Here is a 230686-nt window from a genome sequence, read left to right on the forward strand (position 1 = left end):
CGGCCGGCCATGACGGCATCTCGCCGGGAGGGGACGCCTCGTTTGACGCGAAGAGGTGCTTCCCGCACACTGAAAAAGCCATACGGGACGGACCGTCCCGTTTTATGGCGCCGATGATCGGGCCGCGCGGGGACGCGGCGGAAATCTGCGAGGAGAGTGACCGGTGACGGACGCCGATGTGATCGTTGTGGGGGCCGGGCCGACCGGCCTCATGCTGGCGATCGAACTGCGCTTGGCCGGGGTGCGGCCGCTGGTGCTGGAGCGGCACCCGCACCGCCGCGACACCCCCAAGGCCGGTGGCCTCGGCGGGCAGATCCTGGAGCTGCTGCGCTACCGGGGCCTGCTGGAACGGTTCCAGGCGGCCTGCCCCGGCCCCGTCCCGGCGCCCCGGTTCCCGTTCGGCGGGGTGCACCTGGACTTCACCCATCTGGCGGATCCCCCGATGCACGCGCTACCGCTGCCGCAGCAGCTGCTGGAGCGGCTGCTCGACGAACGCGCCGCCGAGCTCGGCGTCGAAATCCGTCGCGGGCACGAGGCGACCGGGGTGAGCCAGGACGACGTCGCGGTGACCGTGGACGTGCGCGGCCCGGATGGTCCGTACCGGGTGAGCGCCCGCCACCTGGTGGGGTGCGACGGCGCGCGCAGCCGGGTTCGGGACCGGGCCGGCATTCCGTTCCCCGGCGTCACCTATCCGGAGGTCAACCGGCTGGCCCAGGTCACCCTGCCCGACACGGTGACCGTACTGGACAACGGCGACCTCGACGTCCCCGGCTTCGGCACCGTCCACGCGGGGTTCACCCGCACCGACCGGGGCCTCTTCGGGCTCGGCTCCTCGCCCGGCGCCCGGAGCGTCTCCCTCTACACCATCGAGGACGAGAGCGTCGAGTACGACGACGACGTCCCGATGACGCTGACCGAACTGCAGGACAGCGTCCACCGCGTGCTCGGCGCGCACCTGCCCCTGGCCGGATCGACACGGCTGTCGCGCTTCACCTTCAAGGCCCGCCAGGCCGAGCGCTACCGGGCCGGGCGCATCATGGTGGCCGGTGATGCGGCGCACCTGTTCCCCGCCACCGGGGTGGCGCTCAACGCCGGCCTGCTGGACGCGGTCAACCTGGCCTGGAAGCTGGCCGCCGACGTCCAGGGCTGGGCGCCGGCCGGCCTGCTGGACACCTACCACGACGAACGCCACCTCGCCGGTGCCCGCACCATGCTGCACACCCGGGCCCAGGTGGCGCTGCGGCGCGGGCACGACGCGGCCGCCGAGGCGCTGCGGGAGGTGTTCTCCGAACTGCTGCTCGACGAGCAGCCGCTGCGCCGCATGGGAGCGCTCGTCGCCGGAACCGACGTCCGCTACCCCATGCCCGGCTCGGGCCTCCATCCGCTGGCCGGAACCTTCGCCCCCGACCTCACCCTGCACACCGACCGGGGAATCACCGGCGTCGCCGAACTCCTGCATCCCGCCCGGCCCGTCCTCCTCGACCTCGCAGGCCGCCCGGACCTGCGCGAGACCGCCCGCGACTGGGAGCGGCGCGTCGATGTCCACACCGCCAAGACCGATGACCGCCCGGCCGACGTCCTGCTGATCCGCCCGGACGCCCACATCGCCTGGGCCGCGGCCGTCGACGAACCCGCCGAAACCGCCGCGCCCGCGCTGCGCGAAGCGCTCTCCGGCTGGTTCGGCATGCCCTGAAACGGTCGCCCGCGGCCGTCCGGCGGGTGGCGGCGACGCCATCCACCGCGGTGCGGGCGCGCGGACGTGACCGGCGCGCGTGGCCGGGTGTGCGATCAGGCGGCGGTGAGGCGGCGCCGGGTGACGCTCATGCACCGCACCGCGCCGTACAGCTGCACGAGCGCCAGCGCGTCGCTCACCAGCGTGGCGGCCGTCCCGTAGCCGGTGAGGCCGGCCGAGCTGTACGAGCCGTACGTCAGGGCCAGCGACAGCACGCCGATCGTCGGCAGCATGACCCAGACCAGTGTGGCGAGCGACCGGACGACGAGCCGCGGCCGGCGGATCCTGCGCAGTCCCCGGCCGAGCGCGAACAGCGCGAGCCCGCCGGCCACGCCGACGGCCACCTGGATGAGGTCCACGGCACGGGCGACCGGCCCGAACCACCCCGGCCTGGAGGCGTAGCCGGCCAGGTCACCGGGGAAGAACTTCCAGATCATGCTCCACATGAGGCAGGTGAGCGGCACGCTGACGAAGAGCAGGGCGGCCAGCCTGCGGCCCGCCGAGACCGCAAGCTGCTCCTGGTAGGCCGGGGCGATCTCGCCGATCTCGCCGAACTCCTCGACGGCGACCCGCTCGGCCTCGGCCCGGTCCAGACCGCCGTCCTCCAGCACCTCGGCGGTGTCGATCAGGCTGTCGCGCGCCTCGGTGACCATGTCCCGCTTGGGGCCGGACGGGCCCTTGAGGGCGCGGCCGAGCCGGGTCACGTAGTCGTCGATGACTCCGGCGTTCGCCATCCTTGCTCCATCGTGGTCTTCGGTGCGTTCCCGTCCGGGGAACGGCAGAGCTGTACATGGTCCATCCTGGCCCTAGATCCGGGGATGCGCATCAGGGGTGACCCTGGAATGTCCCGGAAGGTCCTTCTGAGGCGGCGCGGGGACGGGCCGGTGCGCGGCGTGCGACGCCGAGCCCGCCAGCAGGCTCGCGGCCGTGACGGCGGTGACCAGCGCGAGCCATCCCATGATCCGGTTCATCCGCGGGCCGTTCCCGCCCGGAGCCCAGCGCGGCCCGAGCAGCCAGCGGGCGGGTGCCGCGACGGTGACGCGGCGCATCCCCAGCGCCCCGAGGGCGAGGCCGGAGGTCAGGGCGCGGCGGCGTGGCCACCGGCGCGTCGCGAGGCGCACGCCGCGCGGGGCGGCGGCGGGGGCGCAGCCGGTCAGCCGGAGCCGTTCGGGGCGGTGGACCCCGGTGAGGCCACCGGCGCCGAGGTCCACCCGGACCAGCTCCAGCGCCTCGGCGTCCAGCCCGCGCAGTGAGGTCACCCGGCTGGTCAGGGGAGTACGCGGCGACCTCGTCCGGTCCGGCCCGCGCGGCGAGGCCAGCCGGGCCGCGCCGTACCCCGCGACCGTCCGCCGCGCGGTCGCGCCCCGCTCGCCGTTCCCGTCGCGTCCCGGGTTCCCGCCGGACCGGACGCGCCCCTCGATCCTGGCCGGGCCGAGCAGCGTCGCGCCGGTGAGGTCGGCCTCGGCGCCGTCGAGCCGTACGGCCAGCCGCCCGGCCGCCCGCAGGCGCCGCAGGTCCACCCGGCAGCCGGCGACCGCGACGTCCAGGCCGCCGCCCGCCCACGCCCCGGCGAGGGACAGGCCGCGGCCCGCCGAGGCGGGGGTCAGGGAGCCGCCCTCCCGGAACCGCGCCCCCTCGAACCCGGCCAGCCCGCCGAACTCCGCCCTGCGGAACGACACCGCCCGGCCGAACCGGCACCCGCGGAAGACGGCGTCCCCGGCGAACCGGGCGCCGTCGAAGCTGGTGAAGCCGTGCAGTTCGGCGCCTTCGAAGGAGACGGTGCGGCCGAACGCGGCGGCGCCGAACAGCGCGTCCCGGCCCGCCGAGACCCGGTCGAACGCCGCGTGCCCGGCGACGGAGACGCCGTGCAGGGACAGTTCCCTGGTGAACCCGGCCCCGCGGAAGGAGACGTTCCCGGTGAAGCGAGCGTCCACGAACGAGGCGAGGTGGTGGAAGCGCGCGTGGTCGAAGGTGGCGTCCCCGCCGAAGACGACGCCGCCGAACCTCGCGTCCCCGGTGAGGACCGCCCGGTCGAACCTGGTCCGGCCCGGACGCCCGCGCGTGGCGTCCAGGATCCGTTCCAGCAGGTGCGGCTCCACCCGGGTGCCCCGGAGGTCGACGGGGGAGCCGGGGGAGAGGCCGCCGAGGACCCCGGTCAGCTCGGCGTCGTCCAGGTGGGCCAGGCAGCGTCCGTAGGGCTGCCGCGCCGATCCGGTGCATCCGGGGAGGGCGGTGCAGGTGGTCCAGCCCAGGTCCAGGCTTCTCATGACCGACTCATACCCATGAAGGCGGTCAAAGCGAGATCTACGGCAAAGTGCGCCACGATCCCTGCCGGATAATCTCCGCAAAGTATCGAGATTATGTAATTTCACCCTCTATCTACTTATAAGTAAGTGTGGAGCGATACATAGGGCTTTACGCTCCCGGTCATGCGTCCTTCAACCAGAGTGGCCGCCGCCCTCGCGGCCGGCGGCCTCGCCGTGTCCGGCCTGGCGGTCCTGACCTCCGCCCCGGCCCTGGCCGCGCCGGGCACCGTCGTCATCAGCCAGGTCTACGGCGGTGGCGGCGGCAGCGGCGCGCCGTACGCCAACGACTTCGTCGAGCTGTTCAACCGCGGCTCCGCGGCCGTCTCGCTGGACGGCTGGTCCGTGCAGTACGGCAGCGCCACCGGAACCGGCACCTTCGGCGCCAACTCGCCCGTCCCGCTGGCCGGCACGCTGGCACCCGGTCAGTACCACCTCGTCCGGCTCGCCGGCGGCTCCACCGGCGCCGCGCTGCCCGACCCCGACGGCACCGGCACGATCAACCTGAGCGCCGGCTCCGGCAAGGTCGTCCTGGTCCGCTCGGCCGAGGGCCTGGCCTGCAACGGCGGCTCCGTCCCCTGCACCGCCGAGCAGACGGCGCTGATCGCCGACCTCGTCGGGTACGGCACCGCCAACTACTTCGAGGGCGCCGCCCCGGCCCCGGCCCTCTCCGCCACGCTCGCCGGGCTGCGCGGCGACCACGGCTGCGCCGACACCGACGCCAACGCCGCCGACGTGGCCACCGGCGCCCCCGCGCCGCGCAACCGGGCGACCACCCCGGCGCCCTGCGGCGACCCCGGCCCCACCCCGACGGCGACTCCCACGGCGACCCCGACCGTGACTCCGACGGCTACCCCGACGGCGGAGCCGTGTGACCTCCCGGCCACCCACCAGATCGCCGAGGTGCAGGGCAGCGGCGACGTCAGCCCGCTGGCCGGCAAGACCGTCCGCGTCGAGGGCGTCGTGACCGGCGACTTCCAGGGGGCCGACCAGCTCGGCGGGTTCTTCCTCCAGGACCCGACCCCCGACGACGACCCCGCCACCTCCGACGGCCTCTACGCCTACGCCCGCGCCTCCCTCAAGGACGTCAAGCCCGGTGACCGGGTGCTGGTCACCGGCAAGGTCGTGGAGTACAACGGCTGGACCGAACTGTCGCCGGTCACCGCCGTGGACGTCTGCGGCACCGGCAGTGTGCAGCCGGCCCCGCAGGACCTGCCGCTGCCCGAGGGGAAGACCTTCGAGCCGCTCGAGAGCATGCTCGTCACCTTCCCGGAGAAGCTGACCCTCACCGACCACTACAACCTGGGCCGCTACGGCGAGGTCACCGTCTCCGCCGAGGGCCGGGTGTTCCAGCCGACCGACCGGCCGGGCGCGGACCCCGCCCGCGACGCCCGCCGCAGCCTGCTCGTGGACGACGGCTCCACCAAGGAGAACCCGGCCGTCATCCCCTACACCGACCCGCAGGTCGTCCGCCTCGGTGACACCGCCACCGGCGTCACCGGCGTGCTGGGCTACGGCTTCGGCGTCTACCGCCTCCAGCCGACCGCGCCGATCGAGTTCGCCCGGACCGACCCGCGCCAGGCCGAGCCGTCCCCGGTGCGCGGGAACGTCAAGGTGGCCAGCTTCAACACCCTCAACTGGTTCACCACCCTGAAGTCGCGCGGCGCCACCACCGCCGTGGAGCAGCGGCGCCAGCTCGCCAAGCTGGTCGCCGCCCTCAAGGGGATGGACGCCGACGTGGTGGGCCTGATGGAGGTCCAGAACAACGGCCAGACCGCCGTCCAGGCACTGGTCGACGCGCTCAACGCCGAGGTCGGCGCGGGCACCTACGCGGCGCTCGCCCACCCCAACCCCGGCACCGACCTGATCCACGTGACGGCGATCTACAAGCCGGCCAGGCTCAAGCCCGTCGGCCCCGCCCTCTCCTCCACCGACCCGGTCTACCGGCGGCCCCCGCTGATCCAGACGTTCCGCCGGGTCCAGGGCGGCCAGCCGTTCACGCTCATCGTCAACCACTTCAAGTCCAAGGGCTGCGACGAGGACGCCACCGGGCCCGACGCCGACACCGGCGACGGCCAGGGCTGCTACAACGGCGAGCGGATCCGCCAGGCGAAGGCGACGCTGGCCCTGATCGACAGCCTCGACCTGCCCAACCCGCTGGTGCTCGGCGACCTCAACGCCTACGGCGAGGAGGACCCGATCCACACGCTGGAGGCCGGCAAGCTGGCCAGCGTGACCAAGAAGTTCATCCCCGAGACCGACCGCTACAGCTACCTCTACAACGGCATGCTCGGAGAGCTGGACCACGCTCTGGCCGGAAAGAGCCTGCTCAAGCGCGTCACCGGCGCGACGATCTGGCACATCAACTCCGACGAGAGCCGCATGCTCGACTACAACACGGAGTACAACCCGCCGAGCCTCTACCGGCCGGACGCGTTCCGCTCCTCCGACCACGACCCGGTGATCATCGGACTGGACCTGCCCGGCGGAAAGCCCTGACCGCGGACGCCCCCGGCCGGAGGCCCTGACCGCGGACCCGCCCGGTGGGCGGTCCCGGCCGCGGGCGTCGCCGGCGGTGTGTCCGGCCGGCGACCGGAAAAGACCGCGCCGCCTTCCTCCGGGGAGGCGGCGCGGTGCCGTGTCCGGCCGTCTCCGCCCGGATCAGACGGCCTCCGGCCGTTCCGATCGCGTCTGTTTTCAGCGTGTCCGCCGGAGGATGCCGGTCCTGCCGTCAGGCCCCCGCCGGGCGGGCCGGCGAGCGGGTCCGCCGCACCGCGGAGGGTGTGGTGACGCCGGATATCCGGGCCCGGTCTCAGCGGGCGGAGCCTGCCGTTCTGGATCTCGAATCGACGCTAAGGTTTGGACGATCTATAACTCTTGGTTCATATGGGGCGAATGTGACTACGGGGTCGGGCAACCAGCAGTATCCGCCACATCCGCAGTGGCAAGGGCCCGCGCAGTGGCAGCCGGGCGGGCCGCCTCCCGATTCCCCCGCGCCGCAGCAGTCCTCGCCCGCCGCGCCGCAGCCGCAGGTCACGGGCGGACCCGCACCGGTCCGGTGGGACGACCGGCCCCCGTACGGGCAGCCGTCCACGCCGTCCATGCCGTACGGGCAGCCGCCCACACCGTACGGACAACCGTCCATGCCGCCCGGGCAGCCGCCCACACCGTACGGACAACCGTCCATGCCGCCCGGGCAGCCGCCCACACCGTACGGACAACCGTCCATGCCGCCCGGGCAGCCCGCACAGCAGCCGTATCCGCAATGCCAGGGACCCCAGGATCGGCAGCCGGGCGGGCAGCAGCCGCCGGTACCCCCGGCGCCGCCGCGCCGCCGCAGAACGTGGCTGTGGATCACCCTCGCCGTGCTCGCCGTCCTGGTGACGGTCGGGGCCGGGGTCGTGGTGGGCACGGTGCTGAACGCCGGCGACGGCTACGTTCCGCTCGCCGAGGAGACGGCCCCCGCCGACCCGAACTCCGTGGCGGTGACCAAGAAGGACATCGAGGGGATGCTGAAAGCGCACACCGCGGCGCTGAACGACGGCGACCTCAAGGCGTACACCGGGATCTTCGACCAGCGGAACACGGCGCTGCTCCGGCAGCAGACCATGCTCTTCAACAACCTGCGCAAGCTGCCGCTCTCCCAGATGTCCTACCAGACCCTGACCCAGGAAGGGCGCGCCCAGGACAGCTTCGGCCGGGGGGTGAAGTTCAGCCTCGACGTCGCCTTCGTCCACCGGTTCGACGGGACCGACCTGCGCACGGTCACCGAGTGGTACCGCTGGACGGTCACCAGGCAGAAGGCCGGTGCCCCGCTGGTGGTCACCAAGGTGGGCGGCGCCCCGGCGCCGGTCGCCGTGGGTTCCAAGACCGTCTACTACCCCGGGCCGTGGGACGTCTGGCCCGAGGTCACCGTCGTCAAGACTCCCCGCGTGACCGTCCTGGCCCCGCCGCAGCTCGCCGCCGAAGCGAAGCGGGTGGCCCCGATCGCCGAGCAGTCCGCGCGGACCGCCCTCGGCTGGCTGGCGCAGAACGGCGTGCAGGGCGAGTCGGTGCCCAAGGGCTTCGTGACGGCGCTGGTCAAGGGCCATGACCAGCTCGGCAATCTGTTCCGCAAGGAGAAGGCCCCCGAGTCCGGGGTCTCCATCCCGATGCCCGCCTGGGGTATGTCCGGCGAGATGATCATCGGCGCCACCCGGGTCGTGATGGACACCGGCTCACCCTTCTTCGAGACCACCGGTGGCATCGGGGAGATCTTCCGCCACGAGTTCACGCACTCGGCGCTGGCCAGTCTGGACGGCGGCAAAGGCGGCTTCCTCCGGCTCGACAACTGGGTGGTCGAGGGGTTCGCCGAATACTCGGCCAACCGGGGCAGGCCCATCACCGCCAACCTCCGCTACGAGGAGGGCCGCGCCTATCTGGCCGGACGGCTCTCCCAGCAGTTCACCGGCCGCATCCCGGACAACATCCTCTGGGACGTCAAGGGCATGACCAGCGTGAACTACCTGATGGGCCACCTCGCCATGCAGCTGATCGCGGAGAGGTACGGCGAGCCCAAGCTCGTGGAGTTCGTGACCGCCTGCTACCACGACGGCAAGCCCGAGGACGCGCTGCAGAAGGTCCTGGGCATCGGAAAGGACCGGTTCCAGCAGCAATGGGCCGACTACGTCCGCAGCCGGCTCGGCTGACGGGGAGAGAGAACAGATGACCGACGACCGCAACGTCCCGCAGGGGTGGCCGCATCCGCCGCAGCAGGCCGGAGGGTACGGCGGGCAGCCCGGCGCCCCGGGGGCGCCGGCGCCCTGGCCGCAGGGGGCGTCGCCGTACCCGCCGCAGCAGACCGGAGGGCACGGCGGGCAGCCGTATCCGTTGAGCCAGGCGCACCCGCAGCCCGGCGCGCCGTACCAGCCGGGACCGCCGCAGGGCGGGCCGTACCCCCAGGACCCTGGCTCGTACCCGCAGGGCCCCGGGTCGTATCCGCAGGGCCCCGGGTCGTACCCGCAGGGTCCCGGCGGATCGCAGCCCGGCGGAGCGCAGCCGCAGGGAACGCCGTACCCGCCGGGCCGGCCGCAGGGCGGGCAGCCGTACCCGCAGCCCGGCCCGCAGCCCGGCGCGCCGTATCAACCGGGACCGCCGCAGGGCCCCGGGGCGTACCCGCAGCCGGACCCCGGACCGTACCAGGCTCCCCAGCCGCAGGGCGCGCACCCCGCCCCGCCGCTCGCCGGGCGGAGGACCGGCAGGACCGTGCTCTTCGTGGCACTCGGCCTCGTCGCGCTGCTCGGCATCGGCGCCGGCACCGCCTGGTTCGTCTCCGGCGGGTTCGGGGCCGGAGAGGAGTTGCGGGCGGGGGACTGGCAGGTCCCCTTCACCACGGCCGGCACCGAGGTCATCGGCACCGACGCCTCGATCGCCTTCGGCGCCTGGATGAGCGACACCGCCGTCGTCCGGGCGCAGAAGGACGGCGTGCTCGCCTACGACCTGAAGACCGGCAAGCGGGTCTGGGGCACGCCCGCCCCCGGCGCGCAGCTCTGCGGGGCCACCCCCGGCATCGTCGGCGGCCGGGGCGTCGTGGCCTACGGCACCACCCTGAAGGTCTGCAACCACCTGGCGGGTATCGACGCCAAGACCGGCAAGCTGCTGTGGAAGACCACGATCCCGGCGAAGGCGTCGGGGGCGAACATGAAGAGCATCGAGGCCCCCGGCCTCATGCTCGCCGGTGACCTGGCGATCGTGCGGACCGCCGGGCAGGTGTCGGCCTACAATCCCGCGGACGGGAAGAAGATGTGGACGTCCGCGTCCTCGCAGGCGTGCTCGACCGAGGACGCCGCCGCCTCGCCCAGGCAGGTGGTCGTCACCCTGCGCTGCATGCAGGGCGGTGCCCGCGTCGTCGTGCTCGACGCACGGACCGGCCAGTACCGGGGAGAGCACCGGATCGCCGACGACTACGGCGTTCCCGACGCCCTGATCTCGGCGGACCCGCCGTTGGCGGTGTGGAGCGGCGGGGATCGCGCCACGATCCTCGTGCTGGACGGCAAGGGGGGCAAACTCCGCCAGTTCGAGACCGACGAGAAGGTCGACCTGCTGAAGCTCAACGGCACCATCTACATCGAGGGCGGTCACCGGGAGCTCCGTACGGCGGTGCGCGGCGACACCCTCTACCTGGCCACCTTCCCGGTGAACACCGAGGGCGGCGGGATCAGCCGCGACGACGTCGTGGCCTTCGACCTGAAGACGGGCCGCAAACTGTGGAAGTCATCGGGGACCGGGGCGAACATGCTCACCTTCGTCGACACCGGGACCGCCGGGGACAAGGGCCTGCTGGTCATGGAGGAGGGCGGCCGGAACGAGCCGGCCCCCAGACTGACCAGGATCGACCCGGCCACCGGCAAGGCGACGCCGGCCGCCGAGCTGCCGCAGAAGGCAGGCGGGGAGTCGCGGGACGCCCACATCTACTACCGCGGCGATACGCTGGTGATCATGCCTTTCCAGTCGATCACCGCCCGCTCCGCGGTCACCGTGCTGCGCGTCGAGGCGGAGTAGGCCGTGCTCATGGCGACGCTGGCGCGTCGCGGCTCGGGGGCTGTGTTCATGGCGACGCTGGCGCGTCGCGGCTCGGGGGCTCTTGCCCGGTGTCTTCCCTCGTCACTTCGTCGCTTCGCTCCTGCGTTCCTCAGTCCAGACATCGGCGCCCCCTCGCTGTGTTCATGGCGACGCTGCGCGTCGCGGCTCGGGGGCTCTTGTCCGGTGTCTTCCCTCGTCACTTCGTCGCTTCGCTCCTGCGTTCCTCAGTCCAGACACCGGCGCCCCCTCGCGGCTCTCCTCGATTCAGACACCGGCGCCCCCTCGCGGTTCGCTCCTCGGGGCCGGGCGGCCTTCCTGGCCGGGTGCGGTGACGGAGCGCGACGGCGGCCGCCATGGAATGTCCGGCGGGGGGTAGGTGGTTATGGGAGCCGTACAGACGTGAACGACAAGAGGAGCCACCGGTGGCGACCATCGAGGTAACCGAGCAGAACTTCAACGAGATCGCCGACGACGGGATCGTCCTGCTGGACTTCTGGGCGGCCTGGTGCGGGCCGTGCCGCACGTTCGGCCCGATCTTCGAGAAGTCGTCGGAGAAGCACACCGACATCAAGTTCGGCAAGATCGACACCGAGGCGCAGCAGGGGCTGGCCCAGGGCTTCGAGATCACCTCGATCCCGACGATCATGGCCATCCGCGACGGCATCGTCGTCTTCGCCCAGCCCGGGGCGCTGCCGGAGCCGGCCCTCGAAGACCTGATCGGTCAGGTCCGCGCCCTCGACATGGACGCGATCCGGGCCGAGCTGGCCAAGGAGATGGGCGCCCAGGAAGGCTGAGGCCCCCGAACCACGAGAACCCCGCGCCGTGAACGGCCGCGGGGCTCTCATCATGTCCGCCTTCAGAGGCGGAGCTCAGGCCGAGCGGTACAGCTCCGCCACCCGGAAGGCCAGGTCCAGCGACTGGCTCCGGTTGAGGCGCGGGTCGCACGCCGTCTCGTAGCGCCGTGCCAGGTCGTCCTCGACGATCTCCAGCCCGCCGCCCACGCACTCGGTGACGTCGTCGCCGGTGAACTCGATGTGGATGCCGCCGGGGTGGGTGCCGAGCGCGCCGTGCACCTCGAAGAAGCCCGCCACCTCGTTCAGCACGTCGTCCAGACGGCGGGTCTTGTGGCCGCTGGGCGCCTCGAAGGTGTTGCCGTGCATCGGGTCGCAGACCCACGCCACCGTGGCGCCGCTCGCCGTCACCTTCTCCACCAGGTTCGGAAGGTGGTCGCGGATCTTCCCGGCGCCCATCCGGGTGATGAACGTCAGGCGGCCCGGCTCGTTGTCCGGGTTCAGCCGCTCGATGAGCGCGAGGGCGTCCTCGGGGGTGGTCGTCGGGCCGAGCTTCACGCCGATCGGGTTGCGGATCCGGGAGAAGAACTCCACGTGCGCGCCGTCGAGCTGGCGGGTGCGCTCGCCGATCCAGACCATGTGCGCCGACACGTCGTACGGCAGGCCGGTCCGGGAGTCGATCCGGGTGAGGGCGTGGTCGTAGTCGAGGATCAGCGCCTCGTGCGAGGAGTAGAACTCCACGGTGTGGAACTCGTTCGGGTCGGCCCCGCAGGCGCGCATGAACGCCAGGGCCTGGTCGATCCCCCGGGCGAGCTGCTCGTAGCGCTTCCCGGCGGGCGACTCGATCACGAAGTCCTGGTTCCAGGCGTGCACCTGCCGCAGGTCCGCGTAGCCGCCGCGGGTGAAGGCGCGGGCGAGGTTCAGCGTCACGGCCGAGGAGTGGTAGGCGCGCAGCAGTCGCCACGGGTCGGGGACGCGGGCCTCGGGGGTGAAGTCGAAGCCGTTCACCATGTCGCCCCGATAGGTGGGCAGCTCGATGCCGTCGCGGGCCTCGGTCGGCTTGGACCGCGGCTTGGCGAACTGGCCGGCCATCCGGCCGATCTTCACGACAGGCACCTTGGCCGCGTAGGTGAGCACGATCGCCATCTGCAGCAGCGTCTTGAGCTTGTTGCGCACGTCGTTCGCGGTCGCACCGGAGAAGGTCTCGGCGCAGTCGCCGCCCTGCAGCACGAACGCCTCGCCCCGCGCCACCGCCGCCAGCTCGGCCTTGAGCTTGTCGCACTCGCCGGCGAACACCAGGGGCGGCAGCCCCTTGAGCTCGGCGACGACCTTCTCCAGTTCGTCGCGGTCGGGCCACTCGGGCTGCTGCGCCGCAGGCAGCTGCCGCCAGGAATCGAAGTTGATGCTCACGACACACCAGGCTATTGCAACGGCGTCACCGGCCGGACCCCTTTGTTCAAGGAGTGAGACACCTTTCGCCATAAATGAGACGCCGGCGGGGGGATTCTTGTGCCGGCCCGCCGGTTCTCAGCTCACTTCCGCCGGGGAGGGGGCGCCTCCGGGCTCCTCACGTGCTCGGGGAGGACGCCGAAACCGATGAAGCGGCGGCCGAGGGCGCCGACCACCGGGAGCCGGGAGACGTCACGCGGCAGCCCCACCGGGCGGACCCGGCCGGAGAGGGTGGGACTGATCAGCGCGGCCTGCACCGCCCGCTGGGCGAGCTGGGTGACCGCCGTGGGCGGCATGCGACGCCGCTGGACGCGGGCGAGCAGTGACTCGGGGATGTCGGCCCCGGCGGCGAGGGGCCCGGCCAGCAGGTTGGCCGCCGCCACGGCGTCCTGCACGGCCAGGTTGATGCCGACCCCGAAGATCGGTGACATGGCGTGCGCGGCGTCGCCGATGGCCAGCAGGCCGGGACGGTGCCAGCGCGACAGCCGGTTCACCCGGACCGACAGCACACTCACGTCGTCGAAGCCGTCCAGCAGCCCGACGCGGTCGCCGAGGAACGGCAGCAGGCCGGCGACCTGCTCGCGCAGCGCCTTGATCCCCCCGGCACGCAGGGCGTCGAAGCCGCCCTTGCGGATCACGTAGGCGAGCTGCCAGTAGGAGCCGCGGTCGATCGCCACCATGATGCGGCCGCTGGACAGCCGCAGGAAGGTCTGGCCGAGGTCGGACGCCTCGCGCGGCAGCCGGAACCACACCACGTCCATCGGCGCGCCGAACTCCTTCGGCACGAGCCCGGCGGCCCGGCGCACGGCGGAGGTGCGGCCGTCGGCGGCGACGGTGAGCGTCGCGCGCAGCTCGTGCTCGCCTTCGGCGTCGCGGTAGCGGATCCCGCGCACCGCGCCGCCCTCGCGGATCACGCCGGTCACCTCGGCGTTCATCACCAGCCGGAAGGACGGATACCGCCCGGCGGCCTCGGTGACCAGGTTGAGGAAGTCCCACTGCGGGACGAAGGCGATGTAGCGGTATCTGCTCGGCAGCCGGGTCAGGTCGGCGACGGGTGCCAGACCGTCGTCGGTCATCATGACCAGCCGATGCTCCTTGCGGTGCGGCAGCCGGTGGAACTCCTCGGCGAGCCCCAGCTCGTCGAGGATCTGCAGGGTGGAGGGGTGGATGGTGTCACCCCGGAAGTCCCGCAGGAAGTCGCCGTGCTTCTCCAGCAGTGTGACCTTGACGCCCGCGCGGGCCAGCAGCAGCGCGAGCATCGCTCCCGCCGGGCCGGCCCCGGCGATCACGCACGTGTTCTCTGTCATAATTCATCACCCATTGAATTATTTCACGGGTGGGACCGAAGGTAAACCTCCTTCCGCCGATCCGCCGATCCGTCCGGTTCCCGCACGACCCGCCCGGTTCCTGTACGGTCCGCCCGGTTCCTGTACGGCCCGTTCGATTCCTGTGCGACCGTGCGATCACTCTTCCGGGGGACGTGCCCGGCGCCCAGGCTGCGATAGAAATCCGGCATGACTGTCTACGAGACCGAGCGGCTCATCGTCCGCGAATGGACCCACGACCCGGCCGACCTCGACCGGATGACCGACATCTACACCCGGCCGGAGGTCCTCCGCTGGCTGCCGCCCTTCGACTTCGAGGCGGCGCCCGCGGTGGACGGCTGGCACGCCTTCCACGAGCGCGACCGCAGGTTCGGCTCCTGGGCGGTCGAGGTCCGCGACACCGGGGTGCCCGCTGGGACCGTGCTGTTCCGGCCGATCCCCGGCGGCGACGGGGAGGTCGAGGTCGGCTGGCACTTCCACCCCGACTCCTGGGGCAACGGCTACGCCACCGAGGCGGCCCGGGGCGCGGTCGAACGCGGGTTCGCCTCCGGGCTGGAAGAGGTGTACGCCCTGGTCAAGCCGGGCAACGACGCCTCCATGGCCGTCTGCCGGCGGCTCGGGATGACCTCGCGCGGCCGTACCACGCGCTTCTTCGGCCTGGAGTCGGAGATGTTCCACCTCCCGCGCCCGAGCTGACGACCGCGCCGGGCGCCCCGGCCACCGGCGAGGGCGCTGCCCGAGCACGGGACCCACGACCGGCCCGGCCGACGCAGGTGCTCACCCGCCCGCGCCACCGGGTACCCGGTCCGCCGATCGGCCGGCCCGGTTGGCCCCGTCAGCCGATGAGGCCGCCCAGACGGCCCTCAAGCAGCAGCAACAGCTCGCCCAGCAGGTCGGCCAGCTCCCGCTCACGCTCGGCGGGCAGCCCGGCCAGCAGCGCGGTCTCGTACTCCAGCTGCTCCGGCAGCAGCCGCATGATGAGCTCCCGGCCGGCGTCGGTGAGCGACAGGTGCGCCACCCTGCGGTCGCGCTCGTCCACCCGCCGCGCCACCAGCCCGCCGTCCTCCAGTCGCTTGAGCCGTTTGGTGACGGCGGCGCCCGAGGCGAAGGTCTCGCGGGCCAGCCGGCCGGGGGTCAGCTCGCCGCCGACGCGCAGCAGCGCGCACAGGATGTCGAACTCCGGGCGGCTGACCCCGGCACGGCCCAGCGGCGCGTCCCCGGCGTGCTGCAGGAGCGCGACGCACCGGGTGAGCCGGCCGATGACCGCTATCGTGTCGAGGTCGGCATCGGGCAGGACCCGCCGCCACTGGCGCAGCGCGATCGCCACGGCGTCCTGTTCTTGCTCATTGCGACGCTGCGCGTCGCGGCTCGGGGGCTCAGACCCGATGTCTTCCCTCGTCACTCCGTCGCTCCGCTCTCTGCTCATTGCGACGCTGCGCGTCGCGGCTCGGGGCTCTTGATCCGGTGTCTTCCCTCGTCACTCCGTCGCTTCGCGACTGCGTTCCTCAGTCCAGACACCGGCGCCCCTCACTGTGCTCATTGCGACGCTGCGCGTCGCGGCTCGGGGCTCTTGATCCGGTGTCTTCCCTCGTCACTCCGTCGCTTCGCGACTGCGTTCCTCAGTCCAGACACCGGCGCCCCTCACTGTGCTCATGGCGACGCTGCGCGTCGCGGCTCGGGGGCTGGTGACCGCTGACTTCCCTCGTCGTTCGCTCGCTGCGCTCTCTGCTCATGGCGACGCTGGCGCGTCGCGGCTCGGGGGCTCTTGTCCGGTGTCTTCCCTCGTCACTCCGTCGCTTCGCGACTGCGTTCCTCAGTCCAGACACCGGCGCCCTCTCGCGGGTCCCGTCAGTTCGGTGAGTTTGCGGTGGCCGGCGCGTTCGGCGGTGGTGATCCGTTCCTGGGGCAGGGCCGTGCTCCACCATTCGCCCGCCGCGGTGTCGGCGGCCTCGCGCAGCTCGACCAGCGAGGCGTTGAGGCGGTCGCGGGCGGCCCTGGCCTGGCCGGGGTCGGCGGGCGACGGCTCGGCCACGACCCGCTCCAGGCGCTCCAGCCCCTCGTGGACCCGCCGGGCCGCCCGCCGGTCGGGCAGCAGCACGCACGCCGCCAGTCCGGCCACGGCGCCCACGCAGGTGTCGAGCCAGCGGTCGGCGACCAGCTCGCCCACCGGCTGGACCCCGGCGAACTGGGTCATCAGGATGGACATGGGGGCGACGAACACGCTGCCCAGCCAGTAGTTGCGGGTGATCGTCGCCTCGGTGAGGAACTGCATGACCAGCACGGTGGCCACGAGGGCGAGCGGCCCCAGCCGGGTCAGCGGCACCACCAGCGTGAACAGCGCGACCCCCAGCAGGTTGCCCACGACGCGCTGCAGCGCCCGGTTCCACGAGAGCGTGGTGTTGGCGGCGAACACCGCCGCCGCGGTCACCACCGCCCAGTACGGCCGGCCGACCCCCAGCGCCATCGACGCCCAGCCGGCCAGCGCGGAGCCCGCCGCCACCATCATGACCACGCGCCATCTCCCGGCGACCTCCGGCAGGAGACGGTGGCGCCGGGGCCGCTCGGCGGCCACCCCGGACAGCTCGGCCTCCTCGCCCGCGTCCTCCCCGGGCGTCCCGGACCGCCCGGGGATCGGCAGCGGGCGGCCCTTGCGCAGATCGCGCGCCCACGCGGTGAACGAGTCGGCCTCGGCCGCGTGCCGCGCCGGCAGCGCCGCCGCCGACTCGGCGCGCACCAGGAGCCGCCGCAGCTCCGCCCGGCTTCCGGCGGTCCCGGCGCGCAGCAGCGTCTGCCAGGCGGCGTTGACGGCGGCCGCGGCCGCGTGCCGGGCCTGCGGCGGCTCCTGGCCGCCGGACGAGGCCCGCAGCAGGCGGGCGGCGGCCTCCAGGGCCCGGGCGACCGCGATGCGTTCCGGCCCGTCCGGCCTGACCAGCGCCGGGGCCATCCCGACCAGCCATGCCACGACCCCGGCGGCCAGCGCCAGCGCCAGATGCGCGGGAACGTCGGCCAGGCGCTGCGGCAGGAAGGCGGCGCTCACCGCGACGAAGGTGAGCACGACGTGCCCGGGCGGGCCGATCCGGGCCGCGTCGCAGGTGGCCTTGTGCGCCCCGGCCAGGAGCGCGGCCACCGCGACCCGCAGGACGGTGGAATCGGTGAGCGAGGCGGTGACGAGCCCGACGGCGATGCTCGCCAGCATCCCCGCCACGACCCACGCCAGGGTCCTGGCCCGTGCGGCGTACGGCAGGCCGTGGCCGTACAGGGCGCACAGCGAGCCGCCGGCGGCGTAGGCGGCGAGGTCGGGCCGGCCGGCGAGCAGCAGCGCGAACTGGGGGACGGCGACCGAGGCCACGGCACTGAACGCCGGCTTGTGCCAGATGTCGCCGAGCGGTCCCAGGCGCAGCGACGCGCGGACGGGCATGCGGACGTGGAGGATCGGCTTCTCGACGGGGAACACGCTCACCCATGAAGCTTACCAGGTGTTTTATATGTAAAACATCTGCGAACCGTACGCTCTGGGGGCTGTGACCTGGGGAACGTCGCCGGAATGGCGCGGGGCGGCGCGGGCTCAGCAGGGCGAGATCGTCCAGGACGCCTCGGCCTTCTCACCGGGTCGCAGCACGATCAGGTCGGTGCCGGAGTTGAAGGCGTCGGGCGGGCAGGTCATCGGCTCCACCGCCAGCCCGCGGTGGCCGAGGCCGGTCCCGGTGCACACCTGCACCCAGGGCAGCACGGAGGCGTCCCAGCGCACCTCGACCCCGCCCTCGGGGCCGCGCAGCCGTACCGCGGCCTGCCCGGAGACGTCGGCGGCGAGGCCGGTGAAGGCGTGGTCCACGGCGGTGTCCCCCACCACGCGCGGGGCCGTGAAGTCGTACGGCGTGCCGGAGACGTCCTCCAGCGCGCGCGGCAGCAGCCGGTCGTCCACCAGCAGAACCCTGCCGGCCGGCACGTGCAGCTCATACCGCTCGACGTCGTCGCCCGCCAGCAGCCACGGGTGCGGGCCGCAGCCGTAGGGGGCGTCGGCGTCACCGGTGTTCTCGGCGGTCAGCGTGGTGGTCAGCCCGCCGGGGGTCAGGGAGTAACGCACCTCCAGGGCGACGGTGAACGGGTAGCCCGGGGTGGGGGTGATCGTGTGGGCGAGCCGGACGAAGCCGTGCTCGTCCTCCACCGACAGCCACTCCACCGCCGTCCAGTCGGTCTCGGCGACCAGCCCGTGCAGGGCGTTGCCGCGATCTTCCTCGTTCACGGGCAGCCGGTGCTCCCGCCCTTCGAAGGTGTAGCGGGCGCCTCCGACGCGGTTGGGCCAGGGGGCGAGGAGGGTGCCGCTGTAGTAGGGGATCGGCCCGTCCTCCGGCCAGGAGACCACGAGGTCGCGCTCGCCGTCGCGAAGGACGCGCAGGGCGGCGGACCGCTCGGTGATCTCGGCGTGCATGGTGCCGCTGCGGAGGGTGAACTGCCGGGCCAAGGGGAGATCCTTTCGATCGGGCGGGCGGTGCGGGCGCCCTACCCCATTTTCGCAGCCCGGTCACCGCCGGGACCGCCGGAACATATATGGGAGCGCTCCCATAATGGTCCAACGTTAGGGATCACCGCATCGGCGGTCAACGGCCGCCGATCCCCGAACCGATACACGCCCGTGTGTATCCGGTCCGTATCTGCCTTGACCGCGGGCCTCCGTAACGTGACGGGCACCCGCGGAACGGCCGCGAGGGGACACGCCGCCGGGAGCGCCGACATGCAGCACGCCGCCGTCCACGCCGTCCTCGCCTGCCGGGCGTTTCTGGCGGTGCTCTTCATCGCGTCCGTCCACGGCAAGGCGCGCCGTGGGACGGCCTACCGCCGTTTCGAGGAGGCGGTGGAGCGCCTGCTGCCGTCCTGGCCGCCGGCGCGGAGGCTGGGGAGCCGGCGGATCGCCGCCCTGGTCCTGGCCGCCGAGGCGGGCGTGCCGGTCCTCGTCGCGGCGCCCGCCACGGCTCCGGCGGGGCTGCTCCTGGGCGCCGCCCTGCTGCTGGTGTTCGCGGGGGTGCTGGCCCGTGCCGTGCGCGCCGGTCACGACGGCGCCTGCCACTGCTTCGGTGAACCGGCCCGGCCGGTCGGCCGGGGGCAGGTGATCAGGAACCTCGTGCCCGGGTCCGCGGCCCTCGCCGCCGCCGGCCTCGCGACGCGAGGCGGTACGGCCGGCCTCGAAGGAACCCTCGTCGCGGTGCTCGCCGGCGCCCTCCTCGCCGTGCTCGTCGTCCACGCCGAGGACGTCGGAGACCTGTTCCGGTCCCTGTGAAGCCTGGAGGATCCTCCCGATGCCCGAACCAGTCCCGTCCGGCCCGCCGCCCGCCCCGGCGGCCGGGCCGCCCGGCCTCCCACCCGGCCTTCCGCCGGGTCTCCCGCCGGGTTTTCCGCCGGGCTTTCCGCCCGGCCCCCCGTCCGTCGGGCCGTCCGCCGGGGCCGGTGACGCCGCTTCCCGGCCCCGGGCGCGGGCGAGCGTACGGGGCGCCGCGGCGGCGCTCGCCCTGGCGTGGCGGGCGGGCCCGTGGCTCGCCACCGCCTTCGCCCTGCTCACCCTGGCCGGGGCGGCGCTGCCGGTGGTGACGGCGTGGCTGACCAAGTCGGCGATCGACCTCATCGCCCGGGGCGCGGCCACCTCCCCGGCCCTCACCGGCCTGGGCGCGGCGCTGGCGGCCTGCGGCGTGCTGGCGGCCGTGGTCCCCCAGGCGGCGCGGTACGCCAGGGAGGAGACCGGCCGCCGGGTCGGGCTGGCCGCCCAGGACCGGCTCTTCCGGGCGGCCGAGCGCTTCGTGGGGCTGGCGAGGTTCGAGGACCCGGTCTTCCTCGACCGGCTCAGGATGGCCCAGCAGCACGGCGCCACCACGCCGGGCCAGGTCGTCTCCGCCGTCCTCGGCATCGCCAGGACCACGGTCACCGGGGCGGGGTTCCTCGGCTCCCTGCTGGTGGTCGGCCCCTGGATGGCGCCGGTGGTCGTCTGCGCGGCCGTCCCCTCGCTGGCCGCGGAGCTGTGGCTGGCCCGGCGCCGCGCGGCCATGCTCTGGCGGATCGGCCCGGCCGAGCGCAGGGAGTTCTTCTTCCGGGAGTTGCTGGTGAACGTGCAGGCCGCCAAGGAGATGCGCCTGTTCGGCACCGGGGCGCACCTGCGGGAGCTGATGAACGGCAGGCGGCGGGCCGCGAACGCCGAACGCGGCCGGACGGACCGGCGCGAGCTGCGCGTCCAGGGCGCGGCCGGCACGTTCGGCGCGCTCGCCGCCGGCGGCGGGCTGGTCTGGGCGCTGCACGCCGCGGCCGGAGGCGGTCTCACCGTCGGTGACGTGTCCCTCTTCGCGGCGGCCGTCGCCGGGGTGCAGGGCGCTCTCACCGGGCTGGCCGTGGAGGTGGCGGCGGCCCATCGGCAGCTGCTCCTGTTCGGCCACTACCTGGCCGTCCTCGGCGGCGAGCCGGACCTTCCCGTACCGCCCCTGCCCCGGCCGGCGCCGCCGCTGCGCCGCGGCGTGGAGCTGCGCGACGTGTGGTTCCGCTACTCGCCGGACCACCCGTGGACCCTGCGCGGCCTGAACCTCACGATCCCGTACGGCGAGGCGGTCGGCCTGGTCGGCAGGAACGGGGCGGGCAAGAGCACGCTGGTCAAGCTACTGTGCCGGATGTACGACCCGGAGCGCGGGGAGATCCTGTGGGACGGGACGGACATCCGCGAGCTGGACCCCGCCGGGCTGAGGGCGCGGATCGGCGCGGTGTTCCAGGACTACATGCAGTACGACATGACGGCGGCCGAGAACATCGGCCTGGGCGATGTCGGCCGGATCGGGGACCGGGCACGGATCGAGGCCGCGGCCCGCGGGGCGGGCGCGCACGGGTTCGTCGCCGCGCTGCCCCGCGGTTACGACACCCTCCTGTCCCGGCTCTTCTTCCAGGGTGACGACCTGGACGGCGATCTGGGCGGTGACCTGGACGGCGGTCCGGACGGCGGCGCCGGGAACGGGCCGGGCGGTGGCCAGGGGACCGGCGTCCTCCTGTCGGGCGGGCAGTGGCGGCGCCTCGCGCTGGCCCGCGCCTACCTCCGGGGGGACCGCGACCTGCTGATCCTGGACGAGCCCGGCTCCGGACTGGACGCCGAGGCCGAGCACGAGATCCACGTCGGGCTACGCGAGCACCGGCGGGGACGGACCAGCGTGCTCGTCTCCCACCGCCTGGGCACCCTCCGGGAGGCCGGCCTCCTCGTCGTCCTGGACGGGGGCCGGGTCGCCGAGCAGGGGACCCACGCCGAGCTGCTGGCCCGCGGCGGGCTCTACGCCCACCTGTTCGGGCTGCAGGCCCAGGGCTACCGGACCACGGAGCCGGACGACGGCGATCTGGCCCCGGCGTTTCCCCCGGGCGCGGGAAACGGTGCGCGAGCCGATCTCCCCGGGGCGTGACGCGGGATACACGGTGGCGAGTACCGGCGCTGTAGGGATCCCATCGACGGTCCTCTTACCTTTCGAGATGTCCACCGATCGATGGGAGAGAAGAATGTACTGCTTCTGTAATTCCGGCCGCTGGTGCTGCGCCACCACCACCTACTACGCCTGCTACGACCACGGCTGCTGAGCCGAGATGAGATCCGGGGGCGCGTCCGTTCCGGGCGCGCCCCCTTTCCCGTTCCGCCGGAAAGGAAAAGGGCCAGGAATGTATTTCGTCGCCGCGCTCGTGGTGCTGGTGGGCGTCGTGTGCACGCTCGATCTCCTCTTCACCGTCAGGCTCACCCGTCTCGTGAGGGCCCTGCCCGGGCCGGCCGGGCACTCCGGGCCTCCCGCCCTCCCCGGGAGGCTGCCGGACCTGATGCTGCCGGTCGGCGAGGTCGTCGGCCCCTTCGAGGCCGTGACGGCCGACGGCGAGGTGCGCCGGGGCCCGACCCTGACCCCCGGCCGCACCCTGGTCGGGGTCTTCACCAAGAACTGCCCGCCGTGCGCCGAGCGGGTCCCGCAGTTCCTGGAGGCGGCGAAGAACCATCCGCACGGGCGGGACGCCGTCCTGGCGGTGCTGGTCACCGACGGTGAGGACGTCTCGGACTACCGGGACACGCTCCAGCCGGTGGCGCACGTCATCGTCGAGAGGAAGGGCGAGGCCGCGACCAGGGCGCTGGGGGTGCGGGGCTACCCCGCCCTCGCCGTCCTCGACGAGCGGGGCGGGGTCCTCGCGGCGGGGACGATCATGGCCCACGTCGAACCGGCCCTCTGACGGGAGCGCCGGATCGGCCCCACCGGCCCCGCCGCCCGGTGTCCACCGGTCTTTTGAGCCGTTCCCGCCCTACCGCGGCGGCGATCCGGAACGGGGCCCGGACGCCGCGCCGGGCCGTTCGGGGTCCGGCCGTCCCGTGCGCCCCGGGGTGATGAGCCGCTCGCCGGGCCGTTCGAGGACGGCCCACTCCGGAAAGCCCGGCGCGAGGTGACGCGCGGCGGGTCGTCCGGGGACCCGCCCGTTCCGGGCGACCTCCGAGGCGAAGCACCGCACCAGGCCGCCCACCCGGTAACGGGCCTGCCCCACGGGCTCGATGAGGCGCAGGTCGGCGAGGCGGCCCAGGGCGGCGGACGCGGTCACCGTGTCGCACGCGAGGGACCGCGCCACGTCAGCGGGGGTCAGCTCGACGGCCTGCGCCGTACCGAGGTGGTGGAAGAGCTCGACGGCCGCGCTGTCCACCGGGCCCGTGCCGGACAGCAGCACCCGGTAGTCGGTGTCGATGCTCTCCCGGATGGGCAGGTCGCCGTTGCCGAGCAGGTCCATCCGGTGGCGCTCGTCCGCGAGCAGGCCGGCGAAGGCCGCCAGCGACCACTCGCGCCGGGCGGCGAGCCGGGTGCCGGCCGCCCGCAGCGGACGCGGCAGGCACTCGCAGAGTTCGGCGATCCGGTTCGCCGCGGCGGGGTCGGCGTCCGTGCGATCCGTGCCGCACAGCCCGGCCAGCAACTCGCGGGCGGCGTCACCCGGCAGGGGCAGGATCTCGACGTGCTCCGTACCCTCCAGCGTGGACAGCATGGCCCGGCTGGTGACGACGACCGGGCAGCCGTCGCAGGCCGTCAGCAGCGGCCGTACCTGGCCGTCGTCGAGGGCGTTGTCCAGCAGGACCAGCGGGGCGTCGTCGCCGATGCGCAACCGGAGCACCTCGGCCGCCTGGACCGGGTCCCACGGGATCCGCTCGGCCGGCACGCCGAGGGCGGTCAGGAAGCAGGTCATGACCCGCGAAGGGTCCGGGGGCGGCGCCCCGGGACGGACGTCCTGGAGGTCGGCGTAGAGGTGCCCGCCGGGACGTCCGGCGGAGAGCAGCCGGAGGACGTGCCTGGCGAGCGCCGACTTGCCGACGCCGCCCGGGCCGTGCAGGACGATCCTGGCCGGACGCCGCGTCTCTCCGGCCAGGCGCGTCAGTTCCTTCACCTCCCGGTCACGGCCCACGAGGTCGCCCGGGGACGGGATCATCCGCGGGACCACCCGGCGGGCGCCGGACGGGCCGGGCCGCCGGGCGGGCGCGGGGACGAGTCCGGGGTCGCGGTTGAGCATCCGGCGCTGGAGGGCGACGAGGTCCGGGCCCGGCTCCAGACCGAGGCCCTCGCGCAGGACGGTCCGCGCCCTCTCGTAGGCGGCCAGCGCCGCCGCGACGTCGCCCGTGCGGTACAGCGCGAGCATGAGGTGGCCCCACAGCCGTTCCCTGGTGGGGTGCTCCGCGACGGTCTCGCGGAGCTCGTGGAGCATCTCGGCGTGCTCACCCAGGGCCAGCCGGGCCTGCGCGAGGTCCTCCATGGCGAGGCAGCGCTGCTCGGCCAGGACCGCCAGCCGCGACGAGAGCTCGGGGGTGCGCGGCACGTCCTCGGCCTCCGCGCCGCGCCACAGCGCCAGGGCCGCCGACAGGTGGCGCAGGGCGGCCCGCGGGTCGCCCCCGGCCAGCACGGCGCGCCCCTGCCGGGCGTGCTCCGTGAAGTCCGCGATGTCCGACTCGCCGTCGCGGACCTCCAGCGTGTAGCCGGGAGCGTGGGCGACGAGACGGTCGTGGTGACCGCCCAGGACGTCGCGCAGGCGGTTGACGTACGTCCGCAGGTTGGCCACGGCCGAGCGGGGCGGCTCGCCCTCCCACACGGCCGCGGTCAGGCGGTCCAGGGAGACGACCCGCCCCGCCTCCAGCAGGAGTACGGCGAGCACGACGCGCTGCTTCGGCGCACCGAGCGGGACGAGGCGGCCGGAGTGGCGTATCTGGAGCGGGCCCAGCAGGTTGAACCGCAGAGTCATCAGACCTCCACGCGTTGACGCCGGGCCCGGGGCCCGGCGGACGTGCCCGGTGGAAAACCTTCTGCGCGTGGGACGCCGCCCACGATGACGTTCTGTCGGAAAGGGAGGACCCGCCGGGACGCTCAGGCCGAGTCGCGCTCGACCAGGTGGGTGTCCAGTATCACGACGGGCTGTTCCAGGCGCTCGCCGTTGATGCGGGCGACGAGGAGATGGGCCATCTGCCGGCCCATCGCCTCGGTCGGCTGGTGGACGCTGGTGAGCGTGGGGGAGGAGTGGGCGCCGGCGGGGGAGTCGTCGAACCCGATCACCGCCACGTCCGACGGGACCGCCCTGCCCTCCTCGCGCAGCACCCGCATCGCCCCGAGGGCCATCGGGTCGGAGGCGGTGAACACGGCGTCCAGGTCGGGGTGGTCGGCCAGCAGGCGGATCATCGCCTCCATGCCGCTCTCCTCGCTGAAGTCGCCGTAGTCCACGATCTCCGGTAGACCGGTGGCCAGCAGGGCGTCGCGGTAACCGGCGAGCCGGTCGACGCCCACGCCCATGTCCTGCGGACCGGCGATGGTGGCGATCCTGGTGCGGCCCTTGCCCAGCAGGTACTTGACCGCCTGCCGGGCTCCGGCCCGGTTGTCGACGTCGACGTAGCTGTAGGGGGTGAGGCCGACGGGACGGCCGCCGATGACGGTCGGCACGCCCATCGCCTCCAGGCGCTCGGGCAGCGGGTCGGCGCCGTGCAACGAGATCAGCAGCACCCCGTCGACGTGCTGGCCGGTGAGGTAGTGCTCCAGCCGCTCGTGCTCCTGCTTCGACTGCGCCATCGCGAGGATCAGTTGCAGACCGGTCTCGGATAACGCCGAGCCGATGCCGCGAATGGTCCCGGCGAAGTAGGGTTCGTCGAAGACGCGAAGCTCCGACTCCGAGACCACCAGCGCGACCGTGTCGGTGCGCCGGGTGACCAGTGCGCGGGCCGCCCGGTTCGGGACGTACCCCAGCTCCTCGATGGCCTGCTGCACCGCCTCACGGGCCTTCTCGCTCACCTTGGGTGATCCGTTGATGACCCGTGACACGGTGCCGCGGCCGACACCGGCCAGTGCCGCGACCGCCTCAAGTGTCGGACGACGGTCGCCGTTCATGTCGCCTGCCCCCATGAAGATTCGCCGGCCCCTTATTCTGCCGGACCGTTCAGGCCTCCGCGCCTGATGGTCCCGGCATACCAGAGAGCACTTTCCTTGGGAATACGCTCCTGGGTCGCATAGTCGACGCGGACCAGGCCGAAGCGCTTGTCGTATCCCCACGCCCACTCGAAGTTGTCCATCAGGGACCAGGCGAAGTAACCCCTCAGGGGCACCCCCGCCTCGATCGCCGCATGGCAGGTGCGCAGGTGGGTCTCGATGTAGTCCACTCTCTCACGGTCGTGGACCACGCCGTCGTCGCCCACGACGTCCTCGAAGGCGGCGCCGTTCTCGGAGATGACCAGCGGCACGCTCGGGTACTCCCGGGCCAGCCGCAGCAGGATCTCCCGCAGGCCGGTGTCGTCGATCTCCCAGCCCATGGCGGTGACCGGCCGGCCCGCCTGGACGAACGACACGGCCTCGCTGCCGACCCAGGGCGAGCCCGCGTCGGTCGGCGCCGCCGCCGCCGACGCTGCGCCGCCGGGGATGCCGGAGACGGTGAAGCGGCTGTAGTAGTTGATCAGCAGCATGTCGATCGGGGTGGAGATGATCTCCATGTCCCCGTCCTCGGTGAAGTCCGCCATCCCGTCGAGGTCGATCAGCACGTCCTCGGGGTAGGCGCCCTTGAGCAGCGCGTCCAGGAAGAAACGGTTCTGCAGGCCGTCGATGCGGCGGGCGGCGTCCCGGTCGGCCTCGGACTCGGTCTGCGGGGAGATCGCGTAGAGGTTGACGCAGCCGCCGATCATGCTGTCGGACCGCTGGGCCCGCATGGCCTGGGTGGCCAGGCCGTGCGCGAGCAGCAGGTGGTGGGCGGCCCGTACCGCCTGGGCCGGCTCGCGCCGTCCGGGGGCGTGCTCGCCGGAGGCGTAGCCCAGGAAGGCCGCGCACCACGGCTCGTTCACCGTGCTCCAGTTGCGCACCCGGTCGCCGAGGGCGTCGTGTACGGCCGCCGCGTAGTCGGCGAAGCGCTTCGACGTCTCCCGTGACGGCCAGCCGCCCGCGTCCTCCAGCGCCTGGGGGAGGTCCCAGTGGTAGAGCGTCACCCACGGGTCCACGCCCCGCTCCAGCAGCTCGTCGACCAGACGGCTGTAGAAGTCGAGGCCCCCGGGGTTGACCGGGCCGGAGCCGTCGGGCTGGATCCGCGGCCAGGAGACGGAGAACCGGTAGGCGCCCAGGCCCAGCTCGGCCATCAGCCGCACGTCGTCGCGGTAGCGGTGGTAGTGGTCGATCGCCACGTCGGCGTTCTCGCCGTTGACGATCCGGCCGGGCTGGCGGACGAAGGTGTCCCAGATGGACCGCCCGCGCCCGTCCTCCTCGACGGCGCCCTCGATCTGGTAGGCGGAGGTCGCCGCCCCCCAGACGAAGTCCGCCGGGAACAGCAGTTCCGCGGCCTGTAGCCGGGTTTCTTGCGTGGTCACGCCTTGACCGCACCTTCCATGAGGCCGCCGACGATCTGACGACCGAACGCGACGAAGACGATGAACAGGGGGAGGACCGAGGCCGCCGTGCCGGTGAAGAGCATGACGTAGTCGGTGCCGTGGGCCTGGTTGAGCGCGGCGATCGAGGTCTGCACCACCGGGTTGTCCGGAGTCAGCACGATCAGCGGCCACATGAACTCGTTCCAGGTCTGCATGAAGACCAGGAGGGCGAGCACCGCCATGCCGGGCCGCAGCGCGGGCAGGATGACGTTCGCGTAGATCCGCATGGTGGAGGCCCCGTCGACCCGGGCCGCCTCGACGAGCTCGTCCGGCACCGCCTGCTGGGCGTACTGGGTCATCATGAAGACCCCGAAGCCGTTGACCAGGAACGGCAGGATCACCGCCTTGATCTGGCCGGTCCAGCCGAGGTCGACCATGAGCTGGTACAGCGGCACCACGCCCATCTGCTGGAGCGGCACCATCATCGTCAGCAGGATCAGGCCGAGCAGGATCTTGCCGCCCTTGAAGCGGAGCTTGGCGAAGGCGAAACCGGCCAGGGTGGAGATGAGCACGACCGAGACGGTCACGGTGATCGAGATGATCGCCGAGTTGGTCAGGCCGAGGAGGAAGTGGGCGTCCTCGGTGTTCAGCAGCCGCTCGATGTTCTCTCCGAGGCGGCCGCCGGGCAGCAGCGGCGGGGGCACCTCGCTGGCGTCGTCGTTCGTCCGCGTCGCCATGATGAACATGTAGTAGATCGGGAACGCCGACACCACGAGCGCGAGGGCCAGGACGACCTTCGTCAGCGGGGTCGCGTCCCAGATGTGGCTCGGCGCGGATCCGGTTCTCGCCGGGCGGCTCCGGGCGTGGATCGCCGTCATTTGTTACCCCCGATGCGGCGGGTGAAGGAGTAGTTGATGAGGGTGCCGATGAGGATCAGCGCGAACAGCAGCCACGCCGCGGCGGCCGCGTAGCCGAAGTCGAAGTCGCGGAACGCCTCCTTGACGATGAACATCGCCACCGTCTGGTACTGGCCGGTGGCGCCGCCCGCCATGGTGGGGTTGCCGTCGAACAGGACGGGCTCGGTGAACAGCGTCAGTCCGCCGATGGTGGAGATGAAGACGATGAAGATGATCGTCGGGCGCAGCATCGGGATGGTGATCTGCCAGAACTGCCGGCGGGCCGACGCGCCGTCGAGGGCGGCGGCCTCGTAGAGGTCCTTGGGGATGGTCTGCATCGCGGCGAGCAGGATGATCGCGTTGTAGCCGGTCCAGCGCCAGTCGACCATCGTGGAGATCGCGATCCAGGCGGTCCAGCTCTCGTTCTGCCAGTTGATCGCATCGACCCCGAACAGGCCGAGGAACCAGTTGATCATTCCGTAGTCGCGCCCGTAGAGCTGGGTGAACACGACGGCGACGGCGACGACGGAGGTGATCATCGGCAGCAGCACGCCGAGGCGGAAGAAGAGCCGGCCCCGGATGCGCTTGTTGAGCGCGTTGGCGAGGATGAGCGCGAGGACGAGCTGCGGAACCGTCGAGATGACGAACATCGCGAGCGTGTTGACCACCGCGTTCCAGAAGGTCGCGTCGGTGATCAGGGAGATGTAGTTGTCGATTCCGATGAACGACTTGTCGCCGGCGAGCTCCCAGTCGTAGAGGGAGACCCAGAGGGTGTAGCCGAGCGGGAAGACGCCGAAGACGGCGAAGAGCAGGAAGTAGGGGGAGACGAGGAAGTAGGGGGTCGCCCGGAGGTCGAACCTGGCGAGTCCGCCGCCCCGTCCCGAGCCGCGGTGTCCGGGGGATCGGCGCGGAGCCCGTGACCGGGCCGGTGCCGGAGTGTCGACGTGCAGGGTCATCGATAGCCTTTCAGCGATGGGCAGGCGACCGGCCCGGCGGCGGGGTCACCGACGCCGGGCCGTGCCGATCGGGACGGGGGTCAGCCCGCGGCCTTGACGCCGGCTTCGACGAACTTCTGCCACGCCTGGTCGTAGGGGATCGAGCCCTGGTCCATGCCCTCCAGGACCTTCTCCACCGAGGTCTTCACCTGGGCGTGCTTCTCACCCAGGAAGACCGGCAGCAGGCCCTTGACCGACTCGCCGAAGATCTGGCCGGTCGGGGCGTTGTTGAAGTAGTCGCTCTTCAGGTCCTTGACCGCCGGGTCCTCCTGGGCGGGGATGGAGCTGGGGAAGGCGTTGGCCTCCTGGAAGGCCATGACGTGGCCCTCCTTGCCGGTGAGGTAGTTCAGGACCTCCGCGGCCTCCTTGGGGTGCTTGCTCTGCTTGGTGATCGCCAGGTAGGAGCCGCCCCAGTTGCCGGCGCCGCCGGGAACCCCGGCCACGTCCCACTTACCCGAGTTGCCGGGACCGGAGTTGTCCTTGATCACGCCGACCATCCAGGCCGGGCAGCCCATGACGGCGAAGCCGCCCTTCTTCAGCGCGGCGTTCCACGGCGGGGTGAAGGAGGCGAGCTTGGCGGTCATGCCCGCCTGGCTGAAGGTCTTCACCGTCTCGAACGAGGTCTTGACGGCCGGGTTGCTCTCAAGGATGAGCTGGTTGTTCTTGTCGAAGTAGTTGACGTTGCCGTTCTTCGGCGCCTCCTGCGACAGCAGCACGTTGTACAGGGTGTTGGGGCCGTCGAGGAACTTCGGGTCGCCCTTGCCGGGGTTGGCGGCCTGGAACTTCTTGCCGACCTCCATGAAGGCGGTCCAGTCCGGCCAGAGCTTGGTGACCTCTTCGCGCTCACCGGGAAGACCGGCCTTCTCGAACAGGTCCTTGCGGTAGCACATCGCCATGCCGCCGATGTCGGTGCCGAGGGCGAAGAGCTTGCCGTCCTTGTTGATGCCGTTCTCCCACTTGGCGGCGGGGAAGTCGCTCTTGCGCTTGTCCAGGCCGTACTCGGCGAGGTCGGCGAAGAACTGCGGGCGGGCCTTCATCAGGCCCATCGCGCCCTCGTCGATGCCGACGACGTCGGCCGCGCCGCTGCCGGCCTGCAGACGCTGCAGGAGCTGGGGCAGGAAGACGTCCTCGAAGCGGTCGGTCGGGTTCTCGTGCTTGATCTGGATGTTCGGGTGCGACGCGTTCCAGGTCTCGACGGCCTTCTTGTAGCCGAAGTTCGCGCCGCCGCCGAAGGTCTGCACGGTGATGGTCACCGGCTCGGAGGCCGAGCCGCCCGAGGCGGCCGTGTTCTTGGCGGGCTCACTCGAACTGCAGGACGTGACCGCCAGTGCTGCGGCGGTCATCACCACGACGGCGGCGAGCGTGCCGTGCCGCTTGGTGTTCAACATTCCGGACCCCTCTCAGGTGGTCGCCCGAATCGATTGGGAGGTGACATCGCGAACCGGCCCCCGACGAACGCGATCGGCGATGGGTGGCGCGCAGGCCACTTTTGGGAGCGCTCCCACGAAGACTGGACGATGGGCAACCGGCGCGTCAATATGCCGAAACGTAACCGTTACATCGCGGGGTTTCCAGGGCGGTGAATGGTCATTAAGGTGACAAAATACGTGATCAGGTGTTTGGGAGCGCTCCCACCCCAACTCGGCACGGCGCGGCGAACGCCCGCCGACCCGGGACCATCCGGCACGTCAGGGACCGTCCGGCCCGGTCCCGTGGCGCGGGCGACCTCGGCGGAAAGCGATTTACGGCGGCGCGTGGACGGGTGCTCGCGGCGGGCCCATGACCGGGCGCCCCGGAGGACGCGTGGACGGGTGTTCACGGCGGTGCGCCCCGGCCGGGTGAAGGGCCGGTAAAAGCGTCGGGAAAAGCCGAGACGGCGACCCGGTCGTACCGGGTCGCCGTCTGGTGGCCCCCGCCGCCCCTGGAGGAGTGGGGTGGCGGGGAGGGGGTGAGGGAAGGGGGAGGGGGCTGAGAAGCCGTGAGGCGCCCGTCAGTCGTTGTAGTCCGGGTAACCGTAACCGTCGACCTGGGAGACCGGCCGGACGCGCTCCTCGACCTTGCCGTTGCCGGTGTTGCCCTCGATCGTGGTGATCGTGCCGTCGCCGTTGTCCTTCTTGACGAGGCCGACGTGGTCGATGGCGTCGATGTCGTTGCTGCCGCCCCAGTCGAAGAAGACCACGGCGCCGGGCTTCGGGGTCTGGCCCCAGCGCCCGTTGTCGGCGAACCACTTGGCGTAGGAGACGGTGTAGGCGTCCCAGCCCACGGTGTGCCGGGCGCCGGCCTGCTCGCCGACCCAGGAGACGAACATCGCGCACCAGGGGGCGTTGGCGTAGTCCTGGGTCCTGCCGCCGTCACGGGCGACGGTCTCCTTGGCGCGCTCGCTGGAGACGTACCAGTCCTGGAACTTGGTGCCGCCACCGGCGGCGTTCTCCGAGATGCCGATCTGCTTGGCGGCGATGTCGAGAACCCGCTGGGCGCTGGCCTTGGGCAGGCTCTGGGCCTGGGCCTCGGCATTGGTGTTCTTGCTGACGGATTCGGCCTGCGGGCCGGAGACGTGGCTGTCGGCGAGGGCGGGAACGGTGGTGGCGGCTCCGCCGGCGAGGACGATGGACGCACCCACGAGGACGCGGGCCAGGTTGTGCTTCTTGGGGGTGAGGCGGTTCTTGGCCATGCGGGGGTTCGACTCCTTGCTTCGCTTCCATACCGCCTACCGGGTTAGCTGACGGGTTCGGGCTGGGAAGTGCCCTACGGCGCGCGAAGGCGCTGATTCACCCCAGAAATTGGTTCCCCGGTTCCGCGAGAGCCGCGGATTCGGCGGCCGCGCTCATCGACCAATGGATCGATTGCGATGATGCGCGGTCGGGCAATGTGCCGGTGAGATACGGGTCTGTGGACCTCGGTACTCACCGCGAACGAGTAGAACGTACGTGCTGCTCCACGCCGATTGCAAGCTCTTGCATTGCCCTGACTTGGGAAAACACCGGTTTTCGATGATCGTCGACTTCCCGGTACGAAGATCGGGGACTTCGGGGCCGAGACTTTCGCAAGAGCCGGAAACCCTTGCTGCGCAGGGGTTTCCGCATTGCGGAGCCGGTGGGACACGGGCGTGCCGGACGATTTCTCCCGGCTGTAACCTTCCTCAAGGTAGATCTTTTTAAAGAGGGTTTGTTTTACCTGTTCAGCGCCCTCCCCAGGCGTCATATGAGCGGTGCGCGGACCCCGCGCCGGGCCCTCCGAGACCCGTGCCGGTCCCCGCGCATCCCCGCGTGTTCCGATGTTCACCCGCGGTTCCCGGCCGCGTAAGGCGCCCCGGTTACGGTGAGGCGATCGTGAACGGGTCATCGCCCGGCGTGGAGGAGGGGCGGGACCACGCGCGGGAACAGCCTTCGGCCGTCGCCTGGGCGGAGTCCCCCCTGCAACTGCTCTGCGTGGTCGAGGCATGCCACGCCGGGCTGCTCGGCGCCCACGTCAGGGTGATGTCCCGCGCCGGGTCGCGCCCGCTGGCCGCCACCCGCCGGGAACTGGCCCGCCTCGCCCTCCCCGCGGGCATGGAGCAGGCCCGCCCGGCGCCCGGACCGCCCAAGCCCCGGCGGGGCGCGACCTGGGTGATCGGCGACGCCTTCTCCGGCCGGGTCCAGGCCCGCTGGCTCACCGCCCTCCCCGGCCGGATCGTGGTCGTCGACGACGGGCTGGCCACGATCAGGCTCCTGGAACTGCTCGCCGGGCCGCCCGGCAAACCACTGCTGCGGGCCCGGGCCGCCGCGGGCCCGCTGCGCTCCGCCCTCGGCGCGGCGGCCGGCCTGCGGCTGCGCGCGGCCGCCCGGTCGGGCCGGCTGACGGTCTTCACCGCACTGCCCGTCCCGGACGACCTGGGGCGCGCCGTACGCGGCAGGGGGACCGAACTGGTCGTCCACGACTTCGCCTGGCTGCGCGCCCAGCCCCCGCGCCGGCCCCGGCCGCAGGAGCCCACGGTCGTCCTCGGCACCTCGCTGGTGCGCAACGGCCTGATCCACCGCGACCGCTATCTCGCCTGGCTCGCCGCGGTGGGAGCGGCCGGCCCGGTGGCCTACTTCCCGCACCGCCGGGAGGACCCGGGCGACCTCGAACGGGTCGGCGCACAGCCCGGCGTCACCGTCTACGACGCCGGGATCCCCGCCGAGATGACCCTGCGGGGACTGGACCCGGGGCAGCGGGTGCTCAGCCTGCCGTCCACCGCCGTCACCTCGCTGCGGGTCCTGCTGGCGTCCCGGGGCGTCACCGTGGAGGCGGTGGACGTCCCCGACGAGTGGTGGACCGCTCAGGCCGCGCCCTCCCTCCGCTCACACCTGTCGATGTTCGCCCATCACGACACCGGAGTCACAAGGTGAAGGTCCTGGCCGTGGCCGACTCGGATTCCTACCTGAAGTGGGCCGCCCACCTGCTCGCGGACCTTCCCGGCGGCTGTACGGCGGAGCTGGCGGTGATCCGTACCCCCATCGCGCCCTCACCGGCGCAGATCCGCGCGGCCGTCACCGGCGTGGCCGCCGACCCGCCGGTGCTGTCGGCGCGGGCGCTGCGCCGGGCGGCCGAACGGCTGCGACCCGACGCGGTGCTGGCCGCCTGCACCGGCCCGGTGGTGGACGTGCTGGTCGCCGAGGTGCTCGCCGGCCTCTCGCCGAGACCGGTGTTCGTCTCCGGGCTGCCGGGCATCTCCGTCCCGGCCACCGAGAAGGCGTGGCTGTTCCGCAGCGGCTGCGACCTGTTCGTCCTGCACAGCGGGCGGGAGGTGGCGGAGTTCACCGAACTCGGCCGGAGGCTGGGCGGCGGCGGCGCGGTCGGACTGGCCCGGCTGCCGTTCCTGCCCGCGGGCCAGGCACCGCCCGCCTCCGGTCCGCGCGACCGCGTGGTGTTCGCCGCCCAGGCCAAGGTGCCCAGGCGCAGGGAGGACCGGGAGCGGATCCTGCTGTCCCTGGCCGAACTGGCCAGGCGGCGGCCGGACCTGGACGTCGTGGTCAAGCTCCGCGCCCTGGACGACGAGCGCCAGACCCACGCCGAGCGGCACCCCTACCGGCGGCTGTGGCGGGAGCTGGCCGAACGGGGCACGGTCCCCGCCGACGCCGTGCGGTTCGAGGCCGGCCCGATGCACGACCACCTCGCCCGCGCGGCGGGATTCGTCACGGTCAGCTCGACCGCCGCGCTGGAGGCGATCGCCTGCTCCGTGCCGCTGCTGGTGCTGTCGGACTTCGGGGTGGGCGCCGAGACGATCAACCTCGTCTTCGAGGGGAGCGGGCTGCTCGGCACCCTCGACGATCTGGCCGATGGGCGCTTCCTCACCCCGGACGAGGAGTGGTGCCGGGCCAACTACTTCCACCCCGGCGGCCTGGACGACTGGACCTCCCACCTGGTCACCCTGGTCGGCAGGGCCCGATCGGGACGCCTGGTGCCGGCCCGCTCCCTGCTCGACGGGCCGGCGTACGCCGCCGCCCGCCGCCGCGCCCGGCTGCGCGTGGAGGTCCCACCCAGGGTGCTGCGCGCCGGCCGCCGCGCCCGGCGCAGGATGAACCGCTACCTCAAGATCTCGTACTCATGGCGACGCTAGCGCGTCGCGGCTCGGGGTTGTGTTGATGGCGACGCTGCGCGTCGCGGCTCGGGGGCTCAAGCCCGGTGTCTTCCCTCGTCGTTCGCTCGCTGCGCTCGCTCTCTCCTCAGTCCAGACACCGGCGCCCCCTCGCTGTGTTGATGGCGACGCTGTGCGTCGCGGCTCGGGGGCTCAGACCCGGTGTCTTCCCTCGTCGTTCGCTCGCTGCGCTCGCTCTCTCCTCAGTCCAGACACCGGCGCCCCCTCGCTGTGTTGATGGCGACGCTGTGCGTCGCGGCTCGGGGGCTTGAGTCCGGTGTCTTCCCTCGTCGTTCGCTCGCTGCGCTCGCTCTCTCCTCGGTCCAGACACCGGCGCCCCCTCGCGGTCCAGACATCGGCGTTCCCTTGGGGCTCCTCAGTCCAGACACTGGCGTTCCCTCGTGGGCTCCTCTGTCGGACCGGTGTCTCCTGGCAGTAGGGGGATTCGTAGGACGAAACGGGCGCCGTGTTCGCAGTCGGCGATGTTCAGGCTGCCGCCGTGGCCCTCGGCGATCTCCCGGGCGATCGGCAGGCCCAGCCCGCTGCCGCTCGCGTCGCGCTCTCGGCCCTCCTTCAGCCGGACGAACCGCTGGAACACCCGCTCCCGGTCGGCCTCCGGGATGCCGCCGCCGTCGTCGACGACCTCCAGCACCGCGTGCCCCGAGTCGGCGTCGGGGCGGACCTTCACCTGCACCTCGTGCTCGGCGTGCCGCAGCGCGTTGTCCACCAGGTTGGTCAGCACCCGGGCCAGCTGAAGCCGGTCGCCCTCGACCAGCGCGCCCGCCGCCAGGTCGCGGGTGATCTCGTCGGGGCGGCGGTCCAGCTCGGCGCGGACCAGCTCGCCCAGGTCGATCCGCTCGTGGCCGGCCGGCGCGGTGGCGTCCAGCCGGATCACCGCCAGCAGGTCGTCCACCAGCAGTTGGAGCCGATCGATAGCGCGGTCCAGCCCCTCGAGCGTCGCGTCGGTGTCCGGTTCGGGATCGGACATCGCCAGGTCGAGCTGGGTCCGCAGGGCCGTGACCGGGCTGCGCAGTTCGTGGGAGGCGTCGGCGGCGAACCGCCGCTGCCGGCCGACGGCCTCCTCCAGCCGCCCCAGCGTGGCGTTGACGGTCTCCGCCAGCCTCCTGAACTCCTCCGGATGCTGTGGCTCCGGCACCCGCCGGCCCAGGTCGGTGGCGGTGATCTCATGCAGCTCCGCGCGGATGCCCTCGATCGAGGCGAGCGCCCTGGACATGGTCAGCCAGGTGGCCAGGGAGACCAGGCCCACGCAAACCAGCCCGGCCGCGCCGATCAGCGCCGCCCGCGGCGGGTCGAAGAACAGTCCGGGCTCCGGCTGCGCGGCGTAGACCATTCCACCGGGGACGGCGTAGCCCACGGTGATCATCCGCTTTCCGTTCCAGGTGACGGTCCCGTTCCAGTTCGGTTCTCCCATGGCCGGGCGGGCCGTCGTGAGAGGCCGCCGGTCGGCCGACTCGGGTGCGGTGCCGGCCACCCTCCCGCCGATCACCAGCTGGGCGACCCCGTTGTCCTCGGCGGCCACCAGGGTGGGTGTGCTGTCCTCCCGGACGATCGCCGCGTTCTGCCGCGCCAGTGACGTGACGTGATCGCGCACCTCGCCGTTCTCCAGCCGCTGGAGAACGGCGAGCAGCCCCAGCCAGCCCAGCACGACGACCACCGTGGTCAGTAGCGCGGCGATCACGGTGCTGCGCGTCCGCAGCGTCATCCCCCTGCCTCTCGATCGCCCTCTCAGCGCGGTTCCCGAACCGCATTCAAAACGACTGAAGGACGATATTCCCAGGTCAAGGGGCACATATGTCTGAATTTTGGGTTTTACAGGAGCGTCTGCGACAGACGCCGCCGGAGACGGCCGAGCGTCCCCGGCGCCGTACGGTCCCGGGCGGGAAGCAGCTCCAGGGCGGACAGCCTCTGACGCTTGAAGTAACGATCGGGGCCGTGCGCGTCCAGGTGGGCGGACGCGGCCTCGCGCAGGCCGGGATGGGCCCCGGCGCGCATGCAGTAGCCGACCGCACGGACCAGGGCGGGCAGGTCCACCGGCGGCGGCTCGCTCACCGACCCGTCGGCCGCCAGCCGGGGCAGCAGGGCGTCGGTGATCGTCACCGGGATCCGGTTGCCGTTCTCGTACGGCGAGAGCCGCTCCAGAACCAGCTCGCCCCCCACCGCCGCCACCGGCAGGCCGTAGTGGTTCCTCGCGGTGACCAGCGCGGTGGAGAAGCAGCCGACGACCAGTCCGGGCCGCAGGGCCGCGAAGTACGACTCGGCGGGGACGCTCTCCGTGGCGACCTCCAGTCTGACGCCCAGTTCCGCGGCCGTCTCCCGCAGCCGGAGGGCATGCCGGCGCCCGGCCGCCGGGTGGGGCTTGAACAGGACGGTGCCGAACCCCCGGGCGGCCACGCCGCGCAGCATGTCCGCGTGCAGCCCCGCCTCCTCGTCGGCGGTGACGATGCCGAGCGCCGACAGGTACTGGCCCAGGATCATCGCCCGGCTCTCCGGAGCCCCGGGCACGTCCAGAGCTCCCGCCGGGTCCACCGCCGAGGTCACCGACTCCACCACGTCCAGGAACGCCCGGTCCGGGAGGGCGTCGGCGGGCACGCCGTACTCCGACAGCAGCAGCGGGGCCAGGCCCGGCACCAGGTCGAGGTGGAGCAGCCGGGTGATCCGCCCGGAGATTTCCAGCGGCAGGGGGTCGCGGGTGGGGCCGTAGCTCATCAGGCCGTCGGAGTAGACGGTGATCGGGCAGTCCCTGACCAGCGTGGCGACGGTCCGGGCGGGCGGCACCGCGACGGACTCCAGGACCAGCTCGCACAGGTCGTCACCGAGGGAGAGCTGCGTGGCCAGCAGGCGGCTCAGCATCGGGACCTCGATGACGCGCGCCTTCCAGTCCGATGGGTGCATCGGGGCCACGATCTCGTTCCACGAGTGGACCTCGTCGAAGCGCGGGCGCAGCGGGGCGAACCCCGGAGCCTCCTCCAGCGACGGCGTGACCTCCGGGACGGCGGCGTTGTTGGAGACCAGCAGGATCCGCCGGTCATCGCGCGGCCCGAAACGGCCGTCGTTGATCGCGGCCGCCAGCGTCATCGCCCCGAACAGCGTCGAGGCGTAGAACAGCCGTGTCATCGCTCCTCCAGCAGCTTCCGCAGGACCGCGTCGCGCTCCGGCCCCAGGCTTCCGGCCTCGGCCAGCAGGCCGGCGGGCAGCCGCCGCAGGGCCTGGGCGCCGCGCGCCTCGAAGCGGGCGCGCAGCTCCGGGGAGAAGCGGTCGCCCAACTCCAGATGGTGGACCAGCAGCGCGCAGAAGGTACGGGCGGCCTTGGCGGCGAACTCCTCCTCCGCGTCCCTCTCCAGGTCGGCGAAGACCAGGTCGAACGCGTCGAAGAAGTGCAGCTGCCGGGCGTCCCCGACCTGGGTCAGCGAACCCGCCACCATCCGGCGGTAGAAGACCCCGGCCAGCGACACCACCGCGAAGGACGCGGCCCGCCGGTGCAGCCGCCAGATCCACGGCCGGTCCTCGGCGGTGTGCAGATGACCGGGGAAGGTCAGCAGCCCGCCCAGGTCACGGCGGTAGATCCCGGCCCAGGCGTAGGGGTAGTCCACCATGGTCCGCGACGACAGGGGCAGGATGTGCTCGCGCGGCTTCAGCACCACCCCGCGAACGGCCGGCGGAGCCCGGTGGATCACCCTCCGACGACCCTCGGCCTGAACGTGGTCCACCCGGACGAAGTCGCAGCCGAGCCGCTCGATCGCCGCCACCAGGTCGGCCAGATAGCCCGGGGCGAGCCAGTCGTCGCCGTCCATGAAGGTCAGGTAACGGCCGGAGGCCAGCGACACCCCCTGGTTGCGGGCGTCGGCCAGCCCCACGGGCGTCTCGTTGCGCAGCACGACCAGACCGGGCAGCTCGTCGCGGAAGTCCTCGATGATCTGCCCGGTCCGGTCCACCGAACCGTCGTCCACCACGATGAACTCGAAGTCCCGCCGCGCGTTCCGGGCGAGGGACGCCAGCGCGTCGGCCATGTACGTCTCAACGTCCCGCACCGGCACGACAACCGACAACCTGATCAAGATTCCCTTCCAAGGTCACACCCCCGCGAGGGGGCGCCGGTGTCTGGACTGAGGAGTGAGTGAGCGCAGCGAGTGAACGACGAGGGAAGACACCGGGCTCCAGCCCCCGAGCCGCGACACGAAGTGTCGCCATGAGCACAGCGAGGGGGCGCCGGTGTCTGGACTGAGGAGCGCCGCGAGGGGGCGCCGGTGTCTGGACTGAGGAACGCAGGAGCGAAGCGACGGAGTGACGAGGGAAGACACCGGGCTTGAGCCCCCGAGCCGCGACGCGCAGCGTCGCCATGAACACAGAAGACACCGGGCTTGAGCCCCCGAGCCGCGACGCGCAGCGTCGCCATGAACACAGAAGGCACCGGGCTTGAGCCCCCGAGCCGCGACGCGCAGCGTCGCCATGAACACAGCATCTACACGGTGACGCGCCGCAGGCGGGCCTTCGGACCCTCCTCGCCGGGGAAGATCCGCTTCACGCCGTCGCCCAGTGCGCTCTCGATGACGCGGATGTCGCGGACCAGGTGCTCCAGCCCGGCCGGCTCCAGCGAGGCGGCGTGGTCGGAGCCCCACATCGTGCGGTCGAGTGTGATGTGCCGTTCCACGGCCACCGCCCCCAGGGTCACCGCGGCGAGTGAGATCTGCAGGCCGCGCTCGTGGCCGGAGTAGCCGACCGGCACGCCGTACCGCTCCTGGAGGGTGTGGATCGTGCGGAGGTTGGCCTCCTCCGGGGGGAGGGGGTAGGTGGATGTGGCGTGCATCAGCACGAGCCTGGAGGTGCCGAGGATCTCCACCGCCCGGTCGATCTCCTCCAGCGTGGACATGCCGGTGGACAGGATGACCGGCTTGCCGGTGGCGGCGAGGGCGCGCAGCAGCTCCAGATCCGTCACGCTCGCCGAGGCGACCTTGTGCGTGACCACGTCCATGGACTCCAGGAACTCCACCGACGGCACGTCCCACGGTGAGGCGAACCAGTGGACGCCCCGCTCGCGGCAGTGCTCGGCGATCGCGGTGTACTCGTCCCGGCCGAACTCGGTCCTGAGCTTGTACTCCAGGTAGGTCATCTCGCCCCACGGCGTCTGCCGGATCTGGTCGCGCTGCTCCGGCGGCACGCAGATCTCCGGGGTGCGCTTCTGGAACTTGACGGCCTGGCAGCCCGCCTCGGCCGCCACGTCGATGAGCCTGCGCGCGATGTCGAGGTCGCCGTTGTGGTTGATCCCGATCTCGCCGATCACGTAGACCGGCAGGCCCGCGCCGACCGGCGTGTCGCCGATCCGTACCGGCCTGGTGGCCGGGGTCACCCTCGGTTCGGCGCGGGGGACGGGCACGGACGCGGGCGCGGGTGCCGCCCCGGGTTCGGGGCGCGCGGCGAGGATCCGGTCGCACAGTTCCCGTACGGCCCCCGCCCCGCCGGGCCTGGTGAGCACCACCCGGGCGGCGGCGCGGACCCGGGGGTGGGCGTCGGGCACGGTGACGGGCCAGCCGACCTCGCTCATCGGGCCGAGGTCGTTGACGTCGTTGCCGACGTAGGCGACGCGGGCCGGGTCCAGTCCCTCGATGGCCAGCCAGTCGCGCAGCACGGTCCGCTTGTCGGTCAGTCCCTGCAGGACCGGCACGTCGAGCTTGCGGGCGCGGGCGGCGACCACCGGGTTCCGCTCGGTGGACATGATCAGCAGCTTGACGCCGGACCCGCGCAGCAGCGCCACCCCCATGCCGTCGGAGCGGCTGACCGCGACCATCTCGCGGCCGTCCTGGTCGACGTAGGCGCGGTCGTCGGTGTGCACGCCGTCGAAGTCGGTGACCACGGCGTCCACGTCGAGGGGTTCGGGCCGGTCCACGAACGGCGCCAGCGCCCGGACGATCTCCAGGTCCTCGGGGGAGTCGACCTCGACGGCGTGCCGCGACGGCACGGGCTGCACGGCGACCCGGCCGAAGAAGCGGTGCCCGTGCTCGCGCAGGCCGTCGGCGCGCATCGCGTAGAACGCGCCGGTCTCGCGGAAGTGCGGCTCGCGGTCCTGCCGCCGCGGACGGAAGGACGGGTCGTGGTTGACGCCCGCACCGGCGGCGTCCCACAGGAACTCGTGCGTCTCCACGCCGGAGAACACCACGTCCGCGCTGCCGTCCAGGATCCTGGTGACGGCGGCGTCGAGGTCGGCCGGATCGATGAACGCGCTGGTGCACTGGACCAGCACGACCACCTCCGGGCTCTCGGGAAGCCGGTCGAGCACGTGCAGAACCGCCGACTCGCTGGAGGCGGTGGCCCCGCTCAGCTCCTCCGGCCGCTCGACCACCTCCGCCCCGGACTCGCGGGCCACCCGGGCGATCTCCGCGTGGTCGGTGCTGACCACGACCTCGTCGATCAGCTCGGCCCGCGCGCAGGCCCGCACCGCGCGGGCGACCAGCGGGGTGCCGCCCACCGCGGCCAGGTTCTTCAGCGGCACGCCCACGGAACCGCCACGGGCGGGCACAACGGCCAGGACTCGCAAGGTGACTCCTCGTGACACGGGACGAACGCCCTTGAATCGGGGTGCTCGCCGAACCTAGCCACGAGGGTGGCCGCTCAGGGGTGCCCGAGCTGAACGCCCAGGGTCACCCGCCTTAACTTTCCGGACGCCCGGCCCGCGGACGATCCCGGAGCCCCCGGAGCCGCGGAGGCGCCGGACGCCCGGCCCGCGGTCGCCGTGACGCGCGGGCGCCGCGGACGGCGTCCATCGCCGCCCGCGGCGCCGGTGACCGGAAACCTCGGTCGCAGGAAGACCCGGACTATTCGGCGAACCTGCCGCGCGCGTCGTCCGCGGCCTTCTTGGCCTTGTCCTTGGCCTTGCCGGCGGCCTCCTTGGCCTTGCCCTTGGCGTGCTCCGCGCGGCCCCGGTCGGCCATCTCGTCGTCGTTCACCGCCTCGCCGGCGTGCTCCTTGGCCTTGCCCTTGATCTGGTCGAAGTTCGTCATCGTGGGTCCCCCCGTAGTCAACGACCAATTCGTCACCACCTCTCATAGCCGCGCGAGGGCAGAACCAACCGCTATTTCGATCACTTTAAGTTACTAATCACTGACAGAGAGTGATGAATTACGGCGGACTGTCAGGTCTTGGCATCCACACGGGTTCCGGGTCCCTCGACCGCCGCTCCGGCACGAACGTGGGACGCGGTCCCTGTCCGGCTCGGTGCTCCCGGCACGGACCCCGGATCGCACGGTCACTCCGGCGAGGACCCCGGACTGCGCACGGTCACTCCGGCGCGGGCCCCGGACTGCGCACGGTCACTCCGGCGCGGGCCCCGGACTGCGCACGGTCACTCCGGCGCGGGCCCCGGACTGCGCGCGGTCACTCCGGCGCGTCGTCCTCCCGGTCCCGCCCCCGCGGCAGGTGGCCCATGAACCACCCCCGAGCCAGGGAGGCCACCTGCTCCAGCGCGCCGGGCTCCTCGAACAGGTGCGTGGCCCCCGGCACGATCTCCAGCCGCGTCTCACCCGGCAGCAGTTCCATCGCCTCCTGGTTGAGCCTGGCGACGATCGGGTCGCGTTCCCCGACGATGAGCAGGGTGGGCTGGTGGACCGACCGCAGCGAGTCGCCGGCCAGGTCCGGCCGCCCGCCGCGGGAGACGACCGCCTTCACCGAGGGCCGTGCGGCGGCGGCGACGAGCGCGGCGGCCGCGCCCGTGCTGGCGCCGAAGAGGCCGACGTCGAGGCCGGCGGTGGGCTTGTGCCGGGCCAGCCAGCCGGTCAGACCGGCCAGCCGTACGGCGAGCCGCCCGATGTCGAAACGGAACTCGCCGGTTCCCAGGTCGATCCGCTCCTCCTGCGGTGTGAGGAGGTCGGCGAGGACCGTCGCCAGACCGGCTCTTTGCAGCTCGCTCGCCACGTAGCGGTTGCGTGGGCTGTGACGGCTGCTGCCGCTGCCGTGCGCGAACAGCACCATGCCGTACGCCGGGTGCGGCACCGCGACGTCGGCCTCCAGCACGACATCGGCGGTCGGGATCTCCAGGCGTTCAAGGTTCATCCGGACGGCGTTCACGATGCACCTCCTCCACCCCGCGGGGCGCCGTGCCCGCGGACTTCCGCTCGGCGCGGACTAGCTGGCCGTCGCCGGCCGGGACCGGATCGCCGAGCGCAGGAGGCTCCGCACCTCCTCGTCCGTCGTCTGGGCGAAGTCCCGGTAGGACTGCCCGACGGCGGTGAAGTACGGGGGCGTGACGGCGCACACCAGCTCGTCGGTCAGGCGGGCGAAGTCGTGGTAGGCCGACTCGGGCGCGGTCGGGACGGCGACGACGGTCCGGGCCGGCCGGTGGCGGCGGAGCGCCTGGAGGGCGGCGCGCATGCTCGCCCCCGTGGCCAGGCCGTCGTCCACGACGATGACGGTCTTGCCGTCGAGGTCCAGCGCGGGCCGCCCCTGCCGGTACGTCTCCTCCCGCCGGATCAGCTCCTGGCCCTCCCGGTCGGTCGCCGCCCGGATGGTCCACTGCGAGATCCCCAGCCGCCCGATGATGTCCTCGTTGAGCACGATGGCGCCGCCGCTGGCGATGGCGCCCATGGCGAGCTCCTCGCGGCCCGGGACGCCCAGCTTGCGCACCAGGAAGACGTCCAGCGGGGCGCTGAGGGCCGTGGCGATCTCGTACGCCACCGGGACGCCGCCGCGCGGCAGCCCCAGCACGACGACGTCGGGTCTGCCGCGGTAGTGCTCCAGGAGGCGCGCGAGGACCCGGCCGGCCTCCCGCCGGTCCTGGAACATGTCGTCCGGTTCGGTGAACAGGTCATCTGACACGGCCGCCACCCCCTGATCGGCGTAGTCCGCCCTGCTCCGTAACGAATATGCCCAAACCATGACAAATGAGTTCGGAATGCGGCGGACGTGGCCCGGGTTTTACCCACCCCGATCCTCGCCTTTGCACCCCCGCCGACCCACCCCGATCCCCGCCTTTGCGCTCCCCGCCGACCCCGTCCGGCCGACGGCCCGGCCTTCCGTGTCCGGCGCCCGGCCTGACGGTGGCTCCCGGCCGGTGGGGCGTCGGGAGGCGGACGCCGGAGCCGGGAACGACCCGGGCCCGTACGGCGGTGCCGTACGGGCCCGGGTCATGTCGGTGGACCGGTCAGAGGGTCCGGCCGCGGCCGATGCCGCGGGCGTCGCCCTCGGCCTCGATGCGCTCCTTGCGGACGCCTTCGGAGACGGTCTCCTCGTCGGTGACGCGGTCCTTGGACATGCGGACCCGCTCGACCGGGACGGTCCGCTTCTCGACCGTTGGTCGCTCCTCGCGCAGGATGACCTCGTGCTCGGACTCGGTGATCTCCGGGCCGCCGAGGGCGTCGTCGATGTTGGAGTCGGTGATCGGCTCGCGCTCGACGCGGACCTCCTCGCGGGTGACCGGTACGGTGACCTGCTCCTGGTCGGTGACCACGTACTTGCGCAGCCGGGCCCGGCCCGCCTCGTGGCTCTCGGTGCCGACGTCCAGTCGCTCCTCCGAGCGGGTCATCGCGTCGTCGCCGGTGTGGCCGGTGCGACCGGTGTGGCCCACGCCGTACTGGTCCGTCCGCCCGTGCTCCCGCAGGCCGCCGGTGCGGCCGATGCCGTCGTGGTCCGTGCCGCCGGTGTGGATCCCGTGCCCGCCGTCCAGGTCGGCGGTGCGGCCCATGCGCTCGCGCTCCCGCAGGCCGCCGGTGTGCGCCCAGCCCGCCTCACCGGTCTCGCCGGTCCGGTTGGCCTCCTGCCAGGAGCCCTCCCAGTCGATGTCGTAGTAGCGGTAGAGCTCGCGCTCCTCCTCGGCGGACATGTGGCCGCCGGACTCGACGTCGATGTTGGGGGCGTCCTTGATGCGGTCCTTGTCAAGGGCCACCTCGATGTGGTCGCCCACCACGTTGGCCGTCTGAACCGGGACGAAGGTCTCGTTCATGCCGAACAGGCCGGTCCGCACGCAGAGCCAGGCGGGTCGGCCGGTGGCGTCGTCGACGTAGACGTGCTCCACCTTGCCGACCTTTTCGCCATTGTTGTCGTAAACAGGCTGGTTAAGGACGGTCTGAAGCTGGTCGTGGGTAATCATACTTTTTCCCCTCCTTTGTCCCTCTTTGGCGTGTTGCAGCATTGACGTACCACCTGATCCGTAAGAGAAACAGGATCGCCGGAATTGATCCGTTCGTACCGCGCCACGCGTCCCCGGTGAAGGTCGCTCAGGGGCAGGTCGAGGCGGACGGGAAACGGAACCGCCGGCCCGGAAAAATTTTCCGGACCGGCGGTCGCGTACGGGCGCATCGACCCCGCCACACGGCTGGCGCCGGGCCCGGCGGGGACGGCGCGACGGGGACGGCGGGCAAGTTGGGCATGCCCGCGGTGTGGCAGGCGTTCACCGAAAATCCGGAGGATGCCCCGGCCTTCAGGCCGGGGAGGAATCCGGCCTCCCGCGTAGCGAGGCAGAGAAGGACGATCCGCCGCCAGGCGGATCGTCCTTCTCTGCCCCGGGACCACCCGGGCGCGGTCTCAGCGTCGGTTGAGGGCCCCGCGCTCCGCCGCGGCCCGCGTGGCCATGCGTTCACCAAGGTGGGCGGGTGGCCGGAAACAGGTCCGCCTGCCAGGCGTCCCTGCTAGAAATGGGCCATGACGACGCTCGGTGCTGCGGGGGCCGGGTACGCCCGGTACACCTACCGGCCGCGTCTGTCGTCTGCGGCGCCGGCCGCGTTGACGGCCGAGTGGGATCGATGCCGGTGGGTGTGGAACGCGTGCGTGGCCGCCTCCCGCGCCGCGCACACGGCCAAGGAGCCCTGCGGTCCGGCCATGCTGGACAAGATGCTCACCGGCTGGCGTGCTGAGCACGCGTGGCTGTCGGCGGGGGCGTCGGTGCCGCAGCAGCAGATCATCCGCGACTACGGCAAGGCACGCGCCAAGGCGCTCAAGGACATCGCAGACCGGCTGCCGATGCGGCGGCGGGCGGGCATGCCGCGGTTCAAGAAGAAAGACCGGGCCGCCCCGACGCTGAACTACACCCGGCGGGGCTTTCGCCTGAAGGAGGGCCGCCTGCACCTGGCGGGCGGCATCGCGGTGACGGTGGTGTGGTCGCGAAACCTGCCCGCCGAGCCGTCCAGCGTGCGCGTCCACCGTGATCCCCTCGGCCACTGGTACGCCTCCTTCGTCGTGCCCGCACGGGTCGAGGAGCTGCCCGCCACCGGGCGGGCGATCGGCGTCGACTGGGGCGTCAGGGAGATCGCCACCACCACCAGCGACGCCCATGACCTGCCGCATCCCCAGTACGGGCGGACGGCGGCGGCGAAGCTGGCGCGCTATCAGAAGATGATGGCCCGCCGCAGGCCGCCGAAGGGCGGGCCCGCCTCCACCGGCTATCGCCAGGCCGCCCGGCAGGCCGCCAAGGCCCACAGGAAGGTCGCCCGGCAGCGCGCCGACACCGCCCGCAAATGGGCCAAGAAGGTCGTGCGCGACCACGACGTGCTGGCGGTGGAGGACTTCACACCGAAGTTCCTGGCCAAATCCACCATGGCCCGCAAGGCCGCCGACGGTGCGATCGGCGCCACCAAGAACGCCCTGATCGAGATGGCCCGCAAACACGGCCGCATCGTTCATCTGATCAACCCCGCCCACACCACCATGGACTGCGCAGGCTGCGGAGCGAGAACCAAGCACGCCCTGCCGCTGTCGGAACGCACCTACACCTGCACCGCGTGCGGAGCCGTCTTTCCGAGGGACAAGAACTCCGCCCGCGTGATGCTCCTCCGGGCAGGTCTGGACCCGGCCGGCGTCGAGGGCGTAAGACCTGACGGGCCGCCGGCCCGTCAGGCGGCCTGAGCCAGGAATCCCCTCCCTTCAGGGAGAGGAGCAGCCAACATGTTCCTGAACGCGTTCTCGTCACCGAACTTGCTGTTGAGCGTGTAGCGGGCGGGCTGGTAGACGTCCCACCAGACGGAGCCGCCCTTGCTCATCGAGTCACCGGGCGGGGAGACCTGGACGGCGGCGTACCCGGCGGGGCCGAGCACGTCGGCGCACTCCCGGGCGACCGAGTTCCAGTTCCAGTTCCACAGGTTGACGATCGGGCCGGGGGTGGGCGGCGACGCCTGGGCGGGCGCGGCGGTCGTGACGGGGAGCGCGACGGCGGCGCTCGCCAGGACGGTCGCCGCCACGGTCAGGACGGCTTTGTAGGATCTCACAGGGGCCTCCAGGTGGATGGACGGATTCCCTTGGCCGGGCCGGGTGTTGCAGCACCCGGCCCGGGTCTTTCCCTCCGGGGCCGCGGGGCCCCGGGAGGCTCTCAGCCGCGCGGCCGGACGAAGACGGCGACCGTGCGGGCCGGTACCGTCAGCGTGCCGGTGGCGGAGTCGAAGGCCGACGTCTTCACGACGGCGTCGGTCCCGTCCGCCTGGACGGGGTGGAGGGTCACCGCGGCGCCCTTGAGCGCGGCCACGGTCTGCGACCGCTTCTCGGGCGTGGCGTTGAACACGACGGTGAGCGAGTCCCACCTCGGGTCGATCCCCGAGGCGTCCAGGTGCATGGTCACCACACCCGGCGTCTCGGCGGCGCCGCTCAGCGGGAAGGTCAGCCGCTTCTGCACCTCGGCGGCCGAGCCGAGGGCGAAGGCGGGGGAGGAGGAGCGGATCCTCAGCAGCTCGCCGTACAGGTTCCGCGCCGAGGTGATCGCCGCGCAGTCCGGCTTCAACGCCGGGTCGGCCAGCAGCGGCCGGGCGTAGGGCCACTTGTCCTCGTTGTCCGCCCTGGGCGGCAGGCCCGCGCCGAAGCCGTTGCCCGCCGAGCAGTCCCACAGCAGCCGGTTGAACCAGTCGCCCGAGTCGAAGGAGTTGCGGTCCAGCGACTTCGAGCGCAGCCGCTCGGTTCCGGCGTGGACGAACGAGGCGCCCTGCCCGAGGACGGCGGTGGCCAGCGACAGCGACTGCATGCGCACCCGGTCGGCCATCGGGGTGGCCTGCGGCAGCTTGTAGGCCAGCGCGTCGAACAGCGTCTCGTTGTCGTGGGCGTCGACGTAGGTGACGGCCTCGCCCGGCGCGGCGGTGTAGCCGGCCGCCGATCCGTTGTAGTCCACCTCCGATCCCTTGACCCGCCTGCCGTGCGAGTCGGTGAAGGCGTAGTCGCGCAGGTTGCCGGTCAGGCCCACCTTGATCAGGTCCTGGTAGCCCAGCAGGCGGGCCCGCTGCTGCTCGGCGGTGCCGTTGGCGGGCGAGCCGTTGGGCGCGCCGGCCAGGCCGGAGCCGAAGCCCTGGATCCGGGGGTCGGCGTCGAACGGCGTGCCGCCGCGCACCGCGTCGCGCAGCCGGTCGTTGAAGGTGCCGATCCCGGTGCCGGCCATGTTGGCCTGGGTGGCCTGCTCGAAGCGGGCGTCGTCGGCGACCTCGCCGAAGTTCCAGCCCTCGCCGTACAGGATGATCGACTTTCCGTCCACCCCGTCCTTCTCCGGGGTGAGCGCGTCGAGGGCCTTGCGGACCGCGACGATGCTCGCCTTCGGGTGGTGGCCCATCAGGTCGAAGCGGAAGCCGTCCACCTTGTACTGCTTCGCCCAGGTGACGATGGAATCGACGACGAGCCTGCCCATCATCGCGTGCTCGGGGGCGGTGTTGGCGCAGCAGGTGGAGGTGGCCACCGCGCCGTCGTCGAGCAGCCGGTGGTAGTAGCCGGGCACGACGCGGTCGAGCACCGAGGTCGGGTCCTGGCCGGCGGCGTGGGTGTGGTTGTAGACGACGTCCATGACCACCCGCAGGCCGGCCCTGTTGAGGCCCTGCACCATGCCGCGGAACTCCTTGATCCGGGCGGTGCCGTCCGGGTCGGAGGCGTAGGAGCCCTCGGGCACGGTGTAGTGCCGCGGGTCGTAGCCCCAGTTGAAGGCGTCCTTGGCGGCGGTCTTTCCGACGCACTCCTGCTGCCGGTCGGAGTCGGCGGGCAGCGCGGCCAGGTCGCAGTCCGGCTCGGCGCGGTCGGCCTTCCTCTCCGGGATGGTCGCGATGTCGAAGACCGGCAGCAGGTGGACGTGGGTCAGGCCGTCCCCGGCCAGCTTGCGCAGCTCCCGCATCCCGGCGTAGTCGCCGGTGAACGCCGCGTAGGTGCCGCGCCGGTCGGCGGGGACGGTGGTGTCGGAGGCGGAGAAGTCGCGCACGTGCAGTTCGTAGATCGACGCCCTGGCCTGCGGGACGGCCTCCGGCTTGACCAGGGAGGACCAGCCGTCGGGCCGCAGCGACCGGTCGCCGAGGTCGACGAGCTGGCTGCGGACGGAGTCGGCGGCCAGCGACAGGCTGTAGGGGTCGGTCACCTCGTTGGTGACGACCTTCCCCGCGGCGGGGGAGTAGACCGTGACCAGGAAGGTGTAGTAGCGGCCCTTCCAGGCGGCCGCGCCCCGCACCGACCAGACGCCGGTGGCGTCGTCGCGGCGCATCGGGTGTACGGCGCGCTCACCGCCGGACGGGTCGCGGTAGAGCGCGAGCTCGACCTTGCGCGCGGTCGGCGCCCAGACCGACAGCCGGGGCGCGCCGTCCCAGACCGGGCCCAGCTCGGCGCCGGCCGCCTTGGCGTAGACGTCGTCGAGCACGCCGGGCAGCTGCACGCCGGTGGCGGCCAGCAGCGCGCCGGAGGCGTCCCGCTCGACGGCCACGACCTGCCCGCGCAGCGCCTCGCCGACCAGACCGGCGTCGCGCGGGTCCACGGTGAGGGCGGCGTACTCGGAAAGGTGCGGCCACCTGGCCTTCTGCGCGTCGGTGAGGGCGCCGGGGACCAGCCGGATGATCCGGAGGTCGCCGGTGAGGTCGCCGTCGGCGTAGGCGATGTCGCCCTTGGCGGAGAAGGCCAGCGAGTGGTGCGAGGCGTCGGACGGCCGCACCTTCCAGGCGACGGTGCCGCGGTCGATCCACTGGGCGGCGGCCTTGGTCAGGTCGGCGTCGGCGCCGTGGGCGGCTGGTTGCGGCAGCAGGTTCCCCTCGACGCCGGCGACCCGCCAGACCTCGCCCCCGGTGGCGGTCAGGTCGAGCGACTGGTCGGCGGGCAGGTCCTTGTCGTCGCCGTTGTGGATGATGTAGCTCACGTTCTTCGCCCCCTCTTTCAGGGGGATCCGGAAACGGAGCCCGAACGCGTCCCGGCCCTCGGGCTGGAGCGGGGCGGCCCACTCGGTGGGTGTCGCCACGTCACCCCACAGGTGCAGTCCCCAGCCGTCGTATTTCCCGTCCGGCCGGTGGTAATGCACGATCGCGACGTTCTCGGCCGCGGCCCGGGTCGGGTGGACCTCCGTCCTCCCCGAGACGACGTACGCCTCCGGCTGCGCGGCCGGGGTGAACGTCTGGTCGGGCCCGGGGTCCTTGACGTCGCCCTTGTGAACGATGTGGTTCAGCGGGGCGGCGGCGTCCTTCAGCGGGACCTTCCAGAACGCGCCGTAGGAGTCGACGCCGTCCGGCGGGCGCGGGGAGGCCCAGTCGGTGCCGGCGCCGTCGGCCAGGCCGTCGCCCCACAGGTGTAGTCCCCAGCCGTCGTAGTCCTTGTCGGGCCGCGCGTAGTGGACGGTGGCGTAGCCCTGGGCCTGCGCGCGGGAGGTGTAGGTCTCGGCCCTGCCGGACGCCACCCAGACCTCGCCGGTCCTGGCGGGGTCGACGGCGCGGTCGCCGCCGTCCTTCTCGTCGCCCTTGTGGACGATGATCCCGACGTCGGTCGCGCCGGGTTTGAGTTTGACCCAGGCGAACCTGCCGTAGGAGTCCTCACCGGTCAGCGGGAGCGGGGAGCCCCACTCGGTGGGCCGCTCCACGTCGCCCCAGACGTGCAGGCCCCAGCCGTCGTAGTCCCCGGCGTCTTTCGCGTCCGGGCGCTGGTAGTGCACGACCAGCCAGTCGCGGGTGACCGCGCCCGGGTCCTGCGGGGTGGGCTCGGCGCCGACCGCGGCGGACGCGGTGGCCGAGGCGAGGCGGCCCGCGGAGTCCTTCACGATCGCCCGGTAGGTGATCCTCGTGCCGGCCGGGATCCCGCGCAGGTCGTGGAAGACCCGGAAGGTACGGCCGGCGGCCGTGGCGTTGGGCGCGTCGTCGGTGCCGAGCACCCTCCAGCCGCCGTCGCCGACCCTGGCGGCGAACGTCACCTGGTCGAAGCCGTTTCCGGGCACGGTGGCGGTGACCGGGATCCGGTCGTCCTCGGCGGTGCCCCTGATCTCGGCGCCGGGCAGGGTGATCGAGACGGCCGGGGCGGCGGCGGGAGCGGCGAGCGCCCCGCGCGCCCTGTACACGACGGCCGACAGCGCCGGCACGGTCAGCGGCAGCTTCGCATCGGTGCCCGAGGTCAGGTCCGCGGGGCCCTCGCCGTACACCTTGGTGAAGGCCATGCCGGGGGAGAACGTCGGCACGGCGGCGGCGCCGGCCCGCTCGGCGTTGTTGACCGCCACGACGTACTCGACCCGGTCGCGGGCGCCGATCCGGGAGAAGGCGTAGACGCCGCCCGCGGCCAGGCGCTCGATCTGGGCGCCGTCGGCCAGGGCCGGGTTGTCCTGGCGCAGCTTCGCCAGGGCGGAGATGCCCCGGTACAGCGGGTGGCCGGGAACGAAGTTGTCCTGGGCGTGGGTGGCCGCGGTGCCGATCAGGTCGTCGTCGAGGTAGTCGCCGACCTTGGAGGCGAACATCGTCTGGCGGGCGTCCTTGTCGCCGCCGCTCCCGCCGAAACCCTGTTCGTCGCCGTAATAAACGACCGGCTGGCCGCGGGTGAGGTACATCAGCTCGTGGGCCAGCAGGTCGCGGCGGAGCAGCTCGGCGTCGTCCGCGCCGGGGTTGTCCTGGGCGAGGAAACGGCCGATGCGGCCCATGTCGTGGTTGCCGAGGAAGGTCGGCAGCGAGGAGGCGTCGCCGTCGGCGTCGGTGTGGTGGTCGTCGTCGGCGTACAGCCTCGCCAGCCGGGCGGCGTCCGCGGTGCCGCCGCTGAAGGACCGGGCGGCCTCCTGGAACGGGAAGTCCAGGGTGGCGTCCAGCCCGCCGCGGGTGGAGTAGCGGCTGGTGAAGGCGGGGTCGCCGGAGTAGACCTCGCCGAACATGAAGAACCGTTTGTCGCCCCGCTTCGCCGCGTAGTCGTGCAGGGCGGGGGAGAAGCGCTCCCAGAACTCCATATTGACGTGCTTGGCGGTGTCGATGCGGAATCCGTCGATGCCGGTCTCGCGGACCCACGTCTTGTAGATGTCGGCCATGCCCTTGACGACCTCGGGCCGTTCGGTCCACAGGTCGTCGAGGCCGGAGAAGTCGCCGTACTCGGAGCTCTCGCCGCTGAAGGTGGAGTCGCCCCGGTTGTGGTACATCGTCGGGTCGTTCAGCCAGGCGGGGGTCTTGGCGTTCTTCGGCGCGACCGGCGTGTAGGGGAAGGAGTCGGAGGTCACCTCGGGGAAGGTGTCCTTGCCGGCGTAGGCGCGGTCGTCGAACGGCACGCCGCGGGCGTCGACGTAGGGGTAGGCGCCCTTGGAGCGGTAGGAGTAGGTCTTCTCCCTGTAGTCGATCACGTCGGCGGTGTGGTTGGTGATGATGTCGAAGAAGACCTTCATCCCCCGCCGGTGCGCCTCGCGCACGAGCTGCTTCATCTCGGCGTTCGTCCCCAGGTGGGGGTCGATCCGGGTGAAGTCGGTGATCCAGTAGCCGTGGTAGCCGGCCGAGGCGTTCGCGCCGGCGCCCTGGACGGGCCGGTTGCGGAACGCCGGGGTGATCCAGATCGCGGTGCTGCCGAGGTTCTTGACGTAGTCGAGCCGGCCGATCAGGCCCTTGAGGTCCCCGCCCTGGTAGAACCCCTTGTCGGTGGGGTCGAAGCCGGTGGTGAGCCGGTCGCCGGACAGGCCGCCGCGGTTGTTGCCGGGGTCGCCGTCGGCGAACCGGTCGGTCATCGCGAAGTAGAACCGCTCGCGGGTGAGCTTGGTGCGCGCGGCGTCCCGGGCGAGGTCCCTGTCGGCGGGCTCGGCCGTACGGCTCAGCGCGGAGACCACGGGCGACGCGGAGGCGGCGGGCGCGGCACCGGACGCGGCGGAGGCGGTGGAGGCTGCGGGAGCGGGTGATGCGGCGGTGGCGGGCGGTGCGGGGACGGGGCTCGCCGCCGGGGGAGAGGCGGGGGAAGAAGCGTGGGCGGGGGCGGCGAGGGGCGGCACGAGCAGCGCCGCCGCGATGACGGCCGCGGTGAGCGGCCCCGTCCTCGCGCGCCGTGGGGGGAGCGGCCGGACCACCGGTGGCCTCCACGGTTGTTTTGGGGGTGTTGCCCGGAAGTTACTCATTGGACATGACCTATGCAATCCCTTGCGGAAACTTTCTGCACGGTTCCGCCCGGCAACCCGTCCCGGACGCGGAACGCCCGTCCCCACCGGGTCTCCCGGGCTCCCGGGGACGGGCCGGCGGCCCGCCTCCGGCCCACTCCCGGCCAGGTCAGAGGCGGGAGGAGGTAACGAAATGGTTGCCTCCGTCGGGTTTGTAACAAGTTTGCAGACTCTTGCAGCAAGTTCTTCCAAAGGAGTTCACGTCGGCGTAACGTCCGGCGTACTCCAAACCCGGCCCGGAGTCTCCCCATCCCGGTCCGGTCCCCTGAACGATGAGGAGAAATGATGCGGCGAGCCTTCTCGGCCGCGACGATCGTCGCGGCTCTCGCCCTTGCGGTCTCGGCCTGTGGCGGCGGCGACGGCGGCTCGGCGGCGGCGCCGGCCGGCTCGGCCCCGTCGGACCCCACGAAGATCAAGGGTGAGATCACCTGGTGGGACACGGTCCGGCCGGACAGCGAGGGCCCGACGTTCCAGGCGCTCATCAAGGAGTTCCAGGCGAAGTACCCGAACATCAAGGTCAACTACGTCAACGTCCCCTCGGACCAGGCGCAGAACAAGTTCCAGACCGCCGCGCAGGCCGGTTCCGGCGCGCCGGACGTGATCCGTTCCGAGGTGGCCTGGACCTCCCAGTTCGCCTCGCTCGGCTACCTGCAGCCGCTGGACGGCACCCGCGCCCTGGAGAACGAGTCCGACTTCCTGCCCAGCCCGCTGAGCAGCGCCAAGTACAACGGCAAGGCCTACGCCGTGCCGCAGGTCACCGACACCCTGGCCCTGCTGTACAACAAGAGGCTGCTGAAGGAGGCCGGGCACGAGGAGGCCCCGAAGACGGTCGAGGAGCTCAAGCAGACCGCCCTCGACGTCAAGAAGAAGACCGGCGCCGACGGCCTCGCGCTCAACGTCGACGCCTACTTCCTGCTGCCGTTCATGTACGGCGAGGGCGGTGACATGCTCGACGCCCCGAACAAGAAGATCACCGTCAACTCCCCGGCCAACACCAAGGCGATGGCCACGGTCGACGACCTGATCAAGTCGGGCGCCGCGCCCAAGCCGGCCATCCAGGACAGCTACGCCAACGCGATGACCGCCCTCAAGGAGGGCAAGACCGCGATGATCTACAACGGCCCGTGGTCGCTGGCCGAGGTCTACCAGGGCAAGGAGTTCAAGGACAAGGAGAACCTGGGCATCGCCCCGGTCCCCGCGGGCTCGGTCAAGGCCGGCGCCCCCACCGGCGGCTGGAACTACGCCATCTACGCCGGCTCCAAGAACCTGGACGCCTCCTACGAGTTCGTCCGCTTCATGAGCACCCCCGAGGCCCAGGCGAAGATCGCCAAGGAGATCAGCCTCCTGCCGACCCGCGCCTCCGCCTATGACAACCCCGACGTCACGGGCAACAAGGACGTCGCCACCTTCAAGCCGATCCTCGACACCGCGGTCCCGCGGCCGTGGATCCCCGAGGGCGGCCAGCTCTTCCAGCCGCTGCTGGAGGGCTACCAGGCCCTGGTCGGCGGCAAGACCACGCCCGAGGAGATGCTCAAGACGGTCGACCAGAAGTACCGCGGCATCTTCAAGGACTGGAGCTGACACCGTGGCGACCTCCACTGGACGTGTGACCGGCACGGCCAGGGACCGGGCCGCGGGCGCCGACGACGGCGCCCGCGGCCGGGGCGGGCCCCGGAAGGCCGGCCCGTTCCGGCGCGCCACGTCGCAGTACTGGTACGCCTGGGCCATGGTGGCCCCGGTCATCGTGGTCACCGCCGTGCTGATCGGCTGGCCGCTGGTCCGGGGGGTCTACCTGTCCCTGACCGACGCCACCGAGGCCACGATGGGCCGGACCATCGGCGTCAACGTGATCCCCTCGACCTACGAGTTCGTCGGGTTCGGCAACTACGTCGACATCCTCACCAGCGGGGTCTTCTGGGAGAAGCTGGCCTGGACGGTCATCTGGACCGTCGCCTGCGTCGCCCTGCACTACGGCATCGGCCTCGGCCTGGCCATGATGCTCAACCGCAGGCTGCGGTTCCGCTCGTTCTACCGGCTGCTGCTGATCCTGCCGTGGGCGATCCCCGGATTCGTCGCCGCCTTCATCTGGCGCTACCTCTACAACAGCGACTTCGGCGTCATCAACGCGATGCTGCGTGCGGCCGGGCTGGGCGGCGTCGGCTGGCTCGACGACCCGACCACCGCGAAGATCGCGGTCATCGCGGTCAACGTCTGGGTGGGCGTGCCGTTCATGATGGTGGCCCTGCTCGGCGGGCTCCAGTCGATCCCCGCGGAGCTCTACGAGGCGGCCGAGGTGGACGGCGCCACGCCGATGCAGCGCTTCCGGCACATCACGATCCCCGGGCTCCGCACGGTCTCCAGCACCGTCGTGCTGCTCGGCACGATCTGGACGTTCAACATGTTCCCGCTGATCTTCCTGATCACCGGGGGAGGACCCGGCAGCGCCACGGAGATCCTGGTGACCTACGCCTACCGTGAGGCGTTCACCGGCATCCGCAACTACTCGGGCTCGGCGGCCTGGGGCATGATCATCCTGCTGCTCCTCGTCGTGATGGCCCTGGTCTACCGCCGCGCGCTGCGCCGGCAGGGGGAGGTCTGGTGAGCACCGCCACCGCAGAGCCCGCGCGGCCCCGCCGCGCCCGCGGCCGTGACGACCGGAGCGTCGGCGGCTCGATCCTGCTGCACGCGACGCTCATCGTCGCCTCGGTCATCTCGATCTTCCCCATCGTCTGGCTCGTGCTGACCTCGCTCAAGCCGCGCGACGGCTGGCTGTCCACCGAGCTGAAGATCTTCGACCAGCCGTCGCTGGACAACTACGTCCGCGTCCTGACCGAGACGGGCTTCCCGAGCTGGCTGCTCAACTCGGTGATCGTCGCGGGCCTGACCACGGTCATCGGCGTCTTCCTGGCCTCGACGACCGGCTACGCGATCAGCCGCTTCCGCTTCCCCGGATACCGCGGCGTCATGTGGATGCTGCTGGTCACCCAGATGTTCCCGGTGGCCATCCTGATCGTGCCGCTGTACAACCTCATGGCCGGCCTCGGGCTGCTCAACCAGATCCCGGGCCTGGTGATCGCGTACATGACGGTCGCGGTGCCGTTCTGCGCCTGGATGATGAAGGGCTACTTCGACTCCATCCCGCGCGAGATCGACCAGGCCGGAATGATCGACGGGCTGACGCCGTTCGGCACCTTCTGGCGGGTCATCCTGCCGCTGGCCCGGCCCAGCATCGCGGTCACCGCCTTCTACTCCTTCATGACGGCCTGGGGCGAGGTCGCCTACGCCTCGGTCTTCATGACGGGGGAGGACACCCGCACCCTCGCCGTCGGCCTGCAGCAGTTCGTCGGCCAGCACTGGTCGGACTGGGGCCTGCTGACGGCCTCGGCGGTGCTGATCGCGCTGCCCGCGGCGGTCGTCTTCCTGCTCGTCCAGCGCCACCTGGTCGCCGGGCTCACCGCGGGGGCGACCAAGTCGTGAGCCGGCGCCGCCCGTGAGGGCGGCGCCGCGGCGCCACCGCGCACCGGGCGGCAGCCGGCACCACCGCGCACCAAGCACTACACGTCCTGATATGTCATTTGATCGGGGGACTTATATGACCGAGCTCATCCAGGTCGGCCACACCGGCGAGACCACCGCCACCCGCTGGTGGCGCGATGCCGTGATCTACCAGGTCTACGTGCGGAGCTTCGCCGACGGCAACGGCGACGGCGTCGGCGACCTGCTGGGCGTGCGGAGCCGGCTGCGGTATCTCGCCGACCTCGGCGTGGACGCCCTCTGGCTGACCCCGTTCTACACCTCCCCGATGGCCGACTTCGGCTACGACGTGGCCGACTACCGGGACGTGGACCCCATCTTCGGGTCGCTGGCCGACGCCCGCGCCCTGATCGAGGACGCCCACCGGCACGGCCTGCGGGTGATCGTCGACGTGGTGCCCAACCACACCTCCGACCAGCACGTCTGGTTCCAGCAGGCCCTGGCCGCCGGGCCCGGCAGCCCCGAGCGGGAGCGCTACGTCTTCCGCCGGGGCCGGGGCGAGAACGGGGAGCTGCCCCCCAACGACTGGGAGTCGGTCTTCGGCGGCCCCGCCTGGACCAGGGTCCCCGACGGGGAGTGGTACCTGCGGCTGTTCGCCCCCGAGCAGCCCGACCTCAACTGGGAGCACCCCGAGGTCCACACCGAGTTCGAGTCGATCCTGCGGTTCTGGCTCGACATGGGGGTGGACGGCTTCCGCATCGACGTCGCCCACGGCATGGTCAAGGCCGAGGGGCTGCCCGACGTCGGCCACTCCGACCAGGTGCGGATGATCGGCGCCGACGTCGTGCCGTTCTTCGACCAGGACGGCGTCCACGAGATCCACCGCGCCTGGCGCCGCCTCCTCGACTCCTACCCCGGCGAGCGGATCGGCGTCGCCGAGGCGTGGGCGCCGAACCCCGAGCGGCTGGCCAACTACGTCCGCCCGGACGAGCTGCACCAGGCGTTCAACTTCCACTTCCTCAACGCGCCGTGGGACGCCTCGGTCTTCCGTAAGGTGATCACCGAGTCGCTGGCCACGGCCGGCATGGTCGGCGCGCCCACGACCTGGGTGCTGTCCAACCACGACGTCAAGCGCCACCTCACCCGCTACGGCGACGGCGAGACCGGCCTGCGCAGGTCCCGCGCCGCGGCCCTGCTGACGCTCTCCCTGCCCGGCTCGACCTACCTCTACCAGGGCGAGGAACTGGGCCTGCCGGAGGTCCTCGACCTGCCCGAGGAGTTCCTGCGCGACCCGCAGCGGCTGCGCAACCCCGACGACGGCCGCGACGGCTGCCGGGTGCCGATCCCGTGGGCCGACGTCGAGCCGCACTTCGGCTTCAGCCTGCCGGGCATCGAGGAGTCCTGGCTGCCGATGCCCGCCTCCTGGGGTCCGCTCAGCGTCCAGTCCCAGCTGCGCGACCCCGGCTCCATCCTCCGGCTGTACCGGGAGGCGCTGCGCGTCCGCCGGGAACGGCGGGCCTTCGGTGACGCCCCGCTGACCTGGCTCGACTCCCCGGAGGGCACGATCGCCTACTCCCGGGGCGACGGGTTCGCCTGCACGGTCAACCTGACCGGCGAGCCGGTGGAGATCCCCGTCCCCGGACGGGTCCTGCTGGCCAGCGCCGAGCCCGCCGTCGCGGACGGCGTGGCCCGCCTGGCGCCCGACTCCGCCGTCTGGTGGGAACGCGATGCCGCCTAACGGCGCCACCCCCCTGACGAGCGGCACGGCGAGGCTGACCGACATCGCCGCGCAGGCGGGGGTCAGCGAGGCGACGGTCAGCAGGGTGCTGAACGGCAAGCCGGGTGTCTCCGCCGCCACCCGGCAGGCCGTGCTCGTCGCCCTGGACCTGATGGGCTACGAGCGGCCGCAGCGGCTGCGCCAGCGCAGCAACGGCCTGGTCGGCCTGGTGATCCCGGAGCTGGACAACCCGATCTTCCCGACGTTCGCCCAGGCCTTCGAGAAGGCGCTGTCCCAGCACGGCTACACCCCGGTGCTGTGCACGCAGGTGCCGGGCGGGGTGGTGGAGGACGACTTCACCGAGCTGCTCGTCGAGCGCGGTGTCAGCGGCATCATCTTCGTCTCCGGCCTGCACGCCGACACCACGGCCCGCTCCGACCGCTACACCCAGCTCATCGGGCAGGGCGTGCCGATCGTCCTGCTCAACGGCCACGCCGACGACGTGCCGGCGCCGTTCATCTCGCCGGATGATCGTGCGGCGGCGCGGTTGGCGGTGCAGCATCTGGTGGATCTGGGGCATGAGCGGATCGGGTTGGCGGTGGGGCCGGGTCGGTTCGTGCCGGTGATCCGGAAGATCGAGGGGTTCCGGCAGGCGATGGCGCAGTTGCTGGGGGTGTCGGATGCCGATGAGTTGATCTCGCATTCGTTGTTCTCGGTGGAGGGGGGTCAGGCGGCGGCGGCGCAGTTGCTGGAGCGGGGGTGTACGGGGATCGTGTGCGCGTCGGATCTGATGGCGTTGGGGGCGATCCGGGCGTGCCGGGATCGGGGGTTGTCGGTGCCGGGGGAGGTGTCGGTGGTGGGGTACGACGACTCGCCGTTGATCGCGTTCACCGACCCGCCGCTGACCACCGTGCGCCAGCCCGTCCACTCGATGGTCACCGCCGCCGTGCACACCCTGCTGGAGGCGGTCGCGGGCGCTCCCATGCACAACTCCGAACTCGTCTTCCAGCCGGAGTTCATCGTCCGCGGCTCGACCGGCTCCGGGCCGAAGATCATCCGTTAGGGGCCGCGGCTCTCCGCCGGTACGGCCGGCGGCGCCGCGCCGGAGATCGTCGATAGCCGCTCTACCCCGATATGAGGCAAAAAGCCGACCGGGTCGAATATTTCCGTATCTAGGGTTTTATGCTGGACATCTCCCCGGAACATTCGCGAAACCTGTCTAGGACACCCTGATGCCCAGAGAGAGGTGATCGGAAATGATGTTCCGGCTACGGGTGTCCCTTCCCGACCGGCCCGGAGCCCTGGGCCAGGTCGCCCGGGTGCTCGGCACGTTGGGGGCGGACATCCTGCAGGTGACGGTCCTGGAGCGTGAGGGCGGCCGGGCGGTGGACGACTTCACCGTCTCCTGGCCCGGCGTCACCGACACCGGGAGCATCGGGGACCGCCTCTCCGCCGTCCCCGGCCTGAACGTGGAGGCCGCCTGGCCCACCCGCGAGATCCCCGGCTGCACACCCGACTACGACCTGCTGCGGCACGTGGCCGCGGATCCGGGGCGCGCCTTCGTCACGCTGGTGGACGCCGCCCCCGGCCTGGTCGGCGCGGGGTGGGCCGTCACCGTGCGCTCCGGCACCGGGGAGGTCGTGCACCGCAGCTGGCAGGCCCCGGAGACGCTGGAGGGTCCGGTGGACGCCGCGACATGGGGAGGGGCCGAGGGGACGGCCTGGACCGCCCCGCCGCGCCCCGCCGTCCTCTGCTCCGGCGGCCACCACCTGATGAGCCTGCCGATCCCCGGCGCCGACCTGCACCTGGTCCTCGCCCGCGACGCCGCCTTCCACCGGGCCGAACTGGACCGCGTCGTCCGCGTCGTCGAGATCGTCGCCATCGTCGGCCGCTGACGGGAGGCCGCCGGGCCGGGCGGACGCGACGCCCGGTGGGCGCGACGCCCGGTGGCCACGGCGCCCGGTGGCCGCGCGGACGGCCGCCCGCGTACGGTCCCCGCCGCCGATCAGCGCTGCGGCGGGTCGATGCGGGAACCGTCCGTCGCGAAGAGCATCAGCCGCGTGGTGTCCACGCCCACCCGGGCGGGGTCACCGGCGCGCCAGACGGGACGCGCGCCCAGCCGGACGATCAGGTCGGCCCGGCGGTGGCTGCCGCCGCCGGCCTCCTGCTCCACCTCGTCGGGCTCCGGCTCGCCGGCCAGGCCGGGCAGCAGCCGCCGGATGACCGCGCGGGCCCGGTCGCCCGGCGTGGCCGCCGCGAGGTCGCGGGCCTTGTGCCGGGGGTCCGGCGGCTCGGGGACCGCCACGGAGGGGATGCCGCTCTCGACGTAGGCCAGCCACTCGTGACCGTGGTACTCCAGGGCCCGGACCCGGCCGAGGAACGTGGGGCCCTCGAAGCTCTCGGAGACCGGCGCCAGACAGTCGGGGCGCAGCCCGACGATGATCTGGTGACCGACATGCTGCGAGATGGCGTAGGAACGGGGATCGTTCCACGGGATCATGATCTGGTGCACCCCGAAGTCCAGCAGGACGTACTGGTTCTGCGGGGCGCGCACGGTCGCCGAGAGGAGGTTGAGCTGCTGGGAGCTGAGGAAGGCCGCGGTGAAGGCGGTCGCCGGGTCGTTGTAGACCTGGGCCGGGGTGCCGACGTCCTGCAGCACGCCGCGGTTCATGATGGCGATCCGGTCGGCGAGGGTCAGCGCCTCCACCTGGTCGTGCGTCACGTAGATCGTGGTCACGCCCAGCGAGCGGACCAGCGAGGAGATCTCCATCCGCAGCTCGGTCCGCATGCCCGCGTCGAGGTTGGACAGGGGCTCGTCCATGAGGAACAGCGACGGCTGGCGCACGATCGCGCGGCCCATGGCGACGCGCTGGCGCTGGCCGCCGGAGAGCGTCCCGGGGCGGCGTTCGAGCGTCTCGGAGATGTGCAGCGCCTTGGACAGCTCGGTCACCCGATCCCTGACCATCCCGGGATCGGCCTTGGCGATCTCCAGGGGGAAGGCCATGTTGCCGCGCACCGTGCGGTGCGGGTAGAGGGCGCCGTTCTGGAACACCATGGCGACATCGCGGTCGCGCGGCGCCAGCTCGTTGGCGTGCTCCCCGCCCAGCCACAGGTCACCGGAGGTGATCTCCTCCAGGCCCGCGACCATCCGCAGCAGGGTGGACTTGCCGCACCCGGAGGGGCCGAGCAGGACGAGGAACTCCCCGTTCTCCGCCCGCAGGTTCATTCGGTCGACCGCGAGATACCCGCCAGGGTAGATCTTGCTCACATTGTCGAGGACGACGGTACTCATGCGCGCTCGTTCCTCCCGGACGGCGTAGCCCGGATCCAGCCATTGTGATCGATGAGGTAGTACATCGTGCGGCTTACCTATGTGTCCATAGACAAGGTGAGAAGAGGCACATCTGTTAGTTACTTCAAATTTCCCTGACGGAAAGTTGCGTTACAAGTGGGTTATCGGAGAAAGGGGAGATCGTTGGTACCCCCGGCGCGTCCGGTGGACGGTGAGGAGACGGGCGGCCGGGCACCCGGGTTGCGCCCACTCCGGCGGCATGGTGGGGTACCTCCAATGGAGGGTGAACTCAACCGGACCTCCCGGTCCCGCCCTGACGGCGCGGGCGTCCGGCTGGCCGACGTCGCCGCGCAGGCGGGGGTCAGCGAGGCGACGGTCAGCAGGGTGCTGAACGGCAAGCCCGGCGTGTCGCAGACCACCCGGCAGGCCGTGCTGACCGCGCTCGACCTGATGGGCTACGAGCGGCCGCAGCGGCTGCGCCAGCGCAGCAACGGCCTGGTCGGCCTGGTCACCCCGGAGCTGGACAACCCGATCTTCCCGGTGTTCGCCCAGGCGATCGAGAAGGCGCTGACCCAGCACGGCTACACCCCGGTGCTGTGCACCCAGCTCCCCGGCGGCGTGCCCGAGGACGAGTTCACCGAACTGCTCGTCGACAGGGGGGTGGACGGCATCATCTTCGTCTCCGGGCTGCACGCCGACACCACCGCCCGGATGGACCGCTACAGCCGCCTGCGCGAGCGCGGCCTGCCGATCGTCCTCCTGGACGGCTACAGCGACCGGATCGACGCGCCGTTCATCTCGCCGGATGATCGTGCGGCGGCGCGGTTGGCGGTGCAGCATCTGGTGGATCTGGGGCATGAGCGGATCGGGTTGGCGGTGGGGCCGGGTCGGTTCGTGCCGGTGATCCGGAAGATCGAGGGGTTCCGGCAGGCGATGGCGCAGTTGCTGGGGGTGTCGGATGCCGATGAGTTGATCTCGCATTCGTTGTTCTCGGTGGAGGGGGGTCAGGCGGCGGCGGCGCAGTTGCTGGAGCGGGGGTGTACGGGGATCGTGTGCGCGTCGGATCTGATGGCGTTGGGGGCGATCCGGGCGTGCCGGGATCGGGGGTTGTCGGTGCCGGGGGAGGTGTCGGTGGTGGGGTACGACGACTCGCCGTTGATCGCGTTCACCGACCCGCCGCTGACCACCGTGCGCAAACCCATCGGCGCCATGGCCTCGGCCGCCGTGGCGACCCTGCTGGAGGAGATCAACGGCACCCGCGGCCGGCACATCGAGCTGATGTTCCAGGCCGAGCTGGTCGTGCGCGGCTCGACCGGCTCGGGCCCCCTGGTCAACCGCTGACCGCGACGTACGGCGGGCCCGGCCTTACGGCGCGGGCCTGCCCGCGGGGACGTCCCCCGGCGGACGGCCGTGCCCCGAGCCCGGCGGGCCGTGCCGCGCGGACACCCCCGACGGGGAGCCGGGCGGCGGATGGGATCATCGGACGGTGAACTATGACGTCGTCGTGATCGGCGGTACCGGTGTCGACACCACCGCCTACGTCCCTCAGCTCCCCCTGCCCTACGCCGACACCTACGCCGTCCCCCCGGTGATCGACCGGATCGGCAACACCGGCAGCGGTGTCGCGCTCGGCTGTCACGCCCTCGGCCTGAGGGTCAAGCTGTTCGACCTGATCGGCGACGACCCGCAGGGAAGACTCATCCGCGACCACCTGGCCGGCGCGGGGGTGGAGTTCGGCTGGGAGCTCGCCCCCCAGGGCACCCGGCGCAGCGTCCTGCTGGTCGGCCCCGACGGGCGGCGGCTCTCGCTGTTCGACCCGCGCCAGGTCCCCGGCGAACGGCTGCCCCGCGAGCTGTACCTGCCCGCGGTGCGCGCGGCCCGGCACGTCCACGTCTCGATCGTGGACTTCGCGCGGCACGTCTACCCCGACCTGGAGGGCGCGCGGATCTCCACCGACCTGCACGACTGGGACGGCGAGAACGACCACCACCGCGACTTCGCCTACTCCTCGGATCTGGTGTTCCTGTCGGAGGCGGCGCTGGGCTCCCGCCGGGACGAGGTCATGCGCGACATCCTCGCCCGGGGCCGCGCCACCACGGTGATCTGCACGGCCGGCGCCGAGGGCTGCCACGTCCTCGACGAGCGGGGCCTCCGGCACGTCCCCGCCGCCCCGCTGCCCGGCCCGGTGGCCGACAGCAACGGCGCCGGCGACGCGTTCGTCTCCGGCGTGCTGTACGGCCTGCTGTCCGGCCGTCCCCTGGACGAGGCGGTCCGGCTGGGCACCCTGGCCGGCGCGCACGCCTGTACGGTGGCCGGCACCCACGAGAGCCCCATCGACGAGGCGGCCCTCCTGTCCCGCGCCGCCTGACCCTCCTGTCCCGCGCCGCCTGACCCGCCGGACCGTGCCGCCTGGCCCGCCGGACCTGCCGCCCGAAGCCGCCGGCGCACCGGGGGACGGCGGCTCCCGGAGAACGGCGGCGGGCCCCGGATCACCGATCCGGGGCCCGCGCACCCGCCCGCGCGAGGCGGGCGGGCCGGTCAGATCCTGCCCAGCAGCTCCGCCGCCCGCTTCCGGTACGTGGCGACGTTGCCCAGCTTGACGTCCTCGTAGCCGCGGATCACGTCCGGCAGCTCGGCCAGCTCGCGGACCAGGCCGAGGTTGTCCGGGCGCAGCCGGGCCAGGGCGCGGTGCACGTCGCGGGTGTACTCGTCCACCAGCTCCCGCTCGACCCTGCGCACCCCGGCCAGGCCGAACGGGTCGAACGTGGTGCCGCGCAGCCCGCGCATGCCGTACAGCGCGCGGAAGGCCGGGTCGAACCAGGAGCCGAGGCGGATCTTGCGCTTCATGCCCAGGGCCCGCAGGAACGGCGGGTGCAGGTTGTAGGAGATCTTCGCGCCGGGGCCGAACTCCGCGGCGATCCTGGCCCGCTCCGCCGGGTCGAGGTGGAGCCGGGCCACCTCGTACTCGTCCTTGTAGGACATCAGGCGGTGCAGGTGACGGGCGTAGGCCTCGGTGACGGGGAAGGACCCCGTCCCCTCGCCGGCCTTCACGCCCGTGACCTCGCCCACCTCATCGCCCGCCGTCCGGTCCATGGCGGCCCGCTCCCTGTTCAGGACCGCGCGGACCGACTCGGCGTAGCGGGTGGCGTAGCGGGGGTTCTGGTAGGCGGCCAGGTCGGGCACCCGTACCGACAGCAGGCGGTGCAGCTCGGTGCCGGGGGCGGCGACCGAGTCCACGAGCCGGGAGATCTCCGGGCTCGGCGGCTGCTCGGCCGGGACGTCCGGGCGGGCGGCCCGCGCCACCGCCTCGGGGTCGGCGACGACGGCGCGGCCCCAGTGGAAGGCGGCGACCGTCCTGTCGGCGCTCTTGCCGCCGCCGAGCCGGATGGCCCGCTCGATCGCCTCCAGGCTCAGCGGGATGAGCCCGCGCTGCCAGGCCGCGCCGACCACGATCGTGTTGGCCGGCATGTGGTCACCGAACAGCGCCTGCGCGACCTCCTCGGCGTCGAGGTAGACGTTCAGCTCGCGCAGGGTCCGCGCCTCCAGCGCGCCGATCGGCGAGGCGACGTCGGTGACGTGCCGCGACGGGTCCACGACCATCGATCCGGTGGGCGCCAGGCTGGTGGAGACCACGGCCACGGTCCGCTCGCGGCCGGCGGCCTTGAGGTTCTTCGGGTCGGTGGCGCCGAGCAGGTCGAGCGCGAGGTAGGCGTCCACCCCGGCCGTGCCCGCCTGGCCGGTCCGGTCGTCGTCGCCCTCGTAGATCAGGATGTCGGAGACGACGGTGCCGCCCTTCTGGGCCAGGCCGGTCTGGTCGAGCCCGCGCGAGCGCTTGCCGTCGAACATCGCGGCACGGCCGATGATCTGCGCCACCGACAGCACGCCGGTGCCGCCGATGCCGACCAGCCGGACGGTGGTCTCCCCGGTGCGGAACTCCGGCGCCGGCATCGCCGGAGGGACGGGCACGGCCACGCGCCTCCCGCCGGACCCGCCGGGCACGACGGTCACGAAGGACGGGCAGTCGCCCTCGACGCAGGAGTAGTCCTTGTTGCAGGACGACTGGTGGATCTCGGTCTTGCGGCCGAACTCGGTCTCCACCGGCAGCACCGACAGGCACTCGGACTTCTTGCCGCAGTCGCCGCAGCCCTCGCACACCCGCTGGTTGATCGCCACCCGGCGGACCGGATCGGGCAGGTCGCCCTTCTTGCGCAGCCGCCGCTTCTCGGCGGCGCACTGCTGGTCGTGGATCAGCACGGTCACGCCGGGGACCGCGGACAGCTCCCGCTGGGCGTCCTCCAGCGCGGCGCGGTCGCGCACCTCGGCGATCCGGGCGAGCCTGACGCCCCGGTAGCGTCCGGGCTCGTCGGTGGTGACGATCACCCGGCGCACGCCCTCGATCTCCAGCCAGCGGGTCAGGTCGGCCACGGCCAGGGACGGGGTGATCACCTGGCCGCCGGTCATCGCGATCGCGCTGTTGTAGAGCAGCTTGTAGGTGATGTTGACGCCCGCGCCGACGGCCGCGCGGATGGCGAGCGAACCGGAGTGGTGGAAGGTGCCGTCGCCGAGGTTCTGGAAGATGTGCGGGGTGTCGGTGAACGGCGCCTGGCCGATCCACTGGGTGCCCTCGCCGCCCATCTGGGTCAGGCCGGTGAGCGTGCCCTTGCCCTCGCGGTTGATCACCACCATCGTGTGGCAGCCGATGCCCGCGCCGACCGGCGCGCCGTCGGGGACGGCGGTGGAGCGGTTGTGCGGGCAGCCGGAGCAGAAGAACGGCGTGCGCTGCGGGCCGAGCAGCTTCAGCGGCGCCGGCCGGGAGATCACCGCCAGACCCCGGTCGATCCGCTCGCGCACCTCGGGGCCGAGCCGCCCGGCCGCCGCGCCGGCCTCGGCGCCGCGGCGCAGCCGGAAGGCGACCGCCTTGGCGGCCAGCTCGGCGTCCACCGCCCCGGCCTGCGGGATGAGCACGGCGCCGTTGTCGTCGAGCTTGCCGAGGACGCGCGGGGCGTCGGCGGTGCCGTACAGGATCTCCTTGATCTGGCCCTCCAGCAGCGGGGCCTTCTCCTCCACGACGAGGATCTCGGTCAGGCCCCGGGCGAAGGTCCGCACGATCTCCGGCTCCAGCGGCCAGATCATGCCGACCTTCAGCAGGCGCACGCCGAGGTCGGCCGGGTCCACGCCGAGCCTGCGGAACGCCTGGCGCACGTCGTGGTAGGCGGTGCCGGAGGCGGCGATGCCGAGCCAGGCGCCGTCGGGGTCGGCGGTGATCCGGTTGAGGCCGTTCTCCCTGGCGTAGGCGCGGGCCAGCGCCAGGCGCGGCCCGACCAGGGTCTTCTCCATCTCCAGCGACCACGGGGTGAGCAGCGTCGCGTCGGGGACGTGCCGGTACGGCCTGCCCTCGTGCTCCACGACCGGCATGACCGGGACGATGCGGTCCAGGCCGGTCTCGACCGTGCCGGTGGCGTCCACCACGTTGGAGACGGCCTTGACGGCCACCCACAGGCCGCTGGCGCGGGAGGCGGCGACGGCGTGCCGGCCCAGGTCGAGCAGCTCCTGCACGGTGCCGGGGTGGACGACGGGCATGCCCATCGCGGCGAGCGCGGTCTCGGTGGCCGACGGCAGCGTGGAGGACTTGCAGCCCGGGTCGTCGCCGCAGAAGGCGATCAGGCCGCCGTCGGGGTGGGCGCCGACGAAGTTGCCGTGCCGCAGGGAGTCGGCCGCGCGGTCGACGCCGGGGGCCTTGCCGTACCAGACGCCCAGGACGCCGGTCCTGCGCGGCCGGGGGAGGGAGGGCACGAGCTGGCTGCCCCAGGCGGCGGTGGCGCCGAGCTCCTCGTTCTGGCCGGGCCGGTGCACGACGCCGAGCTCCTCGGCGAGCCGGCGGGAGCGGATGAGCTCCTGGTCGAAGCCGCCGAGCGGAGAGCCGGGGTATCCCGACACCATCGCGCCGGTGTCGAGGCCGGCGGCGCGGTCGGCGCGCATCTGGTCGAGGATCACCCGAACCAGGGCCTGCGTGCCGGTCATGAACTCCCGAACCTCGCCGCGGGGGTGCCCGTCGCCGGGAGTCGCCTCTCGGGAGTCGGCGAAGATCGTCATGCTTCCGTCCCATCTTCAGTGGCTGAGGGTGCGGCAAGGCTATGCCAGGGTACGGCGCACGCGATGTCAAGATTTATGCCGGATTGCTAGTCGGTTAACATTTGTTGCCATGGATGTCACCGATCGCGCAATTCTCAGCCTCCTCCAGCGGGAGGGGCGGCTCAGCAACCAGGAGCTGGCCGAGCGGGTCCGGCTGACCCCCTCGCCGTGCCTGCGCCGGGTCCGCAACCTGGAGGAGTCGGGAGTGATCAGCGGCTACCGCGCCGTCCTCGACCCGGCGGCCGTCGGGCGAGGCTTCCAGGTCCTGGCCTACGTGGAGCTGGAGGGCCAGGACGCCGAGACCGTCACGGCATTCGAGGCCGCCGTCATGGAGATCGAGGACGTGGTGGAGTGCCTGCGCATGTTCGGCCGCCCGGACTACGTGCTGCGCGTCGCCGTGCCGGACATGGACGCCTACAGCCAGCTCTGCCTGGAGCGGCTGGGCCGTCTGCCCGGCCTGGACAAGCTCACCTCGCAGATCGCGATGAAGGCCCTCAAACCGGGTGGCGTTCTCCCGCTGTGAGGGGGGTCCGCAGCGCGATCATGGCGATGTCGTCGTCCCCGTCGGCCACCAGCCGGGCCAGCAGCTCGTCGCAGAAGACGTCCAGCGGCTCGCCGGCGAGCGACATGGCGTGGTCCCGCAGCCGGTTCAGCCCGATCCCGAGGTCCTCGCCGCGGCGCTCGACCAGGCCGTCGGTGTAGAGCAGGAGCGTGGAGCCCGGGGGCAGCGGCTCGGTGGCGCCACGGCGCGGCAGGTCCTTCGTGATGCCCAGCAGCGGGCTGCGCGGCTCGTCGAGGAACCGCCCGCGGCCGTCGGGGGTGACCAGCAGCGGCGGCGGATGACCGGCGATCGAGTAGTTCAGCCGCCACCGGTCGTTCTCCGTCCGCTCGGCGCGGGCCAGCACGCAGGTGGCCGTCTGGTCCTCGCACAGCAGCTCCATCGCCTTGTCCAGCCGCCGCAGGATCTCCTCCGGCGGCTCCTCGCGGTCCACGGCCAGCCCCCTGAGCATGGTGCGGATCTGGCCCATGGTCACGGCCGCGGGCAGGTCGTGGCCGGCGACGTCCCCGATCGTCAGCACGGGGGTGCCGTCGTGCAGCAGGAAGCAGTCGTACCAGTCGCCGCCGACCGCCGCGGCCGCCGGGCTCGGCCGGTAGCGGGCCACGATCCGCAGGCCGGGGACGAACGGCGGCTCGGCCAGCAGGCTGCGCTGCAGGGCCAGCGCCACCCGCTGGGTGCGCTGGAACTCCATGGCGCCGCTGAGCGCGTCGTGCGCGTGGTCGAGCATCTGGCTGATCAGGGTGACGTCGGCCTCGCTGATCGCCGGGCGGTCCCCGCAGGTGGCGGTGGTCACCAGCGCCGCCACGAACCCGTCGACGATGACCGGGACGAGCGCCACGCTGGTGGCCCCGGCGGTGACCAGCCATCTGCTGGTGCCCGGCGCCAGCCGCAGGTCCGGCGGGGGCGCCCCGCGGGGGAACTCGCGGCGCACGACGTGGCGGCGGCGCACCGCCCGCACCAGCGCGCTCTCCGGGCCCAGCGTCACCTCGTACCCGGTCGGCAGACCGGGCAGGCCCGGCCGTACGGAGCCGGCGACGTGCCGGAAGACGAGCGGTGGGCCCACCGGCCGGTCCGGTGACTCCGGCAGCAGGTAGATGCCGCACGCGTCGGCCAGTTCCGGCACGATCACGTGCGCCAGCGCCGAGAGCATCTCCTCCAGGCGCGTGATGTCCGCGGTTGCGGCCGAGGCGCGGCCCAGCAGCTCGCGGTACCGCTCCTGCTGCCACTGCTGCTCGATGTCGGCGCAGGTGCCGACCCACTCGACCACGCGGTCGTCCTCGTGCACCGGCACGGCCCGCGCGCTGAAGTGCCGGTAGCTCCCGTCGGCCAGCCGGATCCGGTGGACGTGCTCCCACAGCGGGAGCACCTCCCCGATCGCCTTGGCCCACGACTCGGCGGTCTCGTCCCGGTCGTCGGGGTGGACGACGTCGAGCCACCCGTCGCCGTGGAACTCCTCCCACGACTGCCCGGTCACCTTCTGCCACCCCGGGCTCGGCTCGATGACGCGGCCGTCGGCCCCGGTCACCCAGAGCATCTGGGTGCCGACCCGCCCCAGGTTGCGGTAGCGCCGCAGCAGGCGGCGCCGCTCCTCCGACAGGGCGTCGATCCACCGCGAGGCGACGATCTGCTCGGTCACCTCCACGGACACCTGCAGCACCCCGCGCTCGCCGTCGGCGAGGTCGATCTCCGACATGCTGAAGTTGAAGAAACGCTCCTGCGGACCGGTGCCGGCGAAGGACATGGTGGCCCGGCCCTCGGTGATGTTCACCTGCTGCCCGTTCAGTATGACCCGGTCCAGCATCGCGATGTAGGAGTCACGCTCGGCCAGGTCAGCGAAGGCCTCATGTGCGGGCACGTTCAGCGGGCGGTCGCCGAAGGCCGCCCGGAAGGCGGCGTTGGTGTACACCAGGCGATGGTCCGGGCCCCTGCTGACCGCCACCCCGACCGGGGCCGGGTCGAAGAGTTCCAGGGCCAGACCGCTGCAGAGGTCGATCCGGGCGTCCTTCATTCCGCGCTCTCCCGGCGGGGGCGCCCGAGTACCCCCGTCGCATGCCCGCAATTTCCCTTTTTGTCGCGTACGCGCATAGACCAATCATCTATCCACGCAGGTCAGGGCGGGGGAAAGGGCGGGTATGGTGCGCCTTGCCTGTCCGGAACATCCCCCATGGCCGGGCCCGCCCGTGATGAACTGTCCTCCGCGGGGCCGGCGTCGCGGGACCGGGCCGCGAGGGCACGCACAGGCAGCGGGAGGGAGCCGTCACCACCATGTCGCCGTGGACGCGGGGCGGGCCGGCCGCGGGCGCGGGCGTCCTGATGTCGCTGCTCATCGCGGGGCACGGGCTGCTGCCCAACTGGCGGGGACTGGGCAACGTCGTCGACAGCGCCCTGCCCTGGTTCGGCCTGGCGGCGCCGCTCCTCGTCCTGACCGCGCTCGCCCGCCGGTCGTGGGCCGCGCTGGCCGGGGCCCTGGCCGTGACCGTGACCTGGGCGGCGGCCTTCGGGTCCGCCTTCCTCCGCGACCCCGCCGCCGGGCCGCGCGACCTGCGGGTGGTCCACCAGAACGTCGACTACTTCAACCCCGCCCTGCCCCGCACCGCCGCCGCCCTGCGGGACACCGGCGCGGACGTCCTCGTGGTCGCCGAGCTGCGCGACGACCCCGTGCAGCGCGACGGGACGGTCGACCCCGGCTTCGCCCGGCTGATCGACCCCGTCCTGCCCCACCGCTTCCCCGACAACCCCGGCGTGGCCGTGTGGAGCAGATACCCCTTCTACGGCCGGCCGCAGCCCGTACCCGGCGTGGTGCGCTCCCGGCACGCCGTCCTGCGCACGCCGTGGGGCGACGTGAGCCTCTACGCCGTCCACATCACCTCCTTCCGCCCGGAGCCGTCCGTCATCGCCCGCCGCAACGCGGAGATGGCGGCGCTGGCCCGCGCGGTCGCGGCCGACCCCGGCCCCCGGGTCATCGTCGCCGGGGACCTCAACACGGCCTCGACCGACCGCGCGCTGAGCCCGCTCGCCGCGACCGTCACGTCCGTGGCCGAGAAGGCGGGCACCGGCCTGCAGCTCACCTGGCCCGCGGCGCTGCCGCTGGTCCGCCTGGACCACGTGCTCACCCGGGGCTTCACGGCCGTCGGCAGCCGGGTGCTGCCGCCGACGGGCGGCGACCACCGCGCGATCCTGGCCGACCTGCGCTTCACCCGGTCCGCGTCGCCCTCCCCCTGACCGCGTCTTTCCACGTTCGGTGCGGTGATCCCGGGTAACCGGGGTAGGCGGCATGTGGACAGAGGGAGAGAACATGGGTGACGACCGGCCGGTTCCCGAGCTGATGGGCGAGAACGACGTCGTGGACCTGCTGCTGCGGCAGCACTCCATGATCAGGGACATGTTCGACGAGGTGGAGAAGGCGCCGGCCGACAAGCGGGCCGAGGCGTTCCGCTCGCTGGTGCGGCTGCTGGCCGTGCACGAGACGGCGGAGGAGGAGATCGTCCACCCCTACGCCCGCCACAAGCTCGACGACGGCGACGCCGTGGTGGACGACCGCCTGAAGGAGGAGAACGAGGCCAAGCAGCTCCTCACGCGGATGGAGGAGGCGGGCGTGGAGGACCCGCGGTTCCTCGCCGACCTCACGCTGCTGCGCGGGGCCGTGCTCGCCCACGCCGAGAACGAGGAGCGCCACGAGTTCACCGCGCTGCGCGCCCGCACCAGCGAGGCCGAGCGGCGGGCGATGGCGGCCGGGGTGAAGGCCGCCGAGGCGATGGCGCCCACCCACCCGCACGCGGGGGTGGAGTCGGCGACGAAGAACCTGCTGGTGGGCACCCCTTTGGCGATCATGGACCGGGTCCGCGACGTGATCCGCGACGCCATGGGCGGGAAGGACTGATCCGGCGGCTCCTCGGGTTCCGAGCCGGCCGCCGTTTCCGGCAGAGCGCGAAACACCCGTTACGGACATCGCCGGCTGGGCACCGCAGAACGGTGAGGGGGAAGAAGCGACACGGGAGGAGAGCGCCGTGAGCGAGGAGACGAACGAGGAAGAGCGCGCCCGGCGGCGCGAGGAGGAGCTGCGCAAGTACCGGGGGACGCCCTTCGACCCCGAACTGCACGACATGGGCGGCGACATCGGCCCGGCCTCGATGGGGGGGACCAGCGCCCGGCCCGCCGGGCGCGACGAGGACGAGGAGCCCCGGCGCGGCCCCGAAGTCCCGCGGGAGACCGGGAGCGTGAACGCCGACCTGGAGTGGAAGTCCTCCGACCACGAGGACCCGAACGGCGGCCTGGGCGGGACCGACGCCGACGACGGCGGCTACCTCCCCGGCGAGGGGACGGGCCGCCCGCCCGGCTGATCCCGGGGGTCCGGAGAGCACTGGGCCGGCCGGTCCAGTGCTCTCCGGGTTCCGGGGCTCCGCCGGGCGGGCGGCCGTACGGCTAGCGGAGCGCGGCCGCCTCGGCGGCGAGCTTCTCGATCCGGGCGTAGTCGCCGGCCGCCAGCGCGTCGGCCGGGGTGAGCCAGGTCCCGCCCACGCACCCGACGTTCGCCAGCGCCAGATACTCCGGCGCGGTCTGGAGCCTGATCCCGCCCGTCGGGCAGAACCGCACCTCGGGCAGCGGCCCGCCCAGCGACTTCAGGTACGGCATGCCGCCGGCGGCCTCGGCCGGGAAGAACTTCATCTCCGTCAGCCCGCGCTCGGCCAGCGCCATGACCTCGGAGGAGGTCGCCGCGCCGGGAAGGAACGGGATGCCGCCCTCCTCCATGGCGTCCAGGAGCCTCGGGGTGCTCCCCGGGCTGACCAGGAACCTGGCGCCGGCCGCCACCGAGGCGGTCACGTCGGCGGGCGTGCGGACGGTGCCCGCCCCGACGACCGCCTCGGGCACCTCGGCGGCGATCCGCGCGACGGCGTCCAGCGCGCAGGCCGTACGGAGGGTCACCTCGATGACGGGCAGGCCGCCCGCCACCAGGGCCCGCGCCAGGGGAACGGCGGTCTCCGGGTCGTCGATCACGACGACCGGGATCACCGGGGCGATGTCCAGCAGGCTCATGCGTACTCCAACTTCGATGGCTTCGACGACTTCGGCGCGGCGGACAGGCGCTGGCCCAGCCAGGCCGCGGCCCCGAGCAGCGCGGGCTGCGGGGAGACGATCAGCGAGGTGGCGATGCCCGCGAGATAGCCGCTCATGGTGGGGGCGGCCTCGAACCGGCGGCGGAAGTCGCTGGCGCGGACCCGCTCCACGATACGCGGCAGCACCCCGCCGCCCAGGTAGACGCCGCCGCGGGCGCCCAGGGTCAGCGCGACGTTCCCGGCGAAGGTGCCGAGCATTCCGCAGAAGACCTCGACGGTCTCCGCGCACAGCGAGTCGTCCATCCGGGCCACGATGTCCGAGGCGGCCAGCCGCGGCGCCTCGACGCCGCGCACCAGCGCGAGGGCGTGGTGCAACCGGGCCAGCCCCGGCCCCGACAGCAGGTGCTCGGCCACCACGTGGCCCATCCCCTCGGCGCGCAGCGCCCGGACGATCTCGTGGTCGCGCTCGTCCAGGACCGGCACGGTGACGTGGCCGCCCTCGCCGGGCACCGGTATCCAGCCCTCGGCCGCGGGCACCAGGCCCGCCACGCCGAGGCCCGTCCCCGGGCCCAGCACGACCTTGACGCCGTGTCCGGGCGCGGGACCGCCCAGGCCGACCAGCTCCGCGGCCGGCAGATGCGGCAGGGACGCGGCCAGCGCCTCGAAGTCGTTGACCAGCTCGACGTGCGGGATGCCGAGGTCGCGGACCGACCCCGCCCACCCGGCGTTGGTGAGCCGGTAGCGGTCGCCCTCGACCGGCCCGGCGATCGCGACGCACGCCGCCTCCGGCCGGGCCCCGTCCGCGTGCTCGGCGAGGTAGGCGGCCACGGCCTCGGGGAGCCCGGCGTGGTCGGCGACGGTGAGCACGGCCACCGAGCCGGGCCCCCGCCCCGGCTCGGTGACCAGGCCGAACCGGGCGTTGGTGCCGCCGACGTCGGCGACGAGCCAGGGAGGTTCACCGGGCGTCCCCCGCGGCGGCCGTGCTCCCGGCCGCGTCGGCGCCGTCGGCGAGGCTCTCGGCGCGGCCGTTCAGCGCGAAGATCCCGGCGCCGCGCTCGGCGGGGCCGGCCGTACGGCGGAACGCGGCGAACAGCTCGCGGCCGGTGCCGACCCACTGGGCGTCGCTGAGCGGGGCGCCCTGCGGCGTGCGGGCGGCCAGCTCCTCGGCGGGCACCAGCAGCTCCAGGGTGCCCGCGGCGGAGTCCAGGCGGATCGGGTCGCCGTCGCGGACCAGCGCGATCGGCCCGCCGTGGGCGGCCTCGGGCGACAGGTGGATGGCGGCCGGGACCTTGCCCGACGCGCCGGACATGCGGCCGTCGGTGACGATCGCCACCCGCTGCCCGCGGTCCAGCAGCACCGCCAGCGGCGGGGTGAGCTTGTGCAGCTCCGGCATGCCGTTCGCGCTGGGACCCTGGTAGCGGATGACCGCGACGAAGTCCTGCCCGTCCAGCTCGCCCGCCTCGAAGGCGCGCAGCAGGTCGAGCTGGTCGTCGAAGACCTTCGCCGGGGCCTCGACGACCAGGTGCTCGGGCCTGACCGCCGAGACCTTGCTGACCGCGCGGCCCAGGTTGCCGTCGAGCATGTGGATGCCGCCGTCGGGGGAGAACGCCTCGCCGACCGGCCGCAGCACGTCGGGGTCGGTGCTGCCCTCGGTGCGCTCCTCCCAGACCAGCTCGCCGTCCTTGAGCGCCGGGGCCGAGCGGTAGTGGTCCAGCCCGTGCCCGGCGACCGTCAGCACGTCGCGGTGCAGCAGCCCGGCGTCCAGCAGCTCGCCGATGAGCACCTGCATGCCGCCGGCGGCCTGGAAGTGGTTCACGTCGGCCTGCCCGTTGGGGTACATGCGGGTCAGCAGCGGCACCGCCTTCGACAGGGCGGCCAGGTCGTCCCAGAGCAGCTCGATGCCGGCCGCCGCGGCGATCGCGACGAGGTGCATGGTGTGGTTGGTCGAGCCGCCGGTGGCCAGCAGCGCCACGCAGGCGTTGACGATCGCCTTCTCGTCGACGACCCGGCCCACGGGGGTGTACTCGGCGCCGTGCGCGGTCAGCGCCACCGCCCGCCGCCCGGCCGCCTCGGTCAGCGCCTGGCGCAGCTCGGTGCGGGGGTTGACGAAGGTCGAGCCCGGCAGGTGCAGGCCCATGACCTCGATCATGACCTGGTTGGAGTTGGCGGTGCCGTAGAAGGTGCAGGTGCCGGGGGAGTGGTACGACCGCGCCTCGGCGTCCAGCAGCTCGTCCTTGCCGACCTTGCCCTCGGCGAACAGCTGCCGGGTGCGCGCCTTGACCTTGTTGGGCAGGCCGGAGCCCATCGGCCCCGCCGGGACGAACACGGTCGGCAGGTGGCCGAAGTGCAGCGCGCCGATCAGCAGGCCCGGCACGATCTTGTCGCAGACGCCCAGCATGAGGGAGGCGTCGAACATGTCGTGGGAGAGCGCGATCGCCGTGGCCATCGCGATGACCTCGCGGCTGTAGAGCGACAGCTCCATTCCCGGGCGGCCCTGGGTGATGCCGTCGCACATGGCGGGCACGCCGCCGGCGAACTGCGCCACGCCGCCCGCCGTACGGACGGCCGCCTTGAGGATCGCCGGGTAGGTCTCGTACGGCTGGTGCGCCGACAGCATGTCGTTGTAGCTCGACACGATCGCCACGCCCGGCTTGACCGAGGCCCGCAGGTCGAGCTTGTCGGCTCCCGGGGCGGCGGCGAAGCCGTGGGCCAGGTTGGCGCAGCCCAGTGTGGAGCGGGCCGGTCCGCGCCGGCGGGCCTCCTCGGCCTCGGCGTCGATCCGCGCCAGGTAGGCGGTACGGCTGGCGCGGCTGCGCTCGATCAGGCGGTCGGTGATCTCCTGGATGACGGGGTTCACCCGGCCTCCTTCGTCGTCGTCGGGTCGGGGGTCGGTGCGGTGGTCGGTGCGGCCGGTCACGGAAGGCTCCTCACGCGGGGCGCCTCGCGGCGGGTGCGGCGGCCGGTCACGCGAGGTCGTCCTCGTACCAGTAGCGACCGCTGCGCAGCACCAGCTCGTGCGCCCCGGCCGGACCGGGGCTGCCCGCCGGGTACGGCTCGGGCGCGGTGCCCTGCGCCTCCCACTCGTGCAGGATCGGGTCGATCCACCGCCAGGCGGCCTCCACCTCGTCACGCCGCATGAACAGCGTCGGGTTGCCGGCGAGGACGTCCATGAGCAGCCGCTCGTAGGCCTCGGGCACCCGGGAGGTGAAGGTCTCGGCGAAGCTGAGGCTGAGCGGGACCGGCTTGAGCGCCACCTCGCCCGCGCCCGGCTCCTTGGCCATCAGGTGCAACCGGATGCCCTCGCTCGGCTGCAGCCGCAGCACCAGCCGGTTGGGCGCGCTGCCCGGGAAGATCGAGTGGGGCACGTCCTTGAACTGCACCACGATCTCCGTGGACCGGTACGGCATGCGCTTGCCGGTGCGCAGGTAGAACGGCACACCCGCCCAGCGCCAGTTCTTCACCTCGGCGCGGATCGCGGCGAAGGTCTCCACCCGGCGGGAGGCCTCGGTGGGCGCGGTGCTGTCGGGCTCGTCGAGGTAGCCGGGCACCCGGACGCCGTCGCACTCGCCCGCCGTGTACTGGCCGCGGACGGTGAACCGTTCGACCTCGCCGCCGACGATCGGCCGCAGCGACTGCAGGACCTTGACCTTCTCGTCGCGGATCGACTCCCGGTCGTTGCGCGACGGGGGCTCCATCGCCACCAGGCACAGCAGCTGCAGCAGGTGGTTCTGCACCATGTCGCGCAGCGCGCCCGCGTGGTCGTAGTAGCCGCGGCGGCCCGGGGTGCCCACGGTCTCGGCGGCGGTGATCTGGACGTGGTCGATCCACAGGGAGTTCCAGATCGGCTCCAGGAACGCGTTGGCGAACCGCAGCACCAGGAGGTTCTGGACCGTCTCCTTGCCCAGGTAGTGGTCGATCCGGTAGATCTGCCGCTCGTCGAAGATCGCGCCGACCTCGTCGTTGATCCGCTGGGCGCTGGCCAGGTCGCGGCCCAGCGGCTTCTCCAGCACCACCCGCGAGACGGGGGTGACCAGGCCGGCCCGGTGCAGCTCGCGGCAGAACGGGCCGAACGTCATGGGCGGGCTGGCGAGGTAGAAGATCCGGTCGCGCTCCTCGTGCCCGGTGAGCAGGTGGGCGGTGCGCGACCAGCCCTCGGTGTCCTGGCCGCCGACGTCGATGGAGACGTGGTGCAGGCGGCCCAGGAAGCGCTGCCAGGTGCCGTGGTCGTCCGCCGGGACGGAGCCGCGCACCTCGGCGTCCACCTTGCCGCGGAAGTCGGCGTCGTCGAGCCCGCCCCGGGACATCGCGATGATGCGGGTCTCGGGGGCCAGACGGCCGTCGCGGTCGCAGTGATACAGCGCGGGCAGGAGCTTCCGCATGGAGAGGTCGCCTGTGCCGCCGAAGACGATCAGGTCGGCGGGCCGCGGGGTCTCGGGCATGAGGACTGCTCCGTAGTGATCTACCGGATTAGGGGATGGATCGGACAGTAGCCACATCTTGCGCTTCACACAAGCGGAGTTTTGTAATTTGAGATGAGAAAGCTTGGAGTTTCCGTTTCATAACTCCGTGTGGTTCACTTGACCGATGCCTCGTCGTCCCGCTGCCGCCCTCGCCACCAGCGGTGAGGTGCTCCGCCTCATCCGCGCTGGTGAAGCCGTCACGCGCGCCGACATCGGCCGGGTCACCGGCCTGTCGCGACCGGCCGTCTCACTGCGCGTCACCGAGCTGCTGGACCACGGGCTCGTCGTGGAGGACAGCGAGGGGCCCTCCACCGGCGGCCGCCCGCCCACCCGGCTCGTCTTCAACGCCGCGGGCGGCGTCGTCCTCGTCGCCTCCCTGGGCGCCAGCCGCGCGCAGATCGCCGTCTGCGACCTCGCCGGGAAGCGGCTGGACGGCGTGAGCCTCGCCGTGGACGTGGAGGAGGGCCCGGACACCGTCCTGCCCCTGGTCATGGACACCTGGGCCGAGCTGCTCGGCGACCGGCCCCTGTCCCAGGTGCGCGGCGTCGGCCTGGGCGTCCCCGCGACGGTCGAGTTCGCGGCCGGCCGTACCGAGAGCGCCCGGATCATGGCGAACTGGACCGGCGTCGCCATCCCGCCGATCATCGCCGAGCGCTTCCCCGTCCCGGTCTTCCTCGACAACGACGTGAACGTCATCGCGATCGGCGAGCACCGCGCGGCCTACGCCGGAGACGCCGACGACCTGCTGTTCATCAAGGTCTCCACCCGGATCGGCGCCGGCGTCATCGCGGGCGGGGAGATCCTGCGCGGGGCGCTGGGCGCGGCCGGGGAGATCGGGCACATCCCGGTCCGCGACGGCGGGGGAGTGCTGTGCCGGTGCGGCAACGTCGACTGCGTCGACTCGGTGGCCAGCGGCACCGCCATCCTGCGCGACCTGCGCGACCGCGGCTACCAGGTGGCGTCACTGACGGACGTGGTCGGCCTGGTCCGCGCCGGGGACGCCGAGACCATGGCGGTCGTCCGCAACGCCGCCCGGATGCTCGGCGAGGTCGTCGCCACCGCGGTCAACCTGCTCAACCCCGCCGTGGTCGTCCTGGGCGGCGACGTCGCCGAGGCGTTCCAGCCCCTGGTGTCGGGCGTGCGGGAGGTCGTCCACCGCCGCTCCACCGCCCTGTCCACCCGCAACCTGCGGATCGAGCGCAGCCGCCTCGGCCCGGGCGCGGGCATCGTCGGCTGCGCCCACATGGTCCTCGACCACATCCTGTCGCCCGAGGCGGTCGACGCCGCTCTCTGACCTTCCGTACGGCCCGCTGTCGCCGTACCGCGGAAAGGCGTCGGCGGCCCCGGGAAGGCCATCCGCCTCCCGAAGCCGCCGCCAGGCGTACGCCGCCTCAGCCCGCCTCCTCCGTGGTCGAGCCGGGCCTCCGTGACTGGCGGCGGACACCGACCACGATGAACGCGATCGCTATCACCGCGAGGATCACGGCGGCGATGATCATCCCCGTGGTGCCGGTCGCGAACCCGAACATACCGAGGACCACGATCGGTATGAGCGCGAACGACGCCAGCCGGATGTAGACCACGTCCCGAGGTGTCGTCGGAACCGTAGGCCGTCCCCGGGGGTCCCGTCCCTCCTGGTTCTCCTCGGTCATTTCTCCCCTCCTCTTGATCAGTCCCACCCTGCTACCCGGGTGTCCGCTGGTCATGTGCTCTCTGGTCGTCGAAGTGCCTCCACCAGTCCTTCGGGGTCGGACACGGTGAGGGTCGCACCGGGGTGGGTCAGCAGACGCCCCGGCACGAGCGCGGGCACCGGCCGGTGGAACAGGACGCACACGCCCTTCTGGGTGCTCGTCCCGAAGGTCACGCCCCGATCGGCCAGCGACAGGTGCGGCCCGATGACCTTCCACGGCGTGTACGGGCCGGTGACGAGGGTGCCCGAGATGTTGGAGAGGGGTGTGCGCAGCCGCCAGGGGCCGAAGCGCACCCACAGATCGCCGGCGTGGACGACGACGAACGCCCGCTCGGGGGTGACGCCCATCAGCCTCAGCGGCGTCAGCCACGTCGACTCGAAGGCGAAGTCGAAGCGCGGCACAGGTCAGCGCTCCCAGGGCGGCGTGTCGCCCATCTTCGCGTAGTACCTGGCCAGGTGGGACTTGACCCGGTCCACCTCGTCCCGGGGGATCTTCACCCCGCCCCGCGCCCCCTGCATGACCGCCCCGGCCGCCATCACGGCGCGCGGCACGACCTTCAGGTCGCCGCCGATCACGTCGGCGACCGGCAGCTTGTAGCTCTCGAAGTTCTCCGGCTCCTCGCCGTCGTACCAGACGTGCGCCTCCCGGTACTTCGCGTTCGGCTTCTCCTCGGCGCCCGCCCACTCACGGACCCGCTTCTCGGCCGCGTCCGCGTCCCAGTCCCTGTCCCGGTCGGCGAGCGGCAGATCATGAAATCGCGTCACGGTCATCGTCTCTCCCTCCTCCAGCCGGTTCCCTACCCGATCGCTCGCCGACATGCCTAAAACGGACATATTTAGTGCTTTGCCGGGGAGTGGTGTTCGTATGAATGATCACGCAGCACCCGAGGAAGCAGCAGAGGACGGCGGCCCCGTGGAGGAGAGCCGCGATCCCGCCGGGAAACGCCACGGCGGCGCACCGGACGACCCGCCGCCGGCGCCGCGCGGCATCGACGGCGAGAGCCGGGTTGTGGCCGAGAGATCGGGCGCGGACGCGACGTTCCCCGACCGCCCGCTCCCGGCGGACCTGCCCCCGGACGACCTGGGGGACCTCGTCGGCGGCCCCGCTCCCGGTACGGGAGAACGGGTGGACGGGGGGAGGGATCGGGCAAGCGGGCGCCCGAGCCGGAGATGGGGCCGGCCTCGTAGCGGCACCGCGGCCCACGGGACCGGCCTCGTGGCGGAATCGCGGCCCGCGGGAGCTCATGAGAGCCCATGAGGAAGGGGGCCCGGAATCCGGGCCCCCTTCCTCATGGGCTCCTCCGGCGGGGACCTCCGAGCTCCCTGGAACAGGGGACTCCGGCCCGCCGGGTCGGGATATCAGCGCTTGAAGGCGTCCTTCACGTCCTTGGCGCTGTCCTTCAGCTTCTCCCCAGCCTGCTTGAACTTGCTCTCCCCCTGGTCGGCCCGGCCCTCGGCCTCGAGCCGCTCGTCATCGGTGGCGCGGCCGACGCCCTCCTTGACCTTGCCCCCGAGCTCTTCGGCCTTGTTGGAGATCTTGTCGTCAGCACCCATGGGTGGTTCCTCCCCTTGCGCGAGGTTCTCTCTACACAGGGATACTTAGTGTCCGCAGATCAGAGGGGTAAACATGCACGACAGCGCACCGGCGACCTCGACCGAGGCCATTCGCCCGCCGTACGGACCCGCGGGCGACGGATTCCCACCGGACGCGCGGCGTCACTGGGACGTGCTGCTGATCTGCGGCGCCTCCGGAACCGGCAAGACCCGGGTCAGCTACCCCCTGGCGCGGCTCCACGGCATCCCGATCGTGGAGGTCGACGACCTCGTCGAGGCGCTCCTCGCCATGACCACCCCCGAGCAGCAACCGCTCCTGCACCACTGGCGCACCCACCCCGAGGACGGCCGCATGCCCGCCGACGACATCGCCGACCTGCAGGTCGCCATCGCCGAGGCGCTCGTCCCGGCCGTCGAGGCGGTGGTGGCCAACCACCTGGAGACCGGCACCCCGGTGGTCGTCGAGGGCGACTACCTTCTGCCCGGCCTCGCCGTACAGGAGTCCTTCGCCGGGATCCCGGCGGACGGGCGGGTGGCGGCGGTGGTCCTGCACGAGCCCGACGAGGCGCAGATCGCGGCGAACTACCTGAGCCGCGAGCCCGGCCACGGCGACCAGCGCGCCCGCGCCCGCGCCAGCGCCCGCTACGGCGCCCGCCTCGCCGCCCTGGCCGCCGAGGCGGGCGTCCCCGTGGTCCCCGCCCGCCCCTGGCCCGATGTCCTGCCCCGCGTCATCGCCGCGGTGGAGAGGTCTTCCAGGGCGAACGCGGTCTGACCCGGCGGAAACCTCCGCCGGGCCTACATCCGGGCGCGCAGGCGGCGCAGCATCCGTGCGTCGCCGAAGCCGGCCTCGCGGGCGGCCGTCTCGGTCGTCGCGCCCTGCCCCAGGAGGTGTTCGGCCCGTTCCAGGCGGAGCGCGGTCTGGTAGGCCAACGGGGTGAGGCCGGTCGCGTGCCGGAAGAGCCGGGTGACGGTCCGTTCGCTGCATCCCGCCGCGTCGGCCAGCATCGAGAGCGGGAGCCGCTCGGTGAAACGCGTGTCGATCAGGTTCTGGATGCGGTGCACGGTCTCGTCGTCGTGACCGCGGTGCCGGAGCATCGCGCTGATCTGCGGCGATGCTCCCTGGCGGCGGGCGTAAACCACCATGGCGCGGGCCACCCGGCCGGCGGCGTACGGCCCGTGCCTGGTGCTCAGCAGGTGGAGCGCCACGTCGATGCCGCTGGCCACGCCCGCCGAGGTCACCACCCGCTCGTCCTCGACGTAGAGCACGTCGCGTACGACCCTGGCCCTCGGGTAGAGGCGGGCGAGCTCGTCCTGGGACGCGTGGTGGGTGGTGCAGCGGCGGCCGTCGAGCAGGCCGGCCCGGCCGAGCGCGTCGGCGCCCGCGCAGACGCCCGCCACGGTGCCGCCGGCCGCGTGGTGCTCGCGTAGCCGATGGAGGGTGTCGGCCCGGGCCATGCGTGCCGGGCCGCGCCAGCCCGGCACGATGACGAGGTCGTCCGGTTCCAGGTGGGGCCACGCAAGCTCGGCGTGCAGGGGCAGTCCCTGCACGGTGGCGACGGGTGTCTCCTCGGACACGTACGACAGGTCGTGCTCGTAGCCGAGGTCGGCCGCGGTGGAGAAGACCTGGGCCGGCCCGGCCACGTCGAGCAGGTGCACTCGTGGGATGAGCAGGAAGACGACCCGGGACACAGTCGCCGAGCCTATGCCCCGGCCAGTTCGTCGACGGTGCGGATGGCGGCGAACCGGCCCGCGAGCGCGTACTCGGTGCGCGCGATGACATCGGCGACGCCCAGCGTCCGCGGGTCGTCCACCAGTTGTGCGAACGGCAGATCCTGCGGCGCGTCACGGTGCGGGATGGGGGTGGTCGCGGTGGCGTCGGTGACGAAGGTGACGTCGAAGCCGAGGTCGGAGGCGATCCGGGTGGTGGTCTCGCAGCACTGCTCGGTACGGATGCCGCACACGGTCAGCCGCCGGATGCCGTGACCGGTGAGGATCTGGTGCAGGTTCGTGGTGGTGAAGGCGTTGTGCGCGGTCTTGGTGATGAGCGGCTCGCCCGCGTGAGGTTCGAGCCCCTCCATCAGGCGGACGTGCCCCCGCGCCGGATCGAACACGGTGCCGGCCCCCGGCCGGGAGCCGAGCACCCAGACCACCAGCTGGTCCTCGGCACGGGCCGCGGTGACCAGACGGTTGACCTGGCCGACGATGTCGGGCTGCGATACGAACTCCCAGTCCGGCAGCTGCCGGAAGGACTCCTGGACGTCGATGACGACGAGTGCGCTGTTCACCCCTCAAGGGTGGCGGGGTGAGGGACGGGAGCTGAAGGCGTGAACCGGTCAGCCTGCGGAACGATCCGGTCAGCGCTTCGTCCCCCGGGACGCCTCGGACGGGCTCCGGCGTCCTCGGCGGCCGGTGTTCTCCGGCGTCCCGGTCCCCAGGCGTCCCGGTCCCCAGGCGTCCCGGTCCCCAGGCGTCCCGGTCTCCAGGTGTCCCGGCCTCCCGATGTCCCGGAGTCCGGGGCGGACGGGGAGCGCTCGCCGGCACCGGCTAGTACGGTATGTCCGTGATCAGGGATGTCTCGTTGCCGGACGACTGGGAGCCGAAGGTCCGGGAGGCGCTCGCCGACGTGCTGCCGGAGCGGCGGAACGCTCCGCTGCGGCCGCTGGGGGCCGGGCTGGACAACGTGACGCTGCTGCTGGACGGCGCGATCGTGGTGCGGCTGCCGAAGAACTCCGACGGGGCCGAGAGCGTCGCCAAGGAGGCCCGGCTGCTGCCCGAGCTCGCCCTCCACTGGGACCTCGGCGTGGCGATCCCACGGTTCCTGTTCACCGCGCCCAACCCCATCGGACCGGGCTCGTTCTGTGGCTACCCGCTCGTCCCGGGCGAGGTGCTGGCCCCGGAGCGCTGGCACGCCCGGGGGCTGCCCGGCCTGCCGGAGACGGCCCGGCAGGTGGCCGGGATCCTCGACGCCCTGCACGCCTTCCCCGCGGAGGCGGCCGGGAAGCTGGGGGCGCCGTCCTGGGACCTGCGGGAGGACTTCGCCGGCGATCTGGCCGCCGTCCGGGCGGAGGTGCTGCCGAGGCTGACGCCGGGGGAGGGGCGGACGCTGCTGGCCGTCTGGGAGGGCTACCTCGGCGACGACGCCAACTTCGCCTACCGGCCCACGTTCACGCACGGCGACGTGAGCCTGGACCACCTGCTCGTCACAGGGGACGAGATCACCGGGCTCATCGACTTCGGCGACGCCGAGGTCGGCGATCCCGACTACGACCTGTCCTACCTCTGGGCGGAGGCGGGCCCCGACTTCGTACGGCGGGTGCAGGCGCGCCGCGGCCTGCCGTTCACCGTACGGCTGGCCCGCAAGCTGGACTTCTGGGCCCTGGCGGACCCGGCGCTGGACGTGCTGTTCGGCCTGGAGCAGCGTACGCCCGAGCTGGCGGACGACGCGCTGCGCACGCTCCGCGCCCGGCTCGCCGCCGCGGCGGACCGGTAGATCGACGGACCGGCGGGAACCGCGGCCGGTCCCCGCCTTTCAAGGCCGGTCGAAGACCTTCAGCAGCAGGTCGTGCAGCCGGGCGCGTTCCTGCGGGTTCAGCGGGGCCAGCAGCTCGTCCTGGAGGGACTCGGTGTCCCGCACCATCCCGGCCAGCGCGGCCCGGCCCTCGGGTGTGACGACGACCCGCACCTTCCGGCGGTCGGCGGGGTCCCTGGTCCGCTCGGCCCATCCGGCGGCGGTGAGCTCGTCGAGCGCCTTGACGACGTCGCTGGGGTCGATGCCGAGCCGGGCGCCCAGCTCCCGCTGCGAGTGAGGGCCGAAGTCGGCCAGGGCCGCCAGCATCGACATGTGCCAGAACCTCAGGTCGCGCTCGCCGAGGCGGGCCGCGACCCGTCCCCTGGCGGTCTTGCCGACCCTCGACAGCAGGTAGGCGGTGAGCGCGGTCAGGGTGGGCGGGATGTCCGTCATGGAAATATTGTAGGTTGTCACCAATCATTGGTGTTAACCCATGGATTGGACGCGTGATGGACGTCTTCCACCCCCGGCTGCTCGTCGGCCGCTTCGCCGAGTGCTTCCGGCTCTACGACGCCGTCCTCCCAGCGCTGTGCGGCGCCACGTTGGCGAGGGGGTCGGCGGCCGGGCCGTACGCCGGCTGGGACGTCGAGGGCCAGGGAGTGCTCGCCCTCATCGACCGGGCCATGATGGCCGGGGTCGTGGACGCCGGCGGGTCCTCTCCGGACGACACGTCCCCTGCCGGCGCCGGGCTCCTGCCGGGCGGCCGGGGTTCCGGGGTCCCGCCGTACGGCGGGGGCCGGGTCATGCTCGTCAGCCGGGTGGAGGACGTCGGCGCCGCCGCCGATCTCTACGTGCGGTGCGGCGCGCGGCTCGTCGCCCCTCCGGCGGACCGCCCCGACTGGGGGCCCGGTCTGCGTACGGCCCACGTGTGCGACCCCGAGGGCAACCTCGTCGAGCTCCAGTCCTACTGACCGGCGGCCTTCGGCCTTCGTCGCCGGGCGGACGGAGGGGGGCCGGTGCCGGACCGTGGACGGCGGGTGGTCGCCGGTCGGGAGGGTGGCGGACGGCTTCCGGGAAACCGGTTGCGGGTTTGCACATAGGGTAATTGGATATCTACTTTGCGTTAGCATCGCAGGTGGCATGCCGTTTCATGACCTCAGGCGGTCCGGCAGCCGCGGACGCGATGCGAATCGAAGGGAGATGTCATGCTCGGAAAACGGGTCGCGGCCTCGTTCACCGTGGGCGCCACCGTGGGACTGTCCACGATCCTCGCCCCGCCGGCCGCCGCCCTCGCCTCCTCGGCGACCCCCACTCCCAGCCCGAGTCCCAGCCCCATGACCTCCGCCACCCCCGTCACGACCTCCGGGCCGTCGGTCGCGGCGACCCCCGGACACTCCTCGGCGACACCGCGCCCCGCGTCCACCCCCGACCCCTACGGCGGGCACGGCCACTCCACCGACGGAAGCGGTCACACCATCCTCGCGTGCACCTACCGGGTCACGGGCGTGCGGGCGGGCAGCTACCTCAACGTCCGGTCGCGGGCGTCGCTGAAGGGCAGGCCGATCGGCAGGCTGACGGCGGCCGACGGGGCGTTCGCGGGCTCGTGCTCGGCCGTCGACGGCTGGGTGGAGGTCAAGGCGTCCAACGGCAGGCTGGGCTGGGCCTCGGCGAGATATCTCAGGAAGGTCGACGAGGGGAAGGGTCCCTCCGACGACAAGACCCCGCCCGGCCTCACGTGCGCCTATCACGTCGTCAAGCTCCAGCCGGGCGGTTACCTCAACGTCCGCTCCCAGCCGGCGGCGGACGCCCGCCGGGTCGGCAGGCTGACCCCGGCCGACGGCCGGTTCGCCGGGGGATGCTCACCCGTCAAGGGGTGGGTGGCCGTCCGCGCCTCGAACGGCAAGCTGGGCTGGGCCTCGGCGGGATACCTCCGCAAGGTCACCTGACGGCGATCCCCGGGCGGCCGTTCCGGTTCCGGCGGGGTTCGCCGGAACCGGAACGGCGGGCGGCATCGACGACCGCGAGATCAGGACGGCGCCGACGGCCGCCGCCCGGCCGGGCCGTCAGGACAGGAGGGTCTCGCCGATCCAGCCGTCGGGCCCGCAGCCCGGTGGGACGGCGTACACCGCCGAGCCGATCGGCGTCGTCCACTCGTTCAGCAGGTCCGCCTCGGCCAGCCTCCGCTGGACGGGGAGGAACTGCCGGGCGATGTCGGCCTGGTAGGAGGCGAACAGCAGCCCCGTGTCGGGCCGCCCCTCGTAGGTGACGCCCTCGTCGTAGTTGTAGACCCGGCGGAAGATCCGCATACCCGGGTCGGCGACGTGCGCCCGCCGGATGTGGGCCTGCTCGGCGATGACCGGGAACCCCGCCGCCGTGACCATGCCGAAGTCCGGCGCGTCATGCTCGTTCCGGCCGGTCAGCGGGGCGCCGGTGTCCAGCCGGCGGCCCACCGAGAACTCCTTGGCGGTCCGGTCGGCGGCGTCCCACGTCTCCAGGTCCATCCGGATGCGCCGCAGCACCAGCGTGGTGCCGCCGCGCAGCCACTTCGGGCCGTCGTCCACCCACACGGCCCGGTCGAAGTCGGGCGTACCGGGGCGGGGGTTGACGGTGCCGTCGAGCTGGCCCATGAGGTTGCGCTGGGTCGTGCCCGGCGCCTGGGTCTGCGGGCCGCGCCGGAACCCCCGCTGGATCCAGCGCACCCGGGCGAAGGACCGGGCGTCCTTGACCAGCATGCGCAGGGCGTGGGCGAGGGTGACGGCGTCGTCGGCGCAGATCTGCAGCAGCAGGTCCGTGCCCGTCCACCGCTTGTCCAGCCTGTCGATTCCGAACCTCGGCAGGGGCGCCACCGACTTCGGGCAGCGGTCCGCCACCTCCGCGGCCCGGAACAGGTCGGGCCCGAAGCCGAAGGTGACGGTCAGCCGGGCGGGGAGCGTGGCCAGCTCCGGTTCGGTGTCGGCCAGGGCCGCCCGGCCCTCGGTCAGGCGGCGCGCGTCGTCGGTGAGCAGCTGCATCAGCCGTACGACGGCGTCGCGGTCGGCGTCCGGCAGCAGGTCCAGGCCGACGAAGACGGCGTGGGCCTGCGGAGTCGTGGCGATGCCGGCCTGGTGCGGCCCGTGGAAGGGTTCGGCCGCCCAGCCGGTGGGGGCGCGGACCCGCCGGACGCCGGCGGCCCGGCGTAGGCCGCCTTGGCGCCGGTCTGCGCGGAGGCGCACGCCGCGAGGGCGCCGGCCGCGGTGGCGGCGCCCCCCGCGAGCAGCCCGCGCCGGGTCAGCCGGGGCTGGTCCATCAGCTGTGCCCCTTGCCCGTGCCGGAGTCGTAGTTCTCGTTGCCGCCGGCGAAGTCCTTGCCGATCGCGGTGAACTCCACGGTCCCGCCGTCCTTGAGGGTCAGGGTGAAGGGGATCCGCGCGCCGGGCTTCACCTCCTTGGTGACGCCCATCAGCATGATGTGGTCGCCGCCGGGCTGGAGCGGGTGCGTGCCGTGCGCGGGGATGGTGAACCCACCCTCCTTGGGCCGCATGACCGCCTTGCCGCCGACGTCGGCCACCTCGTGCAGCTCGATCATCGACGACAGCGGGGAGGAGGCGGAGACGACGGTCACGTCGGCGGCGGTGTGGTTGACCAGGGTGCCGAAGGCGGCGGTCATGCCCTTCTTCGCGGTCTTCACCCAGGGGTCGGTGACCGTCAGGGGAGAGGACGCGCCGGGGGTGCCCGAGCCGGACGGCGCGGCGGCCGGGGTGGCGGCCGGTGCGGCCGCCCGGTCCGGGGCCGGCGCGTCCTGCTGCGCGCCGCAGGCCCCCACCGCGGCGGCGGTGAGGAGGGCCAGGAGCCCGGCCGGGACGACACGACGGATGTTCATGGAAATGCCTTTCGAAGAGGGTACGGCGCCGCGGCGGAGCGGTGCTCTGCACGCCGCGGGAGGAGCCGGGAGGCGCCCGGGGCGCCTCGATGCCGGAGAGATGGAATGAAGCGATCATGGCGGGACGCCGGTGCCGTACGCGGACGGGCCGGTGGGCCGGGTCGTGCGCCGGCCGTACGGGGTCACGCGGAGCGGGCCGTGCCGGGGTCGTCGCGAACGTCGGCGGACGGCCGGTGGGCGGTCCGCCGGAGGGCGCCGCCGGAGATGTCAGAGAAGGAACGCCGCGGGCGCCGGAGGGCCGCGCCTGCTGACCGCGTGCCGCAGCGGGGAGCGGCGCGGGACGGCGGGGCCGTCGCGGCGGGGCGTGCCCGAGGGCTTCCCCGGAATCGGGGACGGCTCACCGGCGAGGATCGGCGTGAACCGGGCGCCGAGCCGCCGGAGCACCGCCCAGAGCAGTGCCTCCCCGCGGGCCAGCCACAGCGCGGTCAGCCCGATGGCCCAGCCGTGCGTGATCAGCATCGCCAGGCCCGGGACCAGCCCCGAGTGCCCGGCCATGCCCGCCATCGAGTCCGCGGCGGCGACCGGGGCCGTCGCCGCGAACATCAGGTGGAGCGCGGCCTGCACGCCGGTCAGGAGCGGCAGGATCATCCCCAGGCCGCGCTCGCGGCCGGTCGCCGGAAGGGCGGCCGCGAACGCCAGCGCCAGCCCGGCCGCCGCGCCCCGGGCCGTGACCGTGCCCCCGACGAACGCGTGCGCCCCCACGCCCAGCCCCAGCGCCACGGCGGCGAAGGCCGCGGAGCGGGCGAGACGGAAGAGCGCGGTCGCGGGAACGGGCTCGGTGGCGGGCATGATGCGGCCATCATCACACAGGGAGGCGTCGCCCTCCCGCCGGGGACCCGCCTTTCCCCGTGTCGCGTCCGGCGCCGTCGCGTTTCTCCGCTGACGCTGCGCTGTGAGCGGAAAGCGCCCACAGCGAACGAGCCCGGAACTCCGTTCCGGGCGGCGTTATCGTCGGCAGCGGTTCATCAGACGTACGTCGGTGAACTTCCGATATGCGAGGCAGGTGAAAAGAGTTGACCAACCCACAGCCCGTGTTCGAGGACCCGCTGTACCAGCGGCTGCTGCGCCAGCGGATCGTCGTGCTCGGAACCGAGGTGAACGACGAGGTGGCCAACCGGATCTGCGGCGAGCTGCTGCTACTGGCCGCCAACGACGGCGAGCGTGACATCTGGCTCTACATCAACTCGCCGGGCGGTTCCGTCTCGGCGGGGATGGCGATCTACGACATCATGCAGTACGTCCCCAACGACGTCGCCACCGTCGGCATGGGCCTGGCGGCGTCGATGGGGCAGTTCCTGCTGTGCGCCGGCGCGCCCGGCAAGCGGTACGCGCTGCCGCACGCCCGCGTCATGATGCACCAGCCGTCCGGCGGCGTGGGCGGCACCGCCAGCGACATCGCCATCCAGGCCGAGCAGATGCTCTACACCAAGCAGATGCTGCGCGAGCGGATCGCCTACCACACCGGCCAGCCCCTGGAGCGGATCGAGGCCGACTCCGACCGCGACCGCTGGTTCACCGCCGCCGAGGCGAAGGAGTACGGATTCGTCGACCAGGTGATCCGGAGCACCAACGAGGTGACGGCCGGTAATTGACGGTCCGTTTTTGGAATGATGCCCTCCGCCCGATTCCCGGGTGACGGTGAGAATGACACCGTTTTCCCGGGGTCGCGCGGGGCGGTCAGCGGTGGCAGAGGAGGCCGTGCACGGCGTGCTCCAGGGAGCGGGCGCAGGCGACGGGGGCGGACCACGGGAGGCGGACCAGCGCCGGCCGGTCGGCGCCGTGGCGGACGGTCGCCCCGTACCGGTCGAGCTCCCACAGCCACACCTCGCGCACCGGGGCGCCGAGCAGGGAACACAGGGCGTCCGTGAGTTGTTCACGATGGGCGTCGTTGACATGGGCGAGCATGCGCTCGGCCGGGTCGGACAGCGGGTCGGGCACGGCGCGCAGATAGTCCTCGGCGTCGACCACCCCTGACTCGCCGCCGGCCAGGTACACCACCTGCCCGACGTCCACGCGGAGCAGCCGCGGCGCGCCCGTGCCCTCCGGGCGTCCCCCGCCGGCCGGGGCGGCGAGATCCTCCAGGACGTCGAACAGTGCCTCGTCCGGGCAGTGCCCGGCGATCGCCACCGCGGCCTCGCGCGCCTCGGCGGCGGGTACGGCCTGCGCCCAGCCCTGCATCTTGAGCAGGCCCCGAGCCGTCTCGTGCCCGCCCAGGCGGCGGCTCGCCACCAGGTCCACGGTGACCGCGGGTTCGTCGCGCGCGCCGTGCAGGGGGTCGCCGGGCCGGACCAGCAGCACCGGGCGGCCCGCGCCGTCCACGCCTCCCCGGACGGGGACGGCGGGCCGGGCCGCGCCGGCGAAGGAGACGTGGGTCGGAGCCGCCGCGGCGGCCAGGGTGCGGATCCGCTCCGGGATCGGCGGGGCGGTGACGGGGTGCTGCATGACCCGGCCCTCCTTGAGATCGGCGAACGATGTCAGGTAGCTTAGGCTTACCTAACTAAGGCTTGCCTAACCCATTCTTACCGCAACAAGAGGGAGTTGTCATGCGCTACACCGGACCCAAGGTGCGCCTGTCCCGCCGGGCGGGCGTCCCGCTGACCCGCAAGGCTGTCCGCTACTTCGAGGAGCGCCCCTACCCGCCGGGCGAGCACGGCCGGCAGACCCGGCGGCGCCAGGCGAGCAACTACAGCCTGCAGCTGATGGAGAAGCAGAAGCTGCGCTGGTACTACGACGTCTCCGAGCGGCAGATGCGCCGCTACTGGGACCTGGCGCACCGCGGCACCGGTCGTTCCGGCGCCGAGCTGGTGGCCCTCCTGGAGAGCCGCCTGGCCTCGCTGGTCCTGCGCGCCGGCCTCGCGCCGTCGATCTACGCCGCCCGCCAGTACGTCGCGCACGGGCACATCACCGTGGACGGCCGCAAGGTGGACATCCCCAGCTACCTGGTCAAGCCCGGACAGGTCGTCTCGGTGCGGCCCAGGTCGCGGGCGATGCAGCCGTTCGTCGCCGCGGCCGAGGGGATCCACGCCGACGAGCGAATCGCCCCCTACCTGTCGGTCGACCACGCCGACCTGACGTTCACCCTGCTCGACCGCCCGCGGCGCGAGCAGATCGCCGTCCCGGTGGACGAGCAGCTCGTGGTGGAGTACTACTCCCGCTGACCGGTCATCTCCGGCCCCGCGCGCCCCGCGACGAGCGGCCCCGTGACGAGCGGTCCCGGGGTGATCGGCTCCGCGGGCCCGGCCCCGCGGCGACGGGCCCGGCGGCGGCCGGCTCCGTGCCGGCGACCTCCGCGGCGGCAGGCCCGGCGGCGACGGGCCCCGTGGCGGTCGTCACCGTGGCGACCGGTTCCGCGGCGGCCCGCCCCTCAGGCCGCGCCCTCGCCCCCGTTCCCACCGGGGTCCGCTCGCGCAGCTCCCGCACCTCCGCCCGTAGCGCCGACAGCTCCGCCAGCACGGCCGTCTCGAGGTCGCGGGTCGCCCGGGCCGTCTCCCCGGAGGCCTCCTCCTCCATCGCGTTGACCACCACCGCGATGAAGAGGTTCAGCACCACGAACGTGCAGACCAGCATGAACATCACGAAGAAGAGCCACGCCGACGGGTGCTCGTCCATCACGTCGCGGGTGATGTCGGACCAGCCGTCCCCCGTCATCATCTGGAACAGCGTGAACAGCGAGGTGGGCAGGTCGCCGAAGTAGTCGGGCGCGGTGAGGTGGTAGAGCTTCGTGCCCATCACCGCCGCGACGTAGAGCACCAGGCCGAGCAGCAGCACGATCGACGTCATGCCGGGCACCGCGGTCAGCAGGGCCGTCACCACCCGGCGCAGGCTCGGCACCACCGAGATGAGCCGCAGCGCGCGCAGGATGCGCAGCGCCCGCAGCACCGACAGCCCGTTGGCCACGGGCAGCAGGGACAGCGCCACGATCGCGGTGTCGAACAGGTTCCACGGGTCGCGGAGGAAGCGCAGGCGCTGGGCGTAGACCTTGGCCGCCAGCTCGGCCACGAAGATGTACAGCGCGGCGTGGTCCACGACCGCCAGTGCCGTGCCGTACCGGTCGGTGACGGTGGGCGAGGTCTCCAGTCCCAGGGTGGCCGCGTTGATCACGATGACCGCGATGATGATCCGCTGGAGGTAGGAGGTCTCCAGGAAGGTGCGGACGCGCTCGCGCACCGGCACTGACGGCTCCGTGGGTCGTGAGGGGACGAGGTGCCGGATGATCATATCGCCGGATGATCCACTCTCCGGCGGCGGTCGCCGTACGGCGACCGCCCGGCCCCTCGGGCGGTCAGGGGGCCGTCACCGGGCCGGTCATCGCCGGATGTAGCGCCCGCCGATCCCCGACTCCAGCAGGCCGAACGCCCGCTCGGCCTGCTCGCGCAGGTCCGGGAGGATGTCGTCGGTCCGCTCTCCGGCGATCATGCGCCGTACGGCGTAGCTCACCATGGTGCGCAGCACCGCGTTGATCTGCGCGGCGACCAGGGCGGGGGTCAGGTCGTCGGGGCCGGCGCCGGCCTCCTCGGCGATCGCCTCGGCGAGCCTCCGCTCCCGCGTCTCGCCCATCTCCCGCACCCGGGCGACCAGGCTGGGGGCGGTCTCGACCATCCGGAGGAAGTCGTCGCCGGCCTCGTGGAACCCGTAGCGGTAGTGGCCGGTCTCCAGCGCCTCCAGGAAGTCGCGGCGCACCGCGGCCACCGGGGTCTCCCCGGGTTCGCGCTCCCGCACCACCCGGGCGAGCAGCTCCTCGACCTCGGGCGCCCGGTCGAGGAGCAGGTCCTCCTTGGTGGCGAAGTAGTTGAAGACCGTGTTGACCGAGACGTCGGCGGCCCGGGCGACGTCGGCCACCGTCACGTTGTCGAACCCCCGGGCCATGAACAGCCCCGTCGCGATGTCGGAGATGCGCAGGCGGGTCTCCCGCTTCTTGCGCGCGCGCAGTCCCTCGCTCATGCCGGTCATTTTAGATGTTGCAGAAATTTTTAAGTCACTCTATTTTTGGTGCGACTTCAAGATGGAGGCGATCGAGTGATCAGGACATCGGGCCTGCGCAAGACCTTCCCAGGCGGCGTCGAGGCCGTCCGGGGAGTGGACCTGGCGGTGGAGGCCGGGGAGATCGTGGGCTTCCTCGGCCCCAACGGCGCCGGCAAGACCACCACCATGCGCATGCTGACCACGCTGCTGCGCCCCTCCGGCGGCACCGCCGTCGTCGCCGGGCACGACCTGCTCACCGACCCGCGGTCGGTGCGGCGGCGCATCGGCTACGTGTCCCAGGGCGGCGGGGTCTCCCCGGGCGTCCCGGTGGGGGAGGAGCTCGAACTGCACGCCGCGCTGTACGGCACGCGTCCCGCCGAGGCGCGCGGGCGGATCCGGGAACTGCTCGACCGGTTCGAGCTGACCGGCCTGGAGACCAGGCCCGGGGCGGCGCTCTCCGGAGGTCAGCGCCGCCGGTTCGACCTGGTGTTCGGCCTGGTCCACGCCCCGGCGCTGCTCTTCCTCGACGAACCCACCACCGGCCTGGATCCGCAGAGCCGGGCCCACCTGTGGGACCACGTCCGGCGCCTGCGCGAGGAGGAGGGCCTGACGGTCTTCCTGACCACGCACTACCTGGAGGAGGCCGACACGCTGGCCGACCGGCTCTTCATCATCGACCACGGCGTGATCGTCGCCGAGGGCACCCCGGCCGAGCTCAAGGGCGGCACCGGCACCCTCGACGACGTCTTCCTGTCCATCACCGGCCGCTCGCTGCGGGACGACGCCCCGGGCGCCCCGGGCGGTCCGGGCGGTCCGGGCGGTGCGAGCGGGACGGGCGGCGCACCAGACGATCCGGCGGACCAGGCTGACATGGCTGACATGGCTGAGGCGACGGCGGCCGGCGCCCGCCGCGTGGCGGGCGGGGAGAGGTGAGAGGTCCGATGGACGTCATGCGCGAGACCTGGCTGGTCTTCCGGCACAACGTGCGCATCCTGCTGCGGCAGAAGGTCGGCATCCTGTTCGGGGTCATGCAGCCGCTGCTGTATCTGGTGCTGTTCGGGCCGCTGTTCGCCACGATCGGCACCTGGGAGACCCTGGTACCTGGACTGCTGGTCCAGGTGAGCCTGCTCAGCGCGGGCATGGCCGGATTCGGCATCGTCTTCGACCTGCGCGCCGGCGTGCTGGAGCGGCTCCGCGTCACCCCGGCCCACCGGGTCGCCCTGCTGCTGGGCCGGGTGCTGGGCAGCTCGCTGATCCTGCTCATCCAGTCGGTCATGCTGATCGCGCTGGGCTACGCCTTCGGCCTGCGGGCCCCGCTGCCCGGCGTGCTGGCCGGTCTGGCGATCATGGCGCTGCTCGGGGTCAGCCTGGCCGCGCTGTCCAACGCGATCGCGCTCACTCTCGACCCCGACCTGTTCGCGCCCGTGGTCAGCACCGTGGTCGTCCCGCTGATCCTGCTGTCGGGGGCGTTCCTGCCGATGTCGATGGCGCCGGCCTGGCTGGACGCCGTGTCGCGGGCCACGCCGTTCCGGCACGTCGTCGAGGCCGTCCGCGACCTGTTCGCCGGGCACTACGCCACGGCGGCCGTGGGCGTCGGGGTCGCCGTCGCGCTCGCCCTGTCCGCGGTGTGCGTGGCGGTGGGCACCCGCGTCTTCAACCGCGCGAACGCCTGACCCTCCGCCGTACGGTCCGGGCGCGGTCCACCCATGACCGATCCCGCGAAACCGGTGTGACGGTTCGCCTTCCCCGTCCACGGGGCCGGGACGCACTACGGCCTCCCCGGCGTCCCGCGCGGCTCACCGGGGCCGTGGTGGTCCTCGGCGGGCGTGCGCGGAAAACCGGTTGATCGCGCCGGTACGGTTGCCGATGTGCTTCCCAAGGCTGACACCGAAGAGCGGTACGACACGATCGATGACGCGGAACTGCTGGTGGGGGCGCTGGCGCTGGTCGAACACCTCGGTCTGACGGGCGAGGTCACGGCCTTCGACGGGGGCTCCCTCCCGGTCTACGCCGTCGGCGGCGATCTGGTCGTCAAGCTCTACCCGCCGTTCCGCCGGAGGGCGTCGGCGGTCGAGCGGGATGTGCTGCGCGCGCTGGCCGGTCGCCTGCCGATCCCCACGCCGGGGGTCAGGGACGCCGGCGAGTTCCACGGCTGGGACTACGTCCTGATGGACAGGCTGCACGGCACGGACCTCAAGCGGGCCTGGCCGGGGATCCCGCGGCGTGAGCGGGAGCGCCTCGCCGTGCGGTTCGGGAGGGCGCTCGCGGAGATGCACGCCGTCGCCCCGCCGGAGGTGCTCGGTCCACCCGACTGGACCGCCTTCTGCGCCGAGCGCGCCGAGGCCACCGTCGAGGAGAACCGGGCCGGCGGTCTGGATCGGATGTGGCTGGAGCGGATCCCGGAGTTCCTGGAGTCGGTCGACCTCGACCCGGGCGAGCCCGTTCTGCTGCACACCGAGTTCATGGACGCGCACCTGCTCCTCCGGGAGGAGGCGGGCGCCTGGCGGCCGTCCGGATTGTTCGACTTCGAGCCCGCGATGCGCGGTGCCCGCGAGTACGACCTGGTCGCGGTGGGGATCTTCCTCACTCGCGGCGACCGGGTGCTGATGCGCGCCTTCCTGGACGGCTACGGCTATCCCGAGGAGCGCCGGGCGGCGCTTCCCCGCAAGGTGATGGCCTACGCCCTGCTGCACGTGTACTCACACCTGCCGTGGTACTTCCGGGAGGTCCCCGCTCCGGGCGCCACCACCTTCGACGAGCTGGCCGACCGCTGGTTCGGGGTCGGGCGGAGCCATGATCAGAGCCCGTCGGGTGATCACGACAGGACCTAGTCCGGCGGGCCGTACGGTTCGATGGGAGGGTCGGCGTACGGGCCGCCGCCGGCGGACGGGTCGATCCGCCGGGCGGCGGCCTCGCTCACGCGCAGGCCGTACAGGTCCTCGCCGGGGTCGATGAGCACCAGGCCGTAGCCGGTGTCGACGTCCTTCTCCGACAGCTTCAGGCGGCGCATGGCCTGTTCGAGGGTCGCCCTGGGCGCGAGCCGTACGGTGACGAGAACCATGCCCCTCACGCTACGCGCGCCGCCCGGCGGCGCAATGAGGAGATGACCCCGGAGGCGTCGATGACGCCGTAGCCGTAGTCGAAGTCGAACCCGACGTCGCTGCGGTCGTCGGCGGTACGGCGCAGCAGGGTGCGCAGCTGCGCGGGGGCGAGCCGGGAGGCCGGCCACACCGTGCGCACGGCCGCGACCACCCCGGCGGCGACCGGGCAGGCGGCCGAGGTGCCGGAGTCGGGCTCGCGGTCGCCGAAGGCCCCGGAGCCGGAGAAGTGGGTGTAGGAGCAGATGTCGGGCTTGCGGGAGGTGAGCCGGCCGGGGCCCTGGGAGGAGTAGCCGACCCGCTCCCCGGCGGTGTCCACCCCGCCGATGGACAGCACGCCCGGGTGGGAGTTGGCGCCGGTGATCGGCCGGTCCGGGTAGGCGCACCGGCTGTCGCGGCACTCGCGCCCGCAGTTGCCCGCGGCGAACAGCACGTCGGCGCCGGCCTGCTCCAGGCTGGAGACGATGAGGTTGAAGGGGTGGGCGGGGTTGTCGGAGTAGTTGCCGGGGTGGCCGACGGGGAAGTCCCAGCGTGGGGAGAACGACCCCCAGCTGTTGGTGATCACCAGGGCCCGCGACTCGGCGGGCTGGTCCTCAAGGACGGTGCGCAGGTGGGCGAAGGCGGCCACCGCGTCCGACAGCATGCCGTCCAGGGCCGAGCCGCCCGGCCTGCGCGACAGCAGCACGGGCAGGTCGAGCAGCGTGGCCCGCGGCGCGGCGATCAGCGCGTCGAACGCGCACATCGAGCCGTGGTCGACGGGGAACCCGCCCGGGGTGCCGTGCACCCCGTCGGGGTTCCAGCTCCGCGCGGCGTCCAGGGTGAGGTCGCGGCCGAGACGGTGGGTGACGTGGGCGGTGTTGATGCCGGTGTCCAGCACCGCGAGGGCGACGCCGGAGCCGTCCATGCCCTCGGCGCCCAGCCCGGCGACGTCCAGCAGCCGCTCCACGTCGTGCCAGTCGCCCACCGGGCCGTCGCCGCCGCAGGTGGGGTTGGGCTCGATGACCGGGTCGGCGAAGACCCCCACGACGTCGCGGTGCAGCGCGGGCAGCAGCGTCAGGCGGGTGGACAGCTCGTCGTCGGAGATCTCGCCGCGGACCATCACGGTGGCGTCCTCGGCGGCGAGCGAGAAGGTCAGCGCCTGGTTCAGCGACAGCGGGTCGCCGCCGGTCACCGGCATGGGGCGCGGGACGGCGACCGGGGTGAAGGAGTGGTCCAGCGCGACGCCGGGCAGGCCGTCGGCGACGTCGGCCGTGGTCGCGGTCGCGCCGGGGTCGGCCACGGCCGCGACGACGTCGGGGGAGGGGCGGAGCTGGATGAGGACGCGCATGACGCACCACCGGGAAGCCGAAGGGAACGGGCCATCCCACGTTCCTCCATTTCCGCCGGGCGCGTCCAGCCGTTCATAACAACTCTGACCGGTATCTTCTCCCGTTTACACCGGCAAATCGCCGGGGCCGTTTTCCTTTCGCGGGGACGCGGCGGTCACTAGGTTGTCCGGCATGACGACAGCGGCGGAGACCACGCCATCACCGCATTCCGACGCCTTCCCCCGGCACTGGCTCGGCACCCGGCCCAGACTGGTCGTGGCCAGCGCGTTCATGCTTTTCCTGGAGCTGGCGCTGATCCGGTGGACCGGCTCGAATATCGTGCATTTGAGTTATTTCACGAATTTTGTCCTTCTGGGGTCGTTCCTCGGAATCGGGCTGGGTTTCCTGCGGGTGGGGCGCACGACGCGCCCGCCGTACTATTCGGCGATCGCGCTGGCCGTCCTGGTGCTGGTGATCCTGCGATTCCCGGTCACGGTGGACCGCGACACCGAGGGCGTCCTGTACTGGACCAGCCTCAGCACCAGCGGGCCGCCGCCGTGGCTGATCCTGCCGCTGATCTTCGCCGCCGCCGCGGTCGTGCTGATGGGCCCGGCCGAGCTGGTCGGCCGCTGCTTCCCCGAGCTGGACCGGCTGGAGGCCTACCGCTACGACCTGGTCGGCAGCCTCACCGGCATCGCGCTGTTCACCGCCCTGTCGTTCCTCGGCGCCCCGCCGGTGGCGTGGGGGGTGATCGCCGCGGCCGCCTACGTCGCGCTGCTGTGGCCGCGCGGGTTCGGTGGCCGGGTCGCGGTGCTCGTGCCGTCGCTGGTCGTCGTCGGCGCGCTCGCCCTCGAGACGCTGACCGCCGGGGCGCTGTGGTCGCCGTACTACAAGGTGACCTACGACCGCTTCCGGTGGCAGGGCGTCCCGGTGATGGACATCCAGGTCAACGGCATCCCGCACCAGCAGGCCATCCCGGCGCGGGAGCGGCTGTCGTGGGAGCGGCAGTACGCGCTGCCGTACGAGAGGTCGGCCGCCCACCGGCTCGACGACGTGCTGATCGTCGGCGCGGGCAGCGGCACCGACGTGGCGATCGCGCTGGCCAAGGGCGCGAAACACGTGGACGCCGTGGAGATCGACCCTAAGCTCCGCGAGCTCGGCGGGATCTACCACCCCGACCGGCCCTACGCCGACCCCCGGGTCACCACCGTCGTCACCGACGGCCGCGCCTACCTGGAACGCACGGCCAGGAAGTACGACCTGATCCTGTTCGCGCTGCCCGACTCGCTGACCCTGGTCTCCGGCGCCAGCTCGCTGCGGCTGGAGAGCTACCTGTTCACCCGGCAGGCCATGGAGGCGGCCAGGGACCACCTCAAGCCCGGCGGCACCTTCTCGATGTACAACTACTACCGCGAGGGCTGGCTGGTCGACCGGCTCGCCGCCACCGCGCAGGCCGCCTTCGGCCACCGGCCCTGCGTGGACGTGGTCAGCCGGGCCGGGCAGCAGGCCGTGATCACCGCCGGTCTCACCGCCGCCGACCAGTCCTGCGGCGCCGAGTGGGCGGGCGCCGCCGCCGGGACCCCGCCGCCGAGCGACGACGACCGGCCCTTCCTGTACCTCAAGGACCGCACGATCCCGCAGATCTACGTCGTCACCCTGATCCTGATCCTGATCGTGAGCCTGCTCGCCGTCCGGGCGGTCGCCGGGCCGTACCGCAGGATGCGCCCGTACGCCGACCTGTTCCTGCTGGGCGTGGCGTTCATGCTGCTGGAGACCAAGAGCGTCACCGGGTTCGCGCTGCTGTTCGGCACGACCTGGGTGGTCAACGCGGTGGTGTTCGCCGGGGTGCTGGTCGCGGTGCTCGCCGCCGTGGAGGTGACGCGCCGCTTCCCGACCCCGCCGCTGCCCGTCATGTACGGCGTGCTCCTCGCCGGACTGGTGCTGGCCTGGCTGGTGCCCAGCTCCTGGCTGCTGGGCCTGCCGCTGCCGCTGCGGGCGGTGACCGCCGTGGTCGTGGCGTTCCTGCCGATCTTCGCGGCCAACGTGGTGTTCGCCAAGCGGTTCGCCGACTCGCACGACGGCACGACCGCCTTCGGCGCGAACCTGCTGGGTGCGATGGCCGGCGGCTGCCTGGAGTACCTGGCGCTGGTCGTCGGCTACCGGGGCCTGCTGATCGTGGCGGGGCTGCTCTACCTCGGCGCCTTCGCGCTTCTGCCCCGGCGCGCGGCGGCGGCCTGACCGGCCGCCGGCCGTTCCGGCGGCGGTCCGCGCGGAGGCCCGGCGACCGTACGGCGGTGCGGCGGCCATACGGCGGCGGTGCGTGCGGCGGCGTGTGGTGGCACGCGGCGGTGGGGGCCGTGGAGGGAAAGGCCGTGGAGGGAAAGGCCGTGGCCCGGCCCCCCCGAGGGGGCCGGGCCACGGGCCGGGGACGGCGGGATCCGCCGGGCGTCAGAGCCCGCAGGTCTCCGACAGGGACTGCGCCGAGGCGTTGCCGTTCCGGGTGGGGGTCTGGCTCGGCTTGGCGGCCACCGTCGACCTGGTGGGCCTGGGCGTGGTGCCGCTCACCCCGGGCTCCGGAGTGGCCCCGCTCGGTCCGGCCGAGGGCGTCCCGTCGGCCGGCGAGGCGGTGGCACCCGCGGCCTGGGGGCGGCGGGCGGGCTGGACCGACTGGCGCAGCGCCCGCGCGGTCGCGGTGCGGATCTTCACCCAGTCGGGTGCGCCACTGTAGAACTCCGGCGGCACGAACTGGAGGCTGGTGATCTTCGCTCCCTTCACCTTCATGGCCAGCTCGATCAGCGGGTCCAGCAGCTCACGGGGGATGTTCGTGGTGGCGAGCTTCTTGGCGGCCTGCGCGATCTTGATGAAGTTGGTCAGCACCACCTGCGGCGTGGCCTGCTGGGCGAAGGCGCCGATGACGCACCGCTGCCGGCCCATCCGGGAGAAGTCGTCGCTGTCCACCCGGGAGCGGCCGTACCAGAGCGCCTCCTCGCCGGAGAGCGTCCGGTAGCCCGCCTTGATCGTGCCGGCCGTGCCGAAGTGGCCGCCCCAGCGGATGTCGTGGTCCACCCGGATCTTCAGGCCGCCGATGGCGTCCACGAGGTGGGCGAAGCCGTACATGTTGATCAGGGCGTAGTAGTCGATCTTCAGGTTGAGCGTGTAGCCGATGGTGTCCATCAGGGCCTTGGGGCCGCGCTGCCCGTCCTTGCCGTGCACGACGTCGGGGTTCTCCTCGGCGTACTGCCAGATCTCGTTGAGCAGGCCGCCGTTGGGCAGATCGGCCATGTAGCCGTTGGGGAACCGCTTGGCCAGCGGGGTGCCGGGCCGGAAGCGGACGTGCTGCAGGTTGCGCGGGAGACTGAACAGCACCGTGTTGCCGCTCTCGATGTCGATGCTGGCCACGTTCATGCTGTCGGTCCGCAGGCCGGTGCGGTTGCCTGCCGCGTCACCGCCGACGAGCAGGAAGTTCACCCTGGAGCTGCCGTTCCAGGGATCCTCGGCCTTGATCGGCGCGGCCGTCGGGTTCGCCTTCTCCTGCTGCTGGAAGATGACGTTGGCCGTGTCCTTGATGGCCAGCACGCTGCTCGCGGCGTATCCGAACGGCGCCATCACCGACACGCACAGCACCCCGGCCGCGATGCCCGAGATGATCTGGTCCCGGCCCTTCAGCCGGTTCGGGCCGAGGGTGACGTAGGAGAAGAGCACCAGCAGGAACCAGGCGAGGGCGCCCACCCCGGTCAGGGCCACCAGGCCCGTCAGCGTGCTGTCCCGGGCGAGGAAACCGAAGTTGCCCCGGAGGGTGAGCCCGGCGACCAGCGCCGCCACCAGCAGCGCGGCGAAGACGCCGAGCAGGGCGTACCCGATGCGGCGCCGCCCGGAGCGCAGGTGCGCCGCACCCGGGAGGATCGCCGACAGCGCGGTCCAGCCGATGACCGAGGCGGTCGTCAGCGGCCGGGCGAACCGCATCCCCTTCCCGGGGGTCCCCTTCCCGGGGGTCCCCTTCCCGGAGGTCCCGCCGGACGCCGGGGAGGGAGGACCCGCTCCGGGCGCCGGGGAGGCGGGGGCGGGGCCTCCCGCGGGAGCGGTCACCGCCGCGGCCGGCCCGGTGGCCGGCCCGGTGGACGGGGCCTGCGGCGTGGGCGATCCGGCGACGAGCTTGTCCTGGGCGCCGGGCGGCTGCTGCGGGGTGGGGAGGCCCGGAGCGGGCTGCCCGGCCGGAGCGGACGATCCCTGCGGGCCGCCGGGCGCCGCCGGTCCTCCCGGCGTGCCCGACGGGACCGCTCCGCCCTGCGGGGCCGCCCTGTTGGGGGCCTTCCGGAAGGCCCGGGTCTTCTCCGGGTCGGCGGGGTCGTCCGGCGATGCGCCCTGCGCTCCGGCGCCCTGTGCTCCGTGCGCGCCCGGTGCTCCATGCGCGGCCTGTGCTCCGTGCGAGGTCGGGGCGCCGGAAGGATCGTGCGGACCTGAGGGTGTTCCGGGGGGCCCGGGGGGTGTTCCGGGGTTCGTGTCACGCTGCCGGGTGCGTCGTTGCCCGCCCTCGGCGGCGTCCCCCGAGTCTTGCCCAAGGTGCATCGTCACACCGCTTCCTATGGTTCATCCCGGTCCACCTGGCAAAACAGCCAAGATTCCCTGCTTACACGAAATTTGCCAGGATTCTAGCTCCCATACCGGTACATGACAGACACATGATCAAGTAACGGTTAACGGACGCTTAAAACATGGCGATGGTTACGACGTCGTGGACGCCGGGGCCAGCCAGGTGTTGCACTGGAAGGTCTTGTTCTTCTCGTAGCCCTGGCGGAACCAGCGGTTGTTGTTGGCGGGGGAGCCGTGGTCACGGGGAGCGCCCGCCCAGTCGCCCACGCGCGAATAGAAGTAGTAGAGGGTGTCGCGCCGCGCCGGGGTGACCGGGTAGGTCGCCGAGACCGAGCGCATGAACATCGCGCCGAAGCAGGTGGCCTGCAGCTCGAACCTGCGGCTCAGCGCCAGCTTGCCGCTCCTGCTGGTGGAGCGCAGGCTCTTCTCCCACCAGGTGTTCGACAGGCCCGAGAGCTGCTGGACGTGGTGACCGTACTCGTGGGCCATCATGCTGACGATCCCGCCGTGCCAGTTCGTGAGCTGGCCGTACCCCAGGGAACGGCCCGAGCCCCGCACCATGGCGGAGGTCGAGGCGTAGATCGTCTCGTTGCGGGGGCAGTAGTACGGCACGATGCCGCCGGCCGAGGGGAAGTCCCCGCACGCGCCGCGCCCCTTGGTGGAGGTGATGGCGTAGCCCGGCCGCCGCCAGTCGATGCCCTGCTGCCGCATGATCTGCGCCCAGCCCTTGTCCAGGCACCGGGACGTCTTGAGTATCAGCGCCTTGAGCTGGGTGTTGCTGTAGATGTCGGCCGAGCCGGCGGGGCAGGAGACCCGGGGCAGGCTCCCGGCGCGGTAGAGGGTGTTGTTCGTGAGGCTGGTGTTCAGCACCTTCCTGGGCCGGGTGTCGGCCGTGTCCGTCGTATCCGTCGTGTTCGTCGTGTCCGTCGTGGTGTCGGAGTCCTGGGAGTCGCCCGAGGCGTCGGCGGCGCTCGTGGTGCTCGCGGTGGGCGTCGGGTCGGCGGGCTCGCTCGTCCGCGCCTCGTACGGGGTGGAGGTGGGGAGGGCGACCGGCGAGACCATGTGGGAGTCGTCGCCGCCGCGGAGGACCGCGGCGACCACGATGATCCCGACGAACGCGACCGCGATCGCCCCGAAGATCCCGCCGATGACCGCGCCGGCGCCGGAACGGCGGCGCGGCGGCTGCCACTGGGGGTAGGAGGAGGGGCCCTGGGGGGGGCGGGCGGCGGTGCCGGCGGCGCGGGCGGCATGCCGTACGGCGCCTGCCCCTGAGGCGGAACCGGCTGAGGGAAAGGCTGGGGGAACGGCTGCGGGGCCGGCTGGGGGAACGGCTGCGGCGGGGGCCCCTGGACCGGCCGGGGCGGGTACCCCGGCGGCGGCTGCGTCGGATGCCCCTGGGGAGGGTGGGCCGGCGGGTGACCCGGTCCGGGATGTCCCGGCCCCGAGTGTCCCGGACCCGAGTGTCCCGGACCCGGATGCCCCGGCGGCGGGAAGGGATGCGGGGCGGGCGGCCGCGGGGGGAGCGGCCGGGGCGGGACGCCCTGCGGCGGAGGGGAAACGGGCATCGCCGGACCCCCGTGCGGATGGCCGTAACCCCCGGGTCCGCCCTGTCCCGGCGGCGGTCCCTGCGGGTGCGGGCCCTGAGGCGGATGACCCGGCGGCGAGGTCCGGGGCGGCCCCTGGGGAGGAGCGGAGGCCCAGGCGGGCGGCGGCGCGGGGTGCGGATGTCCCTGCGGCTGAGGCGGCGGCGGAGGGAACTGCCCGTTGCCTGTCACGCTGTCTCCCCGTAAACCATCTGTCCCTTGTGACCCGCAGGTCGGGATCATTCTGGAATTTGGGGCGTAAGCATACTGATTTATCATCCGTCACGGATGTAGCCGCAATCAATTACATTCCGGAATCATCCGAGGTGATCTCTGCGATGTGCCGGACTGAGCGGGTTCCCGTGTCCTAGCTTCAATGCATGAATCTGCAGCAGCTCCGCTACGTGGTCGCGACAGCGGAGCATCGCACCATGACCGACGCGGCCAAGTCGCTGTACATCGCGCAGCCCGCCCTGTCGCGGGCGATCAGGGATCTGGAACGAGAACTCGGAATGACGTTGTTCGCCCGCTCGGGGCGGGGCGTGGTCGTCACGGCGCAGGGCCGCCGGGTGGTCAAGCTCGCCCGGGAGGCACTCGACGCCGTCCGCGAGATCGAGGAGCTGTCCGCCCATGGCCAAACATCCGACACCGAACTGCGCATCGCCTCCACCCCCAGCCTGGAGCCGGGCCTGGCCGGCCGCCTCCTGCCCGCCTACACCGCCGAGCGTCCCGGAGTGCGGGTCCACATCGTCCGCTGCGACGGGCGCGACGGCGTGGTCAACGCCGTACGGGACCAGCGGGCCGACCTCGGCCTGACCGACCTGCCCGTCCCCGCCGACCTGGTCAGCCACCCGCTGGAGCGCCAGGAGATCGTGCTGATCTCCCCGCCCGGCGTCGAGCTGCCCGACCCGGTGCCGATGAGCCGGCTCAACGGCATGCGGCTGGTACTGCCGGTGCCCGGCAGCGCCCGGCGCAGGGAGTTCGACGCGCTCTTCGCCAGATACGGCATCGCCCCGGTGCCCGCCGTACAGCTCGACGAGCGCGGCAACTGGCTGAACACGGTCCGCTCCGGCGCGGCCTCGCTGCTGTGGTACCGCGGGATGGCCGAGCAGGCCCTCCGAGCCGGGCTGCGGGTCCGCTCCCTCGATCCCTCGGTCCGCCGGGTGATCGCCCTCATCCACGCGCGACGGCGGCTGCCCGCCCTCGCCCAGGAGTTCCTCTCGGTGGCCGAAGGTGGGTCGGCCGCCTGACGAAGACCCCGGTGACCGGATGTGGGCCGGTCGCCTGACGAAGCGGTCTTCCGTACGACATTCCCAGAGGCGGCGCAGGTGGGAGCGCCGGCCTCTCCGGCACCGGGCGATAGGCTCGGTCCCGATGAGCATCCTGCGCCTGCGGGGCCGTGAGTTCCGGCCCGGCGAATTCGCGATCATGGCGGTGGTCAACCGCACCCCCGACTCGTTCTTCGACAGGGGCAGAACGTACGGCTTCGCGGCGGCCCTGGACGCGGTGGACGCCGCCGTCGCCGGCGGCGCCGACATCGTCGACATCGGCGGGGTCAAGGCGGGTCCCGGGGACGAGGTGGACCCGGCCGAGGAGATCCGCCGGGTGGCCGGCCTGGTCGCCGCGGTCCGCGAGCGTCACCCCGATCTGATCATCAGCGTCGACACCTGGCGCGCCGAGGTCGGCGAGGTCGTCGCGCGTGCGGGCGCCGACCTGCTCAACGACACCTGGGGCGGGGTGGACCCCGGCCTGGCCGGGGTCGCCGCCGAGCACGGCATCGGGCTGGTCTGCGCCCACGCCGGGCGCGCCGTCCCCCGCACCCGCCCGCACCGCGTCGCCTACGACGACGTGGTCGCCGACGTCATCGGCTACACCGTCGAACTCGCCGAACGGGCGGCCGCCGCCGGGGTGGCCAGGGAGTCGATCCTCATCGACCCGGCCCACGACTTCGGCAAGAACACCTGGCACTCCCTGGAGGTCGGCCGCCGCCTGCACGAGATGGTCGGCACCGGCTGGCCGGTGCTGGTCGCCGTCTCCAACAAGGACTTCGTCGGCGAGACCCTCGGCGGCCTGCCGGTCGAACAGCGCCACGCCGGCACCCTGGCCACCCTCGCCGTCTCCGCCTGGCAGGGCGCGCGGGTCTTCCGGGTCCACGACGCCGCCTCCGCCCGCGCCGCCCTGTCCGCCGTCACCGCCCTGCGGGAGCGGCCCGGCTCGCCGTACGGTGCCTGGGAAAGTGCCGGGTAACCGGGCGATCACTCCTGATCGAGGTCTTCGGCCAGGCGTCGAGCCGCTTCGGCCGCGATCGATCTGATGCCCGCCTGTCCGCAAGGGCAGGCGGGCATCGCGGTGCCTTCACCCGGCAGGCACCACCTGCGCCGTCTGTTCCGTCTTCAGCGCGTGGCCCGGTCCGCTGTTTCCCGGGTGATGTCGGCGTAGAGGCGGAAGAGGGCCGGGCGGGCTTTGCCCTGGTCGCGTTCGTGCAGGGCCGCCCAGCACTGGGCGACGAGCTCCCGGGCCCGGGTGCCGGGCCAGGGCCGGGGCAGGAGCTGAGGCGGCAGCAGCGGGTCGGGCTCCATGGCGCGGGTGAGTTCGGCGGCCAGTTCGACGGCGATGGTGAGGAGCGCGGATGAGGAGAGCTCGGCAGGGCCGGTGAGCCGGGCGAAGCGGGGCCGGGCTATGCGGCTGAGGCGATGGTAGCGGTCGGCGATCTCCTGCAGAGGCCACAGACGCCGGGCGAGTTCGGCAGGCTCCTGGGTGTCGCCCCTGCGCAGGTCCGTCGTGGTGAGGAGGGTGAGCGCGCCGTGGGCGCCGAGGCGGTGGGCCGCTTCTTCGACGTACGGTTCCCATGCGTTGGCGCAGACGTACAGTCCGCCCTGGAGCGGGGCGCCGCCGAGGTGGACGAGCGTCTCGCGCAGGGCGTCCCGGGCGGTGCGCGCCGATTCGGGCACCGCGAAGGCGGCCAGGTGCCAGACACCGTCCCAGGGTGCGAGCCCGGCGTCCTGTTGGAACGCGTGCCGCAGGAAGTCCGCGTTGGGGGCGAGGGCGCGCGTGGTGTCCGCGGTCGCGTGCAGCTCCGCCTTGCGGCCTCGGCCCTCGTGGGTGAACCGGCCTTCGGCCACGAGGCGTTTGACGCACAGCCGTACCTGCTGGTCGCTCATGCCCAGGGTGTTGGCGACGGTGTACAGCTCGTCCGCGCCGACGGTGCCGTCCTCGCGGATCAGCGCGTGGACGAGCATGCGGGTGGGGATCTCGACGTGGTCGGTCTCGGTGCTCACGGTTCTCTCATCCCTCTTGTCCCGACCGGGCGGTGCATGGTGGTCACCGCGCCGAATCCGAGCAGCCCGCGCAGGTAGGGCGTGTGCTCGGTCCGTACGGCCGTGAAGCCTCGCCGCTCGTACAGGGCCCTGGCGCGCGGGTTGGTGTCGATCACGTCCAGTCTGATCTCCCGGCAGTCCTGCTCCGCCGCGACGGCGGCCACTTCCTCGATGAGCAGGCTTCCGACGCCCCGGCCGCGCATGTCCGGATCCACGGCGATGCCGTCCATGACGAGCTGTCCGGGGGCCGGGTGACGTTCGAACAGGGCGAGGAGCAGGAGTCGGTGCAGTCCTCGCAAGTGCCCGTACGCGCGCAGCACCGCGCAAGCCGATCCCCCGGTGAGGGCCCGCCCGCCGTGCTGGTATCCGGCGAGGCCGATGAGCCGCCCGTCGAGGAGTGCGCAGACCGCGCGATCGGCGTTCAGGTGGGCGGCGATGAAGGGCACCGCCTTGCCCGGCGGGTTCAGGGCGGGGCCGAGTTTGCGGCCGAAGGCGGCCCAGTACAGCTCGGCGGCCCGCCGCTCGGCTCCGGCCGGCACACCCCGCCGCACCGTCACCGGTCCGGCCCCGGGGCCTGTCGCGTCCAGTCCCATGCCGTGTCCCCTCCCTCCTCGAAACCGAGACTCGAATCTATCATGACCGCCACGTCCGTATTTCAAATGATAGTTTTGATGTCTACTCAAACCCGAACAGAGGCGGCCATCCCATGCGTCCGAAGATCTGGCCCCGATGGCGTGGGCTCCGCATCGCCGTGTGGTCACTCGTCACGGTCCTGGTCGTGGCCGTCGGCCTCGCCGGCGTGGTGCTGTGGCAGAACTCCTACGACATGGACGAGCAGCGGGTCTCGATCCGCCATGGCGGCCACACCCTCAACGGCGTACTGGCCATCCCCAGGGACGGCCGCGAGCACCACGGCCTGGTCGTGTACGTCCACGGCGACGGCCCTGTCGATGCCACCCACGACGACGGCTACAAGCCCATGTGGGAGGCGAACGCCAAGGCCGGGTACGCCTCCCTGTCCTGGGACAAGCCCGGCGTCGCGGGCGCACCCGGCGACTGGCTCGACCAGTCCATGGACGACCGGGCCGACGAGGCGGCCGCCGCGATCGCCTGGGCCCGCGCCCGCCCGGACATCGACGGCGACCGGATCGGGCTCTGGGGCGCGAGCCAGGCGGGCTGGGTCCTGCCGAAGATCGCCGCCAGGACGCCCGTGAGCTTCGTCATCGCCGTCTCGCCCGCGATCAACTGGCTCCGGCAGGGCCGCTACAACCTCCTCGCCGAGCTGCGCGCCGCCGGCGCATCAGCAGCCCGCACCAAGGCGGAGGTCGCCAGGAGCGACACCACCCGCCGTCTGCTGGAGCGCCACGCGACCTTCGAGGAGTACGTCAAGGCGATGGGCGGCGACGCGGACGGCATGACCGCCGATCGCTGGGGCTTCGTCTCCAAGAACCACACCGCGGACGCCACGCAAGACCTCCGCGCTCTGCGCGGCGTACCGGTGCTGCTGACCCTCGCGGGCCATGACGTCAACGTGGACACCGCCGACACGGAGCGCGTCTACCGCAAGGTGCTGGACGCGGGTGGCGCATTGACGGTCGAGCGTTACCCGGACGCGACCCATTCACTGCTCAAGCAGTCCATTGAGCGGTCGGACCTAAAGATCACGCTCACCGCGCTCTTCTCCCCCCGCTCGCTCTTCGCGGACGGATTCCTGGACGACCAACGACGGTTCCTCGAGGAACTCAGCTGAAGCGGCCACGCCACTTGATGACACTCCCGCAAGCTCGGCCCGCGTGGTGCGTGTTCACGTGTACCGCCCGTCCATCACCGCCCGCACGTTCGCCCGTCTGCCGGGGCTCGCGTGGCCGCGCCGTACGTCCGTCCGTCCGTCCGTCAGGAGTAGAGCACCGACAGGAAGCGGACGAGCACCGCCTCGCGCCGGCCGGCGGGCAGGGCGTCCAGCACGGCGTTGACCACCGCCATCTCCGGCTGCCCCGACCCGCCGCGGAGGTCCGCCCCGACGGCGGCGGCCAGCTCGGCGAAGGCGGCGTCGTCCAGCGTGTCCAGGTCGAGCCCGGCGACCAGCTCCACCAGGCCCTCCGGCAACTCGACGGGCCCGCGCCGCCGCGCCGCCGCCGCGGACTCGGCGATCACCTCCAGCATCGCCTCCACCCCGCGCAGGGTCACCCCGGTCACCGTGACGTGCAGGTTGGCCGGGATGCCCGCGAAGGACAGCTGCGGCTGCAGGAACCAGCCCCGCCTCCTCGCCTCGTCGGCCATCACGAACACGTCCGGGGCGTCCTGGCCGCCAGGGTCGTCCGGGCCGAAGGCGACCAGGGCCGAGTCCGGGTCGCCGAACACCCGCAGGCCGTCGATCGCCGCGACGCCCTCCCGCAGCCGGCGGGCCGCCGCCAGCGTCGTCCGGCCCAGCTCCAGGTAGCCGTCGCGGCCGAGGGCCTGCATGGTGGCCCAGGCCCCGCCCAGCGGGCCGGCGGACTTCGAGCTCTGCACGGTCGCGTTGATGATCGTGTAACCGGGCCAGGACGCCGACGCGAAGTACGCCGCGCGCCGCAGCGCCGGGTCGGCGAACAGCACCACCGAGGCGCCCTTGGGGGCGTAACCGAACTTGTGCAGGTCGCACGAGAGCGAGGTGACCCCCGGCACCGACATGTCGAACGGCGGGACCTGGGCCCCGGCCTCGCGCAGCCACGGCAGCAGCCACCCGCCGACGCAGGCGTCCACGTGGCAGAGCACGCCGCGGGCGGCGGCCGTCGCCGCGATCTCGGTGATCGGATCCACCACGCCCTGCGGGTAGGACGGCGCCGAGGCGACCACCAGCACCGTGTCGGGGGTGATCGCCGCCTCCACCGCCGCCGGGGACGTCCGGAACGTCACCGGGTCCACCGGCACGGCGTCCACCGCCACCCCGAGGTAGTGCGCGGCCTTGTGGAACGCCGGGTGCGCGGTGACCGGCAGCACCAGCCGCGGCCGGCCCGGGACCGGCCGGGAGTCGCGCGCCGCCTTCACCGCCAGCATGATCGACTCGGTGCCGCCGCTGGTGAAGACGCCGTGCCCGCCGCCGAGCAGGCCGGCGACCGCGCCGACCACCTGCCGCTCCATCTCCACCACACTCGGGAACGCCGTCGGGTCGAGGGTGTTGACCTCCAGCATCTCGAAGTAGGCGCGGGCCGCGGCCTCGTGCACCTCCGGCCGGCCGGTGTCGTAGACGTAGGCCGTCACCTGGCCCCCGCGCACCGGCAGGTCGTCCTCTCTGAGCCTGCCGATCTCGGCGAGCACATCCTCGATGTCACGGCCTTTTTCCGGCAGGCTCACGCGGGTCTCCTTCAGGGTGGCGCGGGGGGATGGGAACGGCCCGAAGGCCGGGTATGGCGCGCACCCCGACTCTACGGCCCGGGACGCCTCGGGGAGGAGCCCCGGGACGGCCTGGGGCGGCCCGGAAAGGCCCGGGAAGCCACGGGTGTCCGGGTAGCCCCGGGAGAAGGCGGACGTGTGAGCGAGACGGTGACCGGGTCCTCCCGCCGGGGAACACCGGCCTTCCCCACGCGGCCGGTTTCCGGCGGGGAGCCGGGAAGGGGACTCAGGACAGCGGGAGGCGGACGACCGCTCGCAGGCCCGGGGCGGCGTCCTCCAGGGTGACCGCGCCGCCGTGGGCGTGGACGGTCTCCCGGACGATCGCCAGGCCCAGCCCGGCGCCGCCGTGGTCGCGGCTGCGGGCGCTGTCCAGGCGGGTGAAGCGGTCGAAGACCCGCTCCCGGTCGGCCTCGGGGATGCCGGAGCCGTCGTCGGTGACGGTCAGCACGGCGCCGGTCCCCTCGGTGCGCAGCTCGACCACGACCGGCGAGACGGTGTGCCGCAGCGCGTTGTCCACCAGGTTGACCAGCACCCGTCCCAGGTCGAGCGCGTCCCCGGTCACCACGATCGCGTCGCCCGGGGTGGGGGCGACCCGCACCGTGACGGCCTCGCCGTACCGCTCGACGGTCTGGGGGACCAGCCGGTCCAGCTCCACCGGTTCCCGGCGGGCCAGGGCGCCGCCGCGTTCGTCCAGCCGGGCCAGCGCGAGGAGGTCCTCGGCCAGCCGGGCCAGGCGCATGGTGTCCTCCAGCACGCCCTCGGCGGTCTCCCGCCAGTCCTGTCCCTCGGGGTGGCCGAGCGCCACCTCCAGCTGGAGGCGGATGCTGGCCAGGGGGCTGCGCAGCTCGTGCGCGGCGTCGGAGACCAGGGCCCGCTGGCGGGCGTCGGCCTTCTCCAGCCGGGCCAGCATGTCGTTGAGGGTGACGGCAAGGCTGTGTACCTCGTCGCGGGACTCCGGCACCGGCAGCCGCCGGGAGCGGGCGGTGTCGGTGATCTCCTCCGCGCCCCGGCGCAGTGCCGCGATGGGCCGCAGCGTCCCGCCGACGATCACCCAGCTCACCCCGGCGAGCAGCACCAGCAGCAGGGGGGTTCCGACGAGCAGCACGTGCGCGGCGGTGTTGACGCTGGTCTGCACCTCGCTGAACGGACGGGCGGCGATCACCGTCCGGCCCTGGTCGGCGCTGAGCACCCGGACCCGCAGCACGTGCGGGATCCCGTACGGCCCGCCGTCCACGAACCCGGCGCCGCCCCGCGCGATCGCCGTGGCACGTTCCCCGGCGTCCAGCAGCGGCAGGAGCCGGTCGGTGCCGGGGGTGGCGTGGGTGATCCGGCCCGCCGCGTCGATCACCTGCACTAGGACGCCGTCCGGCGAGGTCATCTCGACCGGCAGCCGTCCGGCGTCGGCCAGCGAGACGACCTCCCTGGCCCGCTGGTGGATCGCGTCGTCGGTGCCGGCGATCAGGGCCCGGCCGAGCACGCCCACCAGCACGTAGGCGGAGGCGGCCAGCGCCACCGCGAGCACGGCGGAGGCCACCGCGGTCAGCCGGAACCGCAGGCTCTTGCGCCGCCACCAGCCCGCGCGCCGCCCGCGCCGTGCGGCGCGGCCGGGGGCGGGAGCGGTGGCCGCGGGGCCGGCCACGGCGCCGGCCGGTCGCGCCGGGCCGGTCGCGGCGCCGGACGGCCGGGCCCGGTCGGTCGCGGCGCCGGGCGGTCGCGCCGGGCCGCGTGCGGGCGGGTCAGCCGCCATCGCCGGACAGCCGGTAGCCGGCGCCGCGCACGGTCCGCAGCGCGTTCCGGGAGAACGGCACGTCGATCTTGCGACGCAGGTAGCCCACGTACACCTCGACGACGTTGGGGTCGGTGTCGAAGGTGTCCCAGACGTGCTCCAGGATCTCCGACTTGGAGACCACCTCGTCACGGCGGCGCATGAGGTACTCCAGCAGCGCGAACTCCCGGGGCGTCAGCTCGACCGGCGTCTCGCCCCGGGCGACCCGCCGCCGGGCCGGGTCGAGCGACAGGTCGCCCGCCTGCAGCACCGCGGGGCGGCGGCCCGCGCCGCGCCGCAGCAGCGCCCGCAGCCTGGCCACCAGCACGACGTAGGAGAACGGCTTGGTCAGGTAGTCGTCGGCGCCCAGGTCGAGCCCGTCGGCCATGTCGTACTCGCCGTCCTTTGCCGACAGCATCAGGATCGGCACCCAGTTCTCCTCGGCCCGCAGCGCCTTGCAGACGTTGTAGCCGGACAGGCCGGGCAGCATGATGTCCAGCACGACCACGTCGTAGTCGCCGTGCCTGGCCAGGTGCAGGCCGTCGTTGCCGTCGTGCGCGAGGTCCACCGCGAACCCCTCGGCCTGCAGGCCGCGCTGGAGGGCGGCCGCCATCCGCCGTTCGTCCTCCACGACGAGAACCCGCATTCCGCCTCCTCAGATGTTCGGTCGCCCCATTTTCCGCCGACCGCCCTGAGAGGCGGCTGAGAACCCTGTGAGCCCTCTCAGTCTGTCTCAGCTTCGGCACAGGGTCGTTCGCGCAGGCTGACGGTGCAGGCACTGAAGCAATACCGTTAAGGAGTGATATGTCACAGCGAACGACGCGGGGTCGGGTCGTGAGGTGGGGTGTGCCGGTCGCCGCGATGGCGGTGGTCGCCGCGGCCGTCGGCGCCGGCCCGGTCATCGCCGCGGTCCAGGGCGACCCGGCGCTGCCCGACCGCACCGCGAACCAGCTGCTGGCCGACGCCGTCCAGGCCGCCAGGTCCGGTCCGAAGCCCATGTCGGGCACACTCGTGCAGACCGCCTCCTTCGGCCTGCCGGGACTGCCGGACATGGCCGGCCTCGGCGGCACCTCCCCCGCCGCCCTGCTCACCGGCTCCCACGAGCTGAAGGTCTGGTACGGCGGAGCCGACCGGATGCGGTTCGCCCTGCCGGGGCGGATGAGCGAGACCGACCTGATCGTCAACGGCGGCCAGGTGTGGCTGTGGGAGAGCGACGCCGAGAGGGCCACCCGGATCACCGGCGGCACCGAGGCGCCCGCGCGTCCCGAGACGGCCGTGCCCACGGCCGTCACCCCGCAGCAGCTCGCCGGCGAGCTGCTGTCCCAGCCCGGCACCGTGGTCGGCGTGACCAACACCGAGCGGGTCGCCGACCGCGCGGCCTACCAGCTCACCTTCGCACCCAAGGACGCCTCGTCCCTGGTGCGCGAGGTCAGGCTGGCGCTCGACGGGGAGACCCTCATCCCGCTGCGGGTCCAGGTCTACGCCAAGAGCGCCGCCGAGCCCGCCTTCGAGGTGGGCTTCACCTCCGTCGCCTTCACCCCGCCCGCACCCGGCAACTTCACCTTCACCCCGCCCCCGGGCGCCAAGGTCGAGGAGAAGCGGATCGACGACCTCACCGCCGTGGCCGACAAGCGGGCCGAACGGGCCGAGGGCATCAAGGAGGAGGCCAAGATCGTCGGCGAGGGCTGGACAGCGGTGGCGGTGCTGCCCTTCTCCGAGCAGGACCTCAAGCGGCGGCTCCCGCCGGCGGACCAGAAGTCGCCGGGCGGCCAGGCTCCCCGGCAGGACGGCGGTCAGGGCGTCGGCGCCGTCGTCGACGCCGTGCTGAAGTCGGCCCAGCCCGTCAGCGGCCCGTGGGGCAGCGGCAGGGTCGTCCGGACCAAGCTGGTCTCCGCCCTGCTGACCGACGACGGCCGGCTGCTGGTCGGCGCCGTCACCCCGGAGAAGCTGACCGAGGTGGCCGGGCGGAAGTGAGCGACATGCCAGGAGACACCGGCCTCCTGGCGGGCCGTCGCGGGGAACGCTCCGGCGCTCCCCGCGACGCGGGGCCCGCGCCGGAGGAGTGCTCGATCGTCACCCGCGGGCTGACCAAGCGGTTCCGCGGCGGCCAGGTCGCCGTGGACGCCCTCGACCTGGCCGTGCCCGGGGGCTCGGTCTTCGGTTTCCTCGGGCCGAACGGCTCGGGCAAGACCACCACCATCCGCATGCTGCTCGGCCTGGTCACGCCGACGGCCGGCACGTGGGAGCTGCTCGGCCGGCCGATGCCGGACGGGATGACCGCGGTGCTGCCGCGGGTGGGGGCGGTGGTCGAGGGGCCCGCGTTCTACCCGTACCTGACGGGTGAGGCCAACCTGCGTCGCTACGACGCCGCCGACCCGGCGGCCGACCCGCGCACGGCCACGGCCCGGATCGGGCACGCCCTGGAACGGGTGGGCCTGACCGCCGCGGCCGGCAAGCGCTACCGGGCCTACTCGCTGGGCATGCGCCAGCGGCTGGCCATCGCCGCCGCGCTGCTGGGGCCCCGGGAGCTGCTGGTCCTGGACGAGCCGACCAACGGCCTGGACCCGCAGGGCACGCGCGAGGTGCGGGCGCTGGTCAGGGAGATCGCCGCCGAGGGGACGACCGTGTTCGTCTCCTCCCACCTGCTGGCGGAGGTGGAGCAGATGTGCTCCCACGTGGCCGTCATGCGGACCGGGCGGCTGGTCGCGCAGGGCACCATCGCCGGTCTCCTGGCACGGGAGACGGTCCGGATCCGGGTGGAGACCCCCGACGTCGCCGGGGCGGCCGCGGTGCTGGCCGCCGCCGGGCTGACCGGGATCCGCGCCGGGGACGGCGAGGCCGACGCCGAACTGGGAGCCGAGGAGCCCGAGCGGATCTGCGCGGCCCTGGTGTCGGCGGGCGTCGCCGTACGGGGGCTGGGCGTGCGGTGGCCCAGCCTGGAGGACGTGTTCGTGGGCCTGACGGGGGAGGGGTTCGATGTCGACGGTTAGCGGTCCGGTCCCGGTGACCGGTGCCGCCGGGGACGCGACCGGGACGGTGGACGCCCCGGCGCCCGGCGGTTCCGGTGGCGCGGGCGGAGAAGCCGCGGCGGGAACGGCCGGCGGCGCGGTTCCGGCGGCTTCGGTGGCTTCGGTGGCGCGGGTGGTTTCGGTGGCGCGGGCGGCCGATGCGAGGCGGACGGCGGCCGACGCCGGGCGGCCGGCCGGCGCGGTGCGGGCATGGCTGCGGCTGCTCGGCTCCGAGCTGGGGATGATCTTCCGCAGGCCGCGGAACCTCGCCGTGCTGGCCGTACTCGCCGCGGTCCCGGTACTGCTCGGCCTGGCGCTGCGGCTGTTCACCGGCGTGGACGGCGGCGGCGGGGCGGGCGGGGGCGAGCTGGCGATCCTGGGACGGGTCACCGGGAACGCCCTCTTCCTCGCCTTCGCCGCGCTGAGCGTGCTGGTGCAGTTCATGCTGCCCGTCGCGGTCTCCGTGGTGGCCGGGGACTCCGTCGCCGGGGAGGCGGGCGCGGGCACGCTGCGCTACCTGCTGGTCGCCCCGGCGGGCAGAGCCCGGCTGCTGACCGTCAAGTACGCGGGCGCCGTCGTCTTCTGCCTGGCCGCCGTCTCGACGGCCGTGCTGTCGGCGCTGCTGACCGGGCTGGCGCTGTTCCCGGTCGGCCCGGTCACACTGCTGTCCGGCGCGACCGTGTCCTTCACCGACGGCCTGCTGCGGATGGGCCTGGTCGTGCTGTACGTCGCGGCGGGCATGGCGGCGCTGGCCGCCGTCTCGCTGGCCATCTCCACGCTGACCGAGGTGGCCATCGGCGCCATCGCCGCCACCGTGGTGCTGGTCGTCGCCGCCCAGGTCCTCCGCGCCATCCCGCAGCTCGCCGCCCTCCAGCCCTACCTGCTGACGCACTGGTGGACGGGGTTCGACGGGGTGCTGCGCGACCCGGTGGCCTTCGGCGACATGGGCCGGGGCCTGCTGGTCTTCGCCGCCTACATCGCGGTCGCGGGGTCGGTCGCCTGGGCCCGGTTCACCGGCAGGGACGTCACCTAAACCTGCAGCGTGGAGGCCCTGTTCTTCAGGGCGGGGAGGAAACGCGGAACGGCTGGACACCGGGGGCTTTCCCGTTTCGCCGGTAGCGGGCCGGTAACGGTCGGTAAAGTTTCGTGTGTGTCCCGCTACCGGCTGCAGCCCACCCCCGCCCAGGAAGCGGTGCTAGCCGAGCACTGCCGCCACGCCCGGTATGTGTGGAACCTCGCCGTCGAGCAGCGCTCCTTCTGGTGGCCCGGACGCGGTGGCGCCCCGGGGTTCGCCGAGCAGTGCCGCCAGCTCACCGAAGCTCGCGCCGCCCATCCCTGGCTGGCCAAAGGGTCGATCATCGTGCAGCAGCAGGCGCTGAAGGACTTCGCCCAGGCGATGGCGAACTTCTTCGGCGGCACCCATGAGCGGCCCACCTGGCGCAAACGCGGCCACAGCGAGGGTTTCCGCATCGTCGCCGTCAAAGCCGACGACGTGCGGCGCCTGTCGCGCCACGCTGGCGAGGTGCGCGTCCCCAAGGTGGGCTGGGTGCGGTTCCGCTGGTCACGGCCCGTGCCAGCCGGGGTGAAGTCCTACCGCGTCACCCGGGACCGGTCCGGGCGCTGGCATGTCGCCTTCGCCGCTCTCCCGGCCTCTATCCCCGCACCGGGCAATGGCGCGGTGGTGGGGGTGGATCGGGGAGTGGTGGTGTCGGCGGCGTTGTCCACCGGTGAACTGCTCACCGTCGCGCCCCTGCGGCAGACGGAGCAGGCGCGGCTGCGGCGCTTGGAGCGCAGGCTCGCCCGCGCCAAGCCCGGCTCGGTCCGGCGGGCGAAGGTCAAGGCCGCCCTCGCCCGGCTCAAGGCGCGCCGCAAGGATCGGCGCAAGGACTGGGTGGAGAAGACCAGCACCGATCTGGCCCGCCGGTTCGATGTCATCGCGGTCGAGAACCTCAAGATCGCCGCGATGACCCGCTCGACCCGCGGCACGGCCGAGAAACCAGGCCGCGGGGTGCGGTGCAAGGCCGGGCTGAACCGGGGCATCCTGGCAGGAGGGTGGGGCCTGCTAGTAGCCCGCCTGGAACACAAGGCGCCCGGCCGGGTGGTACGGGTCGATCCGGCGTTCACCAGTCAGCGCTGTTCGGCGTGCGGGTTCGTGGACCGGAAGGCGCGTGAGAGCCAAGCGCGCTTCCGATGCCGCTCCTGCGCTCACGCCGAGCACGCGGATGTGAACGCCGCACGCAACATCGCACACGCGGCAGGGCATGCCGTGGCTGCGCGGGAAGGGCCCCGGAATACCGGGCCGGTGCACCGCGAACCCCACCCCGTCCTCCTCACCGCGTAGGAGAACGGGATGGAATCCCCCGCCCTTCAGGCGGGGGAGGATGCCAACTGCTGACCTCCCCGGAAGACGGCCGGGACCGCTGTCGCGACCGGGTACGGGGTGGCGACAGGGCCTGAGCCGGGTCGCGGCCGCCCCGGGTCAAGCGCCCCGGGTCGTGAGCGTGACCGTGACCGGGCCCGCCGCCCGCGTGCCCGAGCCGCCGGAGCAGGCGTCGCCGCCGGAGTCCTGGGAGGCCTGGGCGCCCTGGACGGCAGGGACGACCGTGACGGGGACGCCGTTGAACACCGCGTTCCCCGACAGCGGGTCGATCACCGTCTCGTCGGTCAGCGCGTTGGCGTTGACCCCGGCGTGCTCGGCCGCGACCCGCAGGGAGCTCCCGGTGTGCCCCCACCCGTGGGGCAGGCTGACCACCCCGGGCATGATCGACTCGGTGGTCTCCACCGGCACGGTCAGCTCACCGGCGGCCGAGCGCACCAGCGCCTCCCCGGCCAGGCCGAGCCGGGCCGCGTCGCTCGGGTGGACGTGCAGGGTGCAGCGGTTGCTGCCGCCGACCAGCGTGCCGACGTTGTGCAGCCAGCTGTTGTTGGACCGAAGCTGGCGCCGCCCGATCAGCACCATCTCCGGCGGGGCCGCGGCCAGCCGCCCGCGCAGCCGTTCCACCTCCGGGACCAGCGGCTCCGGAGCCAGCTCCACCCGGCCCGACGGCGTGCACACCAGCTCCGCCAGCCGGGGCTGCAGCGGGCCCAGGTCGAGGCCGTGCGGGTTCTCCCGCAGCTTCGCCAGCGACAGGCCGTACGGGCCGAGCTGGAGTATCGCGTCCAGCATCAGCTCCGGGCCGCTGTCGCCGGTGAGGCCGGCGCGCAGCTCGGCCGGGTCGCGGCCCTCGAACGGCGAACCGGGCGCCTGGACGGCCCCGCCGAGGATCTGCCCGACGATCATCTCGTCGAGCCCGGCCGGGTCGGCGTCCGCCCCCTGCCCGGCGGCGATCAGCGTCAGCTTCGCCAGGATCTCCGCCTCCGACAGCTGCCCCGGCTCCAGCGGCAGGATCGCCGGGGAGAACCGGGTGTAGTTGCGCACCGTCACGGTCAGCAGCAGGAAGTCGTAGTGCGGCATCTGCAGCATGCGCGGCGGCGGCAGGATGACGTTCGCGTGCCGGGTCGTCTCGTTCAGGTACGGGTCCACGCAGACCATGAAGTCCAGGCCGGCGAACGCCCGGTCCAGCCGGGGCCCGTTCGGCGCCGACAGCACCGGGTTGCCCGCGATCGTGATCAGCGCCCTGACCTGGCCCTCGCCCGGCGTCTCGATCTCGTCGGCCAGCGTCGCCACCGGCAGCTCGCCCATCGCCTCCGGCACGCCGCGGGCGCGGCTGCGCCAGTTGCCCCCGCTGTACGGCTGGCCGGTGCGGAAGAACTCCAGCGCGGCGGTCCTGGTGAACATGACCCCGCCGGGCCGGTCGAGGTTGCCGGTCAGCGTGTTGACCACGTCCACCAGCCACTGGGTGACGGTGCCGAACTCGGCGGTGCAGGTGCCGATGCGCGAGTAGACCGCGGCCGAGGGGGCGGCGGCCAGCTCGCGGGCCATCCGGGTGATCTGCTCGGCGGGCACCCCGCAGACCCGGGAGACCGTCTCGGGGGTGAAGTCGTCCGCCAGCCGCCGCAGCTCGTCCAGGCCGCCGACCTCGACGCCGACCCGGTCGAGCGACGTCAGGCCCTCGGCGAGCAGGGTGTGGACGATGCCCATCAGCAGGAAGGCGTCGGTGCCGGGCCGGACGAAGACGTGCTCGTCGGCCATGGCCGCGGTCCGGGTGCGGCGCGGGTCGACCACGACGAGCTTGCCGCCCCGCGCCCGCAGCGCCTTGAGCCGGCCGGGGAAGTCCGGCGCCGCGCACAGCGAGCCGTTGGACACCGCCGGGTTGGCGCCGATCACCAGCAGGTGGTCGGTGCGGTCCAGGTCGGGCACGGCGATGGCCATCGCGTCGCCGTACATCAGGCCGCCGGCGACCTGCTTGGGGATCTGGTCGATGGTGCTGGCCGAGAAGACGTTGCGGGTGCCGAGCGACTGGGTGAGCGGCATCCGGTACATGAAACCGGCCATCGTGTGGAAGGTCGGGTTGCCGAAGTAGACGGCGAGGGCGTCGCGGCCGTGGGCGTCGATCACCCCGTTCAGGCCCTCGTGGACCGCGCGGAACGCCTCCTCCCAGGTGACCTCGCGCCAGTCGTCGCCCTCGCGGACCATCGGCGCGCGCAGCCGGTCGGGGTCCTCGTCGATGTGGCCGAGGCTCGCCCCCTTGGGACAGACGAACCCCTTGGAGAACGGGTCGTCGGGGTCGCCCTTGACCGAGGTGACGCGTCCGGCGTCGTCGAGTGTCAGCCGCAGGCCGCAGACGGCGTCGCAGATGGGGCAGGTCCGGTGCGCGGTTCTCATGGGCCCTCCTGGCTCGTCGGAGATCGTCATCGTGTGGTCGGGTCGCGCTCGTGGGACGTCCTCGTACGGCGTCCTCATACGACGTCGAAGTCGACGGTCACCCGGTCGCTCACGGGCACCGACCGGCACGTGAGCACGTAGCCCGCGGCCAGTTCCTCCTCGGTCAGCGCCCAGTTGCCGGTCATCCGCACCTCGCCGTCCACGACGCGGGCGCGGCAGGTGGCGCACACGCCGTTGCGGCACGAGTACGGCAGCTCCGGCCGGTGCGGCAGGGCGTCGTCGAGGATCGGCCGGTCCCCCCGGACGCGCAGCGTCGTGGCCCGGCCGTCCAGCAGGACCCGGACCTGGCGGCCCTGCCCGGCGGGCGGCGGCGCGGCGGGCGTCGCCGGGGAAGGCCGCGGCCCGCCGGTGTGGAACAGCTCGGTGTGTACGGCGGCGCCGTCCCCGGCCACCTCCGCCAGCACCCGCCGCGCGTCGCGCACCATGCCCTCGGGCCCGCACAGGAACCACTCCCGCACCCGCTCCGGAGCGACGAGGCGGGTGAGGACGTCCGCCAGCCGGCCGGCGTCCAGCCGCCCCCCGGCCAGGCCGAGGCGCGGCTCCTCGCGGGAGAAGGAGTGCACCAGGTGCAGCCGCCCCGGGTGGCGGTCCTTGAGGTCGGCCAGCTCCTCGGCGAACATCATCGAGTCCGCGGTGCGGTTGCCGTACACCACCGTGAACGTGCTGCGCGGTTCCGTGGCCAGCGCGGCGGCGGCCAGCGACAGCACGGGCGTGATGCCGGAGCCGGCCACGACGGCCCCGTAGCGCCGCCGCCGCGCCGGGTCGAACGCGGTGCCGAAGGTGCCCACGGGCGGCAGCACGTCCAGCGCTTCCCCGGCGGCGAGCGCGCCGGCGGCGTGGGAGGAGAACCGCCCGCCCGGCACGACGCGGACGCCGATCCGCATCGTGCCGTGCCGTTCCAGCTCGGCGGGGGTGGAGCAGAGGGAGTAGCTGCGGCGGGTCTCCACTCCGGAGATCACCGCCCGAACCGTGACGTGCTGGCCGGGGACGAAGGCGAACGTCCCGCGCAGCCCGGCGGGGACGCCGAACGTCACCGCCACCGCGCTGCCGTCGGCCGCGACCGGCTCCACGGCGGTGACGGTCAGACGGTGGAAGCGCAGCCGGGCGCGGGCCGGGACACCGGCCGTCGCGGCCGACGTCGCCGTCCCGGGCGCCGTGGGAGCCCCGGGCGCCGCGGAGGTCCCGGGTCCCGTGGCCGCGGGGGCCGCCGGAGTCGTCGTGGCCGTCATCAGTGGCCCTTCATGTGCTCGAACGGCTCGCCGCAGGCGCGGCAGCGCCACAGCGACCGGCACGCCGTGGCGCCGGCTCGGGTGATCTCCTCGGTCGCGGCCCCGCCGCAGCGCGGGCAGCCGGGGAGGTACGGCGGGCGCGGCGAGATGGTGAGCAGCGGCAGCGCGCGGGCCCGGGGCGGGACGCCGGTCGCCTCCGCCGCACCCTCCGGGGAGACCGCACCCTCCGGGGAGGCCGTACCCGTCCGGGAGGCCGTACCCGCCGCGCCCGCCGTACCCGCCGGGGGCGGTGGGGCGATGCCGGTGGCGGCGAGCTTCGCGCGGGCGGTCTCGTCCAGCCAGTCGGTCGTCCACGGCGGGGAGAGGGAGGTGACGATCTCGACGTCGGGGAAGCCCGCGTCCCGCGCCGCCGCCGCGATTCCGGACCGGATGACCTCCAGCGCGGGGCACCCGAGATAGGTGGGCGTGATCGTGACGACCACCCGGCCGCCGGGCCCGATCGTCACGTCCCGCAGCACGCCCAGCTCCTCGATGGACAGCACCCGCAGCTCCGGGTCGGGCACGGCCGCCACCGCGGCCCGCACCCGGTCCTCGGGCCCGGCGGTCAGGGTGTGGCCGGTCACCAGCGGGCTCCCGGGTGGGCGCGGTGCACGTACTGCAGCTCGGCGAGCAGGTGGCCGAACGCCTCGGTGTGCGTGCCGCGGCGGCCGCCCGTCGGCGCCCAGCCGTCCTCGGGACGGCGCAGAGTCGCCTCGCGCAGCACCCGTTCGACCGGCTCCAGCCACGCGCCGCGCAGCCCGGCCGGATCGACCGTCCCGGGCACCGGCGGGAACGGCTCGAACAGCTCGTGGGTGAAGGGCCACACCTCGTCGACGGCGGCCTGCATCCGCCGGTGGGACTCGGCGGTTCCGTCGCCCAGCCGCAGCGTCCAGGTCACGGCGTGGTCGGTGTGGTAGGCCGTCTCCTTGGCCGCCTTGGCGGCGATGCCGGCCAGCCGCGCGTCGGCCGAGGACGACAGCGCCGTGTAGAGGAGGTGCTGGTAGACGCCGAAGAACAGCATCTTGGCGACGGTCACGGCGAAGTCGCGGTCGGGCAGCTCGACGAGCTGGACGTTGCGGAAGTCGCGCTCGTCGCGCGTGTAGGCCAGCGCGTCCTCGTCGCGGCCCAGCCCTTCCAGCTCGCCCGCGTACGACAGCAGCGCCCGCGCCTGGCCGAGCAGGTCCAGCGCGATGTTGGCCAGGGCGACGTCCTCTTCAAGCTGCGGGGCCCGCGCGCACCACTCCGCCACCCGCTGGGCGGCGACCAGCGCGTCGTCCCCGAGCCCGAGCACGTAACCGGGCAGGCCGGGTTCCCCGCCGAGGAGGCTCCCCGCGCCGGAACCCGGCGTGACGGAACCCGGCGTGACGGAACCGGGCTCGGCGGACTCCCGTACGGCGAACCCCCGCGCGCCCGGGTCTCCCGCGGCGTCCGGCCCGGCCGGTGGGGCGGTCGGCTCGTTCACAGATGCTTCACCCCTTCGGGCAGGTCGAAGAAGGAGGGGTGCCGGTACGTCTTGTCGGCCGCCGGGTCGAAGAAGGCGTCCCGCTCGTCCGGGCTCGACGCGGTGACGGCGCCCGCCGGCGCGACCCAGACGGACACGCCCTCGCCCCGGCGCGTGTACAGGTCGCGGGCGTTGCGCAGCGCCGTCGCGGCGTCGGCGGCGTGCAGGCTCCCGGCGTGCGCGTGGGCGAACCCGCGGCGCGCCCGCACGAACACCTCCCACAGCGGCCAGTCGCCCTGCGGGGCGTCCGCTGTCCCGGCGGCCATTGGGATCCCGGCGCCCCGCGCGGTCTCCACGGTCTCCGTGGTCTCCATGGCCTCCGCGGTCTCCGCGGCCTCCAGAGCCTCCGGGGCGGCGGGCGGCTCGCCGTACGGCTCCGCGGGGTGTTTGGCGGCGTAGGCCGCCGCGGCCTCGCGCACCCAGGCGCCCTCCTCGTGGGCGCGCCGCCGGTGGGCCATGCGCTGACGGTTGCACGGCCCGTCGCCCGCGACGACCCGCATGAGCTCGTCGTAGTCGGGCGGGGTGAAGTCGTAGTGCCCGCGCTCGGGGTTCCAGCGCAGCGCCGGGTCCGGCAGCTCGACGCCGAGGATCTCGGCCTGCGGCACGCAGATGTCGACGAACCGCTGCCGCAGCTCGTCGTTGGGGGCGCGCTTGATGCGCCACGCCAGCGACAGGTCCGAGCGGGTGGACCTGTCCCTCGGCAGCCCGAACATCGCCAGCGCCGGGTACCACCAGCGGGCGACCGCGTCCCGCAGCATCTCCCGCTGCGCGGGGGTGCCGCGCGACAGCGCGTACAGGATGTCGAAGCCCTGCCGGTGATGGAACGACTCCTCCCGGCAGACGCGCACCAGCGCCCGCGCGTACGGGCCGTAGGAGGTGCGGCACAGCGACACCTGGTTGACGACGGCCGCGCCGTCCGTCAGCCAGGCGAGCGCCCCGACGTCGGCCCAGGTGAGCGTGGGGTAGTTGATGAACGACAGGTACTTCTGCCGCCCGGCGTGCAGCTCGTCCAGCAGCCACTCGCGGGTGACGCCCAGGGTCTCGGCCGTGGAATAGAGGTAGAGCCCGTGACCGGCCTCGTCCTGCACCTTCGCGATCAGGATCGCCTTGCGCATGAGGGTGGGGGCGCGGCCGATCCAGTTGGTCTCCGGCTGCATGCCCATGATCTCGGAGTGCGCGTGCTGCGCGATCTGCCGCAGCAGGGCCCGCCGGTAGCCGTCGGGCATCCAGTCCCGCGGCTCGACCTTCCCGTCCGCCGCGATCAGCGCCTCGAACCGCTCCAGCTCCGCCTCCGCCGTCCCGGCGTCGGCCGTCCCTGCGCCGGTCGCGCCGCCGTCCCGGGTCGCACCGCCGTCTCCGGCCCCGGGGCGGTCCGTCCGCGGTCCCGCGCCGGCCGTGCCCGCCCCGGCGGGACCCCGTACGGCCGCGGCCTCGGTGAGCTCCCGCTCGGCCGCGTCCACCTCCGCGAGCAGCTCCTCGGTCCCGAACGCCCGGTCCCCGCCCCCGGACGCCGCCCCCGCCGGTCCGGGCTCTTCGGCGCCGAACGGCGACGGCCTCCCGGCCGGACTTCCGACGATCTTCACCCCTGCCCCTCTCCGAAAGCTCCCCGGGTCGCCGGGGCACCAGGTCACGGTGCTACCGCCGCCGAAGCGGGCTCCCTTCCGGCCGGTACGGCTGCTCGGCCATCTCAGCTTCATCCCGCCCGGTTCGCCCCGCATCTTTGGGATTGCGGTGTGCCGCGCCGTACGGCCGCGCGACCGTGCCGGACGGGGCCGCGGGGGCGCGCCGCCGCGCCCGGAGGAGGTCCCGCCGGTGTTCAGAGGCCGTCCCGTACGGCCCACAGGTCGGGGAAGGCGGGGGCGGAGACGGTCCGGTAGAGGTACGGCGCGCCCGACGAGCCGCCGGTGCCGGGCCGGTGGCCGATGATCCGCTCGACCATCTTCACGTGGCGGTAGCGCCACTCCTGTACGTCCTCGTCCAGGGACAGCAGCTGCTCGAAGATCCGCGCCGCGAACCCTCCGTCCCGGCAGGCCGTGAGCAGCACCGCCCGCAGCCGCTCCGAGGGCTCCGCCGGCCGGGTCACGTCCCGGCCGAGCAGGCCCGGCGGCACCGGGTAGCCCTGCGTGGCGAGGTAGCTCAGGAACGAGTCGAGCAGGGAGGGGCGACTCATCGCGGCCTCGATCCGGGCCCGCTCCGGGGAGCCCTCCTCGAAGGTCTGCGCCGTCCGGGGGTCGCGCCGTCCCAGCACCGCCTCGATCTCCCGGAACTGCGCGGACTGGAACCCGCTGCTGCCCCCCAGCTCGGGGCGGAAGGCCGCGAACTGGGTCGGGGTCATCGTCTCGATCACGTCGATCTGGGCGATCACGGCCCTGAGGACGGCCAGCGCCCGGCGCAGCGTCTGCAGCGCGTGGACCGAGTCACCGCCCGACAGCTCCTCCTGCAACCTGGCGAGCTCGTGCAGCAGCTCCTTGAACCACAGCTCGTGGACCTGGTGCACGATGATGAACAGGACCTCGTCGTGCTTGTCGGTCAGCGGCCGTTGCGCCGCGAGAATCTCGTCCAGGGCGAGGTAGGAGGAGTACGTCAGCGCGGTGGACTGGTCGGCGGTCACGGGCACGGGTCCCCTCGTCGGAAATCACGCCTCGTCGGAGGACTCGCCGAAGGAGCCTCATCGAGGACTCATCGCAAGGAACGAAAGGGGCGCGCACCCCGGCGGGGATGCGCCTGGGCAACTCCGCCGGCCGTCCCACCCGGTCAAGCTATAAGGCGTTCCACACCCCGGCAAGGGACGCCGTTGCGGTGTCGCAGTCCCGGCAATCGCGAAGAAAAGCCACCGGCGCGCGGCGGTGGGCACCGCACGCTGGAAGATGCGCCGCCACCCGGACCGGCCGGACGATGTCGCAGTGGTGCGGGCGACGCCGTCCGCCATCGGCGGCCGGGCCGCCCCCCACCGGTCCGTGCCCGGCCCAGCGCGTGACCCGAGGAGGACGCATGAGGGGCTCCGGAGCCGAGACCGGTTCGACGCTGCTCCAGGACGGCCCGGCCGCGCGGCCGGACAGCCTCCTGACGCGTTACGAGGACATCCCCCGCGAGTTCAACATCGCCTCGCACTTCCTGGACCGCGGTGACGGGCGGCGGACCGCCCTGATCACCACCGCCGGTCCCGTCACCTACGGCGAGCTGCGGACGCTGGCCAACCGGGCGGGTCACGCGCTGCGCGCGCTGGGCGTGCGGCGCGGCGACCGGGTGCTGCTGGCGCTCGGCGACGGGGTGGAGTTCGTCGCCGCCTGGTACGGCGCGCAGAAGATCGGCGCCGTCACCGCCGAGGTCTACACCTACCTGCAGCCCAAGGACTACCGCTACTTCGCCGACTACGCCGAGCCCGCCGTCGTGGTGGCCGACGCGGTGACCCTGGACCGGCTGCGGGCGGCGGGGGTGACGAACCTGCTGGTGACCGGGGTGGCGCCGGACGCGCTGCGCGCGGGCGAGCACTGCTTCGAGACGCTGCTGGCCGCCCAGCCGGCCGAGCTGGCCGCCGCCCCGACGACCCGCGACGACGTCGCGATGTGGCGGTTCACCAGCGGCAGCACCGGCACCCCCAAGGCGTGCGTGTTGGCCGCCCGCAGCGCCGCGCTCAGCTTCGAGTGGTTCGCCCGCGGCGTGCTGGACATCCGGCCCGACGACGTCGTGCTGCCGGTGCCCAAGCTGTTCTTCGGCTACGCCAACAACATGACCGCGCTGTTCCCGCTGGGGGTGGGCGCGGCCGGGATCGTCTTCCCCGAGCGCAGCACCGCCGACCGGATCTTCGAGCTGATCGCCGAGCACCGTCCCACCATCCTGGTCAACGTGCCGACCATGATGAGCGCGATGGTCGCCCACCCCGAGGCCGCCCGGCAGGACCTCAGCTCGATCCGGGTGTGCATCTCGGCGGGGGAGGCCCTGCCCGTGGAGCTGCACCGCCGGTGGCTGGACACCTTCGGCGTCGAGGTCATCGACGGCATCGGCTCGTCGGAGTCGTTCCACGGCTACGTGTGCAACCGGCCCGGCGGCGTCCGCATGGGCAGCCTCGGCCAGGTCGTGCCCGGCTACCGGGTGCGGGTGGTGGACCGGGACGGCGAGCCGCTGCCGGACGGCGAGACCGGGCTGCTGGAGGTGACCGGCGAGACCGTGGCGCTGGAGTACTGGCGCTCACCGGAGAAGTCGGCCCGGACGTTCGTCGCCCCGCACACCGTGCGCTCGGGCGACCTGTTCACCCGCGACGCCGAGGGCTACTTCCACTACAAGGGCCGGGTGGACGACCTGCTGCGGGTCGGCGGCAAGTGGGTCGCCCCGGCCGAGGTGGAGAACTGCCTGCTGGGCCACCCGGCGGTCGCCGAGTGCGCGGTGGTCGGCTACCAGGTGGACGGGCTGACCCTGCCGCGCGCGTTCGTGGTGGCCGCGGGCGAGGTCACCGCGCGGGAGCTGCAGGACTTCGTCCGGGCCCGGCTCGCGCCGCACAAGTACCCGCGGGACGTGCGGTTCGTCGACGAGCTGCCCGAGACCGCCTCCGGCAAGCTGAACCGCCTGGCGCTGCGCGAGGACTGAGGTCACGCGCCCCCGGCGGGTGCGGGCGGCGGGGGGAGTTCGTCCAGGTCCAGGCCGAACCAGGTGCGGTAGGCCGCCCGCACCTCCTCGTCGCCCGCGAGGACCCGCTTCTCCCGCCGGCCCGCCTCCCGCACCGACAGCGTGTCGCCGCTCAGCGTGACCCGGCCGGTGGGGGTGGGCAGCGTGCAGTACAGGTGGGTCAGGTGCGGGGAGCCGGGGAAGTTGCAGTACCACCACCACATGTGGGTGAAGTCCTCGACCGTCCGGGGACGTGCCTCGATCCGGTACTGCGGGACCTCGTCGCGCAGCAGGTCGAGGTCGCCGTACGGGGCGCCGCCGGCGAGCCGGAACACCCCGTGCGGGTCGGCCTGCGGCTCGGAGGAGTCAAACCGCAGCGGCCGCCGGGCGCCCCGGCCGTAGCCGACGTCCACCAGCCACGGGTACGGCGAGTCCCCGGCGACGACGCGCAGCAGCATGTGCCCGAGCACCGGGCCGGGCACGCCGTGCTCGATCACCCGCCCGGCGAGCACGGTGACGTCGTAGCCGAGGGCGCGCAGCAGCTCGGAGAAGGCCCCGTTGAGCTCGTAGCAGGTGCCGCCGCGCCGCCTCGTGACGATCTTCTCGATGGCGCCGGCGCCGATGTCCATCGGCTTGCGCAGGTGGAAGTCGACGTTCTCGAACGGCACCGCCATGACGTGCCGCTCGTGCAGCTCGGCGAGCGCCTCGGCGGTGGGCCGCGCGGGACGGCGGGCGCCGATGCGCGCGAGGTAGGCCGTCACGGTCCGCCCGTCCAGCGGCGCCCGGCCGCCCGCGTCTCCGGATCCGGCCGCCACGGGCCCGCCCGCCGCATGCCCGCCCGCCGGGTGTCCGTCGGCCGGGTGTCCGTCGGCCGGGTGTCCGGCCGACGCGTGTCCGGCCGCCGGGGACGCGCCGTCCGGCGCCGGCCCCGTCCCGGCCCCCGTTTCCCCGGCCCGAAGCGTGAAAGTCATTTCCGCGTCCCCATCGTCCGCCGATCCGTCGCTGAACAACCCTGGCGCGGGAAAACGCCGCGCGCATCTCCGGAATTGCGGAACGGTGATTTTCCACCCGCATTGTCCGCCCTCCGCACCAGGCCTTCGTCCCATCGCAATTCAAGAGATGCGTCCCGCCGAGACCGCAGGTGACGATACGACCGTTACCGTCACCTGCGGCGTGAAAAGGGCCCGTGTTCCAGTGAATTGATCGCCTCTGCCGCCCGTCTCCGCCGCGCCGGGCGAGGCGGCCGACCTTTCACGCGGGAAATCGGAACTTGGAGGCAAAATTGACCGAGGCGAGCACTGCGGTCCGTGGCGCGCACGAGGCCGTGACCGCGCGCGTCGCGTGGTGGGCGCAGGTGCAACCGCACCAGCCCGCCGTCACGCACGCCGGAACCGTGCTGACCTACGCTGAACTGTACGAACGTTCCTGCCGGCTGGCCGAGGCGCTGCGTGCCCGCGGCGTCACCCGGGGCACGCTCGTGGCCCTGGCCCTGGAGCGCTCGCCCGACCTGGTCGTCGCCGCCCTGGGGGTGCTGCTCGCCGGCGGCGCGTACGTCGGCACCGACGTCGACGAGCCGGACGCCCGGCTGGCCTCGATCCTCGACGACGCGGGCGTCCCGCTGGTCGTCACGCGCGCGGCCACCGCCGCCCGGTTCGCCGGCGGCCCGGTGCGGGTGCTGACGGTCGAGGAGGCCCTCCGCGGCGATCCCGACGGGGGCGACACCGCCGAGATCTCCGAGCCGGAGCCGGGCGACCTGTGCTACGTCGTCTACACCTCCGGCTCGACCGGCGTCCCCAAGGGCGTCCTGCTGCCGCACGAGGGCCTGACGAACCTGGTCACCTGGCACCGGCGGACCTTCGAGGTGCGGCCGGGGGACCGGATGACCCAGCTCGCCCGGCCGTCCTTCGACGCCTGGGCGCTGGAGGTGTGGCCCTGCCTGGCCGCCGGCGCCACCCTGTGCGTCGTCGAGGGCCGGCTGCCCGACTCCCCGGCCGACTTCGTGCGCTGGCTCGCCGACGAGCGGATCACCGTCTGCTTCCTCACCACCGCGCTGGCCGCCGAGATGCTCGAACAGGACTGGCGGGGGTACGGCGGCGCGCTGCGGGTGATGCTGACCGGCGGGGAGAAGCTGCACCGCCACCCGCCGCTGGGCCTGCCGTTCCGGCTGTTCAACCTGTACGGGCCGACCGAGACGACGGTCGTCGCCACCTTCGCCGAGGTGCAGCCGCGCGCGAAGCGTGACGAGGTCCCGCCGATCGGCCGGCCGCTGCCCGGCATGCGGGCCTACGTCCTGGACTCGCGGCGCCGTCCGGTGCCGCCCGGCACCGCGGGCGAGCTGTACGTCGGCGGGACCGGTGTGGCCCGCGGTTACCTCGACCGGCCGGAGCTCACCGCCGAGCGGTTCCTCGCCGACCCGTTCGTCCCCGACGGCGACGCCCGCATGTACGCCACCGGGGACCTGGTGCGCGAGCTGCCCGACGGCTCGCTGGACTTCATCGGCCGCGCCGACGACCAGGTGAAGCTGCGCGGCTTCCGCATCGAGCTCGGCGAGGTCGAGGCGGCGCTGCACCGGCTGCCCGGGGTGCGCGAGGCCGTCGCCGTCAAGCACGACACCGGAGACCGGCTCGTCGCCTACGTGGTGCCCGCCGGCCCCGGCGACCCGCTCGACACGGCGGACGTCCGCCGCGACCTGGCCGAGTGGCTGCCCGACTACATGGTGCCGCAGGCCGTCGTGTCCCTGGAGTCGCTGCCGCTGACCCCGCACGGCAAGGCCGACCGCCGGGCGCTGGCCGCCCGCCCGCTGCCCGCGCAGGCCCCGGCCGCGCAGGCCGCGCCGGACTTCCGTACCGACGCCGAGCGCATGATGGCCGCGCTGTGGTGCGACGTGCTGCAGATCACCTCGGTGAGCAGGGACGACAGCTTCTTCGACCTGGGCGGCGACTCCCTGCAGGCGATGCGCCTGGCGACGCGCGCCAGGGAACGCGGCATCCGGCTGGGCGCCGACGACCTCTTCGAGTACGACGTGCTCCACGAGCTGGCCGCGTGGATCACCGAGACGGGGGAGGCGGGGGCATGAGGCCGCTGAAGGTCAGCCTCGTCGAGCTGTCGGTCTACGCCAACACCCTGCCGCTGGCCGCGGGCTACCTGCAGGCCTACGCGCAGCAGGACGAGGACGTCGCCGCGGCCTGCAGCTTCACCATCCACGCGCCCGAGGTGAAGACCTCGGTCGAGGACCTGGTGGCGCTGATGCTGGAGGCCGACGCCGACGTCTACGCGATGAGCTGCTACCTGTGGAACATGCGGCGGATGAAGGCGCTGCTGGACGAGCTGGTACGGCTCCGCCCCGACGCCTGCTTCATCCTGGGCGGCCCGCAGGTGATGAACCACGCCGCCGAGTACGTCCCCGCGGACTGGGAGAACGTCGCGGTCTGCAACGGCGAGGGCGAGAAGCCGTTCACCGCCTTCCTGCGCGAGGTGGCCGCCACCGCCCCCGGGAGCGTCCCCGACCTGGGCCGGGTGCCCGGGATCAGCTTCTGGTCCGACGGCGCGCTGGTCACCACCGACAAGCCCGCCCGCATCAAGGAGCTCGACGAGATCCCCTCGCCGTTCGCCGCCGGGGTGTTCGACGGCGGCGAGTACGTCTTCGCCGTGGTGGAGACCAACCGGGGCTGCCCCTTCCGCTGCTCGTACTGCTACTGGGGCGCGGCCACCAACGACAAGGTGCACCGCTGGGAGCTGGACCGCGTCAAGTCGGACCTGACGTGGATCAGCGAGCACGGCATCGAGAGCATCTTCCTCGCCGACGCCAACTGGGGGGCGCTGCCCCGCGACGTCGAGCTGACCCGGCACATGGTCGAGTGCAAGGAACGCAACGGCTACCCGCTGATGGTCACCATGCAGGCGGCCAAGAACCGGCCGGACCGGGTCACCGAGATCACCGAGATCCTCGTCGAGGGCGGCATGCTGACCAGCCAGCCGGTGTCGCTGCAGACCCTCAGCCCGCAGACCCTCGACCTGGTCGAGCGGTCCAACATCAAGGAGTCCACCTACGTCGAGCTGCAGTCCAAGCTGCGCGAGAAGCAGATCAGCTCCTACACCGAGCTGATCTGGCCGTTGCCGGGGGAGACCCTGGACTCCTTCCGGGAGGGCATCGGCAAGCTGTGCCGTACCGGCGCCGACGCGGTGGTGGCCTACCCGCAGCTGCTGCTGCGCAACACCCCGATGTACGAGCGGCGCGAGGCCCTGGGCGTCGTCACCGTCCGGGTGGACGACCCGGTGGCCGAGGCCGACGTGGTGGTCGCGACGAACTGGGTGACCCGCGACGACTTCAAGGCCGGTGTGTGGTTCTACTACGCGGTGATCAGCCTGTACAACGCCCGCGCCGCCTTCTACGTCGCCCGCGAGCTGGACCGGGCGGGGACGTGCTCGCACACCGACTTCCTGACGATGGCCGCCGACTACTTCCGGCGCCGCACCGACACCGAGATCTGCCGCTTCTTCGACGAGTCGGTGGAGACCCTCGGCAACTACGACATCAACAACATCGGCAAGGTGCTGCACTACGTGCTGCACTCCCACCGGGCCGAGATGGACACGCTATTGGAGGGGTTCCTGCGGGAGCGGGGCTGGCTGGCCGACCGCCGGGTGCGGATCGCCTTCGAGCTGGACCTGCTGGCCCGGCCGTACGTCTACCGGGAGGCGGTGGCCGAGCCGACCGTCGCGCTGGAGCACGTGCGGGTGGTCTCGCGGGGCCGCCACGACCTGGTGGCGGAGCTGCCGGCCGAGGCGGTGGAGATGCTGTCGTCGTTCGAGACGGTGCCGGGCCTGGTCGTCACGGAGGAGCCCCGGGACCTCGCCATGGACCTCACGGCGGACCTGTCCGGGCTCGGAACGTACGGCGCGGACGCGGTACGGCTGCGCGTGAACCACGCGGGCCGGCACAAGATGCCCTACCCGCGCCGCCGCAGCCTGGACCACAACGCCGCGTACTGCCAGGTGATGATGAACCGGCTGCGCGACATCCTGCCGTCCTGGACGCCCGTGGTGCCGGACGCGGTCGCCGGAGCGATCGATGCGCCGTGACGTGTTCACCGACGAGCACGAGGCGTTCCGCGACCTGGTGCGGACCTTCGTGACCAAGGAGATCCTGCCCTCCTACTCCCGCTGGGAGGAGGAGGGCGGCGCCGACCGCGAGGTGTGGCGCAGGGCGGGCCGGTGCGGCCTGCTCGGGATGGACGTCGGCACCGAGTACGGCGGGGGCGGCGACCCCGACTACCGCCACCACGTGATCGTGGCCGAGGAGCTGGCCCGCGCCGGGGTGTACGCTCCGGCGCTGTCCCTGCACAACGAGATCGCCGGCATGTACCTGCGCACCCTGGCCACCGAGGAGCAGAAGCGGCGCTGGCTGCCCGGGTTCTGCTCCGGGGACCTGGTGACGGCGATCGCGATCACCGAGCCGGACGCCGGCAGCGACGTGCAGCGGCTGCGCACCCGGGCGGCGCGCGACGGCGACCGGTACGTGCTCAACGGCCAGAAGACGTTCATCACCAACGGCTCGGCCGCCGACCTGTTCCTGGTGGTCGCCCGCACCGGCGGCGGCCCGGCGGCCTCCGGCGCCAGCGTGCTGGTCGTGGAGGCCGACCGGCCCGGCTTCACCCGGGGCCGCAAGCTCGACAAGATCGGCATGCGGGCGATGGACACCGTCGAGCTGTTCTTCGACGACGTCGAGGTCCCGGCCGCCAACCTCCTGGGCAAGGAGGGCCGGGCCTTCGCCTACATGATGCGCACCCTGCGCCAGGAGCGGATGATGATCGCGGTGGCGGCGCTCGCCGCGGCCGAGAAGGTCATGGAGGACACCCTCGCCTACTGCAGGGAGCGCGAGGTCTTCGGCCGGCCCGTCGGCCACCACCAGTACAACCGCTTCGTGCTCGCCGAGCTGGCCACGGCGCTGGCGGTGGCCCGCGCGTTCACCGACCGCTGCGTCGCCGAGCACGCGGCCGGGCGGCTGGCCGCCGAGGAGGCGGCCATGGCCAAGTGGTGGAACACCGAGCTGTGCCAGAAGGTGGTGGACCGCTGCCTGCAGCTGCACGGCGGCTACGGCGTCGTGCGCGACTTCCCGGTGGCCCGCGCGTTCGTCGACACCCGCGTGCAGACCATCTACGGCGGCACCACCGAGGTCATGAAGGAGATGATCGGCCACTCGCTGATCTGAGCGGCCGGTCGGAGGCGATGGAGACGATCGGCCGCTCGCTGATCTGAGCGGCCGGTCCAAGGTGAAGGGGATGATCGGTCACTCGCTGACCCGAGCGGCCGGTCCGAGGAGATCCGGAGCGAAATGGCCACCCAGCCCTCGTGGTACCTGGCGTTCGAGCCCCGCCCCGCGGCGCGGGTGCACCTGTACGGCCTGCCGTTCGCCGGCGGCGGCGTCTCGATGTTCCGCCCGTGGGCGCGCCACCTGCCGCCGTGGGTCGAGCTGCGCGCGGTCCGCCTGCCGGGCCGCCCCGGCCGCCACCGCCAGGCGCCGTTCACCGACTGCGAGGAGGCGGCCCGCTGGCTGGCCGACGCGCTGGCCGAGTCCTCGGCGGAGTCCTCCGCCGGGTTCCACGCCGGTGACCCGGCCGCCGGCGCGGTGCCGTACGCCGTGTTCGGGCACAGCATGGGGGCGCTGCTCGGCTACCGCCTGACCCGGGCGCTGCTGCGCGACGGCGCGCCGCCGCCGGCGCTGCTCGCCCTGGCGGCGTGGCCGGTGCGCGGCGCCGCGGCGGCCCTGACGCCCGACCCGGCCGACCCCGACGACCGGTTCGCCGCGACGCTGCGGTCGCTGGGCGGGCTGCCGCCGGAGATGGCCGACGACCCGGACGCGCTCGCGCTGACCCTGCCCGTCGCGCGGGCCGACTTCACACTGTGCCGCTCCTACGTCTACCGTGCCGAGCCGCCGCTGCCGGTCCCGGTGACCGTCTTCGGCGGCACCGCCGACGCGGTGGCGCCCCCCGGGGAGCTGGCCGAGTGGCGGGCGCACACCCGCGACTTCCTGGGGCTGCGGCTGTTCGAGGGCGGCCACTTCTTCCCGCGCGAGCACCTGCCGGAGCTGACGGCGGCCCTGACCGCCGACCTCGCGCGGGTCCTCGGCCGCCCCGGCCCGGCGTCCCTTCGGGACCCCGTCGGGGCCGCCTCCGCCGGAGCCTCCGGGGACGTCACTCCAGCCGCGTTCGCCACGTCCGTCCCGTAGGTCCCCCACCCCGCTGACGCCACCGATGCCGCAATCCAGGAGATGCGCCGCCGATCGCCGCGCACCCACCCTTAAGGGGTCGTTTAACTCCTCAAGGAGCGGCCATGGCAACAGACATCGCCAGCGGGACGAGCAGGGGTGGCCCGGACGCTCAGCCCCCGCAGGCCCGTGACACCAAGCGCCAGTACTTCCCCGAACTACAGGGGATCCGGGCCATCGCCGTGCTGGCAGTCATCACCATCCATTCGGCGTTCACCGCCGGGCAGATCGGTTTCGGGGACTACCCGGGCAACGGCGCCTTCGCCGTCGTGCTGGAGAGGTTCACCAGGGAGTCCCTGCCGATCCTCTTCGCACTGTCCGGCTTCCTGATCTACCGGCCCTTCGCCCTGGCGACCATGGCCGGTACGGCACGGCCCGACCTGAAGGCGTACGCCTGGCGGCGCGCACTGCGCATCTTCCCGGCCTTCTGGCTGGTGTCGATCGTCGTGATGCTCACGCTCGGCCGAGAGCAGGTCACCAGCCTCTGGTACGCCCTGCGGGTGCTGTCCATGCAGCACGTCTACAACGCGGGCGCCATCCCGGCCGGCCTGGAGTCGACCTGGAGCATGGCCACCGAGAGCGCCTTCTACGTGCTGCTGCCGTTCTTCGCGTGGTTCGCCGGCCGCCTCGCGAGCAGGGCCGCCGACCCGGCCGCCAAGGCACGCCGCATCCTGGTGCCGATCGCCGCGATCATCGTGATCGGCTACGCGTTCAGCGCCTACAGCCACTCGGCGGCCCTGGGGCCGTACCCCGTCCAGGGCAACTGGCCGCCCGGCTGGTTCGGCTACCTGGCCGTCGGCATGGCCCTGGCGGCGATGTCGGCAGCCGCCGAGGCGTCGCCCACGACGATGCTCGCCCCCTACCGGCTGGTGGCGAAGTATCCGGGCCTGTGCTGGCTCGCGGCGCTGGTCGTCATCGTCCTGTTCTGCTTCTCGCCCGTCGGAGGCCAGGGCACGGCGGACTACCCGACCATGGCGGTCGTCATGTTCGACCAGCCGATCGACCTGCTGATCGTCTTCCTGCTCCTGGCGCCGCTGACCGTTCCGGGGGTGCGGTCCAGGTTCATCGAGTCCGTGCTGACCGTACGGCCGCTGCAGTACATCGGCAAGGTCTCCTACGGGATGTTCCTCTGGCACATCCCGATGATCCTCTTCTACACCGACGGCACCATGTCGTCCGACAACTTCCCCCTGACGTGGCTCATCGTCCAGGTCGGCAGCTTCCTGGCCGCCCTGGTGAGCTACTACGCCGTGGAGAAGCCCGCCATGCGGCTGCGCAACCGGTTCGGCAAGAAGCCGGTCGAGCCGAGCATCCCCGTGCTGGCGCGCTGATCCGAGACCCCGGGGTCGCCGCGTGCGGGAGCGCGGAGGTCCCCGGTCTTCTCCGGGTCCGGCGGCACCCCCCGTCCGCCGGGCCCCTTCTCCCGTGCACTCGGTAAGTACAAGGAAAGGGCAATCGAATATGCAGCCAGCTCAGGAAACCGCGCGGACCCGGCGGACGGGGCGGCCCGGCATGAGGCGGATGCGCCTCGCCGTGGCCGCTTTCACCGCCGTCGCCGCGGCCCTGCTCACCACAGGCGCAGCCGGCGCCGACGTGAGCCGGACGGCCTCCACGCCGTCGGAGGAGGGGACGGCGCGTCTCGCGCCCGGTTTCTCCCACGGGAAGGTCTCCGTGACAGGCGGGACCCTCCACTACGTCCGCGGCGGCTCGGGCCCGGCGCTCGTACTGCTGCACGGCTGGCCGCAGACCTGGCAGATGTGGGAGAAGGTGATGCCGACGCTCGCCCGCGAGCACACCGTCATCGCCTTCGACCTGCCGGGACTCGGAGAATCCTCCATCCCGTCCGGCGGCTACGACAAGGCCGCCACCGCGCGGCGGATCCACGAGGCCGTCGTCAAGCTGGGCCTCAAGCAGGTCGGGATCATCGGGCACGACCTCGGCGCCCTGATCGCCTACCCCTACGCGCGTGACTACCCCGGCGAGGTCAGCCGGATCGCCGCGATCGAGACGCCGCTGGCCGGCTTCGGCCTGGAGGACCTGTACGGGATCAGCTGGCACTTCCGGTTCAACATGTCTCCGGCGCCGATCCCGGAGACGATCATGGACAACGACGACGTCCGCACCTACCTCGGCATGATGTTCGGCTTCAGCCACCAGCCCGGCGCGATAAACGCCGAGCCGTACTTCCAGGCCTACGCCGACCCGGCCAGGCGGACCGCCGGCTACGAGTACTACCGGGCCTTCGCCGCCGACGCCGAGAACAACAAGGCCGGCGCCGGGAGGAAGCTGACCGCGCCGGTGCTGGCCGTCGGCGGGCAGTACTCCTTCGGTGAGGGCGTGGGCGGCTCGTTCGGCCAGGTCGCCGACGACGTCCGCACGGTGGTCGCGCCCGACGCCGCGCACTTCGTCCCCGAGGAGAACCCCGAGTTCCTCGCCAAGTGCGCGAACCTCTTCTTCGGCGCGAAGGGCACCGTGCCGCCGGCCGGCCTGGAGGGCTGCGCCGCCTAGCGGGCCGCAGGGCCGAACCATCCGGACCGCGGGCGCCCGCCGCCCGCGGTCCGGTCATGTCCGCCGGGTCCAGGCGGGCGGCCCGCGTCCCGCGTGACCGGGCCACGGAGCGGCGCACCGCCGCCTCCCGCCGGGCTCAGGCGGGCGCGGGGCAGCCCAGCGCGGCCAGCTCGGCGCGGCCCTCGGCGGCGCGGTCCGGCAGCAGCAGCAGGGTGCAGGCCCGTTCGAAGCGGGCGCCGACCCGCTCCCAGCCCGCCACCGAGGCCGCCAGGGCCGCGACGTCACCGCTCCGCCGCCCCTCGGCGCGGGCCAGGCAGGCGGCGGCCCAGTCGTTCTCGCCCGCGACGGCCGACGCCGAGGCCAGCCGTTCGGCGGCGTCCGGCAGCCCGGCCGCGACGGCGAGCTCGGCCCCGGCGGCGCGGGCGTAGGTCTGGTACCGCCCCTGGGGGAAGTCGGTGAAGACCAGCCCCACCAGGTCGGCCGCGCCGCCGAACCGCCCGCTGTGCACGGCGACGCGGGCGTCGGCGAACGCCGCGAACGTCGCGTGGTTGCGCGGACCGCCGGACACCTGCGTGGCGCGGGCACGCCAGAACCGGTACCGGTGGTCGTCGCCGCGCAGGCCATGGACCAGCGCCACGGCGGCGACGGCGGGCGACATCCAGCCCGCCACGGGACCGCCGGCGCGTTCCCAGCCGTCCCACATCCCGGCCGCCCGGCGCAGGGCCTCGTCGAACTCGCCGGTGAGCGCCAGGGGGAGGACCAGGCTGCTCTCCGACAGGTAGGAGTGACCGCCCAGCAGGTCGTCCTCCAGCGCCGACCGGGCGGTCTCCAGCGCGGTCCGCAGGTCGCCGGTCGCCACGGCGTAGGTGGCGGCCATGTTGTAGGTGTCGGTGATCTCCGGGGCGGAGCGCGGATCGTCGCGGGACATCGCGGCGAGCAGGGAGAGCCGTTCGCGGGTGACCCGGTACGCCTCCCGGAGCCGGCCCGCCGTGGCGGCGGCGGTGCTCACCGCGTCGAGGGCCGCGCTGACGAGCACCGGGTCGCCGGCGGCGCGCGCGGCCTCGGCGGCGGCCGCGGCCAGGACCGGGTCCGGAGCCATCTTCTCCCGGCCCGCGTTCCACGCGGCCGCCGCCGCCAGCAGCGCCGCCACGACGGGATCCCCCGGTCGCCGGCCGCGGCCGCCTCCTCCAGCAGGGCGGACAGCCGCTCGTGCGGGACCTCGGCGGGAAAACCCGCGGAGAACCGGTTCGCGGTGATCACCGCGGCGGCCAGCGCCACGGCCACGGCGTCGCCGTCGCCCGCGGCGCGCGCCCGATCGGCCGACGCGAGCAGCGACTCGAAGGCGTGGTGGCCAGCCGGGGCCACGGCGTGCGCGCCGTCGGCCGCGCTGCGCAGGTCGCGGGCGGCCTCACCCGGATCGGGGGCCCGCTCGGCCGCCTCCCGGTAGTGGTCCAGGGACTCGGTCAGGAACCGCCGCGCGTAGCACAGGCGGCCCAGCGCGCGCGCCAGCCGGTGCGGCACCGCGCCGGGACCGGGCGGCGACCCCGCCAGCGCGGCGCGCAGGTCGTCGGCGACGGCGTCGAAGTCGTCGCGCCACCCGCCCGCCCGCGGATCCGGGAGCGCCGTCGCGTCCGCCGTCCGGTCCTCCAGCGCCGCCGCGGTAGCCGCGGCCCACTCCAGGTGCCGCCGCCGCGTCTCGTCCGTCTCGCCCGCCGCCGCGAGCCGGTCCGCGGCGAAGGCGCGGACCGTCTCCAGCAGCCGCCACCTGCTCTCCCCGCCCCGCCGGACGACCAGGCTCTTGTCCACCAGGCGGCCCAGCACGTCGGCGACCGGACCCCGGCCCCCGCCACGCGTCACGGCGACGGCGGCGTCGAGATCGAACCCGCCCGTGAAGACGGCCAGCCGCCGGAACAGCGTCCGCTCCTCCTCGCCGAGCAGGTCGTGGCTCCAGCCGATCACCGCGCGCAGCGAGCGGTGCCGCTCGACCGCCCCGCGCCCGCCGGCGAGCAGCCGCAGGACGTCGTCGAGGGTGGCCAGCAGACCGTCGGCGCCCAGGGAGGCGCTGCGCGCCGCGGCCAGCTCGATGGCCAGCGGCATGCCGTCCAGCCGGGCGCACAGCTCGGCGATCACGGCGGGATCGGCGGTGAACCCCGGATCGGCCGCGGCGGCGCGGTCGAGGAAGAGCCGTTCGGCGTCGGACGCCACCGGCAGCGGCGCGACCGGCACGATCCTCTCTCCCGGCACGCCCAGCCGCTCGCGGCTGGTCACCAGCACTCTCGCGCCGGGGCAGACAGACAGGGTCCGCTCCACGAACCCGGCCACCGCGTCGAGCAGGTGCTCGCAGTTGTCGAGGACCAGCAGCGACCGGCCCCGGCCGAGCCGTTCGGCGACGGCGTCCTCCAGCGGCTGCCGGGGACGCTCGGTGACGCCGAGCGCCGCCGCCACCGCCTGCGCGACGAAGCCCCCGCCCACCGGGACCAGGTCCACGAACGCACCGCCCGCCGGGAACGACGGCGCCGCGTCCCCGGCGACCACCGCCGCCAGGCGGGTCTTGCCGACCCCGCCCGGCCCCAGCAGCGTCACCAGCCGGGACTCGCCGAACGCCGCCAGGACCGCCGCGCGCTCCCGCTCGCGGCCCACGAACGACGTCAGCGCCGCAGGCAGGCCCGCCATCCGCCCCGGCGGGGCCGCCGTCCTCCCCGGTAGGGCGGCCTCGGGCGGCGCCGCCCCGCCGGCGAGCACGGCCAGCGCCCGCCGGTCGGCGACGCCGTACTTGCGCAGCAGCGAGGAAACATGGCTCTCGACGGTCCGCACCGAGATGTGCAGCCTGCTCGCGATCTCCGAGTTGGACAGCCGCGCGCCGAGCGCCTCCAGAACCTCCGCCTCGCGCGCCGACACCTCACCTGGCCCCGTTGTCGTCACCTCGACATCATCACCCATCGGTGCCGCGATCAGTGGTCTTTGCGTGCCGAATCCGTGGTCTTCACGGATGACCGAGGGGGTACGCGCGCAGGATGCTGGTCGAAGCCGGACGCGGCTCACCGAAGACGCCGGGCGGCTGGCACACGCGAGACGTCCGCTCCACACACGAGAGACGAAAGGGTTCGAGATGAGCCAGCAGGTCCAGAGCCGGCCGTACCGGGTTCGCGACGCCGCGCCCGGCGGCGGCCCCGAAGCCGCGCGCCGCCTGCGTGAGGAGTTCGGCGGGGCGGTCCTCCTGCCGGGAGACCCCGGATACGACGAGCAGCGCGAGGCCCCCAACGCCGACATCGACCCGCGGCCGGCGCTGATCGCCGAGGCGGACGACCCCGCCGACGTGCGGGCCGCGATCCTCACCGCGCGCGAGCACGGCCTGCCCTTCGCCGTCCAGGCCACCGGGCACGGCACCTACGTCGCCTCCGACGGCGGCGTCCTCCTCAGAACCGGGAGGATGGACTCCGTCCTGGTCGACCCGGACCGCCGGATCGCCCGCGTCGGCCCCGGCACCACGTGGGCGGAGGTGATCGCCGCCGCCGAGCCGTTCGGCCTCGCGCCGCTGGCCGGCTCGCACCAGACGGTCGGCGTGACCGGCTACACCCTCGGCGGCGGCATCGGCTGGCTGGCCCGCGGGTACGGCTTCGCCTCCGACAGCGTGCTGCGCGCCGAGATGGTCACGGCCGACGGCCGGCTGGTGACGGCGAGCCCCGACCGGAACCCCGACCTGTTCTGGGCGCTGCGCGGCGGCGGCGGCAACTTCGGCGTGGTGACCTCCCTGGAGTTCCGGCTCCACCCCGTCGCCCGCGTCCACGCCGGCGCCCTCTACTTCACGGCCGACCGGGCCGCCGAGACGCTGACCCGCTACCGCGAGTGGATGGCCGACGCCCCCCGCGAGCTGAGCACCTCGATCCTGCTGGCCCGGTTCCCCGACGCCCCGGAGACCCCCGCGCCGCTGCGGGACAGGTGGGTCCTCGGGCTGCGCGTCATGTACGCGGGCGAGGCCGAGGAGGCCCGCGCCGCGCTGCGCCCCCTGACCGAGACGGCCGGGCCGGTGCTGCTGGACGACCTGCGGACCACGACGTTCGCCCAGGCGGAGATGGGCGGCATCGCGCCCCGCGACTTCAACCTCCTGGAGACCCTGCCCGACGATGTGATCGAGGCGGTGGCGGCCGTCGTCGGGCGGCCCGACTCGCCCGTCACCATGGTGGAGGTCCGCCACTGGGGCGGCGCGATGACCGACGCCGGGCCCGACGCGGGCCCGGTGGGCCACCGTACGGCGCAGCTGTCGGTCGTCCTGGACGCCTGCGACCCGCAGGTCTCGCGGGTGCTGCGCCCGCACTCCGGCGACCGGACGTTCCTGAACTTCCTGGGCGACACCACCAGGGCCGAGACGGCCTACACGCCCGGCGACCACCGGCGGCTGCGGGACGTGAAGCGGACCTACGACCCCGACAACTTCTTCCGCCTCAACCACAACATCCCCCCGGCCGAGCCGGGCTCCCACTGACCCGCCGCGGCCACGGCGTCCCGCCCGCGCCGCCCGCCCCTCCGTGCGACGGCCCCGCCCCGCACCCCGCCGGCCGTACGGCGGGGCGCGGGGCGCACCCGGTGAGAAGGCCGGCGAAGGCGAGAAAGGCGATCCCATGCAGCGTGTGATCTCAAGTGACGGCACCGGCATCGCGTTCGACCGCCGCGGCGAGGGGCCGCCGGTCGTCCTGGTGAGCGGGGCGCTGCGCCACCGGTCCCTCGACCCGGTAGGGGAGCGGCTGGCCGAGCTGCTGGCGCCGCGCTTCACCGTCTACCGCTACGACCGCCGGGGCCGGGGTGACAGCGGCGACACCGCCCCCTACGCGGTCGCCCGGGAGGTCGAGGACCTGGAGGCCGTCATCGCCGAGGCGGGCGGATCGGTGTTCGTGTGCGGGTTCTCCTCCGGCGCGGTCATCGCCCTCGACGCGGCCCGCCGGCTGCCCGGCATCGCGAGGCTGGCGCTGTACGAGCCGCCGTTCGTCGTGGACGCCACCCGCCCGCCGCTGCCCGAGGACTACGTGACCAGGCTCGACGGGCTGGTGGCCCGGGGACGGCGGGGCGAGGCCGTGGAGTTCTTCATGACCCGGGCCGCGGGCGTTCCCGCCGAGGCCGTCGCCCGCAGCCGGAGCACGGCCGGCTGGCGGGCGTTCGAGGCCGTGGCCCACACCCTCGCCTACGACGGCGCGGTCATGCGGACCACCATGGCGGGCAGGCCGCTGCCGGCCGACAGGTGGAGCTGCGTCACCGCCCCCGTCCTCGTCGCGGACGGCGGCCGGAGCAGGGACTATCTACGCACCGGCGCGAGGGCGCTCGCCGCAGTCCTGCCCGGGGCACGGCACCTCACCCTGGAGGGCCAGAGCCACGCCGTGGACCCGGCCGTCCTCGCCCCCGTCCTGGAAACCTTCTTCACCGTGCCCCAGCAGTGCCCCCCGAGCCCTTGAAAGACTTCTCGCCGGTCACACCGGTGCGAAGATCGTCGGAGGCTCCCGATCGGCGTGACCCGCATGAGGTGCAGCGTCATCTGGCGGTCATCCTGGTGTCGACCGCGGGCTCGGCATGCCCGTCGGTGGTCATGGGGAGGCGGCCCCGCGCGGAGCGGGGGCCGACTGCCCGGGACGCGAGCCGCCCTTCAGCCAAATGACGGAATTCGGCCTACGGGCCTCGCGGCGGATCCTCGACACCGCGAACTTGCAGGTCACCTCTTTGATCGCCGCGCCCATGCGGCCGCCGACGTAGGCGTTCACCGGGCGGTCGTCCTTGCGGGCGAGCTGTCGTACGGCAGCGCGCCGGCCGAGGCTGACACACGCCCCTGAGAAGGCCAGGCTGATCATCGCCGGTTCGGTTCCCGCTATGCGGCTCAGCACGGTGCCGGCGGCCTGCGCCCCGAGCGGCCCGGCGGCGTAGCAGCTCATCCGCAGAGGCCGGCCCGACGGTGAAGCGGCGTCCCCGGCCGCGACGATGCGGTCGTCGTCGACGCTGGTCAGCGTCTCGTCGGTGAGCAGCCGGCCGAGCGCATCGGTCTGCAACCCACTCGCGGCCGCCAGCCCCGGCACACCGAACCCGCCCGCCCAGATGGTCAGCGCGCTCGCACGCACCGCACCGTCGGCGAAGACGACCGCATCCGGCCGGACCTCGCTCACCACGGCGGGCTCGAGCACCACGACACCGTGCCGGGACAGCCATTTGGCCACGGCTCGGCGACCCGGTGCGCCGAATGACGGCGCCAGGGTCCGGCCGCACACCAGCGTGATCGCGCGTCCTTGCTCGGCCAGCTCGGCGGCCGTCTCGATGCCGGTCAATCCGCCGCCGACCACGGTGACCGGAGCGTCCAGGGGCAACTCCTCCAGCCTGGCGCGCAGGCGCCGCGCGGACTCGAGTTCAGCGACGCCGAGCGCGAACTCGGCCGCGCCGGGCACCGACGACGGTATCGCCCCGGTGCTGCCGACCGCGTAGATGACGTGGTCGTAGTCCAGTGCGCGGCCCGACGCCAGCCGTACCGCGCGGGCGGCGACGTCGATACGCGCGGCGCTGTCGACGACCAACCGGATGCCTTCGCCGAGCAGCGTGCCGTAGTCCACCGTGGCCTCGCCGGTGCCGGCCACGAACTGGTGCAGCCGGACTCGTTCGACGAACTCCGGGCGGGAGTTGACCACGGTGATATCGACGTCGGTGCGCATCCGCAGACGGTTGGCCGCGAGTGTTCCGGCGTAACCGCCACCGATGACGACGACCTTGCTGGGTGTGCGGTGTGCGGGTGTGGACATGGTGAGGCCTTCTCTTCTCGATCTCAGCGGTGTTCGAGCCTTGCGACCCGGCGTCCCACTAGTCCGACGAAGCGACTGCTGAAAACGTCAGGCGACGCGCCGGCCTCACGATCCGGTGCGCTGTTTCGCCGGACCGGTGAAGGGCGGCTACCGAAATGCGGGTCGGTGCTCCGGCCTCGGGCCGGAGGTGAAGGCCCGCGGCCGGAGTGCCCGCCAGGGCGCGAGCGTGTCCTGACCTTCCCGCTCTTGCCGCTCGGCCCATCGGGCGTAGGGCGCCAGGACGGCGAAGGACCGGCGGCAGGCGATCCGCTTCACGAAGAACGCCCGGTTCACCGTCACGGCGGGCGGGAAACTCCGCCTGCCGAGGATCGGGGACGTGGCGGTGCGCTGGTCGCGGGATCTGCCGTCCGAGCCGTCCAGCGTCACGGTGATCAAGGACGCGGCCGGGAGGTACTTCGCGAGTTTCGTCGTGGAGGCGTTCAAAGAGCCGCTTCCACGGGTCGCCGCCGAGGTCGGCATCGACCTGGGGCTGACGCACTTCGCGGTCGCCTCCGACGGCCGGAAGATCGACAACCCGCGCTTCCTGCGCCGGGCGGCGAAGAAGCTCCGTAAGGCGCAAAAGGCCCTCAGCCGCAAGGCGAGGGGGTCGAACAACCGCAAGAAGGCCAAGTTGAAGGTCGCCAGGGCGCACGCCCGGGTGGCCGACGCGCGCCGGGACTTCGCTCACAAGCTCTCCACCGCGTTGATCCGTGACAACCAAGCGGTGTACGTGGAGAACCCGTCAGTGAAGGGCCTGGCGCGCACGAGGCTGGCCAAGAGCGTCCACGATGCCGGATGGTCACAGTTCGTGACCATGCTGGAGTACAAAGCCGCCCGGTACGGGCGGACCTTCGCCAAGATCGACCGCTGGTTCCCATCGTCGAAGCTCTGCTCGGCGTGCGGCACCGTCGCCGAGTCGATGCCGCTGAATGTCCGATCGTGGATCTGCGCCTGCGGGACGGCCCACGATCGGGACGTCAACGCGGCGCTCAACATCCTGGCCGCCGGACGGGCGGACAGGCTAAACGCCTGTGGAGACCCGGTGAGACCACCGCTTGAGGTGGCGCGGGTCGACGAAGCAGGAAGCCTCAGAGGTGCCGCGCGATGCGGCACGGGCTGAATCCCCGGACTTCAGGCCGGGGAGCGCGTCAAGTGGGCGAATGGATCCCGGAGCCGCTGCCCGATCGTATGGAGCGGCTGGGCGGGCGGCCGGGCGACGCCACGATCGACCCGGCCCCGGCAAGCTCCGGCCGTGGACGGCGCACGGGGTCGAGGAACAGTGGGACGGCCATCGGCGGTGAGAAAGCCCTTGTTCCTTGCCGTGGCGGTGAGCAGGTCAGGACACGGGGCGATCGGGGAGGGCGAGGGCACGGGCGCGGCTCCCGTGCCGATCCTTCGGCGTGGACACCTGAAAGATCGGCAATGGCCCCGCGCTTTCGCGACCCGGCCACCGAGACCGGCCGGACCACGAAATCTCATCGACGCCGGGGCCGTGGCTAGTCCCAGGTGGTCCCGTCGCAGGACTTCCGAAGCGATTCCATAATGCGCTGGTTTTCTCTCATACGGAAACTCTGCGATCGGCGGGGCTTTACGGCAAGGCGCGGCGGAGGCAACATGTTGCCCTTCGTCGGCCACTTCCTGTCACCCGTTCCGCATGCCGGCGGCTCCGGGATCGCTCATCATCGAATGACCAGGGAGAACAGGGCGAGTCCCGGGCGCGGCGCCGCGTGGCGGGCGGCGCGCCCGGGGGCCAGCACGCCAGAAGATGCACCGGGCGACGCCCGGAAGTGACGATGTCGTGGTGAGGACCGCGCATATCCCGTATGCCGCGGGAGTCGCCGGCGACGACACCGCCGAGACTCCCCGGTATTCACGCCGGAATTCGGCCGACGCCGTTCCACGCGGAACATCGACCGCCATTTTCGGCCGTAATTCGCTGCCGTGGGGGAATTCACGTCGCGATCCGACGTCCCGCGCACCGCACGGCCGCCCCGGTCGACGCACAAACCGTACCCGCTGAAGCCGTTAGCCCCTCTCTGGCGAGGTGAGAAACTTGACTCTGGTCGAGACCCAAACGTCGGTCGACTTCGATGGCGAGACCCTGGACATCGCCGCCGTGCGGCAGGTCGCCGAGGACGGCGCCGCCTGCGTCGTCTCCTCCGAGACGCTGTCCAAGGCCGCGGCCAACCGCGGAATGTTCGAGGACATCATCCGGCAGGGCATCCCCGTGTACGGCGTGACCACCGGCTACGGCGAGATGATCTACATGCTGGTCGACACCGACAAGGAGGTGGAGCTGCAGACCAACCTGGTCCGCAGCCACAGCGCGGGCGTCGGCCCGACCTTCGCCCAGGACGAGGCGAGGGCGGTCGTCGCGGCCCGGCTGAACGCCCTGTCCAAGGGTTACTCGGCGGTGCGTCCCGAACTGCTGGAGCGCCTCGCGCTCTACCTCAACCTGGGCATCACCCCCGCCATCCCCGAGATCGGCTCCCTCGGCGCGAGCGGCGACCTGGCCCCGCTCGCGCACGTCGCCTCCACCCTCATCGGCGAGGGATACGTCCTGCGCGAGGGCCGCCGCGTCGAGACCGCGCGGGTCCTGCGGGAGTTCGGCATCGAGCCGCTGCAGCTGCGGTTCAAGGAGGGGCTCGCGCTGATCAACGGGACCTCCGCGATGACCGGCGTGGGCTGCCTGCTGGCCGGGCGCGCCATGGACCAGATCCGCCAGGCCGAGATCGTCACCGCCCTGATCTGCGAGGTCCTGCAGAGCTCGACCAGCCCGTTCGGGGCCGAGGGGCACGACATCGCCCGCCCGCACCGGGGCCAGATCGACAGCGCGGCGAACATGCGGGCCCTGCTGCGCGGCAGCGAGCTGGCCGTCGAGCACAGCGACCTGCGCCGCGCGCTCAGCGCCGACCCCGACCGCCTGCGTGCCCTGAAGTCGCGCGAGGCCTCCCGGCGCGGCTCGCACGAGGACGCGGACGGCGGTGTGCACCGTACCGAGGTCTACCTGCAGAAGGCCTACACGCTGCGCGCCATCCCGCAGGTCGTCGGCGCCGTCCGCGACACGCTGTACCACGTGACGGGCGTGCTGGAGACCGAGCTGAACTCCTCCAACGACAACCCGCTGGTCTTCGAGGGCCAGGAGGTCTTCCACGGGGCGAACTTCCACGGCCAGCCGGTCGCCTTCGCGATGGACTTCCTCACCATCGCCCTCACCCAGCTCGGCGTCTTCTCCGAGCGCCGCACCAACCGGCTGCTCAACCGGCACCTCAGCAACGGCCTGCCGGAGTTCCTCGTCGCGGGCGACCCGGGCCTCAACAGCGGGTTCGCCGGAGCCCAGTACCCGGCGACCGCGCTGGTCGCCGAGAACCGCACCATCGGCCCGGCCAGCACCCAGAGCGTGCCGTCCAACGGCGACAACCAGGACGTCGTCAGCATGGGCCTGATCGCCACCCGCAACGCGCGACGGGTCATGCAGAACAACACCAGGATCCTCGCGGTGGAGTTCCTCGCCGCGGCGCAGGCGGTGGACGTGTCCGGCCGCTACGACCGGCTCAGCCCGGCGGGCCGGGCGACCTACGACGCGGTGCGGTCGCTGGTGCCGACGTTGAGCCACGACCGCTACATGGCCGACGACATCGAGCTGGTGGCCGCGGCGCTGTCCCGCGGTGAGTTCGTCGGCGCCGTCACCCGAAGCGACGTCGAGCTGCGCTGAGGGGCCGGCCCGCCGTACGACCGCCCGCCCGCCGCGAGGCCGGGGGACGGCCGTACGGCGGGCACGGGCCGGCGGGCCGCCCGCCCGCCGGCCGTACCGAGCACGGAAACGAGCACGGAAACGGATCGCGGAGAAAGGCGGTTCACCATGGCTGGCCTGATCAGGGTGAGGCCGGACGCCGATCTCGACGATGTCGTCGAGATCCTGGAACGGGACGGGGCCGTCGTCGTCGAGGACTTCGTCGACCAGGAGACCCTCGCCGGGCTGTGGGACGACCTCGGGCCGTGCCTGGAGTCCCACTCCTACAGCGACAACTGGTACGACGGGCTGCGGACCAGGCGGGTGTCCTCGCTGTTCGCCCGTACCACGCGCCTGACGCCGGTGGTCACCCAGCGCCTCTACCTGGGGGCGGCCCGCGCCATCATGCAGCGGCCGATCCCCATGTGGATCGGCCGGTCCCGGCAGGAGATGATCCCCACCATCCAGATCAGCGCCACGCAGCTGATCCAGATCCACCAGGGCCAGGGCAAGCAGCCCCTGCACCGCGACGACGCGCTGCACCTGCGCTCGCACCCGGGCTCGACCAGCCGGGTGCAGATGATGCTCGCGATGAGCGAGTTCACCGCCGACAACGGCGGCACCCTGGTCATCCCGGGCAGCCACCACTGGGACGACGAGCGCGCACCGAAGGCCGAGGAGGCCATCCCCACCGAGATGCCGGCCGGGTCGTGCCTCATCTGGCTGGGCGGCGTCTACCACGGCGGCGGCCGCAACGTCACCGCCGTGCCGCGCACCGGCATGACCATCTCGCTGGACCTGGGCAACCTCCGCCAGGAGGAGAACCAGTATCTCGCGGTGCCCAGGGAGAAGGTGCTGGCCTACCCCGAGGAGGTCAGGCGGCTCCTCGGCTACGACCGCTGCCCGCCCGGCCTGGGCTGGGTGGAGATGAACGACCCGTACATCATGCTGGAGGACGAGGAGACCCGCCGCGCGGCCGGCGTGGACGTCGCCTCCGGCACCGCCCCCGCCCCCGTCACCGGCTGACCCGCCGCCCGCCGTACCTCCGGGCGCCGCGGCGCCCGGCCGTCAAGGAGACGGCGCACGGTACGGCGCGGCGGTCAGGCCGCGGCGGCGTACAGCACGTCGCGCAGGCCGGGCAGGTCCTCCCGGTCGCCGCGCCAGACCAGCCGCAGCCGCAGGTCCGGGACGGCCAGGCCGAGCCGGGTCAGCGCGCCGGACCGCAGCGCCTCCGCCACGGCGAACTCCGGCAGCAGCGCGATCCCCAGGCCCCGCTCGGCCCAGGCCCGCATCACCGCGACCCCGCCGGCCCGGACCCGCTCCGGGCCCGGCCCGAGGATCCGGTCGGCGGCCATCCAGAAGGAGCAGGCCGGCACGTTGACCAGCAGCCGCTCACCGGCCAGGTCGCCGGGCGGCACGGGGAGCGGCCGGCCAGCCGGTGGCCGGGCGCGGCGACCAGGGCGAGCGGGACGGGGTCGAGGTCGAGGAACGTCAGGGGTTCGGCCGGCGGCGGGAAGCCGAGGTCGCCCAGCGCGTCCCCGGTGTCCAGCAGCAGCGCCGCCTCCAGCCGCCCGCCGGCGACCCCGGAGAGCAGCTCGTCCCGGCTCACCGCGGAGGCGACCTCCAGGGCCAGGCCGGGGCGGCGCTCGGCGAGCCGGGCCAGCACCCGGGGGACGAGCGTGGCGGCGATGGTCTCCAGCGCGCCCAGCCGCAGCACCCTCGGCCGCCCGGCCACCTCGCAGCGCGCCTGCTCGGCGGCGTCCAGCAGCCGCCGGGCCCAGAGCAGCATCCGCTCGCCCGCGCCGGTCGGCCGCATCCCCCGCGCGGTCCGCTCGAACAGCGGCACGCCCAGCGACCTCTCCAGCGCGCGGATCTGCTCGGAGACGGTGGAGGGCGCCAGCCCCAGCTCGTTGGCCGCGTCGGTCACCGTGCCGCCGCGTACCACCGCCTCGAAGGTCCGCAACTGGCGTAGCTCCACGCCGTCCCCCGATCGCCCGCTCCGTTCGGAATTCCCGAACGGAGTGTACGGACGGCCCGGTGGAGCCGGGAAGCCGGGAACCGGACAGTTGGTCCCCATGACCACTGTCGAATCCCCTCCCGGCGGCCCCACCGCCCGGTCCGGACGTCCCGAGCACCCGGTCGCGCTCCTGGGAATCTCGCTCGGATACTTCATGGTGCTGCTCGACATGACCGTGCTGTCGGTCGCCGAGCCGGACCTGGCCGCCTCGCTGCACACCTCGGTCGCCGGCCTGCAGTGGGCGACCACCGGCTACACCGTCGTCTTCGGCGCCCTGCTGCTGACGGCCGGCGCGGTCGCCGACCGCCACGGCGCGCACCGCGTCTTCCGCGCCGGGGTCGCGGTCTTCGGTCTCGGCTCGCTGCTGTGCGCCCTCGCGCCGGCGCTGTGGGCGCTGGTCGGGGTGCGCGCGGTGCTCGGCGCCGCGGCGGCGGCCTGCGTGCCCGCCTCGATGGCGATGATCGCGCGGCTGTACCCGGATCCGGCCCGCCGCACCCGCGCCGTGGCGACCTGGGCGGCCGTCAGCGGGGCCGCGGTCGCCGCGGGCCCGATCGCCGGCGGCGCGCTGGTCGAGCTGGCCGGCTGGCGGGCGATCTTCCTGGTCAACGTGCCGCTCGCGCTGCTGGTGCTGGCCACGACCGCCGGGCGGGCGGTGGCCTGCCCGCGCGGCGAACGGCGCGTCGACTGGACGGCGCAGCTCGCGGCCTGCGCCACCCTGGCGCTGCTGACCGACGCGCTGATCGCCGCGGGCTCGGAGTCCTGGGCCCACGTCGCCGTCTCCGCGGTGGCCGCCGTGCTCGCCGGGGCCGCGTTCGCGCTGCGGGAGCGGCGCAGTGCCGCGCCGGTCCTCGACCCGGCGCTGCTGCGCGGCCGGGGCGTGCGGACCGGCCTCGCGGTGGGGGCGGCGGTGAACTTCGCCCTCACCGGCGACCTGTTCGTGCTGCCGCTGCTGCTGCGGCACGACCACCATCTCGGCCCGATCGCCAGCGGCCTGGCGTTCCTGCCGCTGACCCTGCCGTTCGCGCTCAACCCCCGCTGACCGGCCGGATCGTGGCCCGCCGGGGCCCGCGGGCGCCCATCACGGCCGGTGCGGCGCTGCTGACCGCCGGCGGCGCGGTGCTCGGCTGGGCCGCCTGGGCGGGCGCCGGGTACGGCGTGCTCGCCCTCGGGCTGCTGCTCACCGGGTTCGGGGTGTCGTTCGTCCTGCCGGCCCTGGCCGCCGCGGTCATCGGCGCGGCCCCGGAGGGCACGGCCGGGTCCGCGGGAGGCGTGCTCAACGCCGCCCGCCAGACAGGGGCGACCCTCGGCGTCGCCGCCATGGGAGCCCTCACCGGCCTCGGCGCCCCGGCGGGCCCGGCGGCCGCACTCCTGCTGCCGGCCGTGTTGTGCGCCGCGGCCGGCGGGTGGTTCGCCCGCGTGTCCTCCCGCTGAGCGCGGCCGGCGTGCGGCTCTTCCGCGAGCCCTCTCCGAGCGCGTCCGGCCCGGCCCCCGGACCGTGTCCGGGCCGATCCCGGCCTCCGGACCGCGTCCGGCCCGGCCCCCGGAGGGGGGCCGGGCCGGAAGGGGGGGACGGAGCCGGCGGCCGGGCCTCACCGGGAGGCGCCGGTCCGCGTCGCCGCCGTCAGAGGTCGAACATGGCGCCGCGGACCTGGCGCAGGTCGTCGAAGGACGACAGGTCCGGGACGGTCCAGCCGTCCAGGTCGTACTCGGACATGCACTCCTCGACGAACGCCTTGTAGCCGTCCACCTGCCCGTTCGCCGTCTGCGCGGCCAGCAGCTCGACCCGGGTGTTCTCGTGGTTGCCGGCGTAGTTGCGCTCGTACAGCTCGTGCCGGCCGCCGAACTCGGTGCCGACCGCGTCCCACAGCAGCTTCATGACCTTGATCCGCTCGACCGCCTCCATGCCGCCCGAGCCGCGCAGGTACTTGTCGAGGTAGGGGCGGACGTCGGGGTTCTTGAAGTCGTCGGCGCTGGAGTTGATGTAGATCAGGCCGCTGGCGATGTCCTGCTGCACGATCTCCTTGACCCGGGGGTAGCCGATCTGCATGAACCACCGGTAGGCCAGGCCGTACTGCGGGTTGGGCAGCACCGCGCCGTTCGCCCACGCGACCGGGTTGCGCGCGGCGGCGTCGGAGAACGCCCAGAACAGGTTGCGCCAGGCCAGCACCTCGCCGATCCGGCTCTGCACGCCGCGGAAGTCCTTGGTGCCGGTCGCCTCCACCGCCTTGATCAGCAGGCCCGCGATGAACTCCAGCTTGACCGCCAGGCGGGTGCACCCGTGGAAGGTGAAGCGCTCGGGAAAGCCGGAGCGGCCGGTGAAGAGCTGGACCTTCCCCAGGTGCCCGTAGATGAAGACGTTCTCCCAGGGGATGAGCACCTTGTCCAGGACGAGGATCGTGTCGTTCTCGTCCAGCCGCGACGACAGCGGGTAGTCGAACGGGCTGCCCATGGCGGTGGCCGTGGCGGTGTAGGAGGGGCGGCAGATCAGCTTCAGGCCGGGCGCGCCCATCGGCACCGTCGCGACCAGCGCGAACTTCCGGTCCTTGATCGGCAGGCCGTAGTGGGCGATGAAGTTGTAGTGGGTCAGCGCCGAGCCGGTCGCGACGACCTTGGCGCCGCTCACCACCAGGCCGGCGTCGGTCTCCTTCTCCACGTGGACGAACACGTCGGCGACCTCGTCCGGCGGCCGGTTGCGGTCGACCGGCGGGTGCACGATCGCGTGGTTCCAGAACAGCACCTTCTCCTGCGACTCCCGGTACCAGCGCCGGGCGTTGTCGGAGAACGGCTCGTAGAACTCGGCGTTGGCGCCGAGCGTGCCGAGGAAGGCGGCCTTGTAGTCGGGGCTGCGCCCCATCCACCCGTAGCTCATCCGCGCCCACTCGGCGATGGCCCGCTGGTTGGCGACCAGGTCCTCGGCGCTGCGCGGCGTGGTGAAGAAGCTGTGCGTGTAGCCGTCGCTGCCGGTGTCGGTCGGCACCACGAGGGAGCCGCGCCGCTCCGGGTCGTGCAGCGCGTCGTACAGCCGCGCCGTCATCCGGACCGGGTTGTGGAACGCGGGGTGCGAGGTGACGTCCCTGACGCGGTCGCCGTACAGGTAGATCTCGCGGTCGTCGCGCAGGCTCTCGATGTACTCGGCGCCGGTCATCGGGCGCGTCTGCCGGCGCGCCGGACCGGCGGGCTCCGCGTTCCCGGTGCCGGACGCGCGGTCCTGAAGCTCAGTCAACGGACTTCTCCCTTCATTCCGCGTCGCCGGATGCGGCCCGCGGAGCGGTCTCAACCCGCGTCGCCGGATGCGGCCGGCGGGGACGGTCTCAACGCCGGAGGCCGGGCCTCCGCCGGGTCACTCGACGCCGAACCGGACCCGCGCCAGATCGCGCGGGGCGATGGTGGCGAGGAAGGTCGAAACTCCGGCATGGGTGACGAACATCGACATGTCACGCCAGATGCGCTCCATGCGTTCGCCGTTCCGCACCGCGCTGGAGCCCGCGGTCGGGTACAGGTGCCGCTCGACCGCGCGCCAGCACAGGTCCACCACCTCGCTGCAGATCCCGGCGATCCGCAGCTCCTGCTCCCGGGTGACGGCGGCCGGGCCCCGGGCGCAGGTCTCGCGCCACTGCCGGACCGCGTCCAGCGTCGCGGCCTCGGCCGTGGCGATCATGCCGGCGGCCTTGCCGTACCGGAGCTGGTAGTCGGGGTCCTCGGAGCGCGGCACGATCGGCGGGAAGGGGGTGGTCCGGCTGCGCATCAGGTCCTCGTAGGCGTCGAGCGCGCCCCGGGCGATGCCGACGGCCAGGGCGGCGTCCTCCATGACCATGAAGCTGAGCTGGCCGCCGCCGTACTCGGGGTTGCCGTGCAGCGCGCGGCCGGGCGTGCCCTCGGTGACGCTGACCTGGCTCATGTGGGTCCGCATGAGGAAGTGGGCGGGGATGCGCCCGTTCTCGATCCGGATGCTGTGCGAACCGCTGCCCTTCAGCCCGAGCGCCCTGCCCCAGTCGTCCAGGCGGGTCCACTCGCTGCGGGGGGCGATGAACATCGCCGGCTCGGGCTCGCCGCCGCCTTCGGGGGCGACCATCGCGTGACCGATGAAGTGCGTGGCGTACGGCGAGCCGGAGCAGTAGCCCCAGGTGCCGTTGAGCACCCAGCCGCCGTCGTCCGCGGGCTCGGCCGTGCCGCCGGGCATGACGGTCGCGGGGCAGATGAAGTGCCCGTCGCCGAAGACCTCCTCCTGCACCCGCTCCTCGAACAGCGTGGCCACCGCGAGCGCGTGCGCCGCGCCGAGGCAGTACATCCACCCGGTCGAGGGGCAGCCCCGGGTGAGCGCCATCGTCACCCGCATGAAGGTGTCGATCCCGAACTCGTAGCCGCCGTACCGGCGGGGGACCAGGATCCGGTAGAACCCGGCCCGGGTGAACTCCTCGTGGACGTCCTCGCCGTAGAAGGTGCGCCGCTCGGTCTCGGCCTGGCGCTCGACCAGGGACGGCGCGATGGCCTCGGCCCTCGCCACCATCTCCTCCGGCGTCAGGCCGGGCTCGGGCGGGGAGGGAGGGGAAAGGCGGCGCTCGGGAATGCTGGTGACGACTCCCATTCTTCGCGTGTCCTCACGGTCTCGTGGGCGGATGCGACATGCGCCAGCGTCACACCCGTCTTCGGGGCGGCGCATCTTTCGGGTTGCGGTCCGGTGGGCGGGCGCGCCCGCCCACCGGGGGCGTTTCCGGGTGGCGGAAGCGGATTCTCCGGATGGGAGACGCAAGAGAGCATTCCTGAATAAGAAAAAGCGCCGGTCCGGGGCGAGAATCGCACCACCGGTACCTTGCTGGGCCTATAGGCTCTTCATGATCCCCGGCCGTGACCGTTGTCACGGGCCGCGGGACGACGGCGAGCCGGCCCATCCGGGTCTTTCGACACGCCGGCGGACGGCGGAGCCGGGCGGGCCGGCTTCGATCCGTGCAGAAGCCATTTCTTCCCTCAGGTCCGAGAAAGGACGACACATGACGAGCAGGATCGAGATCACTCGAACCTTCGATGCGCCGCGGGAACTGGTGTACGCCGCCTGGACCGAGCCCAAGCACTTCACCCACTGGTGGGGCGCCCCGCTGGACACGATCTCCATGGACGTCCGCCCCGGCGGTGAGTGGCGCGCCACGATCGTCGTCGACGAGCAGACCCAGGTTCCCTTCGCCGGCGTCTACCGCGAGGTCGTGCCGAACGAGAAGCTGACCTACAGCCTTCTCGACCTGAGCGACGACGCCGAGAAGGAGGCGGCCCGCCAGCAGCGGGACGGCGACACCGAGGAGCTGGTGACCGTCACCTTCGCCGACGCTCCCGGCGGCACCGAGCTGACCTTCGTGCAGGAGGGCAACCTGCCCGAGGACGAGGTGCCGCGGGCCACCGAGGGCTGGGGCTACTTCTTCACCGCTCTCGACGAGTACCTCAAGAGCGTCAAGTAACGCGGGGCGCGTTCCCGTGTGACGCGGCCGGGGCGGGCGGAGTGACCCGCCCGCCCCGGCCGCCGCGCCGTACGACACAGGGCGTTCACCGTCCGGGCCGGTTGGAGGAGCAGTGACCACTGACACCATCGCGAGGAACACCTCCGGCGACAGCGCGCCGGGGCACCGGGGCGCCAACGTCTACGGTGAGGAGGTCAGCGAGATCTACGACCTCCTCTACAAGAGGCGCGGCAAGGACTACGCCGCCGAGGCCGCCGTCATCGCCGGCCTGATCCGCGAGCGCGCGCCGCACGCCGCGTCGCTGCTCGACGTGGCCTGCGGCACGGGGGAGCACCTCGTCACGCTGCGGACCATGTTCGACCACGTCGAAGGGGTCGAGCTCTCCGACTCGATGCGGGAGCGGGCCCAGGGGAAGCTCCCCGGCGTGGCCGTCCACTCGGGGGACATCCGCGACTTCGACCTGGGCCGCACCTTCGACGCGGTCTGCAGCCTCTACGGCACGATCGGCTACATGTCCTCCCAGGCGGAGCTGGACGCCGCGATCGCCGCCATGGGCCGGCACGTGGCGCCCGGCGGCGTGCTGATCGCCGAGCCGTGGTACTTCCGCGAGGGGTTCGCCGACGGCCACATCGGCGACGACATCGTCCGCGAGCCGGGCCGTACGGTGACCCGGCTGGCGACCTCGGTGCGCACCGGGAACGTCGTCCGCGTGGAGGCCCACTACCTCGTGGCCGACGCCGCCGGGGTGCGGCACTTCGAGCACGCCCAGGTGATGAACCTGTTCGGCCGCGACGAGTACGCGGCGGCCTTCGTGCACGCCGGCTTCGAGCCCGTCCGCGTGGAGCCGGGCGACCTGCTGGCGGGACGGTCGCTGTTCGTCGGCGTACGGCGATGATCCCTCTGTTCCGCACCGCGGTCGCGCCCGGCACGGCCGAGCGCGTCACCGCGGTGGTCGACAGCGGCCGGTTCGGCCACGGACCGGCCGTCGAGGAGTTCGAACGCGCCGTGGGCGACCGGGTGGGCAACCCCAGGGTCGCCGCGGTGAACAACGGCACCTCCGGCCTGCACCTCGCCCTGCGGCTGGCGGGCGCCTACGCCGGCGCCCCGGGCGCCCCCGACGGGCCGGGGGAGGTGCTGAGCACGCCGTTCACCTTCGAGGCCACCAACTGGAGCATCCTCGCCAACGGCATGCGCCTCACCTGGGTGGACGTCGATCCGGCGACGCTGAACATCGACCTGGACGACCTGGCGAAGAAGATCACGCCGGCGACCCGCGCGATCATGGTGGTCCACTGGGCCGGCTTCCCGGTGGACCTTGTCCGGCTCGCCCGCATCCTCGACGACGCCGAGGCCGAGCACGGCTTCCGGCCGGTGGTCGTGGAGGACTGCGCCCAGGCGTGGGGGGCCACCTGCGCCGGACGGCCGCTGGGCGGCCACGGCAACCTCTGCGTCTTCAGCTTCCACGCCACCAAGCACCTGAGCTGCGGAGGCGGCGGCCTGCTGACCCTGCCCGACGAGGAGTCCCTGCTGCGCGCCCGCCGGCTGCGCTTCTTCGGCATCGACCGGGACGCCGACCGGGTGAACGCCGACTACGACGTGGCCGAGTGGGGCTACAACTTCTACATGAACGAGATCAACGCGGCGATCGGGCTGGCGAACCTGGAGACGGTGGACGAGCGGGTCCGGCTGCACCGGCTGAACGCGGCGTTCTACGACGCGGAGCTGGCCGGCGTGGCGGGCCTGGAGCTCACCGCGCGGCCCGAGGGGCTTGAGTCGTCGTTCTGGCTGTACCCGGTGAAGGTCGACGACCGCGCGTCCTTCATGCGCAAGATGGCCGGCGCGGGCGTCACCGTGAGCGTGGTCTGCCGCCGCAACGACGAGCACGGCTGCGTGGCGGACGCCAGGACGCCGCTGCCGGGCGTGGACGCGGTCCACGACCGGGTGGTCAACATCCCGGTCGGCTGGTGGCTGACGCCGGAGGAGCGGTCGCACATCGCCGAGACGATCAAGTCCGGCTGGTGAGACCCGGGTGGCGTTTCCCGGGCGCCGCTGAAAACCCCTGAAAATCCCTGGAGACCCCTCTGGAAAACCCCGGAAGAATCACCGGAATTCCCCGGAAAAGAGGGGTTGGCCAGCGCAATCACCGATAAAGGGCCCGTGTCGCCCGGTGTTAACGTCGGGTCATGCATAATCCCTGTCGAATCTGTGGCGGAACCGTCAAGGGGTCGATCGACCTCGGGCGCCACCCCCGTGGAAACGCCTTCCCTCGGCCGGGGGAGACGGCGGACGAGTTCTTCTATCGGCTGGTCGTCGGAATGTGCGACGTGTGCACGATGGTCCAGCTGCTGGAGGACATCCCGCAGGAAGTCCGGTATCACGATGAATACCCCTACCACGCCTCCGGGTCGGCCATTCACCGGCGGCACTTCGAGGAGATCGCCCAGGGGTTCCTCGACACCGAGCTGACCGGCCCCGACCCGTTCGCCGTCGAGATCGGCAGCAACGACGGGGTCATGCTCGCCAGGATCGCGCGGGCCGGCGTGCGCCACCTGGGCGTCGAGCCGTCCCGGCAGGTGGCCGAGATGTCGAGGGCCAAGGGCGTCCGGGTGCTCCCGGAGTTCTTCGACGAGGGGACCGCGGAGCGGATCCGCGCCGAGCACGGCCCCGCGGACGTCATGTTCGGGGCCAACGTGATCGCGCACATCTCGCACCTGGCCTCGGTGCTCCGCGGCGCCGCCCTGCTGCTGGCCCGCACCGGGGTGTTCGTCTTCGAGGAGCCCTACCTCGGCAGCGTCGTCGAGAAGACCGCCTTCGACATCCTCTACGACGAGCACTCGTTCGTCTTCTCCGTCCGGGCGATCCAGGCGGCGGCCGAGCGCTTCGGCCTCGAACTCGTCGACGCCCGGCCCATGGAGATCCACGGCGGCTCGATGCGCTACACCCTGGCTCCGGCGGGGGCGCGGCCGGTCTCACCCCGGGTGGGCGAGCTGCTGGAGAAGGAGGCCGCCCAGGGGCTCGGCGAGCACGCGACCCTGGAGGAGTTCGCCCGCCGGGCGCGGACCGTCCGCGACGACCTCACCGCGCTGGTGCGGGACCTGCACGCCCAGGGCAAGCGGATCGTCGGCTACGGCGCGCCCGCGAAGATCACCACGGTGACGAACTACTGCGGCATCGGCCCGGACCTCATCCCCTTCGTGTGCGACTCCACGCCGTCGAAGCAGGGTCGCCTGGTCGCCGGGACGCACATCCCGGTCAGGGCGCCGGAGGCGTTCTCGGCGGACCACCCCGACTACGCGCTGCTGTTCGCCTGGAACCACGCCGAGGAGATCATGGCCAAGGAGCGGGAGTTCGCCGAGCGCGGCGGCCGGTGGATCCTCTACGTGCCCGACGTCCACATCGTGTGAGGCCGCCCGGCGACGCCGGGACGGCCGAGGGCGTCCGGCGACGCCCGGTGAAGCGGGGGCGCCCGTTTGTCAGCACGTGCGGAGATGCGTCCCCGGAAGGGGAGCGCGAATCATGGTGACCGTCCGGTCGCCCCGTTCCGCGACCGCCCCCGGTTCCCCACCTCGCCGGCCAGGGCAGCCCCGCAGACTCGCCGGCCAGGGCGGCCCAGAAGAAAGGAAGAGCCATGGTGTCCGTGGCAACGTCATCCGGCCAGGCCGGCGCTCCAACCGAGCGCCGCCCCGATCTGCCAGCGCTGACGGGGATGCGCATCATCGCCGCACTGCTGGTCTTCCTCTGCCACGCCGTGCTTCCGGTGACCTCCGGAAACCACAACCCCCCGATGCCGTACGGCGACCAGGGGCTCACGATGAACCTGCTGTGGTTCTTCTCCGCGGGCGGGCAGATCTCCCTGTCGTTCTTCTTCCTCCTGAGCGGGTTCATCATCACCTGGTCCACCCGCCCGGGTGACCGGGTCCTGGCGTACTGGCGCCGCCGCGTCGTGAAGATCTTCCCCAACCACGCGGTCACCTGGGCGCTGGCCATGATCCTGTTCGCGGGGGCCTACACGCCGTACTGGGGCCTGCCGAACCTCTTCCTGGTCAACTCCTTCTCGCCCGACCCGGCGCTGTGGGGCGGGGCCAACATGCCGGCCTGGTCGCTGGGCCCGGAGATGTTCTTCTACCTGCTGTTCCCCCTGCTGATCATCCCGATCAGGAAGATCGCCGAGAACCGGTTGTGGCTGTGGGCGGTCGTCACGGTCGCCGCGATGGCCGCGCTCTGCCTCATCACCGTCTACCTCATCCCGGACTCCCCGACCTACCCCGGTGAGCCGCAGTCGCTGCCGCAGTTCTGGTTCAGCTACATGTTCCCGCCGGCCCGCCTGGTCGAGTTCGTGCTCGGCATGATCGTCGCCCGCCTCGTCATCAGCGGCCGGTGGCCGCGGATCGGCGTCGTGCCCGTCGTGCTGTTCATGATGGTCGGCTACGCCGCCGCGCTGGTGGCCCCCGCCCCGTTCAACCAGACGCTCGTCTCGGCGGTTCCGTTCGCCGTGGCGATCGGCTCCCTGGCCGTGACGAACATCGGCGGCACCCGCACCGTGTTCGGCAGCAGGCCGATGGTCTGGCTGGGCAACATCTCCTTCGCCTTCTACCTGACCCAGTCCTTCATCCTGTTCTACCTGCTCCCCAAGCTCTTCGGGCAGGCCGGCTACGGCGTCGTGGGCGGCACCGCGCTCATCCTCGGGATGATCGTCGCCAACATCGTCGCCGGGTGGGCGCTGCACACGCTGGTGGAGAGGCCCGCGATGCGCTGGTGGAGCGGCTCCCGCAGGACCCGCGCCCCCCGCGGTGAGGTCCAGGAGGCTTCGCCCGCGCCGGCGCCGGTGCCGGCCGGCACCGCGAGCTCCGCGGGCTCGATCGACTAGCCGGGTTCGCCGTACGGCGGGGGCTGCCACGGCGGAGATCGGAAAAGAGCGCAGTCTGGCGGAAGCGCGGAGGGGGGCGCCGCCGGGAGACTGGCCGGTGCGCATGTCGCCGCGGGAGCACCGCGGGGGCGTGCGCACCGGAACGCCGACCTGACAACGACCCTCCGGCCGCGCCGTCGGATCCGCCGGCCGGGGGCAATGCCGAAGGAGGGATCTCCGATGGACACCACCCCCGAGGCCGGAGCCGTGCGCGCCGGCCCGCGCCAGTGGGCCGGACTGGCCGTGCTGGCCCTGCCCACCCTGCTGCTGTCGCTTGACATGAGCGTCCTGTACCTGGCCCTGCCGCATCTGAGCGCAGAGCTGGACGCCACCGCCACCCAGCAGCTGTGGATCACCGACATCTACGGCTTCCTCATCGCCGGGTTCCTGGTCACCATGGGCGGCCTGGGCGACCTGGTCGGCAGGCGGAAGCTGCTGCTGATCGGCGCGGCCTGCTTCACCGTCGCCTCGGTGGCGGCCGCCTACTCCTCCAGCGCCGAGATGCTGATCGTCTCCCGCGCGCTGCTCGGCGTCGCCGGGGCCACGCTGATGCCCTCCACCATGGCGCTGCTCGGCAACATGTTCCCCGACCCCCGGCAGATGGGCACCGCCATCGCCGTCTGGATGAGCTGCTTCATGGGCGGCATGGCGCTAGGGCCGCTGGTCGGCGGGCTGATGCTGCAGCGGTTCTGGTGGGGCTCGGTGTTCCTGCTGGCCATCCCCGTCATGGCGCTGCTGCTCATCGCCGGGCCGCTGCTGCTCCCCGAGTACCGCGACCCCGCGGGCGGGCGTATCGACCTGGCCAGCGTGGCGCTGTCCCTGGCCACCATCCTGCCGTTCGTCTACGGCCTCAAGGAGCTCGCCAAGCACGGCTGGGAGCCGCAGTACCTCCTGTCCATCGCGGTGGGGATCATCGTCGGCGTCTTCTTCGTGCGCAGGCAGCGGACCCTGGAGACGCCGCTCCTGGACCTGCGCCTGTTCGCGCACCGCACGTTCCGGGCCGCCCTGGTGGTCATGGTGCTGGGCGGGGCCGCCAGCGGCAGCTTCTTCCTCGTCAGCATGTTCCTCCAGACCGTGAAGGGCATGTCGCCGCTGGAGGCGGGGCTCTGGCTGGTGCCGTCGACGGGCGCGACCATCGCCAGCGTCATGCTGGCCCCGGTCATCGCGCGGCGGTTCCGCCCCGGCCACGTCATCGCCGCCGGCCTGACCGTCACCGCGGTGGGCTACCTGATGCTGAGCCAGGTGGACGGCTCCACCGGGATGGCCTTCGTCCTGACCGGCCTCATCGTCGGCGCCGTCGGCGCCGGCCCCATGGGGGCGCTCGGCACCGGACTGATCTTCACGTCCGTCCCGCCGGAGAAGACCGGCGCGGCCTCGGCGATCTCCGAGACCGGCGGCGAGTTCGGGATCGCGTTCGGCGTCGCCGTGCTGGGCAGCGTCGGCGCCGCCGTGTACGGCAGCCAGATCACCGTTCCCGACCAGGTCCCGGCCGCGGCGGCCGCCGCAGCCCGGGAGGGCATCGCCGGCGCCGTCGGCGCGGCCGAGCAGGTGGGCGGCACCCTCGGGGCCGAGCTGCTCACCGCCGCCCGAGAGGCGTTCACCACCGCGATGAACTCCGCCACCGGTGCCAGCGCCGCGCTGGCCCTGGCGCTGGCCGTCGTGGCGGCGATCGCGCTCGGGCACGTTCCGCCCACCGGCCAGGCCGAGGCCGCCGCGGGCGCCGAGGGCGGGCCGGAGCAGGCGGGGAGGCCGCCGCGACCGCCCAGGACGGGCGGGCCGGCGAGCACTCCGCGCCCGCGGGCGCCGCCGCCGAGACCGCGAACGCCTCCGGCTGACGCCGGAACCGTCCCCGGCCGAGCCTGAGGAACACCTCCGGCCGCGTCGGGGGGAACGCCTCCGGCCGAAGGCCGGAACCGCCCGGCGGCCACGCGTCCCGTGGCCGCCACCGGCGCGTGAGGGCCGTGGAGCCACCGCGGCCGGAAGCCGCCACGCCGCACCCCCGGCGTGGCGGCTTTTTCGTGCGGTCCCCCGGAGCGGCCGCACCGGGTTACGGGGTCCACGGGGGCTCCGCGGGACCCGGCCCACGGGGCTCCCGGTCATTTCGTATTCGGAATTGCTGACTTACCGCATCGCATTCCCGGACACTTTCCGGGCGGCCCGGATGGAAATAGCCTTGGAATGTGGCGCCATGCCGGGGCGGAATTCCCATCCGCCGGCGGCGTCGTATTTCCCGCATATCTTCTCATGGTGTTCCGACACCACGACCAGCTCCACCACGAAACCCGGGAGACATCCGTGGAAAGACGCTGCCCTGTCCTCGACACCACCGGCCGAGACCTCCACGGGGAGACGGACCGCCTGCGCGCGCTCGGCCCCGCCGTACCCGTTGAGCTCCCCGGAGGCGTCATCGCGTGGTCGGTCAACCGCCACGACGTCATCAGGAAGCTGCTGACCGACCCCAACGTCACCAAGAGCGCCCGCAACCACTGGCCCGCGTTCATCAACGGTGAGATCCCGCCCGACTGGGAGATGATCAGCTGGATCGCCATGGACAACATGGTGACGGCCTACGGCAAGGACCACGTCCGGCTGCGCAGGCTGGTCGGCAAGGCGTTCACGCCGCGCCGTACCGAGGCGATCAAGCCGCGCATCGCCGAGCTGACCGGCGAGCTCATCGACGCCCTGGCCGCCGTCCCGCCCGGTGAGGTCGTGGACCTGCGCCAGCGCTTCGCCTACCCGCTGCCGGCCCGCCTGGTGGCCGACCTGATCGGCATGTCCGAGGAGGCCCGGGTCGAGACCGCGAAGGTCATCGACATGATGGTGGACACCACCGTCACCCCCGAGCAGGCCCAGGCCATCCTGATGGGCTGGCGCGGCGCGATGGAGGAGCTCATCGCCGAGAAGCGCCGCAACCCGGGTGAGGACATCACCAGCGACCTGGTCGCCGCCCGCGACGAGGACGGCTCCCGCCTGTCGGAGGTCGAGCTGACCGACACGATCTTCGCGATCCTCGGCGCGGGCTCCGAGACCACGATCAACTTCTTCGACAACGCCATCACCGCCCTGCTCACCCACCCCGACCAGCTGGAGCTGGTCAGGTCGGGCCGGGCGAGCTGGGACGACGTGATCGACGAGACCCTGCGGGTGGAGTCGCCGCTGGCGCACCTGCCGCTGCGCTACGCGGTCACCGACATCGAGCTCGACGGCGTCACCATCCCCAAGGGCCAGCCGATCCTCGTCAACTACAGCGCGGTGGGGCGCGACCCCGCCCTGCACGGCGACGAGGCCGGCCGCTTCGACATCACCCGGCAGGACAAGGAGCACCTGTCGTTCGGCCACGGCCCGCACTTCTGCCTCGGCGCCGGCATCGCCCGCGCCGTCGCGACCATCGGCCTGTCCTCGCTGTTCGAGCGGTTCCCCGGGCTGAGCCTGGCCGCGGACCGCCGGGACCTGCAGCCGCTGCCGACGTTCATCATGAACGGCCACCGCGCCCTGCCGGTGCGGCTGACCGCCCAGGTGCCCGCCGAGGCGGGCGCCCGCTGAGCGCCTTCTGACGAAGACCCCGTGCGGCCACCGGCCGGGTCCCCTGTCCGGGGGCCCGGCCGGACCCGTGCCGGCCTCTTCCGGGCCGCGGAGGTCCCCGGGCACGCGAAGATCCGGCCGGCGCGTGCCGCGCCGGCCGGATCTCCCATGTGCCGTCCGCCGGAGGACGCGGACGGCGGTCCCGTCCGCCGGAGGACGCGGACGGGTGGTCCCGTCCGCCCCTACCGGCCGTCCCCGCCGGTGGCCCCGCTGTCGGGCAGGGCCAGCCACCAGGGGTTGGCGCGGGCCCAGGCGATGGTCCTGGCCAGGCCCTCGCGCAGGGGCGTCCCGGCCTCCCAGCCCAGGACCCGGCGCGCCTTGCCGCTGTCAGGGATGCGCCGGGGCACGTCCTCGTAGCCGGACCCCAGCTCCGCCCGGGTGTCCACCGCGACGCTCGTCGTGCCGGCGCCGGTGAGCGCGGCGACCAGCCCGGCCGCGTCGCCGACGGTGGTCTCCTCCATGCTCCCCAGGTTGAACGTCTCCCCGGCCGCGGCCGGGTGGGAGGCGGCCAGCAGGGTCCCTTCGACGGCGTCCCCGACGAACGTGAAGCAGCGGGTCTGCTTGCCCCGGTCGTAGACCACGACCGGGCGCCCGTTGAGCGCGCGGTGGATGTTCCGGCTCACCACGAACGCCGGCCGCTGCCGGGGTCCGTAGGCGTTGAAGTACCGCACGATCGTCGCCTCCAGCCCGTGCTGGCGGCCGAACGCGAGGGTCAGGTGCTCGGCCAGCGCCTTGGCCGAGGAGTAGGTCCAGCGGTCGGCGGAGGTCGGGCCGAGCACCCGGTCGGCCTCCTCCGACCACGGCACGTCGGGGTTCTTGCCGAACACCTCGCTGGTGCTCGCCACCACGACCCGGGCCCCGACGGCGGCGGCCCGCTCCAGGACGTTCCTGGTGCCCTGGAAGTTGATGTCGATGACGTCGAGCGGGCGGGCGAGGTACTGGTCCACCCCGACCACGGCCGCGAGGTGGTAGACCACGTCCACGCCCCTGGTGATCGCCTCGGCGAGGCCATCGGGGTCGCGGACGTCTCCCCGGACCTGCCGGGCGTGCTCGCGGGCGAGCCGCTGGTCGTCCGGGAGCGGCCCGCTGTCGAAGACCGTCACCTCGTCGCCCCGGCCGATGAGGCGCTCCACCAGGTGGCTTCCCACGAACCCCGAGCCGCCGGTGACGACGGCGCGTACCGGGCTCACCGCCCGATCCCGCGGTAGACGTATCCCAGCCGCCGCAGCTCGGCGATCTTCTCCTTGGGGTAGTAGGCGCGGCCGTCCAGGAGCAGGCACGAGGGCGCCACGGGCAGCGCGGCGAAGTCGATGTCGCGGAACGCCCGGTGCATGGCCAGGACCGCGACGCAGTCGGCGTCGCGCACCGCCTCCTCCAGGGTCCCGGCCGGCCGCAGCTCCAGCTGCTCCTCGGCCTGGACCGGGTCGACCAGCGGGTCGAAGGCGCGGACCTGGACGCCGGCCTTGCGCAGGGCCGTGACGACGCCCTCCACCGGCGTAGCCCGCAGGTCGCCGGTGTCGTTCTTGAACGCCAGCCCCAGGATGGCGACCGTGCAGTCCGCGGGGTCCTTGCCGAGCCGCAGCAGCTCGTCCACGACGAGCTGCGTCGTGTACTCCGGCATCGCGGCGTTGACCTCGCGGCCGAGCGGCGCGGTACGGATCTCCACCCCGCGCGTGCGGGCGGTGTGCCAGACCATCCACGGGTCCTTCACCAGGCAGGAGCCGCCGACCCCGATGCTGGGCAGCAGGATGTTGACGTTGCCCGTGCCCTTGGGGACCGTGTTGGCCGCCGCGATCACGTCCAGCACGTCCACGTCGAACGGCGCGCAGAACTTGGCGAGCTCGTTGGCGAGCGCGATGTTCAGGTCGATCCACCAGTTGTCCGCGAGCTTCACGATCTCGGCGGTCTCCGGGGAGGCGACCGGGATGACGTCCACGCCCAGGCCGCCCCGCCAGAACGCCGACGCGGCCAGCGTGCTATCCTCGTTCACCCCGCCCACGGTGATGGGGAGCGCGCGCAGCTCGCGCAGCGCGGTGCCCTCGGCGAAGCGCTCGGGGGAGAAGGCGAGCCCGAAGTGCTCGCCGGCGCGCAGCCCGCTCCGCTCCAGCAGCGGCCGCACCAGTTCCCTGGTGGTGCCCGGCGGGACGGTGCTCTTGACCACCACCAGCTGCCCCTCCCGCAGGTGGGAGCCCAGCCGGGCGCAGGCCGCGCGCAGGTGGTCGTCGAACAGCGAGCCGTCGGGATGGACCGGGGTGCTGACCGCGATGAGCACGACGTCCGCCGCGCGGACGGCGGAGTAGTCGGTGGTGGCCGTCAGCCGCCCGCCGGCCACGGCGCCCGCGATCAGCTCGGCCAGGCCCTTCTCCTGGTAGCGGCAGTGGCCGCCGGCCAGTTCGTCGACCAGGTCGGCGTTGATGTCCACGCCCGTGACGTCCCAGCCGCGGTCGGCCAGGAGCGCCGCGATGCACGAGCCGACATAGCCGAGCCCCACGATCGCGACTTTCGGGTCTTGCCGGTCGGGTAGGAAACGCATCGACGCTCCTATCGGAAGAAATAATGAGAATTGATTTCCGTGGTCAGGGCGCGTCCATTTTCGTTTCCGTCCGTCGATCGCCCTGGCATGCGTCTTCTAGCGCATCGTCATTCTTGGCCGTCCCGCACCGCATCTCCTGGATTGCGAGATGGGAGGGGGTGCGGGCCGCCCGGAAACCCGGCAATCCACAAGATGCGCGGCCCGGCCGCCGTGGCGAATGCTGGGGCGGTGCGGCCGGAAAGGCGCCCCTCCGCGCCCGGCACCCGCGGCTCCGCGAGGCGCCGGTCACGGCGGCCGGGGCGCCGGCGGCGCCGTTCTCCCGCGCCGCGGCCGCCACGCCGGAAGGCCCCGGCACCCGCCGATCGAGACAAGGACCGTACATGAACGATCACAAGGCTCTGATCCTGGACGAGGTCCGCAAGTATCACCAGGACGTCCAGACCAGCGGGGAGTTCGTGCCCGGGGTCACCGAGATCTGGCCGACCGGCGCGGTGCACGACGTCGAGGACCGGGTGGCGCTGGTCGAGGCGGCCCTGGACCTGCGCGTGGCGGCCGGGAGCCGGGCACGGAAGTTCGAGTCGGTCTTCGCCCGGAAGATCAAGCGGCGCAAGGCCCTGCTGACCAACTCCGGCTCCTCGGCCAACCTCCTCATCGTCTCCGCCCTGACCTCCCAGAAGCTGGGGGACATGCGCCTGCGGCCGGGCGACGAGGTGATCACGGTCGCGGCGGCCTTCCCCACCACGGTGAACCCGATCCTGCAGAACGGCCTGGTCCCGGTCTTCGTGGACGTGGAGCTCGGCACGTACAACCCCACGGTGGAGGCCGTGGAGCGGGCGATCGGGCCGAAGACGCGGGCGATCATGATCGCGCACACCGTCGGCAACCCCTTCCCGGTGGCGGAGATGGCGCAGCTCGCCGCGGAACACGACCTCTTCCTGATCGAGGACAACTGCGACGCCCTGGGGTCGAAGTACGACGGCGAGCCGACCGGCACCTTCGGTGACATGGCCTCCATCAGCTTCTACCCGGCGCACCACATGACGATGGGGGAGGGCGGCTGCGTCGTCACCTCCAACCTGGCCTTCGCCCGCATCGTGGAGTCGCTGCGCGACTGGGGGCGCGACTGCTGGTGCGAGCCCGGCGAGAGCAACACCTGCCTCAAGCGCTTCAGCTACCAGATGGGCACGCTGCCGGAGGGCTACGACCACAAGTACATCTACTCGCACGTCGGCTACAACCTGAAGATCACCGAGCTGCAGGCCGCGCTCGGCCTGAGCCAGCTCGACAAGATCGACGAGTTCTGCGCCGCGCGGCGACGCAACTGGCGCCGGCTGCGCGAGGGACTCGACGGCGTCCCGCACCTGGTGCTCCCCGAGGCGACCCCGCGCAGCGACCCGAGCTGGTACGGCTTCGTCCTCACCGTGGACCCGCAGGCGCCGTTCGGCGCCAAGGAGCTGGTGGACTTCCTGGAGGACCGCCGGATCGGCACCCGCCGGCTGTTCGCGGGCAACATCATCCGGCACCCGGCCTACACCGACCGGGAGTACCGGATCGTCGGGGAGCTCACCAACACCGACGTCATCACCACCCAGACGTTCCACATCGGCGTCTACCCCGGCCTCACCGACGAGATGATCGACTACGTCGTCTCCTCCATCAAGGAGTTCGTGCGGGCGCGCGGATGACCGGCCGGACCGGGCCCGGCGGCCCGCGCCGATGACCGGCCGCGCCGGGCCCGGCGGCCTCCACCGCCCCCACGGGGTCCGGACGCCCCAGGCCACCAGGTAAGCGATGTTCCAAGGGAGACAGCCAATGCGCGTAATGCTCAGCGTCTGGCCGCAGACGTGCCACCTCTACCCCGCCATCCCCTACGCCCAGGCGCTGCAGCTCGCCGGGCACGAGGTCTGCGTCGCCTGCCCCCCGGGCGCCGCCGACGACATCGTCGCCGCCGGCCTGACCGCGGTCGTCTGCGGCGAGCCCGAGACCGACGGCTGGCTCCGGGACGACATCCACCCCAGGGCCGACGAGATGGAGCGCCTGGCCACGCTCCTGGAGATCCCCGACGCCGAGCGCGACAACTGGGACGTCTTCTTCCAGTACTACATGATGGCCGTCCGCTTCCACCTGCCCTCGCGGCCCAGCAAGCAGAACGAGGCGCTGGTCGAGTTCGCCCGCTCCTGGAAGCCCGACCTCGTCCTGTGGGACCCCTGGTTCCCCGCCGGGGCCGTGGCGGCCCGCGCCAGCGGCGCCGCGCACGCGCGGGTGCTGATGGGCCCCGACTACAGCGGCTGGGCCGTCGAGAGGTTCGCCGCGCACGCCGGCCGTATCGGCGCCGGGCAGGCGGCGAACCCGCTGGCCGAGGCGGTGCGCCCGCTCGCCGCGCACTACGGCATCGAGGTGGACGAGGAACTGCTGGTCGGCCAGTGGACCGTCGACCCCATGCCCGCGGAGATGCGGCTGTCCACCGGCATCGCCTCGCTGCCGGTCCGCTGGAGCCCCTACAACGGCGGCGGCGTCAAGCCGGCGTGGCTGTACGGCAGGCCCGAGCGGCCCCGCCTGGCGCTGTCGGTCGGCCTGTCGACCCGCGCGTACCACAAGGGGGAGTGGCGCACCCCGAAGATCCTGGAGGCGGTCGCGGACCTGGACGTCGAGGTGGTCGCCACCCTCAACGCCGACCAGCTCGAAGGCGTCGGCGCCATCCCCGCCAACGTGCGCACCGTCGACTACGTCCCGCTCGTCCAGCTCCTGCCCACCTGCTCGGCGAGCATCAACCACGGCTCCAGCGGCACGTTCTGGGCCTCGGTGGCCGCCGGCCTGCCGCAGATCATCACCGACACCGACGAGCCGCAGCGGGTCGTCGTCGCCGACGGTGAGAACAGCAAGATGGCCGAGCGGCACATCCTCTCCAAGGTGGCGGCCCGCTACGTCGAGGCCCGCCGGGCGGGCCTGCGGCTGAACCACCAGACGCAGACCGTCGAGGAGGTCAGGGAGCAGGTCGTCGCGGTGCTGGAGGACCCGGCCTACCGCGCCGGCGCCGACGCCGTCCACGCCGAGTGGCTGGCCAAGCCCGGACCGGGCGAGATCGTCGCTGACCTGGAGAAGCTCACCGCCGAGCACCGGCGGCGCTGACGACCCGCGTGAGGGCCGGGGCGGGCACGGTCCGCCCCGGCCCTTCGCCGTGCGCGGGGTCCCGCGCGCCGCCCCGGACGCCGTGAGTCGTGCGCGGGGTCCCGCGCGCCTCCGGACGCCGTGAGTCGTGCGGCCACGGTGGTGCGGGCGCGCGGGTGCCCGGCCGTACGCGGGGGTCGCCGTACGCGAGGCCACGCGGGAAGCCGGGCACACGCGAGGGGTCCCGGGCGCCTTCCGCGCCCGGGACCCCTCAGGTCCTCCATGTCCCCCGGCCGACGGGACGCCGGCCGGCGGAGCGTCAGCCGTTGAGCCGCACGACCGCCTCCATGTCGGCCGCCGAGTAGTCGCGGCCGGCCGCGGCCTCGCTGAACGCCTCCACGCTGAGGCTGTGGGTGGGGCTGTTCTCCGGGTCGCGGAACCCGGAGGTCAGCGCGTACTCGTTGTAGACGTCCAGCAGGCGCTGCGCCTCGACGTCGGCGAAGGCGAAGCGCTCCTGCGGGTCGGCGTCGAGGGCCAGGATGTCGCCCATGGCGCGGGTCATGACGTCCTGGTTGCCGGCGAAGTCGCCGAAGATGGCGCCCTCCGACGCGGGCACCCGCCCGGCCAGCTCCGGCCGCTGCCGTACGGCGCCGGCCGGGAACCGCATGACGTGGTCGTAGGCCACCCGGTGGCGGGGGTGCCTGTCGAACCAGCCCTCCTCCTCCAGCAGCGCGGCCGAGGAGTAGGTCAGCGGCAGGAAGCTGTTGGCCCGGTGCCGCTCGGCGGCGTACTCCGGGTTGTGCAGGTACTGCAGGAACGCCAGCGCCCCCTCCTGGGTCGCCTCGTCCAGGCCGTTGGCCAGCCACAGGGACGTGCCGGCGATCGCGTTGCCGACGTAGGGCACCCGGTCGTTGTAGGGGAAGATCCCGACCTCCATCTCGAAGTCGTTGTCCTCCGCGGCCCGGTGCATGTAGTTCACGTCGTTGGAGGAGGAGATCCGGATCGCCACGTCCTGCTCGGCGAAGGCCCGCAGCGTCCCGGCCCAGTCGGGGATCTTGCCGGTGTAGAGGTAGTGGCCGTCGCGGTGCAGCTTCTTCCACCACGTCGCCCAGGCCACCATCTCCGGCGAGGCCATGGTGGAGGTCGTGGCCCGGCCGGCGCGGCCGTTGTGGTTGTCGACGAGCAGGCCGCCCTGCGACGCCACCGCCTGCTGGATGAACGTGCCGTGGTTGGACCAGGTGATGGCGTGCGAGGGGCCGCCCGCCGTCGCGGCGACCGCCCGGCAGACCTCCTCGACCTCCTCCCAGGTCTCCGGCAGCTTCGTCACCCCGGCCCGGCGCAGCAGACCCTTGTTGGCGTACAGCAGGCTCGTGGTGGCCACCGTCGGCATGGAGTCGAGGTCGCCCTGGTAGGTGTAGTAGTCGCGGATCGGCGGGATGATGTCGTCGATCACGACGGGCTCGCCGAGGATCTCCGTACGGCCGCCGATGGCCTTCTGCACCGAGGTGAACAGCGGGCTGCCGTCCTGCGCCAGGGAGTCGCGGGCCACCTGGGTCATGTAGAAGTAGTACTCCGAGATCGCCGGGGTGCGGCCCTCGGCCGCCGCCTCCGCGACCTGGCGGGGGAAGCGCCAGAAGTCCTTGCCGTGCACCCGCACCTCGTACTCGGGGTGGGCCCGCTCGAAGTCCTCGCCCTGCTTGTACCAGCGGTCCATCCAGCCGGGAAAGGTCAGGTCCGGCACCCACACCTCGATGGGAATCCTGCGTTTCATGTGACCTCTTTCTGCTTTCGGGGCTTTCACGGCGCGTGGCCGTGGGCGCGGTCGGCTCGCGACCGGCCGGTGGCCGGTCCGCGCACCGGCGAACGGGGATGCGCACAGGAAGGTCGCGGAAACGGACCGGGGAAAGGGCCCGCCCAGCGTCCATGATTTGTCGCCCCGGGAACGCCCGCATCTCCGTGGTTGCGGAGAAGGCGCCGCCGTCTCCGGGACGGCCGCGAGGCACGCGCCGGCCCGGGATGAGGCCGGAGAACCACAGGAAGGGAGCTCCGCGTCGAGCCGTCCGCGGGCGGGCGGGCTCCCGTCCGGCGGGGTGGACGCCCCGGGGTGGTGACGGCCGGAGGCGGGTCCCGGAATCCGGCGCGCTGAAATCCGTCGGAGAAAAGTGCCGGCGGGATGTCGAGAACCCGCGCGCGGCTCCGTCCCCGGGGTGAGCACGGCCACAATGGGGCCGTACCGTACCGAGGAGAACACGATGGCCAAGTACCTGCTTCTCAAGCACTACCGGGGCGCTCCGGCGGCGGTCAACGACGTGCCGATGGACCAGTGGACGCCGGAGGAGGTCTCGGCCCACCTGCAGTACATGCAGGACTTCGCCACGCGGCTCGAGGGCACCGGCGAGTTCGTCGACGGCAAGGCGCTCTCCCCGGAGGGCACGTTCGTCCGTTACGACGGCGAGGGGCGGCCGCCGGTCACCGACGGCCCGTTCGCGGAGACCAAGGACCTGATCGCCGGCTGGATGGTGATCGACGTCGAGACCTACGAGCGGGCGCTGGAGCTGGCCGGCGAGCTGTCCGCGGCTCCGGGCGCGGGCGGGAAGCCGATCCACGAGTGGCTCGAGGTGCGCCCCTTCATGGTCGAGCCGCCCACGGTGACCGAGTGAACGAGTCGCTGCTGCGGGAGCTGGTGCCCGCGGTGATCGGTGTCCTCGTCCGCCGCGGAGCGGACTTCGCGGCGGCCGAGGACGCCGTGCAGGACGCCCTGGTCGAGGCCGTGCGCGTGTGGCCGGAGGACCCGCCGCGGGACCCCAAGGGCTGGCTGGTCACCGTGGCCTGGCGCAAGTTCCTCGACGCCGCCCGCGCCGACGTCTCCCGGCGGCACCGCGAGGCGCGCGTCGAGGACGAGCCCGCGCCCGGCCCGGCCGGGGCGGTGGACGACACGCTCCAGCTGTACTTCCTGTGCGCGCACCCGTCCCTGACACCGGCCTCGGCCGTCGCGCTCACGCTGCGCGCGGTCGGCGGCCTGACCACGCGCCAGATCGCGCAGGCGTACCTCGTGCCGGAGGCGACCATGGCCCAGCGGATCAGCAGGGCCAAGCGGACCGTATCCGGCGTCCGGCTCGACCGGCCCGGTGACGTCGCCACGGTGCTGCGCGTGCTCTACCTCGTCTTCAACGAGGGCTACTCCGGCGACGTCGACCTCGCCGCCGAGGCGATCCGGCTCACCCGCCGGCTGGCGGCCAGGATCGACCATGAGGAGGTCGCGGGCCTGCTCGCGCTCATGCTGCTCCACCACGCGCGGCGTCCGGCGCGGACCGGCCCCGACGGCAGGCTCGTGCCTCTCGCCGAGCAGGACCGCGGCCTGTGGGACACCCGGCTGATCGCCGAGGGCGTCGAGGTGCTCCAGGCGGCCCTCGGCCGCGACCGCCTGGGCGAGTTCCAGGCCCAGGCCGCCGTCGCCGCGCTCCACGCCGACGCCCCGACGGCGGAGGAGACCGACTGGGTGCAGATCGTCGAGTGGTACGACGAGCTGGTGCGCCTCACCGGCAGCCCGGTGGCCCGCCTCAACCGGGCCGTCGCGGTCGGCGAGGCCGACGGTCCGCGGGCCGGACTGGCCGCCCTGGCGGGGCTCGACCCCGCCCTGCCCCGCCACACCGCCGTCACGGCGTACCTGCACGAGCGGGACGGCGACCTGGCGACCGCGGCACGGCTCTACGCCGAAGCCGCCCGAACGGCGCCCAGCCTCCCCGAACGCGACCACCTCACGCGACAGGCCGCCCGGCTCAACGCACGGCTGCGCGACTGAGCGACTGCGCGACTGAGCGGCTACGCGGCTGAGCGGCGCGGCACGGTCGCTCGGCTCACGCGGCCGGAACGCGGCGCCGCACGCCGGGAGATGCCCGGTCCGCGGACCCGGTGTGATGCTGAAGGGCGTCGTCCGCCACCGCGCCCGCGGCGGCGTTCCACGCCGGACCCGCGGTGCGGACCTCCGCGCCCGCGGCGGCGTCCCGCGCCGGACCCGCGGGATGGACTTCGCGAAAGGACCGCAATGAGCGTTGACAGCACGTACGCGACCGGCACCCGTGCGACCGCCGGTGCCCTGGTGGAGGAGTTCGCCGCCGCGCCGGACGCCGGGGTGCGGGAGGCGTACCGGCGGCTGGTCGAGGCGGTGTGGGACGGTGGCACGCTGACCGGCCTCGCGCTGCCCGCCGCCTCCGAGATCGTGGACGGCCTGGACCGGGCCGGCGAGGACCGGGCCGGCCTGCTGGCAGTCCTGCTCGGGCTGCTCGCCGAGGCCGAGGCGTACGTCCCGGACAGCCCGGTGCGCGCCGCCGTACGGCAGGGCATGGACCGCTACCTGGACCTGCTGGACCGCTGCGAGCCCGACGAGCCGCTGGCCCAGGGACTGATCTACCTCCTCGCGCACTTCCCCGAGGACCGCGACCGGATCCTCGCCCAGGTCTCCCGGCTGGAGCTGCCGGTGGACGACCTGTCGCGGCTGGACCGGTGCCTGCGCGAGCTGGACCCGGCCGACCCCGACCTGGGCCGGGTGTGGCCGGCGCCGTCGGTGTGGCGGCTCACCGACGAGGAGCGGGCCTTCGACAGGGCGTGGATCGCCTCCCTGAGCCCCGAGCAGATCACGGTGAACTGGCGCAACGACACCCGCAACGTCTGGGCCTACATGGGCGCCAAGGCGTACTGGACGGTGCGCGACGGCGTGCCCGCGGCGATCCCCCGCGTGCCGCACCCCGCCGACACCGGTGCCACCGTGCCGCCCGCCGCCGAGGCCGGGCCGGAGCTGCTCCGCCCGCACGCCGCCGCGTTCCGCTGCCCCGCCTGCCACGACGGCCTGGACTTCGGCGCCGGCAGTGTCCGCTGCGAACGCTGCGCGGTGACCTACCCCGTCACCCGCGGCATCCTCGACCTGACCGAGGGCATCAGCGACGCCGCCGCCGGCACCGGCGACGAGGCGTCGGCCAACCTGCTGCGCAAGCTCGCCGAGATGCCCACCATGGGCCTCTACTACGAGGCCCTCATGCGGCCGGAGTTCCTGCGGGTCGCCGGGTCCAACTGGGACGCGGCCGTGACGCCCGCCGCCGAGGACGCCTACATCGCCGCGCATGTGCGGCCGGTCGACGGCCCGGTGCTGGACCTGGCCGCCGGCGCGGGCCGCTGGACCGGCGTCATCGCCCAGGCGGTCGGCGCCGAGCGGCTGGTCGCCCTCGACATGGGCCTGCCGATGCTGAACACGCTGCGCGGCAAGCTGCCCGAGGTGCCGGCCGTACGGGCCAGCGCGCTGGAGCTGCCGTTCGGGGACGCGAGCCTGGGCGCGGTGGTCTGCTGGAACGCCCTGCAGGCGTTCCCCGACGACGCCGGTACGGCCATCGCCGAGGTGGGCCGCTGCCTGCGCCCCGGCGGCACCTTCACGCTGATGACGTTCGTGTGGGACACCGACCCCGTCTACCGGCACTTCCAGGCCGCCCACTCCTTCCCCGGCCGCCCCGCGGGCATGCTGCTGTTCGAGGCCGAGCAGCTGCGGACCTGGCTGGCCGAGGCGGGGATGGTCATCCGCGAGGAGTCGGGCAGCGGGACGTTCGTCTTCATCACGGCCGAGCGCGCCGCCTGAGCCGGGAAGGAGAGCCGCACGTGAGCGCCGACGTCACCACCGGCCCCGCCGACGTCACCACAGCCGCCGACCTCACCGCCGCTGAGACCGGCGGCCACGCCACCGCCGTCGCCCGTCCCGGCGAGCCCGGCTACGACGCCGCGACCGCCGTGTTCAACCTGGCCGCCCCGCCCCGCCCGGCGGCGGCGGTCGTCGCGCGGACCGTCGAGGACGTCCGCGCGGCCATCCGCCTCGCCGACGCCGAGGGGCTGTCGCTGCGGGTGCACACCACCGGCCACTCCGCCCCCGCCGCCCGGCCCATGCGCGACGCCCTGCTGATCCGCACCGAGATGGACGGCGGGGTGGAGGTGGACCCGATCCGCCGGGTCGCCCGCATCCCCGCCGGGACGCGCTGGGGCGTCGTCGCCAAGGCCGCGGCGCCGTACGGCCTGGCCGTCGCGCACGGCTCGTCCCCGACCGTCGGCGTCGTCGGCTACCTGCTGGGTGGCGGCCTGAGCTTCTACGGCCGCAAGGTCGGCCTGGCCGCCAACAGCGTCCGTGCCGTCGAGCTGGTCACCGCCGACGGCGAGCTGCGCCGGGTGAGCCTGGGGTCCGACCCGGACCTGTTCTGGGCCCTGCGCGGCGGGGGCGGCGGCTTCGGCGTCGTCACCGCGATCGAGGTGAAGCTGTTCCCCGCGGTCCAGGTGGTCACGGGGACGACCTGCTGGCCCGCGGCCCACGCCCCCGAGCTGCTGCGGACCTGGCGCCGCTGGACCCTGGACGCGCCTCCCGAGGCGACGACCTCCGTACGGGTGCTGAACCTGCCGAAGATCCCCGACGTGCCGCCCATGCTGTCGGCGGGTCCCATCCTGTGCGTGGACGGCGCGGTGCTCGCCGAGACCGGCGACGACGTGGCCGCCGCGCGGCGGTACGCCGAGGAGCTGCTCGGCCCGCTGCGCGCCGTCGCCGAGCCGGTGCTCGACACCTGGCAGCTCACCGAGCCGGTGGACCTGCTCGACACGCACATGGACCCCTCCGACCCGGTCGCCGTCATCGGCGACCACATGCTGCTGGGCGACCTGGGCGACGAGGGGATCGACGCGCTGCTGCGGGTGGTCGGCGAGGGCTCCGGATCACCGCTGATCTCCGCCGGCCTGCGCCAGCTCGGCGGCGCGTACGCGAAGCCGCACCCCCAGGGCGGCGCGCTCGACCACCTCGACGCCCCCTACGCCTACTCGGGAGGCGGGGTGCCGGGCCTCACCGGCACCGCCGAGGCCATCACCCGGCACATCGCGACCGTCCGGGAGGCGCTCGCCCCCTGGGACACCGGGTGGACGACGCCGACGTTCGTGGAGTCGCACGCGCAGCCGCAGCGGCACCTCACCGACGGCCGGATCGCCGCCGCCGACCTCATCCGCCACCGGGTGGACCCGGCGGGCCGCTTCCGCGACGACATCATGCCCGGAGCCACGAAGCTGGGCTGAGCGCCGCCGCGCCGGAGGAGAAAGCACAGGCCGCCCCGCCCGGGTCATCCGATCCGGGCGGGGCGGCCTTCCGGCTTCCCGGCCCGGCCGTTCCGGGCCGGGCACGCGAAGGGCGGACCGGGGTGTCCCGGTCCGCCCTGGGCGAGTGGTGAAGGGGGTCAGGCGGCGGGCTTGACCGCCCAGATGACCCGGTTGTACAGCTCCACCGGCGGGGTGGGGACGATCGTGACCTGCTCGAAGCCGGCCTCGACCAGGTGGTCCCGCCAGAACTCCGGCGTGGTGAGGATCTCCCCGTCCTCGCGCATGAAGCGGGGGAGCAGGTCCACCTGCAGCAGCATCCGCTCGAAGCAGGCGTTGAGGAGGTAGTGCCGCGCCTTGGCGGTCAGCAGGTCCAGGATGTCGAGCGCGCGCTCCCGGTCGCCGGGCTCTCCCATGACCCGGCAGAACTGGTCGGCGTTGATGAAGCGCCCGCCGGGACGCAGGACGCGGAAGATCTCGGCGGCGGAGGCCGCGTAGGTGTCCAGCTCCAGGTGGTGCAGGGCGAAGCTGCTGATCACGACGTCGAAGCTGTTGTCGGGGAACTGGGAGAGGTCCTGCACCACGCCGTCGGTGAACGTCACGTCCGGGTCGGCGGCGAACTTCTCCAGCGCGGCCGCCACCATCGTCGGGGCGGGGTCGAGGCCGACGATCCGGGCCCCGGGCAGCGCCTCACGGCACAGCGAGGTCAGCCGGCCCGTGCCCGACCCCACGTCCAGCAGGTCCGTGGCGCCGGGGGGCAGCAGCTCGACCGCGGTGGCCAGCAGCGCCACGTTGGAGGCGTCGGTGTTCAGCACCTTGTCGTAGTCGATCGCGACGTCGTTCCAGTGCGTCTTCGAGGTCTCGGACGTGATGGTCATCAGGCTCCACACTTTCCTTTGAGGGGGACGGGAGTGGTCTGCGGAGACGCGGTGGCCTGCGGCGCGGGGTCCACGGGGGCGTCCCAGATGGACAGGTACCGCTCGCCGCTGTCGGGCAGGATCGTGACGATCGTGGCGCCGGCCCACCGCTCCCGGCCCGCCAGGACCCGGGCGGCGTGGACGGCGGCGCCCGAGGAGATCCCCGCGAACAGGCCGGAGTGGCGGGCGAGGTCGCGGGCCGTGCCGATCGCGTCCCCGTCGGTCACGGTGACCACCTCGTCGATGCAGGTGACGTCGGTGACCGGGTTGATGAACCCGCCGCCGATGCCGGGGATGCGGTGCGGGCCCCGCTCGCCGCCGGACAGGACCGGCGAGCCCGCCGGCTCGACGGCGACGACGTGGACGTCGCCCCGCTCCTTGAGGTAGCGGGCGACGCCGGTCAGCGTGCCGCCGGTCCCCACCGCGCAGACGAACACGTCCACCGAGCCGCCGCAGGCGTTCCAGATCTCCGGCCCGGTCGTCTCGTAGTGGGCCGCCACGTTCGCCGGGTTCCTCTCCTGGCCGACCAGGAACGAGCCGGGGATGGACCGGTGGAGCTGCACACCCCGCTCGATCGCGGCGAGCAGGCCCTCCTGGTACGGGGACAGCACGATCTCCGCGCCGAACGCCCGCAGGATGGCGCGCCGCTCCTCGGTGGCGTTGTCCGGCAGGACGATGACGCACCGGTGGCCGCGCGAGGCGCAGAGCGCGGCCAGTGAGATCCCGGTGTTGCCGGACGACGCCTCGATCACCGTCCCCCCGCTGGGGGGAAGGGCGCCGGAGCGCTCGGCCTCCAGGATCATCCGCAGCGCGGCCCGGTCCTTGACGCTCGACAGGGGGTTGAGCATCTCCAGCTTCGCCAGCAGCCGGACGTCCGGTGGGCAGTCGGGAAGGGCGAGCCGCAGCAGCGGGGTGTCGCCCACCAGTTCCTCCAGGGACGACACCACTGCCTGGCCCGTCGCCACGGGTGGCTGCAAGCTGACGGTCATGGTTTCTCCTTGCGCGTCGGAAGGATGGCCGGCCGGTCATGGGCGCGGGCGACGGGCGGGGCGGAACCCGGCGGCCCGGCCCGCGTCCGTGACAGGTCCATGACGCGTCCATGGCTGGCCCGCCGCGGGCGGAGGTGGCGAAGGGGGACGGCCGGGGCCGGTCCTCGGCACAGCGGACCCCTCCTGCCTCGCGGGGGACCTGCACGATCAGCTTGTCGCCCGCCCGGCCGCGGCACATCTTCCGGGTTGCGGTGCTTTCCGTGGGCGGGCGCCGTACCGGTCCGGCCGCGCACGGACGGGGCCTTCGCCTTCCCGGCCGGCGCCTCTCCGGCCGGCGCGGCAGGGACCGGCGTCTCCACGATCGGAGCGGCAGGAGCCGTCGCCTCCCGGGCGGCGCGATAGGGGTCGGCCGCGCGGGCGGGGCGGGGGACGCCGGCTCGCCGTCCGGGCGCCGGCCCCGGCCGTCCGGGGTGAAGGGCGATCACCGCAATTCCAAAGGTGCCCCGCCGTCCGGGCTGCTGCCAGGCTTGACGCAGAGCCGGATCCGCCGACATGACCGTCGCGTCGGCGGCGCGGAACCTCGGTTCCGGCGACCGCGGGCGGGACCCCTACCGGACTCCTCGACCACCCGTAACACGGATCCGGCTGCTCGGGCGAGAAGGCCGCCGGTGTCGACGGACGTCGCCGCCACCGACGTCGCGACGCCGGGTGAGAGCCCCGTGCCGCGGGATCGGGCGGCCGGCGCCACGACGGAGTGGACGGGGAGGAGTGATAACGCGGATGTGCCGCATATACGGATATTTCAACACAACGGCCTCGCCGCATGAGCTGAGGACCGCCCAAGCGCTGCAACGCCACGGCGGACCCGACGGCGCCGGACTCGCGCGGGGCCCCGGTTACGCGCTGGGGAGCACCCGGCTCGCCATCATGGACCCCGGAGCCGGGCGGCAGCCGTACGTCTCGCCCGACGGCACGGTCAAGGTCGTCTTCAACGGCGAGATCTACAACCACGACGCGCTGCGCGAGGACCTGCGCGGGCGGGGCTTCACCTTCCCCGACCACTGCGACGGGTCCATCCTCCCGGCCCTCTACCGGGTGTACGGCGACGCCTTCGCCGAGCGCCTCGACGGGATGTACGCGATCGCGGTCCTCGACCTGCGCGGCGCCCCCCGCCTGGTGCTCGCCACCGACGACGCGGGCATGAAGCCGCTGTACTACCGGTGGGACCCGGCCGGGCGAACGCTGCACTTCTCGTCGGAGATCCCGTCCCTCCTCGCGTTCGAGGGGGTCTCCACCGCGGCCTGGGAGCCGGGCCTCGACGCCTATCTCGCGACCAAGACCCCGTTCGGCGAGCAGACCATGTTCGCCGACATCAGGGTCTTCCCCCCGGGCGTCACCGCGATCTGCGACGGGACCGCGGGGCTGCGCCTGCGCACCCGGGAGCGGGCGGCGGCGACGCGGCCGGAGACCGGTCCCGCCGACCTCGCGGTGGTGGGCGCCGAGCTGCGGGAGAGCCTCCGCCGGGAGGTGGACCGGCTGCTGACCGCCGACGTGCCGGTCGCCACCATCACCTCCGGCGGGCTCGACTCCAGCCTGGTCACCGCCTTCGCCGCGCGGCGGCCGGGGACCCTGCACACCTTCAACATCGCCTACCGGGGGCGCTGGCCCGCCGACGAGCGGCACTACGCGCGCCAGGTGGCCGAGCGGGCCGGAGCCCACTACCACCAGGTGGAGATCGACCCCGCGACGTTCCCCGACATGCTGGCCGACGTCGTGTGGCACCTGGGCCAGCCGAACGCCGACCCGATCACGCTCAGCACCTACGCCCTGTTCGGCGCGGTGCGGGACGCCGGGTTCAAGGTCGCGCTCAGCGGGGACGCCGCCGACGAGGTGTTCGGCGGCTACGAGCGGATGCGGGCCGCCGCGGCCGCCGCCGAGGCGGGCGCGCCCTGGCGCCGGGCCTACCTCGACAGCCTCGGAGTCCTGCCCGCCGACCGGCGCGCCGGCCTGTACACCCGCGACTACGCGGCGCTGCTCCGCAAGGGGCCGCCCGCCGTTCCCGCGGAGGCGACGGAACTGCTGGACCGCGGCGGCACCGTGCTGCGGCGGATCACCGAGTTCGAGCTGCGTCACCGCCTGCCCGCCTACCACCTGCGCCGGGTGGACCACATGAGCATGGCGCGGTCGGTCGAGGTGCGCCTGCCGTACTGCCAGCGCGGCGTCGTCGAGCTGGGCCGGGCGCTGCCGGACGGACTGCGGATCGGCGGCGGGCAGGTCAAGCGCGCGCTGTACGCCGCCGCCCGCGGCCTGCTGCCGGAGAGCGTGACGAACCGCGCGAAGCAGCCCTTCACCCTGCCGGTCACCGCGATGCTCGCACCGGGATGGCCGCTGTGGGAGTACGCCAGGGACATGCTGGCCGACGACCGGCTGCGCCCCGCCGGGCGGCTCGACCCCGCCGCGGTGCGGGACCTGTTCACCCGGCAGGCGACGCGGCCCGACGACACCACGGCACTGACGATCTGGGCGCTGCTCGTCTACGAGGTGTGGCTCGACCAGTTCCGGCTGGGAACGCGCCGGCCGGTGGAGGAGACGGAGATGGCGGCATGATCGGCCACCTCGCCTACGCGGTGGGAAGCCCGTGTCCCACGCTGGTGCTCGATGCGAGGCACCTGCCCAGGCAGCGGGAGCCGCTGCTCGCCGCGCTCACCGAGGCCCGCCGCTGGCTGGCCGCCGCGGGCGGGGAGCACGTGCTCAAGATCGCGCTGATCGAGCCCTCCACGCATCCGCTGTTCGACCTCGACTACCGGTTCGTCCAGGCGCTGCCAGGCGACCCGGCCGGGTTCGACCTGCGGGGCTCGTGCGGGCACTCGGTGCTGTGCGCGATCACGGCGGCGGCGGAGACCGGCGTGCTGCCCCGGCTCGGGCCGGGCATGCGGGTGCGGGTGAACGTCCTCAACAACGGCGACTGCCTGGCCTGCGAGGTCGAGGAGGTGGCCCGGGGGACGACCGGGTTCACCATGCACTTCCTGCACGCGCCGCCCAAACCCGTCTCCCGGTTGCTGCTGACCGGCCGGCCCACGACGGCCCTGGACGTGGACGGCGAACGCGTCGAGGTCTCCCTGGTGTCCGCGGGCAACCCGTACGTCTTCGTGTCCGCCTCGGGCGCGCGGATCTCCGGCGCCGACGAGTTGTTCGGCGACGACCCGGACCTGTTCGACCGTCTGGTGCGGATCCGCGGCGCGGCCGCGGCCCACCTGGGCTGGCCGGCCGAGAGCGTGTTCCCGAAGGTGGCGGTCACCGTCCCGGCCGGGGGCGGGCGGATCGCGGCCCGCGCGGTGTCGGTGCCGACCTGGCATCCCACGCTGGCGCTGACCGGCGCGGCCTGCCTGGGGGCGGCGATCGGGATCCCCGGCACCGTCCCGTGGCTGGCCGCGAGGGAGGCCCGGTACGACGGCGGCGCGATCCACGTCGACACGCCCGGCGGGAGCGTCGAGGTCCTGGCGGCCGTGCGCGTGCGCGACCGGGAACGCGAGATCGCCTGGATCACCGTCGGCAACCGGCGGGTCGTCCTCCACGGCTCGTTCCTCATCGAGTCGCTTGCCCATTTCCAGTTCAAGGAGACTGTCGAATGTCTGTCGGTGTCAGCGTGATCGAACCGGGCCCGGTGCTGGAGACGCTTCTCCACTCCGCGGCCCGGACCGCCGTCAGCGGATGGCCGGACGAGCAGGCGCTGGCCGAACTCCGCCGCTCCGGGCTGCTCGCCACCGCGGTGCCCGCGGAGTACGGGGGCGCCGGCGGCGACGCCGCCACGGTCAACTCGGTGGTCGAGCGGGTCGCCCGGGTGAACCCGTCGGTGGCGATCATCCTGTTCCAGCACTTCGCCGTCACCATGCGCATCGTCGAGTGGGGCACCGCCGAGCAGAAGGCCGCGTTGCTGCCCGCGTTCGCGTCCGGCGAGTGCCTGGCCGCCTCGGCGTGGAGCGAGCGGGGCGCCGGCGCCGCCAAGAAGAACATCGCCACGACGGGCTCCCGGACCTCCGACGGCCGCTGGCGGCTCAACGGCGCCAAGTCGTTCACCACCGGGGCCGGGGTGGCGGACATCTACCTCGTGCTCGCGACGACCTCCGCCGCGCACGACGACCGCGAGGCCCGGAACGGCCAGAACGGCGGAAACAGCCAGAACGGCCAGAACGGTGGGAACGGCGACAGCCTGTACGGCTCCGCGGGCCAGTCCTTCTTCCTGGTGCGGGGCGACAACCCCGGCCTGGGCGTCGACCGGTCGCTCGACCTGGCCGGCATGCGGGGGTCGGCGACCGGGTTCGTCACCCTGCACGACTGCGAGGTCCCCGACGAGGACCGGCTGGGCCCGCTGGGGCAGGCCCCGGCCATCATCGCCGCCGTCCGCGAGACCGGCGCGACCCTCGGCGCGGTGTCGGTGGGGATCGCGCAGGCGGCGCTGGACGTCGCGATCGACCACGCCCGCCGGCCCGGCCCGCTCGGCACGCAGGCGGCCAGGCAGCGGCTCGCCGAGCTCAGCGCCCAGGTGGAGGCCGCGCGCGCGATCGTCGACAGCGCCGGGCGGAGGCTGTCGGCCACGCCCGGAACGGTCACGCTGCAGAGCAAGATCTTCGCCTCGGCCACGGCCGAACAGGTCTGCCTGGAGGTCGCCCGCATGCTCGGGTCCACCGCGTACGTGGCGGGCCACCAGCTCAACCGCCTGATCGCGGACGCCCGCGCGGTGGCGCTGATGGGGCCGACCAACGACCTGTGCCGGGAGCTGATGGCGGCGTCATGGACGAACTGAGGACACGCCCCGACCTGGTGGTGACCGGCGGCCGTGTCGTCACCCCCGCCGGGGTGCGCCCGGCGACCGTCACCGTGACCGGCGGCCGGATCACCGCCGTGCTCGACGGCGACGGAGGCGGTGACGGTGGCGGAGGCGGCGACGGCGGCCTGCCGCCGGACGTCCCCCGGGTGCGGGCGGACGGCTGCTACGTCCTGCCGGGACTGATCGACTCGCACGTGCACTTCCGCACGCCCGGACTCGAACACAAGGAGGACTGGGCCCACGGGAGCCGCGCCGCCGTCGCGGGCGGCGTGACCACCGTCATCGACATGCCGAACACGGTGCCGCCGACCCTCGACCCGGAGGCTCTCGTCTCCAAGGCCGAGCTGGTCGCCGGGACGTCGCTGGTCGACTACCGGTTCCACCTGGGGGCCGACCCCCGGCGGCCCGCGCTGCTCGCCCGCCTCGACCCCGGGATCGCCACGACCGCCAAGGTCTTCATGGCGGGCCACCACACCGCGCCGACCGTGGTCAGGGACCCGATCGCGCTGGAGAAGATCTTCGCGGCCGCCGCGATCGGCGGTGTGCGGCTGATCCTGCACGCCGAGGACGAGTCCATCTTCACCCTGCTCGACCGGTGGCAGGGGGAACCGCGCTCCTACCTCGACTACGAGCGGCGGCGGCCGCGCAGCGGCGGCATCTCCGCGGTGGCGCGCGTCCTGGAGCTGGTCCGCCGGTACGGCACCGAGGCCCACATCCTGCACCTGTCCAGCGCCGAGGAGGCCGACCTGGTCACCGCGGCGCGGGCCGCCGGGCTGCCGGTCACGTTCGAGGTGACCGGCCACCACCTGTCGTTCACCGACGCCGACACGCGCCGGCTGGGCGCCAGGATCCGGCTGTCGCCGGCCATCCGCACCCAGGCGGACCAGGACAGGCTGTGGGAGGCGCTGCGGGCCGGCGAGGTCGCCTGCCTCGGCAGCGACCACGCCCCGCACACCGTCGAGGAGAAGACCCGGCCGGTCCCGGACGCCCCACCCGGGCTGCCCGGCGTGCAGGAGCTCGCCGTGGCCGTGTGGACCGGCATGCGGCGGCGCTGGCCGGAGGAGGACCCCGACCTGGCCGTCACGCGCCTGGCCGAGCACCTCTCCGCCAGGCCGGCCGAGATGTTCAGGCTGCCGGGCAAGGGCCGGCTGGAGCCGGGCGCCGACGCGGACCTGGTGGTCTTCGACCCCGCCACGCCCTGGATGCTCTCCGCGCACGACGTGCGGTCGAAGTGCGGCTGGTCGGCGTACGAGGGGTGGACGATGACCGGCCGGGTGCTCACCACGATCAGGGGCGGGCAGGTGGCCTGGGACGCCGAACGGGGCGTCTTCGGCCGCCCCGAGGGACGCTGGCTGTCCGGCGCCGCCGCGCAGGACCGGCCGCGCGCGGAGGCCGCGGTGCAGGACCGGCCGCGTACGGAGATCACCGTGCGGGACCCGCGACACGCGGAGACCGAGGCGCAGGACCCGTCCCGCGAGGCGGGGGAGCGGGAGGTGACCTCCGCGTGATGCTGAAGGGGATACACCCGAACATCAAGCTCCGCATCGGCATCGGGTTCGTCCAGCGCCTGCTGGACATGATGCTCATCCCGCTGATGATCATCCACTTCTCCGGCCTCTACGGTCCGGCCACGGCCGGCCTGATGACCGTGGTGGCCGCCGGTGTCGCGATCGCGTGCACCTTCCTCGGCGGCTACCTGTCCGACGTGCGCGGGCGCCGCCGTACGATGCTCGTCAGCGAGGTGGGCTGCTTCGTCGCGGCCGTGTGCCTGGCGCTCGCCAACTCCCCGTGGTGGGAGTCCGGCATCGCCACCTACATCTTCTACCTGGTCAACACGGCCCTGATCAGCGTGGTCCGGCCGGCCAGCGACGCCATGATCATCGACGTGTCCACCCCGGAGACACGGCCCAGGATCTACGCGGTCAACTACTGGGCGACGAACGTGGCGTTCGTCGTGGGCTCCCTGCTCGCCGGCTTCCTCTACGGCGGGCACTTCTTCCTCATCCTGGCCGCGGCGGCCGTGCTCTCCGGCGGGGTCGCCGTGGTCACCTGGCGGTGGATCTCCGAGACCAGGCCGGCCACCGCCGGGACCACCGCCGAGACGGCCACCGGGGCCGCTGCCGGAACCGCTGCCGGAACCGCTGCCGGGGCCGCGGGCGGGAACGCCGCCGGGACCGCGGGCGGGCCGGGGACCGGGCGGACCGGGTGGCTGCTGCCGCTGCTGCGGGGCTACGCCGCCGTCCTGCGCGACCGCGTCTTCGCCCGGTTCTTCCTCTCGATCCTCCTGTTCACCTGCATCCAGGTGCAGCTCGCCAACTACATCGGGGTACGGCTCAGCCAGGAGTTCCCGCCGCAGCGGCTCTTCGACGTCGGCCCGTGGGCGCTGGACGTCGACGGGGTCAACATGTTCGGCATCCTGCGGGCCATCAGCACCTTCGTCGTCGTCTGCCTCGCGCTGTCCGCGACGACGATCTTCAGGCGGCTCACCGACGGGCAGCGGATCGGCGGGGGCACCATCGTCGTCACCGCCGGATACATGGTGCTGGCGGTGAGCAACGACCCCGGGGTGCTCATCACCGCGACGGTGGTGTTCGCGCTGGGGGAGATCATGACCTCCCCGACGCGTCAGGCGCTGCTGGCCGACGTGGTCCACCCCGACGCGCGGAGCATGTACATGGCCGTCTACCAGCTGCAGTTCCGGCTCGCCGCGGTGGCCGGCTCGCTGTGCGTGACGCTCGGCACCTTCGTCCCCCCGGCCGCGATGAGCGTCCTGTACGGGGTCTTCGGCGCCGCGTCGTGCCTGCTGATCCTGTCGGTGCTGCGGGCACGGGCCGCGGGCGCGCGGGCGGAGGCCGCACCGCGGACAGAGGACGACCAGGTGGAGACGGCGCCGGACGAGACCGGCGGCCGGGCCGACGCCGCACCGCAGGCGGACGGCGACCGGACGGCGACCGCGCCGCACACGGCCGGTGACGCGGGGGGACCGCACACCCGACACGCGACATCAGGGAGCAGGCGATGACCCAGGACAGGACGCTGCTGTTCATCGGCGCCACCACACGCGCACTCCGGACGGCCAAGGAGTTCGGCCTGGACGTCGTCCTCCTCCAGCACCGGAACAAGTTCGAGGCCGAGCAGGCCGCGCTCGCCGACGTGACGTTCGTCGCCGACTACACCGACTGGTCCGCGGTGCGACCCTTGGCGCAGGCCGCGCGCGAACGCTGGGGGATCACGGCCGCGCTCGCCCTGACCGACCCGGCGCTGGACGCCCTGGGCCGGGTCAACGACCTGTTCGGCCTCGGCGGCACCGGCCACGAGGTCTGCCGGCGGTTCCGGGACAAGTACGAGATGCGCCGGCACCTGGCGGCCCACGGCGCGCCGGCGATCGGCGCCGAGCCACTGGAGAGCCGGGACGACCTGACCTCCTTCGGCGACCGGTACGGCTACCCGTTCATCGTCAAGCCCACCGACGCGGCGGCCGGCATCGGCGTCTTCCGCGTCGACGGCCCGGCCGACGCCGACGCGGCGTGGCGGCGGGTGCTCGGCCTCCGGGAGACCGGGGTGAACCGCGGCTGCGGGTACCTGTTCCCGCTCACCGGCTTCCTCATGGAGGAGTACGTCGACGGCCCCGAGTTCAGCGTCGAGGCGTTCAGCTTCTCCGGCCGCCACGTCGTGGTCGCCGTCACCGAGAAGCTAACCTCCGACGCCCACTTCGCGGAGCTGGGCCACACGGTCCCGGCCCGGATCACCTCCGCCCAGGAGGAGCTGGTCGCGACGGCCGCGACCGGCTTCCTCGACGCGATGGGGCTCGCCGACGGGCCCAGCCACACCGAGATCCGGATCGGGCCGCGCGGCCCGGTCGTCATCGAGTCGCACAACCGGATCGGCGGCGACCGGATCACCGACCTGGTGGAGGCGGTGTACGGGATCGACCTGGTCGCCTACGCGATCGGCCGGCCGTTCGGGCTGGTGGAGGAGCTGACCGAGCGGCCCCGGCCCCGAGGCGGCGCGGCCGTGCGGTTCCTGGACGCCGGACCGGGCCGGGTGACGGCCATCGACGGCCTGGCGGAGCTGCGCTCCCGCCCCGACGTCATCGCCGCCGACGTGTTCGCGAAGGTCGGGGACGTCGTCGGGCCGGTGCTCGACAACAACGACCGCCTCGGCCTGGTCGCCGCGACCGGCCCCGACGGCGACGCCGCGGTCAAGCTGTGCGAGGAACTGCTGGAGAACACCCTGAACGTGCAGGTGGTGAACCCGTGACCATTGTCATCCTGGATCGGGCCGTCGGCCCGCTCCCGCCGTACGCGGACTGGCTGCGCGACAGCGGCCGTCAACTCGTCCTGCTGACCGGGCGCCCCCCGGAGGAGGTCCCCGGCGGCGACTACGACCGGGTGGAATGCCTACCCGGCTACGCGACGTCCACCGAGGTGGACAGGTACGTGCTCGACCTCGCCGAACACACCGCCGTGTCGGCGCTCGTGGCGACCGCCACCGAGGACCTGGTCAGGGCCGGCGCCCTGCGGGAGTGCCTGGGCGTCGCCGGGCAGGGCAGGGACGCCGCCCTGGCGTTCGCCGACCCCGTGACGACCCGGCGGCTCCTGGCCGGGGTCGGCGTCCCCGCCGTCGAGCGCGGAGCCGTACAGCGGATCTCCGACCTCTACTGGCACGCCCACCGCTGGGGATACCCGGTGCGGGTCCGGGATCGCAAGAAGGCCGGGTGGCCCACGACGGCGGTCCTGCGCGACGAGGCGGACGTGCGCGCCTACACCCGCGGCGGCCTGGCCCCCGACCTGGTGTCCGTGCCCGCCCTGATGGCCGAGCCGTGGACGGCCGGCGAACGCCGTCGCGTCGTCGTCGGCGGCACGGCGGCGAACCGCCCCGAACCCCCCGGCCTGTCGTCCGCCGTGGACGCCGCGCTGGCGGCGCTGCCGGTGACGGACGGCTGCCCGTACCTCGTCGAGGCGGTCCGCGCCGACGACGGGCGGTGGCTGGTCGACACCGTCACCCCGGACGTCGACGGCGACGACCGCCGCGCGGCGGTCCGGGTCCAGGCAGGGCTCGTCCCCGACAACCTGGAGATGATCCGATGAGCGTCCTGATCCTGCACCACCGCGGCACCCTCGCCGCCCACGCCTACGACAGGTGGCTCGCCGACTACGAGGGGGACGTCCTGCTCCTGGCGTCCAAGGAGCACCTCGGCTGGGTCGGCGAGGAGCTGCCCACCGGGGAGACCGGCTACAGCCACATGGAGGCGCTGGACGACTACGAGGTCGGCGGCGTGCTGGAGGCCCGCGTCCTCGACCTCGCCCGGCGGTACGGCGTGAGCCGCCTCTTCACCTGCCAGGAGCACGACCTGGAGCGGGCCGCCCAGCTCCGCGAGATCCTCGGCCTGCCCGGCCAGACGTTCTCCAGCGCGCTGCCGTTCCGCAACAAGCTCCTGATGAAGGAGACCGTCCAGGCCGCGGGCATCGAGGTCGCGGCGCACCGCGGCGTCGAGTGCGCCGGCGACCTCGTCTCCTTCGCGCGGGAACACGGCTTCCCCGTGGTCGTCAAACCTCGCGACGGGGCGGGCTCCATCGGCGTCACGGTGCTCCGGTCGCGCGAGGAGCTCGACGCGTTCGTCGCCGAGAGGCTCGACGTCTACGGGCCGCTCCAGTCGAACCTGATGGTGGAGGCGTTCGTGCCCGGCGCGATGTGCCACGTCGACGGGCTCGTCGTGGACGGCAAGGTCGCCCTCGCCTGGCCGTCGCAGTACCTGTTCACCCTGGCGTCCTTCAAGGAGCTGCGCGGCGGCAGGCACGACGTCACGCTGGACCGCGACGACCCGCTGGCGCGGCGGCTGCTCGACTTCACCGACCGGGTGCTGGACGCCCTGCCCTGCCCGCCCAACTTCACCTTCCACGCGGAGGTGTTCCACACCCCCGATGACCGGCTCGTCCTGTGCGAGATCGCCTGCCGGACCGGGGGAGCCCAGACGCGCGGCGTCATCAAGACCATCTTCGGCGCCGAGCTGAACGAGTGCTGGGTGCGCGCGGAGGCCGGCCTGCCGCTGCCGATCGACATCGGCCCCGAACGGCCCGAGCCGGTCAAGATGACCGGGCAGCTGCTCCTGTCGCGCCGGCCGGGGAAGGTCGTCGAACTCCCGGGAGAACCGCCGTTCCCCTGGGTCGAGGAGTACAAGATCTCCGTCGAGCGCGGGGAGGTCATGCGGGTCTCCCGCTACTCCGCCGACGTCATGTGCTGCTTCCTCGTCTCCGGGCCGGACCGGGCGACCTGCCAGAGCCGGCTCCAGGAGCTGGAGGACTGGTTCCTGGACGGGCTCGTCCTGGAGGAGCTGCCCGAGGACGAGGCCCCCGCCCCCGGGGGCGAGGCCCCCGCCGTCCCGCAGGACGAGGTCCCCGCCGTCCCGCAGGACGAGGTCCCCGCCGTCCCGGAGGGCGAGGCTTCCGCCGTCCCCGAGGCGAGCCGGAGCCGGTCGTGAAGGGCCCGAGCGTGACGGGCCCGAGCGTGGTGGTGGCCGGCGGCGGCATCGGCGGGCTCGCCCTGGCCGTCGCCCTGCGCGGCGCCGGGATCGGGGTGACGGTCGTCGAGCGTACGGCGCGCATCGCCGAGGCCGGCTCCGGCATGGTCCTCTACCCCAACGCGATCACCGCCCTGGACGCCATCAGCCCCCGCCTGGGCCGGGCCGTGCGCGCGGCCGGGCACGAGGCCGTTCCCGGAGACACCAGGCCGACGCTGGCCTCCGACGGCACGACGCTGGCGGTCGACGCGATCGGGGAGCTCACCCGCCGCTTCGGCGCCCCGCAGGTGACCCTGCTGCGTTCGGCGCTGCAGCACGCGCTGCTCGGCGAGGCCCTGGCCGCCGGCGTCGACCTCCGTACGGGCGTCCGCGTCGACGACCACGCCGACCGCGGCGAGCACGTCGACGTGGTCCTGTCCGACGGCTCCGTCCTGACCGCGGACGTCCTCGTCGGCGCGGACGGCGTCCGCTCCGGCGTCCGCCGGCGCCTGTTCGGCGACAGCCCGCTCCTCTACCGCGGCTACACCTCGGTGCGGGGCAGGACGAGAAGGTCGGGCGCCCACCCCAACGGGTTCATCGCCAGCGGCGACGGCGTCGACCTGTTCGCCGGGCCGATCGGCGGCGGGCACCTGTACTGGGCGGCCAAGATCGTCGCACCGCCCGGGGTGTGGCCCGCGATGGGCCCGACCGCGGCGATGCCGTCCCTCCTCGACCTGCTCGCCGGATGGCACGACTCCATCGTGGAGATCATCCGCGACGTCGACGCCGACGGGATCGTGGTGACCGACATCGTGGACCGCGACCCCATCCCGCGGTGGACCTCGGGCCGGGTGACCCTGCTCGGCGACGCCGCCCACCCGATGACCCCCGGGGTCGGGCAGGGGGCCGGCATGGCGCTGGAGGACGCGGCGGTCCTCGCCCACCACCTGCGGTCGTGTTCCGACGCGCCGGCGGCGCTGGAGGCGTACTCGGCGGCGCGCGCGTCCCGCGCGGCGGACGTGGTGCTGCGGTCGCGGCGCACGGGACGCGTGGACAAGGAGTCGGGGGCCGGTGAAGCGTCGGGCGCGCCCCGGGACTTCAGCACCCAGGACGAGGGGCCCATGACGCTGTTCGGGTGGCGGCCCCCGGGCCATGTGGAGCCCGGCCGCGTGGAGCCGGACCGCGTGGAGGCCGTTCCGGTGTGACGCGCGTGACGTGTGCGCCACGCGTGACGCGCGTGGCGCACACGGCGAGCATGGCGCACACGGCGAGCATGGCGCACACGGCGAGCATGGCGCACACGGCGAGCATGGCGCACATGGCGCGCGTGGCACATGTGGCGCGCGTGGCGCACGCGCGGTGCCGGAAACGGCGGACATGAGAACAGGAAAAGCGGCCGGACATCATGTCCGGCCGCTTTACGGATTTCGCGGAGAGCACGGTGAGGCGGTGAAAGCGGCCGCCTCACCGGAAATGCCCGACGGCCCTCATGGAACGGCTCGGCGCGATTGCCGCCGAAGGCGGATCACATCGGGACGGAGGTGGTGAGGCCACCGTCCACCGCGATCTCCTGGCCCGTGATGTAGGAGGAGCGGGGCGACAGCAGGAACAGCGCGGCGTCCGCGACGTCCTCGGCCGAGCCCAGCCGGCCCAGCGCCACCTGGGCGCGGCACGCCTCCTGCGCCTCGGGGGTGCTGGAGATCCCCTCGAACATCTCGGTCACGATGTAGCCGGGGCTGACCGCGTTGACCCGGATCCCCTTGGTGGCCAGGTCGGGGGCGAGGGTGCGGACCAGGTTGATGATCGCGGCCTTGGTCGCCGCGTACACCGAGGTGAAGGCCAGGCCGCGGTGGGCCAGCCAGGAGCCGTTGATCACGATCGCGCCGCCGTCGCCCATCAGCGCCGCCGCCTTGGCGATGGTGAAGTACACGCCCTTGAAGTTGACGCCCACCAGGGCGTCGAAGCTCTCCTCGGTGACACCGGCGCTGGGGGCGAAGTCGGCGATCCCCGCGTTGGCGAAGACGCCGTCCAGCCGGCCGAAACGCTCCTCGATGCGGGAGAAGAGCCGGTCGAGGTCCTCGGCGCGGGAGACGTCGGCCGCCACGGCCAGGACGCGGTCGCCCGCGCCGAGCTCCTCGACCGCCTTGTCCAGGCGCTCCTGGCTGCGACCGGCGATCACGACCTGCGCGCCCGCCGCCAGGAGCTTCTGCGCCGTGGCGAGGCCCATGCCGCTGCCGCCGCCGGTGATGAGAACTGTTCTGTTCGCAAACTCCGTCATGCGGTCAGAATCACACGCGGGTCTTTCCGCCACATCCTCGGAATTGCGCTTCTCCGCCTTTTCGGCCCGCCTTTACGGCGGCACGCCGCGCCTCCTTTCCGGTCCGCCGGATCCCCGCCCTTTCCGGTCCGCCAGGCAGCATTCCAGAAGATGCCCCGGGTAATTCCGGATGTGACGCTGTAGCGGATAGAGCAGCGGACCGCACGCCTTGCGGAGAAGGGCGGGCGGGCGCCCCGGCCGGCCGTACGGGACCGGCGGGCGACGACGGATCGCTGAAGAAAACTTGAGCCGAGGAGGCGCTCCAATGGGTGATGTGGCAAAGACCCGTGCGGTGGTGCTCGGTGGAAGCCTCGCTGGGCTGTTCGCGGCCCGGGTGCTCGCCGACGCCTATGACGAGGTGCTCATCGTCGACCGCGACGTCCTGATCGGAGTGGAGGGGCCGCGCCGGGGTTGCCCGCAGAGCCGCCACATCAACGGTCTGCTGGCCCGCGGCCAGCAGGTCATGGAGGAGCTGTACCCGGGCATCACCGAGCAGCTCTTCGCCGACGGCGTGCCCACCGGCGACCTCGCCGGGAACGTCCGCTGGTACTTCCACGGCAAGCCCATCAAGCAGCAGCACGCCGGCCTGGTGTGCGTGGCCGCCAGCCGTCCCAAGCTGGAGCACCACATCCGCGAGCGGACCCGGGCGCTGCCCAACATCGCCTTCGCCGAGCGGCACGACATCCTCGGACTGGAGACCACGGCCGACCGCAGCCGGGTCACCGGCGTGCGGGTGCAGCCGCTGGAGGAGGAGGGCGCCGGCGAGAAGGTCATCGACGCCGACCTCGTGGTCGACGCGACCGGCCGCGGTTCGCGCACCCCCATCTGGCTGGAGGCCCTGGGCTACGCCCGGGTCGAGGAGGAGCGGACGAAGATCGGCCTGGGCTACGTCACCCAGCACTACCGCCTGACCGCCGACCCCTACCACGGCGACCTGTCCATCAACCCGGTCGCCTCGCCCGAGCTGCCCCGCGGCGCCATCTTCACCAAGACCGACGGCGACCGGGTCGAGCTGACCACCTACGGCATCCTGGGCGACCACCCGCCGACCACCCAGGAGGGCCTGTACGAGTGGATCAAGTCGCTCGCGGTGCCCGACATCTACGACGCCCTGCAGCACGCCGAGCCGCTGGACGAGCCGGTGGCGTTCCGCTTCCCGACGACCCTGCGCCGCCACTACGAGAAGATGACCCGCTTCCCCGACGGCCTGCTGGTCACCGGTGACGCGGTGTGCTGCTTCAACCCGGTGTACGCCCAGGGCATGACCGTCGCCGCGCTCAGCGCGCTGGTCATCCGCCAGCACCTGCACACCGGCGCGGCCCCCGACCCCTTCCAGTACTTCTCCGACCTGTCCCGCAACGTCATCGACCAGCCGTGGGAGATGACCCACACCGTGGACCTCAGCTTCCCCGGCGTCGAGGGTCAGCGCACTCCGCAGCTCCGCGTGGCCCAGGCGTTCCTGAACCTGGTGCAGACCGCCGCCACCCGCGACGGCGTGGTCGCCGCCGCCTACATGCGCGGCGCCGGCCTGATCGACGGCCCCGAGGCGCTGATGCGGCCGAAGATGCTCGCCCGCATCCTGTGGAACGCCCTGCCCTGGGGCAAGCCGGCCGCGCAGCCGCGCCGCCGCCCGCCCGCGCCGGTGGAGAAGCCCAAGGCGACGGTGTCGTGACCGCCTCCCCGGTGACGGCCGCCGTCTTCACCGGGCGGCCGGTCCACGAGCTGGTACGGCGGCACGCCCGGGCGACCCCGGACGCGGTCGCCGTCACCGGGGAGGGACGAGGCGTCTCCTACCGCGACCTGCTGCGGCGGGCCGACGCGGTCGCCGGCGTCCTGCGGGCCGCCGGCGGGGTGCGCGGCCTGCCGGTGGCGGTGCGGATGGACCCGGGACCCGGCCTGGCGGCGGCGGCGCTCGGCGTCCTCGCCGCCGGCGGCCACCTGCTCTGCCTCGACACCTCAGAGGCGGGTGGGCGCAGCAGGGCGGTGCTGGATGACCTGCGGCCGGCGTTCCTGCTGCTCGACGGGGCCGCCCCGGCCGGGGACGACCTCCTGGCCTGGTACCGCGACGCCCTGGGCGGAACGGTCCTGGACGCCGGCCCGGCTTCCGGCGCCGCGACGCCACCGGAACCGGACCGGGACGCCCGGACCGCCGCGGACGCGGACCTCGCGGCGGGGGAGACCCCGGAGACGGCGGGCGACCACCTGGACGGGTGGATGTACGTCACCTACACCTCCGGCTCCACCGGTCGCCCCAAGGGCATCCCCCAGACCCACCGCGGCTTCGCGCAGTTCATGGACTGGTTCACCGCGGAGTTCCGGATCGGCCCGGGGGACCGGGTGGCCCAGTGGGCGGCGCCCGGCTACGACGCGAGCCTGGTGGAGATGTTCGCCCCGCTCGTGTCGGGCGCGACCCTGTGCCCGGTCCCGGCGAAGCTCCGGGCCAACCCGGAGAGGCTCGCCGCCTGGCTCGCCGCCGAACGGGTCACGCACCTGCAGACCGTCCCGAGCTTCGCCCGCCGCCTGCTGGAGGCCGTCACCGCCCCCGGCGCGCGACCGCCCGCCGGACTCGGCTGCCTCCTGCTGGCCGGGGAGGCGCTGACCGGTGAGCTGGCGGACGGCGTCCGCGCGGCGCTGCCCGCCGTACGGCTGGTCAACCTGTACGGCCCGACCGAGTCGATCCTGGCGGCCTGGCACGAGGTGACCGGGACGGAGGGCGGCCGTGTCCCGATCGGCCGGCCCATCCCCGGGCGGGACATCCTGGTGCTGGACGGGCAGGACCGGCCCTGCCCCGAGGGAGCCGTCGGTGACCTGGTCGTCCGCAGCCCGTACGTCACGCCGGGATACGTCGGCGCGGCGGCCGGGGACCTCTCGGCCTTCCGGCCGCCGCCGGGCGCGCACGGTCCGGACCGCTTCTACCGCACCGGCGACCGGGGCCGCCGCGCCGAGGACGGGCTGCTGGAGTTCCACGGCCGCCGTGACCACCAGGTGAAGGTCAACGGCGTCCGCCTCGAACTCGGCGACGTCGAGTCGGCGCTGGCCGCGCACGGCTCGGTGGCCGAGTGCGCGGTGGTGGCCGTCCCCGGCAGGCACCGGCAGGTCGCCGGCCTGGCCGCCTACGTCGTGCCGCGCGACCCCGCGGCCGGCGACGCCGTACCGGCCACCTGGCGGGCCGCCCTGCGCCGGTGGTTCGGCAGGGCCACACCGCCCGTGACCTTCACCGTCGTCGCCCGCCTGCCGCGCACCGCCGGCGGCAAGGTGGACCGCGACACGCTGCGCCGCCTGGCGGCGGCCCCCGACACCCCCGACGGAACGACCCCCACCCCACGAAGCAAGCAGTACGCCGGCATGAGGAGCCAGGAGTCATGAGCGTTTCCGAGGCGCCAAGCCTGATCGACGACATCCCGAGCGACGAGCCGGACCGCGTCCCGCTGTCGTTCAACCAGGAATTCCTCCGCGCGTTCGACAAGGGGGACGCGGAGGGGCCGTTCGGTCCCCGCTACACCATCGTCTGCGGCTGGCGGCTCACCGGGCCCCTCGACCCGGCCGCCCTGCAGCAGGCCCTGGACGACGTGGTCGCCCGGCACGAGGCCCTGCGCACCGAGATCCGCCGCGGCGAGGACGCCCACCAGCGGATCGCCCGGCCCGGTCCGGCGCGGCTCGACGTCCGCGACCTGTCCGGCACCGCCCCCGGCGACCGCGACCTGGCCGCCGAGGAGCTGCTCAACGAGGTCGAGGCCGGGCCGTACCCGATGAGCGACCTGCCGCTGCTGCGCGCCGTGGTGGGCCGGTTCGACGACCGCGACGCGGTGCTCGCGCTGATGGCCCACCACACCGCCGTCGACGAGTGGTCGATGCGGGTCGTCATGCGCGACCTGGCCGCCCGGTACGCGGTCCGGAGCGGGCACGACGCCGAGCTGCCGGAGGTGCCGCAGTACCGGGAGTACGTCGCCTGGGAGCGTTCCGGCGTGGACCCGCAGTGGTTGGGCAGGGCGCAGGCGTACTGGCGGGAGAAGCTGGACGGCGCCCGCATGCTGGGCTCCAAGACCGACCACCCGCACTCGGCCGGCCTGCCCAAGCTGACCGGCTGGCGGCGCTTCACCTTCCCCGCCGACGTCACCTCGGCGGTCCAGCGGATCGGCAAGGAGACCCGCTGCTCGCCGTTCATGGTGCTGCTCGCCGCCTACGTGCGGTTCCTGCAGGAGAAGACCGGGACCGACGACGTCGTCATCCCGACCTTCTCCTCCGGCCGCGGCCCGGCGCGGTTCCACGAGACCGTGGGGTCGTTCTTCAACTTCATGCCGCTGCGGGCGGACCTGACCGGCTGCGACGACTTCCGCGACGTCGTCACCCGGGTCCGGACGAGCTGCGTCCAGGCGTACTCCCATGACATCCCGTTCGGCCAGGTCCTCCAGCAGGCGCCGGAGCTCATGCTGCCCGTGATGCAGGACGACATGGCCCTGGTCGCCTTCCAGGTCTTCCGGTCGCCGTTCCCCTCCGAGCGCGGCACCGCCGGGGAGCTGGAGTACTCGGTGATCCGCAGGCGGCTGCTGTCGCAGCCGGTGGGCGGCGACATCCCGGACGGTGCGATGTGGCACCTGGAGCTCGACCCCGGCGGCGAGATCGTCGGCTCCATGGCCTACAACAGCAACCTCTTCGACCCCGCCACCATCGACGACATGGTGACGGAGTTCGGCGCGGCGCTGCGCCGCCTGGTCCTCCCCTCCGGCGACGAGGGCTGATCCCCGCCCGACTCGCCTTCGGTGAGGAGGACCGATCCCGCCCTCCGCGCCCCGCCGAGGAGGGCTGATCCCGCCCTCCGCACCCCGGCACCACCGCGCCGGGACCGTCCATCCGACGGCCCCGGCGCGGTCGTGCGTACGGCCTCTCCGTGCGCTCACGGCCGCCGGAATACCGGGCCCGCCTCACCGGATCTTGATTCGGCAACGGAAATGATCAACTGTGCCGTCCGCAGACGGTGCCGCACTAAGATCGCGTCCCGTGCTTTCCGGTGGCTTATGGCGGGTTACCAGAATCGGATCAGTAGGTCTGGTTCTTGCGGCGGCGGCCGCGGGCCTGGTGCTCGGCGACGCCTGGCTCTGGGCGGCCGTCGAATGGTCTCCGCCGGCCTATGCGAAGTTCTACGCGCGCGGCGGGTTCGACACCCCGACGGTTGCGGCGCTGCTGGTGGCCGCCCCGGTGAAGGCCGCGCTCCTGTGGCTGATCCTGCGTGCCCCCGCGCCGGGACCGCTGGACCGCCAGGCCAAGGCGCTGCGCCGGCTGCTGTACCTGGCGGTGGCGTACACCCTCGTGCTGTGGGGTCCGATCACGCTGCTCCCCGACGCGGTCGACACGGCGTTCCAGCTCGCGCTGTGGACCGCGATCGACGTCCTCTACCTGCTCGTCATCCGCTGGCGGTCCCGCATGCTGCGTGCGGCGGCCGGAGTGATGTTCGCGGCCGAGCTGGCCGGGATGGCCGAAGAGCTGCTCGACGAACTCGACCTCCCAGAGCTCGGACCGGACGGCGTCGTCGCACTGGGCCTGATGCTGGGCGGAGTGGCGGCGACCGTCATCACGGTCGTCGGACAGCGGCGCGACGGCCGGTGGAGCCGCGGCACGCAGGCCGCCGGATGGTTGTCGGTGGGCGTCTACGCGCTGGTGATCCCGCTCAACGTTCTTCCCGGAGGGATCCCCATCGGCGATCTGCCGATGCTGGTCATCATGGACGCGGTGGGACTCGTCAACACCGTGTGGATCGCGGCGACCGCCCGTGAACTGCCCGCTGAGGGCCACCCGGCGGACCTCCCGCCCGCGCGGCGGCGCGCGATCCGCGTCGCGGTGGCGGCCGTGGCCGTACTGCCGATCATCGCGCTGATCCACCCGGAGCAGACCCCGCGCCTCACCTACACCGGCTGGTCGGCGGACTGCCATGACCGGCCCGGCTTCGGCGATCTGAAACCCGCGGAACGCGACGCCGCGTTCCTGTGCCGGGCGCGGAGCACAGACGGCGGAGTCCCGCCCATGTTCCCGGACAGCCTGTCGGACCAGGGGATCCTCGCGTCCGGGCGGGCGCTGTGCCGTGCGAAGGACCGCGACGAGCAGAAGGCGATCCTGACGCGGGCCGGGAGCGCGCGGCCCGCCTGGGGCGCGGACCCGTGGGACCTCGTCTACGTCTGCCCGGAGATCGTCGGCGCGACCCATCCCGAGCTGCTGCGGTCGACCACCGAGGCGGAGGCGGCGAACACCGACAACATCGCCGAGGAGAACGTGAAGTGCCGCGACCCATGGCCTCGGACGAAGGGTGTCGTCCAGGCCACAGCCAAATACTTCCTGTTCGCCGACGGCGATCACGGCTATCTGGTCCACGACCCCGGCGACGAAGCGGTCGCCGAGGCGGCGGAGCAGGCGATGGACAGGGTCTACGACGACAGCGCCCTCATCGGGGTGGCCGACAGCGCGGCGCTCATCGGGCACGTCGGAGACGTCGCTGATCTGTGCCTTACGGTGAAGGCCTTCCGCACCGCGCCGCCGCGGCGGACGGCCGGGTGGGATCAGGTCAACGAGGTGCCGATCACCAGCCGCAGCGGCCGGCTCACCGTGCCGGAGATGGGTGAGGACGGGGAGGTGGGCGCGGGCGCCCCGATGCCGAACCTGGCGATCGGGGGGAAGGGCCGCTACCGGCTCCGCGTCTACGTGCGGATCGGCGACGCGGGGGAGGAGCACCTGGTCGCCGTGTTCCCGGGTACGTCGAGGAAGAGGCTCAAGCTGAAGCCGTGAGCGCCGGCGGGGCGCACACTCTCCTCTATGGTGGACCGATGTCATCGGCTAAGCAGTTCCAGGTCACTTTCGACTGCGCGGAGCCTGAGCGCCTCACTCGTTTCTGGTGCGAGGTGTTGGGGTACGTCGTACCGCCGCCCCCGAAGGGGTTCGCCACTTGGGACGATTTCAGTCGCACGCTGCCGCCTGAGCAGCAAGGTTCGGCGTTCGCATGCGTTGACCCCTCAGGTGTGGGCCCACGACTGTTCTTCCAGCGCGTTCCCGAAGGGAAGGCCGTCAAGAACCGGCTGCATCTCGACGTGCGGGTCGGCACCGGGCTCGTGGGTGAGGAACGCCTGGCCGCACTTGAGGCTGAATGCGCACGACTGACCGCGCTCGGCGCGGTACGCGTGCGACTGCTGCGTGCCGATGGCGTCAACGAGTCGTGCCTCGTGATGCAGGACATCGAGGGCAACGAGTTCTGCCTCGACTGAGGTGGCCACGAACGTACGGCGCCTGGTCCCCTCCGCGGCGGGGTGGGCGGAGAGCGTCATCGGTCCTGTGTGAGGAGGGGTTTGACGTCCAGGATCGGGGTCGCGTCGAGGGCTTCCAGGTGGCGGACGTGGACGCGCGTTCCGGCGATGGTGAGGATGTGCACCTCGTGCAGGCCGATCGGGTTGGGCCGGTCGGGACTGCGGGTGGCGAAGACGCCGGCGAGCGGCCGGGTGGTGTCGCCGCGTGGATGGACGGCGAGCGTGTCGCGGTCGGCACGGTCGAGCCAGGTGAGCAGGAGTACGTCGGTGCCCGGGGACAGCCCCTGGAGGGCGGATGCGTACCGGTCGTCGAAGACCAGCCAGGCGTCGGGAGCTCCCTCGTCGGCTTGCCGTGGTGCCGCCGCCCGATCGGTCAGGGACGACTCGACACGCCCGATCACGCGTAGCGGGTATTCGGTCAAGAGCTTGGATCCTTTCCTGGGTGCCGGTTGGAAGACCGCTGGTCTCGCCCGGAAGCCGGGAGCGGCGGCCGGGTTCCGACCGACTCGGTGAGAAGGGGAACGACTCGGCGGCGCAGTGTGGTCTCCCGCTTCACGCGTGACGGCTTTTCCGGATTGCGTACGTCGTCGACTGTGCCACACGTACCAGATGCCGGTCCCGATCCTTTTGTGACACCCGCGATGGGGTGGCGCACAGCCGGTTCTGGAGAAGTCGACGTGAATGGAGTCCTCTCCGGCCTGCGGAAGCAGGTCTGTGTATCGCATCTCGTCTCCCTGATCATCCGGTTCGGGTCTGCCCGCGCGTCCCATCGCTCATACGGCGGCGTCAGCCGCGAGGCGAGCGTGCCGGTCACGGCCATCAACGACCGGCTGTGACCGGCGGTCTTCTCAGCACCCACACGGCCCTGTCCGGTCGATCTGAGCTTGTTCCGCTTTGACGGACACCTTTGGTGTGGTGGTCAGACCGCGACAGCGGCCTCATAGGTGGCGGGGCTAACGTAACCCAGACTGCTGTGCAGCCGGTGCAGGTTGTACCAGCCCTCGATGAACTCGAAGATCGCGCTGCGGGCGGCCGCCCGGCTGGGCCATGACCGCCCGTCAAGCAACTCGCCCTTCAACGTGGCGAAGAACGACTCGGCCAGGGCGTTGTCCCAGCATTGGCCGGTCCGGCCGACTGACAGCCGCACCCCGAGCCGCTCGGCTAGATCGGCGAACGCCCCGCTGGTGTACTGACAGCCGCGGTCCGAGTGAAAGATCACTTCCTGGGCGGGGCGGCGCTGTCGGCAGGCTGTTTGCAGGGCCTCGGCGACCAGCTCGGTGCGCAGGTGGTCGGCGGTGGCCCAGCCGACCACCCGGCGGGAGGCGATGTCGATCACGGTCGCCAGATACAGCCATCCCTCGTCGGTGAGCAGATAGGTGATATCGCCGCACCAGCGGGTATCGATTGCGGCCGGATCCGGGGTGAAGTCGCGGCCGATGAGGTCGGGGCGTAGCGCGGCGGCCGGGTCGGCGATGGTGGTCTGCTGCCGGCGGCGCCGGTGCCGGCCCTGCAGACCGGCCGTGCGCATCAGCCGGGCCACCCGGCGCCGGCCGCAGACGATGCCTTCCCGTCGCAGGACGGCGTGGACGCGCGGAGCTCCGTAGGCGCCGCGCGAGTGCCGGTGGATCTGATGGATGCGTTCGGTCAGCTGCGCATCGCGGGCCGCGCGGGGACCAAGAGTGCCGGTTCGGCGGGCGTAGAAGGCGGCTCGGGAGACTCCCAGCAGCTCACACGCCCGTTTGACGTTGTGGCCGCCTTGCTTTTCCGCCTCGATGAAGGGGTGCACCTTCACCGGGTCTCCGTGGCGAAGAAAGCCGTGGCCCGCTTGAGGATGTCGACGTCCTCGCGCAGGCGGCGGTTCTCCCGCCGCAGCGCGGCCAGCTCCTCACGTTCACCACTGGTCAGCCCGTCACGCCGGCCGGTGTCGGTCTCGGCTTGGCGGACCCAGGCGCGCACCGCGGTCTCGGTCAGATCGAAGTCCGCAGCCACCTGGCCGATCGAGCGGTCTCCGCGTTGGCACAACTCGACGATCTCGGCTTTGAACTCACGGGTGAACGAGCGGCGAGGGCGCGGTTTCTTCTTCCCCATGTGCTCCATCATGGACATCCTTTCGGGGGCAAGCCCCTGATCTCGGATGTCCGTCAAACCAGATCAAGCCCAATCCTCCCCGGCTCCCATCGGGTCGGGCGGGGATCACGCACCATCCGGGTCATCGGGCTCGACCACTCGGAAGCGTTCGGCAACGACGAGAGTGTCGCCGTCGATGACCGGGGTGCGACTCAGGAACTCGCTCACGCCATCGCTTCGGAAGAATTCCTCGTGGGCTGTCCGCCACTGTGCCACGTCTGAGTAGCCGCGTCCCTCGGCGCGTGCGAAGTCGTCGTCGATCTCCTTCATGGGAACGACGCGCACGTCGACGAGCTCGATCGTGACGGCTGGAAGACCTTCGGAGTCAAGCACCGAGAATCTCTGGCCGGTCATCGGCACCGCCTCTCCGGCGTGTTCGTAGATCTCCAGGAGGCCGGTGAGCGCGGTCTTCTGACCGCTCAGGATCGCCGCCACACCACGGTCACGCTCCGGGCCGGGGAAGGCGAGTTCAAGAGCCGGCAGGTCGTCATGTCCCATCGGGTGAGAGTGGGAAGCCGGGCTCGCGTTGCTCAAGAGTCACCGCCCTCCTCGCTCGCGGAACCCCCGGCGAGCCGGGACCCGGCCAGGGCCCGCGACACCCTTGCGGCGCCGGCCGATCCGCCGATCCCCGGAGCGGTGCGGGCCACCGTGGCCACCGGCCTCTGCGAGGCCATCGCCGAGGCCGAACACGCCGCCGTGCGTCCGCGGCGGGCCCGGCATGCCGTCGCCGAACTCGTCCGCGCCGGCCCGAAACCGGGACTGTGACGACAGGTCAGCATGTCAACTCCCTCACGAGGAGTGCGACATGTGGCACTCGAATGCCGTGCCGCTCGGCCGCCCGGAGCAGGGCGCCGCCGATCGCATCGAGTTCGAGCGGGCGCCCCGCCTTCGCGTCCCGCTGCATGGACGACCTGCTCCCGGCAGGGAAGGCGTCGTATCGTGCGAGGATCTGGGTGGCGTCCGTCTGCGCTCCGCAGGCACGGCCGACCGCGGCGGTCTCCTCGACCAGGGCGGCCAGTTCCTCTCGTCGTTCGGTGCGGATATCGCCGATGGGGAGCTGGTAGCGGGTGGTGAGCAGGGCGAAGGGGGCCAGGAAGGCCAGCTTGGCCCACAGCACGGTGCTCTCGTCAGCCAGGACGCGTGTCTCGGCGCCGGCGGAGGTGAGCAGTGCGGCGAGTTCAGTGAGACGGTCCCGCGGGCCGGCCAGGTCGATCTCGGTGAAAGGGCTGCCGTGCTCGATCACTCCGGGGGCGGAGCGGGTGGACTCGACGCGGATCACGGCCGGGACCACGCGCTGCGCGCCATAGCGGTCCCGGAGGGCGGCCACGTGCTCGACGCCGTTGAGGAGCGGCAGCAGCAGACCGCCATCCAGGTGGTGGGCGGGGATGCGGTGAAGTGCCGCAGCACGGCCACCGTCGCAGGGGACGGTGGAGAGACGCCGGCGCTGTCGGCGGATGCGGGATGGGGCACGGTGGGTTCCTCTCAGCTCGGTGGGTCGGCACCCGTCCCGCCTTCCCTGCCGCGTCCGGACGCGGCGGGGAAGGCGGGACAGGGTTGCCGCCCTGGGCCCGCAGTGATCCTGGGCGAGGAACGACAGGCAAGTCAATCCTCGGGGTTGCTTATGAATCCCCCAGTCAGAGCTTGGGTAGGGGAGGGGGCTACCGTATCCTGCGTGCCGATGACCTTCGACGACCTGCGTGTGTTCGTGGCGGTCTGCCAGGCGGGAAGCCTGAGTGCCGTCGCCCGCGACCTGTCCTGCACCCAGTCCGCGGTGAGCCAGCATGTCAAGCGGCTGGAACGGACGACCGGGGTGCGACTGCTGGAACGCAGGGCGCGCGGTGTGGTGCCCACTCCGGAGGGCCTGGTGCTCCAGGCCGCGGCGAGAGAGGGGATCGTCGGGCTGGACCTGGCCCTGCGCCGGCTCGGCGAACTCGCGCGCGGCGAAGCCGGATCGGTCCGCGTGACGACGGGCGCGACGACGGTACGGCACTTCATGTCCGAGGCGGTCGTCGACTTCCGGGCGCGGCACCCCGGGGCGAACCTGGAGTTCCGGACGGAGACCGCCACACGCAGCTGCTTCGACGCGCTCGCGGCGGGCACCGTCGACCTGGCCTGGGTGACCATCGGCCGTCCGACACCGGCGTCACCGACTGGGATACGGCCATCCTGCTGGCTTCGCTCGGTGTCGGGCACGCCGTCGTCCCCGCTCTGCCCGGACAGCTCTCCGCGGGCGCGCCGGACGGCCCGTTGCGGTTCCTGCCGCTGCCGAACCTGCCGCCGCTCCCGGTCGGCTGGGCGGTCCGCCGCTGGGACGCGCTGACCCCGCTCGCCCGCACCTTCGCCGACATGGTCCGGCGGCACTGCCAGGCCACCCGCCAGGCGGCGGACGAGCCTGGTCGAGAGCCGACGGCCGGCTCGGCGCCGCAGGGGCGGAGCTGACCGTCATCGGTCGGGGCCGGCTACTCGGTGTGACGGTGACAGTCTCGTCGAGCAGGCCCGCCTCGCGGTACCAGCGGGCCAGATCGGCGGGGTCGCGCAGCCGCTCGACGTTCCGGCGCCAGCGCTCGCCGACCGTGGCGACGAACGCCAGACCGAGCCGCCCGGAACGGAAGTCGAAGGCCGGCTCCCCGGCGGGCAGGTCGTCGGTGGGTGTTGCGTCCGGCTTCACGTCACGACTACAACTCGTGACGTGACTGAGAATCCGAGCGTGCCCGCGCCCGCCGACTGGTGCGGCATCGAGGACTTCCTGCGCTCCCGGGACGCCGCAGATCTGCCGCACCCCGGCGGGACGCTGCTGGAGCATCTGACCCGGGTCAGGCAGCGGCTCGCGGACTGGGGCGCCTCGCACGAGATCCAGGTCGCCGGCCTCTGCCACGCGGCCTACGGGACCGACGGCTTCGCCAGGTCCCTCATGGGCCTCGGGGACCGCCCGGTCCTGGCCGCGCTGATCGGCGAGCGGGCCGAGGCGTTGGTGTACCTGTACGCGAGCTGCGACCGGAGGGCCACCTATCCGCGCCTCGGCGGCGACAGGCGGCCGGTCTTCAGGGACCGGTTCACCGGCACCGACCACAATCCCGCCACCGAGGACCTGCGGGCCTTCCTGGAGATCACCGCGGCCAACGAACTCGACGTGTTCGAGCACAACAGGGAGCTGGCGAACCGCCACGGTGCCGGACTGCGCCTGGTGCTGGAGCCCGTCCGTCATCTGCTGTCCGCAGGTGCGTGGGAGGCGGTACGGCGGGGGCCTGGCGGTCGCGGCCCGGCCGCGTAAGCCGTGGGGCAGACTCCCGCGGTCCGGACGGCCGGACCGCACCCGTTCCTCCTCGCACCCGAGGTCACGACAGGAGGCAGCCGTATGCGCGGCCCCGGCGTCGACCTGCGGCACTGGCTACTGCTCGGCCTTCCCGCCGACTGCGCCGGCCTGGCCGCCGACGCCGGACACGGCGACGGCCCACAGCTGCCGGTGGGAGCGTTTCATCTGCGCAATGACTTCGGGCAGGCCGCATACACAGGCGCCTGCCCGCCGCCCGCCGATCCGGACCACCGCTACCTGTTCGCCGTACACGCCCTCGACACCGACGACCTCGCGCTGGCCCGGACACCCCCGCCGGACACGCGGGCTTCGTCCTCACCGCGCACACCATCGCCCGCGGTGTCCTGCGACCCACGTTCCGGCGCGGCTGACGGCCGTGCCCGGCCCGACGGCCGGGCACGGCCGTCAGGTCACTCGACCATGATCTGATGGGTGGCCTTGGCCGGCCCGACCGTGGCCTCCCCCGACCACAACGCGAGGTAGCCGTACCTGCCGGCGATGACGGGCGTGTCGGTGAACGTGTACGTGCCGTCCTTCCGCGTCGTCACGCCGGCGATCGATGCTTTCCTCCCGCCGATCGAGCGCCGGATCACCGCGAGCGGCTTGAGCCCGAGCGCCTTGCCGCCGGCGCGGGCTGTCGCCGGGCGATGGTGAGCAGGTGGCCGCTGACCCCCAGGAGCGAGGGCACCGACTCCATCGACCGCTGGGCGTCGAGCAGGAGCCGACGGCGTTCCGGGCCGTCGAGCCAGTCCTCGACGTCGCCGTACAGCCAGAAGGCGCCCTCCAGCCCATACCGCTCGGCACCGGGAAGGCCCGCGTCGGCGAACTCGCCCGGGACCTCTTCGGGGTCGTGGAAGTAGGCCGGGAAACCGCTTCCGGGGGAGACCATGTGCCCGCTCCGCGCCGCCGCGTGCGCCGTCTCCCGCTGCCGTTCCTCAGGAAAGCCATGCGACGCCAGATCCAGGCGATTCTGGAGGCGGTGGAGTCGCCGCGGATCGGCGTCCAGATCATTCCCCTGACGCTGGGGGTGACCACGGGCATTCTCGGCGGCTTCGTGATCGCGCAGCTTCCGGAGGACTCGGACGCGGCGTATATCCAATCGGCGATCAACGGGCACGTGACAAGCCGCCCGGAGGACGTCGATGCTGTCCGCAGTAGATACGACATCCTGCGCGCCGAGGCGCAGCCCCGGCACGTGTCCCTGAACCTGATCAGAGAGGCGGAGAAACTGTGGAGCTGAGCGACGAGCTGAAGGCCGCCGCCTGGCGCAAGGCCACCAAGAGCGGGTCCAATCAGGGCAACTGCCTGGAGGTGGCTCCGTTGTCCGGTGGGCGGGTCGGGTTGCGTGATACCGAGGCTCCGGAGAAGGCACCGTTCGTGGTGAGCGCGAGCGTGTGGGACGCCTTCGTCGACGGTGCCAAGAAGGGCGAGTTCGACTTCTGATCCCTCAGTCATGAGGGGAGCCCCCGGCGCTGGGAGGCTCCCCGGTCACGGCCGCACCAGCCGTGGCGGGTCGGCCCCGAAAGGAGGGCGGCCTGGCCTGTGGCCCCGCGCGCACCCGCCCAAGGGCTGCTCTAGAGGCGCCGAGGGTCGCGCACCCGCAGGCCGAAGGCCGACAGGCCCTGCTCGTGGTGTTCGATCAGCCCGAGGCAGCGGTAGAAGGCGTGGTTGGCGGGACCTTCCGGGGTGGATTCGTGTTGTTATCGCGGTGGGAGTGCCGGACTCACCTCCGAACGCCCGGACCGAAACCCGGTGGTGGGCACTGCCGCCGTCACCTGCGGTGGCCTGCGACAACGCTCTACTTCGGGGCTCATCGCGCGTACTCGAGCGGAGGGCCGTCTACGGCCGTTCTGGCGACCTCGTAGTGCCCGTGTGGGCATGCTCCCAGCGTTCGGTGAGGAGGGCAGGAGAGGGCGTAGTCCCAGGCAGTTGGGGGTGGCCGGGGCGTAGGCCGTCGAGAGCGATGGTGATCACACGCTTTCGGGCGTTGTGGGCTGCGTCGATCAGGTCGGCACGGTCCTGCCGGTCGAGTTGTTCGATCAGGGGGGACTTGCCGAGTTGTTCGATAAGTAGCGAGATGTCCATGGCCGTGGCGTCCGGTCTGAGTACTCCGGCGGCGTGCGCGCGGGCCACCAGATCTCGCAGCAGTTCGTCGGACCTGGTGAACTTGGCGGCCATCTCGTCGGTGACGGCGATCGTGCCGGCCAGCGGCCCGAGGGAGCCGCCGCTGAACTCGATGCAGGCGCTGATGTAGTGAGCGAGTCCTTCCCAAGGGTCGTCATGCCGCAGGCCGTGTTCGGCGGCCTGAATCCACTGGTCGAGGGACAGCGCGCACAGGTGCTGGAAGAGCTCGTCCTTGGAGCGGTAGCGGCGGTAGAGGCTGGCGATGCCGACTCCGGCGCGTGCGGCGATCGTCGCCACCGACGCGTGGGCTCCGTCCACGGCCAGGACCTTCTTGGCGGCCTCCAGGAGGGCGTGGTCATTGCGTTCGGCTTCTGCATGCCGGGGAGCTTTACGGGCCATGCGCTCACTGTAGTCGGCTTGCGAAGCGATTCACTCCGTTATAGTTTTCGCAAACGAAGCGAATCTATCCGTTTAGGGGAAGTGTCATGCGAGCTGTGGTGATGGAGGAGTTCGGAGGGCCGGAGGTACTGCGGATCCGGCAGGTCGAAGATCCCGTGCCGGGGCCGGGGCAGGTGCTCGTCGCGGTGGCGTACGCGAGCATCACGTTCGTCGAGACCCAGGTGCGCTCGGGCGACGGGCCGTTCGGCAGGCCCGCGCTACCCCGCGTGCCCGGCAACGGCGTGGGCGGTCGCGTCGTCGCCGTCGGAGCGGACGTGGACCCGGCCCTGGTGGGGACGGTCGTGGTCACCACCACCGGCGGCGAGGGCGGTTACGCCGAGCTGGCGCTGGCTCGGGCACAGGACGTGGTTCCGGTTCCCATGGGTCTGGAGCTCAAGGACGCGGTCGCGCTGCTGGCCGATGGGCGTACGGCGCTGCTGCTGTACCGGCAGGCGGAGATCAAGCCGTCGGAGCGGGTTCTGGTGGAGGCCGCGGGAGGGGGTGTCGGCAGCCTGCTGGTGCAACTCGCCGCCGCCGCGGATGCCCATGTGATCGGCGCCGCCCGAGGCGCCGGCAAGGCCGGGCTGGTCACCTCGCTGGGCGCGGCCTCCTATGTCGACTACTCCCGGCCCGACTGGCTGGACCGGGTGATGGAGGCGACCGGCGGCGCCGGACTCGACCTCGTCTTCGACGGGGTCGGCGGCCGGATCGGCACCGAGGCGATCGGGGCGCTACGCGACGGCGGACGTGTGAGCATCTACGGAATGGCCAGCGGTGCCGACGCCGAACTCGACGAAGGCCGGCTCCGGGCCCGCTCCATCGGTGTCATCGGGCTCACCGCGGCGCCGAGCCCTGCCCAGGTCCGCGCGCTCGTCGTCGACGCGCTGAATCTCGCGGCCGACGGGAAACTGCGGCCGGTCATCGGCCAGACGTTCCCGCTCGAGGCGGCGGCCGCCGCGCATCGGGCGATCGAGTCGCGGACCACCACCGGCAAGACCCTGCTCATCCCCGCCGGCGATGCGCGCGGCTGAGATCAGAACCCACATGTCCCCCAAGCCCTCTGCCAGAGCCGGAGCCCGGGAGTGGATCGCCTTGACGGTCTTGGGCGTCCCCGCCGTGTTGGTCATGATGAACATGTCGGTGCTCTATCTGGCGCTGCCAAGCCTGAGTGCCAGCCTGGAGCCCGACGGCCCGCAGCTACTGTGGATCACCGACATCTACGGTTTCATGGTCGCCGGATCGCTGGTCACGATGGGTACCTTCGGCGACCGTCTCGGGCACCGCCGGATCCTGCTGGCCGGCGCCGTCGCCTTCACCGGCGCATCCGTCATCGCCGCCTACGCCCCCGGCGCCGGCCCGCTCATCGCGGCACGGGCCGTCCAGGGAGCGGCCGCCGCCGCGCTGACGCCGTCCTCACTGGCCCTGATCCGCGCCCTGTTCGCCAACGGCCGGCAGCGCACCCTGGCCATCATGATCTGGATGATGGCGTTCATGGGCGGCGGTGCGCTCGGCCCGCTGGTCGGCGGTGTGCTGCTGCAGTACTACTGGTGGGGCGCGGTGTTCCTGCTCGCCGTTCCGGCCATGGCCCTGCTGCTGGTCGCCGGCCCTTTCCTGATCCCTGAATCTCGCGCTTCGGTTTCCGGGCGGCTGGACGCGACCAGTGTGCTCCTGTCGCTGCTGACTCCTCTGACGATCGTGTACGGCATCAAGGATCTCGCCGTCCGCGGCCTTGCCCTGCCGTCCGTCGGCGTTCTGGTCGCGGGCCTGGTGATGGGCGCGGTATTCGTACGCCGCCAGCGGCGGCTGTCCAACCCGCTCCTGGACCTGGGATTGTTCCGGATCCCCGCCTTCGCCGTATCTGTCACAGGCATGGTGCTGGTGGGGATCGTGCTGTTCGGAACCAGCCTGCTCACTTCGCAATACCTGCAACTGGTGCTTGGCTTCTCGCCGTTGAAGGCCGGCCTGTGGCAGCTGCCCAGCGCCGTCACCGGGACCGTCGTGGCCCTGGTGGTCTCCAGCCTCACCGGCCGAATCCGCCCAGTCGTCCTCATGAGTGCCGGAGCCGCGTTCGCCGTCATCGGTCCCATCCTGCTCACACAGGTGGACAGCAACCCTGTCATCCTGGTGTCCGGCTCCGTTCTTCTCTTCGCCGGGCTGACCCCGTTCATGGCGCTGGGCACCAACCTGGTCCTCGGCGCGGCACCGCCCGAACGCGCCGGGGCCGCCTCAGCGATCTCCGAGACCGGCGCCGAACTCGGCGGCGCGCTCGGCATCGCAGTGCTCGGCAGCATCGCCACCGGCGTCTACGGCAGCTACATGATCGGCCATACACCCGACGGCGTCCCTGCCAAGGTCGCCGAGGCCGCCCGTGAGACGTTGCCCGCCGCGCTCCAGGCAGCCCAGCGGCTCCCCGACAGCCTCGGCATCCCGTTGGCCCAGACCGCCCGGGACGCGTTCGCCCACAGCCTTGGCGTGCACGCGCTCATCACGATCCCCCTGCTCATAGCGCTCGCCCTGCTGACCTCGACCCTGCGGCGCGCAACCCCGCCACCACCACCGAGCCAGCCCGAACAGGGCACGACGCCCACCCCTGCGTTCGACTGAAAGGACCGAACGATCATGCAAGTCGAGGTCTACTTCGACGTCCTGTGCCCCTGGTGCTACATCGGCAAGAGAAGACTGGCCACCGCCCTGAAGGGCCGAAACGATGTGAACGTCGTCTGGCGCAGCTTCGAACTCGATCCGGACGGAAGCCCCATCCCCGGCCTGACGGCGGCGCAGGTGATCGCCACGCACCAGAACGACCCGGCCCGAGCGAGCGCCCGGGTTGCCCATATCCAAGCGCTTGGCGCAGCCGAGGGACTCGAACTCAACCTGCACCAGGCCCGGCCCGTCAACTCCTTCGATGCTCACCGCCTGATCCATCTGGCCGCCACCTGCGGCCTGGCCGACGCCGTTGTGGAACGTCTCCTTCACGGTTACCACACCACAGGCTGCAACATCGCCGATCCGAACGTTCTCCGAGCGCTCGGCGTCGAGGCCGGACTTGATCTCGCCCAGGTAGGTGAACTCCTGAGCGGTGACGCGTTCACCGGTGAAGTCCGAGCCGATGAACGCCGCGCCGCCCAGAGGGGAATCCGAGGCGTACCTGCACTCGTCATTGACGGAGCCCCGCCAGTGTCGGCCGTTCAGGAGCCTGGCGCTCTGGCAAGCCTCCTAGATCGCGCGACACGCTGCTGAGCCTGGATCCACGGCAGGTGATCATGACTGGCGCGAGACTGGCATAATTCACCACATAATCGGTCATGTCGATCATCTGGCCTGACGGCCCTCCGCTCGGGTCCGCGCGATGAGCCCCAAAGTAGAGCGTTGTCGCAGGCCACCGCGGGTGACGGTGGCAGTGCTCACACAGGTTGTACGGCTCGTGCTCTTCGGTGATCTTGTCCCGGGTCCTGCCCGGCGCGACCTCTTCTCCCAGCATCTGCATGTACGCGGCACCACCCGTTCGAATGAGCCGTCCACGTAGACCCGCACCCAGATCGGCGAAGACATCCTGGTCCCGCCCCTTGATGACCACGGTGGCGCTCTCGGCCCCCTTCTTCGCCACCCGCCTGACGTCCGGGTGCGCCCGCAGTGTCACTTCTCACGAACATTTCCGCGCCTGTTGATCATCAGCCGCTGCCCGAACCCGTCAACAAACGCTGCTACTTCCCACCGACATAGCCAGAACGGCGCTCCCGATGGCGACGCCCCGGCCCCGGGCGGTAGGCCCTCCTGACCCTGGCCCACCCGCGCAACGGTGATGCCGAAGTCGTGGTGATCACGGGTGGGACGCGGCCAGGAGCGGCGAAGTCCCCGGCTGCTCAATCGCCTCGTTCCTGCTCGGCGGCGGCGTAGGCGGCGCTGAGCCGCTCGAACGCGCCCGGGCCGTCGTGCGGCTTCGGCGGGGCGTCGAGGTGGCGGACGCGGAGCTCGTCCATGAGCTCCTCGATGAACGCCGGGCCCTCGTCGCGCATGAGCTGCTGCCGGCTCCGGAGCTCGGCGCTGCCCGGGCGCCAGTCGAGGCCCCAGTTGCCGAGAGCGTAGATGATCGGCAGCGTCTGGATGCCGGCTTCGGTGAGGCTGAAGCGCGCGCGCTGCCCGCGGGCCGCGGCGCCGCGGGTGAGGAGCCCCGCATCGATGAGCCGCTTGAGGCGGTCGGCGAGGATGTTCGAGGCGATGCCCTCGACCGACCCGGTGAGCAGCGCGCGGAAGTATCGGCGGTCGCCGAAGATGACGTCGCGCAGCACGAGCAACGACCAGCGATCTCCGAGCACCTCGACGGCGGCGTTGACCGGACACCCGGACCGTGGTTCCACGATTCCTCCTTGACAGGTATTTCGCTCCCAATATAGTGATTGCATATTGCAATCACTTTTGGGAAGAGGTGCTGATGGGCCGCTTCGTTTACTCGATGCAGGTATCCCTCGACCTGCGGATCGAGCAGGTTCCGGGGGACGACGGCGCCGGCGAGTGGCTGCGCATCGACGAGGAACTGCACCGCGAGGCCAACGCGCAGACGCAGGCGCTCGCGCTCATGGTCCACGGCCGGGTCTACTACGAGGTCATGGAGGAGTACTGGCCAAAGGCGCGCGAGGACGCGTCGCTGCCGGATGTCATGCGTGAGTACGGCGAGATCTGGACCGCCAAGCCCAAGGTGCTCGTCTCCCGCACGCGCCGCAGCGCCGATCACAACACCCGGATCATCGGTGGAGACGACGCGATCGAGCAGCTCGCCGCCCTGCGGGCCGAGATCGACGGCGGCATCAGTGTGGGCGGTGCGGCGCTTGCGACGCAGCTGCTCCGGGCGGGGCTTCTCGACGAGCTGCTGCTCTTCACCCATCCCGCGATCCTCGGCTTCGGCCGGCCGCTGTTCGACGACTACGACCTGCCGATCGATCTCGACCTGCTGGAGCAGCGATCGTTCGAACAGGGCGTCACGATGCATCGCTACGCCATCCGGGACGCAAAGGAGGCGAGCTCGTGCTGAGGCAGGTCGCGGAGGGTGTGTGGGTCCACGAGAGCGAGTTCGTGCAGAGCAACGCCGTTGTGGTGCAGGGCCGGGCCGGCGTGTTGCTCATCGATCCCGGGGTGACCGGCTCCGAGATCGACTGCCTCGCGAACGACGTTCGCGGGTTGGGTCAGCCCGTTGCGGCGGGGTTTTCCACACATCCGGACTGGGATCACCTGCTCTGGCACGCCAGCCTCGGCGAGGCGCCCCGTTACGGCACGGCGCGCTGCGCGGCCACTGTCCGAGATCAGCTGTCGGACGCGGGAGCGAAGGCCCGCATCGCCGCCCACCTGCTCGAGACGGAAATCGCCGGGCAGGTACCGCTGGATCTGCTCGGCCTCATCACCGGTCTGCCCGCCGGGACGGCGCAGATTCCTTGGGACGGCCCGCAGGTCCGCATCGTCGAGCATCAAGCGCATGCGCCGGGCCATGCGGCGCTGTTGATCGAGGAGCGCGGGGTTCTCGTCGCCGGTGACATGCTTTCCGATGTCCTGATTCCGATGCTCGACCTGGACGGCACCGCTGACCCGATCGAGGACCACCTCGTCGCGCTGGGCCTGATCGAGGGCGTGGCGGACGGCGTTGACGTCGTCGTCCCGGGTCACGGTTCCGTCGGCGGATCCGACCAGGTGAAGGCACGGATCGAACAGGATCGGGCGTACGTGCTCGCGTTGCGGAACGGCCAGGTCCCCGCCGACCCGCGGATCGGCCCGTCGGCCAAGCCCGGCTGGGAGTGGGTGGCCGGCGTGCACGAACATCAACTCCAGCGTCTCGCCCAAAGAAGCGAGCGCGACGGGACGCCCCGCTAGTGCTGTGACCGGAAAGGTTCACCGGGTGACCGCTCCGTCGACCATCGCACTGCCCATGGTCGGCGACGGGTTCACCTGGAGACCGGTCGGCGCCGCCGAGCCGCCGCCGGCAACGCCTCACCGAGGCGTCCGACAGTACAACCTGGGCACATCACCTAACCGTCTGACCACGACGATCAGAAAGCACCCGACATGTTCCCTTCCGCCATCACCGACTTCTGGCTGACCTCCTCCCCGACGAGTCGGCTCCTCTACGGTGATGACGCCTTCAGGGTTTTCGTCGACGCCACCCTCGACGAGGACGAACGGCTCACCATCCTCACGACGGCCGACGGAAGGACGCGCGTTCTGCTCACCCCGGCGGTCGCCGGGACGATGGGCCTGGAAGACGGGCAGCCGGTCGACGAGGCGGGCTTCCGGCAGCGGCTGGAGAAGTCAGGCGTCTCGCTGCACGGAGCCGACAACCTGTTCTACTTCACCGACGAGGCCCGGGAGACGTTGCTCGGCGAACCGGACGCCCCCTCGATCCGTCCGCTCACCGAGGCCGACGCAGGCGTGTTCGGACAGTTCGAGGAAGCGGCGTCGGAACAGGATCGCGACGACGCATCCGTCGAGCTGGATCACTGGGCGGTCTACGGCGCGTTCGAAGACGGGCGCCTGGTGTGCGTGGCGAGCATGTACCCGTGGCGCGATGCGCCGCTGGCCGACCTCGGCGTGCTGACGCTCCCGCCGTACCGGGGCAAGGGGCACGCCCGGCGCCTCGTGCGCGCGATCTCCCGGCACGCCCTCGCACGGGGACACGAGCCGCAGTACCGCTGCCAGCTCGACAACCACGCCTCGGTGGCGGTGGCCGGATCGGCCGGCCTGACCCGATTCGGGACCTGGGACATCGTCTCGCCGGACTCGGTCGTGTAGGGGGCATGACCCAGATACGACAGAAACTCATCACGGAAAGCCGAGCACTGGGACCTGATGTTCATCGTTACCGGAAGATGTGGATGTTCTCGCGGACCCAGTCCCGGAGGGGCAGCGGCGGCTTGCCGGTGAGCCTTCCGACGGTGTCGAAGATCTTCTGGTCCCAGCCGGCCGATTGGCGCTTGAGCTCCAGCAGCGCCTCCAGGCGAGGTCCCGACCAGCCGAGGCGGTCGAATTCCGCCTGGGTTTCGGCTGGAGTGCGTTCGATGAGTTTGATCGGCCGGCCGAGGATCCGGCCGATGACGTCGGCCTGGTCTCGGGGCGAGAGGGCCTGGCCGCCGGTGAGGGTGTAGGCCTGGCCGTCGTGGCCGGGCGTGGTGAGGACGTGCGCGGCGACGGCGGCGATGTCGCGGGGATGGATCATCGCGGAGACGGGGTCGCCTTCGGTGACGTACATGGTGTGCTCGGCGGCGATGGTCGGGGCGTAGCCGTACAGGTAGGTCATGAAGGTGCCGGGGCGCAGCATCGTCCACGGCAGGCCGGAGTGCACGATGACCTGTTCGCCGAGCCGATGACCGGTGCTGATGGGGTCGGTGGCGTCGAAGGTGACGCCGCTGGTGGACAGCTTGACCAGGTGGGAGACCCCGGCCCGGGCCGCTGCGGCGGCCAGGTTGCGTTCCTGGAGGGGGCCGTCGGGGCCGTAGCCGGGCGGCAGGACGAAGACCTTGTCGACGCCGTCGAGGGCGGCGTCGAGGCTGTCGGGCCGGTCGAAGTCGCCGGTGGCGACCTCGACGCCGGCGGGGAATGCGGCCTTGGCGGGATCGCGGGTCATGGCCCGGACGGGGATGTTCCGGCTGGCGAGCAGGGCGAGGAGTTCGGAGCCGACAGTGCCGGTGGCACCGGTGATGAGGAACATGAGAGGTCCTTTCTCGGGGTTCAGGAACGGGAGAGCTCGGTGTCGGGGAGGAACAGAGACAGGGCCAGCCCGATCAGCGCGATCGGGATGATGGCGAGGAAGACCAGGTGCAGCGCGTCGGCGTAGACGGCCGGGCCAGGCTGGGCCGGAAGCCTGCTGGTCACGAGGGCGGCGAAGAAGGAGGTGCCCAGCGCGGTGCCCATCTGCCGGGCCATGGTGGCGGTGCCCTGGACGGCGCCGATGTCGTCACGGCCGGCGGCATTGCGGGCGGCCAGGCTCAGGGCTTGGGAGTTGAGTCCGCCGGCGACGCCGTACAGCAGCAGGAACACGGTCGCGAGCACCGGGCCGGCGTCGATGGCCGCGCACAGTAGTCCGGTCAGCGCGAACAGGACCATGCTCGCGACGGGATGGCGGTGGTAGGAGCCGGTGCGGGCGATCAGCTTGGTGGAGGCGTAGGAGGTGAGCACGACGCCGAGCATCATCGCGGTGAGCAGGTAGCCGGAGGTCTGGATGCTGAGGGACAGGACGGCCTGCAGCCAGAGCACCAGGTAGTTGACGATGCCCAGGCCGAGGAACCCGGCGATGAAGCCGACCGCCACGACGATGGAGAACGTGCGGTCGCGGAACAGGCGCAGGGGGACGACCGGGTCTGCCGCGCGGCGCTGGGCGAGCACGAACAGCACCGGCGACAGCACGCAGGCGGCGGCCAGGCCGAGGGCGACCGGGGAGGTCCAGGCATAGGCGGTGCCGGCCCAGGTGGTGAGCAGGTTCACCGCGACGATCGCGGTGGCCAGGAGGATGACGCCGAGGTAGTCGATTCGGGCACGTTCGCGCTGGGCGGGCAGGTGCAGCCGGATCGAGATGACGGCCACGACGAGTGCGCCGAGGGGCAGGTTGACCAGGAAGGTCGAGCGCCAGTCGGCCATGTCGGTGAGCAGGCCGCCGATGGTCGGGCCGGTCAGGGACGCGGCGCCGAAGGTCAGAGAGAACCAGCCGTAGTAGCGGGCGCCCTGCTGAGGAGTGAACATCTCGCCGAGGATGGACAGGACCGAGATGAACAGGCCGCCGCTGCCGAGGCCCTGGACGACGCGGAAAGCGATCAGTTGCGTCATGGTCTGGGCCAGGCCGCAAGCGGCCGAGCCGGCCAAGAAGACCAGGATCGAGATGAGGAAGATGCGCTTGCGGCCGTACAGGTCACCGAGCTTGCCGTAGACGGGAACTGCGGCGCTGCCGGCGATGAGGTAACCGGTGGTGACCCAGGCGAACCGGTCCAAGCCGTCAAGCTCGGCGACGATGCGGGGCAGCGCGGTGGCGACGATCTGCGAGTCGAGCAGGGACAGGAAGACCGCTGCCATCAGGAGGACCACGACTGCGGTGGCACCAGCCGACGCGGTCACGGCAGGTACGGAGGAACGGGAGGTCACGAAGATCCTTGCGATCAGGGAAGCAAGCTCCAGCGGAGCGTGCAAACGAACAGAAGAACATCGGCCCTGAACGGGCGATGGAGATGGAATTGGCCAGGTGCGAACCTGACGCGAACCGGCCTACTCGGCCCTCTCAACCCTGATCCACCCGGTTGCGGGTTTGTCGATCAAGGTTCTTCATGGTGTTCGTTTGTTCTCGAGGCTCCCGATGGATCGCTGGGACGCAGACGGTCCGGGAGATGATCAACCGGACGCCGGTGAGGCTAACACTCCATGCCGGGGCGGTGCAACCACCGTCCGACAGGCCCGCGACGAGTGGCCGTGCCGAGCCCGTCGCCGAACCGTCGCCGGTGTTGCGGCCGGAAACGACCACCGGGTCGGGCGGTCGTCAGGCCACGGCGGTCGGGAGAGGGTGCCCGCCCCGGTCAGGGCGCCGGCTGGAGATCCGGGGGCCGGGCATGACGACGGCCGCCGGGAAGGGGTGCCTTCCCGGCGGCCGTCATGGTGGGCTCCCGGATCGCCGCGGCCGGGCCGTACCCGCGAGTGGGTCGTACGGCGGGCGGCCGGGCCGTGGGGGGCGGGTGTTCAGGCCTTGAAGAACTCCGCGACCGCGGGGCCGAGGACCTCGGGGGAGGCGTCGTGCGCCTGGCCCTCCAGGATGCGGTGCTCGCCGTTGGGCAGCTTCTCCGCGACCGCGGCGCCGCCCTTGCCCATCCAGGGGGCGCTGTTCTCGCCGGTCATGACGACCGTGGGGGTGTTGATGCGGGTCAGCCGCTCGGCGGGCAGCTTGTTGCCGGGGCCGACGACCGCGGCCTCGTAGACGAGGGTGTGCGCGACGGCCTCCATGCCCTCCCAGTAGGGGGACTGGCGCATCTGGTCCACCATCTCGGCGGGGACCTCGGCGGCCTCGGTCATGAAGCGCGCGACCACGTCGCCGCGGCGGCCCTCCGAGATGAGGTCGGCGAGCTGGGCCTCGAAGTCGTGGGGGACCGGCGCGCGGCTGTCGTCGACGATGTAGGGCGGCTCGTACACGGCGAGCTTGGTGATCGGAAGCCCGTGGGCCGCGGCCTCCAGGGCGAGCGCCCCGCCGGAGGAGCCGCCGAACACCATCGCCTCGCCGCCGGCGTGCTTGATGATCGCTTCGAGGTCCTCGATCTCCCGCTCGACCGCGTACGGCTGCGTGTCACCGCTGTCGCCGCGTCCCCGGCGGTCGTAGTTGTACACGGTGAAGTGAGGAGAGAGAGCGGCGGCCATACCCGTCCAGATCGGGTGGGAGCGGTCGCTGAACCCACCCTGCACCAGGATGACCGCGGGCCCCTCACCGGACCGGTCGAAAGCGATGGTGGTGCCGTCTGCTGACGTTACGTCCATGGTGAATCTCTCTGTGTGGTGGATATGGACAATTGCTCGGTCGTGCCCCACCGGGCCTCGCGCGACGGCGGCAAGCGCCGGCTCCGCGGGAAAAGGCAGACCCGGGGGAACCAACCTGCACCATCCGTGATCCGGCTGGCATCTCCGAGGATGCTATTCCGGCGGACCGACAATTCCACGGCCCGTCCGGAGAACGGCCGCTCCGGGCGCTCCACCGCGATTCCCGGACTCAGGGTATTTCTGCCGCTGATCGATCTTTCAGGGCATTTATCGCTTTATATGGTTTTTCATGCCCGTTGTGCCTTTTCGTGTGGTTCCGCGGGAAGACCCCTCCCGCGCCCGTACGGCGAGGCGACCCGGGCCCTCCGCGCCCGTACGGCGGGCCGGCGCCGTGCGCCCGCCCGCCGTACTCCCGCCGCGCGGACCCGCCGAGCCGTTCTCAGAAGAGCTCGAAGGCGGAGGGGGAGCGGTGCCAGCCGAAGGCCGGGGCAGCGGCGGCCAGCGCGCCCGGGGTCAGCTCCCGGACCAGCCCGGTGCCCGCCAGCGTCCGGATCGACGTCCCGCCCATGTACAGGGCGCCCAGGGCCCGGATGTCGCACGCCAGGTCGGCGGGGTCGGAGGTGGGGACGCAGGTGGCCGACTCCGGGGAGCCGGTCAGCCGCCACCGGCCGGTGTTGACCGGCATGAACTCGTCGGTCACGTCGATCACGACGTCCACGGGCGCGGCGTACCGGCGCGACTCCAGGGCCTTTGCGACGTCCACGACGCGGATCCACAGCGCGTCGCACAGGTGCGCCGCGAGCTGCCGCGGCTCGCCGACCCAGTAGAACAGCGGCTCGTCGACCGAGCACGACCACGTCGTGACCGAGCGGGTGAGGTCCACCGTGAGCAGGAACCGCCACAGCGCGTCGTAGGCCTCGGGGGTCGTGGAGACCTGCTCCACCAGCTCGACCTGCCCGATCGGGCCGTTGCCGGTCCAGTTGCCGCGCACCCGCCACAGGGCGTAGCCGTCGACGCCGCCGTCGCCCTCGTGCAGGACGACCCGCAGCGCCGAGGCGCCGGCCCGCATCGACATGAGGTCGGCCAGGCGGTAGTCCCAGTGGGCCTCGGTCCGCTCCGACCAGCCGGGCTGCTCGGCGTAGACCTGGTCGTAGACCTTGACGAGGGCGTCGCGCAGGTCGGCCGGGCTGCCCTCGATGATCTTCCCTGCGCCCTTGCCGGGCGGCAGGGTGACCTCGCGGGAGTTCACGTTGAGCCCGATCCGGCGGATCGACAGGCCGTAGCCGAAGCGGTGGTAGATGCGCGCCTCGCTGGCCCAGCACAGGGTGATGGCCTCGCCGAGGGCGCGGGCGTCCTCGAAGTGCCGGCGCATCAGCTTGGTCAGCAGGCCCTGGCGGCGGGCGGCGGGGGAGACAGCGCCGCGGCAGCCGTGGGCGGCGGGGATGACCGCACCGGGGACGGCGATCTGCCGGGTGTTGCACCCCAGCGTGCCGACGACCCGGCCGCCGCTCCGCGCGACCAGCGAGCGGGCGGGCTCGAAGAGCTCGCGCTCGGCCTCGCGGCTCTGCGGGTCGCCGTCGATGTTGATGGCCGCGGAGAACGTCGAGTAGATGTCGTCCCAGTCCTCGTGGGTCGGGACCTCGATCGTGATGTCGTCGGCCACGGCTTCCCCAAGGTCGTTGCTCTTCATTCGGTAGCCTCCGGATTGCCACACTCGGGTTTTTCGACCGGATTACGGTGAACGGCGTTCGCCCTCGTATCCTCACACCGCCTCATGGGCGGAACATCTCCTGAAATGCGGGACCACCGGCCCGGCCGCGCCCGCGGGGGAAGTCGGCAAAAGCAGAGAAGGGCGTTTCCCGGGGGACTGTAAGAATTGGCCGCATGAAGGCCCTGGTGCTGTCCGGCGGGTCTGGCACCCGCCTGCGTCCTTTCAGCTACTCCATGCCGAAGCAGCTCATCCCGATCGCGAACAAACCGGTCCTTGAGCACGTGCTGGAGAACATCCGCGACCTCGGGGTCACCGAGGTCGGCGTCATCGTCGGCGGCTGGGCGGCCGAGATCGCCGGAGTGATCGGCGACGGGTCGCGGCTGGGGGTGCGCGTCACCTACATCCCGCAGGACCGGCCGCTGGGCCTGGCGCACTGCGTGGAGCTGGCCCGCCCGTTCCTCGGCGACGACGACTTCGTGATGTACCTCGGCGACAACATGCTGCCCGACGGTGTGGAGGCCATCGCGGAGGAGTTCCGGACCGGCCGGCCCGCGGCGCAGGTCGTGGTGCACCGGGTCGCCGACCCGCGCGCCTTCGGGGTCGTGGAGCTGGGCAGGGACGGCGCGGTCCGGCGGCTGGTGGAGAAACCCGCCAGGCCCCGCAGCGACCTGGCCATGGTCGGCGTCTACTTCTTCACCGCCCGGATCCACGACGCGGTCGCCGCGATCCGGCCCGGGGCCCGCGGCGAACTGGAGATCACCGACGCCATCCAGTGGCTGGTCGACCAGGGCTCGGCGGTCAGGGCCAGCGAGTACCGGGGCTACTGGAAGGACACCGGCCGGGCCGAGGACGTGCTGGAGTGCAACCGGCGGCTGCTCGCCGAGCTGGGCGACCGGGTCGTGCTGGGCCCCGGGGCTCGGGTGGTGCGGTCCGTCATCGAGGGGCCGGCCATCATCGGGGCGAACACCCTGATCGAGGACTGCCACCTCGGGCCCGACGTCTCCATCGGCCAGGGCTGCGTGCTGCGCCGTACGCGGCTGGCCGACTCGATCGTGCTGGACGGTGCGACGATCTCCGAGGTCCCGGGCCTGTACGGGTCGATGATCGGGCGTTCGGCCGTCGTGATGCCGGCCGACCGGGAGAAGGTCCAGCACCGGCTGCTGGTCGGCGACCACACGCGGGTCGAGCTGGTCGCCTGACGGGCCGGGGCGCCGGCCGGCCGTACGGAAGGCGGCGGTCGTACGGCGGGCGCGCGGTCGGGGAACGGACACGAAGAAGGGGGACCTCCGGTGGGAGGTCCCCCTTCGCGTCCGTCGTCCCTTTCGCACGCCGTCCGCGGTCGGGCGTCGGCGGCCGGGAGGCGTCAGACGGCGTTCGCCGGGGAGTTCTGGTAGGCGGTGAGCAGCCACCGGCCGTCCTGCTTGGCCAGCACCCACGTGGCGTGGACCGCGCGCTCCGGCGCGGGCTGGGTCTCGTCGCCCACCAGGACGCCGCCCCGCGTCACCAGGACGGCGCTGTCCGGGCCGGTGAACCGCACCGAGATCGGCTCGCCGGCCACCCGGGTGCCCCGGAAGGGGCCGGCGTAGGCCCCGGCCATGAAGCCGCGGATCCCGTCACGGCCGGAGACGAAGACCCCCGGCAGGACCATGGTGGCGTCCTCGGTGAAGACCTCGGCGAAGGCGTCGGCGTCGTTGCCGGCCCACGCGGCGATGATGCGCCGGGGCACCTCGCTGACGGCCGTGATGTCGTCGGTGATGGTCGGTGATGCGCTCATGCTGGCGTTCCCTCACTCGATGGCTGGGACAGGGCAGGCCCGGCGGGCCGGCGGAGGGAAGGGGATCGCCCCGCGACCTCGCGGGCCCGCACATTCGCATCGTGGTCGCCCGGCGCGGGACGCCGCACCTCTCGGCGTGCGGTGTCCGTTTTGCGGGCGTTCCCGCGCGGGGCGCTGGCAGGAAGTTGCCGGTGACCGGCACCTTGCTGATGGCCCTCCACCTGGAACGCCGGACGCGGCACCGGGAGACTGACGATGCGGCCGACGATCGTGCCGCCTCCGGATGTCTCCGCTCCGCTTCCGGACGCCTCCGCGGCGGTCCCCGGACGTCCCCGAGGCGATGACCGGCCGTCCCGCGCCGGAGCGCACCCCATGGAGGATTGATGATTTCGACGGAGATCCGCCGTGCCGCGGTTCTCGGCTGCGGTCTGATCGGAGCGTCGGTGGCGCTCGCGCTGCGCCGTACGGGGGTCCACGTCACCCTGTCCGACCGCGACCCGTACGCGGTGCGCAAGGCCGAGCGGATGGGCGCGGGAACGGCGTCGGCCCGCGGCGACCGCCCGGCCGACGTGGTGGTCATCGCCACCCCGCCGTCCACGGTCCCCGGCGTGCTGCGCGAGGCCCAGGCCCGCGGGCTGGGCCGGGTGTACACCGACGTCGCGAGCACGAAGGCGGGGATCCTCGCCGAGGCCGAGGCGGCCGGCTGCGACGTCTCGGTCTACGTGCCGGGGCATCCGATGGCGGGCGGGGAGTCGTCGGGGCCGGGGCGGCGCGCGCCGACCTGTTCGCCGGCCGCCGGTGGGCGCTGTGCCCGCACCCGGCGACGCGGCCGGACGCGGTGCGCCTGGTGACGGAGCTGGTGGCGCTGTGCGGGGCCGAGCACCGGCTGGTCCGCCCGGACGCCCACGACCGGGTCACCGCCGCGGTCTCCCACGTGCCGCACCTGGTGGCGGCGGCGCTGGCGGCGAGGTTCGCGGGGGCCGACGAGACCACCCTCGCGCTGGCGGGCCAGGGCCTGCGGGACGTCACCCGGATCGCGGGCGGTTCCCCCGACCTGTGGTGCGACATCCTGCGGCAGAACGCCGGCCCGATCGCCGAGGTGCTCGACGCGGTGGTGCGGGACCTCACCGAGGTCGCGTCCGCGCTGCGGGGAACGGATCCCGGCGCTGCCGGGGCGTCCGGTTCGCCTGGAACATCCGGTGTGTCAGGGATGGCCGGCGCTGCCGGGACGCCGGGCGCGCTCGCCGGCCTGCTCGTCCGGGGCAACCACGGTCGTGCCCTCCTCGCCGGCGCGCGCCCGGCCGGCGTGGCGGGCGGACGCTCCGCGGCGCCGAAGGCGGCGGCCTGACCCGTTCCCCCGTTCCCTTCCCGCCGTTTCCGGCGTTCCCCCGCCTCCACCGAAAGACCCCTGCTCCCGCCGTTCCCCCGGAGGACTTCTCGCCCCACACGCTCCTCCCCGCCCCGCCGGGGGTGACGACCGCACTCACGAAGGTGCCGCGGCCGTACACGGATGCGACATTCGTGAGGAGATCACCGGCGGGCGCCTCCCGGTCCGTGTTTCCCGGACGTCAGGACGAGCGTGCCGGCCTTGTACGCGTCGCGAGCCGGAGGCCGGGGAGCGGTTTTCGGGGGCTCGTCGACGACGACTAGGAGGAAATGGTGCTGACGACCGATGTCCCGGCGCGGGAAGAGCTCGTTCGCCGCGCGTCCGAACTGCTGCCGGTGCTGCGGAAGAACGCGGCCTGGTCGGAGGAGAACCGTCGGCTTCACGACGAGTCGATCCAGGCCCTGGCCGACGCCGGCGTCTTCAAGCTGAGGGTGCCCGCCCGCTACGGCGGCTACGAGGCCGACACCCGCACTCTCGTCGAGGTCGCCGCCGAGCTGGCCAAGGCCGACGGCTCCACCGCGTGGACGGCGTCCGTCTACTGGATCCCCACCTGGATGACCTGCATGTTCCCCGACGAGGTCCAGGACGAGGTGTTCTCCACGCCCGACGTCCGGGTGTGCGGGACGCTGAGCCCGAGCGCCATGGCCACCCCCGTGGACGGCGGCGTGGTCGTCAACGGCCGCTGGGGCTTCGTCAGCGGCGCCTGGCACAGCCACTGGCAGGAGATCATCGCCATCCAGGCCGGTCCGGGCGTCGAGCCGATGCCGATCATGGCGCTGGTCCCGATGTCGGACCTGGAGATCGTGGACGACTGGAACACCTCGGGCCTGAAGGGCACCGGCAGCGTCACCACCGTCGCCAAGGACGTCTTCATCCCCGCCGAGCGCGTCCTGCCCCTGCCCGCGGTGCTCGCCGGGCAGTACGCCTCGAAGCTGAACGCGGCCTCGCCGATCTACCGCGTCCCGCTGCTGCCGGTCGCCTCGGCCTCCTCGGTCGGCACCGCGGTCGGCCTGGCGAAGGCCGCCCAGGAGGCGTTCTTCCAGCGGCTCCCCGAGCGGAAGATCACCTACACCGGGTACTCCAGCCAGCGTGAGGCGCCCCTGACGCACCTGCAGGTCGCCGAGGCGGCCATGAAGGTCGACGAGGCCGAGTTCCACGCGGGACGGCTGGCCGGCCTGGTGGACGGCAAGGGCGTCAGCGGCGAGCAGTGGACGCTGGAGGAGCGGGTCAAGGCGCGCGCGGACATGGGGGCGGCGTGCCGCCTCGCCAAGGAGGCCGTGGACATCTACGCCACGGCCAGCGGCGGGTCGTCGATCTACACCCACGTGCCGATCCAGCGGATCGCCCGTGACATCGGCGCCATGAACCTGCACGCCCTGATGCACCCGAACACCAACGCCGAGCTGTACGGCCGCATCCTCTGCGGCCTGGAGCCCGACACCTTCTACATCTAAAGGCGTTCGGCCGCCGGTTCGTCCGCGGCGCCCCGGCCTCCGGGCCGGGGCGCCGTGCCGCGTCCGGCCCCTTTCCCGTGGACCCGGGAACACGGAGGAATCTGGAAACCGAAGAATCGGTGATCGGGGGAGGGCGGGCGGACCCGGGAAGGCCGGGAACGACGAAGGCCGTTCCTCTCCGAAGGATTCTCGGAAAGGAACGGCCTTCTCCCGTGTCCGGGACCGCTAGACCGCGGAGACCTCGGCCTGGCCGGCGACCTTCCGGACCAGTGCCTCCAGGTTCGGGTCCTCCTCGAAGATGTCGCCCACGTCGATGGAGACGCCGAGCTCATCCTCGATCCGGGACACCAGGCGGACCGCTGAGATCGACTCCCCCTCGAGGTCGAAGAACGTGGCGTCCTCCATCCCGTCCGGTACGTCGAGCACGTGCTTCCAGATCTCCGCGACCTTGCCCTCGATGACCGAGAGGCTGAGCTCGCCGGGACGATTGCCATTCATCCGGGTTCCTCCCATCGCCAGACAAACGTCAATGGCGGCGTGTGAGCAGATCCGCGATCCGCGCAGGTCCGTAGGCCGATTCCTGTTTCCCCATCATCACGGCGCGGAGATCCGGGTGCATCTCCGAGAATGCGAGCGCGGCGGTTCCCGGAGGTGTCAGGCGAGGATCCGCGTCGTGCCCCCCGGGCGTTTCACCCCCAGGCGCTCGCGGATCTTCCGCCCGGCCGGCACGTCGAGCCGCTCGGTCAGTTCGAGGGCCCTGGCCCGCGCCTCGTCGGCCTCGGCGTCGGCCTCGGAGGCGCGCAGCGCCTCGCTCAGCAGGGCGAGGGCCTCGGCCTCCTGGAGCGGGATCTGCATCCCGCGGAACAGCGAGACGGACCTGCGCAGGTGGACGGTGGCCTGGTCCGGGTCGCCGGACACCAGGGCCAGCTCACCCAGCCCGGCGAGCACCTGCGCCTCGGCGAGCCGGTGGCGGGAGCTGCCGGCCGGTTCCAGCGCCTGGTGCAGCATGGCGTCGGCCTCGGCGATGCGTCCCTGACGCAGCCGGGCGATGCCCAGGCCGTGCAGGCTGAACGCCTCGCCCGTGGAGTCGCCGATCTCCCGCACCACCGTCAGCGCCTCCTCGAAGGCGCCCGCCGCCAGGCCGAACTCGCGTGCCTGGAGGTGGGCCAGGCCCATGCGGTGCAGCACCTGGGCGGTCACCCTGCGGTCGCCCCCGGACTTGCTGAGCGTCAGGGCCTCGGCGAGCATCACCTTCGCGCCCTCGGGGTCGTCGCAGTCGAGGCGGAGCTGGGCGAGGCTGTGCAGCGTCTGCGCCGCGGCGACGTCGTCGCCGACGGAGCGGAAGATGGCCAGTGCCTTCTCGTAGTCCTCGGCTGCCGCCTCGAAGTGGCCGTTCATACGTTCCATGGTCGCGATGCTGCGGACGGCCAGGGCGGTCCGCCGCTCGTCGCCGACGGCCTGGAAGAGCTGGACGGCCGCCTCGAACTCGCGCCGCGCGTCGCCGAAGCGCTGCTCGTTGAACGACAGCGAGCCGGCGGTGTACAGGATCTCCGCCTGGCCGCGCTTGTCCCCGGTGCCGCGGGCGGCCTCCAGGGCGATCTCGTGGGTCTCGCGCCAGTCGTCGAGGTAGACCCTCGACTCGAAGAACGTGGCGGCGGTCGTCGCGAGCCGCCAGCACAGCTCCCCGAGACCGGCCTGCGCCGCCTGGCGGATGCCGTACACCAGGAGGGGGCGCTCGCGCTCGAACCACGCGATCGGCTCGGTGACGAGCTGCCGGACCAGTTCGTCGGGCAGGACCCGGGGGATCTCCGTCTCCCCGAAGGCCTGCGGGCAGGTCCCGAACTCGCGGCATCGGGCCGCGTCGACGAGGATGAGCAGCCCGCTCAGCACCCGGCTGAGCGCGGCGGCGCGCTCGGCGGCGGGCTCCTCGGCGGCGAGGCGTTCCCGGGCGAACACCCGGACGAGGTCGTGGAAGCGGTACTGGGTGTGCACGCCCCGCCCGGTGCCGACGACCTCGACGAGCTGGGCGTCGGCCAGGTCGTCCAGCAGGTCCTGGGCCTCAAGGAGCGGTTGCTTCAGCAGGGCCGCGCCGGTCCACCCGGAGAAGACGTGGGAGTCGAGGATCGCCAGCCGCCGGAACAGCCGGCGGGCCTCCTCGCTGATGCCGTCGTAGGTCAGGGAGAGGCTGGCGCGGATGCCCATCTCTCCGTGCATCAGCTCGTCGAGCCTGCGGGTCTCGTCGCGCAGCCGGCCCACCAGCTGCTCGACGCTCCAGTGCGGGCGCGCGGCGAGGCGCGCGCCGGCGATGCGCAGCGCCAGCGGCAGGTGCCCGCACAGCTCGGCGAGCGCCGCGGCGGAGCCCGACTCGGACCGCACGCGTTCGGTCCCGGCCACGTGGGAGAGCAGGTCCACCGAGTGGGCCGGGTCGAAGAGGTCCACGTCGACGTGGGTGACGCCGGCCAGGCCGGCGAGCCGGCTGCGGCTGGTGATGATGACGGCCGAGGCGGGGTTGCCCGGCAGCAGCGGCAGGACCTGGCTCTCGCTGCCCACGTCGTCCAGCACGATCAGCATCCTGCGGTCGGCCAGCAGCGTCCGGTATGTCTCGGCCCGCTCGTCCAGCCCGTCGGGCAGGGCGGTGCCGGGTATGCCGAGGGTGCGCAGGAACCGTTCGAGCACCTGCAACGGGCTGACCGGGCGGGACACGCCGCTGTGCAGGCTGGCGAAGAGCTGGCCGTCGGGGAAGTGCTCCATCACGCTGTGCGCGGCGTGGACCGCGACGCTGGTCTTGCCGATCCCCGCCCGGCCGGTGACCACGACGATCGGTACGGCGAAGCGCGCCGGGCCGTCGGAGGCGATGGTCAGCCGCCTGCGGATGACCTCCACCTGCTCGGCGCGGCCGATGAAGTCGGCGATGCCGGCCGGGAGCATGCCCGGCACCGCCGGGACGGGGGCCTGCGGCGCGGCCCCGGCCGGCGCGGGCGCCTGGGGGGCGTCGAGGCTCTCGTCGGAGGTGAGGATCGCGTGTTCGAGCTGCTGCAGCCGCTCGTTGGGCTCGATGCCCAGCTCGTCGATCATGGTGCGCCGGGCGTCGCGGTAGACCTGGAGCGCCTCGGCCTGCCGGCCCGAGCGGTACAGCGCCGTCATGAGCTGGCCGAGGAGCCGCTCGCGCAGCGGGTACTCCTCCACGAGCCGGGTGAGCTCGCCGACCAGTTCGTGGTGGCGGCCGAGGTCGAGCTCCAGCTGGAGGCAGTCCTCGTTGGAGGTGATCCGCTGCTCGGCGAGGCGGGTCGCGACCGACTGCGCCAGCCGGCTGTCGATGCCCTCCAGGGCCGGTCCCCGCCACAGCGCGAGCGCCTCGCGGTAGTGCCGGACGGCCTCCTCGGGATCGCCGCCGTCACGGGCGCGGCGGGCCCGCAGCACGAGGTTCTCGAAGCGGCGCGCGTCTATCTGCTCGTCGTCGGCCCGCAGCGCGTACCCCTGCGACCTCGTCACGATCACCTCTTCGCCGCCGTGAGCGGCGAAGAGCCGTCTCAGCGCCGAGATGCAGATCTGCACCTGGGCCCGCGACGTGGCGGGCGGGTCGTCCCCGTAGATGGCCTCCATGAGCCGGCCTGTGGCCACCGTCCGGTTGGCATCCAGGAGGAGGACCGCCAGAACGGTCTGCTGCCGGATGCCACCGAGATCCACGCGTTGTCCGTCCGCGGTGACTTCGAGCGTTCCCAGAACGCGAAACTCCACGCGCATCTCCTTGAAGAAACTTCCGCCCCCCGGCGCAGCGAGACCTCTACTACGCTTTGCAGCCGTGCGGGGTACGGGAAGTGACGGACCTCCCCGAAGCCGGCTTTCCTGGTCACAGGAAGTTTACGTAAAGCAGGGCCTGGGAACACCAGGGTTTCTGTGCGGTGTGTTCCAAGATCGGCACTCTAACGCCACCTTGTTCGCGATCGTACGCTCTGTCCGTTTCGTGAATGGATGGTACAACGCGAAATGAGGTGTTGCCAGGCGCACCGCTTGCTCGCGGGCGATTCCCCTTGTCAACCTGGTGAAAAACACGAAACGGCCGGGGACTCGCGTCCCCGGCCGTTTCGGCGTTCGGTGGTGTTCCTGTCACCCCCAGGGGTTGCAGCACATGGGGCGGTGGGTGGTGGGCGGCGGCGGGACCGGGGAGGACGCGTTCGCGGTCGCGCCGCTGACGGTGACGCCCGCGAGGGCGATGACAATCGAGACACCCAGTCGCACGACGGTCTTGTTGATCTTGCCGCTCATCTTTACCTCCGCGGTCGTGGCGGCGTCGCCGGACGCCGTTCCTGACACCGATGACGCTCACACGGTCCGCCATCGGGTCTCTATCGCTTCCCTTCGTTCTGGACATCTCCGCAGGTGAAAGCGGATTTCGGGGGTTTCTGAACCGTCCGGGACGGAGCGCGAACCGGTGCCGCGGGGCGGCCGGCCGGCCGCGGCCCGGCCATCCGCCGGCGGAAGCCGGGGCGGACGGACGGCTGACACGTGACGAGAGCATGACGAGCCGATAAGCGGGCGAAGGCGAACCGATAGCGCGGTCCGCGAAGCTTGGACGAAGCCCAGGCGGAGCCGACGCTCGCAGCGGCGCCGCCTGGGCGGCCAAGGCGAAAGCGCCGAACCGGGCCGCCGTGGACGGGCCCGTTGGACAGGTGACGGTGAGATGGGTATTGCTATTCAGACACTGGACGGTGTCTACGGCCGACCGGCCGCCAGTGTCAGGATCCGGCTGGAGTGCGCCGACGGCGGCCACTGGAATCCGGACGCCAAAGCCGAAACCGACCACGAGGGCCGTGTCCAGGACTGGAAGGGCCGCCGTTTCGAACGCGGCGTTTACCGCCTCATCCTCGAAAGCGACCGGTACTTCGTCGGCCTCGGGCTCACCGCCGCCTATTCGGAGATAGTCGTTCTCTTCCGCATGCACGACGAGACCGACTCCTACCAGATCCAGGTTCAGCTCTCGCCGTACTCGTACTCGACGTATTTCGGCTCATTCGGCTGACGGGTGTCATCACCCCCAGGCACACCAGGTTCACGTAGGTAAGGGCTCCGACAGTGAATATCGGACGGTACACCGCATTCCCCAAGGTCCCCCTGAACGATCGCACGTGGCCGGACGCCACCGTCACCGCCGCGCCCCGCTGGCTCTCCACCGACCTCCGGGACGGCAACCAGGCGCTGGCCGCCCCCATGACCCCGGCGCGCAAGCTGGTGATGTTCGACCTGCTGGTGCGCATGGGCTACAAGGAGATCGAGGTCGGCTTCCCCGCCGCCAGCCGCGACGACCACGACTTCGTCCGGATGCTCGTCGAGGAGGACCTCATCCCCGACGACGTCCGCGTCTCGGTGCTCGTCCAGGCGCGCGAGGAGCTGATCGAACGCACCATGGAGAGCCTGGCGGGGGCGCGGCGGGCCACCGTACACCTCTACAGCGCGACGTCGCCGTGGTTCCGCCGCCGGGTGTTCGGCATGGACCGCGATGAGTGCAAGGACCTCGCCGTACGGGGCACCCGGCTGGTGACGAAGTACGCCGAGCGGTTCCTGGACGGCTGCGACCTGGGCTTCCAGTACTCTCCCGAGCACTTCGCCGACACCGAGCCGGACTTCTCGCTGGAGGTCTGCGAGGCCGTCATGGACGTGTGGCAGCCCGGCCCGGGACGGGAGATCATCCTGAACTTCCCCACCACGGTCGAGCGGTCCACCCCCAACGTCTTCGCCGACCAGATCGAGTGGATGCACCGCAACCTGTCGCGGCGCGAGCACCTGTGCCTGTCGGTCCACCCGCACAACGACCGCGGCACCGGCGTCGCCGCCGCCGAGCTGGCCGTGCTGGCCGGGGCCCAGCGGATCGAGGGCTGCCTGTTCGGCAACGGGGAACGGGCCGGCAACGTGTGCCTGGTCACCCTCGGGCTGAACCTGCTCACCCAGGGCGTCGACCCCGGTGTCGACTTCCGGGACCTCGACCGGGTCCGGCGCACGGTCGAGCGGTGCACCGGGATCCCGGTCCACCCGCGCCACCCCTACGGCGGCGACCTCGTCTACACCGCGTTCTCCGGTTCCCACCAGGACGCCATCAACAAGGGCTTCGACGCCCTGGAACGGGAGGCCGCCGAGGCGGGCGCCGAGCCGGCCGAGCTGCCGTGGCGTCTGCCGTACCTGCCGCTGGACCCGCAGGACGTGGGACGGACCTACGAGGCCATCGTGCGCATCAACAGCCAGTCCGGCAAGGGCGGCCTGGCCTATGTCATGAGCGCCCGGCACGGGCTGAACCTGCCCCGCGCGCTGCGGGTGGAGTTCGCCCGGACGGTGCAGGCGCTGGCCGACGCCGAGGGCGGGGAGATCGGCCCCGACCGGCTGCGGGAGTGCTTCGAGCGCGAGTACGTCATCGGCGCGGCGCCCGATCCCTTCACCGAGGTCACCGCCACGGCTTCCGGCGGTGTCCCGGCGACCGTCGTCCTGCACGTCGACGGCGGCGGCTTCGACGCCGGGCGGGACCGGACCGACGCGGTGCGGGCCGTACGCGCCGAGCTCGCCCGGCGGGGGCTGCGGGTGCGCGCCGTCCAGCACACGGGCCCGGCGGGCGACGGCCGTACGGCCCGGCGGGAGGCGCACCCGCTCCCCGGGGCCGGCCGGGCCGGTGAACCCCGCGAGGACACCGACGGCAG

Annotated in this window: 187 protein-coding genes, 4 pseudogenes and 1 riboswitch (1 of these 192 running past the window's edge); of the genes and pseudogenes, 102 read left to right on the top strand and 89 right to left on the bottom strand. The window is 72.7% G+C overall.

Annotated features, from left to right (window positions below; all coding sequences use genetic code 11):
• Positions 1 to 163 precede the first annotated feature (163 nt).
• Entirely contained in the window at positions 164 to 1693 is a 1530-nt protein-coding gene (locus tag ACQP10_RS13880) for an FAD-dependent monooxygenase (RefSeq protein WP_433541483.1), read from the top strand.
• Between the two features lie 95 nt (positions 1694 to 1788).
• Here the strand turns inward: ACQP10_RS13880 and ACQP10_RS13885 are convergent, their stop codons facing one another.
• Both ACQP10_RS13885 and ACQP10_RS13890 read right to left on the bottom strand, forming a co-directional pair.
• Positions 1789 to 2466, bottom strand: coding sequence for a permease prefix domain 1-containing protein (locus ACQP10_RS13885; RefSeq protein ID WP_433541484.1), 678 nt, complete (start codon positions 2464 to 2466; stop codon positions 1789 to 1791).
• A gap of 72 nt (positions 2467 to 2538) precedes the next feature.
• Complete coding sequence (locus tag ACQP10_RS13890; protein ID WP_433541485.1) at positions 2539 to 3999, bottom strand: pentapeptide repeat-containing protein; 1461 nt, start codon at positions 3997 to 3999, stop codon at positions 2539 to 2541.
• A gap of 162 nt (positions 4000 to 4161) precedes the next feature.
• Here ACQP10_RS13890 and ACQP10_RS13895 point away from each other — a divergent pair, with 162 nt between their 5' ends.
• The 4 genes from ACQP10_RS13895 to trxA all read left to right on the top strand — a co-directional run bounded on the left by ACQP10_RS13895 (position 4162) and on the right by trxA (position 11390).
• Complete coding sequence (locus ACQP10_RS13895; protein WP_433541486.1) at positions 4162 to 6534, top strand: ExeM/NucH family extracellular endonuclease; 2373 nt, start codon at positions 4162 to 4164, stop codon at positions 6532 to 6534.
• A gap of 728 nt (positions 6535 to 7262) precedes the next feature.
• Complete coding sequence (locus tag ACQP10_RS13900; protein WP_433541487.1) at positions 7263 to 8723, top strand: hypothetical protein; 1461 nt, start codon at positions 7263 to 7265, stop codon at positions 8721 to 8723.
• 16 nt (positions 8724 to 8739) lie between these two features.
• Complete coding sequence (locus tag ACQP10_RS13905) at positions 8740 to 10575, top strand: PQQ-binding-like beta-propeller repeat protein (RefSeq protein WP_433541488.1); 1836 nt, start codon at positions 8740 to 8742, stop codon at positions 10573 to 10575.
• A gap of 443 nt (positions 10576 to 11018) precedes the next feature.
• Entirely contained in the window at positions 11019 to 11390 is a 372-nt protein-coding gene (gene trxA, locus ACQP10_RS13910) for a thioredoxin (RefSeq protein ID WP_179818142.1), read from the top strand.
• A 75-nt stretch (positions 11391 to 11465) separates the two neighbouring features.
• Here the strand turns inward: trxA and ACQP10_RS13915 are convergent, their stop codons facing one another.
• Both ACQP10_RS13915 and ACQP10_RS13920 read right to left on the bottom strand, forming a co-directional pair.
• Complete coding sequence (locus tag ACQP10_RS13915) at positions 11466 to 12797, bottom strand: class II 3-deoxy-7-phosphoheptulonate synthase (RefSeq protein WP_179818141.1); 1332 nt, start codon at positions 12795 to 12797, stop codon at positions 11466 to 11468.
• 122 nt (positions 12798 to 12919) lie between these two features.
• Positions 12920 to 14143 carry an FAD-dependent oxidoreductase gene (locus ACQP10_RS13920; protein ID WP_433541489.1) on the bottom strand — a complete coding sequence of 408 codons (1224 nt, stop codon included), beginning with the start codon at positions 14141 to 14143 and terminating at the stop codon, positions 12920 to 12922.
• 207 nt (positions 14144 to 14350) lie between these two features.
• Between ACQP10_RS13920 and ACQP10_RS13925 the strand changes: the two genes are divergently transcribed.
• Positions 14351 to 14857 (top strand): GNAT family N-acetyltransferase, encoded by a 507-nt coding sequence (locus ACQP10_RS13925; RefSeq protein ID WP_346020071.1) that lies wholly within the window; start codon positions 14351 to 14353, stop codon positions 14855 to 14857.
• 139 nt (positions 14858 to 14996) lie between these two features.
• Here ACQP10_RS13925 and ACQP10_RS13930 read toward each other — a convergent pair whose 3' ends face one another.
• The 3 genes from ACQP10_RS13930 to ACQP10_RS13940 all read right to left on the bottom strand — a co-directional run bounded on the left by ACQP10_RS13930 (position 14997) and on the right by ACQP10_RS13940 (position 18623).
• Complete coding sequence (locus ACQP10_RS13930; protein ID WP_346020070.1) at positions 14997 to 15488, bottom strand: MarR family winged helix-turn-helix transcriptional regulator; 492 nt, start codon at positions 15486 to 15488, stop codon at positions 14997 to 14999.
• A gap of 486 nt (positions 15489 to 15974) precedes the next feature.
• Positions 15975 to 17621 carry an FUSC family protein gene (locus ACQP10_RS13935; protein WP_433541490.1) on the bottom strand — a complete coding sequence of 549 codons (1647 nt, stop codon included), beginning with the start codon at positions 17619 to 17621 and terminating at the stop codon, positions 15975 to 15977.
• 105 nt (positions 17622 to 17726) lie between these two features.
• The gene (locus tag ACQP10_RS13940) at positions 17727 to 18623 is read right to left on the bottom strand and encodes an aldose 1-epimerase family protein (protein ID WP_433541491.1); all 897 of its coding nucleotides are present in this window, start codon (positions 18621 to 18623) and stop codon (positions 17727 to 17729) included.
• A gap of 270 nt (positions 18624 to 18893) precedes the next feature.
• On the opposite strand from ACQP10_RS13940, the gene ACQP10_RS13945 reads away from it, so the two are divergent.
• The 3 genes from ACQP10_RS13945 (at position 18894) to ACQP10_RS13955 (ending at position 22378) form a co-directional block, all read left to right on the top strand.
• Entirely contained in the window at positions 18894 to 19436 is a 543-nt protein-coding gene (locus tag ACQP10_RS13945; protein WP_433541492.1) for a MauE/DoxX family redox-associated membrane protein, read from the top strand.
• Positions 19437 to 19455: 19 nt separating this feature from the next.
• Positions 19456 to 21576 carry an ABC transporter ATP-binding protein gene (locus ACQP10_RS13950; protein WP_433541493.1) on the top strand — a complete coding sequence of 707 codons (2121 nt, stop codon included), beginning with the start codon at positions 19456 to 19458 and terminating at the stop codon, positions 21574 to 21576.
• 250 nt (positions 21577 to 21826) lie between these two features.
• Entirely contained in the window at positions 21827 to 22378 is a 552-nt protein-coding gene (locus tag ACQP10_RS13955) for a redoxin family protein (protein WP_433541494.1), read from the top strand.
• A gap of 69 nt (positions 22379 to 22447) precedes the next feature.
• On the opposite strand, the gene ACQP10_RS13960 is transcribed toward ACQP10_RS13955, so the two are convergent.
• The 7 genes from ACQP10_RS13960 to ACQP10_RS13990 form a co-directional block, all read right to left on the bottom strand.
• Entirely contained in the window at positions 22448 to 24412 is a 1965-nt protein-coding gene (locus ACQP10_RS13960; RefSeq protein ID WP_433541495.1) for a BTAD domain-containing putative transcriptional regulator, read from the bottom strand.
• 122 nt (positions 24413 to 24534) lie between these two features.
• Positions 24535 to 25542 (bottom strand): LacI family DNA-binding transcriptional regulator, encoded by a 1008-nt coding sequence (locus ACQP10_RS13965; RefSeq protein ID WP_179818132.1) that lies wholly within the window; start codon positions 25540 to 25542, stop codon positions 24535 to 24537.
• Between the two features lie 32 nt (positions 25543 to 25574).
• A complete protein-coding gene (locus ACQP10_RS13970) occupies positions 25575 to 26999 on the bottom strand; it encodes a GH1 family beta-glucosidase (RefSeq protein WP_346020063.1) in 1425 nt (474 codons plus the stop codon).
• Positions 26996 to 27877, bottom strand: a complete 882-nt coding sequence (locus ACQP10_RS13975; RefSeq protein WP_179818130.1) for a carbohydrate ABC transporter permease — start codon at positions 27875 to 27877, stop codon at positions 26996 to 26998. The genes ACQP10_RS13970 and ACQP10_RS13975 overlap by 4 nt, the downstream gene beginning before the upstream one ends.
• Complete coding sequence (locus tag ACQP10_RS13980) at positions 27874 to 28851, bottom strand: carbohydrate ABC transporter permease (RefSeq protein ID WP_346020062.1); 978 nt, start codon at positions 28849 to 28851, stop codon at positions 27874 to 27876. Before ACQP10_RS13980 ends, ACQP10_RS13975 begins: the two co-directional genes overlap by 4 nt.
• A gap of 80 nt (positions 28852 to 28931) precedes the next feature.
• Positions 28932 to 30278 carry an ABC transporter substrate-binding protein gene (locus ACQP10_RS13985; protein WP_346020061.1) on the bottom strand — a complete coding sequence of 449 codons (1347 nt, stop codon included), beginning with the start codon at positions 30276 to 30278 and terminating at the stop codon, positions 28932 to 28934.
• A gap of 602 nt (positions 30279 to 30880) precedes the next feature.
• A complete protein-coding gene (locus tag ACQP10_RS13990; protein ID WP_346020060.1) occupies positions 30881 to 31561 on the bottom strand; it encodes a CHAP domain-containing protein in 681 nt (226 codons plus the stop codon).
• Between the two features lie 18 nt (positions 31562 to 31579).
• A riboswitch (cyclic di-AMP (ydaO/yuaA leader) is annotated at positions 31580 to 31717 on the bottom strand.
• Positions 31718 to 32219: 502 nt separating this feature from the next.
• Here ACQP10_RS13990 and ACQP10_RS13995 point away from each other — a divergent pair.
• Both ACQP10_RS13995 and ACQP10_RS14000 read left to right on the top strand, forming a co-directional pair.
• Positions 32220 to 33257 (top strand): hypothetical protein, encoded by a 1038-nt coding sequence (locus tag ACQP10_RS13995; RefSeq protein WP_346020059.1) that lies wholly within the window; start codon positions 32220 to 32222, stop codon positions 33255 to 33257.
• An 11-nt stretch (positions 33258 to 33268) separates the two neighbouring features.
• Complete coding sequence (locus ACQP10_RS14000; RefSeq protein ID WP_433541496.1) at positions 33269 to 34468, top strand: DUF6716 putative glycosyltransferase; 1200 nt, start codon at positions 33269 to 33271, stop codon at positions 34466 to 34468.
• Between the two features lie 394 nt (positions 34469 to 34862).
• On the opposite strand, the gene ACQP10_RS14005 is transcribed toward ACQP10_RS14000, so the two are convergent.
• The 8 genes from ACQP10_RS14005 to ACQP10_RS14040 all read right to left on the bottom strand — a co-directional run bounded on the left by ACQP10_RS14005 (position 34863) and on the right by ACQP10_RS14040 (position 44579).
• Entirely contained in the window at positions 34863 to 36209 is a 1347-nt protein-coding gene (locus tag ACQP10_RS14005) for a sensor histidine kinase (RefSeq protein ID WP_433541497.1), read from the bottom strand.
• 107 nt (positions 36210 to 36316) lie between these two features.
• A complete protein-coding gene (locus ACQP10_RS14010; RefSeq protein WP_433541498.1) occupies positions 36317 to 37621 on the bottom strand; it encodes a polysialyltransferase family glycosyltransferase in 1305 nt (434 codons plus the stop codon).
• Positions 37618 to 38553 carry a glycosyltransferase family 2 protein gene (locus ACQP10_RS14015; RefSeq protein WP_433541499.1) on the bottom strand — a complete coding sequence of 312 codons (936 nt, stop codon included), beginning with the start codon at positions 38551 to 38553 and terminating at the stop codon, positions 37618 to 37620. Before ACQP10_RS14015 ends, ACQP10_RS14010 begins: the two co-directional genes overlap by 4 nt.
• Before the next feature lie 413 nt (positions 38554 to 38966).
• Positions 38967 to 41036 carry an N-acetylneuraminate synthase family protein gene (locus tag ACQP10_RS14020; RefSeq protein ID WP_346020054.1) on the bottom strand — a complete coding sequence of 690 codons (2070 nt, stop codon included), beginning with the start codon at positions 41034 to 41036 and terminating at the stop codon, positions 38967 to 38969.
• Between the two features lie 277 nt (positions 41037 to 41313).
• Positions 41314 to 41499 (bottom strand): CsbD family protein, encoded by a 186-nt coding sequence (locus ACQP10_RS14025; protein WP_346020053.1) that lies wholly within the window; start codon positions 41497 to 41499, stop codon positions 41314 to 41316.
• A gap of 373 nt (positions 41500 to 41872) precedes the next feature.
• Entirely contained in the window at positions 41873 to 42562 is a 690-nt protein-coding gene (locus ACQP10_RS14030) for a dienelactone hydrolase family protein (protein ID WP_346020052.1), read from the bottom strand.
• A 57-nt stretch (positions 42563 to 42619) separates the two neighbouring features.
• Entirely contained in the window at positions 42620 to 43309 is a 690-nt protein-coding gene (locus tag ACQP10_RS14035; RefSeq protein WP_346020051.1) for a phosphoribosyltransferase, read from the bottom strand.
• 325 nt (positions 43310 to 43634) lie between these two features.
• Positions 43635 to 44579 carry a DUF2382 domain-containing protein gene (locus tag ACQP10_RS14040; RefSeq protein WP_433541500.1) on the bottom strand — a complete coding sequence of 315 codons (945 nt, stop codon included), beginning with the start codon at positions 44577 to 44579 and terminating at the stop codon, positions 43635 to 43637.
• A gap of 551 nt (positions 44580 to 45130) precedes the next feature.
• Here ACQP10_RS14040 and ACQP10_RS14045 point away from each other — a divergent pair.
• Entirely contained in the window at positions 45131 to 46330 is a 1200-nt protein-coding gene (locus tag ACQP10_RS14045) for an RNA-guided endonuclease InsQ/TnpB family protein (RefSeq protein ID WP_346020049.1), read from the top strand.
• Here the strand turns inward: ACQP10_RS14045 and ACQP10_RS14050 are convergent.
• Together ACQP10_RS14050 and pulA are read right to left on the bottom strand one after the other, a co-directional pair.
• Positions 46318 to 46689, bottom strand: coding sequence for a hypothetical protein (locus tag ACQP10_RS14050; protein WP_346020048.1), 372 nt, complete (start codon positions 46687 to 46689; stop codon positions 46318 to 46320). The two genes, ACQP10_RS14045 and ACQP10_RS14050, sit on opposite strands and share 13 nt — an antisense overlap.
• 101 nt (positions 46690 to 46790) lie before the next feature.
• The gene (gene pulA / locus ACQP10_RS14055; protein ID WP_433541501.1) at positions 46791 to 52700 is read right to left on the bottom strand and encodes a pullulanase-type alpha-1,6-glucosidase; all 5910 of its coding nucleotides are present in this window, start codon (positions 52698 to 52700) and stop codon (positions 46791 to 46793) included.
• A gap of 372 nt (positions 52701 to 53072) precedes the next feature.
• Between pulA and ACQP10_RS14060 the strand changes: the two genes are divergently transcribed.
• From ACQP10_RS14060 to ACQP10_RS14085, 6 genes are all read left to right on the top strand, one after another.
• Positions 53073 to 54368, top strand: coding sequence for an extracellular solute-binding protein (locus ACQP10_RS14060; RefSeq protein WP_389994895.1), 1296 nt, complete (start codon positions 53073 to 53075; stop codon positions 54366 to 54368).
• A 4-nt stretch (positions 54369 to 54372) separates the two neighbouring features.
• Positions 54373 to 55389, top strand: coding sequence for a carbohydrate ABC transporter permease (locus tag ACQP10_RS14065; RefSeq protein ID WP_346020045.1), 1017 nt, complete (start codon positions 54373 to 54375; stop codon positions 55387 to 55389).
• Positions 55386 to 56264: a sugar ABC transporter permease gene (locus ACQP10_RS14070; protein WP_179818114.1), complete on the top strand. Its 879-nt coding sequence runs from the start codon at positions 55386 to 55388 to the stop codon at positions 56262 to 56264. The genes ACQP10_RS14065 and ACQP10_RS14070 overlap by 4 nt, the downstream gene beginning before the upstream one ends.
• Positions 56265 to 56379: 115 nt before the next feature.
• Positions 56380 to 57999 (top strand): glycoside hydrolase family 13 protein, encoded by a 1620-nt coding sequence (locus ACQP10_RS14075; RefSeq protein WP_346020044.1) that lies wholly within the window; start codon positions 56380 to 56382, stop codon positions 57997 to 57999.
• The gene (locus ACQP10_RS14080; RefSeq protein ID WP_179818112.1) at positions 57989 to 59041 is read left to right on the top strand and encodes a LacI family DNA-binding transcriptional regulator; all 1053 of its coding nucleotides are present in this window, start codon (positions 57989 to 57991) and stop codon (positions 59039 to 59041) included. Before ACQP10_RS14075 ends, ACQP10_RS14080 begins: the two co-directional genes overlap by 11 nt.
• A 193-nt stretch (positions 59042 to 59234) precedes the next feature.
• Positions 59235 to 59873 carry an ACT domain-containing protein gene (locus tag ACQP10_RS14085; RefSeq protein WP_346020043.1) on the top strand — a complete coding sequence of 213 codons (639 nt, stop codon included), beginning with the start codon at positions 59235 to 59237 and terminating at the stop codon, positions 59871 to 59873.
• Positions 59874 to 59983: 110 nt separating this feature from the next.
• Here ACQP10_RS14085 and ACQP10_RS14090 read toward each other — a convergent pair whose 3' ends face one another.
• Positions 59984 to 61270, bottom strand: a complete 1287-nt coding sequence (locus tag ACQP10_RS14090) for an ABC transporter ATP-binding protein (RefSeq protein ID WP_346020042.1) — start codon at positions 61268 to 61270, stop codon at positions 59984 to 59986.
• Positions 61271 to 61546: 276 nt separating this feature from the next.
• On the opposite strand from ACQP10_RS14090, the gene ACQP10_RS14095 reads away from it, so the two are divergent.
• Positions 61547 to 62611 (top strand): LacI family DNA-binding transcriptional regulator, encoded by a 1065-nt coding sequence (locus ACQP10_RS14095; RefSeq protein WP_346020041.1) that lies wholly within the window; start codon positions 61547 to 61549, stop codon positions 62609 to 62611.
• Between the two features lie 145 nt (positions 62612 to 62756).
• The gene (locus ACQP10_RS14100; protein WP_179818108.1) at positions 62757 to 63638 is read left to right on the top strand and encodes a PfkB family carbohydrate kinase; all 882 of its coding nucleotides are present in this window, start codon (positions 62757 to 62759) and stop codon (positions 63636 to 63638) included.
• 170 nt (positions 63639 to 63808) lie between these two features.
• Here ACQP10_RS14100 and ACQP10_RS14105 read toward each other — a convergent pair whose 3' ends face one another.
• A complete protein-coding gene (locus tag ACQP10_RS14105) occupies positions 63809 to 67363 on the bottom strand; it encodes an indolepyruvate ferredoxin oxidoreductase family protein (RefSeq protein WP_433541502.1) in 3555 nt (1184 codons plus the stop codon).
• 109 nt (positions 67364 to 67472) lie between these two features.
• Between ACQP10_RS14105 and ACQP10_RS14110 the strand changes: the two genes are divergently transcribed.
• Positions 67473 to 67925 carry an Lrp/AsnC family transcriptional regulator gene (locus ACQP10_RS14110; protein ID WP_179818106.1) on the top strand — a complete coding sequence of 151 codons (453 nt, stop codon included), beginning with the start codon at positions 67473 to 67475 and terminating at the stop codon, positions 67923 to 67925.
• Here the strand turns inward: ACQP10_RS14110 and ACQP10_RS14115 are convergent.
• Positions 67897 to 69969, bottom strand: coding sequence for a SpoIIE family protein phosphatase (locus ACQP10_RS14115; protein WP_346020039.1), 2073 nt, complete (start codon positions 69967 to 69969; stop codon positions 67897 to 67899). The two genes, ACQP10_RS14110 and ACQP10_RS14115, sit on opposite strands and share 29 nt — an antisense overlap.
• Positions 69970 to 70226: 257 nt before the next feature.
• Between ACQP10_RS14115 and ACQP10_RS14120 the strand changes: the two genes are divergently transcribed.
• The 3 genes from ACQP10_RS14120 to ACQP10_RS14130 all read left to right on the top strand — a co-directional run bounded on the left by ACQP10_RS14120 (position 70227) and on the right by ACQP10_RS14130 (position 72301).
• Positions 70227 to 71183, top strand: coding sequence for an endonuclease/exonuclease/phosphatase family protein (locus tag ACQP10_RS14120; protein WP_433541503.1), 957 nt, complete (start codon positions 70227 to 70229; stop codon positions 71181 to 71183).
• Positions 71184 to 71256: 73 nt separating this feature from the next.
• Positions 71257 to 71841: a hemerythrin domain-containing protein gene (locus ACQP10_RS14125; protein WP_389994917.1), complete on the top strand. Its 585-nt coding sequence runs from the start codon at positions 71257 to 71259 to the stop codon at positions 71839 to 71841.
• A 127-nt stretch (positions 71842 to 71968) separates the two neighbouring features.
• Positions 71969 to 72301, top strand: a complete 333-nt coding sequence (locus tag ACQP10_RS14130; protein ID WP_433541504.1) for a hypothetical protein — start codon at positions 71969 to 71971, stop codon at positions 72299 to 72301.
• 82 nt (positions 72302 to 72383) lie between these two features.
• Here the strand turns inward: ACQP10_RS14130 and eda are convergent, their stop codons facing one another.
• The 4 genes and pseudogenes from eda to zwf form a co-directional block, all read right to left on the bottom strand.
• The gene (gene eda, locus ACQP10_RS14135; RefSeq protein ID WP_346020037.1) at positions 72384 to 72995 is read right to left on the bottom strand and encodes a bifunctional 4-hydroxy-2-oxoglutarate aldolase/2-dehydro-3-deoxy-phosphogluconate aldolase; all 612 of its coding nucleotides are present in this window, start codon (positions 72993 to 72995) and stop codon (positions 72384 to 72386) included.
• Positions 72992 to 73966: pseudogene (locus ACQP10_RS14140) on the bottom strand (glucokinase); the annotation flags it as partial. The gene eda and the pseudogene ACQP10_RS14140, both read right to left, overlap by 4 nt.
• Positions 73967 to 73970: 4 nt before the next feature.
• On the bottom strand, positions 73971 to 75872 hold the full coding sequence (gene edd, locus ACQP10_RS14145) for a phosphogluconate dehydratase (RefSeq protein WP_346020921.1): 1902 nt from the start codon (positions 75870 to 75872) through the stop codon (positions 73971 to 73973).
• 106 nt (positions 75873 to 75978) lie between these two features.
• The gene (zwf, locus tag ACQP10_RS14150) at positions 75979 to 77454 is read right to left on the bottom strand and encodes a glucose-6-phosphate dehydrogenase (protein ID WP_346020035.1); all 1476 of its coding nucleotides are present in this window, start codon (positions 77452 to 77454) and stop codon (positions 75979 to 75981) included.
• 145 nt (positions 77455 to 77599) lie between these two features.
• Between zwf and ACQP10_RS14155 the strand changes: the two genes are divergently transcribed.
• Positions 77600 to 78769, top strand: coding sequence for an ROK family transcriptional regulator (locus tag ACQP10_RS14155; RefSeq protein WP_179818099.1), 1170 nt, complete (start codon positions 77600 to 77602; stop codon positions 78767 to 78769).
• 97 nt (positions 78770 to 78866) lie between these two features.
• Here the strand turns inward: ACQP10_RS14155 and ACQP10_RS14160 are convergent, their stop codons facing one another.
• The 4 genes from ACQP10_RS14160 to ACQP10_RS14175 form a co-directional block, all read right to left on the bottom strand.
• Positions 78867 to 79127, bottom strand: coding sequence for a hypothetical protein (locus tag ACQP10_RS14160; RefSeq protein WP_346020033.1), 261 nt, complete (start codon positions 79125 to 79127; stop codon positions 78867 to 78869).
• A gap of 50 nt (positions 79128 to 79177) precedes the next feature.
• On the bottom strand, positions 79178 to 79567 hold the full coding sequence (locus ACQP10_RS14165) for a hypothetical protein (RefSeq protein WP_346020032.1): 390 nt from the start codon (positions 79565 to 79567) through the stop codon (positions 79178 to 79180).
• 3 nt (positions 79568 to 79570) lie between these two features.
• The gene (locus tag ACQP10_RS14170; protein WP_179818096.1) at positions 79571 to 79936 is read right to left on the bottom strand and encodes a hypothetical protein; all 366 of its coding nucleotides are present in this window, start codon (positions 79934 to 79936) and stop codon (positions 79571 to 79573) included.
• A gap of 588 nt (positions 79937 to 80524) precedes the next feature.
• The gene (locus ACQP10_RS14175; protein WP_179818094.1) at positions 80525 to 80719 is read right to left on the bottom strand and encodes a CsbD family protein; all 195 of its coding nucleotides are present in this window, start codon (positions 80717 to 80719) and stop codon (positions 80525 to 80527) included.
• A 73-nt stretch (positions 80720 to 80792) separates the two neighbouring features.
• On the opposite strand from ACQP10_RS14175, the gene ACQP10_RS14180 reads away from it, so the two are divergent.
• Complete coding sequence (locus ACQP10_RS14180; RefSeq protein WP_433541505.1) at positions 80793 to 81491, top strand: hypothetical protein; 699 nt, start codon at positions 80793 to 80795, stop codon at positions 81489 to 81491.
• 23 nt (positions 81492 to 81514) lie between these two features.
• Here ACQP10_RS14180 and ACQP10_RS14185 read toward each other — a convergent pair whose 3' ends face one another.
• Both ACQP10_RS14185 and ACQP10_RS14190 read right to left on the bottom strand, forming a co-directional pair.
• A complete protein-coding gene (locus tag ACQP10_RS14185; RefSeq protein WP_346020030.1) occupies positions 81515 to 82408 on the bottom strand; it encodes a GlxA family transcriptional regulator in 894 nt (297 codons plus the stop codon).
• Positions 82409 to 82419: 11 nt separating this feature from the next.
• Complete coding sequence (locus ACQP10_RS14190) at positions 82420 to 83004, bottom strand: cysteine hydrolase family protein (RefSeq protein WP_389994953.1); 585 nt, start codon at positions 83002 to 83004, stop codon at positions 82420 to 82422.
• Positions 83005 to 83279: 275 nt separating this feature from the next.
• Between ACQP10_RS14190 and ACQP10_RS14195 the strand changes: the two genes are divergently transcribed.
• Positions 83280 to 84209, top strand: coding sequence for a phosphotransferase family protein (locus ACQP10_RS14195; RefSeq protein ID WP_433541506.1), 930 nt, complete (start codon positions 83280 to 83282; stop codon positions 84207 to 84209).
• A gap of 39 nt (positions 84210 to 84248) precedes the next feature.
• Here the strand turns inward: ACQP10_RS14195 and ACQP10_RS14200 are convergent, their stop codons facing one another.
• Entirely contained in the window at positions 84249 to 84680 is a 432-nt protein-coding gene (locus ACQP10_RS14200; protein WP_346020028.1) for a MarR family winged helix-turn-helix transcriptional regulator, read from the bottom strand.
• Positions 84681 to 84736: 56 nt separating this feature from the next.
• Between ACQP10_RS14200 and ACQP10_RS14205 the strand changes: the two genes are divergently transcribed.
• Together ACQP10_RS14205 and ACQP10_RS14210 are read left to right on the top strand one after the other, a co-directional pair.
• Positions 84737 to 85198 (top strand): glyoxalase/bleomycin resistance/extradiol dioxygenase family protein, encoded by a 462-nt coding sequence (locus tag ACQP10_RS14205; protein WP_346020920.1) that lies wholly within the window; start codon positions 84737 to 84739, stop codon positions 85196 to 85198.
• Positions 85199 to 85432: 234 nt separating this feature from the next.
• Positions 85433 to 86173 (top strand): hypothetical protein, encoded by a 741-nt coding sequence (locus tag ACQP10_RS14210; RefSeq protein ID WP_433541507.1) that lies wholly within the window; start codon positions 85433 to 85435, stop codon positions 86171 to 86173.
• 117 nt (positions 86174 to 86290) lie between these two features.
• Here ACQP10_RS14210 and ACQP10_RS14215 read toward each other — a convergent pair whose 3' ends face one another.
• The 3 genes from ACQP10_RS14215 to ACQP10_RS14225 all read right to left on the bottom strand — a co-directional run bounded on the left by ACQP10_RS14215 (position 86291) and on the right by ACQP10_RS14225 (position 88934).
• Entirely contained in the window at positions 86291 to 87439 is a 1149-nt protein-coding gene (locus ACQP10_RS14215; RefSeq protein WP_433541508.1) for a Dyp-type peroxidase, read from the bottom strand.
• Positions 87440 to 87512: 73 nt separating this feature from the next.
• Positions 87513 to 88085 (bottom strand): copper chaperone PCu(A)C, encoded by a 573-nt coding sequence (locus ACQP10_RS14220; protein WP_346020024.1) that lies wholly within the window; start codon positions 88083 to 88085, stop codon positions 87513 to 87515.
• Between the two features lie 267 nt (positions 88086 to 88352).
• Positions 88353 to 88934: an MFS transporter gene (locus tag ACQP10_RS14225; protein ID WP_433541509.1), complete on the bottom strand. Its 582-nt coding sequence runs from the start codon at positions 88932 to 88934 to the stop codon at positions 88353 to 88355.
• A gap of 224 nt (positions 88935 to 89158) precedes the next feature.
• On the opposite strand from ACQP10_RS14225, the gene ACQP10_RS14230 reads away from it, so the two are divergent.
• Entirely contained in the window at positions 89159 to 89737 is a 579-nt protein-coding gene (locus ACQP10_RS14230) for a ClpP family protease (RefSeq protein ID WP_346020022.1), read from the top strand.
• Positions 89738 to 89822: 85 nt separating this feature from the next.
• On the opposite strand, the gene ACQP10_RS14235 is transcribed toward ACQP10_RS14230, so the two are convergent.
• Complete coding sequence (locus tag ACQP10_RS14235) at positions 89823 to 90587, bottom strand: DUF2470 domain-containing protein (RefSeq protein WP_433541510.1); 765 nt, start codon at positions 90585 to 90587, stop codon at positions 89823 to 89825.
• A gap of 101 nt (positions 90588 to 90688) precedes the next feature.
• On the opposite strand from ACQP10_RS14235, the gene rpsD reads away from it, so the two are divergent.
• Positions 90689 to 91303, top strand: coding sequence for a 30S ribosomal protein S4 (rpsD, locus tag ACQP10_RS14240; protein WP_179818084.1), 615 nt, complete (start codon positions 90689 to 90691; stop codon positions 91301 to 91303).
• Between the two features lie 4 nt (positions 91304 to 91307).
• On the opposite strand, the gene ACQP10_RS14245 is transcribed toward rpsD, so the two are convergent.
• Positions 91308 to 92318 carry an ion transporter gene (locus ACQP10_RS14245; RefSeq protein WP_399500481.1) on the bottom strand — a complete coding sequence of 337 codons (1011 nt, stop codon included), beginning with the start codon at positions 92316 to 92318 and terminating at the stop codon, positions 91308 to 91310.
• A gap of 132 nt (positions 92319 to 92450) precedes the next feature.
• Complete coding sequence (locus ACQP10_RS14250) at positions 92451 to 93086, bottom strand: TetR/AcrR family transcriptional regulator (protein WP_346020019.1); 636 nt, start codon at positions 93084 to 93086, stop codon at positions 92451 to 92453.
• Between the two features lie 75 nt (positions 93087 to 93161).
• On the opposite strand from ACQP10_RS14250, the gene ACQP10_RS14255 reads away from it, so the two are divergent.
• The 3 genes from ACQP10_RS14255 (at position 93162) to ACQP10_RS14265 (ending at position 95938) form a co-directional block, all read left to right on the top strand.
• Positions 93162 to 94040, top strand: a complete 879-nt coding sequence (locus tag ACQP10_RS14255) for an ABC transporter ATP-binding protein (RefSeq protein WP_346020018.1) — start codon at positions 93162 to 93164, stop codon at positions 94038 to 94040.
• A gap of 8 nt (positions 94041 to 94048) precedes the next feature.
• Entirely contained in the window at positions 94049 to 94780 is a 732-nt protein-coding gene (locus ACQP10_RS14260; protein ID WP_389994985.1) for an ABC transporter permease, read from the top strand.
• Positions 94781 to 94975: 195 nt separating this feature from the next.
• Positions 94976 to 95938: a phosphotransferase family protein gene (locus ACQP10_RS14265; RefSeq protein ID WP_346020016.1), complete on the top strand. Its 963-nt coding sequence runs from the start codon at positions 94976 to 94978 to the stop codon at positions 95936 to 95938.
• On the opposite strand, the gene ACQP10_RS14270 is transcribed toward ACQP10_RS14265, so the two are convergent.
• The gene (locus tag ACQP10_RS14270; RefSeq protein ID WP_179818079.1) at positions 95935 to 96168 is read right to left on the bottom strand and encodes a hypothetical protein; all 234 of its coding nucleotides are present in this window, start codon (positions 96166 to 96168) and stop codon (positions 95935 to 95937) included. The two genes, ACQP10_RS14265 and ACQP10_RS14270, sit on opposite strands and share 4 nt — an antisense overlap.
• 5 nt (positions 96169 to 96173) lie before the next feature.
• Positions 96174 to 97532 carry a S8 family serine peptidase gene (locus tag ACQP10_RS14275; RefSeq protein WP_346020015.1) on the bottom strand — a complete coding sequence of 453 codons (1359 nt, stop codon included), beginning with the start codon at positions 97530 to 97532 and terminating at the stop codon, positions 96174 to 96176.
• 172 nt (positions 97533 to 97704) lie between these two features.
• Here ACQP10_RS14275 and ACQP10_RS14280 point away from each other — a divergent pair, with 172 nt between their 5' ends.
• Positions 97705 to 99750: a spermidine synthase gene (locus ACQP10_RS14280; protein WP_346020014.1), complete on the top strand. Its 2046-nt coding sequence runs from the start codon at positions 97705 to 97707 to the stop codon at positions 99748 to 99750.
• Between the two features lie 210 nt (positions 99751 to 99960).
• Here ACQP10_RS14280 and ACQP10_RS14285 read toward each other — a convergent pair whose 3' ends face one another.
• Both ACQP10_RS14285 and ACQP10_RS14290 read right to left on the bottom strand, forming a co-directional pair.
• Positions 99961 to 101475, bottom strand: a complete 1515-nt coding sequence (locus tag ACQP10_RS14285) for an LCP family protein (protein ID WP_346020013.1) — start codon at positions 101473 to 101475, stop codon at positions 99961 to 99963.
• 759 nt (positions 101476 to 102234) lie between these two features.
• Positions 102235 to 102972, bottom strand: a complete 738-nt coding sequence (locus tag ACQP10_RS14290; protein ID WP_433541511.1) for a neutral zinc metallopeptidase — start codon at positions 102970 to 102972, stop codon at positions 102235 to 102237.
• Between ACQP10_RS14290 and ACQP10_RS14295 the strand changes: the two genes are divergently transcribed.
• The 3 genes from ACQP10_RS14295 (at position 102953) to folP (ending at position 105932) form a co-directional block, all read left to right on the top strand.
• Complete coding sequence (locus ACQP10_RS14295) at positions 102953 to 103300, top strand: hypothetical protein (RefSeq protein ID WP_433541512.1); 348 nt, start codon at positions 102953 to 102955, stop codon at positions 103298 to 103300. The two genes, ACQP10_RS14290 and ACQP10_RS14295, sit on opposite strands and share 20 nt — an antisense overlap.
• 765 nt (positions 103301 to 104065) lie before the next feature.
• The gene (locus ACQP10_RS14300; protein WP_179818074.1) at positions 104066 to 104935 is read left to right on the top strand and encodes a LysR family transcriptional regulator; all 870 of its coding nucleotides are present in this window, start codon (positions 104066 to 104068) and stop codon (positions 104933 to 104935) included.
• Positions 104936 to 105059: 124 nt separating this feature from the next.
• The gene (gene folP, locus ACQP10_RS14305; protein ID WP_346020011.1) at positions 105060 to 105932 is read left to right on the top strand and encodes a dihydropteroate synthase; all 873 of its coding nucleotides are present in this window, start codon (positions 105060 to 105062) and stop codon (positions 105930 to 105932) included.
• A 146-nt stretch (positions 105933 to 106078) separates the two neighbouring features.
• Here the strand turns inward: folP and ACQP10_RS14310 are convergent, their stop codons facing one another.
• Positions 106079 to 106963: a PaaX family transcriptional regulator C-terminal domain-containing protein gene (locus ACQP10_RS14310; protein ID WP_399500475.1), complete on the bottom strand. Its 885-nt coding sequence runs from the start codon at positions 106961 to 106963 to the stop codon at positions 106079 to 106081.
• Positions 106960 to 107595 (bottom strand): GNAT family N-acetyltransferase, encoded by a 636-nt coding sequence (locus ACQP10_RS14315; RefSeq protein ID WP_346020009.1) that lies wholly within the window; start codon positions 107593 to 107595, stop codon positions 106960 to 106962. Before ACQP10_RS14315 ends, ACQP10_RS14310 begins: the two co-directional genes overlap by 4 nt.
• Positions 107596 to 107708: 113 nt before the next feature.
• Here ACQP10_RS14315 and ACQP10_RS14320 point away from each other — a divergent pair, with 113 nt between their 5' ends.
• Positions 107709 to 108752 carry an alpha/beta hydrolase family protein gene (locus ACQP10_RS14320; RefSeq protein WP_399500474.1) on the top strand — a complete coding sequence of 348 codons (1044 nt, stop codon included), beginning with the start codon at positions 107709 to 107711 and terminating at the stop codon, positions 108750 to 108752.
• 143 nt (positions 108753 to 108895) lie between these two features.
• Here the strand turns inward: ACQP10_RS14320 and ACQP10_RS14325 are convergent, their stop codons facing one another.
• From ACQP10_RS14325 to ACQP10_RS14335, 3 genes are all read right to left on the bottom strand, one after another.
• Complete coding sequence (locus ACQP10_RS14325) at positions 108896 to 110335, bottom strand: pyridoxal phosphate-dependent decarboxylase family protein (RefSeq protein ID WP_346020007.1); 1440 nt, start codon at positions 110333 to 110335, stop codon at positions 108896 to 108898.
• 265 nt (positions 110336 to 110600) lie between these two features.
• Entirely contained in the window at positions 110601 to 112121 is a 1521-nt protein-coding gene (locus tag ACQP10_RS14330; protein ID WP_433541513.1) for a sensor histidine kinase, read from the bottom strand.
• Positions 112111 to 112785 (bottom strand): response regulator transcription factor, encoded by a 675-nt coding sequence (locus ACQP10_RS14335; protein ID WP_346020005.1) that lies wholly within the window; start codon positions 112783 to 112785, stop codon positions 112111 to 112113. Before ACQP10_RS14335 ends, ACQP10_RS14330 begins: the two co-directional genes overlap by 11 nt.
• Positions 112786 to 112973: 188 nt before the next feature.
• Here ACQP10_RS14335 and ACQP10_RS14340 point away from each other — a divergent pair, with 188 nt between their 5' ends.
• The 4 genes from ACQP10_RS14340 (at position 112974) to ACQP10_RS14355 (ending at position 117488) form a co-directional block, all read left to right on the top strand.
• Positions 112974 to 114113 (top strand): LolA family protein, encoded by a 1140-nt coding sequence (locus tag ACQP10_RS14340; RefSeq protein WP_433541514.1) that lies wholly within the window; start codon positions 112974 to 112976, stop codon positions 114111 to 114113.
• 5 nt (positions 114114 to 114118) lie between these two features.
• Positions 114119 to 115129, top strand: a complete 1011-nt coding sequence (locus ACQP10_RS14345; RefSeq protein WP_433541902.1) for an ABC transporter ATP-binding protein — start codon at positions 114119 to 114121, stop codon at positions 115127 to 115129.
• A 142-nt stretch (positions 115130 to 115271) separates the two neighbouring features.
• Positions 115272 to 116180 carry an ABC transporter permease gene (locus tag ACQP10_RS14350; RefSeq protein WP_433541515.1) on the top strand — a complete coding sequence of 303 codons (909 nt, stop codon included), beginning with the start codon at positions 115272 to 115274 and terminating at the stop codon, positions 116178 to 116180.
• Between the two features lie 117 nt (positions 116181 to 116297).
• Entirely contained in the window at positions 116298 to 117488 is a 1191-nt protein-coding gene (locus tag ACQP10_RS14355; protein WP_433541516.1) for an RNA-guided endonuclease InsQ/TnpB family protein, read from the top strand.
• A 138-nt stretch (positions 117489 to 117626) separates the two neighbouring features.
• Here ACQP10_RS14355 and ACQP10_RS14360 read toward each other — a convergent pair whose 3' ends face one another.
• The 7 genes and pseudogenes from ACQP10_RS14360 to ACQP10_RS14390 form a co-directional block, all read right to left on the bottom strand.
• Entirely contained in the window at positions 117627 to 119912 is a 2286-nt protein-coding gene (locus ACQP10_RS14360; RefSeq protein ID WP_433541517.1) for a molybdopterin-dependent oxidoreductase, read from the bottom strand.
• 74 nt (positions 119913 to 119986) lie between these two features.
• Entirely contained in the window at positions 119987 to 121201 is a 1215-nt protein-coding gene (locus tag ACQP10_RS14365) for a 2Fe-2S iron-sulfur cluster-binding protein (protein ID WP_433541518.1), read from the bottom strand.
• The gene (paaD, locus tag ACQP10_RS14370) at positions 121201 to 121824 is read right to left on the bottom strand and encodes a 1,2-phenylacetyl-CoA epoxidase subunit PaaD (protein ID WP_433541519.1); all 624 of its coding nucleotides are present in this window, start codon (positions 121822 to 121824) and stop codon (positions 121201 to 121203) included. Before paaD ends, ACQP10_RS14365 begins: the two co-directional genes overlap by 1 nt.
• Complete coding sequence (paaC, locus tag ACQP10_RS14375) at positions 121821 to 122702, bottom strand: 1,2-phenylacetyl-CoA epoxidase subunit PaaC (RefSeq protein ID WP_433541520.1); 882 nt, start codon at positions 122700 to 122702, stop codon at positions 121821 to 121823. Before paaC ends, paaD begins: the two co-directional genes overlap by 4 nt.
• Positions 122699 to 123007: a 1,2-phenylacetyl-CoA epoxidase subunit PaaB gene (paaB, locus tag ACQP10_RS14380; RefSeq protein ID WP_346020919.1), complete on the bottom strand. Its 309-nt coding sequence runs from the start codon at positions 123005 to 123007 to the stop codon at positions 122699 to 122701. Before paaB ends, paaC begins: the two co-directional genes overlap by 4 nt.
• Before the next feature lie 117 nt (positions 123008 to 123124).
• Positions 123125 to 124024, bottom strand: a pseudogene (gene paaA, locus ACQP10_RS14385) (1,2-phenylacetyl-CoA epoxidase subunit PaaA); the annotation flags it as partial.
• A 533-nt stretch (positions 124025 to 124557) separates the two neighbouring features.
• A complete protein-coding gene (locus tag ACQP10_RS14390; RefSeq protein WP_346019997.1) occupies positions 124558 to 125352 on the bottom strand; it encodes a tryptophan 2,3-dioxygenase in 795 nt (264 codons plus the stop codon).
• 380 nt (positions 125353 to 125732) lie between these two features.
• On the opposite strand from ACQP10_RS14390, the gene ACQP10_RS14395 reads away from it, so the two are divergent.
• Entirely contained in the window at positions 125733 to 127325 is a 1593-nt protein-coding gene (locus ACQP10_RS14395; protein ID WP_346019996.1) for a benzoate-CoA ligase family protein, read from the top strand.
• A gap of 2 nt (positions 127326 to 127327) precedes the next feature.
• On the opposite strand, the gene ACQP10_RS14400 is transcribed toward ACQP10_RS14395, so the two are convergent.
• A complete protein-coding gene (locus tag ACQP10_RS14400) occupies positions 127328 to 128158 on the bottom strand; it encodes an arylamine N-acetyltransferase (protein ID WP_399500464.1) in 831 nt (276 codons plus the stop codon).
• Positions 128159 to 128625: 467 nt separating this feature from the next.
• On the opposite strand from ACQP10_RS14400, the gene ACQP10_RS14405 reads away from it, so the two are divergent.
• The 6 genes from ACQP10_RS14405 (at position 128626) to ACQP10_RS14430 (ending at position 137118) form a co-directional block, all read left to right on the top strand.
• Positions 128626 to 130419 (top strand): amino acid adenylation domain-containing protein, encoded by a 1794-nt coding sequence (locus tag ACQP10_RS14405; RefSeq protein WP_399500463.1) that lies wholly within the window; start codon positions 128626 to 128628, stop codon positions 130417 to 130419.
• Positions 130416 to 132425, top strand: a complete 2010-nt coding sequence (locus ACQP10_RS14410) for a B12-binding domain-containing radical SAM protein (protein ID WP_346019993.1) — start codon at positions 130416 to 130418, stop codon at positions 132423 to 132425. The genes ACQP10_RS14405 and ACQP10_RS14410 overlap by 4 nt, the downstream gene beginning before the upstream one ends.
• The gene (locus ACQP10_RS14415; RefSeq protein ID WP_346019992.1) at positions 132415 to 133554 is read left to right on the top strand and encodes an acyl-CoA dehydrogenase family protein; all 1140 of its coding nucleotides are present in this window, start codon (positions 132415 to 132417) and stop codon (positions 133552 to 133554) included. The genes ACQP10_RS14410 and ACQP10_RS14415 overlap by 11 nt, the downstream gene beginning before the upstream one ends.
• Positions 133555 to 133677: 123 nt before the next feature.
• A complete protein-coding gene (locus tag ACQP10_RS14420) occupies positions 133678 to 134571 on the top strand; it encodes a thioesterase II family protein (protein ID WP_346019991.1) in 894 nt (297 codons plus the stop codon).
• A 104-nt stretch (positions 134572 to 134675) separates the two neighbouring features.
• A complete protein-coding gene (locus ACQP10_RS14425) occupies positions 134676 to 135941 on the top strand; it encodes an acyltransferase family protein (protein WP_346019990.1) in 1266 nt (421 codons plus the stop codon).
• Between the two features lie 181 nt (positions 135942 to 136122).
• Positions 136123 to 137118, top strand: a complete 996-nt coding sequence (locus ACQP10_RS14430) for an alpha/beta fold hydrolase (RefSeq protein WP_389995050.1) — start codon at positions 136123 to 136125, stop codon at positions 137116 to 137118.
• A 1005-nt stretch (positions 137119 to 138123) separates the two neighbouring features.
• On the opposite strand, the gene ACQP10_RS14435 is transcribed toward ACQP10_RS14430, so the two are convergent.
• Positions 138124 to 140040: an ATP-binding protein gene (locus tag ACQP10_RS14435; RefSeq protein WP_433541521.1), complete on the bottom strand. Its 1917-nt coding sequence runs from the start codon at positions 140038 to 140040 to the stop codon at positions 138124 to 138126.
• 187 nt (positions 140041 to 140227) lie between these two features.
• Between ACQP10_RS14435 and ACQP10_RS14440 the strand changes: the two genes are divergently transcribed.
• The gene (locus ACQP10_RS14440; protein WP_433541522.1) at positions 140228 to 141601 is read left to right on the top strand and encodes an FAD-binding oxidoreductase; all 1374 of its coding nucleotides are present in this window, start codon (positions 140228 to 140230) and stop codon (positions 141599 to 141601) included.
• A gap of 136 nt (positions 141602 to 141737) precedes the next feature.
• Entirely contained in the window at positions 141738 to 142562 is an 825-nt protein-coding gene (locus ACQP10_RS14445; RefSeq protein ID WP_389995059.1) for an alpha/beta fold hydrolase, read from the top strand.
• Positions 142563 to 142691: 129 nt separating this feature from the next.
• On the opposite strand, the gene ACQP10_RS14450 is transcribed toward ACQP10_RS14445, so the two are convergent.
• Positions 142692 to 143885 (bottom strand): NAD(P)/FAD-dependent oxidoreductase, encoded by a 1194-nt coding sequence (locus tag ACQP10_RS14450; RefSeq protein ID WP_346019986.1) that lies wholly within the window; start codon positions 143883 to 143885, stop codon positions 142692 to 142694.
• A 277-nt stretch (positions 143886 to 144162) separates the two neighbouring features.
• On the opposite strand from ACQP10_RS14450, the pseudogene ACQP10_RS14455 reads away from it, so the two are divergent.
• From ACQP10_RS14455 to ACQP10_RS14465, 3 genes and pseudogenes are all read left to right on the top strand, one after another.
• Positions 144163 to 145044: pseudogene (locus tag ACQP10_RS14455) on the top strand (RNA-guided endonuclease InsQ/TnpB family protein); the annotation flags it as partial.
• 933 nt (positions 145045 to 145977) lie between these two features.
• Entirely contained in the window at positions 145978 to 147639 is a 1662-nt protein-coding gene (gene cmdF / locus ACQP10_RS14460; protein ID WP_179818050.1) for a tyrosine 2,3-aminomutase, read from the top strand.
• A gap of 147 nt (positions 147640 to 147786) precedes the next feature.
• Positions 147787 to 148683, top strand: a complete 897-nt coding sequence (locus ACQP10_RS14465) for a phytanoyl-CoA dioxygenase family protein (RefSeq protein ID WP_346019983.1) — start codon at positions 147787 to 147789, stop codon at positions 148681 to 148683.
• A gap of 74 nt (positions 148684 to 148757) precedes the next feature.
• Here ACQP10_RS14465 and ACQP10_RS14470 read toward each other — a convergent pair.
• Positions 148758 to 149845, bottom strand: a pseudogene (locus ACQP10_RS14470) (LysR family transcriptional regulator).
• Here ACQP10_RS14470 and ACQP10_RS14475 point away from each other — a divergent pair.
• Positions 149733 to 150713, top strand: a complete 981-nt coding sequence (locus ACQP10_RS14475; RefSeq protein WP_433541523.1) for an MFS transporter — start codon at positions 149733 to 149735, stop codon at positions 150711 to 150713. The pseudogene ACQP10_RS14470 and the gene ACQP10_RS14475 overlap by 113 nt on opposite strands.
• 11 nt (positions 150714 to 150724) lie before the next feature.
• Positions 150725 to 151105, top strand: a complete 381-nt coding sequence (locus ACQP10_RS14480; RefSeq protein WP_433541524.1) for a hypothetical protein — start codon at positions 150725 to 150727, stop codon at positions 151103 to 151105.
• A 190-nt stretch (positions 151106 to 151295) separates the two neighbouring features.
• Here ACQP10_RS14480 and ACQP10_RS14485 read toward each other — a convergent pair whose 3' ends face one another.
• Entirely contained in the window at positions 151296 to 152897 is a 1602-nt protein-coding gene (locus ACQP10_RS14485; RefSeq protein ID WP_246423884.1) for a 4-hydroxyphenylacetate 3-hydroxylase family protein, read from the bottom strand.
• 117 nt (positions 152898 to 153014) lie between these two features.
• Positions 153015 to 154259, bottom strand: a complete 1245-nt coding sequence (locus ACQP10_RS14490; RefSeq protein WP_433541525.1) for an acyl-CoA dehydrogenase family protein — start codon at positions 154257 to 154259, stop codon at positions 153015 to 153017.
• 403 nt (positions 154260 to 154662) lie between these two features.
• On the opposite strand from ACQP10_RS14490, the gene ACQP10_RS14495 reads away from it, so the two are divergent.
• The 7 genes from ACQP10_RS14495 to ACQP10_RS14525 all read left to right on the top strand — a co-directional run bounded on the left by ACQP10_RS14495 (position 154663) and on the right by ACQP10_RS14525 (position 163570).
• Positions 154663 to 155121, top strand: a complete 459-nt coding sequence (locus ACQP10_RS14495) for an SRPBCC family protein (protein ID WP_179818045.1) — start codon at positions 154663 to 154665, stop codon at positions 155119 to 155121.
• Positions 155122 to 155233: 112 nt separating this feature from the next.
• Positions 155234 to 156016 carry a class I SAM-dependent DNA methyltransferase gene (locus ACQP10_RS14500; protein WP_312872907.1) on the top strand — a complete coding sequence of 261 codons (783 nt, stop codon included), beginning with the start codon at positions 155234 to 155236 and terminating at the stop codon, positions 156014 to 156016.
• Positions 156013 to 157143, top strand: a complete 1131-nt coding sequence (locus ACQP10_RS14505; protein ID WP_389995085.1) for a DegT/DnrJ/EryC1/StrS family aminotransferase — start codon at positions 156013 to 156015, stop codon at positions 157141 to 157143. Before ACQP10_RS14500 ends, ACQP10_RS14505 begins: the two co-directional genes overlap by 4 nt.
• Positions 157144 to 157304: 161 nt before the next feature.
• The gene (locus ACQP10_RS14510; protein WP_179818043.1) at positions 157305 to 158525 is read left to right on the top strand and encodes a class I SAM-dependent methyltransferase; all 1221 of its coding nucleotides are present in this window, start codon (positions 157305 to 157307) and stop codon (positions 158523 to 158525) included.
• A 224-nt stretch (positions 158526 to 158749) separates the two neighbouring features.
• Positions 158750 to 159988: an acyltransferase family protein gene (locus ACQP10_RS14515; protein WP_433541526.1), complete on the top strand. Its 1239-nt coding sequence runs from the start codon at positions 158750 to 158752 to the stop codon at positions 159986 to 159988.
• A 219-nt stretch (positions 159989 to 160207) separates the two neighbouring features.
• Positions 160208 to 161890 carry an MFS transporter gene (locus ACQP10_RS14520; RefSeq protein ID WP_433541527.1) on the top strand — a complete coding sequence of 561 codons (1683 nt, stop codon included), beginning with the start codon at positions 160208 to 160210 and terminating at the stop codon, positions 161888 to 161890.
• Positions 161891 to 162322: 432 nt separating this feature from the next.
• Positions 162323 to 163570 carry a cytochrome P450 family protein gene (locus tag ACQP10_RS14525; RefSeq protein WP_179818040.1) on the top strand — a complete coding sequence of 416 codons (1248 nt, stop codon included), beginning with the start codon at positions 162323 to 162325 and terminating at the stop codon, positions 163568 to 163570.
• Between the two features lie 221 nt (positions 163571 to 163791).
• Here ACQP10_RS14525 and ACQP10_RS14530 read toward each other — a convergent pair whose 3' ends face one another.
• Entirely contained in the window at positions 163792 to 164799 is a 1008-nt protein-coding gene (locus tag ACQP10_RS14530; protein ID WP_179818039.1) for an NAD-dependent epimerase/dehydratase family protein, read from the bottom strand.
• Positions 164796 to 166142: a nucleotide sugar dehydrogenase gene (locus tag ACQP10_RS14535; protein ID WP_346019976.1), complete on the bottom strand. Its 1347-nt coding sequence runs from the start codon at positions 166140 to 166142 to the stop codon at positions 164796 to 164798. The genes ACQP10_RS14530 and ACQP10_RS14535 overlap by 4 nt, the downstream gene beginning before the upstream one ends.
• 380 nt (positions 166143 to 166522) lie before the next feature.
• Between ACQP10_RS14535 and rfbH the strand changes: the two genes are divergently transcribed.
• Positions 166523 to 167827 (top strand): lipopolysaccharide biosynthesis protein RfbH, encoded by a 1305-nt coding sequence (gene rfbH / locus ACQP10_RS14540; RefSeq protein ID WP_179818037.1) that lies wholly within the window; start codon positions 166523 to 166525, stop codon positions 167825 to 167827.
• Between the two features lie 127 nt (positions 167828 to 167954).
• A complete protein-coding gene (locus ACQP10_RS14545; RefSeq protein WP_433541528.1) occupies positions 167955 to 169271 on the top strand; it encodes a nucleotide disphospho-sugar-binding domain-containing protein in 1317 nt (438 codons plus the stop codon).
• 298 nt (positions 169272 to 169569) lie between these two features.
• On the opposite strand, the gene ACQP10_RS14550 is transcribed toward ACQP10_RS14545, so the two are convergent.
• Complete coding sequence (locus ACQP10_RS14550; RefSeq protein WP_433541529.1) at positions 169570 to 171021, bottom strand: extracellular solute-binding protein; 1452 nt, start codon at positions 171019 to 171021, stop codon at positions 169570 to 169572.
• 481 nt (positions 171022 to 171502) lie between these two features.
• On the opposite strand from ACQP10_RS14550, the gene ACQP10_RS14555 reads away from it, so the two are divergent.
• The 4 genes from ACQP10_RS14555 (at position 171503) to ACQP10_RS14570 (ending at position 176336) form a co-directional block, all read left to right on the top strand.
• Positions 171503 to 171910 carry a YciI family protein gene (locus tag ACQP10_RS14555; protein WP_179822619.1) on the top strand — a complete coding sequence of 136 codons (408 nt, stop codon included), beginning with the start codon at positions 171503 to 171505 and terminating at the stop codon, positions 171908 to 171910.
• Positions 171907 to 173052, top strand: a complete 1146-nt coding sequence (locus tag ACQP10_RS14560; RefSeq protein WP_179818034.1) for an RNA polymerase sigma factor — start codon at positions 171907 to 171909, stop codon at positions 173050 to 173052. The genes ACQP10_RS14555 and ACQP10_RS14560 overlap by 4 nt, the downstream gene beginning before the upstream one ends.
• 243 nt (positions 173053 to 173295) lie before the next feature.
• On the top strand, positions 173296 to 174873 hold the full coding sequence (locus tag ACQP10_RS14565; protein ID WP_179818033.1) for a class I SAM-dependent methyltransferase: 1578 nt from the start codon (positions 173296 to 173298) through the stop codon (positions 174871 to 174873).
• 20 nt (positions 174874 to 174893) lie between these two features.
• Positions 174894 to 176336, top strand: coding sequence for an FAD-binding oxidoreductase (locus ACQP10_RS14570; protein WP_399500456.1), 1443 nt, complete (start codon positions 174894 to 174896; stop codon positions 176334 to 176336).
• Between the two features lie 158 nt (positions 176337 to 176494).
• Here ACQP10_RS14570 and ACQP10_RS14575 read toward each other — a convergent pair whose 3' ends face one another.
• A complete protein-coding gene (locus ACQP10_RS14575; RefSeq protein ID WP_179818032.1) occupies positions 176495 to 177232 on the bottom strand; it encodes a class I SAM-dependent methyltransferase in 738 nt (245 codons plus the stop codon).
• Complete coding sequence (locus tag ACQP10_RS14580; RefSeq protein WP_179818031.1) at positions 177232 to 178260, bottom strand: PLP-dependent cysteine synthase family protein; 1029 nt, start codon at positions 178258 to 178260, stop codon at positions 177232 to 177234. The genes ACQP10_RS14575 and ACQP10_RS14580 overlap by 1 nt, the downstream gene beginning before the upstream one ends.
• 780 nt (positions 178261 to 179040) lie before the next feature.
• Between ACQP10_RS14580 and asnB the strand changes: the two genes are divergently transcribed.
• The 9 genes from asnB to ACQP10_RS14625 are packed head-to-tail and all read left to right on the top strand — an operon-like array spanning position 179041 to position 190792.
• The gene (asnB, locus tag ACQP10_RS14585) at positions 179041 to 180867 is read left to right on the top strand and encodes an asparagine synthase (glutamine-hydrolyzing) (protein WP_399500454.1); all 1827 of its coding nucleotides are present in this window, start codon (positions 179041 to 179043) and stop codon (positions 180865 to 180867) included.
• On the top strand, positions 180864 to 181910 hold the full coding sequence (locus ACQP10_RS14590) for a PrpF domain-containing protein (protein ID WP_346019972.1): 1047 nt from the start codon (positions 180864 to 180866) through the stop codon (positions 181908 to 181910). The genes asnB and ACQP10_RS14590 overlap by 4 nt, the downstream gene beginning before the upstream one ends.
• Positions 181889 to 183064, top strand: a complete 1176-nt coding sequence (locus tag ACQP10_RS14595; RefSeq protein ID WP_389995110.1) for an acyl-CoA dehydrogenase family protein — start codon at positions 181889 to 181891, stop codon at positions 183062 to 183064. Before ACQP10_RS14590 ends, ACQP10_RS14595 begins: the two co-directional genes overlap by 22 nt.
• The gene (locus tag ACQP10_RS14600; protein WP_433541530.1) at positions 183052 to 184596 is read left to right on the top strand and encodes a dihydroorotase; all 1545 of its coding nucleotides are present in this window, start codon (positions 183052 to 183054) and stop codon (positions 184594 to 184596) included. Before ACQP10_RS14595 ends, ACQP10_RS14600 begins: the two co-directional genes overlap by 13 nt.
• The gene (locus tag ACQP10_RS14605) at positions 184596 to 186110 is read left to right on the top strand and encodes an MFS transporter (protein WP_433541531.1); all 1515 of its coding nucleotides are present in this window, start codon (positions 184596 to 184598) and stop codon (positions 186108 to 186110) included. Before ACQP10_RS14600 ends, ACQP10_RS14605 begins: the two co-directional genes overlap by 1 nt.
• Positions 186107 to 187348, top strand: a complete 1242-nt coding sequence (locus tag ACQP10_RS14610; RefSeq protein ID WP_346019968.1) for an ATP-grasp domain-containing protein — start codon at positions 186107 to 186109, stop codon at positions 187346 to 187348. Before ACQP10_RS14605 ends, ACQP10_RS14610 begins: the two co-directional genes overlap by 4 nt.
• Entirely contained in the window at positions 187345 to 188178 is an 834-nt protein-coding gene (locus ACQP10_RS14615; protein WP_389995119.1) for a hypothetical protein, read from the top strand. Before ACQP10_RS14610 ends, ACQP10_RS14615 begins: the two co-directional genes overlap by 4 nt.
• Positions 188175 to 189569: an ATP-grasp domain-containing protein gene (locus ACQP10_RS14620; RefSeq protein WP_433541532.1), complete on the top strand. Its 1395-nt coding sequence runs from the start codon at positions 188175 to 188177 to the stop codon at positions 189567 to 189569. The genes ACQP10_RS14615 and ACQP10_RS14620 overlap by 4 nt, the downstream gene beginning before the upstream one ends.
• Before the next feature lie 11 nt (positions 189570 to 189580).
• Positions 189581 to 190792: an FAD-dependent monooxygenase gene (locus ACQP10_RS14625; protein WP_433541533.1), complete on the top strand. Its 1212-nt coding sequence runs from the start codon at positions 189581 to 189583 to the stop codon at positions 190790 to 190792.
• Positions 190793 to 191112: 320 nt separating this feature from the next.
• On the opposite strand, the gene ACQP10_RS14630 is transcribed toward ACQP10_RS14625, so the two are convergent.
• On the bottom strand, positions 191113 to 191865 hold the full coding sequence (locus ACQP10_RS14630; protein WP_179818021.1) for an SDR family NAD(P)-dependent oxidoreductase: 753 nt from the start codon (positions 191863 to 191865) through the stop codon (positions 191113 to 191115).
• 304 nt (positions 191866 to 192169) lie between these two features.
• Between ACQP10_RS14630 and ACQP10_RS14635 the strand changes: the two genes are divergently transcribed.
• The 5 genes from ACQP10_RS14635 (at position 192170) to ACQP10_RS14655 (ending at position 199151) form a co-directional block, all read left to right on the top strand.
• Positions 192170 to 193576, top strand: coding sequence for an FAD-dependent oxidoreductase (locus ACQP10_RS14635; RefSeq protein ID WP_179818020.1), 1407 nt, complete (start codon positions 192170 to 192172; stop codon positions 193574 to 193576).
• On the top strand, positions 193573 to 195270 hold the full coding sequence (locus ACQP10_RS14640) for an amino acid adenylation domain-containing protein (RefSeq protein WP_389995135.1): 1698 nt from the start codon (positions 193573 to 193575) through the stop codon (positions 195268 to 195270). Before ACQP10_RS14635 ends, ACQP10_RS14640 begins: the two co-directional genes overlap by 4 nt.
• Positions 195267 to 196643, top strand: a complete 1377-nt coding sequence (locus tag ACQP10_RS14645; RefSeq protein ID WP_389995138.1) for a condensation domain-containing protein — start codon at positions 195267 to 195269, stop codon at positions 196641 to 196643. The genes ACQP10_RS14640 and ACQP10_RS14645 overlap by 4 nt, the downstream gene beginning before the upstream one ends.
• Before the next feature lie 337 nt (positions 196644 to 196980).
• The gene (locus ACQP10_RS14650; protein WP_433541534.1) at positions 196981 to 198678 is read left to right on the top strand and encodes a hypothetical protein; all 1698 of its coding nucleotides are present in this window, start codon (positions 196981 to 196983) and stop codon (positions 198676 to 198678) included.
• A gap of 38 nt (positions 198679 to 198716) precedes the next feature.
• Positions 198717 to 199151, top strand: coding sequence for a VOC family protein (locus ACQP10_RS14655; RefSeq protein ID WP_433541535.1), 435 nt, complete (start codon positions 198717 to 198719; stop codon positions 199149 to 199151).
• 56 nt (positions 199152 to 199207) lie between these two features.
• Here the strand turns inward: ACQP10_RS14655 and tsaA are convergent, their stop codons facing one another.
• The 4 genes from tsaA to ACQP10_RS14675 all read right to left on the bottom strand — a co-directional run bounded on the left by tsaA (position 199208) and on the right by ACQP10_RS14675 (position 201815).
• Entirely contained in the window at positions 199208 to 199612 is a 405-nt protein-coding gene (gene tsaA, locus ACQP10_RS14660) for a tRNA (N6-threonylcarbamoyladenosine(37)-N6)-methyltransferase TrmO (protein WP_346019960.1), read from the bottom strand.
• Positions 199613 to 200109: 497 nt separating this feature from the next.
• Positions 200110 to 200982: an IS3 family transposase gene (locus ACQP10_RS14665; protein ID WP_433540893.1), complete on the bottom strand. Its 873-nt coding sequence runs from the start codon at positions 200980 to 200982 to the stop codon at positions 200110 to 200112.
• Positions 200979 to 201290 (bottom strand): transposase, encoded by a 312-nt coding sequence (locus tag ACQP10_RS14670; protein WP_433540894.1) that lies wholly within the window; start codon positions 201288 to 201290, stop codon positions 200979 to 200981. The genes ACQP10_RS14665 and ACQP10_RS14670 overlap by 4 nt, the downstream gene beginning before the upstream one ends.
• A gap of 93 nt (positions 201291 to 201383) precedes the next feature.
• Complete coding sequence (locus ACQP10_RS14675) at positions 201384 to 201815, bottom strand: ASCH domain-containing protein (RefSeq protein WP_433541536.1); 432 nt, start codon at positions 201813 to 201815, stop codon at positions 201384 to 201386.
• Positions 201816 to 201953: 138 nt separating this feature from the next.
• Here ACQP10_RS14675 and ACQP10_RS14680 point away from each other — a divergent pair, with 138 nt between their 5' ends.
• Positions 201954 to 202082 carry a hypothetical protein gene (locus ACQP10_RS14680; protein WP_433541537.1) on the top strand — a complete coding sequence of 43 codons (129 nt, stop codon included), beginning with the start codon at positions 201954 to 201956 and terminating at the stop codon, positions 202080 to 202082.
• A gap of 7 nt (positions 202083 to 202089) precedes the next feature.
• On the opposite strand, the gene ACQP10_RS14685 is transcribed toward ACQP10_RS14680, so the two are convergent.
• Complete coding sequence (locus ACQP10_RS14685; protein WP_433541538.1) at positions 202090 to 203100, bottom strand: ketopantoate reductase family protein; 1011 nt, start codon at positions 203098 to 203100, stop codon at positions 202090 to 202092.
• On the opposite strand from ACQP10_RS14685, the gene ACQP10_RS14690 reads away from it, so the two are divergent.
• The 3 genes from ACQP10_RS14690 (at position 202996) to ACQP10_RS14700 (ending at position 205059) form a co-directional block, all read left to right on the top strand.
• Complete coding sequence (locus tag ACQP10_RS14690; protein ID WP_433541539.1) at positions 202996 to 203637, top strand: LysR family transcriptional regulator; 642 nt, start codon at positions 202996 to 202998, stop codon at positions 203635 to 203637. The genes ACQP10_RS14685 and ACQP10_RS14690 overlap by 105 nt on opposite strands.
• A gap of 369 nt (positions 203638 to 204006) precedes the next feature.
• Positions 204007 to 204588, top strand: a complete 582-nt coding sequence (locus ACQP10_RS14695; protein WP_433541540.1) for a DUF6817 domain-containing protein — start codon at positions 204007 to 204009, stop codon at positions 204586 to 204588.
• Between the two features lie 84 nt (positions 204589 to 204672).
• Positions 204673 to 205059 (top strand): YbhB/YbcL family Raf kinase inhibitor-like protein, encoded by a 387-nt coding sequence (locus ACQP10_RS14700; RefSeq protein WP_433541541.1) that lies wholly within the window; start codon positions 204673 to 204675, stop codon positions 205057 to 205059.
• Here ACQP10_RS14700 and ACQP10_RS14705 read toward each other — a convergent pair.
• Positions 205041 to 205178, bottom strand: coding sequence for a hypothetical protein (locus ACQP10_RS14705; RefSeq protein ID WP_346019954.1), 138 nt, complete (start codon positions 205176 to 205178; stop codon positions 205041 to 205043). The two genes, ACQP10_RS14700 and ACQP10_RS14705, sit on opposite strands and share 19 nt — an antisense overlap.
• A gap of 41 nt (positions 205179 to 205219) precedes the next feature.
• Complete coding sequence (locus tag ACQP10_RS14710) at positions 205220 to 205519, bottom strand: hypothetical protein (protein WP_433541542.1); 300 nt, start codon at positions 205517 to 205519, stop codon at positions 205220 to 205222.
• 57 nt (positions 205520 to 205576) lie between these two features.
• Between ACQP10_RS14710 and ACQP10_RS14715 the strand changes: the two genes are divergently transcribed.
• Both ACQP10_RS14715 and ACQP10_RS14720 read left to right on the top strand, forming a co-directional pair.
• Positions 205577 to 205870 (top strand): Scr1 family TA system antitoxin-like transcriptional regulator, encoded by a 294-nt coding sequence (locus ACQP10_RS14715; RefSeq protein WP_433541543.1) that lies wholly within the window; start codon positions 205577 to 205579, stop codon positions 205868 to 205870.
• Positions 205861 to 206073, top strand: coding sequence for a DUF397 domain-containing protein (locus ACQP10_RS14720; RefSeq protein ID WP_433541544.1), 213 nt, complete (start codon positions 205861 to 205863; stop codon positions 206071 to 206073). The genes ACQP10_RS14715 and ACQP10_RS14720 overlap by 10 nt, the downstream gene beginning before the upstream one ends.
• Before the next feature lie 396 nt (positions 206074 to 206469).
• Here the strand turns inward: ACQP10_RS14720 and ACQP10_RS14725 are convergent, their stop codons facing one another.
• Positions 206470 to 207153, bottom strand: coding sequence for a TetR/AcrR family transcriptional regulator (locus ACQP10_RS14725; protein ID WP_346019951.1), 684 nt, complete (start codon positions 207151 to 207153; stop codon positions 206470 to 206472).
• An 86-nt stretch (positions 207154 to 207239) separates the two neighbouring features.
• Between ACQP10_RS14725 and ACQP10_RS14730 the strand changes: the two genes are divergently transcribed.
• The 3 genes from ACQP10_RS14730 (at position 207240) to ACQP10_RS14740 (ending at position 210432) form a co-directional block, all read left to right on the top strand.
• The gene (locus tag ACQP10_RS14730) at positions 207240 to 208223 is read left to right on the top strand and encodes a zinc-binding dehydrogenase (protein ID WP_399500437.1); all 984 of its coding nucleotides are present in this window, start codon (positions 207240 to 207242) and stop codon (positions 208221 to 208223) included.
• Between the two features lie 94 nt (positions 208224 to 208317).
• On the top strand, positions 208318 to 209796 hold the full coding sequence (locus ACQP10_RS14735) for an MFS transporter (RefSeq protein WP_433541545.1): 1479 nt from the start codon (positions 208318 to 208320) through the stop codon (positions 209794 to 209796).
• A 15-nt stretch (positions 209797 to 209811) separates the two neighbouring features.
• Complete coding sequence (locus ACQP10_RS14740) at positions 209812 to 210432, top strand: DsbA family oxidoreductase (RefSeq protein ID WP_346019948.1); 621 nt, start codon at positions 209812 to 209814, stop codon at positions 210430 to 210432.
• Between the two features lie 623 nt (positions 210433 to 211055).
• Here the strand turns inward: ACQP10_RS14740 and ACQP10_RS14745 are convergent.
• Positions 211056 to 211550 (bottom strand): winged helix-turn-helix transcriptional regulator, encoded by a 495-nt coding sequence (locus ACQP10_RS14745; protein ID WP_346019947.1) that lies wholly within the window; start codon positions 211548 to 211550, stop codon positions 211056 to 211058.
• A gap of 95 nt (positions 211551 to 211645) precedes the next feature.
• Here ACQP10_RS14745 and ACQP10_RS14750 point away from each other — a divergent pair, with 95 nt between their 5' ends.
• The 3 genes from ACQP10_RS14750 (at position 211646) to ACQP10_RS14760 (ending at position 213966) form a co-directional block, all read left to right on the top strand.
• The gene (locus tag ACQP10_RS14750) at positions 211646 to 212221 is read left to right on the top strand and encodes a dihydrofolate reductase family protein (protein WP_433541546.1); all 576 of its coding nucleotides are present in this window, start codon (positions 211646 to 211648) and stop codon (positions 212219 to 212221) included.
• Positions 212215 to 213051 (top strand): MBL fold metallo-hydrolase, encoded by an 837-nt coding sequence (locus ACQP10_RS14755; protein ID WP_399500433.1) that lies wholly within the window; start codon positions 212215 to 212217, stop codon positions 213049 to 213051. The genes ACQP10_RS14750 and ACQP10_RS14755 overlap by 7 nt, the downstream gene beginning before the upstream one ends.
• 192 nt (positions 213052 to 213243) lie before the next feature.
• The gene (locus ACQP10_RS14760) at positions 213244 to 213966 is read left to right on the top strand and encodes a GNAT family N-acetyltransferase (RefSeq protein ID WP_399500432.1); all 723 of its coding nucleotides are present in this window, start codon (positions 213244 to 213246) and stop codon (positions 213964 to 213966) included.
• A 67-nt stretch (positions 213967 to 214033) separates the two neighbouring features.
• On the opposite strand, the gene ACQP10_RS14765 is transcribed toward ACQP10_RS14760, so the two are convergent.
• From ACQP10_RS14765 to ACQP10_RS14780, 4 genes are all read right to left on the bottom strand, one after another.
• Positions 214034 to 214882: an SDR family oxidoreductase gene (locus ACQP10_RS14765; RefSeq protein WP_433541547.1), complete on the bottom strand. Its 849-nt coding sequence runs from the start codon at positions 214880 to 214882 to the stop codon at positions 214034 to 214036.
• A gap of 20 nt (positions 214883 to 214902) precedes the next feature.
• Positions 214903 to 216306 (bottom strand): MFS transporter, encoded by a 1404-nt coding sequence (locus ACQP10_RS14770; protein WP_433541548.1) that lies wholly within the window; start codon positions 216304 to 216306, stop codon positions 214903 to 214905.
• A 585-nt stretch (positions 216307 to 216891) separates the two neighbouring features.
• Positions 216892 to 217677: an alpha/beta fold hydrolase gene (locus ACQP10_RS14775; protein WP_399500430.1), complete on the bottom strand. Its 786-nt coding sequence runs from the start codon at positions 217675 to 217677 to the stop codon at positions 216892 to 216894.
• Positions 217678 to 218116: 439 nt separating this feature from the next.
• Complete coding sequence (locus ACQP10_RS14780; RefSeq protein WP_346019939.1) at positions 218117 to 219367, bottom strand: GNAT family N-acetyltransferase; 1251 nt, start codon at positions 219365 to 219367, stop codon at positions 218117 to 218119.
• A 194-nt stretch (positions 219368 to 219561) separates the two neighbouring features.
• Between ACQP10_RS14780 and ACQP10_RS14785 the strand changes: the two genes are divergently transcribed.
• Complete coding sequence (locus tag ACQP10_RS14785) at positions 219562 to 220587, top strand: glucose-1-phosphate thymidylyltransferase (RefSeq protein ID WP_433541549.1); 1026 nt, start codon at positions 219562 to 219564, stop codon at positions 220585 to 220587.
• A gap of 164 nt (positions 220588 to 220751) precedes the next feature.
• Here the strand turns inward: ACQP10_RS14785 and ACQP10_RS14790 are convergent, their stop codons facing one another.
• Positions 220752 to 221162 carry an SgcJ/EcaC family oxidoreductase gene (locus tag ACQP10_RS14790; RefSeq protein WP_355639746.1) on the bottom strand — a complete coding sequence of 137 codons (411 nt, stop codon included), beginning with the start codon at positions 221160 to 221162 and terminating at the stop codon, positions 220752 to 220754.
• A 383-nt stretch (positions 221163 to 221545) separates the two neighbouring features.
• Between ACQP10_RS14790 and ACQP10_RS14795 the strand changes: the two genes are divergently transcribed.
• From ACQP10_RS14795 to ACQP10_RS14805, 3 genes are all read left to right on the top strand, one after another.
• Entirely contained in the window at positions 221546 to 222013 is a 468-nt protein-coding gene (locus tag ACQP10_RS14795; RefSeq protein ID WP_433541550.1) for a prephenate dehydrogenase/arogenate dehydrogenase family protein, read from the top strand.
• Complete coding sequence (locus ACQP10_RS14800; RefSeq protein ID WP_433541551.1) at positions 222010 to 222510, top strand: prephenate dehydrogenase dimerization domain-containing protein; 501 nt, start codon at positions 222010 to 222012, stop codon at positions 222508 to 222510. The genes ACQP10_RS14795 and ACQP10_RS14800 overlap by 4 nt, the downstream gene beginning before the upstream one ends.
• Positions 222511 to 222818: 308 nt before the next feature.
• Entirely contained in the window at positions 222819 to 224003 is a 1185-nt protein-coding gene (locus tag ACQP10_RS14805; protein ID WP_389995233.1) for an acyl-CoA dehydrogenase family protein, read from the top strand.
• 225 nt (positions 224004 to 224228) lie between these two features.
• Here ACQP10_RS14805 and ACQP10_RS14810 read toward each other — a convergent pair whose 3' ends face one another.
• From ACQP10_RS14810 to ACQP10_RS14820, 3 genes are all read right to left on the bottom strand, one after another.
• On the bottom strand, positions 224229 to 224501 hold the full coding sequence (locus ACQP10_RS14810; protein WP_189249441.1) for an acyl carrier protein: 273 nt from the start codon (positions 224499 to 224501) through the stop codon (positions 224229 to 224231).
• Between the two features lie 156 nt (positions 224502 to 224657).
• A complete protein-coding gene (locus ACQP10_RS14815) occupies positions 224658 to 227741 on the bottom strand; it encodes an AfsR/SARP family transcriptional regulator (RefSeq protein WP_346019934.1) in 3084 nt (1027 codons plus the stop codon).
• A gap of 369 nt (positions 227742 to 228110) precedes the next feature.
• A complete protein-coding gene (locus ACQP10_RS14820; protein WP_179817984.1) occupies positions 228111 to 228269 on the bottom strand; it encodes a hypothetical protein in 159 nt (52 codons plus the stop codon).
• A 415-nt stretch (positions 228270 to 228684) separates the two neighbouring features.
• On the opposite strand from ACQP10_RS14820, the gene ACQP10_RS14825 reads away from it, so the two are divergent.
• Together ACQP10_RS14825 and ACQP10_RS14830 are read left to right on the top strand one after the other, a co-directional pair.
• The gene (locus ACQP10_RS14825; RefSeq protein ID WP_179817983.1) at positions 228685 to 229023 is read left to right on the top strand and encodes a hydroxyisourate hydrolase; all 339 of its coding nucleotides are present in this window, start codon (positions 228685 to 228687) and stop codon (positions 229021 to 229023) included.
• Between the two features lie 53 nt (positions 229024 to 229076).
• Positions 229077 to 230686 carry the 5' portion of a 2-isopropylmalate synthase gene (locus ACQP10_RS14830; protein WP_433541552.1) on the top strand. It continues 346 nt past the right edge of the window, so the window shows 1610 of its 1956 coding nt (coding positions 1–1610); it begins with the start codon at positions 229077 to 229079; its stop codon lies off the right edge, out of view.

The organism is Streptosporangium sandarakinum, assembly GCF_050942225.1.
Lineage (GTDB): Bacteria > Actinomycetota > Actinomycetes > Streptosporangiales > Streptosporangiaceae > Streptosporangium > Streptosporangium nondiastaticum.

Excerpts from the sequence above, each read along its gene's own strand:
- ACQP10_RS14605 (WP_433541531.1), top strand. The coding sequence starts at position 184,596 with ATGCTGAAGGGGATACACCCGAACATCAAGCTCCGCATCGGCATCGGG.
- ACQP10_RS14220 (WP_346020024.1), bottom strand. The coding sequence starts at position 88,085 with ATGAACATCCGTCGTGTCGTCCCGGCCGGGCTCCTGGCCCTCCTCACC.
- ACQP10_RS13885 (WP_433541484.1), bottom strand. The coding sequence starts at position 2,466 with ATGGCGAACGCCGGAGTCATCGACGACTACGTGACCCGGCTCGGCCGC.
- ACQP10_RS14520 (WP_433541527.1), top strand. The coding sequence starts at position 160,208 with ATGGACACCACCCCCGAGGCCGGAGCCGTGCGCGCCGGCCCGCGCCAG.
- ACQP10_RS13950 (WP_433541493.1), top strand. The coding sequence starts at position 19,456 with ATGCCCGAACCAGTCCCGTCCGGCCCGCCGCCCGCCCCGGCGGCCGGG.
- ACQP10_RS14335 (WP_346020005.1), bottom strand. The coding sequence starts at position 112,785 with ATGCGGGTTCTCGTCGTGGAGGACGAACGGCGGATGGCGGCCGCCCTC.
- ACQP10_RS13920 (WP_433541489.1), bottom strand. The coding sequence starts at position 14,143 with ATGACAGAGAACACGTGCGTGATCGCCGGGGCCGGCCCGGCGGGAGCG.
- ACQP10_RS14175 (WP_179818094.1), bottom strand. The coding sequence starts at position 80,719 with ATGGGTGCTGACGACAAGATCTCCAACAAGGCCGAAGAGCTCGGGGGC.
- ACQP10_RS14545 (WP_433541528.1), top strand. The coding sequence starts at position 167,955 with ATGCGCGTAATGCTCAGCGTCTGGCCGCAGACGTGCCACCTCTACCCC.
- ACQP10_RS14685 (WP_433541538.1), bottom strand. The coding sequence starts at position 203,100 with ATGCTGGCTCACCGCGGACTGGGTGCAGGACAGGTCGCGGGCGACGGC.
- ACQP10_RS14475 (WP_433541523.1), top strand. The coding sequence starts at position 149,733 with ATGACCACTGTCGAATCCCCTCCCGGCGGCCCCACCGCCCGGTCCGGA.
- ACQP10_RS14080 (WP_179818112.1), top strand. The coding sequence starts at position 57,989 with ATGCCGCCTAACGGCGCCACCCCCCTGACGAGCGGCACGGCGAGGCTG.
- ACQP10_RS14445 (WP_389995059.1), top strand. The coding sequence starts at position 141,738 with ATGCAGCGTGTGATCTCAAGTGACGGCACCGGCATCGCGTTCGACCGC.
- zwf (WP_346020035.1), bottom strand. The coding sequence starts at position 77,454 with ATGCCCGAGACCCCGCGGCCCGCCGACCTGATCGTCTTCGGCGGCACA.
- ACQP10_RS14690 (WP_433541539.1), top strand. The coding sequence starts at position 202,996 with ATGACCTTCGACGACCTGCGTGTGTTCGTGGCGGTCTGCCAGGCGGGA.
- ACQP10_RS14360 (WP_433541517.1), bottom strand. The coding sequence starts at position 119,912 with ATGAGAACCGCGCACCGGACCTGCCCCATCTGCGACGCCGTCTGCGGC.
- ACQP10_RS14580 (WP_179818031.1), bottom strand. The coding sequence starts at position 178,260 with ATGACCGTCAGCTTGCAGCCACCCGTGGCGACGGGCCAGGCAGTGGTG.
- ACQP10_RS14425 (WP_346019990.1), top strand. The coding sequence starts at position 134,676 with ATGGCAACAGACATCGCCAGCGGGACGAGCAGGGGTGGCCCGGACGCT.
- paaB (WP_346020919.1), bottom strand. The coding sequence starts at position 123,007 with ATGGCCGCCGGGACAGCGGACGCCCCGCAGGGCGACTGGCCGCTGTGG.
- ACQP10_RS14630 (WP_179818021.1), bottom strand. The coding sequence starts at position 191,865 with ATGACGGAGTTTGCGAACAGAACAGTTCTCATCACCGGCGGCGGCAGC.
- ACQP10_RS14430 (WP_389995050.1), top strand. The coding sequence starts at position 136,123 with ATGAGGCGGATGCGCCTCGCCGTGGCCGCTTTCACCGCCGTCGCCGCG.
- ACQP10_RS14170 (WP_179818096.1), bottom strand. The coding sequence starts at position 79,936 with ATGACCGTGACGCGATTTCATGATCTGCCGCTCGCCGACCGGGACAGG.
- ACQP10_RS14675 (WP_433541536.1), bottom strand. The coding sequence starts at position 201,815 with ATGGGACATGACGACCTGCCGGCTCTTGAACTCGCCTTCCCCGGCCCG.
- ACQP10_RS14565 (WP_179818033.1), top strand. The coding sequence starts at position 173,296 with ATGAGCGTTGACAGCACGTACGCGACCGGCACCCGTGCGACCGCCGGT.
- ACQP10_RS13985 (WP_346020061.1), bottom strand. The coding sequence starts at position 30,278 with ATGTTGAACACCAAGCGGCACGGCACGCTCGCCGCCGTCGTGGTGATG.
- ACQP10_RS14285 (WP_346020013.1), bottom strand. The coding sequence starts at position 101,475 with ATGCGGTTCGCCCGGCCGCTGACGACCGCCTCGGTCATCGGCTGGACC.
- ACQP10_RS14415 (WP_346019992.1), top strand. The coding sequence starts at position 132,415 with ATGCGCCGTGACGTGTTCACCGACGAGCACGAGGCGTTCCGCGACCTG.
- ACQP10_RS14725 (WP_346019951.1), bottom strand. The coding sequence starts at position 207,153 with ATGGCCCGTAAAGCTCCCCGGCATGCAGAAGCCGAACGCAATGACCAC.
- ACQP10_RS14590 (WP_346019972.1), top strand. The coding sequence starts at position 180,864 with ATGATCGGCCACCTCGCCTACGCGGTGGGAAGCCCGTGTCCCACGCTG.
- ACQP10_RS14735 (WP_433541545.1), top strand. The coding sequence starts at position 208,318 with ATGATGAACATGTCGGTGCTCTATCTGGCGCTGCCAAGCCTGAGTGCC.
- ACQP10_RS13890 (WP_433541485.1), bottom strand. The coding sequence starts at position 3,999 with ATGAGAAGCCTGGACCTGGGCTGGACCACCTGCACCGCCCTCCCCGGA.
- ACQP10_RS14345 (WP_433541902.1), top strand. The coding sequence starts at position 114,119 with ATGCCAGGAGACACCGGCCTCCTGGCGGGCCGTCGCGGGGAACGCTCC.
- ACQP10_RS14205 (WP_346020920.1), top strand. The coding sequence starts at position 84,737 with ATGGACGTCTTCCACCCCCGGCTGCTCGTCGGCCGCTTCGCCGAGTGC.
- ACQP10_RS14160 (WP_346020033.1), bottom strand. The coding sequence starts at position 79,127 with ATGACCGAGGAGAACCAGGAGGGACGGGACCCCCGGGGACGGCCTACG.
- ACQP10_RS14200 (WP_346020028.1), bottom strand. The coding sequence starts at position 84,680 with ATGACGGACATCCCGCCCACCCTGACCGCGCTCACCGCCTACCTGCTG.
- ACQP10_RS14515 (WP_433541526.1), top strand. The coding sequence starts at position 158,750 with ATGGTGTCCGTGGCAACGTCATCCGGCCAGGCCGGCGCTCCAACCGAG.
- ACQP10_RS14040 (WP_433541500.1), bottom strand. The coding sequence starts at position 44,579 with ATGATTACCCACGACCAGCTTCAGACCGTCCTTAACCAGCCTGTTTAC.
- ACQP10_RS14550 (WP_433541529.1), bottom strand. The coding sequence starts at position 171,021 with ATGAAACGCAGGATTCCCATCGAGGTGTGGGTGCCGGACCTGACCTTT.
- ACQP10_RS14465 (WP_346019983.1), top strand. The coding sequence starts at position 147,787 with ATGGCTGGCCTGATCAGGGTGAGGCCGGACGCCGATCTCGACGATGTC.
- ACQP10_RS14655 (WP_433541535.1), top strand. The coding sequence starts at position 198,717 with ATGTCATCGGCTAAGCAGTTCCAGGTCACTTTCGACTGCGCGGAGCCT.
- ACQP10_RS14210 (WP_433541507.1), top strand. The coding sequence starts at position 85,433 with ATGCTCGGAAAACGGGTCGCGGCCTCGTTCACCGTGGGCGCCACCGTG.
- ACQP10_RS14610 (WP_346019968.1), top strand. The coding sequence starts at position 186,107 with ATGACCCAGGACAGGACGCTGCTGTTCATCGGCGCCACCACACGCGCA.
- ACQP10_RS14105 (WP_433541502.1), bottom strand. The coding sequence starts at position 67,363 with ATGACGATCTTCGCCGACTCCCGAGAGGCGACTCCCGGCGACGGGCAC.
- ACQP10_RS14450 (WP_346019986.1), bottom strand. The coding sequence starts at position 143,885 with ATGTCCACACCCGCACACCGCACACCCAGCAAGGTCGTCGTCATCGGT.
- ACQP10_RS14785 (WP_433541549.1), top strand. The coding sequence starts at position 219,562 with ATGAAGGCCCTGGTGCTGTCCGGCGGGTCTGGCACCCGCCTGCGTCCT.
- ACQP10_RS14715 (WP_433541543.1), top strand. The coding sequence starts at position 205,577 with ATGCGACGCCAGATCCAGGCGATTCTGGAGGCGGTGGAGTCGCCGCGG.
- ACQP10_RS14180 (WP_433541505.1), top strand. The coding sequence starts at position 80,793 with ATGCACGACAGCGCACCGGCGACCTCGACCGAGGCCATTCGCCCGCCG.
- ACQP10_RS14330 (WP_433541513.1), bottom strand. The coding sequence starts at position 112,121 with ATGGCGGCTGACCCGCCCGCACGCGGCCCGGCGCGACCGCCCGGCGCC.
- ACQP10_RS14395 (WP_346019996.1), top strand. The coding sequence starts at position 125,733 with ATGAGGGGCTCCGGAGCCGAGACCGGTTCGACGCTGCTCCAGGACGGC.
- ACQP10_RS14155 (WP_179818099.1), top strand. The coding sequence starts at position 77,600 with ATGCCTCGTCGTCCCGCTGCCGCCCTCGCCACCAGCGGTGAGGTGCTC.
- ACQP10_RS14635 (WP_179818020.1), top strand. The coding sequence starts at position 192,170 with ATGGGTGATGTGGCAAAGACCCGTGCGGTGGTGCTCGGTGGAAGCCTC.
- ACQP10_RS14805 (WP_389995233.1), top strand. The coding sequence starts at position 222,819 with ATGGTGCTGACGACCGATGTCCCGGCGCGGGAAGAGCTCGTTCGCCGC.
- ACQP10_RS13975 (WP_179818130.1), bottom strand. The coding sequence starts at position 27,877 with ATGACGGCGATCCACGCCCGGAGCCGCCCGGCGAGAACCGGATCCGCG.
- ACQP10_RS13900 (WP_433541487.1), top strand. The coding sequence starts at position 7,263 with ATGCCGCCCGGGCAGCCCGCACAGCAGCCGTATCCGCAATGCCAGGGA.
- ACQP10_RS14120 (WP_433541503.1), top strand. The coding sequence starts at position 70,227 with ATGTCGCCGTGGACGCGGGGCGGGCCGGCCGCGGGCGCGGGCGTCCTG.
- ACQP10_RS14795 (WP_433541550.1), top strand. The coding sequence starts at position 221,546 with ATGATTTCGACGGAGATCCGCCGTGCCGCGGTTCTCGGCTGCGGTCTG.
- ACQP10_RS14555 (WP_179822619.1), top strand. The coding sequence starts at position 171,503 with ATGGCCAAGTACCTGCTTCTCAAGCACTACCGGGGCGCTCCGGCGGCG.
- ACQP10_RS14710 (WP_433541542.1), bottom strand. The coding sequence starts at position 205,519 with ATGGTCTCCCCCGGAAGCGGTTTCCCGGCCTACTTCCACGACCCCGAA.
- ACQP10_RS14645 (WP_389995138.1), top strand. The coding sequence starts at position 195,267 with ATGAGCGTTTCCGAGGCGCCAAGCCTGATCGACGACATCCCGAGCGAC.
- ACQP10_RS14820 (WP_179817984.1), bottom strand. The coding sequence starts at position 228,269 with ATGAGCGGCAAGATCAACAAGACCGTCGTGCGACTGGGTGTCTCGATT.
- ACQP10_RS14440 (WP_433541522.1), top strand. The coding sequence starts at position 140,228 with ATGAGCCAGCAGGTCCAGAGCCGGCCGTACCGGGTTCGCGACGCCGCG.
- asnB (WP_399500454.1), top strand. The coding sequence starts at position 179,041 with ATGTGCCGCATATACGGATATTTCAACACAACGGCCTCGCCGCATGAG.
- ACQP10_RS14235 (WP_433541510.1), bottom strand. The coding sequence starts at position 90,587 with ATGCAGCACCCCGTCACCGCCCCGCCGATCCCGGAGCGGATCCGCACC.
- ACQP10_RS13960 (WP_433541495.1), bottom strand. The coding sequence starts at position 24,412 with ATGACTCTGCGGTTCAACCTGCTGGGCCCGCTCCAGATACGCCACTCC.
- ACQP10_RS14270 (WP_179818079.1), bottom strand. The coding sequence starts at position 96,168 with ATGGTTCTCGTCACCGTACGGCTCGCGCCCAGGGCGACCCTCGAACAG.
- ACQP10_RS14110 (WP_179818106.1), top strand. The coding sequence starts at position 67,473 with ATGGATGTCACCGATCGCGCAATTCTCAGCCTCCTCCAGCGGGAGGGG.
- ACQP10_RS14750 (WP_433541546.1), top strand. The coding sequence starts at position 211,646 with ATGCAGGTATCCCTCGACCTGCGGATCGAGCAGGTTCCGGGGGACGAC.
- ACQP10_RS13925 (WP_346020071.1), top strand. The coding sequence starts at position 14,351 with ATGACTGTCTACGAGACCGAGCGGCTCATCGTCCGCGAATGGACCCAC.
- ACQP10_RS14740 (WP_346019948.1), top strand. The coding sequence starts at position 209,812 with ATGCAAGTCGAGGTCTACTTCGACGTCCTGTGCCCCTGGTGCTACATC.
- ACQP10_RS14825 (WP_179817983.1), top strand. The coding sequence starts at position 228,685 with ATGGGTATTGCTATTCAGACACTGGACGGTGTCTACGGCCGACCGGCC.
- ACQP10_RS14280 (WP_346020014.1), top strand. The coding sequence starts at position 97,705 with ATGACGACAGCGGCGGAGACCACGCCATCACCGCATTCCGACGCCTTC.
- ACQP10_RS13990 (WP_346020060.1), bottom strand. The coding sequence starts at position 31,561 with ATGGCCAAGAACCGCCTCACCCCCAAGAAGCACAACCTGGCCCGCGTC.
- ACQP10_RS13965 (WP_179818132.1), bottom strand. The coding sequence starts at position 25,542 with ATGAACGGCGACCGTCGTCCGACACTTGAGGCGGTCGCGGCACTGGCC.
- ACQP10_RS14125 (WP_389994917.1), top strand. The coding sequence starts at position 71,257 with ATGGGTGACGACCGGCCGGTTCCCGAGCTGATGGGCGAGAACGACGTC.
- ACQP10_RS14790 (WP_355639746.1), bottom strand. The coding sequence starts at position 221,162 with ATGAGCGCATCACCGACCATCACCGACGACATCACGGCCGTCAGCGAG.
- folP (WP_346020011.1), top strand. The coding sequence starts at position 105,060 with ATGAGCATCCTGCGCCTGCGGGGCCGTGAGTTCCGGCCCGGCGAATTC.
- ACQP10_RS14025 (WP_346020053.1), bottom strand. The coding sequence starts at position 41,499 with ATGACGAACTTCGACCAGATCAAGGGCAAGGCCAAGGAGCACGCCGGC.
- rfbH (WP_179818037.1), top strand. The coding sequence starts at position 166,523 with ATGAACGATCACAAGGCTCTGATCCTGGACGAGGTCCGCAAGTATCAC.
- ACQP10_RS14810 (WP_189249441.1), bottom strand. The coding sequence starts at position 224,501 with ATGAATGGCAATCGTCCCGGCGAGCTCAGCCTCTCGGTCATCGAGGGC.
- ACQP10_RS14075 (WP_346020044.1), top strand. The coding sequence starts at position 56,380 with ATGACCGAGCTCATCCAGGTCGGCCACACCGGCGAGACCACCGCCACC.
- ACQP10_RS14495 (WP_179818045.1), top strand. The coding sequence starts at position 154,663 with ATGACGAGCAGGATCGAGATCACTCGAACCTTCGATGCGCCGCGGGAA.
- ACQP10_RS14620 (WP_433541532.1), top strand. The coding sequence starts at position 188,175 with ATGAGCGTCCTGATCCTGCACCACCGCGGCACCCTCGCCGCCCACGCC.
- ACQP10_RS14410 (WP_346019993.1), top strand. The coding sequence starts at position 130,416 with ATGAGGCCGCTGAAGGTCAGCCTCGTCGAGCTGTCGGTCTACGCCAAC.
- ACQP10_RS14730 (WP_399500437.1), top strand. The coding sequence starts at position 207,240 with ATGCGAGCTGTGGTGATGGAGGAGTTCGGAGGGCCGGAGGTACTGCGG.
- ACQP10_RS13980 (WP_346020062.1), bottom strand. The coding sequence starts at position 28,851 with ATGACCCTGCACGTCGACACTCCGGCACCGGCCCGGTCACGGGCTCCG.
- ACQP10_RS14090 (WP_346020042.1), bottom strand. The coding sequence starts at position 61,270 with ATGAGTACCGTCGTCCTCGACAATGTGAGCAAGATCTACCCTGGCGGG.
- ACQP10_RS13945 (WP_433541492.1), top strand. The coding sequence starts at position 18,894 with ATGCAGCACGCCGCCGTCCACGCCGTCCTCGCCTGCCGGGCGTTTCTG.
- ACQP10_RS14250 (WP_346020019.1), bottom strand. The coding sequence starts at position 93,086 with ATGAGCGAGGGACTGCGCGCGCGCAAGAAGCGGGAGACCCGCCTGCGC.
- ACQP10_RS14275 (WP_346020015.1), bottom strand. The coding sequence starts at position 97,532 with ATGCGCGTCCTCATCCAGCTCCGCCCCTCCCCCGACGTCGTCGCGGCC.
- ACQP10_RS13955 (WP_433541494.1), top strand. The coding sequence starts at position 21,827 with ATGTATTTCGTCGCCGCGCTCGTGGTGCTGGTGGGCGTCGTGTGCACG.
- ACQP10_RS14535 (WP_346019976.1), bottom strand. The coding sequence starts at position 166,142 with ATGCGTTTCCTACCCGACCGGCAAGACCCGAAAGTCGCGATCGTGGGG.
- ACQP10_RS14510 (WP_179818043.1), top strand. The coding sequence starts at position 157,305 with ATGCATAATCCCTGTCGAATCTGTGGCGGAACCGTCAAGGGGTCGATC.
- ACQP10_RS14670 (WP_433540894.1), bottom strand. The coding sequence starts at position 201,290 with ATGATGGAGCACATGGGGAAGAAGAAACCGCGCCCTCGCCGCTCGTTC.
- eda (WP_346020037.1), bottom strand. The coding sequence starts at position 72,995 with ATGAGCCTGCTGGACATCGCCCCGGTGATCCCGGTCGTCGTGATCGAC.
- ACQP10_RS14095 (WP_346020041.1), top strand. The coding sequence starts at position 61,547 with ATGGAGGGTGAACTCAACCGGACCTCCCGGTCCCGCCCTGACGGCGCG.
- ACQP10_RS14315 (WP_346020009.1), bottom strand. The coding sequence starts at position 107,595 with ATGGGACTGGACGCGACAGGCCCCGGGGCCGGACCGGTGACGGTGCGG.
- ACQP10_RS14760 (WP_399500432.1), top strand. The coding sequence starts at position 213,244 with ATGTTCCCTTCCGCCATCACCGACTTCTGGCTGACCTCCTCCCCGACG.
- ACQP10_RS13895 (WP_433541486.1), top strand. The coding sequence starts at position 4,162 with ATGCGTCCTTCAACCAGAGTGGCCGCCGCCCTCGCGGCCGGCGGCCTC.
- ACQP10_RS14260 (WP_389994985.1), top strand. The coding sequence starts at position 94,049 with ATGGACGTCATGCGCGAGACCTGGCTGGTCTTCCGGCACAACGTGCGC.
- ACQP10_RS14595 (WP_389995110.1), top strand. The coding sequence starts at position 181,889 with ATGTCTGTCGGTGTCAGCGTGATCGAACCGGGCCCGGTGCTGGAGACG.
- ACQP10_RS14005 (WP_433541497.1), bottom strand. The coding sequence starts at position 36,209 with ATGACGCTGCGGACGCGCAGCACCGTGATCGCCGCGCTACTGACCACG.
- ACQP10_RS14775 (WP_399500430.1), bottom strand. The coding sequence starts at position 217,677 with ATGGACGTAACGTCAGCAGACGGCACCACCATCGCTTTCGACCGGTCC.
- ACQP10_RS14420 (WP_346019991.1), top strand. The coding sequence starts at position 133,678 with ATGGCCACCCAGCCCTCGTGGTACCTGGCGTTCGAGCCCCGCCCCGCG.
- ACQP10_RS13905 (WP_433541488.1), top strand. The coding sequence starts at position 8,740 with ATGACCGACGACCGCAACGTCCCGCAGGGGTGGCCGCATCCGCCGCAG.
- ACQP10_RS14225 (WP_433541509.1), bottom strand. The coding sequence starts at position 88,934 with ATGCCCGCCACCGAGCCCGTTCCCGCGACCGCGCTCTTCCGTCTCGCC.
- ACQP10_RS14575 (WP_179818032.1), bottom strand. The coding sequence starts at position 177,232 with ATGACCATCACGTCCGAGACCTCGAAGACGCACTGGAACGACGTCGCG.
- ACQP10_RS14115 (WP_346020039.1), bottom strand. The coding sequence starts at position 69,969 with ATGAAGGACGCCCGGATCGACCTCTGCAGCGGTCTGGCCCTGGAACTC.
- ACQP10_RS14490 (WP_433541525.1), bottom strand. The coding sequence starts at position 154,259 with ATGGGAGTCGTCACCAGCATTCCCGAGCGCCGCCTTTCCCCTCCCTCC.
- ACQP10_RS14010 (WP_433541498.1), bottom strand. The coding sequence starts at position 37,621 with ATGACACGGCTGTTCTACGCCTCGACGCTGTTCGGGGCGATGACGCTG.
- ACQP10_RS14765 (WP_433541547.1), bottom strand. The coding sequence starts at position 214,882 with ATGTTCCTCATCACCGGTGCCACCGGCACTGTCGGCTCCGAACTCCTC.
- ACQP10_RS14085 (WP_346020043.1), top strand. The coding sequence starts at position 59,235 with ATGATGTTCCGGCTACGGGTGTCCCTTCCCGACCGGCCCGGAGCCCTG.
- rpsD (WP_179818084.1), top strand. The coding sequence starts at position 90,689 with ATGCGCTACACCGGACCCAAGGTGCGCCTGTCCCGCCGGGCGGGCGTC.
- ACQP10_RS14320 (WP_399500474.1), top strand. The coding sequence starts at position 107,709 with ATGCGTCCGAAGATCTGGCCCCGATGGCGTGGGCTCCGCATCGCCGTG.
- ACQP10_RS14780 (WP_346019939.1), bottom strand. The coding sequence starts at position 219,367 with ATGAAGAGCAACGACCTTGGGGAAGCCGTGGCCGACGACATCACGATC.
- ACQP10_RS14300 (WP_179818074.1), top strand. The coding sequence starts at position 104,066 with ATGAATCTGCAGCAGCTCCGCTACGTGGTCGCGACAGCGGAGCATCGC.
- ACQP10_RS14045 (WP_346020049.1), top strand. The coding sequence starts at position 45,131 with ATGACGACGCTCGGTGCTGCGGGGGCCGGGTACGCCCGGTACACCTAC.
- ACQP10_RS14365 (WP_433541518.1), bottom strand. The coding sequence starts at position 121,201 with ATGACGGCCACGACGACTCCGGCGGCCCCCGCGGCCACGGGACCCGGG.
- ACQP10_RS14700 (WP_433541541.1), top strand. The coding sequence starts at position 204,673 with ATGCGCGGCCCCGGCGTCGACCTGCGGCACTGGCTACTGCTCGGCCTT.
- ACQP10_RS14505 (WP_389995085.1), top strand. The coding sequence starts at position 156,013 with ATGATCCCTCTGTTCCGCACCGCGGTCGCGCCCGGCACGGCCGAGCGC.
- ACQP10_RS14060 (WP_389994895.1), top strand. The coding sequence starts at position 53,073 with ATGCGGCGAGCCTTCTCGGCCGCGACGATCGTCGCGGCTCTCGCCCTT.
- ACQP10_RS14600 (WP_433541530.1), top strand. The coding sequence starts at position 183,052 with ATGGACGAACTGAGGACACGCCCCGACCTGGTGGTGACCGGCGGCCGT.